General features: G+C 57.2%; 179 protein-coding genes, 2 tRNA genes, 1 other RNA gene and 3 pseudogenes (1 of these 185 running past the window's edge). 94 read left to right on the forward strand and 91 right to left on the reverse strand.

All coding sequences use genetic code 11. From position 1 onward, the window contains the following. The 4 genes from V3C19_RS05840 to V3C19_RS05855 all read left to right on the forward strand — a co-directional run. A protein-coding gene (locus tag V3C19_RS05840) for an MFS transporter (protein WP_161981260.1) crosses the window boundary here: on the forward strand, positions 1 to 1,150 show its 3' portion. It extends 8 nt beyond the left edge of the window; the window shows 1,150 of its 1,158 coding nt (coding positions 9–1,158); the start codon falls outside the window, past its left edge; it ends in the stop codon at positions 1,148 to 1,150. Between the two features lie 163 nt (positions 1,151 to 1,313). After that, positions 1,314 to 2,339, forward strand: a complete 1,026-nt coding sequence (gene pheS, locus V3C19_RS05845) for a phenylalanine--tRNA ligase subunit alpha (protein ID WP_330937181.1) — start codon at positions 1,314 to 1,316, stop codon at positions 2,337 to 2,339. An 18-nt stretch (positions 2,340 to 2,357) separates the two neighbouring features. After that, positions 2,358 to 4,877, forward strand: a complete 2,520-nt coding sequence (gene pheT / locus V3C19_RS05850; RefSeq protein ID WP_295933241.1) for a phenylalanine--tRNA ligase subunit beta — start codon at positions 2,358 to 2,360, stop codon at positions 4,875 to 4,877. 64 nt (positions 4,878 to 4,941) lie between these two features. Beyond that, complete coding sequence (locus V3C19_RS05855; protein WP_295933243.1) at positions 4,942 to 5,964, forward strand: DUF4105 domain-containing protein; 1,023 nt, start codon at positions 4,942 to 4,944, stop codon at positions 5,962 to 5,964. Here the strand turns inward: V3C19_RS05855 and V3C19_RS05860 are convergent. Further along, complete coding sequence (locus tag V3C19_RS05860) at positions 5,954 to 6,463, reverse strand: hypothetical protein (RefSeq protein WP_295933246.1); 510 nt, start codon at positions 6,461 to 6,463, stop codon at positions 5,954 to 5,956. The genes V3C19_RS05855 and V3C19_RS05860 overlap by 11 nt on opposite strands. Before the next feature lie 477 nt (positions 6,464 to 6,940). Between V3C19_RS05860 and V3C19_RS05865 the strand changes: the two genes are divergently transcribed. Then, positions 6,941 to 8,404 (forward strand): tryptophanase, encoded by a 1,464-nt coding sequence (locus V3C19_RS05865; RefSeq protein WP_130082655.1) that lies wholly within the window; start codon positions 6,941 to 6,943, stop codon positions 8,402 to 8,404. Positions 8,405 to 8,518: 114 nt separating this feature from the next. Here V3C19_RS05865 and V3C19_RS05870 read toward each other — a convergent pair whose 3' ends face one another. The 5 genes from V3C19_RS05870 to V3C19_RS05890 form a co-directional block, all read right to left on the reverse strand. Continuing rightward, positions 8,519 to 9,421, reverse strand: a complete 903-nt coding sequence (locus V3C19_RS05870) for a hypothetical protein (protein ID WP_295933248.1) — start codon at positions 9,419 to 9,421, stop codon at positions 8,519 to 8,521. A gap of 2 nt (positions 9,422 to 9,423) precedes the next feature. Next, complete coding sequence (locus tag V3C19_RS05875; RefSeq protein ID WP_295933251.1) at positions 9,424 to 10,026, reverse strand: hypothetical protein; 603 nt, start codon at positions 10,024 to 10,026, stop codon at positions 9,424 to 9,426. After that, complete coding sequence (locus V3C19_RS05880) at positions 10,023 to 10,448, reverse strand: hypothetical protein (protein WP_302389366.1); 426 nt, start codon at positions 10,446 to 10,448, stop codon at positions 10,023 to 10,025. Before V3C19_RS05880 ends, V3C19_RS05875 begins: the two co-directional genes overlap by 4 nt. Before the next feature lie 114 nt (positions 10,449 to 10,562). After that, entirely contained in the window at positions 10,563 to 11,612 is a 1,050-nt protein-coding gene (locus V3C19_RS05885; RefSeq protein ID WP_130082659.1) for a serine/threonine-protein kinase, read from the reverse strand. A 71-nt stretch (positions 11,613 to 11,683) separates the two neighbouring features. Then, positions 11,684 to 12,685 (reverse strand): hypothetical protein, encoded by a 1,002-nt coding sequence (locus tag V3C19_RS05890; protein ID WP_149873730.1) that lies wholly within the window; start codon positions 12,683 to 12,685, stop codon positions 11,684 to 11,686. Between the two features lie 55 nt (positions 12,686 to 12,740). Here V3C19_RS05890 and V3C19_RS05895 point away from each other — a divergent pair, with 55 nt between their 5' ends. The 3 genes from V3C19_RS05895 to proC all read left to right on the forward strand — a co-directional run bounded on the left by V3C19_RS05895 (position 12,741) and on the right by proC (position 15,137). Beyond that, positions 12,741 to 13,658, forward strand: a complete 918-nt coding sequence (locus tag V3C19_RS05895; protein ID WP_149873731.1) for a hypothetical protein — start codon at positions 12,741 to 12,743, stop codon at positions 13,656 to 13,658. Positions 13,659 to 13,669: 11 nt separating this feature from the next. Further along, complete coding sequence (locus V3C19_RS05900; protein ID WP_130082662.1) at positions 13,670 to 14,242, forward strand: DNA-3-methyladenine glycosylase I; 573 nt, start codon at positions 13,670 to 13,672, stop codon at positions 14,240 to 14,242. A gap of 88 nt (positions 14,243 to 14,330) precedes the next feature. Further along, complete coding sequence (proC, locus tag V3C19_RS05905) at positions 14,331 to 15,137, forward strand: pyrroline-5-carboxylate reductase (RefSeq protein WP_295874556.1); 807 nt, start codon at positions 14,331 to 14,333, stop codon at positions 15,135 to 15,137. 85 nt (positions 15,138 to 15,222) lie between these two features. Here the strand turns inward: proC and V3C19_RS05910 are convergent, their stop codons facing one another. Genes V3C19_RS05910 through V3C19_RS05935 form a run of 6 tightly spaced genes read right to left on the reverse strand, consistent with a single transcriptional unit; the run spans position 15,223 to position 23,451 of the window. After that, positions 15,223 to 16,650 carry a hypothetical protein gene (locus V3C19_RS05910; RefSeq protein WP_130082664.1) on the reverse strand — a complete coding sequence of 476 codons (1,428 nt, stop codon included), beginning with the start codon at positions 16,648 to 16,650 and terminating at the stop codon, positions 15,223 to 15,225. A gap of 14 nt (positions 16,651 to 16,664) precedes the next feature. After that, positions 16,665 to 18,107 (reverse strand): hypothetical protein, encoded by a 1,443-nt coding sequence (locus V3C19_RS05915; protein WP_295933256.1) that lies wholly within the window; start codon positions 18,105 to 18,107, stop codon positions 16,665 to 16,667. Continuing rightward, the gene (locus tag V3C19_RS05920) at positions 18,097 to 19,122 is read right to left on the reverse strand and encodes a prenyltransferase/squalene oxidase repeat-containing protein (protein ID WP_330937182.1); all 1,026 of its coding nucleotides are present in this window, start codon (positions 19,120 to 19,122) and stop codon (positions 18,097 to 18,099) included. Before V3C19_RS05920 ends, V3C19_RS05915 begins: the two co-directional genes overlap by 11 nt. Further along, on the reverse strand, positions 19,112 to 20,125 hold the full coding sequence (locus V3C19_RS05925) for a prenyltransferase/squalene oxidase repeat-containing protein (RefSeq protein ID WP_192907197.1): 1,014 nt from the start codon (positions 20,123 to 20,125) through the stop codon (positions 19,112 to 19,114). The genes V3C19_RS05920 and V3C19_RS05925 overlap by 11 nt, the downstream gene beginning before the upstream one ends. Positions 20,126 to 20,131: 6 nt before the next feature. Further along, positions 20,132 to 20,842, reverse strand: a complete 711-nt coding sequence (locus V3C19_RS05930) for a hypothetical protein (RefSeq protein ID WP_130082666.1) — start codon at positions 20,840 to 20,842, stop codon at positions 20,132 to 20,134. Next, on the reverse strand, positions 20,839 to 23,451 hold the full coding sequence (locus tag V3C19_RS05935) for a hypothetical protein (RefSeq protein ID WP_295933156.1): 2,613 nt from the start codon (positions 23,449 to 23,451) through the stop codon (positions 20,839 to 20,841). Before V3C19_RS05935 ends, V3C19_RS05930 begins: the two co-directional genes overlap by 4 nt. A 202-nt stretch (positions 23,452 to 23,653) precedes the next feature. Between V3C19_RS05935 and V3C19_RS05940 the strand changes: the two genes are divergently transcribed. The 3 genes from V3C19_RS05940 to V3C19_RS05950 all read left to right on the forward strand — a co-directional run bounded on the left by V3C19_RS05940 (position 23,654) and on the right by V3C19_RS05950 (position 28,763). Continuing rightward, positions 23,654 to 25,708 carry a methylmalonyl-CoA mutase family protein gene (locus tag V3C19_RS05940; RefSeq protein ID WP_130082668.1) on the forward strand — a complete coding sequence of 685 codons (2,055 nt, stop codon included), beginning with the start codon at positions 23,654 to 23,656 and terminating at the stop codon, positions 25,706 to 25,708. A 22-nt stretch (positions 25,709 to 25,730) separates the two neighbouring features. After that, the gene (gene scpA, locus V3C19_RS05945; protein ID WP_130082669.1) at positions 25,731 to 27,875 is read left to right on the forward strand and encodes a methylmalonyl-CoA mutase; all 2,145 of its coding nucleotides are present in this window, start codon (positions 25,731 to 25,733) and stop codon (positions 27,873 to 27,875) included. 126 nt (positions 27,876 to 28,001) lie between these two features. Beyond that, positions 28,002 to 28,763, forward strand: coding sequence for a hypothetical protein (locus V3C19_RS05950; protein ID WP_295933148.1), 762 nt, complete (start codon positions 28,002 to 28,004; stop codon positions 28,761 to 28,763). Between the two features lie 267 nt (positions 28,764 to 29,030). Here the strand turns inward: V3C19_RS05950 and V3C19_RS05955 are convergent, their stop codons facing one another. Continuing rightward, positions 29,031 to 29,537: a hypothetical protein gene (locus V3C19_RS05955; RefSeq protein WP_295933145.1), complete on the reverse strand. Its 507-nt coding sequence runs from the start codon at positions 29,535 to 29,537 to the stop codon at positions 29,031 to 29,033. Positions 29,538 to 29,852: 315 nt separating this feature from the next. Here V3C19_RS05955 and V3C19_RS05960 point away from each other — a divergent pair, with 315 nt between their 5' ends. The 4 genes from V3C19_RS05960 (at position 29,853) to ppdK (ending at position 36,694) form a co-directional block, all read left to right on the forward strand. Continuing rightward, the gene (locus V3C19_RS05960; RefSeq protein ID WP_295933142.1) at positions 29,853 to 30,746 is read left to right on the forward strand and encodes a class I SAM-dependent methyltransferase; all 894 of its coding nucleotides are present in this window, start codon (positions 29,853 to 29,855) and stop codon (positions 30,744 to 30,746) included. A gap of 94 nt (positions 30,747 to 30,840) precedes the next feature. After that, positions 30,841 to 31,929, forward strand: a complete 1,089-nt coding sequence (locus tag V3C19_RS05965) for a tetratricopeptide repeat protein (protein WP_067573174.1) — start codon at positions 30,841 to 30,843, stop codon at positions 31,927 to 31,929. A 23-nt stretch (positions 31,930 to 31,952) separates the two neighbouring features. Beyond that, positions 31,953 to 33,491: a glucose-6-phosphate isomerase gene (locus V3C19_RS05970; protein ID WP_295933135.1), complete on the forward strand. Its 1,539-nt coding sequence runs from the start codon at positions 31,953 to 31,955 to the stop codon at positions 33,489 to 33,491. A gap of 458 nt (positions 33,492 to 33,949) precedes the next feature. Then, the gene (gene ppdK, locus V3C19_RS05975; protein ID WP_295933133.1) at positions 33,950 to 36,694 is read left to right on the forward strand and encodes a pyruvate, phosphate dikinase; all 2,745 of its coding nucleotides are present in this window, start codon (positions 33,950 to 33,952) and stop codon (positions 36,692 to 36,694) included. Between the two features lie 403 nt (positions 36,695 to 37,097). Here ppdK and V3C19_RS12825 read toward each other — a convergent pair whose 3' ends face one another. The 4 genes from V3C19_RS12825 to aroE all read right to left on the reverse strand — a co-directional run bounded on the left by V3C19_RS12825 (position 37,098) and on the right by aroE (position 40,268). After that, positions 37,098 to 37,661 (reverse strand): four helix bundle suffix domain-containing protein, encoded by a 564-nt coding sequence (locus tag V3C19_RS12825; protein WP_295933430.1) that lies wholly within the window; start codon positions 37,659 to 37,661, stop codon positions 37,098 to 37,100. An 81-nt stretch (positions 37,662 to 37,742) separates the two neighbouring features. After that, positions 37,743 to 38,321, reverse strand: coding sequence for a leucyl/phenylalanyl-tRNA--protein transferase (gene aat, locus V3C19_RS05985; RefSeq protein WP_130082678.1), 579 nt, complete (start codon positions 38,319 to 38,321; stop codon positions 37,743 to 37,745). Then, positions 38,318 to 39,343: an A/G-specific adenine glycosylase gene (locus tag V3C19_RS05990; RefSeq protein WP_295933427.1), complete on the reverse strand. Its 1,026-nt coding sequence runs from the start codon at positions 39,341 to 39,343 to the stop codon at positions 38,318 to 38,320. The genes aat and V3C19_RS05990 overlap by 4 nt, the downstream gene beginning before the upstream one ends. After that, complete coding sequence (gene aroE / locus V3C19_RS05995; RefSeq protein WP_130082680.1) at positions 39,336 to 40,268, reverse strand: shikimate dehydrogenase; 933 nt, start codon at positions 40,266 to 40,268, stop codon at positions 39,336 to 39,338. Before aroE ends, V3C19_RS05990 begins: the two co-directional genes overlap by 8 nt. A gap of 157 nt (positions 40,269 to 40,425) precedes the next feature. Here aroE and V3C19_RS06000 point away from each other — a divergent pair, with 157 nt between their 5' ends. From V3C19_RS06000 to V3C19_RS06030, 7 genes are read left to right on the forward strand one after another with little or no spacing between them, the layout of a single operon-like run. Further along, positions 40,426 to 41,421, forward strand: a complete 996-nt coding sequence (locus V3C19_RS06000; RefSeq protein WP_295933424.1) for a MoxR family ATPase — start codon at positions 40,426 to 40,428, stop codon at positions 41,419 to 41,421. Between the two features lie 51 nt (positions 41,422 to 41,472). After that, a complete protein-coding gene (locus V3C19_RS06005; RefSeq protein WP_295933422.1) occupies positions 41,473 to 42,354 on the forward strand; it encodes a DUF58 domain-containing protein in 882 nt (293 codons plus the stop codon). A gap of 28 nt (positions 42,355 to 42,382) precedes the next feature. Beyond that, the gene (locus V3C19_RS06010) at positions 42,383 to 44,440 is read left to right on the forward strand and encodes a BatA and WFA domain-containing protein (RefSeq protein WP_130082683.1); all 2,058 of its coding nucleotides are present in this window, start codon (positions 42,383 to 42,385) and stop codon (positions 44,438 to 44,440) included. After that, positions 44,437 to 46,656, forward strand: a complete 2,220-nt coding sequence (locus V3C19_RS06015) for a hypothetical protein (RefSeq protein ID WP_295874521.1) — start codon at positions 44,437 to 44,439, stop codon at positions 46,654 to 46,656. The genes V3C19_RS06010 and V3C19_RS06015 overlap by 4 nt, the downstream gene beginning before the upstream one ends. Positions 46,657 to 46,664: 8 nt before the next feature. After that, positions 46,665 to 49,478, forward strand: coding sequence for a hypothetical protein (locus V3C19_RS06020; protein ID WP_295933419.1), 2,814 nt, complete (start codon positions 46,665 to 46,667; stop codon positions 49,476 to 49,478). A gap of 17 nt (positions 49,479 to 49,495) precedes the next feature. Continuing rightward, positions 49,496 to 50,137 (forward strand): DUF4159 domain-containing protein, encoded by a 642-nt coding sequence (locus V3C19_RS06025; protein WP_067952143.1) that lies wholly within the window; start codon positions 49,496 to 49,498, stop codon positions 50,135 to 50,137. Further along, entirely contained in the window at positions 50,137 to 54,396 is a 4,260-nt protein-coding gene (locus tag V3C19_RS06030; RefSeq protein WP_295933413.1) for a cytochrome c biogenesis protein CcdA, read from the forward strand. The genes V3C19_RS06025 and V3C19_RS06030 overlap by 1 nt, the downstream gene beginning before the upstream one ends. Positions 54,397 to 54,565: 169 nt before the next feature. Here V3C19_RS06030 and V3C19_RS06035 read toward each other — a convergent pair whose 3' ends face one another. The 3 genes from V3C19_RS06035 to V3C19_RS06045 form a co-directional block, all read right to left on the reverse strand. Then, positions 54,566 to 55,411 (reverse strand): hypothetical protein, encoded by an 846-nt coding sequence (locus V3C19_RS06035; protein WP_295933411.1) that lies wholly within the window; start codon positions 55,409 to 55,411, stop codon positions 54,566 to 54,568. A 203-nt stretch (positions 55,412 to 55,614) separates the two neighbouring features. Continuing rightward, positions 55,615 to 59,157, reverse strand: coding sequence for an adenosylcobalamin-dependent ribonucleoside-diphosphate reductase (locus V3C19_RS06040; protein WP_130082687.1), 3,543 nt, complete (start codon positions 59,155 to 59,157; stop codon positions 55,615 to 55,617). 74 nt (positions 59,158 to 59,231) lie between these two features. Continuing rightward, the gene (locus tag V3C19_RS06045) at positions 59,232 to 59,438 is read right to left on the reverse strand and encodes a hypothetical protein (protein WP_295933406.1); all 207 of its coding nucleotides are present in this window, start codon (positions 59,436 to 59,438) and stop codon (positions 59,232 to 59,234) included. Positions 59,439 to 59,603: 165 nt separating this feature from the next. Between V3C19_RS06045 and V3C19_RS06050 the strand changes: the two genes are divergently transcribed. Both V3C19_RS06050 and V3C19_RS06055 read left to right on the forward strand, forming a co-directional pair. Then, the gene (locus tag V3C19_RS06050) at positions 59,604 to 60,407 is read left to right on the forward strand and encodes a hypothetical protein (protein ID WP_295933405.1); all 804 of its coding nucleotides are present in this window, start codon (positions 59,604 to 59,606) and stop codon (positions 60,405 to 60,407) included. Positions 60,408 to 60,492: 85 nt separating this feature from the next. After that, entirely contained in the window at positions 60,493 to 61,866 is a 1,374-nt protein-coding gene (locus V3C19_RS06055) for a hypothetical protein (RefSeq protein ID WP_295933401.1), read from the forward strand. A 40-nt stretch (positions 61,867 to 61,906) separates the two neighbouring features. On the opposite strand, the gene V3C19_RS06060 is transcribed toward V3C19_RS06055, so the two are convergent. Both V3C19_RS06060 and V3C19_RS06065 read right to left on the reverse strand, forming a co-directional pair. Continuing rightward, positions 61,907 to 63,598 carry a glycoside hydrolase family 16 protein gene (locus V3C19_RS06060; RefSeq protein WP_302389492.1) on the reverse strand — a complete coding sequence of 564 codons (1,692 nt, stop codon included), beginning with the start codon at positions 63,596 to 63,598 and terminating at the stop codon, positions 61,907 to 61,909. A 53-nt stretch (positions 63,599 to 63,651) separates the two neighbouring features. After that, on the reverse strand, positions 63,652 to 64,371 hold the full coding sequence (locus tag V3C19_RS06065; RefSeq protein ID WP_130082691.1) for a TIGR02206 family membrane protein: 720 nt from the start codon (positions 64,369 to 64,371) through the stop codon (positions 63,652 to 63,654). Between the two features lie 114 nt (positions 64,372 to 64,485). Between V3C19_RS06065 and V3C19_RS06070 the strand changes: the two genes are divergently transcribed. After that, positions 64,486 to 64,995, forward strand: coding sequence for a thioredoxin domain-containing protein (locus tag V3C19_RS06070; protein ID WP_238623753.1), 510 nt, complete (start codon positions 64,486 to 64,488; stop codon positions 64,993 to 64,995). A 263-nt stretch (positions 64,996 to 65,258) separates the two neighbouring features. Here the strand turns inward: V3C19_RS06070 and V3C19_RS06075 are convergent, their stop codons facing one another. The 4 genes from V3C19_RS06075 to V3C19_RS06090 all read right to left on the reverse strand — a co-directional run bounded on the left by V3C19_RS06075 (position 65,259) and on the right by V3C19_RS06090 (position 72,541). Continuing rightward, entirely contained in the window at positions 65,259 to 67,592 is a 2,334-nt protein-coding gene (locus V3C19_RS06075; RefSeq protein ID WP_295933394.1) for a glycoside hydrolase N-terminal domain-containing protein, read from the reverse strand. A gap of 220 nt (positions 67,593 to 67,812) precedes the next feature. Next, complete coding sequence (locus V3C19_RS06080; RefSeq protein WP_130082694.1) at positions 67,813 to 70,923, reverse strand: efflux RND transporter permease subunit; 3,111 nt, start codon at positions 70,921 to 70,923, stop codon at positions 67,813 to 67,815. A 7-nt stretch (positions 70,924 to 70,930) separates the two neighbouring features. Then, positions 70,931 to 72,064 (reverse strand): efflux RND transporter periplasmic adaptor subunit, encoded by a 1,134-nt coding sequence (locus tag V3C19_RS06085; protein WP_130082695.1) that lies wholly within the window; start codon positions 72,062 to 72,064, stop codon positions 70,931 to 70,933. Between the two features lie 6 nt (positions 72,065 to 72,070). After that, positions 72,071 to 72,541, reverse strand: coding sequence for a MarR family transcriptional regulator (locus V3C19_RS06090; protein ID WP_295933391.1), 471 nt, complete (start codon positions 72,539 to 72,541; stop codon positions 72,071 to 72,073). Positions 72,542 to 72,772: 231 nt separating this feature from the next. Between V3C19_RS06090 and V3C19_RS06095 the strand changes: the two genes are divergently transcribed. From V3C19_RS06095 to ruvC, 5 genes are all read left to right on the forward strand, one after another. Then, positions 72,773 to 72,850, forward strand: a tRNA-Asp gene (locus V3C19_RS06095). A gap of 212 nt (positions 72,851 to 73,062) precedes the next feature. Then, positions 73,063 to 74,088, forward strand: coding sequence for a dihydroorotase (gene pyrC, locus V3C19_RS06100; RefSeq protein WP_130082697.1), 1,026 nt, complete (start codon positions 73,063 to 73,065; stop codon positions 74,086 to 74,088). Positions 74,089 to 74,151: 63 nt separating this feature from the next. Next, positions 74,152 to 74,781, forward strand: a complete 630-nt coding sequence (locus V3C19_RS06105) for an MBL fold metallo-hydrolase (protein ID WP_130082698.1) — start codon at positions 74,152 to 74,154, stop codon at positions 74,779 to 74,781. Positions 74,782 to 74,845: 64 nt separating this feature from the next. Beyond that, positions 74,846 to 76,048, forward strand: coding sequence for a DEAD/DEAH box helicase (locus V3C19_RS06110; RefSeq protein ID WP_130082699.1), 1,203 nt, complete (start codon positions 74,846 to 74,848; stop codon positions 76,046 to 76,048). Positions 76,049 to 76,084: 36 nt separating this feature from the next. Continuing rightward, entirely contained in the window at positions 76,085 to 76,588 is a 504-nt protein-coding gene (gene ruvC, locus V3C19_RS06115; RefSeq protein ID WP_067571880.1) for a crossover junction endodeoxyribonuclease RuvC, read from the forward strand. A gap of 124 nt (positions 76,589 to 76,712) precedes the next feature. Here the strand turns inward: ruvC and V3C19_RS06120 are convergent, their stop codons facing one another. Continuing rightward, positions 76,713 to 77,234 (reverse strand): hypothetical protein, encoded by a 522-nt coding sequence (locus tag V3C19_RS06120; protein WP_295933382.1) that lies wholly within the window; start codon positions 77,232 to 77,234, stop codon positions 76,713 to 76,715. 910 nt (positions 77,235 to 78,144) lie between these two features. On the opposite strand from V3C19_RS06120, the gene V3C19_RS06125 reads away from it, so the two are divergent. The 5 genes from V3C19_RS06125 to V3C19_RS06145 all read left to right on the forward strand — a co-directional run bounded on the left by V3C19_RS06125 (position 78,145) and on the right by V3C19_RS06145 (position 85,602). Then, positions 78,145 to 78,780 (forward strand): hypothetical protein, encoded by a 636-nt coding sequence (locus tag V3C19_RS06125; protein ID WP_330937184.1) that lies wholly within the window; start codon positions 78,145 to 78,147, stop codon positions 78,778 to 78,780. Further along, the gene (locus tag V3C19_RS06130) at positions 78,777 to 83,906 is read left to right on the forward strand and encodes an RHS repeat-associated core domain-containing protein (protein ID WP_330937185.1); all 5,130 of its coding nucleotides are present in this window, start codon (positions 78,777 to 78,779) and stop codon (positions 83,904 to 83,906) included. The genes V3C19_RS06125 and V3C19_RS06130 overlap by 4 nt, the downstream gene beginning before the upstream one ends. A gap of 48 nt (positions 83,907 to 83,954) precedes the next feature. Next, complete coding sequence (locus V3C19_RS06135; RefSeq protein WP_330937186.1) at positions 83,955 to 84,683, forward strand: hypothetical protein; 729 nt, start codon at positions 83,955 to 83,957, stop codon at positions 84,681 to 84,683. An 82-nt stretch (positions 84,684 to 84,765) separates the two neighbouring features. Further along, a complete protein-coding gene (locus V3C19_RS06140) occupies positions 84,766 to 84,945 on the forward strand; it encodes a hypothetical protein (protein WP_330937187.1) in 180 nt (59 codons plus the stop codon). A 165-nt stretch (positions 84,946 to 85,110) separates the two neighbouring features. Beyond that, complete coding sequence (locus V3C19_RS06145) at positions 85,111 to 85,602, forward strand: hypothetical protein (protein WP_330937188.1); 492 nt, start codon at positions 85,111 to 85,113, stop codon at positions 85,600 to 85,602. 1,470 nt (positions 85,603 to 87,072) lie between these two features. Here the strand turns inward: V3C19_RS06145 and V3C19_RS06150 are convergent. Then, positions 87,073 to 87,746, reverse strand: a pseudogene (locus tag V3C19_RS06150) (IS1595 family transposase). Between the two features lie 1,699 nt (positions 87,747 to 89,445). Here V3C19_RS06150 and V3C19_RS06155 point away from each other — a divergent pair. Further along, the gene (locus V3C19_RS06155) at positions 89,446 to 90,594 is read left to right on the forward strand and encodes an acyltransferase (protein WP_295932885.1); all 1,149 of its coding nucleotides are present in this window, start codon (positions 89,446 to 89,448) and stop codon (positions 90,592 to 90,594) included. Between the two features lie 796 nt (positions 90,595 to 91,390). On the opposite strand, the gene V3C19_RS06160 is transcribed toward V3C19_RS06155, so the two are convergent. Further along, on the reverse strand, positions 91,391 to 93,379 hold the full coding sequence (locus V3C19_RS06160) for an alkyl sulfatase dimerization domain-containing protein (protein ID WP_295932882.1): 1,989 nt from the start codon (positions 93,377 to 93,379) through the stop codon (positions 91,391 to 91,393). A gap of 341 nt (positions 93,380 to 93,720) precedes the next feature. Here V3C19_RS06160 and V3C19_RS06165 point away from each other — a divergent pair, with 341 nt between their 5' ends. Continuing rightward, on the forward strand, positions 93,721 to 94,197 hold the full coding sequence (locus tag V3C19_RS06165) for an NUDIX domain-containing protein (protein WP_295932879.1): 477 nt from the start codon (positions 93,721 to 93,723) through the stop codon (positions 94,195 to 94,197). On the opposite strand, the gene meaB is transcribed toward V3C19_RS06165, so the two are convergent. The 5 genes from meaB to V3C19_RS06190 form a co-directional block, all read right to left on the reverse strand. Further along, entirely contained in the window at positions 94,172 to 95,191 is a 1,020-nt protein-coding gene (meaB, locus tag V3C19_RS06170) for a methylmalonyl Co-A mutase-associated GTPase MeaB (protein WP_067571891.1), read from the reverse strand. The genes V3C19_RS06165 and meaB overlap by 26 nt on opposite strands. A gap of 20 nt (positions 95,192 to 95,211) precedes the next feature. Continuing rightward, the gene (locus tag V3C19_RS06175; protein ID WP_302389040.1) at positions 95,212 to 96,690 is read right to left on the reverse strand and encodes a beta-N-acetylhexosaminidase; all 1,479 of its coding nucleotides are present in this window, start codon (positions 96,688 to 96,690) and stop codon (positions 95,212 to 95,214) included. Positions 96,691 to 96,757: 67 nt separating this feature from the next. Continuing rightward, positions 96,758 to 98,182 (reverse strand): beta-N-acetylhexosaminidase, encoded by a 1,425-nt coding sequence (locus tag V3C19_RS06180; protein ID WP_302389042.1) that lies wholly within the window; start codon positions 98,180 to 98,182, stop codon positions 96,758 to 96,760. Between the two features lie 1,320 nt (positions 98,183 to 99,502). Next, a tRNA-Gln gene (locus V3C19_RS06185) sits at positions 99,503 to 99,577 on the reverse strand. A 134-nt stretch (positions 99,578 to 99,711) separates the two neighbouring features. Next, positions 99,712 to 100,176 (reverse strand): type II toxin-antitoxin system antitoxin SocA domain-containing protein, encoded by a 465-nt coding sequence (locus V3C19_RS06190; RefSeq protein ID WP_295932813.1) that lies wholly within the window; start codon positions 100,174 to 100,176, stop codon positions 99,712 to 99,714. A 374-nt stretch (positions 100,177 to 100,550) separates the two neighbouring features. Here V3C19_RS06190 and V3C19_RS06195 point away from each other — a divergent pair, with 374 nt between their 5' ends. Then, entirely contained in the window at positions 100,551 to 104,063 is a 3,513-nt protein-coding gene (locus V3C19_RS06195) for a S6 family peptidase (protein WP_295932811.1), read from the forward strand. Positions 104,064 to 104,149: 86 nt separating this feature from the next. Here V3C19_RS06195 and thiM read toward each other — a convergent pair whose 3' ends face one another. From thiM to V3C19_RS06225, 6 genes are all read right to left on the reverse strand, one after another. Further along, positions 104,150 to 104,965, reverse strand: coding sequence for a hydroxyethylthiazole kinase (gene thiM / locus V3C19_RS06200; protein ID WP_295932779.1), 816 nt, complete (start codon positions 104,963 to 104,965; stop codon positions 104,150 to 104,152). 50 nt (positions 104,966 to 105,015) lie between these two features. Continuing rightward, complete coding sequence (gene thiE / locus V3C19_RS06205; protein ID WP_295932777.1) at positions 105,016 to 105,630, reverse strand: thiamine phosphate synthase; 615 nt, start codon at positions 105,628 to 105,630, stop codon at positions 105,016 to 105,018. 22 nt (positions 105,631 to 105,652) lie between these two features. Next, positions 105,653 to 106,582: a cysteine synthase A gene (gene cysK / locus V3C19_RS06210; protein WP_295932775.1), complete on the reverse strand. Its 930-nt coding sequence runs from the start codon at positions 106,580 to 106,582 to the stop codon at positions 105,653 to 105,655. Positions 106,583 to 106,619: 37 nt separating this feature from the next. Beyond that, positions 106,620 to 107,906 carry an O-acetylhomoserine aminocarboxypropyltransferase/cysteine synthase family protein gene (locus V3C19_RS06215; protein ID WP_295932773.1) on the reverse strand — a complete coding sequence of 429 codons (1,287 nt, stop codon included), beginning with the start codon at positions 107,904 to 107,906 and terminating at the stop codon, positions 106,620 to 106,622. A gap of 139 nt (positions 107,907 to 108,045) precedes the next feature. Further along, positions 108,046 to 108,486, reverse strand: coding sequence for an Rrf2 family transcriptional regulator (locus V3C19_RS06220; protein WP_130082903.1), 441 nt, complete (start codon positions 108,484 to 108,486; stop codon positions 108,046 to 108,048). A 510-nt stretch (positions 108,487 to 108,996) separates the two neighbouring features. Beyond that, a complete protein-coding gene (locus V3C19_RS06225) occupies positions 108,997 to 109,494 on the reverse strand; it encodes a single-stranded DNA-binding protein (RefSeq protein ID WP_130082850.1) in 498 nt (165 codons plus the stop codon). Positions 109,495 to 109,676: 182 nt separating this feature from the next. Between V3C19_RS06225 and V3C19_RS06230 the strand changes: the two genes are divergently transcribed. Genes V3C19_RS06230 through def form a run of 4 tightly spaced genes read left to right on the forward strand, consistent with a single transcriptional unit; the run spans position 109,677 to position 112,575 of the window. Next, positions 109,677 to 110,891 (forward strand): hypothetical protein, encoded by a 1,215-nt coding sequence (locus V3C19_RS06230; RefSeq protein ID WP_302389046.1) that lies wholly within the window; start codon positions 109,677 to 109,679, stop codon positions 110,889 to 110,891. Between the two features lie 49 nt (positions 110,892 to 110,940). Continuing rightward, positions 110,941 to 111,564, forward strand: a complete 624-nt coding sequence (locus V3C19_RS06235) for a MotA/TolQ/ExbB proton channel family protein (RefSeq protein ID WP_067573495.1) — start codon at positions 110,941 to 110,943, stop codon at positions 111,562 to 111,564. Positions 111,565 to 111,571: 7 nt separating this feature from the next. Further along, positions 111,572 to 112,000, forward strand: coding sequence for a biopolymer transporter ExbD (locus V3C19_RS06240; RefSeq protein ID WP_067573493.1), 429 nt, complete (start codon positions 111,572 to 111,574; stop codon positions 111,998 to 112,000). A 26-nt stretch (positions 112,001 to 112,026) separates the two neighbouring features. Next, complete coding sequence (def, locus tag V3C19_RS06245; RefSeq protein ID WP_130082846.1) at positions 112,027 to 112,575, forward strand: peptide deformylase; 549 nt, start codon at positions 112,027 to 112,029, stop codon at positions 112,573 to 112,575. Between the two features lie 524 nt (positions 112,576 to 113,099). On the opposite strand, the gene V3C19_RS06250 is transcribed toward def, so the two are convergent. The 5 genes from V3C19_RS06250 to V3C19_RS06270 form a co-directional block, all read right to left on the reverse strand. Further along, a complete protein-coding gene (locus tag V3C19_RS06250) occupies positions 113,100 to 113,852 on the reverse strand; it encodes an SdpI family protein (protein WP_130082844.1) in 753 nt (250 codons plus the stop codon). A gap of 5 nt (positions 113,853 to 113,857) precedes the next feature. After that, positions 113,858 to 114,187 carry an autorepressor SdpR family transcription factor gene (locus V3C19_RS06255; RefSeq protein ID WP_130082842.1) on the reverse strand — a complete coding sequence of 110 codons (330 nt, stop codon included), beginning with the start codon at positions 114,185 to 114,187 and terminating at the stop codon, positions 113,858 to 113,860. Positions 114,188 to 114,206: 19 nt separating this feature from the next. Continuing rightward, positions 114,207 to 114,449 carry a hypothetical protein gene (locus V3C19_RS06260; protein WP_149874564.1) on the reverse strand — a complete coding sequence of 81 codons (243 nt, stop codon included), beginning with the start codon at positions 114,447 to 114,449 and terminating at the stop codon, positions 114,207 to 114,209. A 208-nt stretch (positions 114,450 to 114,657) separates the two neighbouring features. After that, positions 114,658 to 115,827 carry a glycoside hydrolase family 57 protein gene (locus V3C19_RS06265; RefSeq protein WP_130082838.1) on the reverse strand — a complete coding sequence of 390 codons (1,170 nt, stop codon included), beginning with the start codon at positions 115,825 to 115,827 and terminating at the stop codon, positions 114,658 to 114,660. Positions 115,828 to 115,880: 53 nt separating this feature from the next. Further along, on the reverse strand, positions 115,881 to 117,179 hold the full coding sequence (locus V3C19_RS06270) for a glycosyltransferase (protein ID WP_130082836.1): 1,299 nt from the start codon (positions 117,177 to 117,179) through the stop codon (positions 115,881 to 115,883). Between the two features lie 219 nt (positions 117,180 to 117,398). On the opposite strand from V3C19_RS06270, the gene V3C19_RS06275 reads away from it, so the two are divergent. Further along, positions 117,399 to 119,810, forward strand: coding sequence for a TIM-barrel domain-containing protein (locus V3C19_RS06275; protein WP_295932763.1), 2,412 nt, complete (start codon positions 117,399 to 117,401; stop codon positions 119,808 to 119,810). A 21-nt stretch (positions 119,811 to 119,831) separates the two neighbouring features. Here the strand turns inward: V3C19_RS06275 and V3C19_RS06280 are convergent, their stop codons facing one another. Both V3C19_RS06280 and V3C19_RS06285 read right to left on the reverse strand, forming a co-directional pair. Further along, on the reverse strand, positions 119,832 to 120,839 hold the full coding sequence (locus V3C19_RS06280; RefSeq protein WP_161981273.1) for a chorismate-binding protein: 1,008 nt from the start codon (positions 120,837 to 120,839) through the stop codon (positions 119,832 to 119,834). 60 nt (positions 120,840 to 120,899) lie between these two features. After that, entirely contained in the window at positions 120,900 to 121,769 is an 870-nt protein-coding gene (locus tag V3C19_RS06285; protein ID WP_130082830.1) for a hypothetical protein, read from the reverse strand. A gap of 186 nt (positions 121,770 to 121,955) precedes the next feature. On the opposite strand from V3C19_RS06285, the gene nrfD reads away from it, so the two are divergent. From nrfD to V3C19_RS06310, 5 genes are read left to right on the forward strand one after another with little or no spacing between them, the layout of a single operon-like run. Continuing rightward, positions 121,956 to 123,293, forward strand: a complete 1,338-nt coding sequence (gene nrfD, locus V3C19_RS06290) for an NrfD/PsrC family molybdoenzyme membrane anchor subunit (RefSeq protein WP_130082828.1) — start codon at positions 121,956 to 121,958, stop codon at positions 123,291 to 123,293. After that, a complete protein-coding gene (locus V3C19_RS06295) occupies positions 123,290 to 123,847 on the forward strand; it encodes a quinol:electron acceptor oxidoreductase subunit ActD (RefSeq protein WP_130082826.1) in 558 nt (185 codons plus the stop codon). Before nrfD ends, V3C19_RS06295 begins: the two co-directional genes overlap by 4 nt. After that, positions 123,844 to 124,491: a cytochrome c gene (locus tag V3C19_RS06300; protein ID WP_130082824.1), complete on the forward strand. Its 648-nt coding sequence runs from the start codon at positions 123,844 to 123,846 to the stop codon at positions 124,489 to 124,491. The genes V3C19_RS06295 and V3C19_RS06300 overlap by 4 nt, the downstream gene beginning before the upstream one ends. Before the next feature lie 16 nt (positions 124,492 to 124,507). Next, positions 124,508 to 125,737, forward strand: a complete 1,230-nt coding sequence (locus tag V3C19_RS06305) for a hypothetical protein (RefSeq protein WP_295932759.1) — start codon at positions 124,508 to 124,510, stop codon at positions 125,735 to 125,737. Then, positions 125,734 to 128,052: a cytochrome c gene (locus V3C19_RS06310; RefSeq protein WP_330937189.1), complete on the forward strand. Its 2,319-nt coding sequence runs from the start codon at positions 125,734 to 125,736 to the stop codon at positions 128,050 to 128,052. The genes V3C19_RS06305 and V3C19_RS06310 overlap by 4 nt, the downstream gene beginning before the upstream one ends. A gap of 39 nt (positions 128,053 to 128,091) precedes the next feature. Here V3C19_RS06310 and V3C19_RS06315 read toward each other — a convergent pair whose 3' ends face one another. From V3C19_RS06315 to V3C19_RS06330, 4 genes and pseudogenes are all read right to left on the reverse strand, one after another. Further along, positions 128,092 to 128,721, reverse strand: a complete 630-nt coding sequence (locus tag V3C19_RS06315; RefSeq protein ID WP_295875808.1) for an ankyrin repeat domain-containing protein — start codon at positions 128,719 to 128,721, stop codon at positions 128,092 to 128,094. Between the two features lie 100 nt (positions 128,722 to 128,821). Further along, entirely contained in the window at positions 128,822 to 130,069 is a 1,248-nt protein-coding gene (gene icd / locus V3C19_RS06320; protein ID WP_130082819.1) for an NADP-dependent isocitrate dehydrogenase, read from the reverse strand. Positions 130,070 to 130,152: 83 nt separating this feature from the next. Next, entirely contained in the window at positions 130,153 to 130,845 is a 693-nt protein-coding gene (locus V3C19_RS06325) for a DUF4230 domain-containing protein (protein WP_161981661.1), read from the reverse strand. Positions 130,846 to 130,963: 118 nt separating this feature from the next. Further along, positions 130,964 to 131,062 (reverse strand): annotated as a pseudogene (locus V3C19_RS06330) (DUF1232 domain-containing protein); the annotation flags it as partial. 408 nt (positions 131,063 to 131,470) lie between these two features. On the opposite strand from V3C19_RS06330, the gene V3C19_RS06335 reads away from it, so the two are divergent. The 3 genes from V3C19_RS06335 to tmk all read left to right on the forward strand — a co-directional run bounded on the left by V3C19_RS06335 (position 131,471) and on the right by tmk (position 134,485). Further along, complete coding sequence (locus V3C19_RS06335; RefSeq protein WP_130082813.1) at positions 131,471 to 132,286, forward strand: hypothetical protein; 816 nt, start codon at positions 131,471 to 131,473, stop codon at positions 132,284 to 132,286. 211 nt (positions 132,287 to 132,497) lie between these two features. Continuing rightward, entirely contained in the window at positions 132,498 to 133,868 is a 1,371-nt protein-coding gene (locus V3C19_RS06340; RefSeq protein ID WP_130082811.1) for an MBL fold metallo-hydrolase, read from the forward strand. Further along, positions 133,865 to 134,485, forward strand: a complete 621-nt coding sequence (gene tmk / locus V3C19_RS06345; RefSeq protein WP_295932753.1) for a dTMP kinase — start codon at positions 133,865 to 133,867, stop codon at positions 134,483 to 134,485. The genes V3C19_RS06340 and tmk overlap by 4 nt, the downstream gene beginning before the upstream one ends. A gap of 85 nt (positions 134,486 to 134,570) precedes the next feature. Here the strand turns inward: tmk and queC are convergent, their stop codons facing one another. The 3 genes from queC to V3C19_RS06360 are packed head-to-tail and all read right to left on the reverse strand — an operon-like array spanning position 134,571 to position 138,157. Further along, positions 134,571 to 135,239, reverse strand: coding sequence for a 7-cyano-7-deazaguanine synthase QueC (queC, locus tag V3C19_RS06350; protein ID WP_130082807.1), 669 nt, complete (start codon positions 135,237 to 135,239; stop codon positions 134,571 to 134,573). A gap of 14 nt (positions 135,240 to 135,253) precedes the next feature. Then, positions 135,254 to 135,661, reverse strand: coding sequence for a preQ(1) synthase (gene queF, locus V3C19_RS06355; protein WP_215433832.1), 408 nt, complete (start codon positions 135,659 to 135,661; stop codon positions 135,254 to 135,256). A gap of 39 nt (positions 135,662 to 135,700) precedes the next feature. Then, the gene (locus V3C19_RS06360) at positions 135,701 to 138,157 is read right to left on the reverse strand and encodes a mechanosensitive ion channel domain-containing protein (RefSeq protein WP_295932746.1); all 2,457 of its coding nucleotides are present in this window, start codon (positions 138,155 to 138,157) and stop codon (positions 135,701 to 135,703) included. A gap of 391 nt (positions 138,158 to 138,548) precedes the next feature. Here V3C19_RS06360 and V3C19_RS06365 point away from each other — a divergent pair, with 391 nt between their 5' ends. Further along, positions 138,549 to 138,887, forward strand: a complete 339-nt coding sequence (locus tag V3C19_RS06365) for an RNA-binding protein (RefSeq protein WP_130082802.1) — start codon at positions 138,549 to 138,551, stop codon at positions 138,885 to 138,887. A gap of 531 nt (positions 138,888 to 139,418) precedes the next feature. On the opposite strand, the gene gltX is transcribed toward V3C19_RS06365, so the two are convergent. Next, the gene (gene gltX, locus V3C19_RS06370; RefSeq protein WP_130082800.1) at positions 139,419 to 140,720 is read right to left on the reverse strand and encodes a glutamate--tRNA ligase; all 1,302 of its coding nucleotides are present in this window, start codon (positions 140,718 to 140,720) and stop codon (positions 139,419 to 139,421) included. Positions 140,721 to 140,893: 173 nt separating this feature from the next. Between gltX and tatC the strand changes: the two genes are divergently transcribed. The 9 genes from tatC (at position 140,894) to V3C19_RS06415 (ending at position 153,257) form a co-directional block, all read left to right on the forward strand. Next, positions 140,894 to 142,042 (forward strand): twin-arginine translocase subunit TatC, encoded by a 1,149-nt coding sequence (tatC, locus tag V3C19_RS06375; RefSeq protein WP_130082798.1) that lies wholly within the window; start codon positions 140,894 to 140,896, stop codon positions 142,040 to 142,042. Positions 142,043 to 142,065: 23 nt separating this feature from the next. Then, positions 142,066 to 142,902 (forward strand): undecaprenyl-diphosphate phosphatase, encoded by an 837-nt coding sequence (locus V3C19_RS06380; RefSeq protein WP_130082797.1) that lies wholly within the window; start codon positions 142,066 to 142,068, stop codon positions 142,900 to 142,902. A 331-nt stretch (positions 142,903 to 143,233) separates the two neighbouring features. Continuing rightward, entirely contained in the window at positions 143,234 to 145,522 is a 2,289-nt protein-coding gene (locus V3C19_RS06385; protein ID WP_295932742.1) for a VWA domain-containing protein, read from the forward strand. A 38-nt stretch (positions 145,523 to 145,560) separates the two neighbouring features. Next, positions 145,561 to 147,300, forward strand: coding sequence for a vWA domain-containing protein (locus tag V3C19_RS06390; protein WP_302389052.1), 1,740 nt, complete (start codon positions 145,561 to 145,563; stop codon positions 147,298 to 147,300). Between the two features lie 101 nt (positions 147,301 to 147,401). Continuing rightward, positions 147,402 to 148,091 carry a response regulator transcription factor gene (locus tag V3C19_RS06395; RefSeq protein ID WP_067573621.1) on the forward strand — a complete coding sequence of 230 codons (690 nt, stop codon included), beginning with the start codon at positions 147,402 to 147,404 and terminating at the stop codon, positions 148,089 to 148,091. Continuing rightward, complete coding sequence (locus V3C19_RS06400; RefSeq protein ID WP_130082793.1) at positions 148,088 to 150,193, forward strand: HAMP domain-containing sensor histidine kinase; 2,106 nt, start codon at positions 148,088 to 148,090, stop codon at positions 150,191 to 150,193. The genes V3C19_RS06395 and V3C19_RS06400 overlap by 4 nt, the downstream gene beginning before the upstream one ends. A 307-nt stretch (positions 150,194 to 150,500) precedes the next feature. Then, complete coding sequence (locus tag V3C19_RS06405; RefSeq protein WP_295932736.1) at positions 150,501 to 152,228, forward strand: PA14 domain-containing protein; 1,728 nt, start codon at positions 150,501 to 150,503, stop codon at positions 152,226 to 152,228. Beyond that, positions 152,209 to 152,685: a hypothetical protein gene (locus V3C19_RS06410; protein ID WP_238623749.1), complete on the forward strand. Its 477-nt coding sequence runs from the start codon at positions 152,209 to 152,211 to the stop codon at positions 152,683 to 152,685. Before V3C19_RS06405 ends, V3C19_RS06410 begins: the two co-directional genes overlap by 20 nt. A 113-nt stretch (positions 152,686 to 152,798) precedes the next feature. After that, positions 152,799 to 153,257 (forward strand): hypothetical protein, encoded by a 459-nt coding sequence (locus V3C19_RS06415; RefSeq protein WP_240042115.1) that lies wholly within the window; start codon positions 152,799 to 152,801, stop codon positions 153,255 to 153,257. A 69-nt stretch (positions 153,258 to 153,326) separates the two neighbouring features. Here V3C19_RS06415 and V3C19_RS06420 read toward each other — a convergent pair whose 3' ends face one another. Beyond that, positions 153,327 to 154,268 (reverse strand): hypothetical protein, encoded by a 942-nt coding sequence (locus V3C19_RS06420; protein ID WP_130082790.1) that lies wholly within the window; start codon positions 154,266 to 154,268, stop codon positions 153,327 to 153,329. A gap of 129 nt (positions 154,269 to 154,397) precedes the next feature. Here V3C19_RS06420 and V3C19_RS06425 point away from each other — a divergent pair, with 129 nt between their 5' ends. Further along, a complete protein-coding gene (locus V3C19_RS06425; RefSeq protein ID WP_302388347.1) occupies positions 154,398 to 155,231 on the forward strand; it encodes a hypothetical protein in 834 nt (277 codons plus the stop codon). An 8-nt stretch (positions 155,232 to 155,239) separates the two neighbouring features. Beyond that, positions 155,240 to 155,593 carry a YkgJ family cysteine cluster protein gene (locus tag V3C19_RS06430; protein ID WP_295932733.1) on the forward strand — a complete coding sequence of 118 codons (354 nt, stop codon included), beginning with the start codon at positions 155,240 to 155,242 and terminating at the stop codon, positions 155,591 to 155,593. A 534-nt stretch (positions 155,594 to 156,127) separates the two neighbouring features. Here the strand turns inward: V3C19_RS06430 and V3C19_RS06435 are convergent. Together V3C19_RS06435 and V3C19_RS06440 are read right to left on the reverse strand one after the other, a co-directional pair. Then, positions 156,128 to 157,015, reverse strand: coding sequence for a tyrosine recombinase (locus V3C19_RS06435; protein ID WP_295932730.1), 888 nt, complete (start codon positions 157,013 to 157,015; stop codon positions 156,128 to 156,130). Positions 157,016 to 157,042: 27 nt separating this feature from the next. Further along, on the reverse strand, positions 157,043 to 158,092 hold the full coding sequence (locus tag V3C19_RS06440; RefSeq protein WP_295875778.1) for a DNA adenine methylase: 1,050 nt from the start codon (positions 158,090 to 158,092) through the stop codon (positions 157,043 to 157,045). 445 nt (positions 158,093 to 158,537) lie between these two features. On the opposite strand from V3C19_RS06440, the gene V3C19_RS06445 reads away from it, so the two are divergent. Continuing rightward, positions 158,538 to 159,092, forward strand: coding sequence for a hypothetical protein (locus tag V3C19_RS06445; RefSeq protein ID WP_295875771.1), 555 nt, complete (start codon positions 158,538 to 158,540; stop codon positions 159,090 to 159,092). A 294-nt stretch (positions 159,093 to 159,386) separates the two neighbouring features. Here the strand turns inward: V3C19_RS06445 and V3C19_RS06450 are convergent, their stop codons facing one another. Beyond that, entirely contained in the window at positions 159,387 to 160,388 is a 1,002-nt protein-coding gene (locus V3C19_RS06450; RefSeq protein ID WP_067573408.1) for a GGGtGRT protein, read from the reverse strand. 45 nt (positions 160,389 to 160,433) lie between these two features. Continuing rightward, positions 160,434 to 161,126 carry a hypothetical protein gene (locus tag V3C19_RS06455; protein WP_067573406.1) on the reverse strand — a complete coding sequence of 231 codons (693 nt, stop codon included), beginning with the start codon at positions 161,124 to 161,126 and terminating at the stop codon, positions 160,434 to 160,436. A 219-nt stretch (positions 161,127 to 161,345) separates the two neighbouring features. Between V3C19_RS06455 and V3C19_RS06460 the strand changes: the two genes are divergently transcribed. The 3 genes from V3C19_RS06460 (at position 161,346) to V3C19_RS06470 (ending at position 163,430) form a co-directional block, all read left to right on the forward strand. After that, on the forward strand, positions 161,346 to 162,140 hold the full coding sequence (locus V3C19_RS06460; protein ID WP_161981268.1) for a metallophosphoesterase: 795 nt from the start codon (positions 161,346 to 161,348) through the stop codon (positions 162,138 to 162,140). Between the two features lie 76 nt (positions 162,141 to 162,216). Next, positions 162,217 to 162,780, forward strand: coding sequence for a hypothetical protein (locus V3C19_RS06465; protein WP_295932724.1), 564 nt, complete (start codon positions 162,217 to 162,219; stop codon positions 162,778 to 162,780). 215 nt (positions 162,781 to 162,995) lie between these two features. Continuing rightward, entirely contained in the window at positions 162,996 to 163,430 is a 435-nt protein-coding gene (locus V3C19_RS06470) for a flavodoxin domain-containing protein (RefSeq protein WP_295875765.1), read from the forward strand. Positions 163,431 to 163,908: 478 nt separating this feature from the next. On the opposite strand, the gene V3C19_RS06475 is transcribed toward V3C19_RS06470, so the two are convergent. The 5 genes from V3C19_RS06475 to rnpB form a co-directional block, all read right to left on the reverse strand. Next, complete coding sequence (locus V3C19_RS06475; protein WP_295932722.1) at positions 163,909 to 164,805, reverse strand: hypothetical protein; 897 nt, start codon at positions 164,803 to 164,805, stop codon at positions 163,909 to 163,911. Between the two features lie 29 nt (positions 164,806 to 164,834). Next, positions 164,835 to 165,920 carry a chorismate synthase gene (aroC, locus tag V3C19_RS06480; RefSeq protein WP_295875758.1) on the reverse strand — a complete coding sequence of 362 codons (1,086 nt, stop codon included), beginning with the start codon at positions 165,918 to 165,920 and terminating at the stop codon, positions 164,835 to 164,837. Positions 165,921 to 166,051: 131 nt separating this feature from the next. Next, positions 166,052 to 166,321, reverse strand: a complete 270-nt coding sequence (locus tag V3C19_RS06485; protein WP_067570335.1) for an HU family DNA-binding protein — start codon at positions 166,319 to 166,321, stop codon at positions 166,052 to 166,054. A gap of 71 nt (positions 166,322 to 166,392) precedes the next feature. After that, complete coding sequence (murA, locus tag V3C19_RS06490) at positions 166,393 to 167,670, reverse strand: UDP-N-acetylglucosamine 1-carboxyvinyltransferase (RefSeq protein WP_130082767.1); 1,278 nt, start codon at positions 167,668 to 167,670, stop codon at positions 166,393 to 166,395. A gap of 140 nt (positions 167,671 to 167,810) precedes the next feature. Then, an RNA gene (rnpB, locus tag V3C19_RS06495) (RNase P RNA component class A) lies at positions 167,811 to 168,223 on the reverse strand. A gap of 658 nt (positions 168,224 to 168,881) precedes the next feature. Between rnpB and aroA the strand changes: the two genes are divergently transcribed. The 4 genes from aroA to V3C19_RS06515 all read left to right on the forward strand — a co-directional run bounded on the left by aroA (position 168,882) and on the right by V3C19_RS06515 (position 174,090). Continuing rightward, positions 168,882 to 170,192, forward strand: a complete 1,311-nt coding sequence (aroA, locus tag V3C19_RS06500; RefSeq protein WP_130082766.1) for a 3-phosphoshikimate 1-carboxyvinyltransferase — start codon at positions 168,882 to 168,884, stop codon at positions 170,190 to 170,192. Positions 170,193 to 170,472: 280 nt separating this feature from the next. Further along, the gene (locus V3C19_RS06505) at positions 170,473 to 171,756 is read left to right on the forward strand and encodes a hypothetical protein (RefSeq protein ID WP_130082765.1); all 1,284 of its coding nucleotides are present in this window, start codon (positions 170,473 to 170,475) and stop codon (positions 171,754 to 171,756) included. 101 nt (positions 171,757 to 171,857) lie between these two features. Continuing rightward, positions 171,858 to 173,018, forward strand: coding sequence for an iron-containing alcohol dehydrogenase (locus tag V3C19_RS06510; RefSeq protein WP_295932720.1), 1,161 nt, complete (start codon positions 171,858 to 171,860; stop codon positions 173,016 to 173,018). A 118-nt stretch (positions 173,019 to 173,136) separates the two neighbouring features. Next, entirely contained in the window at positions 173,137 to 174,090 is a 954-nt protein-coding gene (locus V3C19_RS06515) for a PfkB family carbohydrate kinase (protein ID WP_295932715.1), read from the forward strand. Positions 174,091 to 174,171: 81 nt separating this feature from the next. On the opposite strand, the gene V3C19_RS06520 is transcribed toward V3C19_RS06515, so the two are convergent. Continuing rightward, positions 174,172 to 175,488, reverse strand: coding sequence for a bifunctional UDP-3-O-[3-hydroxymyristoyl] N-acetylglucosamine deacetylase/3-hydroxyacyl-ACP dehydratase (locus V3C19_RS06520; protein WP_067570345.1), 1,317 nt, complete (start codon positions 175,486 to 175,488; stop codon positions 174,172 to 174,174). 144 nt (positions 175,489 to 175,632) lie between these two features. Here V3C19_RS06520 and V3C19_RS06525 point away from each other — a divergent pair, with 144 nt between their 5' ends. Both V3C19_RS06525 and V3C19_RS06530 read left to right on the forward strand, forming a co-directional pair. After that, positions 175,633 to 176,544 (forward strand): sugar phosphate nucleotidyltransferase, encoded by a 912-nt coding sequence (locus tag V3C19_RS06525; protein WP_295932703.1) that lies wholly within the window; start codon positions 175,633 to 175,635, stop codon positions 176,542 to 176,544. Positions 176,545 to 176,552: 8 nt separating this feature from the next. Continuing rightward, the gene (locus V3C19_RS06530) at positions 176,553 to 177,305 is read left to right on the forward strand and encodes a phosphodiester glycosidase family protein (RefSeq protein WP_130082760.1); all 753 of its coding nucleotides are present in this window, start codon (positions 176,553 to 176,555) and stop codon (positions 177,303 to 177,305) included. Here the strand turns inward: V3C19_RS06530 and lnt are convergent. Next, positions 177,272 to 179,230, reverse strand: a complete 1,959-nt coding sequence (gene lnt, locus V3C19_RS06535) for an apolipoprotein N-acyltransferase (RefSeq protein WP_295932701.1) — start codon at positions 179,228 to 179,230, stop codon at positions 177,272 to 177,274. The genes V3C19_RS06530 and lnt overlap by 34 nt on opposite strands. Before the next feature lie 87 nt (positions 179,231 to 179,317). Here lnt and V3C19_RS06540 point away from each other — a divergent pair, with 87 nt between their 5' ends. From V3C19_RS06540 to V3C19_RS06560, 5 genes are all read left to right on the forward strand, one after another. Further along, positions 179,318 to 179,551 (forward strand): ferredoxin, encoded by a 234-nt coding sequence (locus V3C19_RS06540; protein WP_067570353.1) that lies wholly within the window; start codon positions 179,318 to 179,320, stop codon positions 179,549 to 179,551. Between the two features lie 93 nt (positions 179,552 to 179,644). Further along, positions 179,645 to 180,088, forward strand: coding sequence for a DciA family protein (locus tag V3C19_RS06545; protein ID WP_295932698.1), 444 nt, complete (start codon positions 179,645 to 179,647; stop codon positions 180,086 to 180,088). Positions 180,089 to 180,433: 345 nt separating this feature from the next. Beyond that, the gene (locus V3C19_RS06550) at positions 180,434 to 181,186 is read left to right on the forward strand and encodes a PEP-CTERM sorting domain-containing protein (protein WP_295932696.1); all 753 of its coding nucleotides are present in this window, start codon (positions 180,434 to 180,436) and stop codon (positions 181,184 to 181,186) included. 133 nt (positions 181,187 to 181,319) lie between these two features. Further along, the gene (locus V3C19_RS06555) at positions 181,320 to 183,248 is read left to right on the forward strand and encodes a family 20 glycosylhydrolase (protein WP_161981267.1); all 1,929 of its coding nucleotides are present in this window, start codon (positions 181,320 to 181,322) and stop codon (positions 183,246 to 183,248) included. A gap of 20 nt (positions 183,249 to 183,268) precedes the next feature. After that, the gene (locus V3C19_RS06560) at positions 183,269 to 185,314 is read left to right on the forward strand and encodes a sulfatase-like hydrolase/transferase (protein ID WP_161981266.1); all 2,046 of its coding nucleotides are present in this window, start codon (positions 183,269 to 183,271) and stop codon (positions 185,312 to 185,314) included. Between the two features lie 43 nt (positions 185,315 to 185,357). Here V3C19_RS06560 and V3C19_RS06565 read toward each other — a convergent pair whose 3' ends face one another. The 4 genes from V3C19_RS06565 to V3C19_RS06580 all read right to left on the reverse strand — a co-directional run bounded on the left by V3C19_RS06565 (position 185,358) and on the right by V3C19_RS06580 (position 188,300). After that, complete coding sequence (locus V3C19_RS06565) at positions 185,358 to 186,314, reverse strand: acyltransferase family protein (RefSeq protein WP_295932693.1); 957 nt, start codon at positions 186,312 to 186,314, stop codon at positions 185,358 to 185,360. 177 nt (positions 186,315 to 186,491) lie between these two features. After that, on the reverse strand, positions 186,492 to 186,986 hold the full coding sequence (locus V3C19_RS06570; protein ID WP_330937042.1) for an N-acetyltransferase family protein: 495 nt from the start codon (positions 186,984 to 186,986) through the stop codon (positions 186,492 to 186,494). A 245-nt stretch (positions 186,987 to 187,231) separates the two neighbouring features. Continuing rightward, complete coding sequence (locus V3C19_RS06575; protein WP_130082753.1) at positions 187,232 to 187,663, reverse strand: hypothetical protein; 432 nt, start codon at positions 187,661 to 187,663, stop codon at positions 187,232 to 187,234. A gap of 115 nt (positions 187,664 to 187,778) precedes the next feature. Beyond that, positions 187,779 to 188,300 (reverse strand): phosphoribosyltransferase family protein, encoded by a 522-nt coding sequence (locus tag V3C19_RS06580; RefSeq protein WP_130082752.1) that lies wholly within the window; start codon positions 188,298 to 188,300, stop codon positions 187,779 to 187,781. Positions 188,301 to 188,353: 53 nt separating this feature from the next. Between V3C19_RS06580 and V3C19_RS06585 the strand changes: the two genes are divergently transcribed. The 4 genes from V3C19_RS06585 (at position 188,354) to V3C19_RS06600 (ending at position 192,311) form a co-directional block, all read left to right on the forward strand. After that, a complete protein-coding gene (locus V3C19_RS06585; RefSeq protein WP_295932687.1) occupies positions 188,354 to 188,527 on the forward strand; it encodes a hypothetical protein in 174 nt (57 codons plus the stop codon). A 46-nt stretch (positions 188,528 to 188,573) separates the two neighbouring features. Further along, complete coding sequence (locus V3C19_RS06590; RefSeq protein WP_130082751.1) at positions 188,574 to 189,902, forward strand: homoserine dehydrogenase; 1,329 nt, start codon at positions 188,574 to 188,576, stop codon at positions 189,900 to 189,902. Positions 189,903 to 189,920: 18 nt separating this feature from the next. After that, a complete protein-coding gene (locus tag V3C19_RS06595) occupies positions 189,921 to 191,144 on the forward strand; it encodes an aspartate kinase (protein ID WP_130082750.1) in 1,224 nt (407 codons plus the stop codon). 414 nt (positions 191,145 to 191,558) lie between these two features. Then, positions 191,559 to 192,311, forward strand: coding sequence for a GNAT family N-acetyltransferase (locus tag V3C19_RS06600; RefSeq protein ID WP_130082749.1), 753 nt, complete (start codon positions 191,559 to 191,561; stop codon positions 192,309 to 192,311). A gap of 321 nt (positions 192,312 to 192,632) precedes the next feature. Here V3C19_RS06600 and V3C19_RS06605 read toward each other — a convergent pair whose 3' ends face one another. Next, the gene (locus V3C19_RS06605) at positions 192,633 to 195,824 is read right to left on the reverse strand and encodes an AsmA-like C-terminal region-containing protein (protein ID WP_330937043.1); all 3,192 of its coding nucleotides are present in this window, start codon (positions 195,822 to 195,824) and stop codon (positions 192,633 to 192,635) included. Between the two features lie 242 nt (positions 195,825 to 196,066). Between V3C19_RS06605 and V3C19_RS06610 the strand changes: the two genes are divergently transcribed. Continuing rightward, positions 196,067 to 196,765, forward strand: coding sequence for a pirin family protein (locus V3C19_RS06610; RefSeq protein ID WP_130082747.1), 699 nt, complete (start codon positions 196,067 to 196,069; stop codon positions 196,763 to 196,765). Positions 196,766 to 196,819: 54 nt separating this feature from the next. Here the strand turns inward: V3C19_RS06610 and V3C19_RS06615 are convergent, their stop codons facing one another. Next, complete coding sequence (locus tag V3C19_RS06615; RefSeq protein ID WP_130082746.1) at positions 196,820 to 197,425, reverse strand: DUF2062 domain-containing protein; 606 nt, start codon at positions 197,423 to 197,425, stop codon at positions 196,820 to 196,822. Positions 197,426 to 197,566: 141 nt separating this feature from the next. Here V3C19_RS06615 and V3C19_RS06620 point away from each other — a divergent pair, with 141 nt between their 5' ends. Next, positions 197,567 to 198,295 carry a TlyA family RNA methyltransferase gene (locus tag V3C19_RS06620; protein WP_130082745.1) on the forward strand — a complete coding sequence of 243 codons (729 nt, stop codon included), beginning with the start codon at positions 197,567 to 197,569 and terminating at the stop codon, positions 198,293 to 198,295. Positions 198,296 to 198,393: 98 nt separating this feature from the next. Here the strand turns inward: V3C19_RS06620 and V3C19_RS12830 are convergent. Together V3C19_RS12830 and V3C19_RS06625 are read right to left on the reverse strand one after the other, a co-directional pair. Further along, positions 198,394 to 199,084: pseudogene (locus V3C19_RS12830) on the reverse strand (nitroreductase family protein). A gap of 18 nt (positions 199,085 to 199,102) precedes the next feature. Beyond that, entirely contained in the window at positions 199,103 to 199,795 is a 693-nt protein-coding gene (locus V3C19_RS06625) for a type 1 glutamine amidotransferase domain-containing protein (RefSeq protein ID WP_130082744.1), read from the reverse strand. Between the two features lie 60 nt (positions 199,796 to 199,855). Between V3C19_RS06625 and V3C19_RS06630 the strand changes: the two genes are divergently transcribed. After that, complete coding sequence (locus V3C19_RS06630; RefSeq protein WP_295875727.1) at positions 199,856 to 200,272, forward strand: hypothetical protein; 417 nt, start codon at positions 199,856 to 199,858, stop codon at positions 200,270 to 200,272. A 124-nt stretch (positions 200,273 to 200,396) separates the two neighbouring features. Here the strand turns inward: V3C19_RS06630 and nagB are convergent, their stop codons facing one another. Continuing rightward, on the reverse strand, positions 200,397 to 201,140 hold the full coding sequence (gene nagB / locus V3C19_RS06635) for a glucosamine-6-phosphate deaminase (protein ID WP_130082742.1): 744 nt from the start codon (positions 201,138 to 201,140) through the stop codon (positions 200,397 to 200,399). A 69-nt stretch (positions 201,141 to 201,209) separates the two neighbouring features. Between nagB and V3C19_RS06640 the strand changes: the two genes are divergently transcribed. The 3 genes from V3C19_RS06640 (at position 201,210) to V3C19_RS06650 (ending at position 203,261) form a co-directional block, all read left to right on the forward strand. Beyond that, positions 201,210 to 201,485 carry a hypothetical protein gene (locus V3C19_RS06640; RefSeq protein WP_130082741.1) on the forward strand — a complete coding sequence of 92 codons (276 nt, stop codon included), beginning with the start codon at positions 201,210 to 201,212 and terminating at the stop codon, positions 201,483 to 201,485. Beyond that, positions 201,473 to 202,657, forward strand: a complete 1,185-nt coding sequence (locus tag V3C19_RS06645; protein ID WP_295875726.1) for a class I SAM-dependent rRNA methyltransferase — start codon at positions 201,473 to 201,475, stop codon at positions 202,655 to 202,657. Before V3C19_RS06640 ends, V3C19_RS06645 begins: the two co-directional genes overlap by 13 nt. 322 nt (positions 202,658 to 202,979) lie before the next feature. Beyond that, the gene (locus tag V3C19_RS06650) at positions 202,980 to 203,261 is read left to right on the forward strand and encodes a KH domain-containing protein (RefSeq protein ID WP_067570394.1); all 282 of its coding nucleotides are present in this window, start codon (positions 202,980 to 202,982) and stop codon (positions 203,259 to 203,261) included. Positions 203,262 to 203,356: 95 nt separating this feature from the next. Here the strand turns inward: V3C19_RS06650 and V3C19_RS06655 are convergent, their stop codons facing one another. The 3 genes from V3C19_RS06655 to V3C19_RS06665 all read right to left on the reverse strand — a co-directional run bounded on the left by V3C19_RS06655 (position 203,357) and on the right by V3C19_RS06665 (position 208,122). Further along, positions 203,357 to 205,825, reverse strand: coding sequence for a hypothetical protein (locus tag V3C19_RS06655; RefSeq protein ID WP_295875725.1), 2,469 nt, complete (start codon positions 205,823 to 205,825; stop codon positions 203,357 to 203,359). 75 nt (positions 205,826 to 205,900) lie between these two features. Further along, on the reverse strand, positions 205,901 to 207,220 hold the full coding sequence (locus V3C19_RS06660; protein WP_295932670.1) for a class I SAM-dependent rRNA methyltransferase: 1,320 nt from the start codon (positions 207,218 to 207,220) through the stop codon (positions 205,901 to 205,903). Further along, a complete protein-coding gene (locus tag V3C19_RS06665; RefSeq protein WP_130082738.1) occupies positions 207,217 to 208,122 on the reverse strand; it encodes an NAD(P)-dependent oxidoreductase in 906 nt (301 codons plus the stop codon). Before V3C19_RS06665 ends, V3C19_RS06660 begins: the two co-directional genes overlap by 4 nt. Positions 208,123 to 208,201: 79 nt before the next feature. On the opposite strand from V3C19_RS06665, the gene V3C19_RS06670 reads away from it, so the two are divergent. Beyond that, entirely contained in the window at positions 208,202 to 209,161 is a 960-nt protein-coding gene (locus tag V3C19_RS06670) for an enolase C-terminal domain-like protein (protein ID WP_295932667.1), read from the forward strand. 135 nt (positions 209,162 to 209,296) lie between these two features. Here V3C19_RS06670 and V3C19_RS06675 read toward each other — a convergent pair whose 3' ends face one another. Together V3C19_RS06675 and V3C19_RS06680 are read right to left on the reverse strand one after the other, a co-directional pair. Next, positions 209,297 to 211,483, reverse strand: a complete 2,187-nt coding sequence (locus V3C19_RS06675; protein ID WP_295932665.1) for a family 20 glycosylhydrolase — start codon at positions 211,481 to 211,483, stop codon at positions 209,297 to 209,299. Between the two features lie 85 nt (positions 211,484 to 211,568). After that, positions 211,569 to 211,931, reverse strand: coding sequence for a hypothetical protein (locus V3C19_RS06680; RefSeq protein WP_330937044.1), 363 nt, complete (start codon positions 211,929 to 211,931; stop codon positions 211,569 to 211,571). A 310-nt stretch (positions 211,932 to 212,241) separates the two neighbouring features. Here V3C19_RS06680 and V3C19_RS06685 point away from each other — a divergent pair, with 310 nt between their 5' ends. Further along, positions 212,242 to 213,627 (forward strand): MATE family efflux transporter, encoded by a 1,386-nt coding sequence (locus V3C19_RS06685; RefSeq protein ID WP_295932662.1) that lies wholly within the window; start codon positions 212,242 to 212,244, stop codon positions 213,625 to 213,627. Between the two features lie 215 nt (positions 213,628 to 213,842). Beyond that, positions 213,843 to 215,342 carry an alpha-amylase gene (locus V3C19_RS06690; protein ID WP_130082733.1) on the forward strand — a complete coding sequence of 500 codons (1,500 nt, stop codon included), beginning with the start codon at positions 213,843 to 213,845 and terminating at the stop codon, positions 215,340 to 215,342. An 83-nt stretch (positions 215,343 to 215,425) separates the two neighbouring features. Here the strand turns inward: V3C19_RS06690 and V3C19_RS06695 are convergent, their stop codons facing one another. Further along, positions 215,426 to 215,734 (reverse strand): YhcH/YjgK/YiaL family protein, encoded by a 309-nt coding sequence (locus V3C19_RS06695; protein ID WP_330937045.1) that lies wholly within the window; start codon positions 215,732 to 215,734, stop codon positions 215,426 to 215,428. Positions 215,735 to 216,191: 457 nt separating this feature from the next. Here V3C19_RS06695 and V3C19_RS06700 point away from each other — a divergent pair, with 457 nt between their 5' ends. Together V3C19_RS06700 and V3C19_RS06705 are read left to right on the forward strand one after the other, a co-directional pair. After that, entirely contained in the window at positions 216,192 to 217,724 is a 1,533-nt protein-coding gene (locus V3C19_RS06700; RefSeq protein ID WP_295932658.1) for a hypothetical protein, read from the forward strand. A gap of 219 nt (positions 217,725 to 217,943) precedes the next feature. Continuing rightward, entirely contained in the window at positions 217,944 to 218,429 is a 486-nt protein-coding gene (locus tag V3C19_RS06705; protein ID WP_295932656.1) for a MerR family transcriptional regulator, read from the forward strand. A 6-nt stretch (positions 218,430 to 218,435) separates the two neighbouring features. Here V3C19_RS06705 and V3C19_RS06710 read toward each other — a convergent pair whose 3' ends face one another. The 6 genes from V3C19_RS06710 to V3C19_RS06735 all read right to left on the reverse strand — a co-directional run bounded on the left by V3C19_RS06710 (position 218,436) and on the right by V3C19_RS06735 (position 226,519). After that, on the reverse strand, positions 218,436 to 219,056 hold the full coding sequence (locus V3C19_RS06710) for a flavodoxin family protein (protein ID WP_343203839.1): 621 nt from the start codon (positions 219,054 to 219,056) through the stop codon (positions 218,436 to 218,438). Positions 219,057 to 219,263: 207 nt separating this feature from the next. Beyond that, entirely contained in the window at positions 219,264 to 220,310 is a 1,047-nt protein-coding gene (locus V3C19_RS06715) for a carboxymuconolactone decarboxylase family protein (protein WP_295932651.1), read from the reverse strand. An 8-nt stretch (positions 220,311 to 220,318) separates the two neighbouring features. Continuing rightward, positions 220,319 to 220,897, reverse strand: coding sequence for a flavodoxin (locus V3C19_RS06720; protein ID WP_295932648.1), 579 nt, complete (start codon positions 220,895 to 220,897; stop codon positions 220,319 to 220,321). A 459-nt stretch (positions 220,898 to 221,356) separates the two neighbouring features. Beyond that, a complete protein-coding gene (locus V3C19_RS06725; protein WP_130082729.1) occupies positions 221,357 to 222,034 on the reverse strand; it encodes a hypothetical protein in 678 nt (225 codons plus the stop codon). A 233-nt stretch (positions 222,035 to 222,267) separates the two neighbouring features. Continuing rightward, a complete protein-coding gene (locus tag V3C19_RS06730) occupies positions 222,268 to 225,357 on the reverse strand; it encodes an efflux RND transporter permease subunit (RefSeq protein ID WP_295932642.1) in 3,090 nt (1,029 codons plus the stop codon). A gap of 10 nt (positions 225,358 to 225,367) precedes the next feature. Further along, on the reverse strand, positions 225,368 to 226,519 hold the full coding sequence (locus V3C19_RS06735; RefSeq protein ID WP_295932637.1) for an efflux RND transporter periplasmic adaptor subunit: 1,152 nt from the start codon (positions 226,517 to 226,519) through the stop codon (positions 225,368 to 225,370). A gap of 286 nt (positions 226,520 to 226,805) precedes the next feature. Between V3C19_RS06735 and V3C19_RS06740 the strand changes: the two genes are divergently transcribed. Continuing rightward, on the forward strand, positions 226,806 to 227,618 hold the full coding sequence (locus tag V3C19_RS06740; RefSeq protein WP_295877335.1) for a MerR family transcriptional regulator: 813 nt from the start codon (positions 226,806 to 226,808) through the stop codon (positions 227,616 to 227,618). Between the two features lie 91 nt (positions 227,619 to 227,709). On the opposite strand, the gene V3C19_RS06745 is transcribed toward V3C19_RS06740, so the two are convergent. The 3 genes from V3C19_RS06745 to V3C19_RS06755 all read right to left on the reverse strand — a co-directional run bounded on the left by V3C19_RS06745 (position 227,710) and on the right by V3C19_RS06755 (position 230,429). After that, the gene (locus V3C19_RS06745; RefSeq protein WP_295932634.1) at positions 227,710 to 228,846 is read right to left on the reverse strand and encodes a metallophosphoesterase; all 1,137 of its coding nucleotides are present in this window, start codon (positions 228,844 to 228,846) and stop codon (positions 227,710 to 227,712) included. Positions 228,847 to 229,031: 185 nt separating this feature from the next. Continuing rightward, entirely contained in the window at positions 229,032 to 229,877 is an 846-nt protein-coding gene (locus V3C19_RS06750; RefSeq protein WP_295932632.1) for an aldo/keto reductase, read from the reverse strand. Positions 229,878 to 230,006: 129 nt separating this feature from the next. After that, complete coding sequence (locus tag V3C19_RS06755) at positions 230,007 to 230,429, reverse strand: antibiotic biosynthesis monooxygenase (RefSeq protein WP_295932629.1); 423 nt, start codon at positions 230,427 to 230,429, stop codon at positions 230,007 to 230,009. Positions 230,430 to 230,686 lie beyond the last annotated feature (257 nt).

A 230,686-nucleotide genomic window follows, 5' to 3' on the forward strand; every position in this document is an offset into this window, starting at 1 on the left:
CAAAGTACTGTTGCTGGCGGCTTTTCTGATTGTCTGCTTCAACCTGCGCACCGGGTTTGATTCTCCCGATCCTTTGTTGGGGACGATTGAAAAGGATATGGGGCTTTCCCTGGAGAATTCAGGGCTGTTCGCTCTGCTGCCCGTGTTTGTGCTGGGGGTGGCCGCTCCCATTTCTCCGCGCGTCGCGCGCTGGATGACTCCGTGGAAAATCATCTTCTGGTTCCAGCTTCTGGCGGTGGCGGGCATTTTCTGGCGCAGTTGGGACGGTGTGGCGGGCCTGTACGGCGGCATGGTTCTGATGGGGCTGGGCATGGGGATTGCCGGAGCGGCCATTCCCGGACTGATCAAGCACCAGTTCCCGGACCACGCTTCCGCCATGATGGGCGTTTACAGCGCGATGATCGGGGTGGGGAGCGCGGTGGCCTCCGGCTTGTCCGTACCCATCTCCAATATGCTGGGCGGCTGGCGTTTCGGCCTGGGGGTGTGGATTATTCCCATTCTGCTGGGAATGCTGGTATGGGGCGCCTACTTCCTCAAGCATCCGGTCGGCATGCTTTCGCGCGATCCGGCGTCTTCCGGACACAATCTGCTGCACAGCAGCAAGGCATGGCAGGTCACCATTTTTTATTTAAGCCGCGTGGGGGCTGCCTACTTCTTTTATACCTGGATTCCCATCTTCCTGAGGCAGCGCGGCATGAGCTACGTGGACGCCGGGTTCATTCTTTCCGTAGCCATGTTCGCCCAACTTCCCGCCACGCTTTCCGCGCACGCACTGGAGAAGGCCACGGGAGGCCGGGGGCTGCTCATCGTGATGGCCATGGCGCTGGCGGCCCTTTCCTGCTGGGGCATTCTTTATCTTCCGCTGGACTGGGCTCTCTGGATGGCTATTCTGTTCGGCCTGGCGACAGGAACCGTGTTCAGCCGCGGGATGGCTCTGATGGTGGAACGCGCCCGGACTCCCTCCGAGTCAATCAGGCTTTCCGGCATGTCCCAGGGAATCGGTTTTACTATGGGCGCCCTCCTGAGCCTGCTGTTCACCTCCTTCCTGCATCAGGAAGGTTCCTTTTTGCCATTCTGCCTGGTTTATACATTTTTCTGCGTGCTCGGCATGATTTCCGGCCGCATGTCCGCCCAGCCGGGATACGTGTAATTTTTCAGGGAGACATTAATATTAAGGATTAGGTATTAGATGGAGAGGGGGTGCTGTTCCTTCACATTTCCGGTCCGGTCCTTTTGTTTTTTGGAGATACCCCGCCGTCCGAAGGACTTGACGCTGGCGGGGAGGACGGGTAATCTATTGCCCGTCAAATTTTATGAAGGAAGAGATCGTACGCATTCAACGGGACGCCCTGGCGCGCATCGCCCAGGTGTCTGACAGGCGTGGCGTGGAAGATGTCCGCGTCGCCATCCTCGGCAAAAAAGGGGAGCTGACCATGGCCCAGACGGGCATGAAGGACGTGCCCCGGGAGGAAAAACCCGCCGTAGGCCAGCTGCTCAACGACGCCCGCAAGGCGATTACTGAAGCGTTGGACGCCAAGCTCGTGGAAGTCCAGGCCCGGGCGGACAGGGAGGCCGTAGCCGGTGTGGACCTGACCCTTCCTGCACGTTCCCTCCCGCTTGGGGGGCTGCATCCGCTGACCATCGTCCGGGACGAGGCCATCGGCATTCTGCGCCGCATGGGGTTCGCGCTGGCGGATGGCCCGGAGATTGAGGATGAGTTCCATTGCTTTGACGCGCTGAACACTCCGGCGGACCACCCGGCGCGTAATGAAAAGGACACATTTTACTTTGATTCCGGCAAGCTGCCGCGCACGCATACCTCCACCGTCCAGATCCGTTCCATGGAGAAGCAGACGCCCCCTGTGCGCGTGATTTCCCCAGGCTCCGCCTACCGCCGGGACGAGATTGACGCCACGCACCTTTCCGCCTTCAACCAGCTTGAAGGGCTGTATGTGGATACGGACGTTTCCGTGGGTGACCTCAAGGGAACGCTGGAATACTTCCTGCGCGCCCTCTTCGGTTCCGATACGGAAGTGCGCTTCCGCCCCCATTTCTTTCCGTTTACGGAACCCAGCTTTGAAATTGACGTGAAGCTGAAGGTGGACGGCCAGGAACCGCGCTGGGTGGAGATCGCCGGCTGCGGCATGGTGGACCCGAATGTCTTTGAAGCCGTGGACCGCGAGCTGGGGCTGGAACCCGGCGTCCAGGCCCGCTACACGGGGCTGACCGGATTCGCCTTCGGCATCGGCCTGGACCGCCTGGCCATGATCCGCTGGGGCATCCGGGACATCCGTGCCCTGATTGAAAACGATGTGCGCTTCCTCGCCCAATTCCAATAAATCTTACCTTATCCAGATATGAAAATTTCCCTTAATTGGCTTTCCCAGTACATTGACCTGGCCGGTCTGAGCGTGGACGAAATGTCGGACATGCTGACCTTTGCCGGGATTGAGGTGGAAGACATCCGCCAGCAGGGCGTGGATTCCCCCCTGGTGGTAGTGGCGCGCGTGGCCTCCGCCGAACAGCACCCCCAGGCGGACCGCCTGAAAGTCTGCCAGGTGGACGTGGGCGATGGCACGCTACACCAGATCGTGTGCGGAGCGCAGAACTACAAGGTGGGCGACAAGGTGCCCTGCGCCCTGCCGGGCGCGGTTCTTCCGGGCAACTTTGAAATCAAGGTGGGCAAGCTGCGCGGCGTGGAATCCCGCGGCATGCTGTGTTCCGCCTCCGAGCTGGGCCTGCCGGACAAGGAGCACGGCCTCTGGATACTGCCACAGGCGCTGGAAGTGGGCATGCCCATCTCCCAGGTCGTGAAAGCGGATACCATCGTGGAAGTGGAAGTGACGCCCAACCGTCCGGACCTGCTCTCCCACAACGGCATGGCCTTTGAACTGGCCGCCATCTCCGGCCGCGGATACAACCCCGTCCCGATTGACGACATCCAAGTGGAGCTGGAACCCGCCGGGGACTTCGTGCGCCTGGACCAGCCGGAAATCAACCCGTATTACACGGCCGTAAAAATCAGCGGCGTGAAGGTGCAGGAAAGCCCGGAATGGCTGAAGGAACGTTTGGTTGCTATCGGGCTGCGCCCCATCAACAACATTGTGGACGTCACCAACTTCGTCCTGCATGAGCAGGGCACGCCCCTCCACGCCTTTGACGCGGCGAAAGTGCAGGGAGGCATCGTCACCCGGACCGCCTATGAAGGAGAAACCTTCAAGGCTCTGGACGGCCAGGAATACACGCTCAACTGTACGGATCTGGTCGTCACGGACCAGTCCGGCAAGGTGCTTGCCATCGGCGGCGTGATGGGAGGGGAAGAAAGCGGAGTGACGGACGCCACTACGGACATTATTCTGGAATCCGCCTGGTTCAAGCCTTCTTCCGTGCGCGCCACGTCCCGCAGGCTGGCCCTCTCTTCCGATTCCTCCTACCGCTTTGAACGCGGTACTTCCGCCTGGAATGTCCTGCGCGGTTCCGTGCGCGCCGTGGAACTGATCCTCCGGCTGGCGGGCGGCACGGCCTCCAAAACGTATGTGGCCGGGGCTCCCGTGCCGAATCCCGCCCATGAGTGCATGCCTTCCTGCGGACATCCGGACGGTCCCACCGCCATTTTTCCGTCCTTGAAACAGGGGAAGGGCGCCACGGTGACCAATGAACTGGGCTTCGTGAAGCTTCCCTGGAAGGCCCTGGACCAGATTTCCGGCGGTTCCATTTCCCATGAGGAAGGAGCGCGCATCCTGACGGGGCTGGGCCTGATGCAGGTTCCGGACGCCCCGGAATACTGGCTGATCCCCCCCCACCGCCTGGACCTCACCCGTTCCTGCGACCTGCTGGAGGAAATCGTCCGCGTCTTCGGGCTGGACGGCATTCCCTCCCGGTTCTGCGGCCCCTTCGTGCCGGAATCCCCGGTAGACGCGGCCTATAATTTCCAGATGCGCCTGCGCCGGAAGCTGGCCGCTCTGGGTTTCTATGAAACCCAGACCATCAAGCTCATCGCTTCCGAGTCTGCGGACGGCTCCATCGCCCAGGTGAAGGACGCCCTGCCGGTGCGTCCCCTTCAGGAAGGCGACATCATCCGCGTGGCCCTTCCGCTCAGCGAAGACCATTCCGTCCTGCGCCCGGCTCACACTCCCGGCCTGATTGCCGCAGCCGTGCGCAACAGCAACCAGGGCGCTTCCGTGCTGCGCTTCTTTGAACTGGGCCGCGTGTTCCGCAATACGGGCGGCGGCAAGGGCAGGGACATTGAAACAGACACGCTCGGTATCCTGATCGCCGGGGACAGGTCGCCCCGCTCCTGGGCGGACCCCAGGCCGGAGCAGTCCTCCTTTGAAGACTTGCTGGCCGTGATGGAAGTTCTGGCCCCCGGTCGCCGCTTCACACTGACGCCTGCCAAACCCCGTGAGCAGGCCGCCCTGGGTGCGGATGTGCAGCTGGACGGGAAGGCCTGCGGCTACTTCGCCCGCCTGTCCCTGGCGCGCTGCCGGGAACTGGGACTGGACAAGCCCGTGTACGTGGCGGAACTGGACCTGCGCAAGATGCAGGAAATTCTTACCGCACCTGTCAAGGCTGCGGAACTGCCCCAGTTCCCCGGATCCTCCCGTGACGCGGCCATGGAACTGCCCCTCTCCACGCCCAATGCGGACATCGTTAAGGCCATTGAAGCCGCCCGGGAAAAACTGCTCGTCAGCTACTCCTGCTTTGACGTATTTACGGACCCCTCCGGACAGAAACTGCCCTCGGACCGCAAATCCATCGCCTACACCTTTCTGTACCGGGACCCGGCCAAGACCCTGACTGCCGCGGAAGTGGACGCCGCGCACCAGCGCGTGTTGAAATCCCTGACGGACAAGGTGAAAGGTCTTTCCTTCAGATAAATCCTTATCGGCGGGCCGCGTGTTTCGGAAACCGGAGCGCGCGGCTTTTTCCCTGCTTCCTCCCATGAACCTGTCCTCCTTGCGCCGTGCCGGACCGGCAGCCGCCCGCATCCTGATGTACGCGGCATGGTTCGGTGTGGCTCTCTGGGCGGCGGGCGTGGTATTTTACAACGTATGGGGCGGCGGCGTGCTGGTATGGCTGTATGTAGCCGGAATGGCCTGCGCCTTTGCCTTCCGGAAACGGTATCCGGCTGCCTGGTGGTCCTCCTGGGGAATTCTGCTCCTCCTTCTGGTGTATTACCTGTGCATCCCGGCCACGAACGACAAGGAATGGCAGCCCTCCTGGAGCCGCCTTCCTTCCGTGGAAATCAACGGAAATGAAGTGGTCGTGACAAATGTGCGCAGCTTCATCTACCGCACGGAACAGGACTTTGACGTGCGCTATGTCACGCGCCGTTTCGACCTGGACAAGCTCTCCACGCTGGACTTTGCCGTCAGCCACTGGGACGGGATGGAATTTGTGGCTCACACCATGCTCTCCTTCGGCTTTGAGGACGGGAAGCACCTGGCCCTTTCTGCGGAAACGCGCCTGCCTGATGGAGTGGAGCAGGGAACCATACCGGGCCTCTACAAGCAATTCAATATCATTTACATCCTGGCGGACGAGGAAGACCTCTTCGCCCTGCGCACCACCTACAGGAAGGAAGACATGTACCTGTACCGGATCAACATCGGCAGGGACGACCTGAAAAAGGCTTTTCTGGGCTTTGTGGAAAAAATCAACGGCTTCCATTCCCGGCCGCGCTACTACAACACCGTAACGGCCAACTGCACGACGGAACTGGTGGATACCTTCAAGGACTACCTGGGCGTGCGCCGCTGGCAATGGACTCCTCTTTTCAACGGCATGTGCGACCAGGATGCCTATGACCGCGGAGAACTCCTCCACCTCCCCGGCGAAAGCTTTCAGGAACTCAAAAAACGCTCCTTTCTGGGCCATGGCCGGGAAGGGGAGGGCTGGGACCGGCTCCGCCGCCGCTGGGAGGAAGGATGGAATGCGGATCAAGCCGCTGCGGTCAGAGAGTAGCGAACTGGAAATGCATCCAGTCGTAATCGCGCTCACGGCCCAGGGAAACAGCCCCTTCCGCTTCCACGATTTCCCAGAATGCGGCATAATCCGGCCGGGAAAAAACGGCGTTTGGAGAATGGATGTTCAGGCCGTTCCTGTCCGGGTCCATATCTACGGCGATGCCCCAGGCGTGCATGGACGTGGCCTTGCCGCCGATGATGGCGCGGTCGTTGAAGCTGCCGCCGTACAAATCCAGGCCCATTTCCCTGATTTTCTCCATGCCGTAATGGTCCAGCGCCGCCTGGAAAATGCGGGTGAGGGATTCCGCAACCATCTTGTGGCAGCGCATGGTGGAAACGGTCCTCTCCGTATCCCAGGCAATGCGCATCACATAGGGCAGTCTGATATTCGTCAGGGAACTTTCGTCTCCTGCGCGGCCGAACATGGAATTTCCTGAACGCACCTCAGCCTGGCTGGGCCACGCATGGGCCGGAGTCTGGATATCCAGCTTCTTCATGAGGGCCCGCGCCGTCTTTGGCCCGGGAATTCCGTCCCCGTCAACACCTACATTCTGTTGAATCAATCTCCATAATTCTTTCATAGGTTTTAAAAATAGGTATCGTTCCTGCCTGAAACCAGAGATTTTCCCCCGGAGGCATTGCTGCCTGTCCCAAGGTGTTGTCCGCCGCATCCATTGGCGTAATTATTTGTGAAAAATGTTTTCAAATATTTATATTTTAAAATATTATGCTGTTTTTATGGGGTTTGTGCCGCGAAATGGTCCCGGATGGAGGTAAATTTCCTCTTGCGGAGCTGCGGAAGAATTTTCCCCGCCATTGAAACCGGCTCCCTCCATTCCCTCCACTACGGAATAGAGGCATTTTCAAGCCGTTCCCCGCACCGTTTCTGCCAGCCGGTCACAGGATGCGGGATGCCTTCCTTCCTGTCGAATTTGATTTGCACGGAAAAGAAATTTTGCTAAAATCTTTCCTTCATGAATTCAGAAACATCCAACTCTGTCAAATTTTACAATGGAGAGCAGATTCCTCTGGAATTGCACAAGGTCCGCGTGGTCCAAAAGCTGCACCTCGTACCCGTGGAGCGACGCCTGGAAGCGGCACGGGAAGCGGGTTTCAACACCTTCCAGCTCAGTACGAATGACGTTTATCTGGACATGCTGACAGATTCCGGCGTCAACGCGATGAGCGACAACCAGATCGCCGCCATGTTCCGCGCGGACGACGCCTATGCCGGTTCCCAGAGCTTTGACCGTCTGAAGAAGGCCGTAGAGGATGTATTCGGCAAAAAATATCTTCTTCCCGCGCACCAGGGGCGTGCCTGCGAAAACATCATTTCCCGCACCTTCGTGAAGCCCGGCGACGTGGTCCCCATGAACTACCATTTCACGACTACCCACGCCCATATCGACCTGAACGGCGGCAAAATCGAGGAACTGGTGGCGGATGACGCCGTGAACCCGGTCAGCTCCAATCCGTTCAAGGGCAACCTGGACCCGGACAAGCTGCGCGACTGCATCGCCCGGCACGGCGCGGACAAGATTCCCTTTGTCCGCATGGAGGCCTCCACCAACCTGATTGGCGGCCAGCCCTTCTCCATCGCCAACATGCGGGAAATCCGCAAGATTTGTGACGAACACGGCATCATGATGGTGCTGGACGCCTCCCTGATCGGTGAAAACGCCTACTTCATCAAGATGCGGGAGGACGAATTCAAGGACAGTTCCTGCGCGGAAATCCTGAAAACGATGTGCAGTCTGGCGGAACTGGTGTACTTCTCCGCCCGCAAGGTTTCCTCCTCCCGCGGCGGCGGCATCTGCACGAACGATCCCGCCATCGCCAAAAAAATGGAACATCTTGTTCCCCTGTTTGAAGGCTTCCTGACTTATGGCGGCATCTCCGTGCGCGAAATTGAAGCCATGGCCGTGGGCCTGTATGAAACCACGGACCTGACGGTGATCTCCCAGAGCCCCTCTTTCATTGAATACTTCATCGGCCAGATGGTGGACATGGGCATTCCCTGCGTGACTCCCGCGGGCGGCCTGGGCGCCCATATTGACGCGGGCAGCTTCCTTTCCCACATTCCGCAGGAGGATTATCCCGCGGGAGCGCTGGCGGCGGCCTTTTTCATCGCCTCCGGCGTGCGAGGCATGGAGCGCGGCACGCTCTCCAGCGTCCGGGACGAGAACGGCAACGACGTTCTGGCAGATGTGGAACTTCTCCGCCTGGCCTTCCCGCGCCGTGTCTTCACGCTGTCCCAGGTCAAGTACACGGCGGACCGAATGAAATGGCTCTACGACAACCGGGAACTGATCGGCGGCCTGGAATTCGTGGAAGAACCGCCCGTCCTGCGCTTCTTCATGGGCAAGCTCCGCGCCAAGAGCGACTGGCCTGAAAAACTGGCCGCCAAGTACCGTCAGGACTTCGGAGAAAGCCTGTAAAAAATCTACGATCTACTGGAATAATGAACAAAGCCGGATCCATGGATCCGGCTTTGTTTTTTAAAGAAAGATAATTTAAAAAAGTATTTTCCGTTTTTTTTGATAAAAGACGTGCTAGCGCAAGTCGTTTTTCCGGAATCCCTTGTAGATGAAATTTGTCTGTGGTCCGCGGCCCACTGTCCTGTCAAACAGATCCACCATTTCGCCGTCCCGGTACCCTGCCATGCGTATGAATTTAAGAATGTCCGCTTTGCTGTTGGGAAAATGCTTTATCAGAACCGTCATCCAGAGTTTTTCCATGCGTTCCAGATTGGATTTTGCACTTAACTGACGGTTTTGGGCAGTGACATACATGTCACTGTAACGTCTGCGCGCTTCGAACTGTCCCCGGATATATTCTCTCCCGAATATCTCGTCTTCCGTCGGGAATATATCGCTGAACCCGTTATTGGCTACGGAACGGAACTGCTTGATGTAGGATGAAGCATAGGATGCAGTAAGAAGATTTAGCTCTCTTTCTCGAATATCAAGTTTTGATGCGATCTTTGAATGATCCAGGAAAAGCATGGAATCAAATATCCAATGCTTTAACAGAATGTCGTTTTTGGAACCGATGAAAGGAGGAATATTTTCCTTGGAAGGACGACTCAGATCCTGATAACCAATAGGAGCCGCTCCCAAATAGTAGAAGAGCCACAAGTGATATGAAATCAGTTCTTTACTGGTGGAAGTCTCATCTATACAACCGATTTTTCTGTATAATTTCTCAGCTACATTGTAGAAGCTCTTTATATCTCCCTGGCCGAGTAATTTATCAAATTCTTTGAATTCTTCAGGTTGCAGGGGGAGATTTTTTAAGGCTGACGGCGGCTTTAGGGCTGGATCAAGCTTGACGGGATAGAGCTTGGCAGGCTCTGGATGAATGGGGGCAGGATGAACGGTCTTGATCTTGACGAGATCGGCGTTTATTGGTTTGGCCATACCCAGAGCAAGCAAAATGAAAAAAATACTTTTCATGATCAGTTATTTAAATTATTTGGAATAGGAGTTGTTTTTTGTACCTTGACCGGATTTTTCTCAGAGTGAAATTTATCGATTTCTATTGTAATATCCTTATTTGTTTTGGAAATACTGCAATTCATAACGCTGCGGACGGCTCCCGCACACAACTCCGGATCATTACCGTTTGATTGTGCCGGCACTAACCTGAACCAGCATTTGTGTCCCCATGTCATTGGGTTTTCCTTGTCCAGAATGTTTAATTGATCTTTGGTAATCGGCAAATCAAGAGCTATTTCATCCTTAAACTGTTTAGTCTGTTGAATTTCCACGGGCTTGGGATTGGGGGTATGTGGTGGACGATTGTTTTTATTGTGCTGGGAATTGACATATCCTTCGTCTATTTCCTTGATTTTCATTTTTGAGAAATTTACGTCAAGAGGATAAATAGTTAATTGGACAATCATCCAGGCTGAAGCAAAGGGGACTCCCGGCATTTGTTCCTGGATTTGAGGAGGAGTGTCCTGGCCTTCCTGGAGCTTTTTAGCCTTCGCTCCCTCAGGGATGACAATTTTAAGAGAATACGGTTTGGATACTAACCCCTCTTCTGTTTTTACTGTCACCGTAACCTGTCCGTTTTTTTTTCTGCTGTTGGTTTGGCTTGAGCATCGAAAGATGTGATTCCTTTCATTTTTTCAGGAAGAATCAACGCACCTTCTTCATCGGTAACGATCCATTCCAGTTTTTTAGGATCTCCCATCAAGGTTGGTTTTGCCTCCAAACTGATGGTGATTGTTTCTCCAATTCCGATAGTTTGGCGTTTCAGGTCATCTTCTGCGGAATCCTCGCTGATTCCCATGTTGAATTTTGCAGAATGAAGTTCTGTCTTTGATACGATTTCAAGACCTTCTGCCCATTCGCTTTCGGTGTCTTCTGCTCGGGTTATCGGTCCTAGGAAAAATAGAATAAGAACCAGAAAAATAGACCGTATTGTAATCCGGTTATTACTGAGATAGTATATTAGGCGGGAAAACATAGTTGTCATGCAGGCAGAAAATAGAATGAAACAGCATATTTTCCAATATTAAAAGAAGTTGTGTCTCTTGTGTAAAAACAGAAGAGGCTTTTGTTTTTCTGGGCTATTTAGTCTGAATAAGACTTAAAATTGGATCAGCCCCTGTTTCCAGCAGACCCAGAGAACTGCCCCCACAATGAGGAGGATGATCAGAAAGGCGGTCCCGGCGGATGACTTTTTCTGCGCCTTTGGAAGGGTTTTTCTGGCCACTCCCCCCGCTTTCAGGGTTCCCGCCGCTCCCATGGCGTTGATGTAGTCATGCCATGCCTTGGCGGAATGGAAGCGGTTGCGTTCGTCGGGGGAAAGCGCCTTGTCTATCCCGGAAAGGAAATTCATCGGGTACGTCTGGCGGAGAATCGCATAACTGGTCACTTTCGGATTGCGGTCCACTACGGAACGCTGGTCGGCGGCCTGGGGAACCTGGCCCGTGAGCAATTCGTAAAAGGTGGCTCCCAGTTCGTACATGTCGCACCAGGGACCGATTTCGCTGCGGCGTCCCGGATAGAATTCCGGAGGCGTGTAGCCGGGAGTGATCTGGACCAGGCCCTGGTGCTGGAGGGTCTTGGTGCGCACCGCGCCGAAGTCGATCAGCTTGGGTGTGCCGTCCGGCTGGATGAAGATGTTGCCCGGCTTGATGTCGCAGTGGTACACGCCCATGGAATGCAGGTAGTGCAGGATATCCAGCAGGCGGAACAGCAGGTCCGTGGCCCGGGCCGGCTCCATGCTTTGCCCGGTAGCGTGCATGGCAGCCATCAGATCGAACAGAGTCTGCCCCTGGATATTCTCCATGACGTAATAGCAGGTGCCGTTGGCGTCAAACATGTCAAACACCTGCACGACGCCGGGGTGGCTGAGCTGGGCCAGCACGGATGCCTCCTGCCGGGAGTTGGAAATGCTCTGGGCGAAGTTGACGGCGGTCTGCTCGTCCCGCGGGTGGACGAAACCCGTTTCCATGTCCCGGTAGGCATAGGCGTCAGGCATGCATTCCTTGATGACCACATAGCGGGAATTCGGATTGTCCAGCGCCAGGTAGGTGATGCCGAAGCCGCCGGCGTTGAGTACATTCAGGATCGTGTATTTGCCTTGCAGGACGGTATTGTCTGCAAGAGGATAAACCAGAGTTTCTTGTTCCATGAGGGGATAATGGGGGGCGGGAAAATCTTTAATTCAATAAGGTCTCTCTGTCAAGAATCTCTCTGTTTTGTTCAGTAGCAGGAGACTCTGAACTCGTACTCCTCCACGCTTCCGCGTTCCAGGCAGGCGGCCAGCCAGTCGAACAGGGCACCGAATTCCCCGCCCAGTGTCTCCCCTGTGTCCGCTTCCAGGGCTTTCACGCGTCCTGCGGCCAGGCGGATGGGGGTGAGCTCCGCCAGAAGCGAGGCGCATTCCTCGTCCCCTGCCTTGAAAATTTCTTCCGCTCCCGGCAGCTCGCACAGGCGTTCTTCCGCAATTTCCAGGCAGATCACGCCCACGCCGAACTCGGCGGCCAGTCCGCGCAGTTCCGCGCATTCGGAGTCGTCCGGCAGTTCTCCGACGATAACGAGTTCCCCGCACTGGGCCCACCGGGACGTGGCCAGGGTACGGAAAAATTCCTTCCTGGCCTCTTCCCCCTCCGGCATGCAGGCGACGCAGACGCCCCGGATGCCCATCATGGGCGCTCCGATCATGCGGCGGCGTTCCAGAGCGCTCCTGTCAAACACCAAGGCGTTTCCCTCCCACTCCCCTTCCGGCCATTCCACGACGGCCAGGTCCGGTTTCGTCCAGGAGGAGCCCGTTTCACTGGTGCTGAAAACGAAGACCCCGCGCCCCGTGGTATCGTATTGCCGCACGGCCAGCGCCAGAGCCCTGGCGCGGCAATTCAGCGCGTCGGATTCTCCTTCCCCCAGAAACAGGGGCAGAAGCCCTCTGGCGGCGGACTTGCCGCCGCGGTCCCGCTGGCGTCTGTAATAGCCCTGGCCGCGCTCTACCTTGGCGATTTCCGAATCAGGATCGGAGGCCATGAAGGAAAAATGGTAACGCAGCGAGGCGTCGGAATATTCTTCGCCCAGCCTCAGCCGTACCAGGCGTATGAGTTCGGTTCCCTTGATGGCCTGGGCCGGATCGGACGGCAAAAGCTCCGGCAGCAATTCTTCCAGTTGGGATCGTAAACTCATCTGCGCTCCATGAGACCACGCGCCGGCGTTTTCTTCAAGAAGGAAGGAGTTCATGCACATGAAATAAAAAGCTCTTTTATTTAAAGAGGAATCCGGCAAAATGGTCCGCATGGCATGGATTACCTCCGGTTATATACCTTCGCCCGGGCGCATGGCCGTAATCGCCGGTACCACCTTCACGCAGCTGGTCCGCATGAAGGTGTTTCTTTTCCTTGGGCTGTTTGCCCTGGCTCTGCTGGCCCTGAGTTCCTTCCGGCTGAGCGAGGTGCTGGGGCCGGAAACGGGGGGAATCAATGAACTTGTCCTGCTGAAAAACTCGGCGTACGGAGCCATGCGGGTGTTCGGCCTGTTCTTCTGCGTGGCCGCCACGGCGCTGATCATTCCCAAGGATGCGGAGGACCGCATCCTGTACACCATCCTGTGCAAGCCCGTGCCGCGCATCGACTACCTGATGGGGAAGGTGCTGGGGGTGCTGGCCCTGACGCTGATTGCCGTGCTACTGATGGATGCGGTCATGACACTGGTGCTCTGGCTCCGCACGGATACGGTCGTGGCCGAACAGATGGCCGCCCTGAAAGGCCGTTATACCGTGGAGGAAATGCAGCCTTATCTGGACAGGATACGCCTGCAGGGCGCTACCTGGAACGTCCAGGTGGGACTGGGCGTGATGATGTGCGAATTCGTGGTTCTTTCCTCCTTGACCCTGCTGATGTCCTGCATTACCAACGGCACCATCATCAGCGCGCTGCTGACGTTCATGGTTTATCTGGCGGGCCTGTTCCAGACACAGGCGCTCTCCATGTGGATGGGCTCCGGAACGGGCGGCCTGTCCTGGTGGGAGGTAATGGGCGGCAAGCTCTTCTCCCTCATTTTTCCGAATTTCCAGATTTATTCCGTGACGGATTCCGCCCTGAACGGGCAGGTAATTCCCCTTTCCCTCTTCGGCAGTCTGGCGCTGATTACGCTGGGCTACTTCGTCTTTCATATGACGCTGGCCGCATGGCTGTTCAGAAAAAAGGAATTTTAACCTGGAGACGTATGGAAGACATCATCAATGCACGTTGCGGCTGGGCAGGAACAGACGAACTATATGTAAAATACCATGATGAAGAATGGGGAAAACCCGTTACGGATGACAAGATCCTGTTTGAATTTCTGGTACTTGAAAGCGCCCAGGCGGGATTAGCCTGGATTACTATCCTCCGGAAACGCGAAGGATACCGGGAAGCCTTTCACGGTTTTGATGTGGAGAAAGTAGCTCAAATGACTCCAGAAGACATCGATCGGTTGATGCAATTTGACGGAATCGTCAGAAACCGGCTGAAAATCAATAGCACGGTCAATAATGCAAAATTATTTATGGATATTCAGAAAGAGTTTGGCAGTTTCTACAAGTATGTCTTGTCATTCTTCCCGAAACGGCAGCCTGTTGTAAACAATTTCAAGACCCTGAGCCAAATCCCCGCCACATCTCCCGAGTCGGATGCCATGAGCAGGGACATGAAAAAAAGGGGATTCAAATTCTTCGGTTCAACGATGTGCTACGCTTTTTTCCAGGCAGCAGGCTTTGTGAATGACCATGTGGAAGGCTGCTTCTGCAAAGGGAATTGATCATCGTTCCCTTTCAATTTTATGATCGTAACCAGTATTTTATTTTCTATAAATCTCTTGTGTTTTTGACCTTAAAAAATCTTCAATCATGAAAACAGGTATCATTGGACTGGGAAAAATGGGCGGAGCCCTGCTGAGGGGCATGCTGAAAGCCGGAGCAGTGGTTCCGGAAGAAGTCTGGGTGTACGACCACCACCATGAAAACGTGCAGGCCCTTCAGGAGGAATACCCCGGCGTTCATGAGGCACCCACGGAGGCAGTCGCGGCGGATGCGGTGGAAGTTCTTATCCTGGCTGTGAAACCGCATGGAATTCTGCCTCTTATCTCCTCCCTCTCCGAGCGCGGCGCAGAGCTGCCGCTGTTGATATCCATAGCCGCCGCCATTTCCCTGGATGACATGGAAGCCTGCGCCAGCGATGGAACGCGAATCGTGCGCGCCATGCCCAATACCCCATGCATGGTGCTTTCCGGGGTCATTGCCTACAGTACGGGAACAGCCGTCACGGATGAGGATGAAGAAGCGGCTCGCCGCCTGTTGTCCGGCTGCGGCTCCGTTTTCAAGGTGGAGGAATCCCGGATGAACGCCGTTTCCGCCATTTCCGGCTGCGGTCCCGCCTACATGTTCATGGCCCTGGACGCCCTTTCCGATGCCGGAGTGGCCATGGGCCTGCCCAGGAAAACGGCCCTGGAACTGGCCGCCGGCACCATGCTCGGATCCGCCCTGATGGTGGAACAGACGGGAGAACATCCTATGGCTCTCCGAGATGCTGTCACGTCCCCCGGCGGCACCACGATTGCCGCCCTGAATGCGCTGGATGAATGCGGCTTCCGCAATGCGTGGATTCAGGCCGTGAAAAGAGCCGTGCGTCGTGCGGAGGAGATGGAGGGGAATTAGGTTTTCCGGCACTGCTCCGTAACGTTTTTTCGCGTCGGAGTAGCAAGGAAGGGTGTACCATGCAGCCTTTTTCCCCGAAAAGCAGCTACCTGCCGAGGAACGGATTTTCACGCTGTTTTTTAAGTTCCGGACTCTGGAGATTGAACAGGACTTTCCGCAAGGACTGGATAGGGATGCTGACTTTGCCGAGTGCGGAGGAATGCCCCTCCAGTCGGCCGTCCCTGACGGCGTCCAGTCTGATGGAAACGATGCTCTGGTCGGCCAGAAAAACGCGCACGTCGGAATTGTCCTGCGCCGTTTTTTTCTCATCTTCCTTCTTCTGGTTCAGTGAACGCACCCTGGAGGTCGGCACCATGACGTCGTAAAGGCCGGACTTGACACGGATTCTGCCGTCTTCCTGAAGGGAAATGCTGCCGCGGAGTACGTCCCCGTTCACCAGCATCACCTTGTCCGTGGAGGATTCCCTATCGTATTTACCGACGATGTCCTGTTCCTCCGGAGGATAGGGGAGGGCGCCGTTCCACTCCAGTACGTTCATGTTGGTCAGGGCCATGTTCTGGGAATCGTAGCCGCGGATGCCAAAGTGGTTGCCGGGCTTGAATTCGCGGGTTTTGGCATCTTTTCCGGCTTCTTCCTTCTCATCGGCTTCCTCGTTGTCAAAGATGTTCTGCAATTCCTTGCCTTCTTCCCACCGGGCGATCTGTTTCCCGTTGAGGTAAAGGTAGTAATTCCCTTTTTCCCGGTCTGCGTAAAACTGCACGTCGGAACGCTTGATCCCCTTGTCAGCGTACCAGTTCCTTTCTGTCTGCCTTTTGACTCTTCCTATGGTCTTGTGATAACCGGAGCTGATCTTGATCAGCTCCGCCTTTTCCAGGGAAACGGTCAGTTCCACCTTGTTTTGGGAATTAGCGTCGTTCCACAGGAAGACATGGACTCGGAAAGAATTGGTGTGATAAACGGAGAATTGGACATGCAGCCGGGACGGCATGTCGAATTTGGTTTGCAGTTCCGTATTGTTGGAGCCGCGCATGATCCAGGAGCCGTTGCGGCATTCCGGCAGCATGCTATTGCCTGTGGATGTCCATCCTTGGAGGGATGCCGTGGCATTGCGCAGATAGGCTTTCTGCTTGTCGAAGCCGATGTACCGCACGTGGCTTCTGTTGACGGGAAGCAGTCCGCCCCAGGAGGTTTCCAATTGAAGGCTTTCGGAGTCCAGGGATTTGAGCGTGCCGTATAACTCGTCACCGTTTTCCAGCCTGATGATGGAAAACTGTTCCGGAACGGACAGGGGCACGGAAGAGGTGATCTGGTCCAGTTCCTCCAACTTGATATCCACCGGGCGGGAAAGGATTCTGGACTGTATGTTCAGGTACTGGCCCTGCAGGGTTCCTATCTGTCCGGGCAGGCTTTCTCCGGATTTGAGCGTGATGACGCCTTCCGCGCGCGAGGCGGGGAAGTGGACTGCGGCCAGAAGGGCGCTGGCGGACAGGAACAACAGGCGGGTTTGTTTCATGGTCGGGCTCATTGTCAGGGAGTGGAGCGGGAGGGTTGGGCGGAATTCAGGAATTCCACGCGGATAATGTTTTTCAGCGGCAGGGAAACTTGGCCCAGCAGGGAATGCTGAAGAACGACCTTTCCGGAGTCGATGCTCCGGATGTCGCCGTGCAGGCGGGAACCGTCTTTCATCTGGATGCTGTGGCGGGCTTCATCCCGGACGACATCCTGTTTTTCCGGTTCCGCGAAAAAGACCGTGTCCAGGTATCTGGCCGGGATGGAGAGCTCCCTTGGAACGCCGGGATATTCCTTATCCGTGGAGAGGTTCAGTATTTTGTCCCTGTCATTATAGCTGTTGACGGAGCCGGGAATGGCGTCCTCCTCCTTCGTCACGACCAGATCCGTCCCCTGGCTGCCGTTCTTGGTCAGGGCCTTGGCGCTCAGGGAAATGGCGGAAAGCTGGAGCTTTGAGATGGTCAGGGAGATATGCCCTTCCATCTGGAGTCCGAAGGCGTCCCCTTCCAGCTGCTGTTCGGGAGGGGAGGGATCCTTGATCAGCTTGGGCGGCATGTCCCCCACCAGCAGTTCGTAAACCTGTTCATTGTTCTCGTGCCGGGAGGAAGTCAGCCTGATATCTATCCCCGCCGTCATTTTCGGGGCCGGAATGTCCACCTCTCCCAAAAGGAGGATACCGGATTTCTGCTCTCTCAGCAACGTGCATTTGCCGGGGGCAATGCTGAGCATGAGCCTGTTGAGGCTGCTGCCGGAGTTGGACCTGAACGTGACGTTTTCCTTGCCGCCGAAGCAGAAGACAATGCCGGAGCGGTCACTGCTGCCGTCCATTGTCAGGGCGATTCGGAAGGTGAAGGAGGAAGGGTCCAGCCCGATGCTCTTGTACAGTGGCACCCAGGTAGGATAGTTGCCGTTGGACAACTTGTAATGGTACTTGTCTCCGTCCAGCTTCGGGTTCATGGCATTCATCAGTTTTCTTCCGGACTGGATGCGGTAGTCGTTCTCATTGTCTCCGGAATGAAGCCAGCTGTTGTCAAATACCAGGGGCTCCTGCCAGAATCCCTTCTGCTGGAGAGTTCCCAGGCGGAAGCCGGCCACCTGGCTGCGCGGAATGGAGCGGTAGGTGCCGAACATATCCCGGTACTTCACTTTGTCAGACGAGATGGAAGTGATATTGCACGGAATGATATCCCGGTGTCCCGTGGAGATGAAAATCTTGTCCCTGGCCCGCAGGTCGGGAGGGGCAGTATCCGTGAAATAGACGGCTCTTATTTCAGAGGGCAGAATGGAGACGTTCTGGCGCACGGACGGGTGCCTAATAACCAGCCCCTGTTTCCCGAAAGAGACGATTTCTCCGCGGAGGCGGTAATTGTCTTCCATCACCACATCGACGGTAGGGACCGCCCACGCGTGCAGCAGGCAGGCGGGGGCCAGGAGGAGTGCAAAGCTTATCCTATTTTTCATAAATGGGCAGGAATCTGTAGTTGAGAGCGAGAGAGAGGAGGGCGGCGGACGTGGAATAGGCCGGGGAATAGTCGGACAGCCAGGAGCCGTTGGGCGCCTGGGAAGCGCCCAGATACCGCATATTCTTATAATTCCATTCCTTCCAAATGTCCAGATCCGCATGGAAAAGGGCCTGGGACATGTAATACTCGAAATAGAATGGGTAGGAGGAATCCCGGTAATTAAGATTTTTTTTCAGGAAGGACAGGGAGGCTTTGAAAGACGGGTCCGACTTCTGGCGGGCCAGGGACAAGGTCAGGGAGCCGATGGCCGTAAGGGTGACGCGGGGACCGGACGGTCCGGTATAGCCGTAACCTCCTTTGTTGTCGCGGCAGGAGGCCATGTACTTGAGGCCGCGTTCAAAAGCCTCGTCCGGCACGGGAATGCCCGCGTTCCGTGCGGCGTACAGGGAGACGATCTGGCATCCGGTTACCGTGCTGTCCGCATCCGTAGAATCCGGAGCATAGCGCCAGCCGCCCGTCTTGTTCTTCTTCTGGGCGGTCAGCGTCAGGGCCACGGCTTTCTGGAGGGCGGGGCCTATGCGGTCGTCGCGCACCATGCCGTAGGCCTCCGCCAGCGCCAGGGTGGCGAATCCGTGGTTGTACATGGAATCTCCTATGTAACCGGAACTTTTGTTCTGTTTGGAGAGGATATAGTTGAGGCAGCGGCGCACCATGGTGGCGTACGGCCCCGCATTCGGATCGTCCCCGTGGGCGAGAACGGACATCAGGCAGAAACCGATGATGCCCGGCTCCTGGCCGTAGGTGCCTTCATAGGTGCCGTCCGTTTTCTGGGCGTTCTGGAGGTATCTGAGCCCCTTGACGTACATCAGCTCCACCTGTGGAGGCACCGGGGAAGACGTGCGCAGGGAAGACTGGGCCATCCCAGACTGCGGCATGATCGCCATTCCCAAGGCAATCAACAGGAAACAAAAGGCTTTTTTCATGGAAAGAGTGCGGGTGTGCTTATTGTTCATAAATGGGCAGGAAACGGTAATTCAAGGCAATTGAAAGTAGCGCCAGGGAGGTGGCATAGGAACTTCCCCTGTCGCTCAGCCAGGAACCGTTGGACGTCTGGGATGCCTGGAGGTAGCGTATGTTTTTATGGTTCCAGGCTTCCCAGAGGGGCTGGTCTGCATGAAACAGAGCCTGGGACATGTAGTACTCGAAGTAGAATGGATATAAGGAATCCCGGTAATTAAGATTTTTTTTCAGGAAGGACAGGGAGGCTTTGAAAGACGGGTCCGACTTCTGGCGGGCCAGGGACAAGGTCAGGGAGCCGATGGCCGTAAGGGTGACGCGGGGACCGGACGGTCCGGTATAGCCGTAACCTCCTTTGTTGTCGCGGCAGGAGGCCATGTACTTGAGGCCGCGTTCAAAAGCCTCGTCCGGCACGGGAATGCCCGCGTTCCGTGCGGCGTACAGGGAGACGATCTGGCATCCGGTTACCGTGCTGTCCGCATCCGTAGAATCCGGAGCATAGCGCCAGCCGCCCGTCTTGTTCTTCTTCTGGGCGGTCAGCGTCAGGGCCACGGCTTTCTGGAGGGCGGGGCCTATGCGGTCGTCGCGCACCATGCCGTAGGCCTCCGCCAGCGCCAGGGTGGCGAATCCGTGGTTGTACATGGTGTCACCTATATAGCCGGAGCCGCTGTTCTGTTTGGAGAGGATATAGTTGAGGCAGCGGCGCACCATGGTGGCGTACGGCCCCGCGTTCGGATCGTCCCCGTGGGCGAGAACGGACATCAGGCAGAAACCGATGATGCCCGGCTGCCTTCCTTCATTGTCTTCATAGGAACCGTCTGCTTTTTGGGCGTTTTGTAAAAAACTGAGGCCTTTCAGATACATGGATTCCACCTGCACGGGCACCGTTTCCGTGCGGACCGGCATGATGCCAGCCACATCCCTGCGCGGATCGGCTCCCCCTGCCGTCAGGACGCAGAAAAAGAATAGCAGAAATGCTCCGGCAGAATGCGTGTTCATCTTTTGCTACTTCTGGAGGGTTCTGTTATAGGCGTCCAGCGCCTTGCGGAATTCGGCGGGCATGTCATCTGCAGACATCCCGGTGGATTTGGGGACGGAGCGGCTTTCCACCGCCGTGTCTGGGTTGGAAACTCCCCTTTCCTGGGAGGAAGCCATATCCGACTTTCCGTCGGCTCCTTTTCCCGGTTTGTTGCCCCGGTTGTTCTGGCCCTCTCCTTGTCCTTCTCCTGTTCCCTCTCCTTCGCTTTCCCCCTGCTGCATGGATTGGGATTCACTGTCCATGCCAAGGAGCTGCCGGAGCATGTTCATCAGGGCCTCGCTGCCCGGTTTCATTCCATTTTCTCCGAATTTGGGCAGTTTGCCTCCTGCGCCCCCTCCCGGCATGCTCATTCTGGCCTTGGCCGCCAGGTAGATCAGTTCAATGACGTCCGACTGGGCGGCGAGCGTTGGGCCTCCCGTGTTGTAGTTCTCCAGGAGGTCCACGGCGTCGTTCATGGCATGGCGGCATTTCTTCAGGAGGTCGACCACTTCCTCATTCGTTTCTCCCATGATGAGGTCGGACGTGTCCGCCTGAAGCTCGTCCTGCTGGACGGCCAGTTTTTCCGCCGTTTCCTTGTGCTTGGCGGTATAAATCGTTTGTCCCTCCGGAGTGGCCAGGCAGGGCAGGGAAAAGGTCGAAAGGGCCAGAAGAATGACTGGCAGGCGGACGGTATTCATGGGGTTTGTGCGTTGAGTTTGCGGTGTTCCTTTTCTGCGGCGCGGGTACGCATGCGGATGTCCTGTTCCTGCTGGATCATTCGGATGATTTTCAGCATGAACTCGAAGTCGGCGTCGGAAATGGATTCTTCTTCTCCGCCTCCGCCGCCTCCGCCTCCGCCGCGGCTTTTCTTGTAGTCGTCTATCAGCTTGGCCCAGTGGCGCAGGGTGGACGCGTACAGGTGGGATTCGTCAATGGACTGCGCCGTGATGGAGTTCAGAATGTTTCCGTGCACCAGGTCCAGCTTTTCACGGAGGGAGAAGGCGTTCATCTGGTTGTACAGGTCGCTGTAAATGCGTTCCTCCGTGCGGGACTTGTAATAATTGAGGTCTTCCAGAATCCAGCCTATGTCCTGTGTGGAGGCATTCTGGAGGGTGGCAATGGTTTCCATTTCCCGGCGGGTGGAGGGGTCCAGCTCCTCCATGGTCATACCTACAACGGTGTTGAGCTGGCCGGCGAGAGAGCGGGCAATGAAATCTTCCTTGTAGGCCGCTTGGAGAAGCCTGGCCACAAAGGTGCTGGCTTCCATGTCCTGGGCGGACTTGGAAAGCTGGTTCATGGCGTCTTTCAAGGCCTGCGTGGCGTCGGAGTGGTCGCTTTCCGCCCCGTTGAGGGATTGCCGGCTTTCCTGCGGAGTGCTGTTCTCCGCTGTAGAATCCCGGAATTTTTTCTGGGCGTTCTTCATGGCACTGTCGGGAACGGGTTTCAGCATGGAAATTCCCTTCATGAACTCCTTCATTCCGGATGGATCGATCTGGGTATTGCGGGAGGCTTCCTTGAACAGCGTTTCGGACCGGTTGATCAATTCATTCAGTTCCCTTCGGTTGGCCTGTTCCTCATCCGCCAGGGCATGGAGCCTCTGCTGGCTCTCCGTATTCCTGAGTTCCTTTTCTTCCAGGGTTTTCAGGCGTTTCGCCTCGTCCGTCATGGCGTCCATGCGGCGGATCATTCCTTCCAGCTCGCTGACGATGCGTTCCAGTTCATTGCGAATCATCTGCGCATGTTCCGACTTGGAAAGGACGATGATGACCATGGGTTCCGAATACACTCTTTTGCCGCCGGGCTTGTAGTCCTGCGTAAATCCGCGGACGACCACGCGCTGGGGAGACAGCTTCAGGGCCCTGGCCTGGAACAGGAAGGTTCCCTTCAATCCGGTCCGGGTCGGATCGCCCGTTTCCAGAACCTTTTCCCCGTGCAGTCCCGGGACGGTCTTGCCGGCTTTCTCCGGATCCGCCGCTCCTCCGTCCGGATTTTCTTCCTCGTAAAAAGACTTTTCACCCTGCCACTCCACGCCCAGCTCCCGCAGGCCGAAATCGTCCGCGGCCTCCACTTCCAGTTCAATGCTGGTGTCTTCCAGCACGTGGCGGTCGTTTTCTCCGCCCCTCAGGTAGACGGAGGGCTGCTTGTCCTCAACGGGTTCCAGGCGCACCTTCACGGTCTGCGCGGCGTCAAGGCCGTCCTGGTCCGTCCATGTCAGCTCTATTTCCTGAGGATCTTTCCCCAGAAGAATGGAGGGAATGATCACCTTGCTGCCGTCCACGCGCAGGGGCTTTCCCTGGGGCGTGGCGGCGAAAGCCAGCGGCTGGGAGGCGGTAACCTCCAGCGTCAGCGTGGAGCCTTCCGGCGCGGAAACGACTCCGGCCCTCATCGGTTCCCGTCCATCCGGACGCCCCATGTATTCCGGATAGGCCACCGTGGCCGCGGCGGAGATCAGGGAAGGGCGCGCCTTCGGCACGATGCGCATGCGGCGCACGACGTCCCCCGCTGAAAATTCAAGCCTGTCCGGTTGCTGGAGAGGTGGAATGAGTACTTTGTAAACGCCGTCCTCCAGACTCGCCTGCTGGCGCATCCTGTTTCCGAAAACGTAATGAGCGGTTTCCGGGCGGGACTTGGTGGAATCCGCCAGCCTGAGTTCATATGCATGGCTTTCCCCCAGGGGGATGACCAGGGTGTCGGGGGTGGGATCCAGTTGCGTGAAGGTGTAGCGTTCCGGAGGATTGAAGGGTTGAAGCCAGCGGTGCAGGGCGTTTTCCGCCGCTTCCGGGCTGACGATGCACAGGGCGCCCGTGCAGAGAACCAGAATGGAAAGAAGAAGGAACAGAATCCTGTGCCGCGGCCTGGGGATGTTGACCGTCAGGTCCTGTCCGGCGACTTCGCGTGCCACCTGTTCCATGGCCGCCTCCTTGAGCTTTTCGGAACTGTATTGGTGCCCGTACATTTCGGAGTCCAGTTCAATGACCCCCAGCAGGCGGTCTCCCAGCGCCGCATCATTTTTGCCGATCAGGCGCGCCAGTTGGGTGGCCGTTCTGCGCTGCCAGACCCACCGGAAGCTCCACCACGGAATGAAGGTCAGCAATCCCGCCACGGCGCAGATGAAAAGAATCCATCCCAGCGTGGGCGGTGTTTCCCAAACGCGGTCGGAAACATACAGAAACACATAGGAGAGGATGACGGCCAGGCCGGCCAGGCAGATGGCTTCCAGTATTTTGACCGTTCGGAGGCGACGGCGGAATGCCTGGAGCTGCCTGACTAGTTGAACAGGGAGTTTGACGGTAGGTGAGGTCGGCATGCTTAAACCCTGTATCTACTCTTTTTATGCTGTTTTTGCAAGCTTCCCGAACGTGATAGGGCAAATTCGCCTTCATTGGGCCTCTTGTGTTTTTCACGCTGGACTTTATAATTTGATTTTCTAAAATAACTCTGCGCTTTAAATCTGGCCTGGTTTGCGCAATTAAAAACCAACATATTAGGCCTTACCCATTGACTTCGCCATGCAAAAGGGAAACAAAACAACGGATCCGGAGATCGACTTCGGAGAATTCGCACCAGCCACATACGCCGAATGGCGTGAGGCAGCCGTCGCTGCCTTGAAGGGGGCTGATTTTGATAAAAAACTTTTCACGAAGCTCGTGGAGGGAATCACGCTGCATCCCATTTACAACAAGTGGGACGAGCACTCTCCCGTCATGCCTGCCGGGCAGTTCCCGTACCGCCGCGGAACCCGCGCCCTGGGCTATGTGGAAAAGCCCTGCGAAATCGCCCAGAGCATTCCCGCCTCCACTCCGGAAGACTTCAACAGCAAAATCCTGCACGATCTGGAACGCGGCCTGACCGCCGTGAACGTCCAGCTCAACTGCAAATGCGGTCTCAAGCTCCGCAAGCAGGCGGCCTGGGACACCGCCCTCAAGGGCCTCCCGCTGGACAAGCTGCCCGTTTACATCACTCCCGGCTCCTGCGGCCTGGGTACGCTTTCCATGTTCCTGAACACGTACAAATCCGCCGGATTCGACACCGCCGGCCTCCGGGGCGGCGTTCTCTACGACCCGGTCGGCAAGGCCGTGATGAAGGGTTCCCTCTGCGGCGGCAAGGGCATTTGCGCCTATTATGACCAGATGGCCGTGATGACCAAGTGGGCCATCGCCAATGCGCCCGCCTTCCAGACCATCGGCGTCAGCGGGCTTCCCTATGCGGATTCCGGCGCCTCCGCCTTTGAAGAAGCGGGAGCCATGCTCGCTACCGCCGTGGCCTATCTGCGCGCCATGGAAGAACGCGGCATTTCCGTGGATGAAGCGGCCGCCCACATGCGCTTTACCGTATCCATCGGGGCCAACCTTTTCCTGGAAGTGGCCAAAATCCGCGCCCTGCGCGAACTCTGGGCCCTCATCGTCAAGGAATGCGGCGGTAGCGAGGAAGCCGCCAAAATCAGCCTGCATGCCCGCACTTCCTTCTGGACCCTCTCCAAGGTGGACCCCTGGGTCAACCTGCTGCGCGGTTCCGCCCAGGCCTTCTCCGCCATTATGGGCGGCGTGGACAGCATCGATGTACTGCCCTTCGACGCGGCCGTGCGCATGCCGGACGAATTCTCCCGCCGCATCGCCCGCAACTGCCCGCTGATCCTGCTGGGCGAATGCAACCTGGACAAGGTGGTGGACCCCGCCGGCGGTTCCTGGTACATTGAAAACCTGACGGACGAAGTCTCCCGGAAAATCTGGGACGTCTTCCAGGGAATTGAAAAGGAAGGCGGCATCATCAAGGCCCTTCAGTCCGGCTCCATCCAGAAGAGCGTGAACGCCACGGCCGCCAAGCGGTATGAAATGGCCGACCAGCGCCGCCAGTCCATCGTGGGCGTCAACCAGTACGTCAACCTGGTGGAAAAGAAGCTGGAAGTGCCGGAAGGCTCCTCCTGTTCCGCCTCCAAGGGCCACGGCTGCTGCAAGAATGCGGACGTGGAACTGCCCGACGTGAAAATGTGCGTGGATTCCGTCTGCAAGGCCGCGGAGGAAGGCTTCTCCACCTGCCTCATCAACAAGGCCCTCACGGCCGGCGCGGACTGCAAGTGCGGCGGACCGCTGGAAATTGAAGCCCTGCCGAAGCGCCGCCTGGCGGAACGCTTTGAATCCCTGCTCGCCAAGGCCGACGCCTGGGTGGAGGAAAAGGGAACCCGCCCGATGGTCTTCTTCGCCAACATGGGGCCGTTGCGCCAGCACAAGGCCCGTGCGGACTTCTCCCGCGACTTCCTGCGCGCAGGCGGTCTGGACGTGGTTTACCCGTCCGGCTTCCCGACTCCGGAAGAGGCGGCCAGGGCCGCCGCGGAAAGCGGCTGCGCCGTGTGTGTGATCTGCTCCACGGACGACACCTATCCGGAAATCGTTCCCGCCTTCTGCAAGGCGCTCAGGGAAATCAAGCCGGATATGATGGTGGCCCTCGCCGGTTATCCGGCGGACCATGTGGAAGCGTTCAAGGAAGCCGGCGTGGACATCTTCATCCACGTCAGGGCCAACTGCTACAACACCATTGAAGCCATTCAGAACAAGATCGGCCTCTAAACCATTTACCAAATTTCATCATATGAGCAATATTCCCGACTTTGCAACCGCCGCCTATCCAGAAGTCAAGGCTGGCGGCCAGTCCCCGGCCACCCAGACGGAAACCTGGGTGACCAATGAACAAATTCCCGTGCCGCCCACCTATTCCGAGAGCGTGTATGACGACTGCCTGCACCTGGACTTTACCGCCGGTGTGGCCCCGAACCTGCGCGGACCTTACGCCACCATGTATGTGGCGCGTCCCTGGACGGTGCGCCAGTATGCCGGTTTCTCCACGGCGGAGGAATCCAACGCCTTCTACCGCCGCAACCTGGCGGCCGGTCAGAAGGGACTTTCCATCGCCTTCGACCTGGCGACGCACCGCGGTTATGACTCCGACCACCCCCGCGTGGTGGGCGACGTGGGCAAGGCCGGCGTGGCCGTGGACTCCATCCTGGACATGGAAATCCTCTTCAAGGGCATTCCGCTGGACAAAATGTCCGTCTCCATGACCATGAACGGCGCCGTGCTGCCCGTGCTTGCCTTCTACATCGTGGCCGCCCAGGAACAGGGCTGCACGCTGGACCAGCTCTCCGGGACGATCCAGAACGACATCCTGAAGGAATACATGGTGCGCAACACGTACATTTATCCGCCGGACCCGTCCATGCGGATCATTGCGGACATCTTTGAGTTCACCTCCAAGTACATGCCCAAGTTCAACTCCATTTCCATCTCCGGCTACCACATGCAGGAAGCCGGCGCCACGGCGGACCTGGAAATGGCTTACACGCTTGCGGACGGCCTGGAATACGTGCGCACCGGGATCAAGGCCGGCATTGACATCGACGCCTTCGCTCCGCGCCTCTCCTTCTTCTGGGCCCAGGGCAAGAACTACTTCATGGAAGTGGCCAAGATGCGCGCCGCGCGCGTGCTGTGGGCCAAGCTCATCAAGCAGTTCAACCCCAAGAACCCGAAGTCCCTGGCCCTGCGCACGCACTCCCAGACTTCCGGCTGGTCCCTCACGGAGCAGGACCCGTTCAACAACGTGACCCGCACCTGCATTGAAGCCCTGGCCGCCGCCTGCGGCCATACGCAGTCCCTGCACACCAACTCCCTGGACGAGGCGATCGCCCTGCCGACGGACTTCTCCGCCCGCATTGCCCGCAACACCCAGCTCCACCTGCAGGATGAAACCACCATCTGCAAGGTCATCGATCCGTGGGGCGGTTCCTACTACGTGGAATACCTCACCAACGAGCTCATCCGCAAGGGCTGGGCCCACCTTCAGGAAGTGGAAAAACTCGGCGGCATGGCCAAGGCCATTGAAACCGGGCTGCCCAAGATGCGCATTGAAGAAGCCGCGGCCCGCCGCCAGGCGGCCATTGACTCCGGCAAGGAGCCCATCATCGGTGTCAACAAGTACCGTCTGGAGCAGGAGGAAAAAATCGACATTCTGGAAGTGGACAACACCACCGTCCGGGACGCCCAGATCGCCCGCCTGCAGAAACTGCGTGCTGAACGCGACTCCGCTGCGTGCGAAGCCGCGCTGGAAGCCCTGTCCGAATGCGCCCGTACGGGAGAAGGCAACCTCCTTGACCTCGCCATCAAGGCGGCCAAGGCTCGCGCCTCTCTGGGTGAAATTTCCTCCGCCCTGGAAAAGCACTTCGGGCGGCACAAAGCTCCAATTAAACTCATTACCGGCGTGTACGCACAATCCTATGGTCAAGATCCGCTGGTGGAGGAAGTCCGCAAGATGACGGACGACTTCGCCGAACGCACGGGGCGCCGTCCCCGCATCCTCGTCGCCAAAATGGGCCAGGACGGCCACGACCGCGGCGCCAAGGTGGTCTCCTCCGCCTATGCCGACCTCGGCTTCGACGTGGACGTAGGCCCGCTCTTCCAGACGCCGGAGGAAACCGCCAAGATGGCGATTGAAAACGACGTGCACATGATCGGCATGAGCTCCCTGGCCGCGGGCCACAAGGTGCTTCTGCCCGCCCTGGTGGAAGAACTCCAGAAACAGGGGCGTCCGGACATCATGGTCTTCTGCGGCGGCGTCATTCCCGCCCAGGACTACGACTTCCTCAGGGAACACGGAGCTGTGGCCATCTTCGGCCCCGGTACGAACATCCCGGAAGCCTCCAAGGAAATCATGGAAGCCCTCAACGAACAGTACGCCGACTAAGGTAGGCGCTATTCGCGGAACAAATTGAAAATCAGAGGCCGGATCGTTTGATCCGGCCTCTTTTTTGGTTCAACACGGATTCAAAATCCCTGCATTAGTTTTCATCGTTCACAAGAATTGGAAACCATGAAGAAAACATTATTTTTACTTATGGCCGAAGGGGATTTTTCCCTTGCACAGGCGGCTTCCGTCCTGGTGGAGGTGTACGGGGACGGCGCGGAAAGGCCCGGCATGAATTTGTATAAGTCCAACAGCAAGGATGAATTGCAGCTTCAGGATGCTTCGGAAAACGGTACTCCCTACACGCTTAAAATCGTTAAAAACGGCGGGAACTTCTTTAACTCCAATGTCACTGCCGCAACTTCCGGAAAGGGAGACCCCGCTTATGGCGCCTATTTCCAGAATGGGGCAGCAATGACGGACCTGGTCAATACCCTAGGTTCTTTCGACTATGAAGCGATGTCCACATTCATGAATCCCGGAGCCGGAGGTTCCACGACATCCTCCATCCAACTGGGCGGATCGACGGCAGGGGACACCATCACGTTTTACATGTTCGTTTCCAGTGTGGCCGCTGCTCCCGGAGCCACTGCCGTCACCGGAGGAACGGGTTCCTTTGAATACGCCGCTACAGACGGAACGGGATTTTCAACGTCTCCCTCCTTTGCAAACAACAAGCTGACGTTGGTCACATGGACGGGAACGGCAACATCGGACACACTTGATTTTCGCATTGGGGGGGCAGAAAGCCGGGGTGGCTGCCATGGCGTTTTCCGTCGTTCCCGAACCGTCTGCGGCTTCCCTGAGGGTGCTTGGCATGGCCGTGTTGATGGTGCGTCGGCTCAGAGTCTCATATTCCCGTACCGGATGTCCTTCACGAAGTATTGAAAAAGGTGCTGGCGCATGCCGCACTCATACTTGGGGATGATCCCGTTCTGCCTCATGCTGCGGAAGGCGTCAAATGTACCGGGAGAGGAAGAAAGGAAGCAGCGTCCTTATAGGGATGTCCGCAGGGGATTGCTCAGGAAAAGCCGGACAAAGTGTGCGTGCTGAACAGCTTTCTCGTACGGATTGAAGGTTCCCTGCCGCAGGAAGCTTTTCCTTGAAAAATCAACGCTTCTCCGGCTGTTTGCTGTGTCCGGAAGGAGTCTGCCGTTACCGGTTGGAACGGGCTTCAAAGGAGCCGTCCACCAAACGCTGGATGCTCAGGGATGTTTTCGAATCATGCGCCGGATCGCCTTCATGGCGGGGATGGCTGATGACGGGATAGGAGCACAAGGATCTGCCGTTGGGCGTGGTTTCCATATTCAGGGGCGCCAGGGTGAGGGTAGCGCCGGGTTCAAGAGGGAAAATATGGTCGTCCGCATAATAATGGGTATCCAGATCTATCAGTGAGACTTTTTCATCCCTGGTGGAAACGGCCAGAATCTCAAAACGGACAGGGCTTGTCTGGACGCCGACGAAGATGGTCTCCCATTCCTCCACTTCCAGAGCCGTGAGAATTTTTCCTTCCACCGGAGGCTTGAAGGAAAAAGTTCTGTCTCCGCAGTAAATCTTCCATATTTTTATCTCCTTGTTTTCGTGGGAAACACCGTCTGCCGCCGGGACGGGAGAAAAGAGGAAGGGTATCAGAAAAAAGGATGCAGGAGATATTTTTTTCATGCCGTGAAAGGGGGGGATGATATCTTCCCCCTGTGTTTCACAAATTTGTGGGAACTTCAAGCAAGTATCTCTCTTTCAGTGTTTTTTTGACAGGATGAAGAGAAAGATTTTTTCCTGGGCAAAAGCGTCATGACCTGCCTGGAGGAGGATGGAAGGCATGCCGTCCGGCAGGCGGTACGCCCGGGAATAATCCGGAGGGGTGGATGGTGTGCGGAACGTGGTTTTCCCTTCCGGCGGAAGAAGATTGTTCCAGAATCCGTTTTCCCTGCTTTTGCCATTGCCCCCCGCGGTCAAATTCCGTAGTCTCTCCGTGCCGTGAGCCGCACGTACCGCCATTGCCTGGAATACAAGAAGGGACTGATTCCTCCGCGTACCGATATTTTCCGCGTGATTGACGGGGAAGGGGACGGCTGTCCGGACGTGTTCGTGGACCGCCTGGGAGATCGCATTCTGGTTTCCACGCGTGACTGTGCCGTTCCCGTGAATTTGAGGAAGGAGCTCGCTGGACTTGATGTTCCCGTATTTCACAAGCGTCTGGAACAGAATCAGAAGGAGGTGCCCATCCAGATTGCCGGACCGGTCCTTCCCCTGCAATTTGAGGCGGAGGAACAGGGCGTTCTGTTCAGGCTGGACATGTCCGCGGGTTACTCCCAGGGAATCTTTCTGGACCAGCGCGACCACCGCCGCCGGGTGCGGGAACGGAGCAGGCCGGGCATGAAAGTGCTGAATACCTTCGCCTACACGGGAGCCTTTTCCGTTTATGCCGCTCTGGGCGGCGCACAGACGACCACGCTGGACCTGGCTCAGCCGTGCCTGGAATGGGCCAGAGAAAATTTCAGGCTGAACGGAATGGACCCCTCCAGCCAGTACTTCTGCAAGGGGGACGTGCTTCACTGGCTGGAACGGTTCGCCAGGCAGGGACGCACCTTCCACGGCATCATTCTGGACCCTCCCACTTTTTCACGGGACGACAGGGGCAGGGTGTTCCGGGTGGAATCCCATTACGGGGAACTTGTCTCCCTGGCGCGGAAATGCCTGGAGCGGGACGGCTGGATGCTGTGCACCAGCAATTGCCGCAAGCTGAGCCATTCCGACTTCCGCAGGATGGTGGAGGCCGCCGCTCCCGGGGCCCGCCTCACCCATGATCCCATGCCTGCGGACTTTACGGGGGAGGATTATCTGAAAAGACTGTGGGTGGACTGGAAGTGAATATTTTATGAAAAATTTTCCTCACCTGCGCTGACGCATTTTATTCTTTTGAAAACCATGCCCCTTTGATAGGAAACCGCCCATTGCTTCTTATATGAAAAAACTAGCCTGTGTCATCAGTATTCTTGCGTTCGCGTGCCCGCATCTCTTTGCCGCCCTTTATGAGAATCTGGAGACGGGAATGGACAAGGACCAGGTGCTGAAAGCGCTGAGGCAGAGCAAGCGGATTGAAGGGCCGCCTACGGACGCCCTGCTGGGGCGCACCGGGCTGAACGGCGTGTTCAAGACCAGGCAGCCCGTGGGCGGCCAGACCTTTTCCCTGAATTTTGACTACGACCCTTCCGGAGGCCTGCGCGGCGTCGTTTTCTACTCCCGCAGCAAATTCAAGGGTGCCGAATATGAAACCAGGCTCAAATCAGCCTACAAGGCCCTGCTGGTGGGCCTGACGGAAAAGTACGGGGAACCTTCCAACATGCCGGAATGGCTGCCGAAGGATTCCCTGCAGGAAGGGCGCATCCTGTACATGCACATGTGGAGGGTGGCTCCCAGCGTGTTTTTAATGTCCGGCCTGGGGAACATGGGGGCCATGGAGGGGTACTTCCCCGTATTCCGCCTTTCCGGTCCGGCGGGCATGCCTCCCAAATCCAAGAGGGACCGGGAGGAGTTGAAGAGGGAATGGGCCGCCATTCCGGAATTCCCTGATCTGAAAGAGGCGGAACTTCATATTGCGGATGCCGTCCGTTCCATGGGAACCAAAAAATATGAGGACGCCTTTGAATGCTTCCAGCAGGCGGCGGAACTGGGCAGTCCCCGCGGTTACTGGGGCATGGCGTTTCTCTATGACCTGGGCAAATACGGCGTGAAGCGGGACAAGAAAAAGGCCGATGAACTGAACCGCAAGGCCGCCGCCGCCGCCTATGCCCCGTCCGCCATGAAATACGGCGACACCTGGCCGGACGCGGCGCGGGCCGTGGGCCTGTCCCCCGCGGAGGCGAAGGAACAGCTCAACCGCCGCAAGAGGGCTGCCGAAGAAGGCTATGCCTCCGAACAGTACAACATGGGCATCATGTACCAGAAAGGCTTCGGCGTACAGCAGGACGCGGCCAAGGCCAGGGAATGGTTCCAGAAGGCGGCGGACCAGGATGACGTGCAGGCGAAAAGCGTGCTTAAAAAACTTAAATAATTCTTTCTCAATCTATTACTATCATGAGCCTATACGCACAACAACTCGTTCGCTACCCGGAAATGGGTATCTCCCTTGATTTTTCCAAACTGCCGCTGGACGACGCTTTCTTGTCCTCCATGCAGGGCAGGATCGACAAGGCTTTCGCCGACATGAAGGCGCTGGAATCCGGCGCCGTCGCCAACCCGGACGAAGGCCGCATGGTGGGCCATTACTGGCTGCGCAATTCCGCCCTGGCCCCCACTCCCGAACTGAAAGCCGCCATTGACGGGCCTCTGGCGGACGTCAAGGACTTCGGACGGGACGTGCTGAACGGCAGGATCGCCCCTCCTCGTGCGGAACAATACTCCGCGGCCCTCGTCATCGGCATCGGCGGTTCCGCCCTGGGGCCGGAACTGGTGGCCGACGCCATTCCCGCCGCGGGGCTGGACATGTTCTTCCTGGATAATACGGACCCGGACGGCATGTACCGCGTGCTGGAATCCCTGCCTCTGGAAGAAACGCTGGTGGTGGTCATCTCCAAGTCCGGCGGCACTCCGGAAACACGCAACGGCATGATGGTGGCCCAGGACTTTTTCAACAAGCACGGACTGGACTTCGCCGCGCAAGCCGTAGCCATTACGGGCGTGGGCTCCAAACTGGACAAGACGGCGGAAGCGGAAGGCTGGCTCAAGCGCTTCCCGATGGAAGACTGGGTGGGCGGCCGTACGTCCGTCATGTCCGTAGTGGGCCTTGTTCCCGCCGCTCTGCAGGGCGTGGACGTGGACGCCATGCTGGAAGGCGCGCGCCTGATGGATGAAAAGACACGCCGGGAATGCGTGAAGTGCAACGCCTCCATGAAGCTGGCCCTGGCCTGGTACAAGGCCACCGGCGGCAAAGGGGAAAAGGACATGGTGGTCCTCCCTTACAAGGATGCCCTGGTGCTTTTCTCCAAATACCTTCAGCAGCTCATCATGGAATCCCTCGGCAAAAGGCTGGACCTGGACGGCAATGAAGTCTTCCAGGGCATTTCCGTGTACGGCAACAAGGGTTCCACGGACCAGCACGCGTATGTGCAGCAGCTCCGCGACGGCGTGAACAACTTTTTCGCCACCTTCATTGAAGTGCGGGAATGCTCCGCGGACGCGGTGGAAGTGGAAGCGGGCGCCACCTGCGGGGACTTCCTCCAGGGCTTCCTGCGCGGTACGCGCCAGGCTCTTGCGGAATCCGGACGTTCCTCCATCACCATTTCCATTCCGGAAGTGAACGCCAAAACGCTCGGCATGCTGATCGCCCTCTTTGAGCGCGCCGTTTCCTTCTATGCCTCCCTGGTGAACATCAACGCCTACCACCAGCCCGGCGTGGAAGCCGGCAAAAAAGCCGCCGGAACCTTCCTGGCCCTGCTGGGGAAAGTCCGGAAAGCCATCGGTTCCGCTCCGGAAACGGCCGCGCAGGTGGCCGCCCGGCTGGATGCCGATCCGGAGGCCGTGTACCACTGCCTGGTCCACATCGCCTCCGGCGACTCCTCCGTCACATGGAAGGAAGCGGACTGTGCGGATGAAGACACCTTCTGCAAGGCATAAAAACCGGTAAAACATATTTTTTCAGCGAACGCCTGTCTTGTCGATAGGCGTTCGCTTTTTATTGGCAGGGGACAAGCCCTTGTAGGAGGGGAGGAACACTGTGGCCGCCTCCCGTACGCGGACGGTGGAAAGCCGGGTACGGCCATTCCGTTATGTTACCGGGCAGGGGATATCATTCATGAGAAATTCCCGGCAGGCCGTCCCTGGCGGTGAGCCGGGTTTTATTTCCGGGAAACGCTGTGAGGTAAATCAGCGGGAGGTGCCGAGATGCGGAAAAAACGGGGAAAATATTTTCTCCCAAAAATCATCAAAAACATTTTTGTTTTCCTTACAATTTCGAGTTGACAAAGGCGGGTGCGCCGGGCATCTTTACTCGACCCCAACTTGCTTTTGGGTCTCTTGTTGACTCATGCGGCCGGCTTTGGGGCAGAATCATTAATTCGACTACAACAATCGATATGTCCACCAATTCCTGCGCGTGCAGCGCATCCACTGACAAATTCGTCTATTCCTTCGGCGGAGGGTCCGCTGACGGCAATGGCAGCATGAAAAATCTTTTGGGCGGCAAGGGCGCCAACCTTGCGGAAATGGCCCGCATCGGCCTGCCTGTTCCTCCCGGATTCACGATCACCACGGAAGTTTGCACCTATTACTACGACCACGGCTGCACCTATCCCTCCCAGCTTGACGCCCAGATCAAGGAAGGCGTTGCCAAGATGGAACAAATCCTGGGCCGCAAGTTCGGCGACACGGAAGCCATGCCCCTGCTGGTGGCCGTGCGTTCCGGCGCCCGGGAATCCATGCCCGGCATGATGGATACGATTCTGAACCTCGGCCTGAATGAAAAATCCGTGGAAGCCATGGTGAAGGCCACCGGCAACCCCCGCTTTGCGTGGGACTGCTACCGCCGCTTCGTGCAGATGTACGGCGACGTGGTGCTGGGCGTGCAGAAGAACCCGGATGAAGACCACGAACCCTTTGAAGCCGCCATTGCCGCCATCAAGGAAGAACGCTACGGCAGCGCCGACGTGGAAGACACCAAGCTTTCCGCGGACGACCTGAAGGAACTTGTCTCCCGCTTCAAGGCGCTGGTGCTGGAACGCACCGGCCATGAATTTCCGGAATGCCCGTGGGAACAGCTCCAGGGCGCCATCGGCGCCGTGTTCGGTTCCTGGAACAATGACCGCGCCATCGTTTACCGCCAGAAATACGGCATTCCCTCCGAATGGGGCACCGCCGTCAACGTGCAGGCCATGGTATTCGGCAACACGGGTGAAGAATCCGGTTCCGGCGTGGCGTTCACCCGCAACCCCGCTTCCGGCGAAAACGAATTCTACGGCGAATTCCTGATGAACGCCCAGGGTGAAGACGTGGTAGCCGGCGTCCGCACGCCCGCTCCCGTGGCAGCCCTTCACGACGTGATGCCCGCCGCGTTCAATGAACTCATGCGCATCCGCGAAGTGCTGGAAAACCACTTCCACGACATGCAGGACTTCGAATTCACCATTCAGGACCGCACCGTGTACATGCTCCAGACCCGCAACGGCAAGCGCACCGGCGTGGCCGCCTTCCGCATCGCCTGTGAAATGGTGGAGCAGGGCCTGATCGACTGGAAAACCGCCGTGCGCCGCATTCCCGCGGACCAGGTGGACCAGCTCCTGACCCCGATCTTCGACCGCGAGGCCATCAAGCAGGCCAAGATGCTCACCCGCGGCCTTCCCGCCGGCCCCGGCGCCGCCACCGGACGCATCTACCTGAACGCAGAACGCTGCGTGGAAGCCGCGGACAACGGTGAAAAAGTTCTCCTGGTCCGTCTGGAAACCTCTCCGGAAGACCTGCGCGGCATGATCGCCGCGGAAGGCATTTTGACCGCCCGCGGCGGCGTCTCCTCCCACGCGGCCCTCGTCGCCCGCCAGATGGGCAAGGTCTGCGTCTGCGGCGCCGACGAAGTCATCGTGGACTACAACAACCGCACCGTCACCGTTGGCGGCATGACCTTCAACGAAGGCGACTACATGTCCATTGACGGAACGAGCGGCCTGGTGTACGCCGGCAAGGTGGAAACCTCCCCCTCTGAAATCATCCAGGTTCTGATCTCCAAGACCATGAAGCCGGAAGACAGCCGTACCTACCAGAACTTCGCCAGGCTCATGCAGTGGTGCGACGACTGCACGAAGATGAAGGTGCGCACCAACGCGGACTCTCCCAAGCAGACGGAAGCCGCCCTCGCCTTCGGCGCCACGGGCATCGGCCTCTGCCGTACGGAGCACATGTTCTTTGAAGGGGACCGCATCGACTTCGTTCGTGAAATGATCCTCTCCACCAAGAAGAGCGACCGCGTGGCGGCTGTTTCCAAGCTCCTTCCCTACCAGAAGGGCGACTTCAAGGGCATCTTCAAGGCGCTCAAGGGCCTGCCGGGCACCATCCGCCTGCTGGACCCGCCCCTGCACGAATTCCTTCCCCAGACAAAGGAACAGCAGCTTGACCTGGCCCAGAAGATCGGCATGCCCGTGGAAGTCATCATGCGCCGCGTGGCCGAACTCCACGAGTTCAACCCGATGCTCGGCCACCGCGGCTGCCGTCTCGGCATCGCCTATCCGGAAATCACGGAAATGCAGGCGCGCGCCATCTTTGAAGCTGCTGTGGAAGTCTCCCAGGAAGAAGGCTTCTCCGTGGTGCCTGAAATCATGGTTCCCCTGGTGGCCTTCAAGAAGGAACTGGACATTCAGAAAGCCATCATTGACAAGGTGGCCCAGGAGGTATTCGAGGAAAAGGGCGCCAAGGTGGACTACCTTGTGGGCACCATGATCGAAATTCCGCGCGCCGCCGTCACGGCTGACGAAATCGCGGAAACCGCCCAGTTCTTCTCCTTCGGCACCAATGACCTGACCCAGACGGGCCTGGGCATGAGCCGCGACGACTCCGGCTCCTTCCTGCCGCAGTATCAGGAACTGGAAATCATCAAGAAAAACGTCTTTGCTTCCATCGACCAGGAAGGCGTCGGCAAGCTCATGAAGATTGCCGTGGAACTTGGCCGCTCCACCCGCCCGGACATCAAGTTGGGCATCTGCGGCGAACACGGCGGCGACCCCGCCTCCGTCAAGTTCTGCAATACGCTCGGCCTTACCTACGTGAGCTGCTCCCCCTACCGCGTCCCGACCGCCCGTCTGGCCGCCGCCCAGGCAGCTCTGGAACAGGCGTAAGTCTTTGTTAAGGGTTAAAAGTCAGCCCGTGGCTCTCCGGAGCCGCGGGCTTTTTTGTGGATAGGGAGGGGGAATGGACTTAATGGACTGGGTGGACTGGGTGGACTGGGTGGACTGGGTGGACTGGGTGGACTGGGTGGACTGGGTGGACTGGGTGGACTGGGTGGACTGGGTGGACTGGGTGGACTGGGTGGACTGGGTGGACTGGGTGGACTGGGTGGACTGGGTGGACTGGGTGGACTGGGTGGACTGGGTGGACTGGGTGGACTGGGTGGATTGGGTGGATTGGGTGGATTGGGTGGATTGGGTGGATTGGGTGGATTGGGTGGATTGGGTGGATTGGGTGGATTGGGTGGATTGGGTGGATTGGGTGGATTGGGTGAGGTATCCCTCCTATGATGGGTTACTTGTCCCGGCGCTTGCGCTGTTCCAAACGGGCGCGGGTCATGCGTTCGCGAATGCCGCCGTTTTGCAGGAAATCCCGTTCCTGAGCCTGGATCAGCCTCGTGAGAAGGCCAAGAGCCACATTGATGAGGATAATCGCCGCATTGGCTCCAAAGTGGTCGGGCCGGAACTCCTTGTGTATTCCTACCCAGCGGATGACTTCCTGTGCTGAAGAAAATCTGGCTTTAATCAGTTCCTGTGCATAAGGACTGTTGTTTTTCCATTGTTCCAGCCCCCGCTGGCGCATGTAGGAACTATAGTCTTCCCTTAGCTCCTGAAGGCTTCCTTTAGCGATTCCGGTGAGTTTCAATTCAGATGCTTTGCTGACGCCCGAATCCACGCTTCCTTCCGCGATGTTCTGCATGCCGGAACGTGCCGCCTGAACCATTTGGTCATACGTTCGTCCCTGATTTTTTACGTATTTGTTACAGAACCGGAAGGTGAAATCATAAATGACCTCTGCAATCCGGTAAACAACCAGATTTTTGTAACCTCCGTGTTTGGGAATAAATCCGTTGTCCATCCTTGTCCCTTCCGTCCATTAAGTCCATTAAGTCCATTAAGTCCATTAAGTCCATTAAGTCCATTAAAGCCGCCGCCCCTTTTACCCCTCCAGCGCCCGTTTCAGCATTTCCCGGTATTCCCGGGCCGGCACCTCATACGTGCCGAATTTCAGCAAATGCGGCGTCGTCCACTGTGTGTCCAGAAAAAGGAACTGGTGCGCCCGCAGGTACTGCACCAGCGCCACCAGCGCTATCTTGCTGGCGTCCGTTTTCCGGTGGAACATGCTTTCCCCGAAAAACGCCTTTCCCAGGGAAATCCCGTACAGGCCGCCTTGCAGTCCTTCTCCATCCCAGCATTCCACGCTGTGCGCAAATCCCATTTCATGGAGTTTGCCGTACACTTCCTCAATCTGGCCGTCTATCCACTGTTCTTCGGGCCGGTCCGTCCGGGCGCACGCATGGACGACTTCCGCAAAAGCCGTGTCCATCCGTATTTCAAAAGGTTTTTTGCGCAGGGTGCGGCGCAGGCCGTGGGGAATGTGGAAGCGCTCGTCCAGGGGAATCAGGGCTCGCGGGTCCGGTTCATAAAAGGAAATTTCCCCGGTGGACGGATCCGCCATCGGGAAGCATCCCTGGCAGTAAGCGGAGAGAGTGAGTTCAGGTGTCAGGCCGGAAGTCATTTGATCTTGTCCAGCAGTTTGCCGAGTGCGGCGGAATTCAGGGCCTTGCGGTCCGGGGAGGCCATGGGCAGTTCATGAACTTTTTCCAGCGGGATCAGTTCCTCCTCCGGTCTTAAAGCGGGGGCGTCCGTCACATGGTGGATATAGCGCGTGACCCGGTAGCGGGTCACACTGTAGGTCTGTTTCAGCAGATGGGGCAGGGAGAGCGTGTGGTCGTCGTCCCGCTGGGGGAAGCGGTACATGCCCGCGTGGCGTTCGCCTTCCTGACATTTGGACAGCAGGATGGATTTATTGCGGATGTAGAGGATGTCGTGGTGCTCCACCCGCGTGATTTCCGGCTTGGGATTTTTGACGGGCAGCGTTTCCGGCCGTTCCGCCGTACAGAAGGAGCGCACGGGGCAGAGCAGGCAGTCCGGCGCGCTGATCCGGCAATAGGTCTGCCCCAGTTCCATGATGGCGGAGTTGAATTCCCGCGCATGATCCGGGTCCACCAGTTCTTCCGCCCGCGCCCACAAGTATTTCAGTCCCTCCGTGGAGTCCACGGCCGTGGAATAGTTGTCTATGCGGGACAGCACGCGCGCCACGTTGGCGTCCACGATGGGGGCCGGCTTGTTGAAGGCGAAGGAAAGCAGGGCCCCGGACGTGTACGGGCCGATGCCGGGAAGCTTTTTCAGTCCTTCCTTGTCGGAGGGGAATGTTCCGCCGAACGAAGTGACGATTTCCCGCGCAATGGCCTGGAGGGAGCGCACGCGGCGGTAATACCCCAGACCCTCCCAGGAACGCAGGGCCGTCTGTTCGTCCACCGCGGCCAGGTGGTGCGGAGTGGGGAAGCGGCGCATCCAGAGTTCATACCTGCCCAGCACCGTGGGGATGGTGGTCTGCTGGAGCATCAGCTCGGAGACGAGGATGTGCCATGGATCTTCCGTGCGCCGCCACGGGTAGTCTTTTCCCTCCCGCCTGAACCATTCCACCAGAGCGTTCCGGAAGGACTGAATGTCGAAGGTAGGGGCGGTCTCAGGCATCTTTCCTTTCAAGAGCTTGGCGCATGACGGCTACGTCCGGCTTGACGCCGAACCAGCGTTCAAAGGAGAGAGCGCCCTGGTGAATCAGCATGGAAAGGCCGTTGGCCGTTCTGGCCCCCTGGAAGCGGGCTTCCATCTGGAAGGCGTCATTATGCGTCTGGAGGTCATATACCAGATGGTGCGCGGAAAACAAGGAGGACGGCACGGGGGACGGGTCCGTAGGTTTCAGGCCCAGGGCCGTGGCGTTGACAATCAGGTCGGCATCCTCTAGGGCCGCATTGAAGCGCGGCGTGTTGTTCAGGTGGGCAGCCAGGCGGTCGGACGCCCCTTCCAGCCTGTTTTCGTCAATGAAGAAGGAGCTCAGCCTGTTCTTGAGGTCCTGGAGTTTGTCCTCCGACCTGCCGGCCAGCGTCAGCCGTTCGCAGCGCTGCATGGCGCAGGTGTAGGCCAGGGCCAGTCCGGCGCCTCCGCAGGCGCCCAGAAGAACGATTTTCAAATCCCTTAGGTCCACGGAGAATTCCTCCCGGATGGCGCGGGAAAAACCGGGCCCGTCCGTGTTGAATCCGGTGATGGAGCCGTCTTTCTGGAAGACGAGCGTGTTGACCGACCCCGTGGCGCGGGACAGGGCATCCGTATCGTCGCACAGCGCGCAGGCGGCCTGCTTGTGGGGAACGGTTACGTTGGCGCCGATGAATCCCTTGTCCCTGATCAGGCGCACCACGTCCGCGAATTCTTCCGGAGACGCCTGAATGCGTATGTAGCGCGTCTTGATGCCCGCGGCATCCAGCGCGGCCTGCTGCATGGCCGGGGATTTGGAATGGGCGATGGGGAAGCCGATGACGGCCAGTCCGGCGGGAACGGATTCGCCGGCGTTAATCGGGTTTTCTTCATCCAGAAGATCGGCCAGGGTGTAATAGGGTTTCATGGAAAGATAGAGGAACGGAGGCTGGCGTTCAGGTTATATTATGGCGGAAACCCCGCCGGATTTCAAGGCAAACGCATATCATTGATTTTTTCCATTATGGAATTGACGCAGGGGACATGGTTATGAGAATCTGATGGAGATTTCTACCAACTATTTTATGATAAATACTGAAGAACAAGAACCCGTTTTTTCGGACTGGGAGCGTATCCGCGCTGTTGTGGCGTCCGTCCGGGAAGAAGCCGCCAAGGTGATCGTGGGGCAGGCGGATGTGGTGGATCAAATGCTCGTTTCTCTTTTGTGCCGCGGGCATTGTCTGATCGTGGGCGTTCCCGGTCTGGCGAAGACCCTGCTCGTCGGCACGCTGGGCCGGATTCTGGGTCTGGATTTCAAGCGCATCCAGTTTACGCCTGACCTGATGCCGCCGGATATTCTGGGCAGCGAGATTTTACAGACTGCTGCAAACGGCAGCCGGGCGTTCGAGTATGTGCCGGGCCCGGTGTTCACGAACCTGCTGCTGGCGGACGAAATTAACCGCACTCCCCCCAAGACCCAGGCGGCCCTGCTGGAGGCCATGCAGGAAAAGCAGGTCACCGTGGCCGGAAAGACGCGGACGCTTGCGGAACCCTTTGTCGTGTACGCCACGCAGAACCCGTTGGAGCATGAAGGCACCTATCCCCTGCCGGAAGCCCAGCTGGACCGCTTTTTCTTCCAGATTCTGATCAAGTATCCCGATGCCGCGCAGGAAGTGGAAATCCTGCGGCGCACCGGCGGCCTGGCCATGCCGGTGCCGGAAGTCTTGCTGGATGCGGAACAGGTGATCGCCCTGCAGAATGCCGTCACGGAGATTCCGGTGCCCGAACACGTGTATGAGGCGATCGTGCGCCTGGTTCAGAGCACGAGGCCGGAATCCGCTTCCGCGCCGGATTACATCCGCTCCTATTTGGCGTGGGGCGCGGGTCCCCGCGCCTCCCAGTGCCTGCTGAGGGCGGCCAGGGCGCTGGCCCTGCTGCGCGGCCAGACTTCCGTTTCCGTGGAGGAAGTCAGGGAAGTGATGCGGCCCGTTCTGCGCCACCGCCTGATTCCCAATTACAACGCCACCGGGGAAGGTGTTTCCGTGGAAGACATTCTGGGCAGATTGCAGGAATCCCTGTAGCTTGCCGCAGCATCCCGCTTCCGCTCCTTTTTTCAATCCGGAAGACCGCTCATGAGCGAAACGAGCCACAAATATCTGCGTCCCGAAGACGTGCGGCGCCTGGCAAACTACCGTTTTGCCGCCAAAATGATGGTGGAAGGGTGGATGTCCGGCCGCCACCGCGCCAGGGGCAGGGGGGCTTCCAGCAACTTTCTGGAGTACCGCCAGTATGCCCAGGGGGACGACGTCCGCATGGTGGACTGGCGCGTGTATGCCCGTACGGACAGGCATTATCTGAAGACGTTTGAACATGAGACGCATCTGGAATGCCATCTGCTGGTGGACAGCAGCGCGTCCATGGGCTTCCGGGACCTCGGCCCCATGAGCAAGCTGGAGTACGCCTCTTTTTTTGCCGCCTGTTTCGCGTGGCTGGTAGTGCGGGGGCATGACATGGTTTCTCTCCAGTTGTTTGATGAAAAGATACGCAGTTTCATTCCTCCCGGTTCATCCATGAAGCACCTGGACCAGATACTGAACCGGCTGGAACACAACACGCCGGGCGGCCTCACCTCCGTCAGCGCCGCGCTGGAGCGTTCCCGCGGGCTTCTCCGCAGGAAGGGGACGCTGGTCGTCGTCTCTGATTTTCTGGACGACCCCGCCTCCATTTTCCACGCACTGAATCCCTACCTGCACCGGGGATTCAAGATCATCCTTATCCAGGTTCTCGACCCCGGCGAACTTTCCCTGAGGGACCAGGGCGCCGTCCGCTACCGGGACATGGAGACGGGAGACCGCCTGGTGCTGAACGCGGCCAGCGTGCGTGCGGACTACCAGCGCGATTTCATGCGCCACCGACAGGCCCTGCGTTCCATGGCCGCTTCAAGGGGCGTGGCCTTCATGTCCGCAACCACCAGGGAGCCGTACTACGGCCTTTTCGACCAACTGGCAGGCTGATCTTTTCCTCTCCCGATTTCCTTTCCCCATGAACCTGTTTTTCTCCAACCCCCTGTTCTGGCTGATGGCCGCGGCGGCCGTTCCGCTGCTGGTGCATCTTTTTGCCCGCAGCAGGCCCAGGGAACGGGAATTCAGCTCCCTGATTTTCCTGCGCAGGGCGGTGAAGCGCCATGTGCGCCTGAGAAGGCCCAAGGACTGGCTGCTTCTGGCTGTCCGGACACTGGCGGCGGCTTGTCTGGCGGCGGCGTTCCTGCTTCCCTACATGGCCGGGAGGAGCATGGAGGAGCAGGGCAGCCGCTCCGTCATTCTGGTGGTGGACCGTTCCGCTTCCATGTCCGCGGCGGACGGCCAGGAATCCCGCATTTCCAAGGCGGGTGTCTTTGCCGGACAAATCATGTCGGATCTGAAAAGGGGGGACCTGGTGAACCTCATCTGGGCGGATGCGGCCCCCGCCGCCCTGTTCCGGGAGCCCATGCCCTCCCATGACCTGGTGAACAGGGAGCTTCAGCGCATCCACAGCAGGCCGGAGGCGGCCAATACCGCCGCCGCGCTGGCCCTGGCCGTGGAGCAGGCGGCACGGACGGCTTCCACGCGTCCCACCTCCGTTTACATTCTTTCCGATTTCCAGTCGTCCAACTGGAGCGGAGTGGACTGGGAGAAGGCTTTTCCTCCGGACCTGGACGTGCGGTGCATTCAGGTGGCGGTCCATGAATGTCTTCCCAACACGGCCGTGACTTCCCTGAAGGTGATGCCCGCCACGGTGCTTCCCGGGCAGTCCGTAACGGTGCAGGCCGTTCTTTCCAACTTCGGTTCCCAGCCCGTACGCGTCACGGCCCATCTGGAGGCCGGTTCCTTGCGGGCTTCCCGTACGGCTGAAATTCCCGCGGGAGCCAAAGAAACGGTTTCCTTCCAGGCGCAAGTTCCAAGTTCCGTGGAGGAATGGCCCGTTTTCGTCACGCTGGACCATGATGCGTTCCCTGCGGACGATACCGCCGGAACGGTGGTCAGGGTGGGAGCTTCCCTGGAATGCGACGCCGTAACGCAGGACGAGGCGCAGCTCGGTTTCATGATGAAGGCCCTCCGGTTCATCCCATTTCTGGATGTCCAGTCCGCCGGGGGGCTGGGGAGGGAACAGCCGGATTTCATTGTCTGGAACAAGCCGGAAAAAGAGGATTTGAAGAAGATGGAGGCGCTGGCGGAGGCCGGTTCCGTCATTGTGGCCGTGCCTGATTTTTCCGGGGATGCCGTGGCAAACGCCCTCATGGGCCTTCCGGACGGCCCCAGGACCTTTTCCGAATACGAGAAGACGGGAAAAGGCTGGACTTTGAATGCCGCCCTGCCGGACGACCCCGTGTTCGATCTGTTCCGCGGAGGGGACGCGGCCTCCCCCCTGGATGCCCGCGTGTTCCGGCGCCTGAACGAAGGGCTGGCTCCGGATTCCTGGAATGATTTGGTCAGCGTTCTCGTCCGCTATGAAGACGGGGTTCCGGCCATTGCCAGAAGGGCGAAGGGGCGGGGAGCCCTTGTTTTGTGGAATGTTCCGGTCCAGTCCATGGATGCGGACTGGGGGAAATCCCCCCTTTTCCTCCCGTTCCTGGCGGAAGCCATGCTGAAATCCCGCCAGGAGGGGGTGGGGGAAGCCGCTCCGGAGCCGGGCAGGGACTTTCCTTCCTGGATTTTGCCGGATACGCTGGATGCCGCGGACGTGGTTCTGACCGGGCCGGACGGTGCGGAACTTCTGTGCAAGGAATCCCGCCTTTCTTCCGGCAAGCGCCTTCTTTCCTCCATGACTCCCGCCGTTCCCGGAACCTACGTGTGGAGCGGCTGTCATGCTGCCGGAATGCCTCTGCATACCCAGGTAGTCAATTTCCCGGCGGGGGAATCCAACCTGCAAACCTTGGCGGCGGGGAACCTGCCCGCATCCGCGGCTGTCGTCACGGCTTCCGGAAAACTGGTGGAAGTAACGGGCAGAATACCTCTGTGGCCGTGGCTGCTGGGGGCGGCCGTTCTTCTTCTTGCCCTGGAACTCCGGCTTTCCTCCCTGCCTGTCCGGACGGTCCGTGATGGAAAGGAGGCGCAATCATGATCTTTGAACCCGTCATTCCCTGGGGCTGGCTGGGCGTCGTTGCCGCGGCCTGCCTGGTCCTGTTCTGTTTTCTTCTGGCGCGCGGCACGCGGAGTTTCCGCCCGCGCACCCGCATGCTCGTGTCCGCGGCCTACCTGTCCGGAATTGCCGGAACCCTGTTCCTGCTTGCCAATCCGGGCAGGAAGGAAACGCTGACGGTGCATTCCCGTCCCGTCTGGATCGTCGCTCTGGACGCTTCTTCCTCCATGACCTCCCCCATGCAGTCCTCCGGTGCGGGAGGTTCCCGGGTGGATGCCGCGCGCAGGGACCTGAAATCCATCGCCGGCCTGGTGCCGGACGGCGTGGACGTGCGCTGGGTTTCTGTGAAAGATTCTTCCTCCATCCTGCCGGATGCGGGAGCACTCGCCCGTGTGGAGGCGGACGGCAGTTCCTCCCCCCTGTCCCGCTCCCTGGCCGCCTTGCTGGAGGATGAACGCTCTGGAGGGCGCGCCCCTTCCGGCCTTATCCTTCTTTCCGACGGCAGGGACACGGAGCCCGCGCATCTGGGAAGGCTGGCACGGGAGGCCGGGAATCTGGGAGTTCCGGTCCATACCCTGTGCTACGGAGAGAAGTGGGAGGCCCCCCGCCTGACGCTGGAAGCGACCAAGACCATCATTCACTCCTTCCCCGGAAATACGGTTCAGGCGTCCGCGCGGGTGAGGAACAGGAAGCTGGGTGCCGTCCAGACCGCCGTGTCCCTGCTGGATGCCGGGGGTAGGGTGTTGGACAGGAAGGTGGTCAATGTGGCCGACGATGCGGACGCCGTAGTGAATTTCACTCTGGAATGCCCGCCCAAATCGGCCCATTTTTCCTTGAAATGCGATGCCGTGCCCGGCGACGAATCCGGACCGGAAGGCCATGAAGCCCTTTTTTCCGTACAAGCCATGAGATCGCGCATCCGAGTGTTCATGGCGGAGGGAGCCCCGTACTGGGACAGCAAATTCCTGGCCCAGTTCCTGCGCCGCCAGCCTTCGTTCGACGTCCGCTCCATCCACATGCTGACCCAGGAGCGTTTTTACAGCATCAACACCGGGGAGGAAACCGGCGCGAAGGCGGACGGTGAGTCCATCCCGTCCTCCCTGGAGGATTTCCTGCGCTTTGACATGGTTATTCTGGGCAAGGGGGCGGAACGGATCATCACCCCGGCGCGCGCCGCCGCTCTGCATTCCTTTGTACGCGATTACGGCGGCCTGCTCGTTTTTGCGCGCGGCAAGTCGTATGCGGGCCGCTTTCCGGAGATGGAAGCCCTGGAACCCTTCGCCTGGAAGGCGCCGTTCCCGGGTGACCACCAGCTCACCCCGTCCCCGGAAGGGGTGAAGGACGGCCTGTTCGGCGTCGTGCTGCCGGGTATCGGGGCCGACGTGTGGCGTTCTCTGCCGCCGCTTGAGGATTCCTGGGACGTGGAAAGAATTTTCCCCGGCACGCGGGTAGTGGCCCGGTCCCCGGACGGCCGCATTCCCCTGCTGGCCGTCAAAAGAGTGGGCATGGGCGCCGCGGGCATGATCAACGGCGACGGATTGTGGAAGTGGGACTTTTTCCCGGAGGCACTCAGGCTGGGGAACTGGTATGAGGATTTCTGGGGGCAGTTCCTGCCGTGGATGCAGACGGCGGCCGAATTCCTCCCCGGCTATGACCTTTCCCTGCATGTGGAGCGCACTTCCGTGGAACCTGGCGTTCCCGTCTCCTTCTCCATGAGCTGGAGGGGCAGAGGGCGCCCGTCCGGGGTGTCCGTTGAAGTGGCGGACATCAGGAATCCGGAAAAAACCATCTTTTCAGCCGCCGCGCGGCAGGACGCCTCCCGCGGGGGGCTGCCCCGCTGGAACGGCGTGTTCACTTCCCCCCGACCGGGCCGCTACATTCTCCGCGCACGCATGGCGGGGAGCGGCGCTTCCCCCATGCCGGACGTCTGTCTGGATGTTCCCGAACCGCCGGGAGAACGGGACAATCTGGATGCGGACCCGGCTTTTCTGGCTTCCATGAGCGAATTGACCGGGGGCCGCCGCCTGTCCCGTGAAGAACTGGACGGAACCCTGCCAGCCATGATGGAACCGCCGCCCGACTACACGAGCAGGGAGGAAGCCTTCTTCCCCCTCTGGAACCGCTGGTACGTCCTGCTGGTGCTGGCCGTGCTTCCGGCCCTGTACTGGTGGGTGCGCCGCCGCAACGGATTACTGTAAACGACCCCATGAAGGAAAAGGACCCCAACACTCCGGCTTCATCCGCTTCCCGGCCCGCTCCGGGATTTCGCGGACTGTTTTCCGCCGTTCTGCGCCGGGAAAGACGCTGGGCGCTGGCCGCCGCCTGCTCCCTGTGGGGGATGGCGGTCATCCTGGCATGCGGCCTGTATGTCCTGGCCGACGTTTATTCCCCCCTGGAGAATAAGACGCGGGAATGGGCCTCCCCCGTTCTGGCGCTCCTGCTGCTCGTTCTGCTGGCCGCACTGCTGGCGCATGCGTGGCGCAGGAATCCGGCGGACCTGGCGCGCAAGGCGGATTCCGCCAATCATGACGCCCGTCAAACCGTGCTTTCCTTCTGGGAAATGAGCCGGAGCCCTCTTGCGCCGGAGTCTTCCGGCCATTCCCTGGGAGCGTGGCTGATGGGGGAAACGGAACGCGCCGCCCGTTCCCGGCTGGAGCAATACGCGCAGAACGACTGCCTGTGGCGCCTGTTGAAAAGAAAATCCGTATGGGGCCTGCTTTTGCTGCTGGCCCTGTGCGCGGCGCTGGTTTCATGGAACCGGGACGCGGCCGGAGTGCTGTACGGCAGGCTGTGCACCCCGTGGGAGGACATACCGCCCCTTTCCCCCTACCGTTTTGAACTGGTGGACTCCCCTTCTTCCGTCGTGTACGGTGAGGACGCCCTGATGCAGGTGCGTGTCACGGGGGCTCCGCTGACTTCTCCCGTGGAAATATGGGTCAGGCCGGACGGCCATCCCGTCCAGAAGCTGGCCGCGTTCCGCGACCAGTCCGGCATTTGGGCCAGAAGGCTGGAAAAACTGACGGCTCCGTGCCGGATCGCCTTCGCCACTGCCGGCGGAAAGGCCAGGAGCGAATGGTATCCGCTGGAAATCAACTACCAGCCCAAGGTGGCGGGCGGCTCCGTGATCGTGTCTCCGCCGGAATATACCGGTCTGCCGCCCGTGGAATATCCCCTGAACGGCCAGGATGTGACGGTGATTGACGGCGGCACGGCGGATTTCATTCTGGAAAGCAATCGTCCTCTGATGTCCGGAAAAGCCGTCTTTACGCCGGACAGGAAGGACCTGGAGCCGCAAACCGTGCAGGGAGTCCTTCTGCCGGACGGCCGCATTTCCTTCCCCCTCCGCGTGCGCCAGTCAGGGACGGCGTCCATCCAGATGACGGATTACCGCGGGACCGGGATGGCGCGGCCTCTGGAAAACCGCGTCAGGGTGAATGCGGACGCCCGTCCGTCCGTGGTTATTCATGCCCCCGCTCCGGTTTCCGTGGCCCTGGAAGACGTGGTGATTCCCTTCCATGCGGAGGTGCAGGACGACTACGGCGTCACCCGTGTGGCGTGGGTCAGGAGCGTGAGCGGCTCCCGCGCGCGTTCGCTTGAAATGCCGGTACCGGAAGCGTCCAAAAAGTCCCTGTTCCTGGCGGAACAGCTTTCCCTGCCGGCGCTGGGGGCCAGGGCCGGGGATGTGCTCCAGTTGTCCGTGGAGGCCCGCGACGCCAATCCCTACCTGCTGAACATGACGGTTTCAGAACCTGTCACGGTGCATGTCATTAGTGAGGAACAGTACCGGGAAATGCTCCGCATCAGGACGGGCGTGGATGAGTTCGTCAACAAATACCGCCTTTTGGCCCAGTCCATTGACGATCTGGTCCGGGAATTGGACAGGGCGAAGAAAGCCAATCCGTCCGGACTGAGCCGGGAAGAAGCCGTCCAATTGAAGGAAAAGCACGCGGAAGTCAGAAAACTGGCGGAAAAAATGGCGAAGGATTTTCCTATTTTCGACACGGACGGAAAACTGTCGGAAACGGCTTCCTCCCTGGCCGGAATCATTGCGAAGAATGAGGAAGACCTTTCCGGAGAACTTCCCGGCACTCAGGAATCCACCCAGGAGTTTTTCCGGACCATGCGCGACAGGCTGCGCGCTCCGCAGGAGGAAACGGCCCGGCAGAGCGGAGAAGCGGAAATGGCCGCAAAAGTCATGCAGGGGTACGGCCTGATCATGGAATTCCGCCGTCTGGCGGATTCCCAGAAGGAGACGGCGACCATGCTGGGGCGCTTTTTGTCCGAACGGAAGGAGGGCCGCCCCGTGACGAGGGAGCAGTTGAAGGCTCTGGGCGAGTCCCAGAAAGAAATACTGGCTTTGTACTGGCTCTGGCACAGCAGGGCTCCCGCCGTGATTTCCGCCATTCCGGAGGAAGCAGGGGAATTCAAGCGGGAGATGGCCGGCTTCATCCAGGCATGCCTTCAGACAGGCATTGCGGAACTCATGGAGGAGAGCGCTTCCGCCTGTTACGCGGGAAAGCCCGCGGCAGCGGCGGACAGGGCGCAGAGAGCCTGGGAAATCATGATGAAGCTGCTGGGGGAAAACCCCGCCGCATCGTCAGGAGCATGCTCCGTAAGCGGTATGAGCCGGGAATGCGCCGGAGCCATGCAGCAGCTTTTGAATTCCATGCTGAGCAGACGGCAGGGAAGAGGCGAATTTGGAAGCGGACAGGGGGATGGCGGGGACGGCCTGATGAATGGAGTCCCCATGTTCGGCCCCCAGAGGGAGAAGTTCCAGCAGCCCCGCCCGTCCCGGGAAGGAGCGGGCGAGGGTCCGCAGAAGGGGGAAGGCGGAGACGGGACCGCAACGAACGGCCGGCATTCCTCTTCCGGCCATAAGGATGAAGAAGCCGGGCGGAAACAGGAAAAAACGCCGGGGGACGGCCTGGGCAGTCCGGCCATGCAGCAGGTGCCCGGCCTTTACCGGGATGCCGTCAGGCAATACTTTGAACAACACAGGCAAAACGAGCCAAAACAATGAAAACGACCCTTAAACGAATGATGACGGCGGTTCTTGCCGCGCTGTTCCTGTATCCGGCAGAAAGCCGTGGAAAGGAAGGCGTGGTTCAGTGCGGCAACCTGATTTATGCGGGTACGCAGACTTCCCGCTGCTTCAGTGACGAATTCCTGTCCACCGTCCAGCAGAAAACCAGCATTTCCACCAGCAGGCGGTTCCGGGCCGTACGGCTGGACAATGAGGAACTGTTCCGCTTCCCCTTTGTGGTAATGACCGGGGAGGGGGACTTCGTCCTTACGGCACGGGAACGGGAAAACCTGAAAAAATATGTCCAGTCGGGCGGCTTCCTGCTGGCCTCCGCCGGGTGCTCCAATGCCGCCTGGGACGCTTCCTTCCGCAGGGAGATGCGCACCATCTTCGGAGAAGCCGTTCTCAAGCCCGTGTCCATGCGCCATCCTGTTTTTTCAACCGTCTTCAACATCAAGCAGTTGGAGGCGGGAAAACAGGCCGCGAAAGGCCATCTGGAAGGAGTCACGCTGAATGACAAGCTGGTCATCATTTATTCCGCGGACGGCCTCAACGACAGCCGCCATTCCAAGGGGTGCTGCTGCTGCGGGGGCAGCGAATTGGGAAACGCCCTTGAAATCAACGCCAATATTCTGGCTTACGCCCTTCTGCGCTGATGAAGCCCTTCCTGTTCCATTTCCTGTGCCTGTCCATGTTCCTTGGCCTGAACGCCGGGGGAGCCGTTCTGACGGAAGAGCAGCTGATAGCGGCGGAACAGCCGTCCGCGCTGGTCAAGTCTCTGGAAAAGGAGGGGAAGGACCCGCGCCCGGACCTGGTGGCCATGCTGAAAAGCCAGCGCCTGGCCGTTCGGAGCAAGGCACTGGATGCGCTGGAGGATATGGCGGGGAACGACTTCGGCTTTGACCCCTGGACGGACCCGGACAAGGCCGACCCCGGCCCCCTCCTGTCCTGGGAAGCGTGGCTGAAACAGCCTTCCCGGGCCGAAAACGGGGGAAGGGAACAGGACGATACCCGCCTGTATTCCATGATCCTGACGGGAACGGAAAAGGCGAGGGAAAGTGCCTGCCGGGCTCTTCTCTCCCGCAAGCGGCAGGCGCTGGAATTCCTGACGGGATATCTGGAAAAGCATCCGGACCAGGATGCGGATACGGAACGGGCCATCCGTCAGGCGCGTTTCCGGATACAACTGGATGAAGTAACGCCGGACGCCTCCCTGCTGGCGCGCAAACTGGCCGGCAGCCACCGGAACGACATCATCGACGCTCTGGAAGCTCTCCGCAAGAAGCCCGTTTCCACCTTGCCCGTCATTCACGAATTTCTGGACCACCGCGATCCGCTCGTCCGGGAAGTGGCGGTGGACGTATTCCTGCAGAATGGAGAAAAGAGCGCCGTGGACCACATCGTTCCCTTCCTGGAACGGGAAACGGATGAAAATGTGCTGCAAATCGCGTTCCGGAGGGCCAGCGACAATGAAGAGTCCCTGCCGGGGTTGGAGAAGCTGCTGATCAGGCATGCCGCTTCGGAATCGGAAGACCTGTGCCTGGCCGCCTTGAAGTCCCTGTCGGAAATCGAAAAGCTCCAAACGGCCATTGATCCCGAACAGCTTTTGAAATTGTTCCGGCACCCGGAATGGAGAATCCGCCATCAGGCCCTGCTGTATGCCGGAAAACACAGGATCGTCCAGCCTCCCCTGGACGGGAAGCTGGGAGAAATACGCGCGGCGGCGGTCAGGAGCGGCGTTGTCCGGCCCTCTTCTGCGGAACTCCTGTATCCGCGCGTGGTGGAAATGTTCCGGGATGAAGACGAATCCGTGCGCGCAGCGGCGTTTCTGGTGGCGGCGCGGATGAAAAGTGCCGCACTGGCTCCGGCTCTGGAACAGCTTGCATTCGACATGCCGGACATGGTCCCCGTCATCCTGTATGCCATGATGGCCGGAAATGCGGAGCTGAGCCCCGCCATGCAGGCCATGCTCAAGAGAATGCCCGCGGAAAAGGTGAACGTACTGGTCCGTCAGGAAGACCAGTGGGATAACATGCTGACGGCTTCCGAACTCAATGATACGGCCAGACTCGTCATCCGGTGCCTTCTGGAACATCCGGACCCGGAGGTGAAAAGCATTCTGGCTGTCATGGAGGCGGGGCGCCTGGATGAAGATTCTTCCCCTGAGGCCTGGAGATTTGTGCTGGACCGGCTGAAAGATTCCTCCGTTCCCCTTGAAACAAAGGAGAAAATGGTTTCTGCCATGTCCCTCACCTACGGGGAAATCGGCAAATTGTGCAAACTGGCTATTCTCGGTGATATCAAGGTTGATCCCAATGACTCCTGGGAGACTCAAAAAATCAAAAAACTTAAAAAAATACAGTCTTTCGGAGTGGAACTGGTGAATATCCTGAGAAAATTTTCCACTCTGGAGGATGAGGAATATGCCGAATTGAAGAACAAATGCATCCGGATCCTGCTGCAATACGGGGATGAGGAAGCGTTCCGCAGTGTTTTGGCTTCCTACCGTATCCTGCCCCAGGAGATGCGGTATGAGATCGCTTACAGAATAAGCAGTGAAAAGGATTTCCTGTTCAGGAACCTGCCTCTCGTGAAGCTGGTGGCGCGGGATGAGGACCCGGAAGTCCGCGAACGCATGAAGTCATTTTTTGAAAAGGTCTGTGAATATTATTCTTCCAGCAAAAGGGAAGAATCCAGAGGAAGGAAGCTCACCATCCTGAATAATTCCCGGAGGAACGCGGAGATGCAGGCATTTCTGGACGAAGTGTTCACGCAAAAGTACGGCGACCAGTACTGGACGTATTTCCTCAGGAATTTCCTGGGCAGTTACGAGATTTCCAGGCTGTTTGAAAGGATTCCGCCGGACAAGTATTCCATCTTTTTCCCGCGGAAGTACATACGCGGCGTGGCGGATGATCCCGCCCGTTCTCCATGGCAGCGGGCTTCTGCGGAATTCGCCCTGTTCCTGCAGGAGTATCCCCATGCCGTTTTCCCTCCCGCCGGAGTTGATGAAAACCCGGTTCTCGCGTCTCTCAGGACTTTTCCTCAGGGTATCCGGGAGATTCCGGAATGGATCGTTCAGACCCTTTCCTCTCCCGACCCCATGGTCAGATGCAACGCCATCACCCTGCTGATGCCGTTAAGCGGGATCAAAATGGCGCTCAGGTCGCCTGAGGGGGAACTTCTGGAAGGGGATTTCCCCGCGCTGAGGCGGCTTTACGAGAAATCCTACCTGGGCGGCAGGAAGGCGGAAAAGTCATCCCTCCTTCCGGATGTGCTGGCCTCCCTTTCCCGGCTGGCCGTCAAGGACCCGGATCTTCGCGTACGGGTTTACGCCTCCCTGGCACAACTGGTGGCTTCGCGCAAGTGCGATGTGGACGCCTTTTGTGCGATACTGGGGGAGGTTTCCCGGAAGAATGAGGAATTGGAGGAACAGGGCCGGTATAACAATGAATGGGACAAGCTTCTCGATTATTTCCAGAATGTGTTTACGGACCGTTTACAGAGTCGCGAATATGAAATGTACGAGAACTTTAGCGGCGGAGGCACCATGTTTGCCTTTGAACCGCCGGATCCTCTCCCCGGCAAGGGCAAGCTGACGGAAGAGGAACGCCGGTTGTTCGTCCGCGTCTCCACCGAGGTGCTGAAGGACATGTACTGGTCTTCCTCCCTGACGCGCAAGTACGGAGCCGCGGCCGTTCCGGCGGTCATGAGCTTTGCGTCCATGATGCCGGGCAGGGAAAAAGCCGCGCCGGCGGCGGAGACGGATTCCGTTGCGGTCCGGGAGATGGCCGGGACACATCCCACCGATCCGAATGCGCCGTTCCTGGTCGTTTTCTTTGAGAAAAGCGGCTGTGACGAATGCGCCAGGGTCATGCGGGACTTGGAAAGACTGCGCCGGGAATATCCCGCCATGCAGTTGGAGACTTATTCCATCACGGATGACCGGGGGACGGAGTTCAACGCCCTGCTGTCTTCACGGTTCAGGATTCCCCAGCGGGACAGACTGATCGCCCCGTCCGTATTCGGAGCGGCAGGGGGGCTGATGCGCGACCGCCTGACCTCCGGCAACCTGAAGGCCCTGCTGGAAGATTCGAGAAGGCAGCCGGAAAGCGGCATCCGCCCGGACGGAACCCGGCCCGCGTGGGCCATGATGGACCGGGAAGACATGAAACAGGCAGGGAAAGAGGTGCAGGATACATATGAAAGCCTTTCCCTGGGCGTGGTGCTGCTGGGCGGCCTGATAGACGGCGTCAACCCGTGCGCGTTCGCCACCCTGATTTTCTTCCTGTCCTATCTGCAGATTGCGCGGCGCTCCCCGCGGGAGCTGCTGCTGACGGGCGGCAGCTTCGTTCTTTCCGTTTATCTGACGTATTTCGCTATCGGTCTGGCGTTTCATGAACTCATCGGGCAGTTGCAGGCGTGGTCTTCCCTGAAGATGGTCATGGACGTCCTGTTCTCCCTGCTGGCCCTGCTTGCGGCCGTCCTTTCCTTCCGGGATGCGTGGCTGGCCCGCCGGGGACGGCTGGCGGACATGTCGCTGACTTTGCCGGATTTCCTGAAGAAGCGCATCCGCCGGACGGCCAGGGAGCAGAGCAAGTCCGCCCGCTTCATCGTGGCGGCGTTCGCTGCCGGGATCGTCATTTCCGCGCTGGAACTGGCCTGCACCGGGCAGGTGTACGCCCCCATCATTTACCAGATCAGGCAGGGGAGTTCGTCCGCCGTGGGCATGCTGGCCCTGTACAACCTGGCATTCATCCTGCCCCTGCTGCTTATTTTCTTCCTGGCCTACCGGGGAATGAAGGCGGAGTCCCTGATCCGCTACCAGCAGAAGCACGCCTTTTTGGTGAAGATGCTGCTGGGCGTCCTCTTCCTGTGCCTGGCGGCCATTATCGTCTGGGGTGCGGTGCGCTGACGCGGTTCTTCTTTAACCGCGTGGAGCGCCGCCTGCCCTGTGGGTCAAAAATTATTCAAAACTAGTAAACTAATACCCTTCAAATTTAGATATCAAAACTAGTTTAAAATTAGCTATAATAGCAAAAAGGAGATTTATATATTCAATTTCAAAAAATAATATATCTAATTCATTTTTTCTTTTTAGAAGAAGGATTATCTATTTTATTCATATTGCGTTTAGCTCCTTTTCCTAAACGCTTTACATCTTTAATTTCAGAAGGTTCTAGTGGAATGTCTTCAGGGACTGTCTCCATTGTTTTCCTCACTTTTCTTCCTATTCTTGCAGCAGCCTCTTCCAGATTGCTTTGTCCATGAATATTGTTTTTTTTGATGTGTTCAGACGTCTGTGTAACACGAAACAAATTTGCGGCTAGTTCTGTCGTGCTCATACGGTCATAAAGAACAACACCATTTTTTTTCACGAATCCTTTATATTTTTCTAGTTGTTTAAGACTCATGTTATACATGCCTTTATAACCAGCGTCTTTGAAATTAGCATAATCATATTTTCCTTTCCCAATTCCATGACTTTTAGCCACTCCTGACATTTCTTTCTCTCCACGAGTAAGTTCTGTTCGAGCTTCAAGACGTTCAAAGTCCTGTTTTTGGAGCAGTACATCAGCCATTCTGGCTAGCATGTATTGAGCTGTTTTAACCTGTATTTTTGAGACATCTGCATTCTGAGCAATGAGCAAACAGGCAAATCGGCTAAGCTTGTAGCTTCCACTTATTTCATATTCGTCAACATGTTTATACTGAATGAAATCTTCAGCAGGATCTTCTCCTAATGTTGTACATGCGTTCATAGCTTTAATGATGACTTTTTTGAATGTCACCATATCTTCATAGCCAAGCATACGCATGAGATCTGTATCAAGCCAGTAACAAATCCCATTCTGATGAGAACAGTCTTCAAACTGTTGCTCAATAACTTGCAGATATCTTTCGTCCAGATTTTCAATTTCTGCATTCACGAAGATATTGAACCATAACATGAGTAGATAGACAAGATGAAAACAGTTTTTGTTTTATCAACTTTTCTATTCTGCTCGTCAGCCATTCAAATACGTCGAAAAACATTTCCAAGAGAAAACGTATGGGTAAATTGAGAAAAGGCGGAACCCGGAAAGTCCGGATTCCGCCTGATGAATGGATGGAACGGGAGCGTTCCGGGGCTTTATTCCCCGCAGCCGCCGTCCTTGTAGCCGCAGGAGCGGCAGGATTTGCACTTGCCGTCCTGGACGTAGGCCAGGGAATGGCATTGCGGGCAGAGGGAGGCTCCGTTGAGCATGGTGCCTTCCGGCGCTTTTCCGGCGGGAATTTCCGGCAGGACCGGATTCTGCTTGTGGGCCGGCGTAGTAATGATGCGGGGAGGCAGCACGCTTACCGTGGTGTCCGGACTTTGCCCGGGCAGGCTGACGCTGGGGATGGAGAATACGTCCCGCAGGCGGTAGCCGTTGCTTTCCGGGAAGAGCCACGCCAGAATTTTGGCGATGAGGTCAACCACGGACGCGCAGGAGCGGATTTCCGTGCAGGTGTCCGCATCCGTGTCGTCCCCCACGCGACAGAAGCCGGAGGGCTCGAAGGAGTAGTTGCGGAAGCCCTTCACCACTTCCTTGAGGGGTACGCCGAACTGAAGGGCCGTGGAAAGGAGCTTGCAGTACGCTTCAAACATGCCGGAGGCAAAGGAGCCTACCTGGCCCAGACGTCCGAAGACTTCCCCGCAGGTGCCGTCCGCATAGACGCCCACCGTCAGGTAGCCCGTGAGCTGGCCGCCCACGGAGAATTTCACGGTCTGGCCCAGGCGGCGGCCGGGCAGTTTGCGCTGGCGCGGCTTGGACGCTTCCGCGATGATCTCGTCAATCGCTTCCGATCCGGCTCCCACGAGCTGTTCCCAGACGTGGTTGGCCTTGAACATGCGCGTTTCCGGCGTGTCCACCACATACACGGCATTTGCCTTGGACCCGGCCCGGAAGATGGCGATGCACTTGACGCCGAGTTCGTGGGACATGATCAGGGAGTCGTAAATATCCTGCACGGTGGCGGAGACGGGCATGTTCACCGTCTTGGAGCACGCGCCGGAAATGAAGGGCTGGAGAGCGCCCAGCATCAGCACGTGCCCGGCCGGGGTAATGGAGCGCACGCCGTTGCCGTTGGTGGCGGCGCAGTCGAAGACGGCCAGGTCTTTCTTGTCCAGCCACGGGATGGATTCGATGTGGGCCGCGCCGTTCACGACGGTGAGCTCGTCCGCGGTCAGCACGGACATGTTGGCCGGGTTGCTGATGTAGGCCACCTTTTCCTGAATTTCACTGCGGGATTCCGTGCCGGAGAGGAGGCGGCGCCACGCCAGGCGCACGGGGCCCGCCTGGTCGTTGCAGGGATCAATGATGATCTGGTTGACGACGGAGTCCATGTTCCCCTGGAAGGCGGAAATCAGGCCGTCCAGGCCGGCCACTTCCAGAGCGGCCTCATTGACGAAGTCTTCCGGATAACCCAGGGAGCGCAGGCCCTCCAGGGCCAGGCGGTTGAACATTTTCAGGGAGCCGCCGCCCGCAAGCTGCTTCCATTTCACCAGCGTGTAGTCCGGTTCGATGGAGGTGGTGCCTTCGTCATAACAGCCCAGGGGGGCGGAAATGGTGCCCGTGGGGGCCATGACGGAAACGAAGGCGTTGCGGTGCGCGGTGGCCTTGGCCGCCCTGGCCCACATGGCGGAGGCGGCTTCCGCCAGTTTGGCGGCGGGGGCGATGCGCTCCTTGTTCATCTGGGTGGGCGCCTTGAAGCTCTTGAGATAGGCATGCAGGGCGTAGGAGGCGGTCAGCCCCTGCGCTTCCGGCAGGACTCCTCCGGCATTGGCGATGATGTTGTCGATCATGTCGTCCAGGGCCTTGGCGTCCTTCTGGGCGGGCAGGGCGACGGCCAGCTTCTGGGCCGCATGGTGCAGGCGCAGCACGGCCAGCAGGTCCTTCTTGCTGGCGGGGTACTCCACATAGGAGCCCAGTTCCGCGCCCATTTCCGCGGAAGCCGTCCAGCAGGCCGCCGTCAGCGCGCTGCAAAGCTGGGAGGCGATCCAGCGGCCTTCGTCAGAGTCGTACGGCACGCCCAGGGCCATCAGCGAGCCGCCCACGTTGGCGAAGCCGATGCCGGTGGTGCGGTACTTGTACGTTCCTTCCGCGATTTCTTCAATCGGGAAGCCGCCTCGTTCCACGTTCAGGTCAGCACAGACCATTGCCAGGCGCGCGGCGTGGGTCAGGGCATCCGCGTCAAAGACGGGCTTGCCGTCATCGCCCTTTGTCAGGAAGCGGTAGGCGTTGAAGGAGGAAAGGTTGCAGCTCGTGTTGTTCAGGAAGACGTATTCGGAACAGGGGTTGGACGTGGTGATGGAGCCGATGGATTTGACCGGGTTCCAGAGGTTGATCACGTCGTTGTTGTGCACGCCGGGCTCCCCGTTTTCCCAGATGGATTTGGCCATGGCTTCCAGCAGTTCCTGGGCCCGGAAGGTCTGTTCAATGTGGGCGGGGTTCGTGACCCAGCGCGTGTAGGTGTTGCCGTTGTTGGCCAGCGCCTGCCAGAAGTCCCCCTTTACGGAAACGGAGTGGTTCGCGTTCTGGTGGGAAAGCGTTTCCCCGTACAGCAGGGCGTCCATGTGGGGGTCAAAGCTGTTTTTGGTAGCCAGGGGCAGGGAAAGGATGACGCGGGCGGCGGCCTTTTCCGCAGGGGTGCCGGCCACCAGCTTGGTTTCCGCAATTTGCTTGAGTTCCACATGCACGTTGTGCTCCCGCAGGATCACCTTGGCGATGTCTTCCTGGCGGTTTTTCGTGTTGATGAATTCGAAAATGTCCGGGTGGTCGCTGAACATCAGCACCATGCGGGCGGCGCGGCGCGTCTTGCCCCCGGATTTGATGGCGCCTGCCATGCGGTCCCAGCCGCGGTCAAAGGAGATGGGGCCGGAGGAACGGCCCTTGCCGCTGATGGGTTCCTTGGAGGAACGGAGGGTGGAAAGGTTGATGCCCACGCCGGAACCGGACGCAAAGATGCGGCCTTCCGTGGTCAGGTGGTCCAGAATGTCCTCCATGCTGTCTCCCACTTCCGTCAGGAAGCAGGCGGAGCACTGCGGATATTCATAGGTGGACTGCACCGTGTAGGTTTTCAGATTGTTCTTGGAGCCTTTGGCGTGGTAGGCCTTGTTGCCGTGGCCGGTATAGTTCTCACGCAGGTCCGGACGCCCCCAGCGCCACTGCTCCCAGTGGCCGATGTTGAACCAGACGGGTGAGTTGGGGGCCCAGATTTGCTGGACGAGCATGGCCTTGATTTCCTCATTGAAGATTTCCGCGTCCTCCAGCGTGGCGAAGTAGCCTTCCTCCCAGCCCCAGACGGTGTAGGTGTTGGAAATGCGGTCGTAGATGTTGCGGAAGCTGTCTTCGTATTCCAGGGAGCCCGGCTCGCTGCCAAAGAGGTATTTGTCCGCCGTGATCTTTACGGCGTTGTCGTCCCAGTGGGCCGGGGCTTCCAGGCCCAGGCGCTCATAAATGGTTTTTCCGGTCTTCCAGTCCATGATGCGGACGTCGCGCCGCGCCCAGTCCACTTCATCATAGGGATGAACCTCGTTATGGGAAAATCTTCTGGTGAATTTCAGGCCGCCCAGCAGGTCCTTCCTGGGGGGGAGGATGATTTCCTGTCCGGTGCGTAATTTGAGCGTAATTTGCGAGTTGTCAGTAGTCATGGTTTGCGAAGTGAAAGGTACTGAGGGCGTTGCTTCGTCGCGGTGTTGGGGGCGGCGCGTAACGTTTGCATTATCTACTGAAAAAAAATCGCGATGAAAAGGAAATATTGTACGGATATTTTTAATGCATACCACATATGGTAGTATTGGCGTTGTTTCCAAGGGATTTCCGTCCGGTCTTGCGGACATTTTTTTTGTCTTCCGAATTCAACTTTTTTTGCTTGACGGGAATGCTCTTCCAGGGACGTTTTTTCTTCTTTTCTCCTGCTTCCTTTCATCATGAAAGAGCTATGAAACGGCAGCGGTTCCGGACGGCGGAATTTCCGGCGAACAGCTGGCGGGAGTGCTTTTTTACGTGGAAGGCGGATGAGGGGAGTGGTCCAACTCCGGAAAAGGAAGATTATTTCTTGAATGTTGTTAATGAGATGAATATAGTATTATCTAACATGAACTACCCTGTAATTTTTCTCCTGTTCTGCTGGGGAGTCGCCGATTCCGGCGTTGCTCTGCCGGAACCCTTTCCCGAAGCCCGCGGTTCTGTTTACAGATGTGGCGTCACTCCTCAGGGAAGGAGCCGCGGGACGCGGCTTTCGCGGGAATGGAAAGATCCTGGCCGGCTCGGAACCGGAACGGCGGAAGGAAAAGAGGGCGGCCAATGGCTTCATGACCCTTTTTCCCGGGATTCCGACATGGGGTGCGTCCGGTATCAATGGAGCTACAGGAACGGCCGCCTGATGAAGGTTCCCCATGCACTTGCAGTTCCGGATTTTTGTTTTCCCGGCAGATTGCCCTGTGCAGTGGATCGTGAAGAGTTGGAAGACGCCCTGGAAGATACGCTCATCGTTGCGGAAAATCCTCTTCCGGAGGAAGGACGTCCCCTTATTTTTCTTTACCGGGGGAAGGTTTGCCATTCCCTGGATAAAGTCGGGAAAAATGCCGGAGTCTTGTCCATCCTGTATGTTGTTTTTTCTCCGGATGTGGCCGAAGAGGAACAGGCTTCCGTTCGGGAGGCATTTTTTGGGGCAATGGATTTTTATGTGATGAAAGACATTTTCCTTTCCGGTCCCCGCCAGGAAGAGACCGTTGTGTTCATGGAGGGATTGGGGACTGTTCCCGCCTCCTTTTTCATGACGCCGGATTGGGCGGTCGGCGAAGTCTGGAACAGGGAGAAGTTTTTCCAGCCTCCGGCCCGGGGAATTGCCCATAATTCCCTGGCGAAGGTTCGTTCCCGTTCCGTTATTCCGGATTGAAAGAGGGGCGGAGGCAAGCGGACGGACTCCGGCGGTCCGGAAAATGAACCTTGATGAACGGATGGAGAGACATTATTTTAACGGCATGAGACTGGCTTCTCTCATTTGTCTGGCCGGCGCCGTGGGCTGTGCGCCGTGCATGGCCGCCGCGCCGCCGCCTCAGGAACAGCCCGCTGGGGAAAAGACCCGGCAGGATGCCCCGCGCCATGTCGCGGTTCAGAGCATAGCCCCGGTGCCCGGGTTGCCGGTTCCCATGGATTTGACGCAGGCGGACGGCATCCGCCTGGATGCCGTGGACCTGACCGTTGCCCTGAAGCAGCATCAGGCTTTCCTGATTTATACCTGTGCCCTGGACATTCCCAAAGGTATCAAGGGGAAGACCATTCCCGTGGGCGTTCCGTTCCGGTACAGCCCTCCTGACGAACGGGCCAACGCCGCCAGTCCGGAGCCCATACGCAATCTTCCCTTCACCAAGGCGGTGCTGGATGCCGTGGCGTCCGTGGACGATTTGAAGTGCGATTCCTCCCTTACCGAGGGACGCCACCAGCAGGCGGACGCGCCCACCATGGCTCCCGTGGCCGGCATTGCCCACTGGCTGGTGGCCCAGGTTCCCAACAAGCCGGGAACGCACGTGCTGACTTTTCAGTTTTCCGTGCCTTACACGCAGGATATCAGCATCACCCCAGGAACGGAAGTCAAGATGGGTGAACCGCGCCTGACGCTGCTCACTTCTCCCGTCATGACCTGGACGGGCGGAACGCCCAGGGCGGTGGTGAATGTGTACAGTTCAGAGATGACCAACCAGTCCGTGAAGCTGGATCCTTCCGCCGATGCCAAGTCCATCGTCACGACGCCCAAGGGCGTTTATACCTGGTCCCTGCTGGGGGCGGATGGCCGCCCGTACGCGCCCTCCATGGTGCTGACCCCCGGCCCCGGCTGGACACTGGACAAGGATGGCCATGTCACCATCCGCGGGGAGAAGGGTTCCCTGACGGACCAGTACGACATTACGGCCAGTTCCACCCTGGAAAAGGACCCCTACGGCAATCCCTGCTCTCCGGACAACCTGAAGCACGGCCAGGGATACTGGGCGGAGGGCGTTTCCGGAGACGGGCAGGGGGAAACCCTGGAGGTGAAGCTTAAGAATCCGGGCCGTTTGCTGGGGATCATGCTGGAATCCGGAATTTCCCCGGTAACGCTGCCGGAAAACGATACGGAGGCTCGCCGCCATCCGAATATTGCGTATTCCATGTTCGGCCGTCCTAAAAGCGTCCAGGTAATTCTGAACGGGGAGTACACTTTTGACGCCACCCTGCGGGACGACTGGACGCCGCAGATTGTCATTCCCCCGTATTACAAGGCTCCCGTGCATACCATCAGGATCAGGATAGATTCCATTTATCCCGGGACGGGCACGGCGGATACCTATCTGGGCGTGCTCAAGCCGATCGTGAGATAGGGGCGGCTGGTTTGCGGAGATTTTCCCTTATTTATTCATCTCAATCCGGGACGGATGAAAGGGCCGTCCTGTCCACAGAGAGGACCGTCAGCAGAATTCCCGTATCCGTGTAATGGATGCGCAGGGAGGCTTTTCCGGCGAGCGAGGTTTTCAACGGGGAATCACGGTATATTTCAGCGTCAAAAACGCGGCCTTCCGGCAGGTTGAAGAAAGTTCCCCCGGCGGTCTTTTTAAGGCCGTCCGCCAGGATGATCCGGTCGCCCGGTTCCGGGACATAGAAAAATTCGGGGTACAGGGAAACGTTTTTCTCCAGTTCCAGCCCTCCCTCCGCCTTTATTTTGGGAGACGCATTTTTGCCGTCCAGATGAACGACAAGACGGGAATTCCGGCGGAAAACGGTTTTGCCGGAGATGGACAGGCTCCCGGAAGGACCGAGAGCGACTTGCCCTTTCACGTCCATTCCCCCCTGGAGGGTGACGGGGGCGTTGAAGAGAAACGTGGAGTCCACGAGTGTTCCGCTGCCGCAGCGGAGGATCAGGCTGCCTTTTCCATGCACGGAGCCGTTGGCATACAAGGAGGAATAGGGTTCAAACAGAGTCCAGGTAACGTCTTCGCCTTCAAGCGCCATCTTCGCGTCAAAGATCAGATCCATTCTTTCCAGTGCGGCGATTCCGCTCCGTATGGCCAGCGTTTTATTCCTGCCTTGCAGGTGGAAGAATTTCCCTTTCCCGACGGTGAGGGAATCCACGACGGCGTCGCGGTCCAGAAGCAGGCTGCTTGTCCTTTCCCTGTTGAACCAGACGTTGGCTCCGTCCGGGGGCACCAGCCGGGCGATTTTCCTGCCGGAAGGCAGGACGGTTTCCCATTGGCGGTCGCTCCATTTTCCGTCGGGCGCGGTCCGGTAGGAATCGGGCAGGGAGTAAACCCGCACATAGTCCACGTTCATGGCCGTTGGGCTTTTGTCCCTGCTGCCGTAGCCGTTTGCGGGGATGTCGCCTGCCCAGTTTTTATCCCGGATTTCCGAACTCAGGATGATGTATTCCGGAATGCAGGACAGGGCTTCCTGCGTTTTCCAGACTTCCTTTCCGTCCATATAGAACGTGTATCCTCCGGCCGTCCGGAGTACGCCGTAGGTGTGATAGCCTTCCAGAAGTCCGGTTTTGTGCTGTTTTGCCGCCGATTTGTGGTGTTCCCCGTAGCCGTGGTAGTGGATGGCCTGGTTGGTTTCATATCCGTTGGAGGGGTTGGGCCTGTATTCCACAATGTCTATTTCCGTACCGTATTTACCCGTGTTGCCCACAGTGGAAATGGTGTCGCTCTGGAGCCAGAAGGCGGACCACATGCCGGAGGAAGCATTCCTGTCTCCGGCAAATTCAATGGAAGCCTCGTAAAAGCCGTATGTCCGGTTCAGGCTCTTCTTTTTTGTGGCGATCATTCCGGTATGATGTTTTCCGTTTTCCGTATAAGTGCGGATGCTCAGAATTCCATTGCCCGTGGAAATGGCTTCCGGAGTGTTCAACGCATTGTGGCGCGGCCCGGTCTGGCGGTAGGACCACTTTTCCATGTCAAGGGACGAGCCGTCAAATTCATCATTCCATGAAAGGGCGTAGCCGGAGGGGAGGGACACGGAAGCCTGCGCTGCAGGGGGATGGGGAGGGGCGCCCAGAAAAAGGTGAAGAAGGAAGTAAAAGACCGCCTCGGCGGGAAGAAACAGGAAGAGGTATGGGATCATATGGAAGGCTGGGCGGTTCAAGTTTGCGGGGATGTTTTTTCCACATAAGTTTTTCAGCTCCGGAACAGGGCTCCCCCCGTGCGCCCCATGGGATAATGGCGGAAGGGCAGTGTGAGCAGGTACATCAGGATCAGGGCCGGAATTTGCATCCACAGCAGGTACCAGGGCCATGCCCCCAGCAGGTCCAGCACGGACCCGGAGGCGGGAGTGGAAACCGTGAAGCCGTAATTGGTGCCCAGGAATTTGTTGACGGGATGCACCGCGGCCAGATACAGGTTGGCGAACAGCAGAGCCCACAGGAAGTCCCACCGCGCCGGCTTCCATTGCAGGGCCAGGGGCAGGTAAAGGGCTGCAATGACCGTAACGCCGTGGGAAAGGAAGAAGGCAAAGTACGTCCATGAAGGGAAGTCGTGGGCCACGGAAGGCGTCACCAGCCCCTGAAGAGTGGCGCACAGCACGCAGTAGTATACGATGGAGCGCAGAATGCGGGAAGGTATCCAGAGGCTCAGGGCGCACGCCACCTGCATCACGGAGCAGAAGTGAAGGGGCAGCATCCACTCCCAGGATTTGTCCGGCTCGTCGGCAAGCAGGGCGATCAGGTCCGGAACCAGGCTCAACAGGCATGCGGTCCCCAGCCAGAACGCCGTGCGGTTTCTGACGGATTTTTTGTAGGATTGCCCCAGTTCCACAATGCACAGCCCCGCCACCAGCAGAACGGCCAGGGCCGTCCAATGGGACACTCCTCCAAATTCCAGTGGCGGCAAGCTGTTCATTCAATAACTACCATAACAGATACGGGGCGGCCAAGGCAACCGCGAAAACGCGGAATTCGGATGGAAAGGTTCAGTCTTGCAAATTCGACTTTCGCGGGCATACTTGCCTCCGTGATGAGGCAGGGAGCGTTTATAGTGATCAGCGGGTTGCTGCTGGCCGCACTGGCCGGTTGCGACGATTCCAATGACAGGCGTTCCCGCTATGCGGAGAAGAAGCCCGCCCCGCGCCCGCTGGAGCGGAATTTTGACCCTCCCAGGCAGGTATTGCCGCCTTCCGCCCCCAAAAAGAAGGAGCCGGCATGGATGGTTTACAAGGGGGAGGATATGCGGCAGTTGACGGAACTTTCCGGCCGCAGGGTGCTGATTGTCTTTTACGCCCCGTGGAGTTCCCAGGCCATGGAATACGTCCAGGCGGTCAAATCCTATGCCGAGGCGCAGGACGGGAAGGCCTTTGCCGTGTTGATTGACGCGGACGCGCATCCGGAGCTGGCACGCAAGTACCATTTGGAGGCGGTTCCGCTGACGGTTCTGTATCTGGAAGGAATGAAACTCCGTGAAATGGTGGGCGGCGTTTCCGCAGCCCGTTTGGACCAATTGATTGAACAGACCGTGCGGGTGGAATAAGTGCATTCCCCGGTATAGGCGCGATTTGGAAAAAAGCGTCGGTTCCCCGTTGCTTTCATGTAGAGGGCGGTTCCTTTTTTGCCGTTTATTCCGTGGATGGGGAATCGGAGCCTTGTTAAAGAGGCGGTGCGAAGGCCGGAGCTTCCGGACCGTCCGCCCCCGTTTCATTCGGCACGGCATGGAAGGCGGCCACACCTGCCGGCAGCGGGACGCCGGGATGAAAGAGGCATGGCCGCCTTTATCCGTGTTCAAGTGCAGGGAAATTAAAAGGAGATGTTGATGCTTTCCCCTGCTTTCATGACCACATCTTTTTTCCTGCCCCGGTGCATGAAACGGAATTTGCCGGGACGGGAGGCTTTGGCCGTGGCCTTGATGCCCCCGTCTTTCCAGGACAGGTCTACCGTAAGCCCTCCGCGAGCGTGGAGTCCCGTGGCCGAACCCTCCGTCCATGAATCGGCCAGGGCCGGGGCGAGCATAATCACACGGTAGCCTTGCTGTTCAATCTGGCTCTGGATCAGACATTGGGCCAGGCCGGAAGTCATGCCGAAGTTGCCGTCGATCTGGTAAGGGGGGTGCATGTCGAACAGGTTGGGGCTGATGTATTTTTTCAATTGCGTGTAGATGCGTTCCTCCGCGTCGTTGCCGCAGCCGAGCGTGGCGTACATGTTGATCAGCCACGCGGTGCTCCAGCCGGTGCATATGCCGCTTTTTCCGGTAAAGCTGCGGCGGTAGTCCACGGATTTCTTGACGGCGGCGGCGTATTCAGGGGTGTTGAGCACATCCCATTCATTTCCCGGGAACAGGCCGTACAGGTGGCTGATGTGGCGATGCCCCTTCTGGACTTCCTCAAAGGGTTCCTGCCATTCCCGGATGCGGCCGTCCTCCCCGATGGCCGGCGGGGGGATGTGCGGCAGGAACTGGAGGGCTTTTGCCAGTACTGGCGTATTGATTCCGAGTTCCCGGCACGCGGCAATGTAGTTGCGCAGGGATTCCCTGCCGAGCAGGAGATCATGGGAACAGCCGTTGGAGACGGAAAGGTTGATTTTTTTTCCTGTCTCGTCCTGGACTCTGAAGATGTTTTCCGGAGAAGTTCCCGGACCGGAGATATAGCGCCCTTTCCCGTCTTTCTGGAACCAGGACATGATGAACCGGGCGTTGGATTCCAGAATGGGAATGGATTTTTTCAGGAACGCCTTGTCCCCCGTAAAGCGGTAGCTGTCCATCAGGTGGGCGCAGGCCCATGCCCCGTTCATCAGGCTGGCCGAGTATTCGGGTACGTTCCCGACATAGTAGGTTTCCTTCCAGCAGTCCACGTTGTGGGCAAAACAAAAGCCGTCAAGTTTCAGGAAGCGGGCGAATTTTTCACCGGTGGGCTGAAGGCTGACCACGAATTCAAGGAAGGGGCGGTGGTATTCCCCCAGTCCGGTCACGTCGGCCGGCCACTGGTTCATCTGGCAGTTGATGTTCAGGAAGAAGCACCCTTTCCAGGCGGCGTTGAGATCCGGGTTCCACAGTCCTTGCAGGCCGCAGGGCAGCGCGCCTGGGCGCGTGTTGGCAATGATGCAGTAGCGGCCGAACTGGAAAAGCTGTTCAATCAGGTCCGGGTCCTTGCCTCCCTGCCTGACCAGCTGGAGGCGTTCGGGGGTCGTTTTTTGAGCGGTTTCGGCGGGCGTGTCTCCAATGTCCACCTGGCAGCGCATCATGCGTTCGGAAAAGTATTTGGCCGTTTCCTGTTCCAGCTTTTTCCATCCTGCCCTGGAAGCGGCGTCCAGAATGTTCCGGTTGAGGGTTCCCAGGTCGTTTTTCAGCGGGCTGTCCGGTTTCCGGCTGTTGTAGTCGGTTTTAGTGGAGGAGAGGACGAGCAGTTCCTTGCAGTTGTCTATCCTGAGAATGCCGCCGTCCAGGGAAACGCGTCCATCGATGGCCTGCACTCTGACGGCATTTTCAAAGCGGGTACCTCCGTTGTGGCCCTGGCCTTTGAGAATCCATCCGTCCCTGGTTGGAGTGATTTCTGATTTTTTATCCGGATGGCGCAGGGAGAGGGTAACGGTGCAGCCCTTGGGAAGGGTGCAGGCCATGCGGTAGGCGATGCAATCGGAATATGGAGCGGCGACCAGTTCCGTTTTCAGTGCCCCGTCTGCAAAATGTACGTCCATTTGGGCCTTCCCGTCTTTCATGTCCAGCTTTCTGGAGAAAGAAGTGGAGGGGGGCAGATCCTGCCACTGGACGTCAAGCAGGCCGCCCTGCTGGTAGCTGCCGGAGGAGGATTTGTTTGACAGGACTTTGCTGCGGAAAGTTTCGTCCGCCTTTTTATAATCCCCGCGGGCGCACAATTCCCTGGCCTCTTTCAGGCCTTCCGCCGCGCCCTCCCTGGGGACAATGCTGGACTTGGCAAAGATGCTTTCTTCATTGAGGACGAGAATTTCCTTGGGGAATTCTCCATAGGAAAGGGCTCCCAGCCTGCCGTTTCCGACTCCGTAGCCCTGTGTCCAGATGGTTGCGGACTCGTGGGCGGTCACTTCCATGGGGGCCGGGACTGCCTGGGCGTGGAGGGCGGCCGATGCAAGGAGGATAGGGAGTAATGGAGTTTGTTTCATGTACGGTGCATCATAATTGGACCAGACCGGCATGCAAGATAGAAAAAACGGCGTCTATCTTCGGGAAGCTGGGAAAACCTGATCAATTTTTTTCTGCGTAACATGCTGATTTTCAGATTTTATTTCTTTTTAAGAAAATGGTGGAATTTACAAATTCCGGAAATGAAAAAGGACGGAGCGGATGAGCCGCTCCGTCCGGATGGAAGATCCCGGAGACCCATTAGCCGGCCTTGCCGGAGAACAGGTTTTTCACCCACTCCCGGTAGCGCTGGAACATGGAGTACAGAGCCGGAATGAATAGAATGCCCACGATCGTGGCCAGGATCATTCCATAGAAGGTGGTGATGCCGATGGCCTTGCGGCTTTCCGCTCCCGCCCCGGAGGCGATCACCATCGGGAACACACCGATGATGAAGGAGATGGCCGTCATCATCACGGCGCGGAAACGCTGCCGGGCTCCTTCCAGGGCCGCCTGCTGGATGGGGACGCCGTGTTCGCGCTCCGCCTTGGAGAACTCCACCATCAGGATGGCGTTCTTCCCGGCCAAGCCTACGAGCATGACCAGCCCGAGCTGGGCGTAAATGCTCAGGGGCGTGTTGCAGATCAGCAAGCCGAGCAGGGCGCCCAGAAGAGCCACGGATACGGAGACAATCACGGAGATGGGAACCGTCCAGCTTTCATACTGGGCCACCAGGAACAGGTAGCCGAAGAGCAGGGCCAGGCCCATCAGCAGGACGATCTTTCCGTCGTTCTGGCGCTCCTGGTAGCTCATGTCCGTCCAGGTGATGGAGTAGTTTTCCGGCAGGGGAATGGCTTCAATCTGGTTCATCAGGTCCCCGCTGCTGGTTCCCGGCCTAGTCTGCACGGTCACTTCCGCAGACATGAGCTGGTTGAACCGCGCGATCTGGCGGGGCCCCACCATGTACGACAGGGTGGCCACGGAGCTGAGCGGCACCATCTGGCCCTGATCGTTCTGGATGTAGGTGTTCATGATGTCGTTGATGGTGGTGCGGTCCTCCGGTGCGGACTGCATTTTCACCTTGAACGTGTAGCCGATCAGGTTGAAGTCATTGATGTACATGGAGGCCAGCTTGCTCTGAAGCGTGGTGAAAATACGGTTGACAGGCACGTGCATGCTCTGCGCCTTTTCACGGTCAATGTTCAGGAAAAGCTGGGGCGTGTTCGCCTCATAGGAGCTGCGCGGGAACAGGGCTCCCGGGAGTTTTTCAATCTGGTCAATCAGTTTTTCCAGCTCACGCTCCAGATCCTTTGGGGTTTCATTCCCGCTGGCCTGGAGCATGAAGGAGACGCCGCCGGTCAGGCCCAGCCCCATGATGGCCGGCGGGCTGAAGACGGTGGCCTTGGCCGCGGGAATCTCATCGCACAGGTTGGAGGCCTGATGGATAATGGAATCCACGGAGAGTTCCGGAGTCTTGCGTTTGTCCCAGGAATCAAGCTGGGCGATGCACATGCCCAGGTTTTCCCCGTTCCCACCCATGAAGCTGAAGCCGGAGGTGGAGGAAACCTGGCGTACGCCGGGGATGCCCATGAGCTTTTGTTCCGCACTGCGCAGGGCCTGTTCCGTACGGCCCAGGGTGGCGCCGGGCGCAAGCTGGATGTCGCAAAAGACGGTGCCCTTGTCTTCCTTGGGCAGGAAGGATTTGGGAACGGTTTCAAACAGTTTCCAGTTGGCGGCGAAGACTGCGGCCAGAAGAATCAGGGTGAGCCACGCGCGGCGCACCATGACGCCGGCGCACTTGATGTAGCTCTGGCGAGCCCATTCCAGCGTGGCGTTGAAAGGCCGGAAAAGATTGAACCTTTTCTGCTTCTTGCCCTTCCTGTTCTTCAGCAGCAGAGCGCACAGGGCGGGGCTGAGCGTCAGGGAGTTTACGGCGGAAAGGCAGAGCGCCACGCACATGGTTACGGAGAACTGCATGTAGATGTTGCCCACCATGCCGCCGAAGAAGGCGATGGGGACGTAAATGGCCACCGTTACCAGCGTGGTGGCGATGATGGCGCCCGTAATCTGGTGCATGCTCTTTTTGGTGGCCTCTTCCGGGGGCAGGTCCTCCGTCTCCAGAATGCGCATGGTGTTTTCCACCACGATGATCCCGTCGTCCACCAGGGAGCCGATCACCAGAATCAGGCCGAACATGGTCAGCACGTTGATGGAGAAACCCAGCGGGTACAGGATGGCGAATGTGCCGATCAGGGAAACGGGAATGGCCAGGGCCGGAATGAGGGTGGCGCGCCAGTCCTGCAGGAAGAGGTAGGTGATGCCCACCACCAGGATGAGGGCGATGACGAGCGTTTCCACGATTTCCGCCATGGTGGCGGAAATATACTGCGTGGGGTCGTAGCTCACCTCATAGGAAACGCCGGGAGGGAAGCGCTTGGAAAGCTCCTGCAGGGCGTCCTTCACCCCGGTCATGGCTTCCATGGCGTTGGCGTCGTCAAGGCGATACACGGCCATGTTCACGGAGTCTTCCCCGTTGTTGCGGCTGCTGCCCGAATAGGTTTCCGCACCCAGTTCGATTCTGGCGATGTCGTCCAGGCGGGTGACATGGCCGTCCTGACCTGTGCGGACAATGATCTTGCTGAATTCTTCCACCGTCTTCAGGCGCCCGGTAACGTTCACCTTGTATTGGATGAAGTTGTTTTCCCCTTCGGAACCGATGGAACCGGCGGCAGCCTGAACATTCTGCGCCTTGATGGCGTTGGAAACGTCATCGGGCGTGATGTTCAGGGCGGACATACGCAGGGCGTCCAGCCAGATGCGCATGCTGTAGTTTTTTTCCGGCATCAGGTTGATGGCGGAAATGCCCGGCACGCGGGCGATTTCGTCCTTCACCCTGGATTTGACGAAGTTGTTCAGCTCCAGGGAACTCATGTTGGTGGAGCGGAAGGCGAAGAAGCCCAGGATGTCCGAGGAACGCTTCCTGATCTTGATGCCCTGGTCCGTCACTTCCTTGGGCAGCTTGTATTCCACCCGTTTGAGTGCGTTCTGGACGTTCACCATGTTGATGTCCGAGTCCGTGCCGCTCTTGAACGTCAGGGACAGGGAATAGCCGCCGGTGTTGTCCGACTTGGAGGAGAAGTAGATCAGGTTTTCCAGGCCGTTGAGTTCCTCCTCAATGGGGGAGGCCAGGGTTTCCATCACCACCTGGGCGCTGGCTCCCGTATAGGTGGCCTGCACATTGATGCTGGTGGGGGCGATTTCCGGATATTCCGCCACAGGCAGCTTTTCCAGGCAAAGCAGCCCGGCCAGCACCATCAGGATGGCGATGACAATGGCGAATTTGGGACGTTTGATAAACAGGTCCGCAATCATGGAAATATCAGTTTTGAGTGGAATACACGGGGTTCACCTTGGCACCGGGACGCACCTTGTGCATGCCGTCGATGATGATGACTTCCCCTTCCTTGACGCCGGAGCTGAAACATTGTTCGTTGTTGACCGTGTTGCCCAGCGTGACGTCCCGGCGTTCCACCACGCCCTGGTCGTTTACGACGTAAACATAGCTCTTGTAGGCGTCATGCATGACGGAGGAGATGTTCACGGCCGGGAATCGGTCCACATTCTTCTTGGAGAGATTGACGGTCACCACGCCGCCGGGAGTCAGCATATCCTCCTGGTTGGGGAATTTGGCCCAGACATTCAGCGTGTCCGTGGTAGTCTGGACGGTGTTGTCCGTCATGAACACCTTGCCCGGATGGGCATAGGCCTTGCCGTTGGCCAGGGTCAGGGTGACGATGGCCTCCTTCTTCATGTCATCCTGGGTGCCGAACAGGGAAAGGAAGTCGCGTTCGCTGATGGGGAACTTCACGTATACTTCCTCAATGCCTGTGATGGTCACCAGGGAGCCGGAAGTAGGGGTGATGTAGTTGCCCGTGGAAAACGTGACCCTGCCCGTGCGGCCCGTGATGGGAGCCATGATTCTGGTGTAATTCAGGTCATCCTTGGCCACGATGATGGAGGCGTCTGCTGACTGTATTTCCGCTTCCAGGGCGTGCATGGTGCTTTTGGCGTTTTCCACCGTGTCCATGGAGACGGATTTGGAGGCGAGCAGCTTGTTATAGCGTTCAAAACTGTTCTTGGCGTAAAGGAGCTTGGCTTCCAGCTGCGCTTTTTTGGCCTCGGCTTCTTCCACGGCGGCCTTGTAGCGCGTGTCTTCTATCTCAAAAAGGAGGTCGCCTTGCTTGACTACGTTCCCTTCCCGGAACCTTGTGGCCACAATGTTGCCGGAAACGCGAGGCTGCACGGTAACCCGGTCGATGGATTCCACCTGGCCTATGTATTTCTTGTTCACCGCGCTGTCGATCGTGCTGGCCTTCTGGACGAGCACGGTACTGGGTTTGGCGGGAGCCCCCGGCATTCCCTGGGAGTAACCCGGCATCATGAGGCTGAAAAGCAGTCCGGAGCCGGCCAGCAGGCGGAGCGGAATTTTCCGTTCATGCGTGTGTGTGTTCATATGGTATTACTTGGTATAAACGTGGGTGTAAAGGGTGTCCACAATGCGGCAGAAATCTTCCTGGTCCTGCTCGGAAAGGATGCCGAACAGGGAATCCAGGCGCTTCTTCATGCCGTTGTAAAGCAGCTGGAATCTGGATTCTCCCTCCTCGGAAAGGCGAATGCAGAGGGAACGCCTGTCGCGCGGGTTTTCCTTGCGGTCGAACAGGCCTTTCTTCACCATGCTGTCCACCAGCAGAGACGTGGAGGGAACGCTCATGCGGAGGTGGTGGGCCAGCGTCTTCAGCGGTATGCCCTCATGGCGGTTGGTCATGAGCCTGTTGAGAGCCCCAAGGGCGTTCATCTGGCGGACGGAGAGCCCCATGATTTTCTGGTAATGGTTCTCGTCCACCTCGTTCAGATTGTCCCTTTTGAACTGGTAGAGAATGGTTTCAAACTTGTGGACGGAGGTGGTAATATCTATGGCAGGTTGGATCATATGGCTTTTATGTCAAATGCAGTGAATAGTTGTCAAACTAAAATAAATAATGCAGGGAAGTTGTTATTATTTTGAAATAAATAGAAAGTTAAAATGATAAATCTCTTCAATGATAAACACAGCCGACCGTTTCCGGTTGCAAAAATAAACTTTTTTTCTTGTCAGAATATTTTCAGGCGTATATAAACCCCACGTCCTCACCGCAAGGCAGGGGACGGCAGTCAAGGTTATGGAGCGGTAGCTCAGTTCGGTTAGAGCGCCAGCCTGTCACGCTGGAGGTCGCGGGTTCGAGCCCCGTCCGCTTCGCCACCTTGCATTGCAGAAACAACCGCCTCCGGGCGGTTTTTTTGTGCCCGATTTGCCGGAGGCGGCATGGGTCATCTCTGCGGTAGTTGTCCCTGTCTTTTCAGGAAAAGGAACGGAACGGACCGTTCCCGCGTTTTCCTTCGGCAATGCCGCTTCCTTTCCGAGGGCGGGGGACCATGCTTGATTTCGGGAGTTGCTTCCGGCATGATGCCCGCATGATTCTGGAATTGCACTCTCCGCTGGACATGCATCTTCATTTGAGGGACGGCGACATGCTGAAACTGGTCGCCCCCCTGAGTTCCGCCTCCTTCGCCGGGGCGGTCGTCATGCCCAACCTGGTTCCCCCCGTAGCGGATGCGGAGGAGGTGCAGGCCTACCGCGGCCGCATTATGGACGCCTGCGGCGGCGATGTATTCAAGCCCTATATGACGGCGTTTTTCCGCTCTTACACGGAAAGGGAGCTGGAGCGGCTCAAGGACCTGGTTTTCGGGATCAAGCTTTATCCGGCGGGGGCTACCACGAATAGCGAAGGCGGTGTGAAGGCCATGAAGGACGCAGAAGCCACCATGTCCATGATGCAGGAAATGGGCATTCCCCTGCTGGTGCACGGTGAAACCCATGGATTCGTAATGGACCGGGAAACGGAATTCCTGGGTATTTACAGGAAGCTTGCGGAACAATATCCCCGGCTGACCATCTGCATGGAGCATATCACCACGGCTGCCGCCGTCCGGCTTCTGGACGAATTTGAAAATCTGGCGGCCACCGTCACCCTGCAGCATCTTCTCATCACGCTGGACGACGTGGCGGGCGGCATGCTGCGCCCCCACCTGTTTTGCAAACCCATCGCGAAAAGGCCGGAAGACCGGGAAGCGCTGCTGAAAGCCGCCCTGTCCGGACATCCCCGCCTCATGTTCGGCAGTGACTCGGCGCCTCATCCCGTCCATGCCAAGGAAGCCTGCGGCTGCGCCGCCGGCGTGTTTACCGCTCCCATCGCCCTGCCGCGCCTGGCTGCCCTGTTTGAAGAACACAATGCGCTGAACCGCCTGCAGGGATTTGTTTCCGGCCATGCGTGCGCATTGTACGGACTCACGCCGCCCTCCAAAACGGTGCGCCTGGAAAGGCGGGAAATGCTGGTGCCGGACGCTTATGAAGGATACGGGCAGAAAGTAGTGCCCATGGAAGCCGGGCACGTCATCCCGTGGAGCCTGATGCAGGGCGGCTTTATAAAAATGACATAAAGCGGGTTGCATGCCCTGTCTTTGTACTGGATATCCCCGCCGATTCCATTACAATCCCTCCCCATGGATCGGATTCGTGTTTATACGGGCGGAGTAGCTTCCTGTAATGGTTATCTTTTCAAGACAAAGGATAACACTTATGTGGCGGTGGACGCTCCCTCCGGATTCGCGGACTGGATTTACTCCAAAAAACCCGACATCATCATCACGGACCTGCTGATCACCCATCAGCACTTTGACCATGTGGAGGATGCCTGCCGGATGCGCCAGATTTTCGACTGCCGCATTCATGCCGGCCAGCCGTACAATGAGAACCTGACACTTGAAAAAATGGCCCGCGACGCGTGGGGGCTCCCCCTCAACGTCCAGCCCTTCGTGGTGGATGAGGTGCTCACGTCCGACATCCATACGGCCAACTGGGGCGGTTTGCTCTGGCACCTGCACCAGGTGCCCGGCCATTCTCCGGACAGCATCGTGTACGATCTTCCGGACGAGGGGATTATGTTCACCGGGGATGTCATCTTTGCCGGTTCCATCGGCAGGACGGACCTTCCCGGCGGCAATCTGCGCCTGCTGAAGAAAGGCATAGAAACAAAAGTGCTCAACCAGCCGGCCACCACCATGATCTTCCCGGGCCACGGACCATACACCACCGTGAAAAACGAATTGCTGACCAATCCGTTTATTTCCTGACCCCGCCTGCCTCGCCGTCCGGCGCCGCGTTGGGGGTCTTGCGTTTATCAAACATACAAAATCAATGTTATTTTCAGAATTAGGCCTATCGGAACCCGTCTTGAAGGCGGTGGAAAAATGCGGTTATGAACATCCCACCCCCATTCAGGAGCAGGCCATCCCCATCATCCTGGAGGGCAGGGACCTGATCGGAGCGTCCCAGACGGGAACGGGCAAGACCGCGGCCTTCGCCCTGCCGCTGCTGACCAAGATACAGCCGATGGGCAAGCCCCAGATACTGGTGCTGGAACCCACCCGCGAACTGGCGGACCAGGTGGCGGAAGCCTTTGCCGAATACGGCGAATTCACCGGGCTGAAAGTGGCCCTGCTGTACGGCGGCCTGGGCTACGGCAAGCAGACGGAAGAGCTGAAAAAGGGCGCGGATATCGTCGTCGCCACGCCTGGACGCCTGGTGGACCACTTCTACCGCGGCACGATGCGCTTCGGAGAAATCAAGGCTCTGGTGCTGGATGAAGTGGACCGCATGCTGGACATGGGCTTTCTGCCCATCGTCCGTAAAATCGTCAACCTGTGCCCGTGGGAGGGCAGGCAGACCCTCTTCTTCTCCGCCACGATGCCTCCGGTTATCGCCGGATTTGCCAAATGGTGCCTCACAGACCCCGCGGAAGTCACCATCGCCCGCCGGGAAGTGGCCGCCACCATCAACCACGCCATCTATCCGGTGGCTCTGGACCAGCGCGACGAACTGCTGCTGGCCCTGCTCAAGGGAACGGACTTCCACTCCGTCATGATCTTCACCCGCACCCGCAAGGAGGCGGACGCCGTATGCGGCATGCTCAAGCAGCACGGCTATCGCGGCGAAGTGGCCGTCATGCACTCCGACATTCCTCAGAAGGAACGCATGGAGGCGCTCAAGGGATTCAAGGCCGGCAAATACGACATTCTGGTGGCTACGGACGTGGCCGCGCGCGGCATTGACATCAGCGGCGTCACCCACGTCATCAACTACCGCGTTCCGGAAAACGCGGAAGACTACGTGCACCGCATCGGCCGTACGGGCCGTGCCGAAGCCACGGGAGACGCCTTCACGATCATGACGGCGGATGAAGTGGACTTTGCCGCCGCCGTGGAAAACTTCATCGGCAAACCCATTGCCCGCAAAAAGCTGGAAGGCTTCAACTACACTTACTCCGCCCTTCTGGAAGACGAGCCCGTGCGCTCCGTCCGCAAGCCCAAGCACGCGGCTCCCAAGCGCCGCAGGCGCTAGGAATCACAAGGAACGGCGGGGAAGAACCCCTGTCCCATGCGTATTCTTGCCATAGACCCAGCCATCCGCAATACGGGATACGCCGTGGTGGAAGGCGACCACCGACGGGCGCATGCCCTGGACTACGGCACGCTGTCCATTCCCCGGACCGTGTCCCAGTCCGGCTGCCTGCTGGCCATCAAGCAGCATCTGGGCAACCTCATTGACAAATGGGAGCCGGATGAAATGGCGGTGGAACGCATCATCTACGTCCAGTCCCACCAGACCGCCATCACGATGGGAGCGGCCAAGGCGGCCGTGGTCATTGCCGCGGCGGAAGCCGGACTGCGCATCATGGAATACTCCCCCAAAAGCGTCAAACTCTCCGTCGTGGGGCGGGGCGGGGCGCAAAAGGCGCAAGTCGCCTTCATGGTGCGCGCCCTGCTGGAACTCCGGGAAACGCCGGAATCCGATGCCGCGGATGCCCTGGCCATCGGCCTCACCCACCTCTTTGCCGCGGACCCCTTGAAGGCCCACATGATAGAGCGGAAATATATTTGAGGTCGAGGTCTCAAATACGGAAGACAAAAGATCAAAGACCAAAAAGCGAGTGCCCGGACATTCCGTCCCTGGACCTCAACAACTTTAGTCTTTAATCTTTAGTATTCAGTCTTTCTTTCCACCTTTACGGCTTGAAAGTCCTTCCCTTTCCGTCCTGCCACGCTTTCAGGAGAGAGGCATACATCTTGTTGAGCTGTTCCAGCGTAGCCACGCGGAACTCGACCGTATTCGTATTCGGATACGCCTTGACGACGGTCGTATCCGGATTGATGCCGCCTCCGGTCGCCCGGTTGACGGCGCCGGAACCGAGTTCCTTCGCCCGTTCGGTCACATTCTTGATGGCGTTGATTCCCGCCCCCTGTCCCAGCGTTTCCAGATAATAAAACTTGGTGGGCGTATTCCCCATGGTGATGAGGGTCACCTCATGCACCATGCAGGCATTATCTAGGATATACCTGTGCTGGGCTACGGCTACAATACGGCTGAGATGCACCACATACTGCCCCTCCAGAAAATTGCCGATCCAGAACTGGCTCTGGTTGTAATCGTCCGTGGACTGAGTAGGAGCCCCCGTCCTGGACTGGGCTGAAAGAGGAGTAGCGGCACAAATGCAAAGCGCCAGAGCAGAAAAGAAAAACCGTTTCATATGCCGTTATTTAATATTAGCCAAGTAGCTGAGGGAAGGAAAATTTGCCGGAATGCCCATTCGCGGGGCTGTTGGCCGCCTGCCTGGAGGTGGAGCGCGTCAATTGAAGATATAGTCCACATCGATGCTCTGAAGCTGCTTAAGGGAGTGTGTTTTGATGTTTCGCATGGTCACATTCCGGATGCTTGTCCGCTCCGGTAAGCACCTGGAAAAAGTTTTCTTCGGTTCCCAGGAAGGTTTCAATCTGCTTGATTTTGCCGGCATTCATCATTCACATGGGCTATGTGCATATCTCATAATGTTGCATGCTGACTAGTTCAGTTCCACACATTTGCAGCGGCCGGGAACATGGCTGAGCACTCCCATACAGTCCATCACGACGCCATAGGGTTCGGCGATCCGTCCCACCACCACAGGAATTCTGTACGGTGCTCCAGCAAGGCAACCATTTCCCGATGGCGCGGAATACAGGGAAGGACCACTCACGCGGTATCCCTCCAAAGGATAGCTTTTCAACCATGTTTCGTGCTGGTGTAGGAGCACAGGAAATTCTTTCTGTCGATAGAAGTGGACAAATCTCCCAGAATGCGCGCCGAAATACGAGCATGGCGGAATGGTACGGGGTCTACGGAAACGGGAAACCTTTCTCATCTGAATTTCATAGAAATTTAACTGACATAAACAAGAAATCATTCCCTGCGTATCTTTTTTAACAAATAGATAATATTTGTGTCAATAGTACGGAGGTATTGATTATAAAAATAATATACTTATTTTTTTTGATGGAAAATATTCGTTATATTTCTCAATCAAACAAAAAAATCTGTTGACATTAAATATAGATCATGCTCCTATAAAGATGATCATCCTCATCTCATTTCGTTCATCAATCCCAACACCTTAATACCTTATGAACACTCCAGCTGCTACTCCTGGCAGCAAGTCTTCTTCCATTCCTGCTTATCGCAAATGGTACTTCGGCTCTACGGCCAAACCCATGCTGCGGGGCATGCGCACCGCTTCGGAGCCCGATCCGCTGCCGTTTGAACCAATCCACGAAAAAGACAACCACAAAGTAGGTCCTCCCAGCACCTCGGCGGACGGGTACAGCACCTACGGCACCTTCACCATCCCGGAAGGAGCGGACGGCAAAAAGCTCTACGGCACCTGTTCTCTCTTCCTGGGGGTGGACGACTGGGGCAGCCTGGAGGTGAAGGACTCCAATGGCAAGGTGGTGGCGCAGGTGGACCTGAAGGAAAACTCGCAGGAGGCGGGAGACCAGGGCGGCCACAAATACCACACGGGCACCGGCGGGGCGCAGCGCCTTCCGGCGCTTACAGCTGGGAAGTCAACCAGACCAACATCGACTACAAGCCTGAAAAAGACAACGTCTCCATCTGCAACTACAGCATCGACGTGGTTCCGACGGAGCCGGGCGGCAAGGAGGAACCTGAGAAGTGCCCGTGCGAGGGAGACACGTGTGATAACAGCGGCGGAACGCCGCCCTCCCCGTCGCTGGCCCGGTCGGGCTCTGCGGCGGGTGTGAAAAGCAGCACACTGGGGAACTACTCCTCGGCAGGGTGCAGCGTGACGGCGGAAAGCACGGCTACGCTGATGTACTGGTCGTGCAACTTTGGGGCATTCAGGGGGCTGGGAAATCTTCCTGCGGGGCGGTTGGAACTGAGGGCTGAGGAAAACATCTCCGGCCTGGAAAACCCGGTGTCTCTGGCCTACAACCATCCCTTGAACAGCCGTCTGGACGTGCCCGAAGGGGGCATTGTGCCCGGAGTGCGGTTCAATCTGGTGCAGGGAGACCGGGTGATTGCGATGCGCTGCTACACGGACGGGTCCGTGCTGCCCATCGGGGTGGACACGTCGGGCGGAGGGCGCGCGGCTCTGGCCACGGTGGAGGGGCAATCCTGCCTGCAATGGACCGTCATGGATGGCAGCGCCTACCTCTTCTCGGCGGAAACAGGAACGCTCCTCACCTACACCACGGCCGACAGGCAGGTCATCTCCAATGTCGCCACTTATCTGGACGTCAGGCATGCCCAGGACGGCTCCCTCAGGCAAATCTGGAACCTGTGGGACGGCCTGCTCAACGTGGAAAACGTCACGGCCGCGGGCTACCTCATCGCGCTCTACACGCCGGGGCAAATCACCGGAACGGACGAACAGGGATTTTATAGCGTTACAGGCGTTCCCTTCAAAACGTTTGCCCTCTCCCTTTCCACGGACGGCCAATTCACCATCACGGAGCAGACGCCGGCCAGGCAGCCCTATGCCGTCACCTGGTGGAAAAACGGCCTGGCGTGGAACATGCGGAGGGGGACGGGAGAAGAGGCGATTACAACCACCCGCACGCGCACGGAGGTGGAACCGGAAGACTCGGTCTGGCAGCTGGTGACGGAAATCTCCAAAGGGGGCATCATGGCGGCGCGCACCTGCTCCATCTATCAAACGACGGACGTAGGCGACCTGCTGCTCACCCGGGTGGAAGGCTACCAAAGTCCGGAGGCGCAAACCACGCAATACGCCTACGACCAGTGCGGACGGCTCAAGACGGAAACGGCTCCCGACGGCAGCCAAATTCATTACGCGTATGACCTCTACGGCCGCCTGCTTACCCGCGACGAACCGTGGGCGGAAAGCGGCAGGCGCATCACGCGCTACACCTATGCCTATTCGGGAGAAGCCGACTTCAACGACGAACCCGCCACGGAAACGGTAGAGCTGCTTCCGCTGGAAGGGCACATCAAAACGCTGGCGTCCACCGCCTGGAAATACACGACGGCCAACCACGTCAAGAGGACGGAAAAGCGGGTCACGGGGCTGGGAGTGACGGGCACGCGCCTGACGGCCACGGAACAATGGCTGGCCGGCGCCGCCAACATCCATGCCCGCGGACGCATGCGGATGACCCGGGACCTCAACGGCGTGCAAACCTGGCACGACTACGCGGCCACGACGGAACACGGCGCCCTCTACACGGAAACGGTTGAAACGCGCCTCAACGGGGAAACCGTGCCGGGACAGAGCACGCGCACCATTGCCTGGATCACGGCGGAAGGGCAGCGCGTCAGGGAGGAAAGCCACGTTCTGCTCAGCAGCGGGGAATGGGCCATCACAGACAGCGCCTCTTACGAATTTGACACGCAGAACCGGTGGGTGAAAAGGACGGCGGGCAACGGCCGGGTGACGCAGCGCGAATTGATGTGCGACGGGCGCCTGCTGTGGGGTATTGATGAAGACGGCGTCAGAACGGACTATGCCTACGACACGGCAAGACAATTGATGGAAACAACCCGCTCCGGCGTGACGGACGGGGAAACCGTCGTCACGCCGGAAACCATCACCACCTACGCGCGGGATGCGGCGGGACGCATCCTCTCCACGCGCCGGGATACGGGGGCCATGACGACCGAGGAAAGCACGGAGTACGACTTGCTGGGAAGAACCGTATCCATGGCGGACATTCTGGGCCGGACCACCATCTACGCCTACAGCCGGGACGGCTTGACGACCACGCGTACCATCCCCTCGGGAGCCACATTCATCACGCGCAGCGCCCCGGACGGAACGGCCCTGGAGGAATCCGGCACGGGGCAGCGGCATCTGGCTTACTCCATTGACTTGGCCAATGACGGTGTGCGGACCTTCACGAAAGCCGTGTCCGGTGAAACGGAAACCGAACTGCAGCGCAGCATCGTCAATGGAATCGGGGAAACCCTGCGCACGGGCGTCCCCAACACCGTCGGCGGGTTCATGTACACGAGAAACACCTACAACGCCAAGGGACAGCTCACCAAAACACAGACGGATGCGGAAACCGCGGCCACAACGATGGCCCCGACCCTGTGGGAATACGACGCCTTCGGCAACAAGGTCAAGGAAACCTGGAAGCTTGCCGATCCGGCCACCGTGTCCAACTCGCGCATCACCGCGTGGAGCTACGGCGTGGAACAAGCCGAAGACGGGGTGTACCGTGTCGTCACGGCGACCAGGAACAACGGCCAGGGCGGCACCTATGACGAGACGCAGAAGACGCTTCTTTCCGTCCTCTCGTCCACGCTGGAAGGCAAAGTCATTTCCATCGACCCCAGGGGAAATATATCCACGCAGTGGAGCGAATACGGAACAGGCGCCCTGCGGACGCAAAAAAGCAGCATTCCCACTTCCAATGTCACGGCCACCGCTACAGTCATCGACGGGTTCACCACGTCGCAGACGGACCACGCGGGCATCACTACCAGCCAAACCCGCACCTATGCGGAAACCGGCGTCATCTACGCCAGCACCGACGGCCGGGGCAACACGACCACAACGCGTACCGATCTTGCGGGGCGCACCGTCTCGGTGACGGATGCGGCGGGCAACACGACTTCTACCGCCTACGATCCCTTCTTTGACCAGCCTTCCGTGGTCACCAACGCCCTCGGGAATGCAGCCCGTTACAAGTACGACCTCCGGGGCCGAAAGACTGCCGAATGGGGCACGGCCATCCAGCCCCTGCTCTTTGCCTACGACGAAGCCGACAGAATGGTCAGCCTCACCACCTTCCGGGAGGATGCCGGCGACATCACCACCGATCCCACGGGACGCACGGACGGGGATGTCACCGCCTGGAATTACGATGACGCCACGGGATTGCTGGTGCGCAAAACCTACGCGGACGGCACCCATGAAGACACCGCCTACAACGCCCTGAACCTCAAATCGACCCTCACGGACGCGCGGGGGATCGTCACCACCTGGGGCTACAACCTGAAAAAGGGGGTCAACACCTCCGTCTCCTACAGCGACTCCACGCCCGGCATCCAGTACGCCTACAACTACCTCAACCAGCTGATGCGGGTGACGGACGCTTCCGGTACGCGCACCATCTCCTACAACCAATACAGCGAACCGGACACCGATAGCATCACCATCGGGGGAAGCGCTTATCAGCTTCAGGAAAACTACGACGCCTATGGCCGCTCCTCCGGCTACGCCTTAAAGCAGGGAACCACCGTTCTTCAGGAAGTCAGCCAGGGGTATGAAGCCAACGGGCGGCTTGCCAGTGCCGGAATCATGCACGGAGGAGAAGAACAGACATTCGCCTACAGCTATCTGGCAGGAAGCAGCCTGCTCTTCAGCCTGGCGATGCCCAACGGCATCGTCAGGGAACTTGCCTATGAAGAACACCGCGACCTGGCAACAGCCATCAACTACCATCTGGGAGAAACCGTGCCGGTCTCGCGCACCCAGAGCTACGACGCATTGGGACGCCCGGTCACCCGCACCCGGCAGCGGGGAACCGAAGCTGCCCGCAATGACAGCTTCAGCTACAACGGCAGAAACGAACTCACCGCAGCTACCCTGGGCACCGCCCCCTACGGTTACAGCTACGACAACATCGGCAACCGCAAGACGGCGCAGGAACTGGCCGAGGAACTCGCCTACACAGCCAACGAACTCAACCAGTACACCAGCATCGCCAACTCCACTCCCAACTCTCCACTCTCAACTCTGGAAGCCCCCTTCGTGCCGCACTACGACGCCTCGGGCAACCAGACGCTGATCAAAACATCAACGGGTATCTGGACGGCCGCTTACAACGCGGCCAACCGTGCGGTGGGCTTCACCAGCCAGGACGGCGCTACGGTGGTTGAATGCGGGTACGACTACCAGGGCCGCCGCTACATGAAGAAAGTAACCGTCAACGGAACGGTCACCAGCCATGAACGCTACCTGTACCGCGGCTACCTGCAGATAGCTGCGCTGGACATGCTCAACAGCCGGAACGTGCTCCGGACACTGTTGTGGGATCCTTTGGAACCAGTAGCCACGCGCCCCCTGGCCCTGGTGCGAGACAATGCCCTGTACTGCTATGGCATTGACTTCAACAAGAACGTCACGGAAGTCTTCGACGCGCAGGGAACGATCGCGGCGGCTTACGATTACTCACCCTATGGGACCGTAACCGGTACGGGTAGCCTCGTCCAGCCGGTGCAGTGGAGCAGCGAGATGAACGATGCAGAACTTTCCTTGGTCTATTACAATTACCGCTATTACAATCCGGTTGATGGCAGGTGGATCAATCGTGATCCCATCGCCGAAGAAGGGGGATGGAATTTGTACGGGTTTGTCGGAAATACATGCATAAATAGATATGATTATTTAGGAAATAATGATGATTTTTTACAAGAAAAAATAGAAGAAACAAATATTTATAAATTAGAATATGAGGGAGAAGTTGCGTTGGAAGATGGAGGGTTAAATCCAGCTTCTCGAACTATTAAAGAAGAAGCTGAAAAAATTATTGGTAAACGTTTTCCTAAACTTAAACCTATTCTTGATGTTATTAGAATAGGAATATTTGAACAAGGAAAATTAATTACTTCTGCTCCAGATATATTTGGATTGCAAATAACGGTATTTTCAGAATTTGAATGTGAATGCAAGGACGGTATTATATTTAATCTATTTTGTTCTGATGAAGAATGGGAATGGGAAAAATATATACTCCCAAAAGATTTTGGTATTAGGCCTCCATTAGGAACTAAATATTTTAATCACGCCGCTCCCTTCCCTTCAGGAGAAAAAATTGTAGCCAAGGCAAAAGAGAAATATCTGAATATGGTTAATGATGGGAAAAATAAATGTAACAACTTCTGTAAGGATAACAAATAAATATAGTGCTTCGTAAAATAATATTTTTAGTTTTTATAATCAGATATTATGAAAAATATTTCAAAAATAAAATTATTGATGATATTAACGCTTAATATTTTAGTAGGAATAATTTTTGGAATAATAATTTCTTATACTTTTCTTAATTCGCCTCAAGATCCTTCTTCTATTACTTCTCAACAAGAAACAGGTCCTGATAATTTGAATGATTTGGAATCAAGGGTCGAATATTTGGAACATGAGGCAGATCGCTGGATGTTCTATGCTCATATATACTATTCTTGTTTATCAGATCCCCAAAGTTCTTTGGCGGAAAGGGAGAAAAAGGATTTTTACCAAAGATACATAGCAAAAGTAGCGTCAACAATTTCATTCATTTACGCAGATCAAAAAAATCTTGATCAAGAAGATAATTTGGTTCTTAAATTTCTTTTTTCTCAAGTAGCATTTCTTCTTGAAACCGGTAAAGTTACAGAGCAGGATTTTCGGGATCCGCTCGGTATAGAATGGATTTTCAGTAAATATCCAAAAGACAGCGCAGAAAAAACTAGGCCTGAGTTAACTATGGAGTATGCACCGGCTATTCTTGCAGACGGTGCATCATACCAAAAGTTTTCAGAATGGTTTTACAAGAAGGTAGTGTATTATAAAAAAAACAGGAAGAAGATGGAATCTGAACATTTTCCATATGATACAATATTGCCGGAGCAATTGTATAAAAGGTGGTGGAAAAAGTATGGAAAAAAACATGGAGCCCCTCAAAACCCTTATATATAAGGATCGACTGAAAACGGAACGATCAAAACAAATAGATAACAGATTGTTATCAACGGAAGGTGTATCGCTTGTATGGTTAGATATGATTGATGCCAGATCTAATAATTCAGATCCACGATGGCTGCAATTTTTAGAATGGATGGCTGGACATATTTCTGATCCTGTAGGAGCTTTCCCAATTGAAGTATGGGGAAATTTTCCTTTTGGAGAAATTCAGAATATTCTTGAAAGGAATGATATCGACTGGCAGCATGCTCCCTAACGATTTATATTAGTTTTTTATAATTTGTTCCGTTTATTCTTTGTGCTGATAAAAAAATCGATTGAAGTTTATAATTTCCATGAAGGATCATTTCATTTTTAAAACGGGGAAGTCGAAAATCTCTTTCATTCCGTCAAAAAAAGAATACTTTGTTATGGGATTGCGTTGATAGCTCTTACATTTTTTTCTATAGGTTTTTCTATCAATATAGTAGGAAATATTCGCCGATTTAATTTTCTGGATCAGCCTCCACCTTCTTGGGAAAAAGTCATTGGAAAAAATTTGAAGCTTCCGACATACGCAGAACGGTTGACTCCCGTTTTTCTTCGTGGCTACGATACTAATGTAGGGGCTATTTACGTTTTTATATGCGGTGAACAATATCTGAATTTTCTACTATCCTGTACTAATTTGCAAAATAAACCTGTTCCAAATGTTCGCCTGACCCGTTGGAATGAGTTAAAAGATATTCTTTTTGAACTTTGCCCGGATGAAAAAATGGAGGAAATTAAATTGAAGCATCCATCATGGTTAGCGTTGATGGACGCGGGGAAGGACAAACCATACTATACATTTAGTATTGATTATATACCAACGGATGATTCAATCAAAGCCGTCAAACCGTTTTCCTCCGTGATAAAATCAGAATTCTTATGAGAAAGTGCTAAAAGATGGACGATATAACGGAAAAGCTCGTATATCATATCGACGTCTTCCCGAAGATAATGTATATTTTGTCATCCTTCTTATGGGACCGTATACATGGATATGATTACCTGTAATTACTCCCGTACGGGCAGGTTGTTCCTCATTCAGCCCTTATAGTGATCCAGCGAGACGGATTGTTACTAAAGTTGGTGAATTGCAAAATAAGATCAATGCCCGAGTTCAAAAACGAAGAGCAACACATGAGAGAGCAAAGAAGCCTGAAGTCGACAATCAACTTCAGGCATCCGGCAAGCCGGGGAATCGTCCAGAGCTAAGGGGTTCAAACTAAAAAATGAGAACACCGACTCGTGAAAACAGATAGCACACTCCATCCACCCAGGTACAGCCAATTATCGTTAAGCCAGAGGGAAGAAATATCCCTGTTGAAGGAACAGGGGATGGGCCAAAGACAGATAGCCTCCCTACTCAACAGATCGCCCAGTACGATCAGCAAGGGAGCTCAAACGCACATATTTGGCTCATTCTACCGGGCATGGTCAGCCCACAGACTCTCAACGCAAAGGGAAAGCAAACCTCATTCCAAGGCAAGGCTCAAAATACTGCGGCTTTGTTGCTGCGTCGAATCGAGGCTCAAACAGAGATGGAGCCCGCAAATCATATCAGGAAGGCTCTGTATGAAACGAGGCAACTCCGTGATCAGCCATGAAGCCATCTACCAATGGATTTACGCAGAAAGACCCGACTTGAGATTGACTGGCTTGCCCGAGGAGGAAGGAAAAGGAAAAAACGAAGCTCTTGCCGTAACAAAAGCCCCCAAATACAGGGGAGAATCCCCATTTGCAATAGAGATCAAGAGGCAAGCGACAGAGCGGATTTTGGCCATTTAGAGGTTGACACTATTGTATCCAGAGAATCTCCGTACTGCATCTGCGCCAGCATTGACAGCAAAACACGCTTCCTGCGCCTCTCCAAAATGAAACGTTGTGGGGCTGACGAAATGAGTCGGGTTCTCATCAAATCATGGTCTCCATTACAAGATTCCAACCTACTCAAAACAATCACTTACGACAATGGCAAGGAAAACACAAAACATCGGCAAACTAAGGAAATACTGGCAACCCGCTCCTTTTTGGCAAGACCTTACAAGAGTTGCGACAAGGGCAGTATTGAACAATGTATTAGGCTTGTCAGAAGATTTCTTCCCAAGAAAATCGACTTTGCCTTGATCTCACAGAACAAATTGAACACCATTTGCCACATCTTTAATTCCAGACCGAGAAAATGCCTCGGCTTTAGATCACCTCTCGAAGCTCTTGCCGTTCACTTCCGTGTTGCACTTACTCATTGAATGTAGTATCTTTAATTTTAGAGGCACACAGTTATGTTAAGATTACAGCTACTTTGAAAATTCCGTTTGTTATAGATCAAACTGAAGAAATTTCTAACAAATCTTTTGGTTCAAGAGTACTTTAGCGGAGTTTTCCGAAGGTTCGTTAAAATGAGTTGGTAGAGATTTTCATGTCGATGATTAAATCTGTATTCAGATTCTTTGAGATGAAGAGAAAATAAAGATACTCTGAGCCCTCTAAACTTGCTCATCCTTGTCTTTGACACGCCCCAAAAACCTTCAATACCATTCACATGGATTTGATTCCGAGCCCATTCGTTTTTGCCATGATCAATACTTTCATGCTTGAGGTATCCATATCGAGCAAGAGGCAAATAACTACGGAATCCATCGGTATAGATTGTCGAGTTCAAGGGAATCTTCTTCCGTATAATCTCAATTAGTGTCTGACTTTTTACGTTGGGCGCGATCTTCCCGTGTATCTTTCATAGATGCCAAAAACAATGATTTTACCGGCTGCTCCCCGACCTCTTTTACCTCTAATGCGCCTGGCTCCAAAATAGCTCTCATCACATTCAAAGACTCCTTGCGAGAAAATGGCTTGCTCTTCACATAGCTCGGCAAGTCTTACTCTGATGGCATGAAGTATTTTATTGATTGTTTTGCGACTGATGCCTGTGAAAACTGATATTTTTGAGGCCTCAATATCAAGAGAAAACAAACGAATAAGTTCTCTAAACTTCTTCTCTGAAATATGGGAACGAAAAATATATCTATTGCGCACTCATAGAGAATAAATTACATCTCCATGCATGACGCTAAAGTACTCTTGAGCCAATCTTTTAATAAAAATATGGTCTAAATAATGAATGCAATATTAAGATCAGTTAATAATATTTTTCTTGCATTTTTAGAAATTAATCATCCGCGTTATGAAGTATCCTGAATCTCCTTTAACTGGATATGAATATTTTGAATTGGCATGTGGATGTATTTTTGTAATCTTATTTTTAAGAAGCCTTGTTTGGAGCAAAAAATACTCTTATTTCTCATTTTATAATCTTCCCATTTCAATTGTCAAAAGTACAATTTATTTATTTCTGATTTCAGGAATATTTGGATTATTATCAACACTTTATCATGGTATAAATATAGTATGGAATAACTTTTCTAATGGAGTTTTGATATCATATATAACATTGATTTTTGCTTATCTTATTATAGTTTACGAGTGTTTTAGAATAAGAAAAATTTTAAAGGAAATTTAAAAAGAAAAATCTGATTTCAAATTGAAATAATTATAAACTGAAGATATGAATAGCCATATTAAAAATAACGAAATTATGTAGAATAATCTTGTAACGTCGTTTTTCTTCGCTGCCAACGGTAGTTGAATGACAGCTACAGAAGAAGGAGGCTGTTTATCAATGATTTGAAATGAATGAACCAGAGAGATTGGCCGGAGCAAAATGAAAGTATATAATAGAGTGTGAATGGGGGAGAGTGCATTTGACCTGACGGGGTTACCGTGCTCTGGATGACAGGAAATAGAGTATGTAGGTCCCATAAAAAAGAATGGAACCTTGGTTACCAATATGCGCCATGGAGGGATCGGATGCGCTCGGTTTCTGAATTATCTGAATAAATGAAATGATGGCGCCAACATCCATGTTGGTCAGGCGGCCGGAACATTACTGGTGATGCCGCCATTACTTTGATTGGAGACAAATACGAATTTAAATAGGTCAATGTACAGAGCGGTCTTCTGAAAATTGCTCCAAGCATTGTTCCTGGAACAGCTGGTTCCAAGCTGGTCGTAGAATCTTTAGATGCTTCCAGTGGCATAGTTATTACTTCCCAACAATAGGGGAACAGTCAACAATGATGTTACCATTAATTCGGGCGCATCTCTGAACCACAGGAATATCATTCATGGAAATGTGCTCGTTAATGGTTCATCCATTTTGAGCAATAACGGAACGGTGAAGGGGAAAGTAACGATTGCTGAAAAACGATTCAGTCAATGGCAGCGGTACTTTCTCTTCTACAATCCTTCATTCCAATGCTCGTTTCTATGTAGGCAACAGTCAGGGATTCCTGTAACATAATGACTTGACTTTGGGCAATGCTCAAGGATTGGTTTTTATCTGGATGGAATCACAGTTGCGCCATTGGACAATCACGGTTCAGATACACATTCCAATCTTTCCGTGACCAGTTGTCCCTAATCGACTCATTCTATTTTGAATGCTTTCAGAATTTCTCGCAAGAATTTATCAATGAGCTGAGAAAGAATCTGAAAAGTTCAGCGTACATATGGTAACAGGAAAAAGTAAATGACATGTTTTTAATGTTTTTTCAAATATTTTCAAAAAAGTCAATTAAGTGAGTGACTGTTATCCAAATATTACGCACCATTGCAACAGGTACCATTCATAAACACCTCCCTTTAAGAAGGAAAAATATCGTTCCGGAACTTATTTATGCTAGAAACACAACTCTCTACAGCTACCCTTCCCAATACAAAACCGCATTATCATATTCTCGACGGGCTGCGTGGGGTAGCCGCCATCATGGTGGTATGGTTTCATATTTTTGAGGCTTACGCGACCAGCCATTTGGATCAGAATATCAACCATGGTTATCTGGCGGTCGATTTTTTCTTTATCCTGTCCGGGTTCGTGATCGGGTATGCTTATGACGACCGCTGGGGGAAGATGGGGATTAAGGAGTTCATCAAGCGCCGGGTGATACGCCTGCATCCGATGGTGGTGATGGGGGCCGTCATCGGGGGGATCATGTTTTATTTTCAAGGCTGCTCCGTGTGGGATGTGTCTACGGTGACTGTTCTGGCTCTGTTTATCGCCACGTTCATCAACGCATTGTTGATTCCGGCCACGCCGGGAACGGAAGTCCGGGGGCTGGGAGAGATGTATCCCTTGAATGGTCCCAGCTGGTCCCTGTTTTTCGAGTATATCGGAAACATTCTTTATGCCTTGTTCATCCACAAGTTTTCTACCAAGGCTCTTGCCTTGCTGGTTTTTGCCGCCGGCTGCGGCCTGGCCGCATTTGCCATCCTGGGGCCGTACGGTGATATTTGTGCCGGATTTTCCCTGACCGGGACGGAGTTTACCGCTGGATTCCTGCGGCTGATGTTTTCCTTTTCCGCAGGGTTGCTCCTTTTCCGCATATTCAAACCTGCCCGGGTGAAGGGGGCTTTTTGGATATGCAGCCTGTCCATCGTCGTTCTTCTGGCCGTGCCGCGCCTGGGCGGGGCAGAGAATTTATGGATAAACGGTTTGTATGATACGGTCTGCTTCGCCCTGTTTTTCCCGCTTCTCGTCTATCTTGGGGCTTCCGGCAAGACGACCGACAAGTACACGGCTCGGATCTGCAATTTCCTGGGAGACATTTCCTATCCCCTGTACATGGTGCATTATCCGTTCATTTACCTGTATTATGCCTGGGTCAAGAATGAAGAGCTTACCTTTTGGGAGTCGTTTCCCGGTGCGCTGGGTGTGGTCGTCGGGAGCATTGTATTAGCTTATGTCTGCTTGAGATGGTATGATATACCCGTGAGGAAGTACCTGATCGGCCGATTTTTAAAGCCCAAGAACAGTGTGAAGGGGTAGGGAGGCTTTCTTCATCAGCATCGGAAAAGGAATCTGGCACATTGTTTCATCTCCTGCGGTGCAGGGGGCATGGATTGTCCTTTGGACGGTCTGCCGATTTCCGATTGCCTGGTTGCGAATGCTGCCGCCTGTTGAGGAACCGACTGGCGGAAAAGGGAGAAGAAGGCGGTTGTTTCATTTTTGTCCCGGGATGTAAGGTTGAAATATGATCAATTCAAGAAGTGGGCATGATTTTTTCTACCGCTGCTTTCATCCGTCTTTCCCCTTCCTTGTTTCTTCCACAGTCCATTTCCCGTGTTCCATTGGTTGCATGCACTGTTCATGTTCAACTTCTGCACTCTCTCAATTTGTCAGAATCCTCCGTTGCTGTGTTACAAGGCGGAAGTTTGTTGAGGCCGATTTTTTTCTCCAAGAGATGAGGCATCATCGGCAATCCTTTTTCTACCGTTCTTTTTCTTGCTTCAAATTCCCACGGCGTTTTTCTGTCAGTTCTTGTATCCGGAACAATTTTTGACGGGCTGGATTTTTCCCATTTGAAGGCATGAATTTATGGAGGGCCGGAGATCCTTTTCACGTTTTATGTCCTGTAACAGCACATTTATTGCAGGTACATGTCTGGAAATGCCGGGGCTGTGCTAGGACGGCGGACATGGAAAGGCTGGGAGGATTTGTGTAATCATGACAAGCTGATACCAAGACGCGGAAGAGCTTGTTTTACCCTGTGTTGGAACATACGCAAAAAACCGCTTTTCCCAGATACCGGGAAAAGCGGTTTCATTAAAAAGACCATGGAAGATCAGGGTTCTATGATGTGGAAGTTCCCATTGAATTTGTCCATGTATCCGATCAGTTCCTTGAATTTATCCGGATTGCCTTCGATCTTGATCGTGCCTTTGTTCAGAGCTTCCTTCAGGGGCATCGCCTGCATGGCAACCAGGGCGAAATTGAGCTGGTCTCCGGTAATGACTGCATCCGGATGCTGGACCGGTTTTCCTTCTCGGTACATCAATACTTCGTCCTCAACCCAGAAGCCGTGCGGTTTTCCATTTTGATCTATCCAGTTGAAGGACAGCTTCTTTCCTTTGGATTTATCACTGTTCAAACTGATTCCCATGTAGTCGAACAACATTTCCGGAGTCAGGTTGGACAGAATGTCCGTGGATACCAGGTTCAGGGGGTTTTTAAGCAGTCCATTTCTCAGTTCGTAGGCGCCCACGAGAAATTCATTGCGCCACGGGCCGGATTCCGCCTGGTAGCCGAGCTGTTCCAGAGCGTCCGCCGCCAGATTTCTTGCCTTGGTGTTTTGCGGATCAGCAAAAACCACGTGCTTTAAAACCTCGGCTGTCCAGCGGTAATCTCCTTGGTCAAAGGCCTTTTGGGCATTGTCGATCATCTTGTCGGGTCCGCCTGCCAGTTCAACATAGCGCTTGGCCGCTTCCACAGGAGGGAGGGGATACAGGTTGGCCGGATTACCGTCATACCAGCCCATATACCGTTGATAAATGGCCTTGGCGTTGTGATTCAGCGTGCCGTAATAGCCCCTGAAGTACCATTGCTTGTCTATTTCCGCAGGAAGCTTGATCATTTCCGCAATTTCTACAGGCGTATATCCCTTGTTGATCAGGTTTAACGTCCGGTCATGCATGTACTTGTAACCGTTGCGCTCCTTGGCCAGTAATTGGTTGATGCTTTCTTTTCCCCATCTGGGCCAGTGGTGTTGCGCAAACAGAACGTCCGTTTTGTCGCCATAGCGCTGAATGGCTTCATCAAGAGCCTTCCACCAATTGCTTGCGTCCCGTACCTTGGCTCCCCTCAGAGTGTAAAGGTTGTGCATGGTATGCGTCGCATCTTCCGCACTGCAAAGTGCCTTGAATTGAGGGAAATACATCAGCATTTCGGAAGGAGCTTCCGTTCCGGGAGCCATCATGAATTCCATCTCCACTCCGTCGATCGTTCGCGTTTCTCCTGTTTTGGTTATGGTATCAGTAGGTGGAATAACCGTAATGGTTCCGCTGGAACTGGCGGTTCCCAGGCCGGAGCCTACGGTCCCCTCCGGACCTTTGTGAAAAGGCGCCGCATACATGTACGTGGAGCGCCTTCCCATGGCGTTGCCTGCGTAGACATTTTCGGAGACGGCTTCTTTCATGAATCCTTCCGGCGCCAGTACCTGCGTTTTGCCGGACTTGACGTCCTGTTCGGATATTACTCCTTTCACTCCTCCAAAGTGGTCGACATGGGAGTGCGTATAAACCACTGCCTTGACCGGGCGTTTCCCTGTTTTCGGTTGCTCCACTTCCTGATAGTAAAGCTCAAGGCCCGCTTTTGCCGTTTCTGCTGAAATGAGGGGGTCAATGATGATGAGGCCTTCCTTTCCTTCGATGATAGTCATGTTGGAAAGATCAAAGCCGCGAATCTGGTAGATGCCGTCCATAACCTTGAACAGACCGCTTTTGGCATTAAGCTGTGAGACGCGCCATAAACTCGGGTTCACAGTATCGGGGGCCGGCTTGTTCTTGGTAAAATCAAAGGAAGAAACGTCAAAGACCGTGCGTCCCTCCTTGTTTTTAATGTTTGGATTTTTAAGTGTTGCTATAAATCCCTTTTCGGAGGCCTGAAAGTCTTGTCGATCATTTTCATCCAGCCCATGAGCGCCGAGAAAGTTCTTGTTGTATTCAATAGTGTGGCTCGTCGCCTTTTTGGACTGCTCCGCACCGCTGGCGTCTATGCTTGCCAGTGAGGATATTGCCAGCAGCAGGGCAGAAAAATAACTTATTCTAGTTTTCATGATCAGATTTTATTAATTAGACGTGAAGTGTAAAAATAGTCTGTGTGCCGATTTTTACTTGTAGAAAAATAGACTTGCCGTTAAAAAACAGTGTTCGAAGGATGGCAGTATGTTAATATCTGACTGCCAGAGTTTTTTGGATGGTTTGCAGGAAATTCCATTATCAAGAAAGGCGTTGTTGTTTTTTATGCCTCTTATTTCCCTGATGCATTGTGATTTACATCCGGAGCCGTTCGGAAGAAAGATAAAGTGTCTGTATTCGAGTTATTTTTATATGTTTGCAACAAGCTTGTGAGAGACATGACTGGAAATGACCGGAAATTTGTGCTAGTTAGAAAGACATGGAAAGATTGTATCGTCCCAATGTGGCGGGGTTGATGATCCGGGAGGACGGAAAGCTGTTGATTTGTGAGCGTTCCAGGGACCCCAGGGCCTGGCAGTTTCCCCAGGGGGGAATTGATCCGGGTGAGACGGCCCTGGAGGCCGTGCACCGGGAGATTTGCGAGGAGGTCGGTTTTCTGCCTTCCCAGTATTCCATTGAAGAGTCCCGCGGCGGATATCGCTATGATTATCCGCCGGAGGTGCTCGATTACGTCCGGAAGAAGAGGGACCAGCCTTTCGTGGGGCAGGAACAGGAGTATTTCCTGTGCCGCCTGCACGCGGACGCTCCGGAACCCACGCTGGATTACCGGGAGTTTTGCGCCTTCAGATGGATAGCCCCGGAGGAGTTCAGGCTGGAATGGCTGCCAGATTTCAAGAAGGAGGTGTACGCCAGGGTTCTGGCGGATTTCTTCAATGTCCGGGCAGAGGATAGGTGAAGTGGCTCAGCAGGTCATGGGCGGCGGAGACGGGGTCCATTTTGTCCGCCGCCACCATGTTTTCCAGAATGGGCATGCGTTCCGCCACGGCAGGGTGCTGCTCAAAGGAGGTGAGGAGCGCCTCGTGCACCAGTGCCTGCACCCATGAGAGGGACTGGTTCCGCCTGCGGTTGTACCAGAAGCCGGATTCCTTCATGCTGTCCCGGAAGCGGAAGAGCGTTTCTTCAATGGTGTCCAGCCCGCGCCCTTCCAGGGAGGAGCAGGTGAGGACGGAGGGCGTCCAGCCGGGAGTGGGGCTTTGCAGGTAGTGGAGCACCATTTTCAGTTCCTGGCAGTGGGCGGCGGCGCGCTGGCGGTTGTCGCCGTCGTCTTTCGTGACCACGAGGATGTCCGCCAGTTCCATGATGCCGCGCTTGATGCCCTGAAGGTCGTCCCCGGCCCCCGTGATGAGCAGGAGCATGAAGATGTCCACCATGGAGCGCACCGTGGTTTCCGACTGGCCCACGCCGACGGTTTCAATGAGGATGACGTCGAAGCCCGCGGCTTCGCACGCGATCATGGTTTCACGCGTTTTCCGGGCCACGCCGCCCAGGGAGCCTCCGGACGGGGAAGGGCGGATGAAAGCGTTTTCCTCCCCGGAGAGCTCTTCCATACGGGTTTTGTCCCCCATGATGGAACCTCTGGAGACGGAGGAGGAGGGGTCGATGGCGAGGACGGCCACTTTGAAGCCTTTTCTACACAGGTAGGTGCCGAAGGCCTCGATGAAGGAGGATTTGCCCGCTCCCGGAACGCCCGTGATGCCGATCCGGACGGCATTGCCGGAGTGGGGAAGGAGCTTGGAGATAAGTTCCCGGGAGGCTTCCTGGTCCCTGGCGGCGTTGCTTTCTATCAGGGTGATGGCCCTGCCCAGGAGGGCTCTGTTTCCGGAGATGACCCCCTGGACGAGTTCTTCCACGGAGGGGCGGTGGGGGCGTACTATTTTGATGCTGCTCATGAGAAAGGGATACGGAGTGTTTATTTGAAAGGAAGCTCGTTTTCCTTCGTTCGTTCCAGATCGTAGTTGAAGCGTTTGAGGACGAAGGCGCGGTGATCCGCCACCTTGCGCCGGAAGTTGTCCCAGGAGCGGACGTCCATCGGGGACCAGCCCGCTTCCGCGATGGCCATGGCCCGCGGGTAGGTGCGGTAAAGGAGATGGTTCAGAGTGGGGAGATGCTCCGCCCACATGGTGGCCTGCACGCCGATGATATGGTCCGTTGCCTTTTCCGGCCTGCCATAGGCGGGGTCCAGCTTGTAGCTTCGTTCCAGCGTGGTGGTGGGCATCCATCCGCGGTTGTCCTGGCCGGGGATTTGCGGGTAGTCCAGATAGCAGTGTTCCCCGGCGGCGATGATGAGGGGAAGCCCCTGTTTTTTGGTTTCCGTGATGGTGGAGGGAGTCAGCCCCATGCGCCAGGTGAAGACGGTGTCCCCCTTGCGGTAGATTCCGGCTTCCGCCCACGGCTTTTCATACCAGAGCTGGGGACGCCTGCCGCGCGCGGCAAGCATGGAGGCCATTTTCCCTTCAAATTCCTTTAGTTCCTCGTGGACGTCCTTCATGCCCTTTTTCTGGCGGTATTTGACGCTGAGGGGACATTTTTGCCAGGTTTTTTCAAGAGGGGCCTCGTCCCCGCCCAGATGGACGATTTTTGACGGAAAGATGTCCTTGAGCACATCAAAAACGGCCGCGTAGAATTTCCATACTTCCGGCTTTTGCGGACAGACCAGGTACAAGCCCACTCCGCCGGTCGTGCTGACTTTCGTGTTGTGGTCCGGGAAGCAGAAGAATTCAGGGTAGGCGGCGGCCAGGGCCTGGTTATGGCCCGGCATATCTATTTCCGGAATCACCTCAATGCCGCGTTCCGCGCAGTAGGCCACCAGCTCTTTCAGTTCCTCCCGGGTGTACATGCCTTCGTGAGGGATGCCGTTGCCGAAGCTTTCAGCCCTCTTGGAGGCCACGCTTTTCAGCCTGGGGTAGCCGGGAACGGGCAGCCGCCAGCCCTGGTCGTCCGTCAGATGGAGCTGGAGCTTGTTGAATTTGTAGTAGGCCATCAGGTCCGCGAATTTTTTCAGGTCCGCCAGCGGGATGAAATGGCGCGCCGGGTCCACCATCAGCCCGCGCCAGGGGTAGCGGGGCTTGTCCTTGATGACGCCGCAGGGGATGCCCTCCGGCTGTGCGGCAAGCTGGTCCTGGAGCTGGCGGAGGGTGGCCTGTCCGTACAGCCTGCCTTCACGTCCGCCGGAAGCCAGGTGCGCGCCCTGAGGAGTGACGGACAGCCGGTAGGCGTCCTTGCCCAGGGAAGCTTCGGCCTTGTCGGAAAGAAGCTTGAGCGTCCTGGTGGTCTGCGGTTTCAGTTCCGTGCGCTCCGGCTCCGGAATAATGCTGTATTTGTTCGCGGCTTGAGCCATGGCTGCGGAGGAGAGAAGAGTACAGGCCAGAATACGAAGGAAGTTGAACATGAGGAGAAGTGTTTTCCGGAATTATTTTATCATGATGAATCGTGCGTGATAAGGAAAAACAGCGGAATTACTTTTTGTTTTCCCAGCGGAAGGGAGGTTCGTTTTCCTTCGTTCGTTCCAGATCGTAGTTGAAGCGTTTGAGGACGAAAGCGCGGTGATCCGCTACCTTGCGCCGGAAGTTGTCCCAGGAGCGGACGTCCATCGGGGACCAGCCCGCTTCCGCGATGGCCATGGCCCGCGGATAGACGCGGTAGAGCAGATGGTTCAGGTCCGGCAGGTGTTCCGCCCACGCTGCGGCGTGAACTCCCCGTATATGGCCGGTTTCCTGCAGAGATTTTCCGAAGGCCGGGTCCAGTTCATAGCATTTCCGGAGCGTGGTCGTCCGCATCCATCCCCAGTTGTATTGTCCCTGTATCTGGGGGAAGTCCAGGTAGCAGTATTCGTTGGAGGCCATGATCAGGTTCAGTCCGGCCTTTTTCGTCTTGTCGATGGACTGGCGCGCCTGGTCCTGACGCCAGGCGTACACTGTTTCCCCCGGGTGGTAGATTCCGGCATTTCCTTCGTACCAGAATTGCGGCGTTTGCCCGTTTTTGGCGAGAAGAGAAGTCATCCGGGCGAAGAAGTCACGCATCTGTTCCTGCTCGTCCCTCATGCCGGACTTGGCGCGCGCCTGGCGGCACAGGGGGCATTTTTCCCAAAGTTCCGTGGGTGCTTCGTCCCCGCCCAGATGGACGATTTTTGACGGAAAGATGTCCTTCAATTCCTTGAAGACGGCCGCGTAGAATTTCCATACTTCCGGCTTTTGCGGGCAGACCAGTTCCTTGCTGTTTCCGGCCACGGTGCGGACTTTCATGTCCGGTTTGGGGAAGCAGAAGAATTCGGGATAGGCCGCGGCCAGGGCTTCGTTGTGGCCCGGCACGTCGATTTCCGGAATCACCTCAATGCCGCGTTCCGCACAGTAGGCCACCAGTTCTTTCAGTTCCTCCCGGGTGTACATGCCTCCATGAGGGATTCCGTCCCCAAAGGTTTCCGCCCTTTTGGAGGCCACGCTTTCCAGCCTGGGATAGCCGGGAACGGGCAGCCGCCAGCCCTGGTTGTCCGTCAGGTGCAGATGCAGTTTGCTGAATTTGTAGTAGGCCATCAGGTCCGCGAATTTTTTCAGGTCCGCCAGCGGGATGAAATGGCGCGCCGGGTCCACCATCAGCCCGCGCCAGGGGTAGCGGGGCTTGTCCTTGATGACGCCGCAGGGGATGCCCTCCGGCTGTGCGGCAAGCTGGTCCTGGAGCTGGCGGAGGGTGGCCTGTCCGTACAGCCTGCCTTCACGTCCGCCGGAAGCCAGGTGCGCGCCCTGAGGAGTGACGGACAGCCGGTAGGCGTCCTTGCCCAGGGAAGCTTCGGCCTTGTCGGAAAGAAGCTTGAGCGTTTTGGTGATCTGCGTCTTCAGTTCCGTGCGCTCCGGTTCCGGAATAATGCTGTATTTATCCGCGGCCACGGACGGAAGGACCGCGCACAATAAAATTACGGACAGTATAGAGAGAAGATGCTGCATGTTTCCAGTATAAGCCGCACCGGGAAAAAGTCCGTCAAAAAATGTTGGTTTCAATCATAGATACCGTTTTTTGTCAGGAACGCAGCTTTTCGTGAAAAGACAAATCCTCAGTACCGTGTCTGATTTTTCATTCCATGCTCCGGTTTGTTGGCTGGCACGGTCCGGGACGGTTTCAACGCAACAGACTGGATGATCTTTTCCGGAAAGAGGGGCTGGATTCCATCGAAGCAATGCCAATCACGAACCGATTGATGGAGAGTCCATTAAAATACGACATTTTACTGAGCATGCCGAGATATGACGGTCCACGCTACAGAAAAAGAGAAAGAAAGGTGGAACAAGGGGCCGTTTATGGATGCAGACGGCCATATGTCTCTTTCCGGTCATCTGACGGTCCAGAGCGGAACATCCAGGCTGACGTGTCCATGAATCGGAATCCCGGTGTTTCCGATTTCTTGAATTGGAGTGGAGCCCTGAATGTGGCCGGGGAACTACCTGTTCCGGGATAAATGTTTATAGCGCAGATTATTTCCAGATATACATTCAAAGAGGGTGGCATATGCCGAAACACGGGCATGAACGCCTTTCGCGTTGAGGAAAACGTTTCCGCTGAATTGGAAGTGGGGCCGGATGCTTCCAGCGGGATAGCCAGACTGTCCAAGTGGAACCAGAAGAGTTCCCCTTCTTGACAACGGCGTGCTTAACATTCAGGGAGAATGACGGCAGATTTAGCTGCAAGGAGGCGGAAAACACAGAGACAAAAATTTCAGATTCATGTGAGGCAGCCATTAATGCCGATGGCAGAATGGAAATTCCGCTGGCGGCAGGAGCGGAAAAAATACCGGAGCAGTCAATCGCATGCATGCTGCTGGGCTGACCCCATACTGATGTCCATCGGCCAGAGTAGAGACGGTTTCGGAGATACAGATGACCAGGGGCAATGTGACCGATGGTGACAGGTATTCATCATCATGCCTGCCGGAAGATTGCCCGAGTGAGAGGCATGCACCCATTTGAAACAAGCGGCCTGGGTGGCATGTGCATAGTCTGTCGATGCTTCCTGTATCATGCAGCGCTGCCTGAGCGGATATCATCCAGCCTGTTACGGATCCAACACGGTAAAAGCCGGTGCAATCCAAACCGAAGCCGTTGAGGATTTTACCGATCCCGATGTACAGGAGTAAGGCATGGGGTAGTCTTCTTATGCAATACAGTGAAAAACAAATATCCTGCCTCTTTAGAAGCAGGATATTTGTTTAAAACTGGTAGCCCTATGAGGACTCGAACCCCAAAATACGGAACCAGAATCCGCTGTGTTACCGATTACACTATAGGGCTATGTAACGGGCACCTTTGCGGTGCGGGCGGATTTAAGCGGAAACGGCCGTTTTTTGCAAGTTTTTTTTCATTCAAATGTACGTCCGGATGCAAAAAAAACGGGAATGGCGGTCAGGCATCCTTTTCATAACGGTTCAGTTTGCCAGGGCGCGGAAGTATTCCTTCACGCATTCTTCCGTGATCTGCTGGCGTTCCGGCGTTCCGTGGCGTCCCTGGGCAAGCTGCCAGGGGGAATTGGAGGACATGCTGCTGCGGGCCAGCTGCTGTGCCGTGTATTTGCCGTACTGTTTCCATATCTGCTCCAGGGAGGGAATGGCGTCCGTCTCCGGTTCCAGCGGAGGCTGGCGCCGGCTGGGATATTCAATGGCGGACCAGGGAGCCTGGTCCTTGTATTCGTGGTAGATGGAGGGAAGCACGGGACCCTGGGACCATACTTCGGCCGTCTCGTTGATAAGGCGGATTCCGTTTCTGTGCAGATGCCACCAGTCCGCGAGGATGACCAGATGGTTGAGTTTGACGGGATTCAGGGGAGTTCCGTTTTCATTCGCCCGTTGAATGAACCAGTTGCAGAGTTTTTGCGTGGTAATGTGATTGGACATGCTGATAGTTGTGGTCGCTATTATAGAAAGCGCGGGTGTTTTTCACAACACTAAACACGGCACAGGGCTATCCGCCTCAAGACTTCTGCGGGTAAACGGCAGGAAGCCGGAATTCATGCGGCAAAGGGTTACGGTTTAAGTGGAGAAGAAGAATTTGCCGTGTCATATGGTTTCCGGAAATCCGCCGCCATTCTTTTTGTAATAAGAATGTAATGAATATTGTTGGAAACAAGTGAATTTGATCATTTCCAACAAATGGCGAAGAAAGGTAAAAGCCGTAATTGGACACATGTTTTTGAATTTATGGATTGATTTATAGAAATATTTTGAACATTAATCATTCAAACTGTTTAACCTGTTAATTCCATCCTGTCATGAATTTACATTATATCTATCATTCCGGATTGCTGGGGGCTGCCTGCCTCCTTTCTTCTGCTTACGGCGGCTTGATGGCGGATTCCTTTGACGTCCAGACGTACCGCGATTTTGCGGAAAACCGGGGCGTTTTTGACGTCAATGCGGAAAATATTGCCATTTATGACAAAGAGGGCAATTACGCGGGCACCATCTCCCGGATGATGAATTTCGACAGTGTGGCGGATGCCCATATTGGAGAGGCCGCGCTGGTGGGAGGGCCCGGTTTCATTGCGACGGTGGCGCATGATTATTACAATTCTTTCGTTACGTTCACTAAACGTTTTGGCGCCACGCCCGGAACTCCGTTTTACGATTCCTACCGGAGCGTCACGAGAAAAGATGCGTGGGGCGATACACCCAACAATTATACGTACGACTACCGCGTGCAGCGGCTGAGCAAGATTGTGACGGAGGCGCAATACGTTCCCTACCTGACGGACCCGGAATATCTGGACAACATGAAGGGAAGGCTGGTCATGAGGGCGGGGGCCGGAGTTCAGGCGGTCGCCACTGGAAACGGCAAGCAGGAAAGGATTGATGGTTCCTATGGCTATTTGACCGGAGGCACTCTGGTTTTTGAGGGGCAGGCAAAAGTAAACGGAACCGGAGATCCGAACCCGGAAAACGCCAAAACCTATCCGGCCTATCGGTTTTGGTACGGTTTCAAGAGGCCTTCCGAAGCCAATCCATTGCCTTCCGGCGCATTGTCCGGGGACAGCGGCAGTCCCTGTTGCGTGTACAATGAGAATTCCGGGCAGTGGGAATGGGTCGGGGCCGCCCAGTCTGCCGGCGGAAGCGGTTATGGGCTGACTACCCACATGCGTTCCGGCAACCAGTGGGCGCAGGCTTACGTGGACAGCTTTAACCGCACCGTCAGCGTGTCCGCAGGAGGCGGTGCCGTGCTGTGGAATGTGACGGATGCCGATGGAAACGGCACTTTCGTGCAGGGAGATCTTGCCACGGATTACACCGGACTTGCTTCCGGCTTGCGCGGGGATACCTCCACGCAAGGCACGCAGGCGACCAATGAGCAGTTGAATGCGTGCACCAATCTGATTTTTGACGGTTCAGGCGGAGCGATCGTGCTGCAGGGTTCCGTAGACACCGGAGCGGGTTCCTTGACCTTCAACCACGATTACGTGCTGAGCGACGGCGGCAATGCTTCGTACCGCCTGAATACCGCGGGCTTCGTGGTCAATAAAGGAGCCGCGGTCACCACATTGCTGACCGGAGCTTCCGGGGACGAGTGGCGGAAGATCGGAGAGGGAATGCTGATTGTGGGAGGACATGGGAACAATGCGGCGGATATCAATGTGGGAGGCGAAGGCATGCTGATTCTGGACCGGGACGGTTATGCCGCCCATCATGTGAAGATGAACGGAGGGGAGACGATAGTGCGTCTGGAGGGAGAAAACCAGTTATCCGGGGAGTTTATTTTCGGCCACCGCGGGGGCATTGTGGATATGTATGGTCACAGCTTGTCCTTATCCGCTATTACGCATCTGGATTCGGGAGCGTGCTTTGGCAATTTTCTTGCCAATTCCACCGTAACCTTCACATTTACAGGGAATGGGGAACAGAATTACCTGGGTCGTTTTCTGGATGAAGGTTCCCCGAAGAACGGCCAGTTGAACGTGGCGTATGCTCCCGGAACGGCGGAAGGTTCCGTCTGGAACCTGTCCGGCGTCATCCTCAATTCCGGGACATGGACGGTGCAGGGAGGAGAGGTGAAGGTTGCGGGAGTTCCCACGCTGCACGCCGGAGGCTATGTGGATGAAAACGACTGGCAGACGGCCATTTTTACTACCGGAACAATTCAGGTGGAGAATGGCGCGCGGTTTACGGCAGGAGCGCATGCGGAAGTGGCTTCTTCCGTCAACGTGGCGGAAGGGGGAACGTTCGGAATTCTTTCCGGCGGCAGCCACAGCGGAAATGTGATGCTGACCGGGGCGGGATCCATATTCCGGGCGGAGGTGGATTCCGGTTCCGCAATAGAGTCCGGCGTGATTTCCGGAGCCGGTTCTCTTATGAAAACCGGGGAAGGAACGCTGGTGCTGACCGGGGGCAATTCCTATTCCGGCGGGACGACGATTGAAGCAGGAACCCTGGCCGTGGGCGATGGGGAAAGGAATGGAACTCTGGGCACCGGTCCTGTGGTCAACAAGGGAGTTCTTTCCTTCAACGTTTCCGGCTCTGTTTTCTGCAATTCAGAGATATCCGGCACGGGTGTTCTCGTGAAAGAGGGTTCCGGATTGCTTACCGTGCAGAAACGCCAGACATATACGGGAGGAACTACGGTCAATGCGGGAACGCTGTTCCTTATTTCAGGAGGGAAGGAGGGCATCATCCGCGGGAGTCTGGTGATTAACCAGGGCGGAAGGGTTGCTCTCCGCGGGGTTGACTGCTTCGGCAATTCAGGGAATGACGCCTGCGTCGGGAATGTGGAGATCAACGGGGGAACGCTGTTGCTGAACGATACGAGAAACCAGACATTCAGGAATATGACGGTTACGATGGCGGGGGGAATGCTGGACAGCGAAGTGCTGACGGGCAAGGGCGGCATGGACGTCTGGACGGACACCGTTTTCCAGGTGAGGGCGGCGGAGAAGGCGTCGGAAATCGGGAATATCAATGTCCGGCTAAGGGGCGGCAATCCCACGGCATTTGTAGTGGAACGGGGTACGGCGGCGTCCGATTTGAACATCTCCGGTAATATCGTCAATTTCTCCGGTGCCAAAGGCGCCGTTGCCAAGTCGGGCAACGGCATCATGGTTTTGTCCGGCAGGAATACCTATTCCGGGGGCACGACGATCAATGGGGGAACGCTGGTCGCCGCTTCCCATCAGGCTCTTGGAACGGGGCAGGTTGCGGTCCATTCCGGCGGCTGCCTTGTTTTGAGCGGAACGGGAGCGGATGCCGCTGCGGTCAGCCTGGGGAACAATATTCTGGTGAAGGATGGAGGCACCCTGGCCGGTTCCGCCACCCTGACCGGGAATACGACGATGGAAGCCGGCTCCATCTTTGAATTGACCTTGTACATGGGGGGACCCGCCGGAGATAAACTGGCGTGCAACAGTTTGATGCTTCAGTCCGGCGTCTTCCGGATTGACGCGGGAGCCATGTTGAAACTGGCAGCCCTGACCATCGACTATTCCACCGATTTCTGGGATACATCCCGAATCCTGAATTTCATTGACGGAGGGGATAACGCCATGCTGACGGGCAATTTCACGCTGGATACGTCCGCCGCCGGGGATTATTCGGCCTACGGGGAGTGGAGCTTGCAAAAGAGTGAAGACTCCAAAGATATGAACATGGTGTGGACACCAAATGAAGTTTCCGCTCCGGTTTCCATGCAGTCTGCTGCGTTTACGGCTGCGGCTCCGGTGCCGGAACCGTCCGCCGCGGTGCTGCTGATGGCTGCCGCGGGAGCGTTGTTCCTGCGCCGCTCCGTTCAGCGGAACGGATAAAATGGCCGTTCAATTACAAACGCCGCATTCCGGGAGGAATGCGGTGTTTTGTTTTTCTTCCTGTCCCCAGGGAAGGGACGGAATTCTTAAGGGGAAAGGATGCGCGCCCTGCGGGCTACATCCTCCGGGGAAAGGGAGTAAAGGCAGTCCAGCAGGGAGACAGCAAAAGAGCCGGGGGCCGGACTTTGTTCAAAGGCCATTTCCCCGGCGATTCCCATCAGGACGGCGGTGGAAACGGCCGCCTGAAGCGGGGATGGGGAGACGGCGGCGCAGGCGGCGGCCAGCGCGCCCATGGAGCAGCCCACGCCCGTGACGCGGGACATCATGGGATGCCCGTTTTCCGTGGAAACCACCTGGTGACCGTCCGTGGAATAGTCCGTACGGCCCGTGACGAGAACGGCCGCCCCCGTGTGCAGGGCCAGTTCCCTGGCCGCCTGCAGGGCGTCTGCGCTGGAACTGGTGCTTTCCGGTCCTTTCGTGACGGAGGAATAACCGGCCAAGGCCATGATTTCCGAGGCGTTCCCGCGGATAATGCGGGGCGTTTGTTCCTTCAACTGCCGTGCCAGCCGCGTGCGGAGAGAGAGCGCCCCCACGGCCACCGGGTCCAGAACCCAGGGGATGTTCAGCCGGTTGGCTTCCTGCACGGCCGTCTGCATGACGGCGCCTTGTTCGTGCGTGACAGTGCCTAGATTGACCAGCAGGGCGCCTGTTCCGCCGCGCAGCATTTCCACTGTTTCCTCTGCGTCGTTGAGCATGGCGGGGACGGCTCCCGCGGCCAGCAGGAGGTTGGCCGTCAGGGGCTGCACGACGGAGTTGGTCAGGGAGAGCACCAGCGGGGCCTCCTCCCTGATTTTTTCCAGATCTGAGGAGACGGCGCTGACAAGGCCGGATGATGAAGGCATGGCGTTTGAAAGAGTGTCTTGTTGTCCAGTGTTTCCGGAAAGACGGACGATCAGGCCAGCGCCCGTGCGGCGGCTTTCGGGTCCTCCGCTCCGCAAATGGCGGAGACTGCGGCAATGCCTGCGGCCGTTCCCGTGGCCCGCACCTGGCGCGCGCGTTCCGCATCCAGCCCACCGATGGCGACGACGGGCAGGGGGGACCGGGAGGCCAGGGCGGCGAAGCCCTTCACGCCCAGCACGGGCGGGGCGTTGAGTTTGGAAATGGTCGGGAAAACGGGCCCCATCCCCAGGTAGTCCACCAGGGAGGCGTCCACGGCGCGGAGCTGGTCCATGTTGGAGACGGACAGCCCCAGGATTTTGTCCGGGCCGATCATGGCGCGCACGGAGGGTACGGGAAGGTCCCGCTGGCCGATGTGGACGCCGTCCGCATCCAGCGCCAGCGCCAGGTCAATGCGGTTGTTGACAATGAAGGGGACGCCGCGCGCCGCCAGGAAATCCCGGATGGGCAGGGCTTCCCGGTAGCAGGTGCCCGCGTCCGGATTGGTGGAGCGGTACTGCACGATGGTGACGCCGCCGTCCACGGCCTTCCGGACGGTTTCCAGCAGGCCGTGGCGGCATTTGGCCGCTTCGTCAGTGACCAGGTAGAGGTGGAGGTTGAATGATTTCATTGAAGGTATGACGGCAGCCGGGTTAATCTGCAAAGAGGGGGGTGGACAGGTAGCGGTCGCCCGTGTCCGGCAGAAGAACGACGATGGTCTTGCCTGCGTTTTCCGGCCTTTTTGCCAGCTGCGTGGCCGCCCACAGGGCCGCCCCGGAGGAAATGCCAGCCAGCACGCCTTCCGTGCGGGCCAGTTCCTTGCCCGTGGCGAATGCGTCTTCATTGGTGACGGTGATTACTTCGTCGTAAATGGAGGTGTCCAGGGTTTCCGGCACGAATCCCGCGCCAATCCCCTGAATTTTGTGCGGTCCGGCCGTACCCTCGGTGAGTACGGGAGAGGCCGACGGCTCCACGGCCACGACCTTGATTCCGGGATTGCGGGATTTGAGGTACCTGCCCACGCCTGTAACGGTTCCTCCGGTTCCCACGCCCGCCACGAAGATGTCCACCCTGCCGTCCGTATCGTTCCAGATTTCCGGACCGGTAGTGCGGAAATGGGCCTCCGGGTTGGCCTGGTTCACGAACTGTCCGGGGATGAAGCTGTTCGGCAGTTCGGCGGCGAGTTCCTCCGCCTTCGCAATGGCTCCCTGCATGCCCTTTGTCCCGTCCGTCAGCACCAGTTCCGCGCCGTAGGCTTTCAGCAGGTTGCGGCGTTCCACGCTCATGGTTTCCGGCATTGTGAGGATGATCCGGTACCCGCGGGAAGTAGCCACGGCCGCCAGGCCGATGCCCGTGTTGCCGCTGGTAGGTTCAATAATGACGGAATCCGGTTTCAGGCGGCCGGAGGCTTCCGCCGCGTCAACCATCGCCAGGGCAATGCGGTCTTTTACGCTGCCTGCGGGGTTGAAGGCTTCCAGCTTGGCCAGGATGACGGCATTCAGGCCGTGCCTGAGGTCGTAGTTAGCCAGTTCCAGCAGGGGGGTGCTGCCGATCAGTTCCGTAATGTTCCTGTAAATTTTCATGACTTGTAAGAAAATGAGCGTTTTTGACGGCAAATCGTTAGAGAATGGCGCGGAAACCTTGCTCCAGATCCTCGATAATGTCGTCTATGTGTTCCGTACCGATGGAAAGCCGTACCGTGGATGGAGTGATGCCTCCCGCCTTCAGTTCTTCCTCCGTCATCTGGGAATGGGTGGTGGAAGCCGGGTGGATCACCAGGGACTTGACGTCCGCCACGTTGGCGAGCAGGGAGAATAGTTCCAGGCTTTCGCAGAACTTGCGAGCCTTTTCCGCGCCACCTTTCACCTCGAAGGTGAAAATGGAGCCCCCGCCGTTCGGGTAATATTTCCGGTAAAGACCGTGGTTGGGATGTTCCGGCAGGGAAGGGTGGTTCACCTTCTGCACTTGGGGATGGGCGGCCAGGTATTCCACCACGCGCAGGGCGTTCTGAACATGGCGCTCCACCCGGAGGGAAAGGGTTTCCAGCCCTTGGAGAAGCAGGAAGGAGTTGAACGGGCTGATCGTCGCGCCCGTGTCCCGCAGAAGGGTGGCGCGGATTTTGACGATGTAGGCCAGATTGTCGCACACCTCGGAAAACACGGCGCCGTGGTAATTGGCGTTGGGCTTGGAAAGGCCGGGGAATTTGTCGTTCTGCGTCCAGTCGAACCTGCCTCCGTCCACAATCACGCCGCCCATCACCGTACCGTGGCCGCCGATGAATTTGGTGGCGGAGTGCACGACGATGTCCGCGCCGTGCTCCAGCGGACGGAACAGGAAAGGCGTAGCAAAGGTGCTGTCCACAATGAGGGGAATGCCGTGGGCATGGGCGATTTCCGCCAGGGCTTCCATGTCCGCAATATCGCAGTTCGGATTGCCCAGGCTCTCCACGTACAGGGCCTTGGTGTTTTCCCGGATGGCCTTGGAGAAGTTGTTCACGTCCCCGGCGTCCACGAAGGTGGTTTCAATCCCGCTTTCCGCGAGCGTGTTGGCAAACAGGTTGTACGTGCCTCCGTACACGGTGGCGGCGGAAACGATGTGGTCCCCGGCGCGGGCGATGTTCTGGATGGCGTAGGTGATGGCGGCGGCTCCGGTGGCTACGGCCAGCGCGGCGGCTCCACCTTCCAGCGCGGCGATGCGTTTTTCAAAAACGTCCGCCGTGGGGTTCATCAGGCGGTTGTAAATATTGCCCGGCTCCGCCAGGGCAAAACGTCCGGCGGCCTGCGCGGAGTCCTTGAAGACGTAGGAAGTGGTTGCGTAAATCGGGACGGCGCGGGCGTCCGTAACTGGGTCGGGATTCTCCTGGCCCACGTGGAGCTGGCGTGTTTCAAATCGATATTTTTTGCTCATGTTTTTATATTCCTATCGGAAAACTAGGGAATAAGTAATGAAAGAAAGGATCCATGTCAAGTACCGGCTGAAAAAAGTGGGGCATGAGGACCAGAAAGGGGAAAAAGGTAGTCGGAACGTTCCGGCCGTACCGGGAGGATCAAATGCCGGCTCCATAGTCGCAGCCCGCTTCCTTCTGCTGGATGGCCAAATCTTCCAGAGTGACGTTTCTCAGATAGTCTTCGATAACTTCCTGCAATCCCTGCCAGAAAGGCAGGGTCGTGCACGTTGCCGCGCGGGGACACGGATTGCTCTCCGTGGTTACACAGGAGATGGGCAGCATGGAGCCTTCCGTCAATTTGAGAATATCTTCCGTAGTGTATTCACGGGGATGCCTGGTCAGGCGGTAGCCGCCGGATTTTCCCCGGGAGCTTTGCACAAAACCCGCTTTCAGCAGAATGGCGATGATTTGTTCCAGATAACGTACCGTGATATCCTGCCGGACGGAGACTTCCTTGAGGGATATGTATTGCTTGTCCTGATGCTGCGCAAGATCAATCATCATGCGCAATGCATAACGCCCTCTGGTGGAAATCTTCATCATGTTGGCCTGAATAAACGACATTTCGGAACAGCCGTCAATCGAGAATGAATACATATTAATAATTGAAAGAAACAATCAGGAGAGAAAGCGGAAATTCAGTTGGAAGGCAAATGCCTGTTTTTTCAGGTATTGCAAATAAAATATTCTTCCCACTCCATTGGAGGAAAGCGTTTTTTTTCTGCATCCCGGACTCGTTTTTTAAATATCCCGGAGCTGTTTATTGAAGACGGCAGCGGAAAATCAATGTTCCGGGCACGGAAAAATGAGACCTGTTTTTGTGGTGTGGTCCGTTTCTTTGCAAAATCCGGAATATTTAATACCGTGAAGAGGAATTTTTAATCCGTTAAAGCTTACGGGAGAAAAATCGCTTGCCATGGGAAAAAGGGACGGAGGAGAGAGTTTTTCCCCATGTTTTTTGTTTGTTTAAGAAGCCGTCGGCTCATGAAAAAGCCGCCTGACCCGGAGGAAAGGCGGCTTGGGAAAGCTATTAATGAGATTCCTGGGGCTTTAGAACGGAATCTCGTCGTCCATGTCTCCGAAGTCGTTGGACTGCTGCTGATTGGAGGGCATGGGGGGAGGATTGTAGTTCTGGGGGGCCTGGGATTGTCCGTAATTGCTGGAACGGGGAGCGGCCTGCTGGCGGGGGGCGGCGCCCATGTCGGAGGAATCGCCGCCGCGGGGGAAGAGCTGGATGTTTTCTCCGATCACGCGCAGCTTGGTGCGCTTCTGGCCGGATGCCTTGTCTTCCCAGGAATCCAGTTGAAGACGCCCTTCTACAAAGACGCCGCGCCCCTTGCTGAGATAGTTGCCGGCCACTTCCGCCTGGCGGTTCCAGAGGGTGACGTCCACGAAGGTGGTTTCTTCCTGGCGTTCGCTGTTGTCTCCGGCGTAATAGCGGTTGATGGCAAGGCGGATGTCCGTGACGGCCGTACCCTTGGGCGTGTAGCGCAGTTCGGGGTCGGCAGTGAGGTTGCCCATTAAAAATACTTTGTTGAGATTGGCCATGTAATGGAGGTGTTAAGTATGATAAGGAGACGCCTTCTGTGCGGTATAGGCGGGCGTATGAATAATCGCTGACAATTATGTCTTCGCGCGCAGGCTTGTGCAATACTAAATTGCGGAATCGTTTGCAAACATGTCTGCTTTCTCCATTGCATTCATCACCGAACCGTGGAATGGTTACCCCCATGAGTTTCAATCAACGGCGGCAAGGCAGGCTGTTCCGGGTTTCCTGGGGCGCGTGTCTTTTGCTGTCCGTTCTGGCCCATTTGTTTTTGCTGGCGGGCACTTATCTGGTGCCGGAGGAATGGCTGGCCTCCCCGCGGCCGGCGGAGGTGCGCCGCCAGGTGGTGGTGACCGCCCGCATGGTGAGGAAGGTGGAGCCGGAGAAGAAGGGCAACAGGCAGGCTCCGCAGGAACGGCTGCCTTCCACGGTGAAAACCAGTGAGGAACAGGAAAGTGCCACCAGACCGGAAACTCCCCGGTTCCAAGGCAACCGCAATACGCGCCGGGAAGGCGGCCGCAAGGACCCGGACAGCAGCAGGGACATGCCCGCCCAGGACGGCGAAGAGCGGGAAAACGGGGAAATCGTCCTGTTTGACCAGGAAAGGCAGGACGGCGACATGAGCCATGAGCGCGACGGGAATAAGGACGCAGATCCGGGGGCTTCCGCCAGCATGCCCTTCCAGCCGCTGGAGCCGTCCTCCCCTCCGCCTGGGCATCCGGACGCACTGAATCCTTCTCCCAATGCCACCGGCTCCCCCTCCGCCGTCGGGGAAGAAGGCCTTGCCCGGCAGGACAGGACGCCTGCGCGGGAGCATGTCATGCAGCTTCCCCACGCGGTCACGCTGCCCCGGCCCGGCAGGCCGGAAGAGCCGGACGCTCTGGAGGAACTGGCAAAAAGCATCGCCAGGGGCGCGGACCGACCTCCCCTCAATCTTCCGGACCTTCAGCTGCCCCCCAATGCGCGGCCTCCGCAGAAACAGCCCCTGTACGATCCCATGTTCAATGCGGAAAACCAGCCCGGTTTCAAGACGCATGAACGGAAGACCAAGCTGACGGGCAAATTCAGCTTTGGCCGCCGTCCCACTCTGGATGTGGAAGCTACCCCCCTGGGCAGGTACCAGATGATCGTTTACCGCGCCATCGGTGAACAGTGGTACCGCCAATGTGATCTGAACCGTGACCTGATCGTCGCGGGAACCGTCCGCATCCGCATTCTGATAGCCAAAAACGGGAACGTCACCTCCATGAGGCAAACCTCCCGCGTGGGGGCCAGCGAGGTGCAGAAATCCTTTACCTTCCTTGCCATCAAGCTCGCCAAGCTTCCCGCGATGCCGCCGGAAGTGAGGAACGAACTCGTGGGAGAGACGCTGGAAATGTACTTCGACTTCAATTTTTAAAACCAACCAACACAGCTATTCCATAACCACCATCCATTGACATACCATCATGAATTTCATCAAGGACTGCATTACATTCTTCCAGGCCGGCGGCATCTTCATGTACCCGCTTGCAGCCTGTTCCATCCTGCTCATTGCCGCCATCATTTACCGCATGTTCAACATGAGGCGGCGGGGAATCGCCCCGGACAGGCTGGTGCGCGCCGTGGAACAGTACATGCAGGGAGGCCTGGACCGTAGGGAACTTGAAGAACGGGCGCTCGCCTCCCGTTCCGTGCTGGGCAGGCTGGTCCTGGAGACCCTGAATTCCCGCATGGAGGATGAAGCGTCCATGAAGGAAATGATCCAGGTCAAGGCGCGGGAGGAATTCGTCACGCTTCAGGCGGGTCTGCCCCTGCTGGACATGATCGTGATGATTGCGCCGATGTTCGGCATTCTGGGTACGGCCAGCGGGCTGGTTGAGATATTCAGCGTCTTCGGAATGGATGAAAGCCACGGCCAGATTGCCCAGGGCATCGCCCAGGCGCTGAACACCACGATCGCCGGTCTGGCCATCGCCACGCCCGCCGTCATCGCCCATGTCTATTATTCCCGCAAGCTGGAGCGCATTTCCGCGTTCATGGAGGTGCTGCTCACGGAGCTGATTTCCTTCCGCTATCATTCCCAACGCTGATCCGGCCATGCAGTTTTACCGTAAAAAAGGAAGAACCATGGGGGTGCCCATCGTCCCCATGATCGACATCCTCACCATCCTGCTCATCTTCTTCATCGTCCATACCCAGTGGAAAAAGCCCCAGACCCTGTTGAAGATAGACGTGCCGGGAGCGGAATTCATTGAAGGCGCCCCCTCCACGGAACAGCGCGCCGTGCTGGCCGTGACGGAGGAATCCTCAATCTCCCTGAACGGGCGGCTGGTGGAAATCGGCGAACTGCCGGCCGCCCTGGAAAGGCTGAAAAGGGAAAATCCGGACATCAAGCTTCAGCTTGACGTGGACAAAAAGGCGGCCTTCGGCGTCATCGTAGGCATTTGGGACGCGCTGACGTCTGTGGGTATTGACGCCGGGGAAGTTCCTGCCAGAATAGAAATCAGCAAATCCCCCGCACCATAAATCCTCCAGAAAGAACACCCTCCCGCATGTTGTTGGAAATCGTACAGTATGGAAATCCGGTATTGAAAGAAAAATGCCGCCCCGTGGAACATCTTGACGCCAGTTTGAAAGACTTGGCGAACAACATGCTGGAAACGATGTACGCCGCCGAGGGGATCGGCCTTGCCGCCCCGCAGGTGAACGTGCCTGTGCAGCTCGTCGTGATCGACATCCCGGCGGAGGAGGAATCCGTCACCTGGCTGAAAGTGGACGGGGAGGACAAACAGCTGTCCGACATCATGCCGCTGAAGTTCATCAATCCGGTGCTGGAGCCCTATGGCCCCATGCATCCCTGCCATGAAGGCTGCCTGAGCGTGCTCAAGATACGCGCCTCCGTCGTGCGCCCGGACTTCGTCAGGGCTACCCTGACGCTTCTGGACGGCAAACGGGTGACGATAGACTGCAACGGCCTTCTGGCCCGCTGCCTTCAGCATGAATGCGACCATTTGAACGGCATCCTGTTCGTGGAACGCGTTTCTTCCGCCCAGAAAATCACTCTGCGCAATAAATTGAAGCGCCTGGCAATCGGGTATTGACGGTTTCCCGGACCGGGATCGGACCGTCTGCTTGGAAAAAGCCCCGCCGTCAGGTCAAATCACTCTTGAAATGCCGCGACACGGCGCGAGGCCAGCCAGCATTTTGCATCCTGAGGTGTAAGGGCATGTGAGGGTCGGGACTGAGCTTCTTTCTGCACGTTCCTGAATCCTTTTCCATGATCCTTGTTTTACTCCGCATCAGCTCAGGGAGTTAATACCGGGGCGCACAGAAGGTCTTGATTCCTTTTTCGCCAAACAGAGTGATGATTTCCTCGTGGGAGCGGGACACTCCCATTATTCATCATACCCGGCATGGCTTCCCGCGGTGTGGGGAAGGGAGGGTATTTTCCTCCTTCCAGGTTTCCGGTCATGCCGGGTCTGCCGTTTGACCGTTGAGGCGCATGGAGAATATGAGGGGTGTCACATTTCATCTGTCCATGAGAAGCATTCCCTGCCGACCGTCTCCCTTTCCTTGGATTTTTCCCCCGCCAATGTTTTTCAGAAGAAAACGCCCGGGACGGTCATCAACAGGCGCCGCTGCCGGACGAAGGTGGAATTTCAGTCCTGTTCCTGTGGGGCTTCCAGAGAAATATGACCAATGCCTGGAGCAGGAGGGAGGCCATGTTAAAAATGAAGATTACAGGAAAGGAACCGGGAAGGAAGAGCGTCACAAGGATGTTGAACAGGCTTCCGCAGAACAGGAACCTGCCGCCAAGGCGTTGAACCCTTACCCATGCTTCATCACTGCTGAAGGCATAAGGGGTGCGTATTCCCAACCATTTGTTGGGCGTTATCTTGGGACAAACGTTGACCATGAGCAGGAGGAATATATTCATGCCTATGAAGATGACTTTGGCCGTGTCTTCCAGGCTGACCGTATTGGTCAGGCTTGTCTTTTGAATGGCCAGGCAAAGATAGGAAAACAGGACGACCAGGAAAAATTCCACGTATGTGGCCATCTTCGCACCAATCCGCCTGTTGTTTTCATTCCTGCTGAAATGAATGGGCAGAAGGATGATCAGGCGGAGAACCTTCCCGATGAGGAAACCCAGGATTCCCAGGCCAATGAATCCCAGGAGGGCGTCCACGCTGTCCTTGTCTGCAAAACGGGTGGGAATGCCGTACTCATTGAAATGCACGGCGACGCGGGCGGGCAGCCGTGACGATACGGCGGCATAGTAAGTCAGCGCGGGAAACAGGGCGATGGCAAGTTCGCTGAAAATCGGCCCGGTCCACCAGGACGGGGAAGATGGAGCAGGGTGCGGGGATGGCTGCATGGCGTTTAATGGTTGGGCTGGGTTCCGATGATTTTGTCCTGTTTGCCGGAGGATGTTTCGCGGGCCGCCTTGAAATTGCCTATCCAGACCAGTATTTCCTGGAGGACGCTCAGGTTGACATCGTAAAAAATGAATTTGCCGTCTCTGTGGTCGCGGACAAGATCGGCTTCTTTCAGAACGGACAGGTGGCGGGAGATGGCGGCTCCGGTGATGCTGAAATGTTCCGCAATTTCTCCGGCAGGCATGGCGCCGTTTTTAAGTATTTCCAGAATTTCACGGCGCGTGGGGTCAGCCAGGGCCCTGAGCGTATATTGCAGGGAAGCGGGGTTATTCATTTTACATTTAACTTTATTGTTAAATATTTTTAATACGGACTCCAAGTGGAGTCAATAAAAATGGAGAGAAGGCCGGACGCAGGCATTCATTCATGCCGTTCCCGCGTGCCGTGATAGCCGCTCTGGCAGGATTTATTCCTGAAAAAAGGAAATCGCATTTGCCGGACTGCCGTCCGTTGTCCGGATGCGGAAACCACCATGTTCCAGCGGGAAAATGGTTTAAAGCTGTTTTCCGGGAATATCGCAGGCCCTTGCCGGCCATGGGAAACATGGGCAGGCGCAGATGCGTGAAATTGTTAAAAAGAAACGAAACTATTTACTTTAGTCTTGTATCAGTCGTTTTGGCTGTCTCTCCCGTCAATTTATTACCGAATATCAGCGTTAGCAGCAATGCGATATTCCAACAAGATTATTCTACATAATTCCGAAAAGAAATAACGCCTTCCTCGCGGCCTGGAAATATTCCAGAGTCAGACGGCGGCAGCTTTCGGAGATTCCCGCTTGACGCGGATCTGGAGGTCCGCCAGAGCGTTCATGTAATAGATGTATGCGTCAAAGGCGGAGGCATACGGAGTAAAGGAGTTTTCCTTTTCCATATAATGGAAGTGGTCCGCGCTCTGAAGCTTCCGCCAGACGTGCGTGAGGTCCTCGTCATTGGCGGCTTTCACTGGCTTTTCCAGGCGGTAGATTTTGCGGATGGCTTCGTCCTGCATGACGTTCCCGTTCCAATGGGACATGGTGCCGAAGGTGGAGCAGGTCATCTCCTGCGTGCATTCGCAGACGGAGAGGGGCTTGATTTCCCGCACGACCTCGGACGGAGTCATGAAACGGTTGCCGGCGTCCAGGCAGGCAATGATCATGGTGCGCCAGAATTCAAACACGCCCGTGGCGTCCGACTGGCGTTCGCCGAGGGTTTCATAGTCCATGGAGAGCGTCGTGACGCTGCCCTGCTGGTGCGTGAGCCAGTCTGCGAACGTGGTCGGGGAAAGGGGGTATTCGGGCCATTCCGGATTGGTGCGCATGACGGCCAGGTCGTTGGACAGTTCCCGGTTGCGGAAGATGGTGGTGGTGGTGTACACCCACGGGGCCAGGAATACTTCATTGCTCTGGAACCCCTTGAGCATGGCCGGATTGCCGTCCGCCATGATGCCCTTGAAGCCGAGCGTTTCCGCCTGGGCCGCAATGGCGTTGGAGTACAGCATGCCGGTATTCATCAGCACGTCGGATTCCTGATGAAAGAGCTTTTTGATCAATACCCTGTGCTCCTCGATCTGTTCCGCGAATTCCTGAGGGGAATACACGGAGGCCAGGGAGTTGTAGTAGGGCATGGTCAGGAAGTCCACGCATCCGGTTTCTGCCAGTTCCTTGAAGGAGGCGATGAGGTCCGGCCTGTGGTACAGGGCCTGTTCCAGAATGACGCCGCTGAGCGCCAGGCCGAAGCGGAATTTTCCCTCCGTCATTTCGATAAGCTGCTTCATCAGCCGGTTGGCCGGGAAGTAACAGCGTTCCGCCACGGTGCTCAAGACGCGTGCATTCAGGTCGTCGTCCTCATAAAAGGCGTGTTCGCCTATCTTGAAGAAATCGTAATGAATCAGGCGGTTGGGCTGGTGCGCTACGAAGGTGAGGGATATATTGCTCATGGACGAAGGAGGACTGGATGGTTGATTGATGCGGATGGAATGTTTTTTGCCGGCTAGCGGTTCAGCACATGTTCATAAACCCTGATGACCTTGTCTGCTGCGGAATCCCAGGTGGAGGCCTTGATGTCCTCCGTGCTTTGTTCCACCACCTTGCGGTACAGCTCTTCGTCCGTGCAGAGGTTCACGATGTGTTCCGCCATCTTGTTGACGTCCCAGAAATCCGCCTTCAGCGCGCCTTTCATGACTTCTGCCACGCCGGACTGCTTGGAGATGACCGCGGGAATGTTGAACTGGGCCGCTTCCAGCGCGGAGAGGCCGAAGGGTTCCGATACGGAGGGCATGCAGTAAATATCCGTGATGGAGAGCAGGTCGTTCACCTTGTCCTTGTTCAGGAAGCCGGTGAAGTGGAATTTGTCCCCCACGCCCTTGAAGGCGCCGGATTCGATCAACTGGCGCAGCTTTTCCCCCGTGCCGGCCATGACGAAGCGCACGTCGTCCGTTTGCTCCAGCACCTTGGCGGCGATCTGAAGGAAGAAGCCCGGCCCCTTCTGGGCGGTGAGGCGTCCCAGGAAAAGCACGAGTTTTTCCGGGAATTTCTTCTTGCCCTTGAAGACCTGGACCGGGTCCGCCCCGTTGTGGATGGGAAAGATTTTATGCGGATCAATGGCATAATGGCCGCTGGCGACGGTGCCCGTGTACTTGCTGACCGGAATGACGGCGTCCGCCTGTTCCATGCCGAATTTTTCAATGTCGTAAATCCAGCCGCGGGCGTCCGCTCCGGCGCGGTCGAATTGGGAGGCATGGAGATGCACCACCAGGGGCTTGCCCGTGGCCTTCTTTACTTCCACGCCGGCCAGGTAGGTCATCCAGTCGTGGGCATGGATGACGTCGAATTCCTGCTGCATGGCGATTTTGGCCGCGATTTTGGAAAATTGAATGACCTTCAGCGCCAGGTCCCCGGCATAGAGGTCTTCCTTGTTTTTGAAAAGCTGGAGATCCGCCTCATGGGTTCTGGAGAAGGAGATGCGCCCTTCCTGGGTGAACTGGATCATGCCGGACTCCCCTTCCACCGTGGTGTAGGGGTCCAGTTCAATGGGAGCGTGCTCCACCATGGCGAAACTTTCATAGGAATACTTGCGGTCCACTTGCTCCACTTCCCGGTAGGAGACATTGTTGAGACCCGTGAGCTGAAATCCGTCAGTGTGGACGGAAGGATCGGCCTTGGGAACAATCACCCTTAAATCCACCTTTTTTGCCAGTGCCTTGGAAAGACCCAGGCAGGCGATACCCAGGCCTCCGTTGACCAGTGGTGGAAACTCCCACCCTAATGTAAGAACTTTGATATTACTCATTGGTTAATGTGGGTTGTCGGTGTCGGGAAGAATGCAGTGGTACGGCGTGTTATACACCACAACCATAAAATCAAATTTTTCATGTCCGGTCTAGAGTAATAATTAGTAATTTTGTTCTATTAATGAAAAGAAAAAGGGTGGTTTAGTTCAATCTTGCGTTCGTCATGGAATTGATTAGCATGGGCAGAGCGTTTCCTTATTTTCCTTTCTTTTGTTTCCATGTGCGCCGCCTTCCACAACACTGAAAAACGGAAACTGCCCCTTGTCCGCGGCTCTGTGATCAGGAGGGAGTATGGAAATGTCATTTCCAAAATAACTCTCAGCGTGTGGATTGCGGAAGAGGGCCTCGTAAGGGTGGCTTATTTTCCCGGAGCGGTGGCTGAGGATGAGCCGAGTTATGCCGTCAGTCCGGAATACGTGGCGCCTGGCGCGGAAATCCGGGAATATGACGAACCGGGAATTCATGTCATTGAAACGCGCCTGCTGCGGATTCGCATCCGGACGGAGGAGCAGAAAGTGGATTTTTATGATATTGTTACGGATGAGCCGTTGCTCACGGATGAAAGCGGATTCGGTCGGGAATCCAAGGACTGGACCGGGGATTGCCGCGTATGGATCAGGAAGCGCCTTCAGGAGACGGAGCACTTCTTCGGCCTTGGGGACAAGCCGTGCGCCCTGAACCTGAGGGGCAAGTATTTCTCCATGTGGGGAGCGGACCATTACGATTTTCACGAGGAGTCCGATCCCCTGTACAAGAGCATCCCCTTTTTTCTCAGCCTCAGGGAAGGGAGGGCGTACGGGCTGCTGTTCGACAATACATGCCGCTCCTACTTCGACTTCGGCGCGACTGATGAAACGGTTCTTTCCTTTGGCTCCTTCGGAGGGCTGATGAATTATTACTTCATCTACGACCGCCGTCCCCTGGATATTGTGGCCGCCTATACGCGCCTTACCGGCACGCCGGAACTCCCTCCGCTGTGGGCCCTGGGCTACCACCAGTCCAAATGGAGCTATTACCCGGACAAGGCCGTGTTCAACCTGGTGGAGCGTTTCCGGGACCTGGGCATTCCCTGCGATGCCGTGCATCTGGACCATCACTACATGAGGAACAAAGAGGGGTTCACGTGGGATTTGCAGAATTTTCCGCATCCCGCAGGCATGGTCGGCACGCTGAAAGAGCAGGGAATCAAGACGGTGCTGATCGTGAACCCCGGCGTCAGGATCAACCCGGAACATCCGGTGTGGAGGGAGGGCATGGAACGCAACTACTTCTGCCGACGTTCGGAGGGCAACCTGCTGTCGGAGGAAGTCTGGCCGGGACTGTGCAACTTTCCGGACTTCACTTCCCCCGCCGTGCGAGACTGGTGGGCGGAACTGTACAGGAAGGACATTGAGGAAATCGGCGTCCGCGGTCTGTGGAACGACATGAACGAGCCGGTCATTTTCCCGGACCGCACGTTCCCGATGGATACCCGGCACGAATATGACGGAATGCCCTGCTCCCATGAAAAAGCCCACAATATTTACGGACAGTGCATGGCGGAAGCCTCCCTGGAGGCGATGAAGCGCCATGCCCCCGGAAGAAGGCCCTTTCTGCTCTCCAGGTCCGGATTTGCAGGATTGCAGCGTTTTTCCGCCACCTGGACGGGGGACAACCGCTCCAACTGGGAGCATTTGAAACTGGCCAACTTCCAGTGCCAGCGTCTTGCCGCTTCCGGCATCTCCTTTGCTGGGTCAGACGCAGGGGGCTTTCTGGGCCATCCCACGCCGGAACTGTTCTGCCGCTGGATGCAGATGGCGGCTTTCCACGGCCTGTTCCGCAACCATTCCTCCGGGGAATTCGGGGGCCAGGAACCCTGGATGTTCGGGCTGGAAGCAGCCGGATACGTGAAGGCCGCCATAGAAGGGCGCTACCGCCTTCTTCCCTATATTTATACCCAGTTCCGCCGTTATGCGGAAACGGGCATGCCCGTGCTGCGCTCTCTGGCTCTCCAGTGTTTCGAGAATATGGACACCTACTGGCGCGGCGCCGAATTCTTTTTCGGGGACCATCTGTACGTCATCCCCATCCATGAACCGCAGGAAGGCGGACGTTTTCTCTACATTCCGGAGGGCATCTGGTATTCCTACCATGACGACAGCCTGATGAAGGAAACCGGGAGGGACGTGTGGGTGAAATGCCCGCTGGATTTCCTGCCCGTGTATGTCCGCGGCGGGGCGGTGGTGCCGCGCTGGCCCGTCCAGCAGTATGTGGGGGAAATACCGCGGCCTCCGCTGTCGCTGGACGTCTGGTGGGCTCCGTCCGGGGAAGTGGAATCCCGGTTGTACGAGGATGCCGGAGACGGTTACGGCTACAGGCACGGGGAATGTGCCGAGCACGAATTCCTTTTCCGGGGCGGCCCTTCTTCCCTGGAATTGTCATGGACCTGCCAGGGGGACCCCTGCGCCTTCCATGAAGCCGTGGAAGTGGTCCTGCACGGCCTGTCGGATGCGGTTTCCGTCGCGGCGGCCATGGACGGCATCCCCTGCGGTTCCGTCAGGAGGGACGGCAGGGTATGGAGAATCCCCGTGGAGGGCAAATTTGACCGTCTTTCCGTCACTTGGGACCGGGAAAACCCGTTTTCCGCATAATCAGGAAGGAGGGAACAGGCTTCAAGGCAGGTGGAAGCTGTGCCTGACCGTCTCCCTTTTCAGCTTCAGTTCCCGCCATTCGTGCGTGAGGGTGGAGGAAGCCACCACACCCCCTCCCGTGCACAGGGCCAGCCTGCGGCCCTGCCAGTACATGGAGCGGATGCCTACCAGGCAGAAAAAATCCCTGTCCAGCAGCAGTCCGAAGGGCGCGCCGAAATGGGGCGGGCAGCGCAGGCGGGAACGCCAGTCGTCCAGTTGGGCGAGCGTCTCTTCCGTGCGCGGCTGGGAACCCAGCGCGGGCGTGGGATGCAGCAGGCGAATCCAGTGGTCGGGCGGCAGGGGGCGGTCCGCTTCAAGCGTCAGGTAGGTGACGAAGTGGATCAGCGTGCCGAGATTCAGCACCCGGCGGGGCGTGCGGCTGACGCTGCCGCAGGGGGACAGGCGGGAGAGAATGCTCCCGGCCACGATTTCATGTTCCCGGATTTCCTTGTCGTCGTTGATGAACACGCCTTCATCCTCCGGACGCGCCGTTCCGGCCAGGGCCATTGTGGTGAGACGGCGGCCCTGCTGGTGGAACAGGGTTTCCGGAGACGCTCCGCAGAAGCCTTCCTTCTCCGTCCACCAGGCATAGGGATAATGAAAGGGAGAGCTTCCGAAGGCCCTGCGGATGAGTTCCTGTGGAACGTGCGGCGGCTGAAGCTCCCCGAACTGGGGTGTGGCGGGGACGCTCTTGACCAGGCGGCCGGAGGCGATCTGCTCCATTATTTCCGTGAACACCTGAGCATAGGCGTCCGGGGACGGTGCCTCCCAGCGGATTTCCGGCGCGGGGGGCAGTTCGCCCTCCGGCTCGGGGAGGGAATGCAGGGCCGCCGGTATTTTCCAGGGCAGGGGATCGTCCAGCCTGAACGTATTAACGTAAAAGGCGGCTCCGGATTCGGGAGGAACGGCCGATTCCCGGAACGGTCCTTCACCCAGCAGCAGGCCGGCGGAAGGATGCTTGATGAGGGCTCCGGATGATGAAAATGGCATTTCCATGAAAAAAGAATTTGGGAAGGGCGGGTCGCGTTTCAGATGGATGCAAATGGCCGTCTATTCTTCCGGGAGGTCCTTGTTGTCCCGGTTGACGACGGCTTTGAATATGGAGAAAATGCTTTGGGAGCCAAAGACATCTTGAATGACATCCTTTTGCCACAGGCGGCGCCGGTTCATGTACGTTAAAACTTCGCTGATCTTTTTTTCTGCGTAATTGAATTGGTAGGTCCGTCCGTATATTCCCAGGATATAAGCTTCTTTAAAGGAAAGGCTGTCGGATAACAGGGAAACGTAATGTTCTCTTTCTTCGCCGGAAAAATCAGCATTTCCAAGGAGCATGTGGGCGAAAGAAAAGAACGATCTTAAAAACGGGGAAATGGAGGCATCCGCCTGGCGGATGGTATTTTCCTCGGAGAGGGAAAGTTTTTTACAGTTTTGCAGCTTCAGGCCGACGGACTGAACGACATCGAACAGATGGGAGAATGCTTCATGTCCTGTTTCCAGGTGGGGAGACCGGCAATTCCTGTAAAAAGTGATTTGGGTATTATTGGCCAGATTGTGTAGATGATGCAATTGGTTGTAGAAGGAATTCTCAAACATTTGCCTGTTCATGAGGTATTGCTGCTCCGACAATTGCTTGCATTGCGTATATTGAAGCAGAATGGTGATGACCAGGCCGGAAAAAGCCAGCCCCGTGAACAGCGTGCTGGCCAGGATAAACTGGTTGGCAAATTCGGAAATGCTTGTCGGATAAGGCAGATGGGTTATTTGGGGAATGAAATGATGTTCCAGAACAAGTAACAAGATGATGAGAACAGGGGATACGAGCAGGAACCAGATGAGGTATTTGCGTTTGATGCAAATATGTTCGGAATCTTTTCCCGCATGAGGGGGAAGGGGGTGATGACTGGATTCGGCTTGTTTCATACTGGTTCGTCGTTGTGTTCCGGAAAATCCGCGGCTTGTTCCTTCAAGGGCCATGCTAATGAATGCTTTTCCGGAATCAATGTTTTTCACTGGCGCGCAGCGTGCATACGGGAAATGTCATGTCTTTTAGGTTGACGCTGGCGGAGCGGCAAGTAATCTTTAGCGAGCCTTTCCACGATTGCCGCCATGGATGATTCAACGCCTTCAACACTGCCTGCAGGGGTTCCCGTAAAGGCCATGCTGGCGGAAGTGCGCAAGCCGCTGGGGCCGGTGTGGTGGTGCGTGTTTCTCGCCAGCGTTCTGCTGGCCGCCTGGGGCGTGGGATGGAGTTCCTGGCGCATCGCCGCGGAAGGCGTGGGCGTGCTGGGGCTGAACAACAACGTGGTGTGGGGGCTGGACATCGTGCATTTCGTCTTCTGGATAGGGCTGGGGCATGCGGGCACCCTGATTTCCGCCGTGTTGCTGCTGACGCGCCAGTCCTGGAGAAGTCCTATCGCCCGCGGCGCGGAACTGATGACCCTGTGCGCGGTGGTGTGCGCCGCTGTGTTCCCCGTGGTCCACGTGGGGCGCGTCTGGATGGCCTGGATGGCCGGCCCTCTGCCGGAGGTAAGCGGCATCTGGCCGGACATGGCCTCCCCCCTGATGTGGGACGTGATGGCCGTCAGCACGTATTTCCTGCTTTCCCTGACGTACTGGTACATCGGCCTGATTCCGGACTTCGCCCTGCTGCGCGACTGCTGCACGGAGCGCTTGAAACGCCGCTACGGGCTGCTGGCGCTGGGCTGGCAGGGAACCGGGCGGCAGTGGAGGGCCTATGAGAAGGCCAGCCTGCTGTTCGCCGCCATTCTGACCCCGCTGGTGGTCTCCGTCCATTCCGTGGTGAGCTTTGACTTTTCCGTGACCCAGGTGCCCGGCTGGCACCAGAGCATCTTTCCGCCCTATTTCGTAGGGGGCGCCATTTTGAGCGGCATGGCGATGGTGCAGCTGATTCTGCTGGCGGTGCGGCGGCTGATGGCCGGAAGCGGCGTGCGGGAGGCGATCACGCCCGCCATCCTGAATCTGAGTTCCAAATTCGTGCTGGCCCTGGCCCTGGTGATGGGGGCCATGTACCTGTGGGAGCACATGGCCGTGCTGCTGAACGGGGGCGCTCCGGAATTGTTCCCGGGACGGAATCCGGTGGGCCCCGTTTTCATGGCCGCCATGATTGCCGGGAACGTGGTTCTGCCCCAGTTATTCTGGTTCCGCTCCCTGCGGACCAATCCGCTCGTCATCGTCGTGGTGGCCCTGGGGGTGCTTGCCGGCATGTGGATGGAGCGGTTCTGGATTGTGGTGGATTCCCTGAAGGCGTCCCTGCTGGCGGCCAATGCGGGGGATTACTTTCCCAGCCTGACGGACCTGGCCATGATGGCCGGAAGCGCGGGCCTGTTTACGGCCTTGTACATGATCCTGGTACGCGTCACGCCCTTCTTTTCCCTGTGTGACGTGCGGGAACAACAGTCTCTGGACAGGGAGGGCAGGGCATGAAAAAACGCATCGTATCCGGCTGGGTGCTTTCGTTCTCTTCCGAGGAATCCCTCCTGGAAGCCGTTAAAAAGCTGTTGAAGGAGGAAGGTCTGCGCTGGGAAGTCTGCGCGCCTTATCCCTGCGCCGCCGTACGGCTGGCCAACCGCCATGCGGGACGGGCCGTGGGTGCGGGGGTGCGGCTGTGGGCGGTGGCGGGCGGCCTGTGCGGCTTTCTGGCCGTGGCCCTGTGGATTTACTGGACCCAGTTCTGTGCGGACCCCCTGGTGACGCAGGGCCGGGTGCAGGGCTGGGAAAGCTGGCCCGCCTATGTTCCGCCCCTGTTTGAAGGAACCCTGCTGGGCGCCGGAGTGCTGACCGCCCTGGGATTCCTGAAAGGGGCTTTTCTTCCCAAATGGCACGACTGGGCGTTTGACTGCGATTTTTTCAGGACGGATGAGCACGGAGACGGCTATTTTATCCTGCTGGAAGAAGATGGAGAACGCGCCGCTGCGCTGGCCGTATTCCTGAATCCCGCGGCTGCCGAATATATTGGCGGGGAAGGAGGTCGTTCGTGAAAAGGGCCCTGGCGGTGGTTGCCGTTCTGGCCGTGCTGGCGGCAGGGTGGTTTTTGGTTCATGACGACGGGGGCAGGAAAGCCGTTCCCCACATTTTTGACAACATGAGCGAGCGCCCGCTGACGGACGCGCAACACGTGGAAGACACCTCCACCCCCGCGGGCAGGAAGGTCCGCCTGCTGCCTCCGCGCGCCGTGGCCCAGTCCCTGGGCGGGGCGTACGCTGTGCGGGACAGGGACGTCCGGGACGTTTTCGCCGGAGACGATTCCTATTTTTCTTCCGGCCGGACGCAGGGAGGGGATGAGGAAGCCATGCCGCTGGAACTGGGCGGCGTTTCCCGGAGCCGGGACGTTCTGGCGGAGGGAAGGGTCTTGTACGCGGCGCATTGCTCCGTCTGCCACGGGCCGGACGGAAGCGGCCGGGGAAACATGGCCGCTTATGAATCCTACCCGCAGATAGGCTCGTTCCGGGATGAAAAGTATGCCTCCTATTCCCCCGGCAGGATGTTCCGGAGCATCCGCCTGGGGCAGGGCAACATGCCGGCCTTTGGCCATGTGCTGAGCGCGCGGGAAATCTGGTGCCTGGTGGCCGTCGTCCGGGAGATGCAGGCCGGCTCCTCCCCCGCAGGAAAAACGGAAAATTAAAGGAAAGACATTACTCATGAACAGGAATGCAGCATCAACCGGGCGGGAGCGCAGGGACAGGGCGGGATTCCGCTGGGCCGGGCGCTCCCTGGCGCTGGCCTTGTGGCTGGCGTCCGCGCTTCTCTGGTGCGTGCTGATGCGCCAGTCCTATATCGCGATGCCGTGGGACGACATATCCGCCTTCGGCGTGAAACTTTATGAAATGCGCGGCCCCTTTGCCGCCGCCGGCATGAGCGTGGGACTGCTGGGCACAGGTATCTGCCTGGGCTGCCTGTTCTGGCTCTGCCTGTCCTGCGTGACGGGGGCCGGATGGGGAATTTCCCTGCGGCGCGTGCTGGCCGCCGGATTGTGGGGGTGCCTTCCCGGCGTACTGACATTGGCGGGAACGGTCGGCTGCCTGACGACGGTAATTTTTCCGGAAGCGGCCCGCTACTGGGGTGTGGCGGATGTTTCATCCCCCGGCGTCCGGGCGTTCAGCGTGATGGACTGGTCCGATCTTTCCTGGTGGAACCCGGCGTGGCTGTACGTGCGCATGGGAATACTGGCGGTGCTGGCATGGAGCATGGCCCAGATATGGATGACGCTGACCGCTGGGGATTCCGTCTGGAAGCGTTCCCTCTACCGCGGAGCCGCCGCCTTCAGCATGATTGCGGCGGTCATGGCGCTGGGCGTGCTGGGATTTGACGTGCTGGCCGGTCCGGGCGGCGCGGCGCTCTCCATGTTCCCCGTGTACATGATTGCCTGGGTTCTGCTCGCCTCCCTGGCGTTTGCCGTGCTGGCCGCCGTCTGCCTGAGAAGGCTGGAAGGCGGAAAATCCCTTTCATGGACCCGCATGGGCGGCATGCTGGCGGCCATGGTGCTGATCAAGGCCTACATCACCTATTCCCAGTACCTCGTTACCTGGTATGCCTCCATTCCCGGGGAAATGACCTTTTACACGGCGGCCTTGTCCGGATGGTCCGGAGTGCTGGCTGCCGCGCTGGTTCTGGAGTTGCTGGTTCCCTTCCTCGTTCTTCTGTTCCCCGCGCTGCGGCGCAGGCCCTCCGCTCTTCTCTCCGTCTGCGCGTGCATCCTGGCCGGTTCCCTGCTGGAAGCCTGCTGGATATTCTGCCCGCGGCTGGGACTGGAATTACATGCGTGGGGAACGTGGACGGCCCTCCTGCTGCTTCTGGTCGTGATGGGAGGCATTGCCGCCGTTTCCATCCTGGGCGCGCTGAGCGTCCGCAACGTGTTTCCCCGCTCATGATGAAGAATTCCGCTCCAGCTCCGTCCCCTTCCGGCTTCCATCCGGGAGAGCGCCTGCCGCTCTTCTGGCTGGCGGCGGCCTGCGTGCTGGGCCTGTCATGGTCGCTGACGTATGCCTTCGGCTTTCTCTTTGGAGAACCTTTGCCGTGGCCGGCGGGGCGCCTGATGTTCGCCTTTTACGGAATTCTGGTTTATGGATGGGCCCTCCCGGTCCTGTTCTCCCGCATGAACGGCACGGAGGGGAAGTGGACCCGGCTGGCGGCGTGGTGCTGGCACGGCTGTCTGGTCCTAGGTTTGGCGTCCATTGCGGCCGGAAACGGCAGCGGGCTGCTGCTGATGCCCTTTGACTGGTGGGTCTGTCCTGTTTTTGCCCTCATTGCGGCCGGAATGGCCTGTGCCGTGTGGTCGGGGCCGCTGGTGTGGCCTCTGCGCCTCCTGTTCTGCTCCTCTGCCGGGTGCATGGCCGCGGCCCTTCTGGTGCTGTGGCATACGCGGGCCCTCTCCATGAACGGCCTGCTGGATTCCTACTCTCTGGAAGCCTGCTTTTCCTGGGGGATTGCCTGTGCGGCGCTGGGCGCCGGGGCGCTCCGGCTGGGGCTGGCGTCCGGCAGGTGGTTCCGCGTCTTGTCTATCTGGATGGCCCTTGTGCTGGCGGCGGCTCCGCTGATCGGCGGATTGGCCCGTTTGCAGGGCTTTCCCGTTCCTTGGGTGCTTGCGGAAGCGGGCATGGCGTGGTCCTGGTGTGCCGCCACGGCTGTCGTGCTGGCGGCTCTCCATCTGTGGATGGCCTCCGGAACGGAATCCGGGACATGGCTGAAAACGGGATGCTCCCTGCTGGCCCTGGGGGCGGTCTGGAACGTGTTTGCCGGAAGCATGCCGGAAACGGCGCAGTTTTCCCTGTCCTCCTGGCATGAGGCGGAACTGTGGGCGTTCCTGGGGGCCGGGGTGCTGATGATGGCCGGACGGCCTCCGGAAACCGGAAAACTTTCTCCGGCCTGGTGGATGCTGGCGGCGGGAATTGGCGGCGTTCTGCTGGTTTACGCGGTGGGCGTGGCCGCCTCCGTGGATGTGGCGGCTTTTCCTTACGCGAAGCGTGCGGAATTGATGAGCGGCTGGGTGGGCATGTCCGCCTGCGTGCATGCCGTAGCCATGCTTTTGTGCTTGGCCGGAGCCTTGTGGATGTGGAAGCCGGATTCCGCCGGAAAACCGGATCAACTTGGAACCCTCCGCATGCTTCCGGCTCTGGGAGCTGCCGTTGCCGTGGTTTTCGTGGCTCTCGCGGCTGTCCTGCTGCATGCGCCTTCTCCTTCATCCCTGGAGGTCAAGCGCCCCGTTCAGAATGCGGAAGGCGCCCGTATCTACGCCGCGGAAGGGTGCGCGCTGTGCCATACCCAGGTGATCCGCCGCTCCATGTCCGGCAGGGACTGGCAGACGGCGATCGACCGGGGAACGGACCCGGATTTTCCCTGCCGCGTCAGCGAACCGGAGGATGCGGATGCCGAATTCAACCGTGAAGGAGCGCCGCAAATGGGAGTGGCCTCCGTCGGGCCGGACTTGAGCAACGCGGCGGAATACGTGGCAGGCAGGCTGGAATATGAAGATGCCGTTTCCAGAAGCACGCGCCGTGCCGCCCAGCCGCAGGAATGGCTGGCCCTGCATCTCTACAATCCCCGGGAGCCTCAGTTCAGAACTCCCTGGAGCGTATGCGCCGCCATGCCGGGCGTGTTTGAATACCGCCGGATTCAGGGGAATGCGCCTTCCGCCGGGGCTCTTCCCGTTCTCACGGAACCGGGGTGGGAGCTGGCGCCTTCTTCCCGCGGACGGCATCTGCTGAACTACCTGTCCTCCCTCAGAAGACTGGAGCCTGAACGAAAAAGAGACGCGGGGGATTCATTCGCGGAAATGTCCCATATCCATCCGGAATATGCCGCCCATCCCCCCGTAGTGGACAGGGAACGTCTGAAAAAGGCGCGCGCCGCCGCCGTGATGGAAAAGGGAAGGAGCGTCTATCTTTCCAAGTGCGCCATTTGCCACGGCAGCGACGGCATGGGGGACAAGGTGACGTATCCGCCCCTGGCCGGATCGGAATGGCTGAAGGAAAAGCCTGCCGTGGAAATAGTCAAGATCATTACCGAAGGGCTGACGGGGCCGATCACGGTGGCCGGAAAGGAATGGAACTCCACCATGCTTCCTCCGGGAGTTACAGACCCGCGCGACCTGGCGGACCTGCTGACCTTCCTGCGCCGCCACTTTGGCGGAATGGAAGGGGAAACCTACACGCCGGAACAGATAGAGGAGATACGCTCCAGCAAGTAATTCCGTCAAGGGGGAATGGACTTATGGAGGATTCCCCAGTCAGCTGCCGGCAGTCTCTTCCTGAAGCAGTGCTTTTACCTCTTCCGGTTCACCGCGTAAAACGGCGTTTTCCAGAGGAGTCCGGCCTTCCTTGTTCCGGATGGAAGGATCAGCCCCGGCATTCAGGAGAATGGCAAGCTCTTTCTCGTTCCGGTGGTAGTGCAGGGCCGTATTGCCCTGGTTGTCCTGCATGTTGGGATCGGCTCCGTTTTGCAGGCACCATTCCAGAAGTTCCTCGGAAAGTGAGCGGTTCAAAACGGGAAAGGATGAAAGGTCGGCTCCTTGTTGGCGCACCCATATGAGCAGCATTCCCTGCGTTTTGACATCGTCCGGAAGGGAGGCTTCAAGAATGCCTGCCAGTGCCGCATTCAGTTCATTCCTGTCTGCGCGGTAATTTCCTGTATTGATGCGGCGCAGGGATTCGACAAGAGAATGGTGAGTGCCGCCCGTCCGGGTGTGGAACATTTCAATCCTCCGCGCGATCTGGGTGTCCCGCGGCCTCCTTTCATATTCCCGCCACCAGCCGGCGCCCTCAACAACCAGAGCCACCAGAATTCCCGCGGCCACCCATTTTCTGGCCCGGGAAGTTTTCTGAGCGGGCGGGGAATAGGAATCCGTTTTGAAAATCATTCTGTCTTGATGCCATTTTTTTCACGTCTTGTCCACTCATCAATAAGGGCCGTTCTTCCCAGTGGAAAAACGGCCCTTATTGAAATGGATGAAACTGTGTTCAGCTCAGGGCTTCCACCAGCCTGTCTCCAAAGGCGGAGCAGGAGAGTTCCGTGGAGCCGGGAATCATTTCCGCAAGGTCGAAAGTGACGGTTTTTTCGGAAATGGTTTTGTCAATGGCCTGAATGAGCAGGTCAGCGGCTTCCGTCCAGCCCATGTAGCGCAGCATCATTTCCGCGGACAGGATGACGGAGCTGGGGTTGGCCTTGTTCAGTCCCGCCAGTTTGGGACCCGTGCCGTGGGTGGCTTCAAAGATGGAATGCCCGGTGAGGTAGTTGATGTTTCCTCCGGGAGCGATGCCGATGCCGCCCACCTGTGCGGCGAGCGCGTCGGAGATGTAGTCCCCGTTCAGGTTGAGCGTGGCCACGACGTCGAAATTTTCCGGATGGAGCAGGATTTCCTGAAGGAAGGCGTCTGCAATGCAGTCCTTGATCACGATGCCGTTGGGAAGGCGGAGCCAGGGGCCGTCCCCGATGGGCTGGGCACCGTATTCCCTCCGCGCCAGGTCGTAGCCCCAGTCGCGGAAGCCTCCTTCCGTAAATTTCATGATGTTGCCCTTGTGTACCAGGGTGACGCTTTCCCGGCCGTTTTCCACGGCGTAGTCGATGGCGGCGCGCACCAGGCGCTCCGTTCCTTCCCGCGACACGGGCTTGATGCCGAAGCCGGAACTTTCCGGGAAGCGTACTTTTTTCATGCGGTCCGGGAAGACGCGGCTCATGGTTTCAAAGAACAGCCTGGCGTCCTCGGAGCCTTCCTTGAATTCGATTCCGGCGTAGATGTCTTCCGTATTTTCCCGGAAAACGACCATATCCACCTTTTCCGGGGCCTTCACGGGCGTTTCAATGCCGTTGAAGTAACGCACGGGGCGCAGGCAGACGAACAGGTCCAGGTCCTGGCGCAGGGTCACGTTCAGGCTGCGGATGCCGCCGCCGACCGGAGTGGTGAGGGGGCCCTTGATGCCGACCAGGTAGGTGCGGAACGCCTCCACCGTTTCTTCAGGGAGCCAGGTTCCCAGGTTGTCAAAGGATTTTTGTCCGGCGAAAACTTCATGCCACGCGATGGAGCGTTTTCCCTGGTAGGCCTTGTTCACGGCCGCGTCAATGACGCGGGAGGCGGCCGCCCAGATTTCCGGGCCCGTTCCGTCACCGATGATGAAGGGAATGACGGGCCTGTCCGGCACGCAAAGCCTGCCGTTCTGCATGGTGACGGCCGCGCCGTCTGCGGGAGGGGTGAATGTTAAGTTGGCCATGACGTGCGTTCCTTTATAGGACGCGGCGCGCTTTGGCAAGATAAAAGAACGGCGCTTCCGGGAGTCCGCGCCTTTTCCGGAACTCAGAACCAGCCGTCTTTTCCCGCGCTTTGCCGGGAATCCTGCGCTCTTTCCTGCAGGCGGCGCAGGAAGTTTTCTTCCGCCTGCCGCTTCAAGTCGCTTTCCATGATGTGTTTTCTGGCCGCCTCGTTGAGCTGGTTGACGGCAATGGCCGCGTCCCGGTGGGTGAGCTTGTTCCACAGGCCCGCGTCATCCCGAACCACGCGGAGAGAACCTTCGATCATCTCGCAGGAGACCAGTTTGCCGTGCAGGCCCTCCGCGGTGACGGGGCCTTTTCCCGCCGGGGGAATAATGATCCGGAGCGGTTCCGGGCCGTCCAGGTCAATGCCGCCGTGCGCCCGGTAGGCGGCTTTCAGGATCAGCGTTTTTTTGCTCCACCACCACGTGGTGGAATATTGGTATTCATATTCGAACGTCCGTTCCACCGTCACCAGGTTGGCCACCTTTTTGTCATTCTGGACAATGAGAGTCAGGCCGCCGTGGTCGGAGGAGAATCCCTTGTTGATGAGGGTCAGTCCCACTTCCTTTCCGGCCTCGATCAATTTTTCGGCCACTTCCATGGGTTTTTCCACCGGAGCGGTGATGCAGGAGCGGATGCCCCAGAACAGAACGGCCAGTATTCCGGCAAGGATGGCGCCCTTGGCAATGATGATGGCCAGGGGAGAGTGGAGAAAGGATGAAGGGGGAGGAGGCATGGAGAGAGGTTTCCGGGTAAGCGGACGCGGCGGGTTGCCGGGAAAATCAGGGTTCCGGGTCCTCATGGGAGCCGTCCTTCCTGATGGGGGGCAGGAACATGGCCAGGAAGGCGAAGGCGATGACGGTCAGGTCGTCCAGCTGGCCCACTCCGGGAATGAAATCGGGAATCAGGTCAATGGGGGAAAAGGCGTAGGCCGCCGTCAGCAGGAGGAGCACCAGCTTACGTTTGGTGAAAAGCCGCGGTTCTCCCTCCCGGCTGCGGAAATAGTTGATGGCCCGGACCAGCAACTGCTGGTGGGGGGCGTTGGGAGGAGTAGGAAGATTGTTTTTCATGTGATTGCGTAAGAAAATGTTTGCCGGAACGGAAGGATTGCCGTCCGCCGGGAATAACGGGAAGGAATGCAGACGGCGCCCGGAAAGAAGTCCGGCAATGGCGCATCCTGCTGTCCAGACGCCCTGAAAGTTCATTCGGGAGGGCGCGCAGCGCAGGGACCGCCTGGAGTCATCCCTGGCGGGAGGCTTGTTTTTCATGAGGGGTATGACGATGGAATTATCACACACGCAACAGTCTGCGTCCAGAACAATTGCCTTGATGCCGCACTGTCCGTGTGCTGTAATGGAAGCGTGAAACATACCTTGTTTACCCTGATTACGTTGTGCGCGCTCTCCCTCTTTCCCGTATGCCCGGCTCATGACGCAGGGCATGACGGCGGCGGGGCACAGCAAAAGGCCGGTTTTCCGGAAAAAAAGGAGCTGGACGGGAAAGTCCCCGCCGTGTTTCAGGGAGAATGCGCTCTGGAAAAGGGAGTCTGGATGGTCCGCATGGAGAAGCTGAACAATCATCAGCTGGACAAGGCCGTCATGGCCGGACTGGGGGAAGACCATCCGGATTTTTCTCCCGCGGAAGGTAAAAAGTGTGCGGGGATAATTCCCGTTTCCGTCCCGAAGGGGGCGGAATCCGACCCAGGAAAGTGGAGGGTGTCCGGAAAAAGGGCTTATGCGGTCCAAGAAGATAAGCCCGAATATGTCGCGCGTCTGAACGACCTTGTTTTGGAATATTACGGCCGAGAGATCATGAATGGAATGGAGCGTTACATCGGCATTCTTGACCGGATGACGGACGTGAAAAAACTCGTGTCCCTGAATGAGGAACTGGTTTCCTGCTGCGGGGAACTGGCCCAGTGGGTACAGGTGGAGTCAAGCGTGGGGATGGACGTTCAGTTTGAATATATTCAACGGCACCAGGGATTGGTGGAACAGTACGGGGCTCTGGAAAGTCAAATGAAGGAGGCGCTCCGCAGATGGCAGGACAGGTTCGGGGTGGACGTGATGACGGTGGTGGATATCGTTACGGGAGAGCGTGAAGTCTGTTTCTGGGGAATTCCCGTTTCATTTTCCGCCGACGTATTGCGGGATATTGTCGTCCGGCTGAGAGATTGAGACAAGGGGAACCGGGCATAGGAATCAGGAAGAGGCGTTTTCCGGCGGCATGCCCGGCGGAGCCTTTTCCGAGCTCCCCGGAAAAGGGAAGAAGTTTCCTTTGTCTTCTCCATTTTTCCGTTAAAGGGCGTTTCCGGCGGCTCTGTGAACCCTGGGCGGCAGGGCGGCATTGACACGGGCGGGGGGAGCCGTTACTCTCCTGCCGCATATAATGATCAGTTTTACGAATATCAGCGGGGCCGAAGAGATCGGGGCCAATTGTTATCTGCTTGAAATGGACGGCACCCGGGTAGTGCTTGACAGCGGGATGCACCCGAAGAGGGAGGGACTGGCGGCCATGCCGCAGTTTGACGTTCTGGAACCCAATTCCGTGGAAGCCGTTTTCCTGAGCCATTCCCATCTGGACCATCTGGGCACCTTGCCCGTGCTGCAGGAGAAGCAGCCCGCGGCGGAAGTATTCATGACGCCCGCCGCCGCCGCCCTGTCTGAAGTGATGCTGCATAATTCCGTGAACGTGATGAGCGCCAAAAGGCTGGACCTGGGCATCGTGGAATATCCCTTCTTCACCCATGCGGACCTGGACCGGCTGTCCGACTCCTGGAACGCCAAGTCCTGCAACGAGGTGTTCCGCGTGGGCTTCCGCCAGAATCTGCTGGCCACCTTTTACGATGCCGGCCACATTCTGGGGTCCGCCGGGGTCATGCTGGAGAGCGAGTCCGGCCATACGGTGTTTTACACCGGAGACGTGCAGTTTGAGAACCAGAGCATGATTCCGGGAGCGGATTTCCCCGAATCCGGCGTAGATACGCTGATTATGGAATGCACGCGCGGCGGCTTCCAGCGCAGCGCCCATTATTCCCGGCCTGAGGAAATGGTGCGGTTCGGGCAGGCCATTGCCGATACGCTGGAACGCGGGGGCGCGGTTCTGATCCCCGTATTCGCCATCGGCAAGAGCCAGGAAATGCTGTTCAACATCCACCGTTTCAAGCAGCAGGGCGTGATTCCGGCCAATACGCCCGTGTACTTCGGCGGCCTGAGCGCAAAAGTGTCTTTATTATATGACCGTTTTTCCGGGCTGACCCGGCGGCATGACCACGATTTCAAGCTCAAGGAGGAGATTCAGACCGTGCCGCTTCCGCGCAAGGGGAAGGCTCCGCTGGTCTGCACTCCCGGTAACATTTACGTGGTTTCCAGCGGCATGATGACGGAGAAGACGCTCTCCAACGTGATGGCGGAGCAGGTGCTTCCCCATGAGAAAAACGCCATTCTTTTCGTAGGGTATGCGGACCCCGATTCCCCCGCGGGCCAGCTGAAGACGACACCGCACGGCGAACTGGTCAAGATGAGGCCCAACGGGCAGCCGGTGCGCCGCAAATGCACGATTGACTGCTTTGATTTTTCCGGCCACGCCACCCGCGATTCCCTGGTGGATTACGCCGTGAAGCTGAATCCCAAACAGGTGATTCTGGTGCACGGGGACCCGGACGCCGTGGAATGGATGCACGACACGCTGGCTTCCCGCATGCCGGATGCCGAGATCATCGCCCCCGTTCCGGGGAAACGCTATACGTTCGATTCATGAGCTTCACCGGACAGAGAAAAGGCAGGCTGATCGTCTTTGAAGGCATTGACGGCACGGGGAAGTCCACCCACATCGGCCATTTGAGAAAGTATCTGGAAGACAGGGGCTTGGAAGTCGTGCAGAGTTTTGAACCCACGCGCGGTCCATGGGGCCGGATGCTCCGGGATTCCGCCGTGACGGGCCGCCTGTCCGTGCAGGAGGAAGTGAACCTGTTCCTGAAAGACAGGCGCGAACACGTGGAGACGCTGATTGCCCCGGCGCTGGCCCGCGGCGCGTGGGTGCTGCTGGACCGCTATTACCTTTCCATGATGGCCTACCAGGGCGCCCGCGGAGTGGACCCTGCCGCCATCCGCGCCGCCAATGAAGAATTCGCGCCCGTGCCGGATGCCGTGGTCTGGCTGGATATTCCCGTTTCCGTAGCCCTGGAGCGCATCGGCAGCCGCGGGGAACGCGACGCCTTTGAGACGGAGGCCGGGCTGACCGCCTGCCGCAGCGTCTTTGCCTCCGTTCACGAACCCTGGATGCTCCGCGTGGATGCGGACGCCGGACAGGAGGAAGTGGCGCGGAGAGTCCGGAAGGCCCTGCGGGAATTTTTGCCGGAAAATACGGCCGAATAAGGATTGAGCGCCAGATCAGGCATCACCGCCGGAGTCCGGATATTTTCCTCTGGCCTCTCTGCCCCTTGATTTTTGATGACCGGGCTTATTGGTCCGCGTAAACCGTCGGATCCGGGATTCCGGCTTCCCGGAAGGCTTCCCGGCGTTCCAGGCAGGTGGAGCAGGCGCCGCAGTGGATGCGGCCTCCCTTGTAGCAGGAATAGGTTCTGGAGAAGTCCACGCCCAGTTCATGGCCTGTCCGGACGATGCCTCCCTTGGAGGTGTGGATGAAGGGGCGCAGGATGCCCAGCCCGGCATAAGTCCCCAGCCGGATGGCGTCCGTCATGGCGGCCATGAATTCCTCCCGGCAGTCCGGGTAGATGCTGTGGTCCCCGGAATGGGCGGCAATGACGAGCTGCTGCGCGCCGTGGCTTTCCGCAATGCCCGCCGCCATGGACAGGAAGATGCCGTTGCGGAAGGGGACGACGGTCTGTTTCATCAGCTCCGTGTCGTATTTTCCGTCCGGAATGTTGTCCGCGCCGGAAAGAAGGGCGGATTTCAGATGGGCGGCAATGGGGGTGATGTCGATGATGCGGTGTTCCACGCCTAGACTGGCCGCCTGCCACGCGGCGCATTCCAGTTCCCGCGCGGCGTGGTTGGAAGCGTAGTCAAAGCTGAGGGCCAGCTTCACGTGGTGGTTTTTGTGCGCCCAGTGCAGGGCCGCGCTGGAGTCCAGGCCCCCGCTGAGCAGGACGGCGGTTTCCATTCTTTCCATGGCGGTTTTTAAGATTACAGGGGGCGGTTTTCCGGGTTGTGTTCGGCCATGGCGGTGAGCTGGATGCCGCCGCGGGGGGAGAACCTGCCCTCCACCTTCAGCCAGCGGGGGGAGATGGCCGCCACGAGGTCGTCCGTGATGCGGTTGACGATTTGTTCGTTGAAGGCTGGATAGTTGCGGTAGGAAGCCAGGTAGTACTTGAGGGACTTGGTTTCCACACAGTGTCCGTCCGGAACGTAGGTGATCGTCAGGTGGCAGGAATCCGGCTGGCCGGTGACGGGGCAGAGGGAGGAAAATTCGTGCGTGTCCAGCGTGATGGTGTAGGGGCGGGTGCCGCGGTTGGGGAAGGATTCCAGCTTGGCGTCGTCCGGGCTGGTGAAGAAGGAGCTTTGGGAACCGAGAAGGGTCAGATTGTCAGACATGGTTGGTTGATATGGTGGAATGGTAAAGGGGCGGGAAGGTTATTCTTCCCGTGGGGAAGCGTTTGGTTCTTCCCCAGGCTGCCTGCCGGGGAATTCTTTCACGTACAGGTCCTGCTGGGGGAAGGGGATGGAGATGCCGTGCTCGTTGAACGCATTATAGATGCGTTCCCGCACCGTGGAAAGGCTGGAGGATTTTGTCATGACGGGAATCCATACCCATACGCCCAGGTTCACGGAGCTGTCTCCGAAGCTGTCCAGCACCACGCTGGTTTTCTTGATCTTGGAGAGGAAGGGCAGGGAGGCGAGCGTTTCCAGAATAATGCCGCGCGCCTTTTCCACATCCGTTCCGTAGGAGATGCCCACCTCCACCTTCACGCATTCGAATTTGTGGTTGCGGGTCATGTTCCGGAAGTTTTTGTTGAAAAGCTGGGAGTTCTGGAAGGCGATGATGGAGCCGTCCAGCGTTTCGATCATCGTGGAACGGTACCCCAGGGAGGAGACGCGCCCCCGGTAGCCGTCGCATTCAATCATGTCCCCCTGCCGCAGGCGCCCCAGCATCAGGGAGAGGCCGCTGATGATGTTTTCAATGGTGTCTTTCAGGGCGAATCCTATCCCCATGCTCAAGCCGCCCATGACCATCAGGATGCCGTTGTAGTTGGCATTCATGATGACCAGGGCCGTGAAGACGAACAGCCCCCACAGGAACAGGGTGGAGAGCGTGACAAAGGTGGGGATGGTGCCTACTTCATAGTTTTCCCCGTAGATTTCCCGGAGCGTGTTTTTCCCCAGGAAGATAAGGTAGTTGAGCACGATGGCGATCAGGATGACCAGAATGACGTGGCTCCAGCTGAAGGAGATGAGGTCCTTGATTTCCGTAGTAGTGTAAATCTTGCTGATGATGAGGTCGCCCATATCGAAGGTGGCGGCGGGCCAGATCAGGCTGAACAGGATGAGGAAGATGGCCAGGCAGGGCAGGACGAGCTTGGAGATGAAGGGGCGGAACCAGACGATTTCCTTTTTATTCCGCTCCTTCCGGCGTTTTTCATAATGGTGCAGCAGGTCCCACAGGCCCACCAGAAGAAGGATGCTGGTCATCAGCATGATCCAGGTCATCAGCACCAGGAAGGCCATGAAGCTGAAACCCGCCCAGCACAGGATGCTGCCCAGGATGGTGAAGACCAGGGAAATGGTGGCGAAAAAGCGGTCCAGACGGGGCAGCCTGTGCCGCTGCCGCACCCAGGTCAGCAGGGAGAAAAGGGAAACCAGGGTAAACAGGACGGGCATGGAGACGTTCACCACGATGTTGGGGGCCATGAACATGCGCAGCAGCATGAAGAATCCGCCCAGCAGGAGATAGGGCATGTAGATGCGTATTCCCGCGTTAATGGTGCCGTATTTCAGGCGCGTAACCAGGGAAAACAGGATGGCGCTGGACAGCAGAAGGAATTCGGCTCCCAGGGAAGCCGCGCTTTTCAGAAGGTAGTCCGTGCTCTGCATTTCTGAAACAATAAGCAGCACGGCTATCAGCAGGATGGTGGTGACATTGGTGAATGCGTGGCGCTTGTCGTAGTTTCCCGACTTTTCCAGTGTCTTTTTAAAACCCCACCATACAATGGCGCGGGAAAGCAGGTAGGCGCACAGGAGCATGCCCAGCAGGACCATCCCATAATGCTGGAGCGTCCCGCGGTCGGAAGGGAGCTGGAGCTTGCTGTCCGCGGATGATTCCCATGCGGACATGCATGCCCTGTAAATCATGGAGGGTTTCAGGAAAATGTATCTGGCAATGTGTGATGGTGTGTAGAATACCTTGCTGAACAACGTATTGAACAATTTGTTGCTTTCGGCGTTCAGGGCGTTGACCTTATTTTCCAAGTTGTTGAACAGTTCCTTGAGATAAGCTAGCTGCTCCTTTTCCTTCTCCAGTTTTTCCATCAGGGAATGGCAAGTGGTCAGGGCTTCATCCCGCTGGACCAGGGAGGTTTCCGACAGGCCGTCCGTGTTGACTTCTTCCAGGGATTGAATCAGTTTCTGGATGCGTGCTATTTCCTCTGCCGCTCTTGCTTCCTGCCCCTGGAAATCGGGCCTGCGTTCATAGTAGAGCTTCACCAGCCTCGTTGCGGCTTTGCAGTAAAAGGCCATGGTGAAAATCTTCTGGTCATCCAGCGCATAAAGCACGGCGGACATTTCATACACCCTGGTGTCAAAAAAACTGTAGGTTTCATCCGCCTCCGTCACCAGGCTTTCGCGGATGGCTATTCTTTTCTCCACGTTCTTTTGCAGAATGGAGATTTCATGGCACAGCGCCAGGATGACAGTGTCCATTTCCGTAGCGGACTCCGTTGTCGGTCCCGCCGCGGCTTCCTGGGACTGGACCGCGTCCTGGATGGGAGCCGCGTTTTCCGGCTGCTGTGCGAGCGCCTGGGCCGCGGCCAGAAAGCCGGCCAGCAGGAAAGAAGCGGAACGGCGGAAAAATGTCCGGTAATCAGGCATGCTCATGAATGTGTCATTTCTAGGGGGTGCGGGCTTCATGGTCAAGGGTTATATTCCCGCCTTTTCCATTCGGGCAGGAACCTTCCGCTGCTGGCGCGGCAGGAATTTACGGACTGGCGCCATCCACGAAAGACGAGATGGCAGGGAGTTTTTGGAATATGCTTTCGCCGTTTTATCCCTCGTCCGGTGCAGAAGGACGGCTGTCCTCCGGAAATTTGTTGTGGACGCCTGTCGATATAATGTTTAGTTTAACGTAAAATATCCTTGGCTTTTTTTTATTTATAAGATAAAGTTCTCCGGACGGTAGTATTTGTTTTATTCGAAATTTTGATGATTCAGATCCCGGATTTTCGGGAGCGCATTTAAGAGAATTCAGGTCGGCCGTCAACCCCGTAATATGAACACAAAATTATATGTAGGAAATTTGTCCTTTGATGCCACTGAACAAGACTTGAGAGATCTGTTTGGTTCTTATGGTGAAGTGACTGAGCTATTCATGCCAACAGATCGCGACTCTGGAAGACCCAGAGGTTTTGCATTTGTAACCATGGATTCCACCGATTCAATGGGCTCCGCAATTGAAGCCGTGAACGGCCAGGAATTTCAGGGACGAGCCCTGGTTGTCAATGAAGCCAAGCCCCAGGAAAACAGGGGCGGAGGCGGAGGAAACTACCGCAGCAATAACAGCGGCGGCAGGCGTGGCGACAACGGCTATGGCCGCAACCGCCGTTATTAATTAAATGGCAAAGGAAGAGCGTTGATCTCTTCCTTTCATAAGAGCCAGGTTCTTTATGTACCTGGCTCTTATTATTTTATTGAGGCAGGACGGTTCTTCCAGCGGATGGTGGGGGAAACGGGTAAAAGAAAAAGAGAGCAGGGGGGTGTCCTGTGCCTCAGAGGCATGCTGCGCTTATGCCGTAAATGAAGATAAACGGAGCCGAAATGAGGAGGAAAGGAGTAAAGAATAGGAAAACGGAAACCTGGACGGCGATGAATAAAGCCGGGCCGTGTTTTCCCCATGCCTTCAGTCAGGAAAGAAAAAGAGCAGGCGCCTCCTGTACGCGTCCGGAGAGGCGGCTTGCCAAATCATGAAGCTTTCCGCTTACAAATACCGCGCAGGGAATCCTGCACCCGCGGGAAGGGATTTGGACAAACCTCCTTCCTCTCCGCTTCCTCCTGTTCCGAGTTCCGGAGCAATTCAAAAGCAGAATGCCGTTCCTCTGGTGGAGAAACGGCATCCCGATCAAAAGGCTGTAACTGCCCCGGTTCAGTTCAGGGACAAGGCTCGGATTCTTTTCAAGGATTCCTCTTTCCCCAGCAGGGAGAAAACGGAGGACAGGTCCGGACCTCCGCTCAGGCCGGTCAGGGCCACGCGGGCGGGGAACATGACAGCCCCCATCTTGACTCCGTTTTCCTTGGCAAAGGCTTTCAGCACGCCAATGAGTTCATGGCCGTCCCATACCGGTTCCCGTTCCAGCCTGTCCGCCAGTTTGGAGAGCAGTTCCACGGCTTCCGGCTGGACTTTGGCGAGCGCTTCCGGGTCCATGGAAAGATCGAAGAAGAAACGGATTTTATCCGGAACTTCCGCCAGCGTCTGGACTTTCGTCTGCACGGTGGCGATGGCTTCATCCAGAATGCCGGAGTCCGGCAGTCCGGCCTGCAGGCAGAACGGGCGCGCCTTGGCGGCAAATTCTTCCGGCGGCAGGGCGATGATGTGCTGCTGGTTGACCCAGCGGCATTTGGTGATGTCAAACTTGGCGGCGGAGTGGTTGACGGCTTCCAGGGAGAAGCGTTCGATCAGCTCTTGCGGGGAAAAGATTTCCGTGTCGTCCTTCGGGGACCAGCCCAGCAGGGCCAGGAAGTTCATGACGCCTTCCGGCAGGAAGCCCTCCTCCGGGTAGGTGCCCAGGGCCGCCCCCACGTCGCGCTTGGACATTTTGGAGCCGTCCTGGTTCAGGATCAGCGGCATGTGCGCGAACACGGGCGGCGTGACGCCGAACGCCTCAAACAGCTGGATGTGCTTGGGCGTGTTCATGATATGGTCTTCCCCGCGGATGACGTGTGTCATCTTCATTTCAATGTCGTCCACCACGTTGACGAAGTGAAAGATGTAGGAGCCGTCCGCGCGGCGGATGGCCATGTCCGGCGTGTTGGAGGCGTCCCGGTAGTCGATGGTGATGTCGCCGCAGATCATGTCGTGGAACGTAACGGGCTTGGAGCGGTCAAAGCGGAAGCGCCATGCGCCGTCGTCCTCATAGACGCGCCCGGCGTCCTGGAGCTTTTTGAAGTAGGCGTCGTAAATATCGTTGCGCTGGCTCTGGAAATAGGGGCCGCAGTCGCCGCCTTTCATGGGGCCTTCGTCCCAGTCCAGGCCCAGCCATTCCATGCCGGTGAAGATCGCGCGTGTGGCTTCCTCCGTGTTGCGGGCCGTGTCCGTATCCTCAATGCGGAGAATGAAGGTACCCCCCATCTTGCGGGCGAACAACCAGTTGAACAGGGCGGTGCGCGCACCGCCGATGTGGAGATAACCCGTGGGAGAAGGCGCGAATCTTGTTCTGACGTGACTCATGATGCGTTAGAGAGTAAGAGCCTGCCTTCCCGCGTCAAGCAGATACAGGGTTTGCATGCCAAAAAAGGCCTGTGGACGGCCGGAGCGGGAAGGCAGGCGTTTCCCGGATTTTTTTATGGCGTTGTCGGCCTTGCGGCTTGCGCGGCACGGCCTTTTAAGCTTCATTAAACGCCGTGTTCTTTTTAAAGCACATATTCCGGCTGCGGGAAAAATGGCAAATCCAGCGGGATGATGAAGAGAAGCCCTTTCTGGAGCATTTGGACGATTTGCGCACCATGCTGCTGAGGATGGTGTTCTGCCTGGTGGTCAGCATGCTTTTGTGTGCCGGGTTCGCCTCCAATCTGATGGACATTCTGCGCCGCCCCGTCAACCAGGTATGGGACATGTTCGAGGAATCCCACCTGCCCGCCGGAATAGATCTGGACTCCTGGGGAAAGGCCAAGGAAACGGCCACCGCTGCCGTGGGGCTGGACGCCGGCCAGCGCCGGATCCTGTTCCGGGAGGTTTCCCCCCGGCTGGCGGAATTGACGGAAGCCGCCCTGGTTCTCCGGGGAGCGCAAGCCCTGCCGGACGACAGGAAGGAAATTTTTATCAGGGAAGCCAGCCCGGCTCCCGCCGTGCGGGAACTGGCGGAAGCCCTGCACGCCAAGGATGCCGTCCTGACGGACGGAACGGGGCGGGGTGCCCTGAAAATGATGAGCGCCTTCCAGCCGGGTGAAGCGTTCATGCTGACCATCAAGCTTTCCCTGTATGCGGGCGTGGTAATCTCCTTCCCCCTGCTGCTGTACTTCCTGCTCCAGTTCATCATTCCCGGCCTGCTGGAGCATGAGCGCAAGCTTCTGTACAAGTGCATGGCGATCGGGTTCGGGCTATTCCTGGCCGGCACGCTGTTCTGCTACTTTGTGGTACTTCCCAGGGTGCTCACGTTCTTCTACACGTATTCCCTGGAATTCGGCATTTCCAACGAATGGCGCATCGGCTACTACCTGTCCTTCGCCACGCAAATGATTTTAATGTTCGGCCTGGCGTTTGAACTGCCCGTGGTGGTGATGCCTTTCGTAAAGCTGGGCGTGCTGACCTATGACATGATGAAGGCCACGCGCCGCTATGCCATTGTGGCGATAGCCATTCTGGCCGCGATCATCACGCCCACGCCGGACATAGCCACCATGATGCTGATGGCGGTTCCCATGTACGCCCTGTATGAAATCTGCATCATCCTGGCGTGGCTGCATGAGCGCAAGGAAGCCGCCCGCGCCCGCGAAGAAGTGGCGCGCTTTGAAGAAGACTTCAACAACGACAATTCTCCCTACAACTCCTAACCATACATCCAACCATCATTACCATGAATCTTCTGGAAATCATCATTCTGGGCATCGTGGAAGGCCTGACCGAATATCTGCCGGTCAGTTCCACCGGGCACCTGCTTCTGACGGAATCCCTGCTGAACATGTCCCAGAGCAAGGAAGCCCTGGATGCCCTGGCCGTCTGTATTCAGGGGGGCGCCATTCTGGCGGTGCTGAGCCTGTACTACCCGCGCGTGAAGACGATGGTGGAAGGAGTCCGCGGCACGAATCCCGCCGGATTCAAGCTTCTGGTCAATTTGATTCTCGCCTTTCTGCCTGCCGCCGTGGTGGGGTTGTGCTGCGCCTCCCTGATCAAGGAATACCTGTTCAACACGTACACGGTGGCGTACTCGTGGATCGTGGGCGGCGGCGTGATTCTGGCCTACTGCGCCTGGCGCGCCAGGCAGGGAAAGAGCAATGAAGGCAGCAAGGGGGATTCCATTGAAACCCTGACGCCGGGCAAGGCCCTGACCGTAGGCGTGCTCCAGTGCGTGGCGATGGTTCCCGGCACCAGCCGGAGCCTGATGACCATGCTGGGAGGCATGTTCGTGGGGCTGAGCGTGGAAGCCGCCGTGGAATTCAGCTTCCTGCTGGGGCTGATCACGCTGGGGGCGGCCACGGTGCATGATGCGTACAAGGACGGGGCCCTGATGCTGGAAGCCTTCGGCTGGGAGGCCCTGGCCGTCGGAACGGCAGTGAGCTGGTTCTCCGCATGGCTGGCCGTGAAGTGGATGGTCTCCTACCTTCAGAAACACAGCTTTGCGGTGTTTGGCTGGTACCGCATCGCCATAGGCATCGTGACTCTGGCGCTGCTGTCCCGGGGACTGGTGCATTGAACCTTTGGTTTTTCTTCCGGAGGGGGAGAAAAAGACTCCCTCTTCACGGAAGAAGCCGTAAGCCTTCCATTCCCGGCAGAGGCTTCCGCGGCGAATTCCTGGCGCTGCAATCCTTTTCATTTCGGCTCATATCAGATGAATGGCGCCTTTGCGAGTACTTCATAAGACATTCGCATGATTGAAATTGCGCAATTGATTGCAAACAGGGATGCTGAACGTCATCCATGGATGGAAGGCGTTTTTCAACGGAAATTCCGGAGGATGATGCATCTTTCCGCAAATGTAACCTGATTGTAACACACGGCATCTTTTCTTATGGCATCATGAGGGCATGAAACTGATGCCGTGCTTGATTGCCGTAGTGGCGGGATTGGCCGGGCTGGGACATTCCCAGACACCTGACGGAGACATTGACGGCCGGAGCATCGTCCTGCCGCAGCGGCGGGTGATCCCGCCCGTCAACAGGACCGTGCGCCAGCCCGTCACTCTGGAAAAGGTGAACGCCCTTGTCCGCGTCAACGGACGCAGCGCACAGACCACCCTGGAACTGAGCGTGCATAATGGCGGAAACGTTCCCACGGAGGCGGAACTTGTTCTTCCCGTTCCGGAAGGAGTCGTGGTCAAAGGGTTTTATTACGGAGACGGAAAGGCGTGCTGGCAGGCTTCCCTGATGCCCGCCGACGAAGCGCGCCGCCTGTATGACCGCATTGTGGCGCGCAGGCTGGATCCGGCCCTGCTGGAATTCGCCGGATTCGGCGCCATTCGCTCCAGCGTATTCCCCGTTCCCGCCAAGTCTTCCGTGAAGCTGGGCGTGGTGTATGAACAATTGCTGACTCCGGTGGACGGACGCCTGGATTACGTGCTCCCCCGGACGGAAGCGCTTTCCGGCCATGCGGCATGGTCCATGCGGGTGGAAATCTCCCCCGGAACTGAAGGCATCGGGAATGTGTTCACGCCCTCCCATCCGATGGAACGCCATCGGCTGAAAGATGAAACCCTCGTGCTCACCCTGGCGGAGGAGAAGATGAGCCCGGGGCCTTTCCGCCTGTCATGGATGGAATCCGCCGCCAAAAAGGGGGAAGCCTTTTACGGCCCCGACATCAGCGTCTATGCGGCTCCGGATGCGGAAAACGGCAGGAACGGCTATTTTCTGGCCATGATCGGAAAGGATAGTCCGGGGAATGAAAAGCAAATCCGCCGGGAGCTTACCCTGGTGCTGGACAGGTCCGGAAGCATGCGCGGGGAAAAGCTCGCCAGCATGAAGGAAGCGGCCAAGCAGATCATTTCCGGTTTGAATCCCGGGGAACGTTTCAATATCATCACTTATAACGAAGGCGTGAATCTGTTTGAGGCGGCTCCCGTGGAAAAGAACGCCGCTACGGAAAAAGCGGCGCACGCGTGGCTGGATGCCGTGGTGGCGCGCGGCGGCACGAACATTCATGAAGCTCTGGCGACGGCGCTGGCCCAGTCCTCCCGCGAAGGGATGCTGCCGGTCGTGCTGTTTTTGACGGACGGCCTGCCGACCATCGGCCGGACTTCAGAGAAATCCATTGCCTCCCTGGCCGGAGAGGGCAACAGGGAAGGACGGCGCATTTTCACCATCGGAGTGGGGGAGGACGTAAACGCCCCCCTTCTGAGGCGCATGGCGGAAATTTCCGGCGGGTTGCCCTCCTACGTGCTTTCCGGAGAAAACCTGGAACTCAAGCTGGCGCAGGTATTCCGCCAGTTGTACGGTCCGGTGTTCCGGAACGTGCGCTATTCCGTCTGCTCCCTGGACGGCAGGGAACAGCCGGGAAGGGTGCAGGATGCCATTCCTTCCGGGCGGCTGCCGGACATCTATTCCGGAGCGCCTGCCGTTTTGGCCGGCAGGTATGTGGGCACGTCTCCTTTTCTGCTGAAAGGGACCTGTCTGGACCGGAGCAACAGGGAACAGTCGTTTTCCGTAGTGGTGGAGCCGGAACGGATTTCCAGCGTGAAAGATGACTTTACGGCCAGAATGTGGGCGGCGCGCAAAATAGGCAGCCTGGAAACCGCCCTGATGGACATGGGAGCGGACCCCGCCCATACGGGAGTGCTGGGAAATGATCCCCGGACCCGGGAACTGGTTGAGGAAATCATGCAGCTTTCCCGGGATTTCGGAATACTGAGTTCGGCGGCCTCCTTCTTTGCGGACGACGGCAGTTCCGCTCCGTGGCGGGGAGAATCTGTCTCCCCCTCGTCCTCCAGGTTCCGGGATTATGGACGGGTGATGCAGGAATCGCGCGAAGGGCTGGGTTCCATCGCCCTGCAGAGAAATGCCGTGGAAAAAAAGAGGGAATTGTCCGTCAACAAATTCAACCGCCAGATGGACAAGCACGGGCGTTCCGTTTCCTTTGAAGGAACGGCCCAGATCGCCCAGAACGGTTATTTCAACCAGAACGGAGTATGGATGGAAAATACGGTCCTGCGCACTCCGGACAAGGAAAGTCCCGTCCGTACCGTGCAAGTGGGTACGCCGGAATACGCCGCCGTGGCGGACAAGCTGATCAGCACGAACCGCCAGGGGCTTCTGGCCCTGGACGGCTCCGTCATGATCCGCCTGGACGGGGAAACCGTGCTGATGCAGAACTCGTTCCCGTAATCCTTTCAACTATACATCTAACAACAAACACACCAATCATGATGAACCATGCTGTCAAATACTCGCTGGCTTTGCTGGGCTCCGGAGCGCTTTGCGCCTCTGCTGAATCAAAGACTGAACAGCCGGAAAACGTTCCACCTCCGGAACAGGAGGCCGGAACCGGGGCGCTGCCTGCACCTGACTTGAGGTCGATTTCCTTCATGGGAGCGGGAACAGAGAAGAGCGACGCTGAAAAACGGAAAATACATGCCGCAATAGCACGTACGGAAGATCGGAAACTTCGCCGTGAACCTCGTGAAATTCCGGGCATTGCCATTTCAAAGTCCCGTCCGGACAGCCCGGAAGCAGGGAACATTGTTCTCACCATAAGCCAGGTTCCCTCCGGTCCGGACCGGCAGTCAATTCCTCCGGCTTCACTTGCCACCAGCAACGCTTCCGGCCATGATGGAGCGGAAAAGGCGTCCTATTCCATCATTACGGCGGCAGACTCTGAAAAGGCGGGAGAATTCACGATAACCATCTCCCCGAAAATGGATGATGGAGAAACGCGCAGCAAGGAATCCCATTCCGCCGTTGCGAACCCGGAAAAAGAAGTCGGGACAGCCCCGCAGCCAAAAAACAATGGAAAGGCCCCTGGCCAGGCCGCCGCGGAAAAGGACGACCGCGCCGTGATTCAGATAGCCCTTCTTCTGGACACTTCCGGCAGCATGCAGGGGCTGATCAATCAGGCCCGCACGTATCTGTGGAAGGTTGTCAACGACATGACGCTGGCGCGCCAGAACGGCAAACTGCCTGCCATCCAGATCGCCCTGTACGAGTACGGGAGCGGCAGACTGTCCTCCAAAGATGCGTGGGTTCGCCAGGTGCTCCCTTTTACGGACGATTTGGACAAGGTGTCCGATGAACTGTTCAAGTTGAAGACCGGAGGCAGTGAAGAATACTGCGGCGCCGTGATGGACCGGGCCCTGAAGGAATTGAAATGGAATACGGAGAATCCCGACGCCCTGAAGCTGATCTTCATTGCGGGCAACGAACCCTTCAACCAGGGCAATGTACCCTATGCCCCCGTGATTGCCCGCGGACTGGAACGCGGCATTACCGTGAACACCATTTACTGCGGAAGCGCGGGAGACGGCGATTCCGTGCTTTGGAAGGACGGAGCCAGAAAGGGGGACGGCAGTTTCCTCAATATTGACCACAACGCCGCTCCTCCCGAACCGGAAACCCCCTATGACGAGGAACTTGCCACATTGAACGTTTCCCTGAACGGAACTTATCTGGCGTATGGCTCCCAGGAAGTGCGGGCGGAAAAACTGGAAAGACAGGCCCGGCAGGACAAATTGACGGAGGCCGCTTCCCCCGCCGCTGCCGCCGGACGGATCGCGGCTAAAGCCAACAAGGCGGCTTACCGCAACACTTCCTGGGACCTGGTGGACCTTTATGAAGAACAGGGCTCCCGGGCTGTGGAAGAATTGGGCAACACCGGAATTCTCCCGGAAGAGTTGAAGGGAAAGAGCGCGAAGGAGGTTGAAGCGGCCGTGAAGGAGAAGGCGGAGGAACGGGCCCGGCTGCAGAAGAAAATTGCCGAGGTGGGCAGGCAGCGGGATACGTGGCTGAACAAATGGAAAGCGGAGCAGAGCGCTTCCGGCGGAGGCAAGGAGAATACGCTGGACGACGCCATCATCCAGGCCGTGCGCCGGCAGGCCGGCAGGAAGAAATTCTCCTTTGTGGAGGAGAACGTGCCATATGAAAATTCCCCTATGAATAAAGAGCAGTAATGAGTGCGCCTGCGGGGTCTCCGGTCTTCCGGCGGCCCCGCAGGAATGCTCCGGCTGAAAAAACTTTTATTCCGTACTTCATTTCCTATACTTGTTTTCCCATGCACCGCTACCGCATTCTGGTCGTAGAAGACGATCACGCCATCAGAAACGGGCTTACGGACGCTCTGACGGTGTCCGGTTACGACGTGCTGCCCGTCAAGGACGGCTATGATGCCCTGAACGTGATCCACGCGGAGGATTACGACCTGGCGCTGCTGGATGTGGTTCTGCCCGGGGCAAGCGGTTTTGACCTGCTCAGGCTCATCCGGGAAGACCGGGCTACCGTTCCCATTCTGATGCTGACCGCCAAGGGGGCGGAAGCGGACAAGGTGCGCGGGCTGAAGCTGGGAGCGGACGATTATGTGGTGAAGCCGTTCAGTCTGCTGGAAGTGCTCGCCCGGATAGAGGCGGTGCTGAGACGCTCCCCGGAAAGGCCCCGGACGCTGGACAGGGTGGGGCTGCCGGAGGGATACCTGGATTTTCCCACCCGCTCCCTGGTGCTGGGAGAGGAGCGGATTGTGCTGACGACTAAGGAATTTGACCTGGCCCGCCATCTGGCCGCCAATGCCGGCAGAATCATCACGCGGGAGGAAATCCTGACCAGGGTATGGAAAATGGACCCCCGCCTGGTGGAAACGCGCAGCATTGACACCACCATCGCCCGGCTCCGGGAAAAAATGGGGAAAAGGAATGCCGCCGTCATCCGCACCTTGCGGGGGCAGGGATACGTCTGGGAGGAAACCGCATGATCAGCCGTTTTTCCTTTCATTTCCTGCTTTGGTCCTGCCTGCTGATTCTGGTGGGGGTCATGGGGTGGCTGAGCCATTCCATGCTGAATGCGGAAAAGAGGAGGCTGGCGGAGACGCACCAGATCCGCCTGGTGGAGCAGAGCCGCCTGGCCCTGTGGCGCATGGATTCCCTGCTGGCCGCCATGATTGCCGCGGAGAACAACAGGTCTCCCGGAGAATATTTTCTTCAAAGCGACGGAACGAGAGACTCCGGCAGGAAGGATGCTTCCGTGCCGGATTTGTCGGAATTTGCCAAGCTATACTTTCAAATAGACCCGTCGGGGAATGTCTCTTCTCCCCAGACGGGGCCGGGAAGCGTGGTCCATGTAAACCAGTTGAACCGTTCCGGCATGGTGCGCCTGTTGCTGGGGACCGTGAAAAAACAGCCTGTTCCGGCGCCTGTTCCACGGAAAAAAGAGGAAAAAACGGAGCATGTGGTCGTTTCCAGATCAGTCCATCCCGACAGAATGCAGGCGGAACAGAAGGCGTCCGTAGAAAGGAGTCAGAAGCAGGTGGCCTTTTCCCCCGTTCAGCAGGAAGCCGGGCAGCAGGAACTTGCCGTGGACAGCCAGAAGGCGTTCCAGCAGGGCATTGAGGACTACAACATGCGCAAAAACCTCTCCAACAGCCAGGCGGTGGAATACAACATCACGGTGGAGAAAAAAGTCGGGGAGCTGGCCAGGGGAAAGGGAAAATCCCCATTCAGGGGCGGTACGGTTACGGCACAGGACAAGGCCACGCCGGAAGGATTGCCCCTGGCTTCAAAAAAAAGGCAGGAAGTTAAAAGTTCCGCAATCGGGGGCAGCTTTTCTAAGGAGAATGGGTTGTTGCATTTCGGCAAAGTGGGGGGCATGCGGGATGAATTCGGGGAACAGGAAGCAGGCAGGGAAGCGTTTTCAGCAGTGCAGGATAATGCCGGGGAACTTTTTCCGGAAAGCCTGAAGGAAAAGGGAAAGGAAGAGATGTATATGGAACTCTTCAAGGCTCCGGGGAGCTACAAGGAACTCTCCATTTCCTCTCTCCAGCCCCAGTGGAGTCAGGATGCGGAATGTTTCCTGACGCGCCGCGTCTCCGACCACGGGCAGGTATGGGTACAAGGTATCTGGCTGGATTGGGACAAACTGTCCGGCTATCTTTTGAAATCCGTAGCGGATATTCTGCCGGAAGCCACTCTGGAGCCTGCCGGCGAGGGGGAGGAAAGTTATTTGACGCTCGCGGGCATACCGGCCATGCTGAATCCCGGAGGCCTGCCCGACATGGCTGGGAATTCCCTGCGCACGGTCTGGAAATCCATTGCCATGGCGTGGTTCTGCGGCATTCTGGCGCTGTGCGGCGTCATTGGCTTCATGGTCGGCATCATCCGCTTGAGCGAACGGAGGGCCGTATTCGTCTCCGCCGTGACGCATGAACTGAGGACTCCCCTGACCACCTTCAACATGTACACGGAAATGCTTTCCTCCGGTCTGGTCCCCAAGGGCAGGGAAATGGCGTACGTGGACATTCTGAAGGAAGAGGCATCCAGGCTGACGCATTTGGTGGACAATGTGCTGAGCTATGCGCGCGTAGAAAAAAACTCCGTAACCCTCCGGCCGGAAAGAATCTCCGTTCCGGCCCTGGCCACTTCCGTCATTGCCCGCATTTCTCCCCGTCTGGCGGCTTCCGGCATGGATTCCCAGCTCTTCATAGCGCCGGAACTCCAGTCGGAATCTGTCATGGCGGACATGACTGCCGTGGAACAGATCGTGTACAATCTGGCGGACAATGCCGCCAAATACGCCCGGTTTGACGGAAGCATCCTGAAACTGAAGCTGACCCGGGAAAAACGGTTCCTGGTGATCCGGGTGGAGGACGGGGGGAAAGGCATTTCCGAATCCCTGCGGAGGAAATTATTCCGTCCCTTTTCCCGGTCTGCGGAGGAAGCGGCCGGAAAACAGCCTGGCGTGGGGCTGGGCCTGGCCCTGTCCCGTGAACTGGCCCGAGGCATGGGAGGAGAACTGTGGCTGGAAGAAAGTTCCGGAAACGGAAGCCGTTTTGCCCTCAAGCTGCCGCTTGTCAGGGACTGACCGTCAATCTTCATTCAGAGATGGAAAACCTGGCAGCACCTGCTTCATTGAGGATCTGGAAAGCGGTTTTGGTGCAAACAGGGTCATTCAACCAAGGGCTTGAATGAGGTATATTCTTGTAAAATATCCTCCATGGGAACTCTATCGGTTAATTGATTTTGGTGAAATTCCCCTACCGGAATGTAGTGGAGCATTTATTGCTTTTTGAAACTCTCTCATCACGAAGAGGCGTGTTGTTGTTCCGGGAATTTTCCATAGTTCCTAATGAATTAAATGTTTAGTTCATTAACAATAAACTATTAAGAAAATGAATGATTACATTCCTCTAAACAAGGCTGTTGGCCCGAAGGTCATTTGCGACGGTTATCAAGCCCTTATCCCACAGAAGCTCGGAGTCGAGGCGCTGACTTTCAACTTTGACGGTTCGGAGTGCGAGCACGCCACTTGTTCTAGTGCTCCGGAAATGTTCATTAAGGTCGAAGAGGACGCCCTGCATTATTTCGGCGTGGAAGCCGACGACACGGGTATCCTTTTTATTGCCGGCGAAGAAATCTGTGAGAAAAACGGAGAAAAGCCCAACGGCAAGCTAAATATTGAAAAGGTTGAGAGATACTTGAAAGCTGGTTATTACAAGGTGGCTTTGAAATATTCCAACAACGCCTACGATCCCTCCAGCAACAACGCTATTGCCTTCAATGTCACCATGGACAAGGAGCCTATTCTTGATGGAAAGTATGAAGGGGACTCGACAATGAATCGTGAATTTTCTCCTTCTCCCAAAATCAAGCTGTGGACGATTGAAAAGGAATCCACCATCACCTGTGAAGAGTCCAAGAAAGTTGAAGTAACGCTCGAAGAACCTGAACCTGTTATCCAAAGAGGTATTGGCGCTTGCAAAACGAAAGCCATCATGCCTCAAATCATCATAACGGCTTGCAAGGATGAAGTGCTTGATCGATGGAACGCGCGTGTCCAACAAGTGTCCGCAGGCAGCACGATTCTTATACTCACGGGAACTTACACAGACGCCATTGAAAACCCTCCCGTTACTGAAGATGAAGCTGTCGAAGCAGTCGACGAAATGAACGGTTATCAAGCTCGTGGAAGAGTTGGAAGATGGCACACTATGCAAGCTTCCCTCGCTCACGAAAAACACCATCGCCGAGAACTTAACGACGCCTTCAAATTCTACTGGGACAATTTGAGAATACAGGATTCAATCGAATTACAACATGTTTCGTGTGAAAAATTCCCGAAAATGGATGATGCCTTGAATGAAATGAGGAAGTTCGTTCGTAGTTGGACAGCCACCTACATGACGGCTGTTAAGAAATATGTCGAATTGTTACCAGATAAAGAAAATACTCGTCCCTACTGCGCCGGACAAAAAGTTCTGAATGAGGCGACTCTCCAAATTATCAACCAAGCGAAAGCCAACGGATGGAGCAAGGTACCCGATCAGGTCACGGAGCCGGGAACCATCGAGCCGCCCTGTTTCCTGCCTCCGGTCAACAAGGAGAAATCCCGGAGCATGGCCGTTGCGGAACAACCGACACCCTTGACCCTCTCCATTGCGGACACTTCGAAGTTCAGGGAAGGCAGGATTATGGTCTGCTTCCGCAACGAGGGTAATCAGCCTGTCCGGATTCTGGATGAAATCAATGACGGAACGGCTGATTATTTCTTCCTGACAGTATTGAGGACGGAACAGGGAGATGCCCGTATTCTGAATGCCGAACTGGGGAAAATGACTTTCCAGCGGCCCTTGAACTACCGGGAGCTTGCTCCCGCCAGGAATACAACGTCACGATTCCGGTATGCCTGGATAAAGTTGAGCTCGAAGACTGGAAACAATGTTCTTGTGAACTGGAAACGAGCTACTATAATCAGCAAGGTAAGAATTGTCTCTTGGGGGTTCTTCAGGCGACGACCAAACTCGCGCTGTGATGAAAAAAATCTTTCTATTTTTTGGAATTGTATTGAACCTGTCCCTCCATGCTATTGCATGGGGGGACATGGCCGACAATGGGGTTGAATGCTCCGTGGTGATGGAAAAAACCCGGTTTGATGTGAGGGAGGCTTTCCCGGACTTCAAGCTGGTGTTCACCAACAAGGGCGAAAAAATCGTGCGCCTTTTCGACGATTTCTATCCCCTGAAGGATGACGGGCCGAATATCCACATCGAAATATGGCGCAAGGCAAATGGGGAGAGAAAAGGTCCTCTAGCCTGGTACAGTCCCATGTATAAAATCGAACGGGTAGGGGCCTTGATGCGCTTCATTACGTTGAAGCCGGGAGAAAAGTATGAAGTGCCCGTCAAGGAAGCTTACCTGTTGCTGGTGTATCTTGAACATCTTCGCAATCGCGAGAGCTATGAATTGGAAGTAAGATTCCATGATGGATATGGAGAATCCGGTGTTCAGACGGATTATGTAGGGAAAGCAGATTTTGAGACGGTGAGCCGGGCCCCAAAAGGAGTTTATTCTCCATAGTCGTTTCATAGGAATCTCTGGATAACATTCAAACTCGTGCTGTGATGAAAAAAATCTTCCTATATTTTGGAATTCTAACAAGCCTATTCCTCCATGCTGCAGCATGGGGGGACATGGCCGACAACGGAGTGGAATGCACCATCAAGATGGAAAAAACTTTCTTTGACGTAAGAGACAGGTTGAGGGATTTTACACTCGTTTTTACCAATAAGGGAAAAAAGTCTGTTCGTCTTTATGATGACTTTTATCCTGAGCCAACCTTAGGTCCGCGTATCAAGATAGAACTTTGGAGTTGGCAAACAGGAAAAAAGAAAAAATTAGTTGGTTCGTATATAGGCGCTTATCATGTTAACAAGATGTTTCAGAACATCCGTTTTATTACCTTGAAGGCCGGAGATAAACATGAAGTACCCATTAAGGACGTTTACTTGCTGGTGAACTTTATCCCTGAAACGCTGCGTTTGTCCAAGGGGGAAATCTACTTGCTGGAAGTGGAGTTTGTAGATGAACGCGCAGAACCGGGAGTCCGAAGGGTGTACAAGGGAACGACAACGTTGGTCACTAAACCTTAATGACGATTGAAAAATCCCCGGTTCCTGATTGCCGAAACCGGGGGATGGTATTTTATTCAGTTGGTGCCGTTATCTTCTGGACGGGACAGCGTGTGACGGCCTACCGCCGGATGGAGAAGGGCGCGATGGCGCCGCGGACGGAGGTGAAGAAGGTCTGGAAGGCGCACTGGCGGAGGGAGGGGGAGAGGACGGTCTGGAAGGGGAAGGACTGCTGGGCCTGCTCATGCCGGAATTGCCGGGCCTTGGACCGCTGGGTCTGATCTGAGGGGAAGACGGGCGGCTTGGCCGGCTGGCTTCCGGTCTGTTTATTCCAGGACGGTTATTGCCCGGGTTGACGGCTCCGGGGCGGTGGGAACTGCCGCCGGGCCTGTTGATTTCCGGCCGATTGCTCGGTCTGCCAGGTTGAATTCCCGGTCTATTGTCTCCGGGACGATTGACCCCCGGGCGATTATGGCTTCCGCCGGGATTTACCGCCGGGGGACGGGAAGGGGAACCGGGCCTATTGATTTCCGGCCGATGGTTGGGCCTGCCGGGCTGAAACCCCGGTCTGTTGTCTCCGGGACGATTGATCCCCGGGCGATTATGGCTTCCGCCGGGATTTACTACCGGGGGACGGGAAGGAGGGCCGGGCCGATGGTTCGGACGGAAATGGTCAGGCCTGTACTGGGGCTTCATGGGCGGTCTTGCCATGGGGCGGCAGTAGTGGGGGCGGATGTAATGGCCCCGGTAATAGGGAGCCGGCCCCCACGTGGGGATGTAGTAATTGGGCCGGATCAGGTTGATGGAATAAATGGGGCTGCCAAACGTGTCATAGGCATAAATGGGCCTGCCGCCATAATAGCCGTAAATGGGGTAGCCGGAGCTGTCATACATGTAGGAAACGCTGGAGCCGCCGCTGCTGTAGGAGCCCGCCACGCTAAAATTGTCGTAGTAAGGATCATAGCAACTGGACAGGGCGCAGCCTATGGCCGCGGCCAGCATGGAGTTTTTCAGGATGTCGTATGCTTTCATGATGTTAAATTCTTTCAGGGTTTGTCTCCCTTTACATGAAAAGCGCTGAAAGAAATGCACATTTGTTTAAAATATTTTTGCTTGGAACGCGGCTTCCTTTTGTCTTAGACTGCAAAAACGTTCTACGCGATGGGAATTCTCTTTCAAGATAAAAAAATAGGCCTTGCCCTTTTGTGCGACAATGCGCCCTATACGCTTGCCATGACACTGGCGTCTTATGAGCGGACCGGATTGCTGGATTATCTGGATGCCGCATGCGTCGTTTATCCGGAAGGGGCGGACAAAGTGGAACATACGGCCCGCGTCTGCGGTATTCCCGCCGCGCCCTCCAGTATGGAGGGCGGATTCATCGGCGCCCTGGCTACGGCTGTCGCCTCGCTGGACACGGATTATGTGCTGCTGGCGGAGGACGACTGCATGGTATGGGAGCATCTGCGCGGGGAGATGCTGGAAAAGCAACTCAAAAAGGCGCTGGACCTTCTGGTCTCCGGCCAGGCGGACATGGTGAGGCTGCGGCATGCCTGGCGCGGGAGCACCCGCTATAAGGCTGCCTATACATATTCCTATTTTTATCCCGTGGAGCAACTGGCCACTCTGTGGATGCATGCGGAAGGCCTGTCCGAGGCTCCGGACTGGGTCAAGAGCATGCGCCGTTTCTTCCATCCCGTCCGTTCCAAGCGTTCCATCGGCCGCTGCGTTTATGTGGAACAGAACCCCCATCTGCGTTTTCCCCAGTACATCAGGAAGATTGAAGGGGGCTATATCATTGACAGCGAGGTTTTCGAATGGACCAACCAGCCCACGCTCATTGCCCGTTCCAGAATGAGGCAGATACTGGCGGGGCTCACACAGGTACGGGAAAACATCGGCAAGCTTCCCCAGGACTTTGAAAATGCCGTCAACAACCCCCGCTGGCGAGACGCCCATATGAATATAGGCGTCCTACGGGGCATTTTTACTTAAGGAGAACCATGGCGGAGGAAGGCAGTCCAACTGCATGGTATGAATGCACCCGGTGCGGCGCCTGCTGCCGCTGGGCGGGTGATGTATGTATTGAAGAGGATGAGGTACGTGAGATTGCCCTCTTTCTGGCGATGGATGAGCAGGAATTCATCAATGAATGCTGCCATCTGCGGGCCAACCGCAAAGGATTGTCCATCAAGGACGCAGCGGACGGAGCCTGCCTGATGCTGACGGAAAACGGCTGCCGGATCAATCCCGTCAAACCGCGCCAGTGCCGCGATTTTCCCAATAAATGGAATTTTCCCGGTTGGCGGGAGTTGTGCCGTGCACGAGAAGTGAAGCAAAAAGTAGAATCGCCATAGAAGGAAAAACGGTCAACAACAGAGTGGCGGCGTCCGGTTCCGGGAGCAGGACCAGCGCATTTCTTACATTGCTGGGAGAGACTGACAACCACAGGTAGTCGCCTCCCGGAACAACCGTTTTATTGCTGCCATACCGGCCTTTCTCGGAAGAAATACCCACGGTTCACGTTTTTCAGAAATTCGGCATTTGTGCGGGATAAGGCCAAATGCGCAATTTATTAAGGTTACGTTACGCAGACGTGAAATGCAGAAAAAGTCGGGGAGAGAAACGGCCTATTCCTGCACAGGAACTTTCCGGATTCCAAATATGTTTTTGTTTTCTTCTCTAAGAGGGCAAAGGGAAGAGAATAAAAATAAACTTGGCAGGAATGAAAGGAGAATTATTTAATACTTCGCATAATATATGTAATGCAAAATTGAATAGCGATGAAAATAGATGCTAATCAGTTTGCTGTAAAATAGATAAGAGGTAATCCTGCATTTCAAGACAGGCACGGTTCTCCTGTTGTGAAGCGTTGTTCCAAGGAAGCCGCATCATCCTCTGGGATGAAAACGGTGATGGATGGAATTCAGCCGTTGCTGTTCCAGATGCGTGTAAATCTGCGTGGTGGCTATGTCCGAATGTCCCAGCATCTCCTGGATGATTCGGAGGTCCGCGCCGTTCTCCAGCAAATGCGTGGCAAATGAATGGCGCAGGATATGAGGGAAAACATGCTGGTCAATCCCGGCGGCCCTGGCGCGCTCCTGAAGGATCTGGCGCACCCGCTCCCTGGTCAATGGCCGTCCCCGCACGGTCAGGAAAATGTGGCTCTTTGTTCCCGTTTTGACCAGTTTGGGCCTTCCGCGGTCCAGATACGCCTTCAGAGCCTCCAAAGCCGACGTGCCAATGGGAACGAGTCGGGTTTTGTCCCCCTTCCCCAGTACCCGGACGAATGCTTCATCTGCGTCAAAACTTTCTAATTTGCAATTAATTATCTCACTTACACGCATCCCGCAGGCATAAATCATCTCCAGCAGGGCCCGGTCTCTGCATCCCAGTGGAATATCCTGAATGTCAATACTTTCAAGAAGTTTTGAGACGGTATGCTGATCCAGCACATGAGGCAGTGTCAGACCCTGCCGCGGCATTTCCATGAATGCGGAGGGATCCTTCTCCAGAATGCCCGTTCCGGCCAGCCAGCGGAAAAAAATGCGCAGATGCACCATTTCCACGCGCATGGAGCTGCGTGCCATGCCGCGGGACTGCAAATGCCGGAGGAATTCTGCCAGACTGCCTGTATCCACCCGGGAAGGATCCGCATCCCCTTCCCCCAGAAACCGGGAAAATTCTTCCAGGGTCTGCCTGACGGAGATCTGGTAGGCCACACTCAAACCTTTTTCCGCAGCCAGAAAGCGGATGAAACGTTCTATGTGCACCTGCATGCCGAATCCTCCTCCCTTGTCCCGTCTTTAAAAGCGTTCCACCAGAAACAGGAACTCCGTCACATTCTGGGGGCGGTTCTTTAAATTCCTGCTTCCCCGGAAGGTGGCGTAAGGCGTTTCCAGCGTGGCAATGTGTCCCAGCTTGGCCAGGAAAGCCGTCATTTCCTCATAACCGATGAAACCTTCCGAACTGTAGGACAACAGAATGAATTTGGCAGGACAGGATTCCAGCAAATGGAATAATGACTCCGTGGCCTGCTGACGGCTGTTGTACGTGGAGCGTTTCCAGTCCTTCGGAATGCCGGAAACGCGGCTGATCTTTTCCGGCCGTTTGTAGGAAGACAGCAAATTCAGCATGAAATAGTTGGAGCCGTACGGATGCTGGTTGTAGGGGGGGTCCAGATACACAACGTCCATCTCCGGCAATTCCTCCGCCAGCTCGTTGGCGTCCCGGCAATGGATGGAATATCGGCAGTCGAACCTTGAGAATACGGGAAATTGCAGGGAAATATCTCCCAGAATGCGGCTCAGGGCGTTTCCTCCCGAACCGCCGAATTTTCCGATGCCCTGCTTGTCCTTGTAAAAGCCCTTGAACACGCCTGCCGTATTGGCATGGATGGAGGCCTCCGCCAGGAGAGGCGCAATGAAATAAGGCCTTACTTCCTCCGGCAGCAGATTGATGGTCTGGCGCGCCGTGTCCAGATAAAGGGCATTCCGGCGCGTGTAAAAAACACGGTCTTCCGCCGTGATGCGTTCCGGATTCCGGGGAGCGTACAGCTCCGTAATGAATCCGGGAGATTCATGGGTTTCCATATACCGCAGCAGCCGCCTGTAATGCCTTTCCAGCTCCAGGCCGTCCACTTCTTCGGAATTGCTCAGATAACAGGTATTGACGAGGCTGCTGTATTCCTCCAGATCATTGACGATCAATTCTTCCGAATGCTTTTTCAGGAAGCGGGCAACAATGCCGCTGCCGGAAAACAAATCGCCGGCCTTGAGATGTTCCTTTCCCAGACGGGCCTTGACATACTTGAGTCCGCGGCCCAGGAAATTCAGCAGGGAACGCTTGTTCCCCAAGTAAGTTACAATCTGTTCAGTCAGATATCTGGGGTCTTCCTCTATCTCGGTCGAAAGAGCGGATAATAGCGCATTAGGGGTCATAAGCAAGCCGCGCCAGCATACGGTACTGCGGCCTTTCCGTCAAGTTGAGCCGATGAATAAGAAATGGAACGGGATTTAAGTATTCATCAGGGATTCCGGCTGTGGCAGATGCGCTTCCCGCACCCTTCCCGGAAAGGTCAATCGTTCCGCGGAAAACAGCCTGCGCCACACGGAATTCTTGTATAGGAACCGGCTTTTTGTTTGCGGTTTTGGAAAGGCGATTCCATGGATGGCATTTCCTGTTCCGAAAGAGATTGCCTTCCTTCCTCTGAAGAAAGGTCTTTTCAAGCCGGAAACACGTGTTATATTCCCAATAATCATGAAAACTTGTTTACTACCCTGCACGTTGGCATGCATGCTCATGGCTGCCCTGCCCGGTTTTTCCGAGCCGGGAGACGACTTTTATGAAGCCAATTTGACGCTCACGCGCGCTGCCCGTCTGGAAAAGGAAGGCGACTTCAAGGGAGCCTTGGAAAGCAGTGAAAAGGCGACCCGGCTTCTGCAAGCCCTGAAACAGTCCTCACCCGACTGGAACCCCTCCTGGATAGCGTCCAAGCTGGAAAATGCCTCCCAAATCCGGGAGCGCGTGGAGCCGTTGGCTCAAAAAGCCCCTCAATCCAGAAAGGAAGACTATTCCCTGAAACCGGGAGAATGGAGGGACGTCACCTTTGAACGGGCCTACAAGGCCCACGAACAGCAAAAACTGGCCGTCAGGCAGATTCCTTCCGCCCGGGTGGCATCTCCTGTTCCCGTGCCTTCTCCGGCGGCGTCCCGGCAGGACTCTTCCTCCGGCAAGCGTGTGGAGGTGCGCATCGTTCAGCCGCCGGCATCCGTCGTTCCCAGACGCACTCCGCAACCCATCAGGGTACCTCCGCCACGATCGGACCACGGCGGACGTTTTCGCATTGGCGGTTGAATGGGAAGAGCCCTGGGAACAAGCTTCTGCGCCCTGTTGAAGGAGGCGGAGGCAAGGGAGCCGTAATCCTTTGCCTTTAAAAATCACCTGATAATTGCAGCTTCTTTAACATGTTGGCTATTTTATCTTCCAATCCATGAGCGAAGGCTTTGGACTTCATGAATAAAGGCTCCCTTGTTGTGGCGTGGAAAAGATCAGCGTCTCCGTTGAAACGCGCATTCCCTTGCGAAAAAAAAGAGCCGTCTCCGTGATGGGGACGGCTCTTGATATAAAGGTGTTTGCCTTAAAGGCTGTTTAGTTTTTGGCGGCTTCTTCAATCGCCACGGCCACGGCCACGGAGGCGCCGACCATGGGGTTGTTGCCCATCCCGATGAGGCCCATCATTTCCACGTGGGCGGGCACGGAGGAAGAACCGGCGAACTGGGCGTCGGAGTGCATGCGGCCCATGGTATCGGTCATGCCGTAGGAGGCAGGGCCGGCGGCCATGTTATCCGGGTGCAGGGTACGGCCCGTACCGCCGCCGGAAGCCACGGAGAAGTACTTCTTGCCCTTCTCGTTGCATTCTTTCTTGTAAGTGCCGGCCACGGGGTGCTGGAAGCGGGTGGGATTGGTGGAGTTGCCGGTGATGGAAACATCCACCCCTTCATGCCACATGACGGCCACGCCTTCGCGCACGTCATCGCAGCCATACACGCGCACGGCGGCCTTCGGTCCCTTGGAGAAGGCTTTTTCCTGCACGATGTTCAGCTTGCCCGTGGCGTAGTCGAACTTGGTCTGAACGTATGTGAACCCGTTGATGCGGGAGATGATGTAGGCGGCGTCCTTGCCGAGGCCGTTCAGGCAGACGCGAAGGTCCTGCTTGCGGACGCGGTTGGCGGACTTGGCGATGCCGATGGCGCCTTCGGCGGCGGCAAAGGATTCGTGCCCGGCCAGGAAACAGAAACATTCCGTTTCGTCGCGCAGGAGCATGGCGGCCAGGTTGCCGTGGCCCAGGCCCACCTTGCGGTCGTCGGCCACGGAGCCGGGAATGCAGAAAGACTGGAGTCCTTCACCGATGGCTTCAGCGGCGTCGGCGGCCTTCGTGCAGCCCTTCTTGATGGCGATGGCAGCGCCCACCACATAGGCCCAGCCGGCGTTTTCAAAGGCGATCGGCTGGATTCCGTTGACGATTTCACGGACGTTGATGCCCTTGGAAAGGCAGAGCTGTTCCGCTTCTTCAATGGAACCGATACCGTACTTGGCCAGGGCTTCGTTAATCTGCTTGATGCGGCGGTCGTAGGATTCGAAAAGAGGCATAATGGTAATAGTGCTTGAAGTTGATATACTCTTTTTAATTCAATCTCATTCGTGACGAGGATCGATGTACTTGGCGGCCTCGTCGAAACGACCGTAATTGCCCGTGCACTTGGCGACGGCTTCGTTGGCGTCCATGCCTTTCTTGATCATTTCCATCATGGGGCCCATGCGGACGAATTCATAACCGATGATTTCACCGTCTTCATCCAGAGCCAGCTTGGTAATGTACCCTTCGGCCATTTCCAGGTAGCGGGGGCCCTTGGCGCGGGTGCCGTACAGGGTGCCGATCTGGGAGCGGAGGCCCTTGCCGAGGTCTTCAAGGCCGGCTCCAATGGGCAGGCCGCCTTCGGAAAAGGCACTCTGGGTGCGGCCGTACACGATCTGCAGGAACAGTTCGCGCATGGCGGTGTTGATGGCGTCGCACACGAGGTCCGTGTTCATCGCTTCCAGCACGGTCTTGCCGGGCAGGATTTCCGCGGCCATGGCGGCGGAATGGGTCATGCCGGAGCAGCCGCTGGTTTCCACAAGGGCTTCTTCAACGATGCCGTTCTTGACATTCAGCGTCAGCTTGCAGGTGCCCTGCTGGGGAGCGCACCAGCCCACGCCGTGGGTCAGGCCGGAAATGTCCGTGATCTCCTTGGATTGAGTCCAGTTGCCTTCCTGGGGGATGGGGGCCGGACCATGGTTGCAGCCTTTCTTGACGCAACACATTTGTTCGATTTCGTGTGTAAACTGCATGGTTTTAGGATGTTAATATGAAGGCGGCCCTGCAGTCATCGGACAGTGCCGCCTTGTAGCGGCACGGATCATATCAGCAAATCCCGGAATGGCAAACACGAATGATTGAAAACCGGGAGAAAACCCTCATAATCAGTCCGCAGTCCCCTTCCCTGCATGAGAACGCGGCATCGTCATCCACTTCTCAACAAACTTGCAATCATCTCTGTCTTAATACTCATGATTGACGGTGCATGGACCATGTGGGGAAAGAAGGGAGAGCCCGGGCGTGTGCAGACCGTCACGACCGCCCTGGACCTGCCCCAGTGGGCGGCGGAATCCGGCCCTCCACTGCGGGTTGCCGTGGCCGGGGACTTCCACCTGCGCCCGCGCGGCGGCAGGCAGGCGCGCATGTACATGGGAAAAATCATGGAGTCCCGGCCGGACATGATCTTTCTGCTGGGAGACTATGCCAACGGGCACACCCGGAAAAGCAGCATGAGCCCGGAAAAGGCGCGGGACTACTTCCGAATGCTCAGGGCTCCGCTGGGCATCTTTGCCGTGCAGGGCAACCATGACCAGTACTACGGATGGGAGTCGTGGAAAAACATGTTCGCGGACCTGGGCATCTGCGCGATGTGGAACGACTCCTTTCTTCTCCATCTGCCGGGTGGCAGAAAGCTCCAGCTTTCCTCCGTGCGGGACGACTACCACATGAGGATCAGGCCGGAGGAACTCCCGTTGCGCCTCTCCCCGTCCATCCCCCACATTCTCCTCTCCCATGTGCCGGACATCTTCCCCCTGCTGAAGCCCGGCACGGCGGACGCCGTCATCAGTGCCCACACCCACGGCGGCCAGATCTGCCTGCCCGGCGGCATTCCCCTGGGCTGCATCTCCCGGGAAAAAGTCAAATTCACCTACCCCTGGTCCCGCTTGAACGGCACCCCCTTCCTGATCACCAGGGGGCTGGGATGCAGCGTACTGCCCCTGCGCCTCTGCTGCCCTCCGGAAATCATCGTGCTGGAAATCCGTTAAACAAATCAACTCCCTCCAACTCTGACCGCCTGTGAAAAACATCCTTCCCTTCTCTTATTCACATTGTATTTACATCTTGTTGACAATAGCCGGTACGGCCGCCTGCCTGGAATCGTGCTCCGCACCCGCTGCCGCGTCGGCTGCCGTGGCCTCCTGGTACGAAGAAACCCTTTACGAAGGCAAGCCCTTCTACGTCACCAAAAACGCCGTAAGTTGGAAAAGCGGCAGAAAAAACGCGGACTTCGGCCATTGGACAGCCGTCAGCGTCTATGACCCTGCCGTGTATATGAAAGCGGAAGGCAGGCAATTCACCATCGGTCCCGGCTACGGATGGGATGGCGTCACGTGGGGAGCCACCCCGCCGGACATGCTCCTCCCTTCCCTGTTCCACGACGCCATGCTCCACGCCAAAATGAACGGCGCCTCCATCGCCAGAAGCCAGATAGACCTGGCCTTCTACGACCTCATGACCGCCCAGCATGCCGGCCGCAAGGGAATCTACTACCGTTTCGTGCGCCTCTTCGGCTGGTGCTTCACCTTCTCCCAGCACCCGCGGACATTGACAATCCACCGGGAGGGCTCCGGAGCTGAATCACTTTTCCGGAAACCATGCCGTTCCGATGGCGGCCATGGCGCCTGATACTCCTTGACTCCAGAGACAGACACTTTCGTCTTTTCCCTTCCTCTGAATGATTCAGCCAGTTGAACATGAAAAAGCTGGCAATCCTGCCTCAAGTAAGGCTTTTCCGGACAGTCTGCGGAGGGAATGAGGATTTAACTTTAAACAGTCGGTTTTGGCTTGTCTTTGTAATTAGTTTAAACTAACTTTTGGTGTCACAACAAACATAAACATCCATGAAAGTCACCATCATCTACGGAACGGAAACAGGAAACTCGGAAAGTCTGGCCCGTGAGGCAAGGGAAAAACTGGCAAAGCTTGGACATGAGGCAAATGTTATTGATATGGAGTATGTAACAGTGGAACAATTAAAAAACGGTGGAGCTTTGTTGATTATCACCAGTACCTGGGGAGACGGGGAGCCTCCTTCCAATGCGGAAACGCTGTACCAGGCATTGAAGAACTCCTCGGAAGACCTGTCCGCAGTCAACTATGCCGTCTTTGCGCTTGGCGACGGATTCTATGAACACTTCTGCCGGGCAGGCAAGGACTTTGATGCCTTTCTGGAACGTTTGAAGGCGCAAAGGCTGATGCCGGTGGTCCTGTCAGATGGGGACCACGATGATACCTTTCCTGAATGGGTGGATGCCGTGGCGGAAACACTCTCCTGAGGGATATTTCTTCTTTTACGGCATGCGGAGGGTCTCATCCCTTTATCAGGCCAATTTCTTAAAGGGGCTCCTCTTTCCGGCGTCACGCGGGGGGGAGCGCTCTTTGTTCTGAAAAGAAAAACCTCAGCAAATAATCGGCTGCTGCCGGGAACAGGGAATCCTGACGCTTATAACTTGCTTTTTCCGAATTAATGAAAAATCACTTCAAAAGTGAAATATGGTCTTATCTCCAGGGCCTTGTCATAACTCTCCAGCGCTTCATCCTTCCTTCCAAGATTGTTCACTACATTCTCTCTTTGGAAATAAGCCCTGGTATTTTCAGGATCAAGAGTATCTCATGCTCCCATTTTTCCAGTTTCTCCTTCAGCTTTTCTTTATTGTCAAAATCAATCTTGAATATACCCGATACTACCTAACGGCAAAATCTTTGAAAAGACGATAATGGAAATGGAAACCATTTAGCGGGAAAAAGAACCGTTTATTCCTCAATCGGTGTGGCCTCGGGAATGTATCCATTCCCTGCGGGCGCAGGCTGGCGGGTATCGGTGACGAAGCCCAGCACCCGGTCCACGTCCAATTGGGACAGGACGGTGCGCACGTCCTGGTCTTCCAGAAAGCGGGTAAGCTTCACATCGTTGTAAAGTCCCTGCATGTCCCCTTTTTCCACCAGCAGGCGGATGGCCGGGTCTTCGCTCAGGCTTTTGAGGCTCAGCACGCGGCTGGTGATTCGGGACCGCGGCATGTAGCAGTCAAGCTGGGTGCGGCGCTGGTCGGAGAGTTCCGGGCTGAGCGTCACCAGGTAGGCGATCATCTTGGCCAGGGAGAGCCGTTCCGGGTCGTGCTCAGGAGAGACCTTTACCAGCCACGCCAGATGGGGATTGTCCGTGATGGCCTTCTTGACGGTGTAGATGGTAGGCAAAGAGATGGCGCGGGTTGGATCCATGTGGTACAGGGCCAGTTCCCGGGCGCGGGTCATTTCCGCCATGGAACCGTAATAAAAGATGCACATGACGCCCACCCAGCACACCACGGCGGCCATCAGCAGCGTGGTGACCGCTCCTTTGGCGCCCCCGAACCCCATCCGGCGCCCCCAGGAGAACACGTCACTGAACCAGAAGAGGCCGTGCATGAAGACAAAGAAGACGGCGAGCGCTCCTCCGATGGATAGGACGGAAACCATCCACTCCCGCGGATCGCTGGTGATGAAGGAAAGGTACGTGAACCCGTATTTGGACAGCCAGAAGTACGCCGCCACGGCGGAGAGCACCGCAGCGCCGAACAGGAGCATCTTGATCATCCCCTTCAGCATGCCGAGTATGATGAAGCCGGCCAGCAGAGCACCCAGAACCAGGTAGAATGTGAGGGAGGAATCCATGAAATATCCGGAAAAAATCGGCCGCGCCTTTACAGTGCCCGCTGGCAGCGCTGGCGCAGGTAATGGTCGCACAGGCAAAGCCACGCCATGGCCTCTACAATGGGGACGGCGCGCGGCAGTACGCAGGCGTCATGGCGTCCCTTGCCCTTGAGCCGCGTGTCCTCCCCGGCCCGGTTCACCGTCTGCTGGTCGAGCATCAGCGTGGCGGTTGGCTTGAAACCGATGCACATCAGAATGTCCTCCCCGTTGGAAATGCCACCCTGGATGCCGCCGGAATGGTTGGTTGTTGTCCGGACGCGGCCGTCCTGCATGCAGAAAGGGTCGTTGTGCTCCAGCCCGGTCATTTCCGCGGCGTCGAATCCGGAGCCCACGGAGAACGCCTTGGTAGCGGGAATGCTCATCATGGCGTGGGCCAGCGTGGCGTCCAGCTTGTCGAAGACGGGGTCCCCCAGTCCGGGAGGGCAGCCGCGCACCGTGCACTTGACCACTCCGCCCAGGGAATTGCCCGCGTCCCGCGCTTCCTTGATGGCGGAGATCATGGCTTCCGCCACGGCGGGATCAGCCGTGCGGACGATGTTGCCCTCCACCACGGCGGCGGTTACGGCCGCCCAGTCCACAGAGGCCTTCACCCGGTGCACCTGGTCCACCCAGGCGATGATTTCCATATCGGGAAACGCCTGCTTCAGCACGGCTTTTGCCACGGCTCCGGCGGCTACGCGGCCGATGGTTTCCCGGGCGGAGGCGCGCCCCCCTCCGGCCCAGGCGCGGATGCCGTATTTGGCATCGTACGTGTAGTCCGCATGGGACGGGCGGTAGGTATGCGCCATCTCGTCGTAGGCGGAGGAACGGTGGTCCTTGTTGCGCACGCTGATGGCGATGGGCGTGCCCAGCGTCATGCCGTCCAGTACGCCGGAAAGGATTTCCGCGCGGTCCTCCTCCTTGCGAGGGGTTACGATGTCGCTCTGGCCCGGCCTGCGCCGATCCAGTTCCCGCTGGATATCCTCCTCTGTCACCGGAACGAGCGACGGACAGCCGTCTATCACCACTCCCACCCCGGCTCCATGGGATTCTCCCCACGTGGATATTCGGAACACCTGGCCAAAATTGCTGGACATGGCGGCATTCTAGACGCCGCCGCCCGTCCGGTCAAGCCGCAGGCCGCCGCCGCGGGACATAAAAAACACCCCGGCCAGCATTGGCCGGAGTGCTGAAAGAAGAAAGCTCCCTGTTACGGGCAGCAGCCGTCTTAGCCCTTCATATTGGAAGAGGCCTTGAAAGCGACCGTCTTGGAAGCGGGGATGGCGATGGCCTTGCCGGTCTTCGGGTTGCGGCCAGTGCGGGCTTCGCGGGTCTTGGTAGCAAACGTACCGAAACCGATGATCTGCACCTTGCCGGCGGACTGCACGCCTTCCTTGATGGATTCCAGCACAGCAGCCAGAGCTTCCTCAGCGTGCTTCTTGGTCGTGTCGGCACCCAGCTTCTTTTGAATCAATTCGATCAGTTGAGCCTTGTTCATAGGACTTCGGTGAATAGCACATGGATATCTGGCAGTAAAGAAAAAATGCGAAATGCGGACAAATCGGCCCTTTAATCACCGTCATCAGGCAGTCTTTCCACGGCGGCGCCGATGGCCAGCAGCTTTTCGTCAATCATCTCATAGCCGCGGTCAATGTGGTACAGGCGGTGGATCTCCGTGGTGCCCTCCGCCTTCAGTGCCGCCAGTACCAGCGCGGCGGATGCCCGGAGGTCGGACGCCATCACGGGCGCTCCGCTCAGGGAATCCACGCCGGAAATAACTGCCGTGCCGTTGTCCACCTTGATGTTGGCGCCCATGCGCTTCAATTCGGAACAGTGCATGAAGCGCTGTGGGAAAATGGTGTCCTTCACGACGGAAATTCCGGGTGTCGTGGCGAACAGAGCCGTCATCTGGGCCTGCATGTCCGTGGGGTAGCCGGGATAGGGCGCCGTTTTGATTTCCCCGCTTTTCGGCATCTTTCCGGCAATGATGGTGACGGTGTCCCCGCGTTCGTTGAACTCCACATGGTGGCCGCATCTGCGGAGCAGGTCGGTAATGACGGACATGTGTTCCTCGCACACGCGCCTCAGCGTCACGCCATCCCCCATCATGGCGGCCGCCACCATGAAAGTTCCGGCCTCGATCCGGTCCGGAATGACGGTATGATTGCAGCCCCGGAGCTTTTCCACCCCTTCAATGACGATCCGGCGTGTTCCGGCCCCCTGGATATTGGCGCCCATCTTGATCAGGAAATTGGCCAGGTCAACCACTTCCGGTTCCGCCGCGGCGGATTCAATGACGGTGGTGCCTTTCGCCAGCACGGCGGCCATCATCAGGTTGTCCGTTCCCAGGACGGTGGGGCCGTGGTCTCCGTTCAAATCCACGGTGGCTCCTTTCAGGCCGCGGGGCGCTTCAATAATCAGGTTTCCGCGTTCTATCTGGACGGTCGCACCCAGGGCCTGAATGGCCCGGATGTGAAGGTCTACGGGACGATCGCCGATCACGCAGCCGCCCGGCAAAGGAATCACGCACCGCTGCATGCGGGCCATCAGCGGCCCCAGAAGACAGATGGAAGCGCGCATTTTGCGCACCTGCTCATAGGCGGCTTCCGAATGCAGGTTCTTGGCCTCCACGCGCACGTTGCCGCTGGACCGCTCCACAGAGGCACCCAGCTGGCCCATGATCTGCACCATGAAATTGGTATCGGAAACATCCGGCACGCGGCGCACTACCACGGGTTCATCCGTCAGCAGGGATGCGGCCAGAATGGGCAGGGAAGCGTTTTTGGAACCGCTGATATTGACGGCTCCCCTGAGCGTAAATCCTCCGTGTACAACAAGCTTCTCCATAGTGGTGGCAATTAGGTGACGGATTCTACACATTTGCGAAGTCCTTGCAATCCCAAACAGGCCGCGGAACCGGACAAATTCCCCGGATGTTTTTGTTCCGGGAAAAACCGCGCCGGAATGGACAAAGAAAAAGACATCAGGGCCGATCAGGTCCTGTAAGCCAGATTTTGTCCGCCGGCGGATGCCGGCTGTGTGGCCATTTTTCTCACGCGGAATGCTGGCATTCCGCGCGCCCATTCGTTTTACGGAACAGATGCGACTAATACCCGGGGATCCGGCGGGCAGGCTACCCTTCCCCTGTTTGTCTTGCATCGCGCGGGGTTTACCATGCCTCCTTGGTCGCCCTCGGAGCGGTGAGCTCTTACCTCCCCTTTTCACCCTTGCCTGAACGGGGGAAACCCCGTCCCGGCGGTTTGTTTTCTGTGGCACTTTCCGTCCGGGAACCCTTGGGAGGTTCCCGTCTCCCGCTTTCACGGGACACGCTGCCTTGTGATGTCCGGACTTTCCTCTATCCCGGTCCGAAAACCGGAACAGCGACCACCCGGACCTGATCGGCACGGACTACATACGCTTTCGGGAAAGTCCGGTAAAGCCCAAAGAAAAAAACGGAGCATTTTTTTGACGCCGGCCTTTCCGGACCTGGCACTTTCCTCCGCTCCATCCCCGTTTTCCAAAAAATCCATCCGGAGGAAGCCTTCGTAAGATCGTTTCCTCCTTTCATCGTAAAGGCCGGAATTCCCGTATTCCCGCATATCCGGAGAGTGTGCGGACTTCTCCTCCGTCCCTCCTGAAAAACTTGGAGGCGAAGCGTTCTTCATCGGCGCCTTTCAGACTCCTCTTCCTTCCCCACTTGCGGCGGAATGTGAGACAAAGGAAAAAGCGGCCACAGGATATTTCCCGTGACCGCTCCAACTTACTACCTATGAAAACCAGCTTCGTCCGTTGCTCCTGAAAAGCTCTCTCCTTCCTCTCAGGCGGACTTTGCCGATAACCCCGGCAATATACTTCCCTGCCGCAGAAAATCAATCCTCATTCTGGTCCGTAACGCCTTTCCGTCCGGAGAACCGCAGTACAGTCGGCCTTACTGCATGGTTTCTGCCGAAGGGACGGCTTTTCTTCCCCTCCGCCCATTCCGCTCCGGGCTCCCGGCCCTTCTAATTGGCTTGATTCGATGCCCGATACAGGGTAGTTCTTCCGGGACAGAAAAGCTCATGAACCTTCACTCCCGTTCCATTTCTTCCCTGCAAGGGGTACTGACCGTACCCGGAGACAAGAGCATCTCCCACCGCGCCGCCATTCTGGGCGGCCTGGCGGACGGAGTGACGGAAGTAGACAACTTCCTGTGCAGTGAGGACTGCCTGAACACCCTGCGCGCCATGGAACAACTGGGAGCGCGGGTGGAGGTGCTGGAAAGCCGGGAAGGCTGCGGCCCCGTGCGCTTCCGCATCACGGGCGTGGCCATGCGGCCCCATTCTCCCTCCCGTCCCATTGATTGCGGGAATTCCGGCACGGGCATGAGACTGCTGGCCGGCATGCTGGCTGCCTGCCCATTTGATTCCGAGATGTTCGGGGACGCCTCCCTGAGTTCCCGCCCCATGGGCCGCATCATGAGCCCTCTGGAACAGATGGGAGCAAAAATTGAGGCCCGCGGAAGCAAACCCGGGTGCGCCCCGTTGTTCATCCATGCGGGACACGTCCGCCCCATCTCCTACACTCTTCCCATGGCGAGCGCCCAAGTGAAAAGCGCCATCCTGCTGGCCGGCATGTTTGCCGAGGGCATCACCACCGTCATCCAGCCTGCCGTCACGCGCGACCACACGGAACGCCTGTTCCGCCATTTCGGAGTTCCCTGCTCCGTGGACGGCCTGGTTGTCAGCACGGAAGGCCCCGCCCTTCCCCGCGCCCATGATCTGACGGTTCCGGCAGACATCTCTTCCGCCGCCTTCTGGATGGTTGCCGCCGCCACCCGCCCCGGCTCCCGTCTGACGCTGCGCCAGGTAGGGCTCAACGAGAGCCGCTGCGCCGTCATCAGCGCCCTGCGGCGCATGGGCGCGCAAATGGACATTGTGAAAACCTCTCCGGAAGATGCCGGGGAACCCTACGGAGACATCACCATCTACGGCGCCGACTCCCTCCATGGCACCGCTCTTTTGCCGGAGGAAATCCCCAACCTGATCGATGAAATCCCCATTCTCGCCGTAGCGGGAGCCTTGTCGGACGGCGACCTTGTCGTCCGCAACGCCCGTGAACTGCGGGTGAAGGAGACGGACCGGATCGCCACCACGGCAGCCAACCTCCGGGCCATGGGCGCGACTGTTGAAGAATTTGACGACGGAATGATCGTCCGCGGCGGCGCGGACCTGAAAGGTGCGGAACTGCCCAGCTACGGAGACCACCGGATCGCCATGAGCTTCCTGGTGGCGGGATTCAGCGCCTGCGGGGAAACCGTCCTGACGGATGCCGGATGCATTAATACGTCCTACCCCGGATTTGATCGGGATTTAAGCCAATTCCTCCAATAACCGGCGGAAAACGTTTATGGGGGCTTCACTTAACCATTTGCCGCCTCTGACCATCCATTTCACCATGAGAGGATAGCCGGATTAAGAAACTCCGGCCTTCCTTCCTCCTTTCCCATTCCGCTCTCCAACGCCCTTTCCCTGGAAAGTGAGCTTGTAAATCTGTTGTTAAAAACTTTCCTTATTCCTTCATGAAAAGGAGGATATTTCCCTCCTTCACCAGGTTTCAAGTCGAGTTCTCTCTTGCCAGATCACTTTTCATCCGCCATAATAAAAAAAGCATATGAACACTTTTGTCTCTCTTTGTCTCATTGGCGGCCTCGGCATCGGGTCCCTCTGCTCTGCCCAGCAGGTCATGGATAACGATGCCAAGAAGAAGGTTATCAAGGATTTGGATAACCTTTTGGCGCTGAACAGATCCGCAGAAACCAAAGTGATCAATGCGGCTATCAGCAGGCTTTCCGCCGCAGGCCGGGACCCCAATGCCGCCTACGATTTGCTGATCCAGTCCAAGAAGCTTCTGATGGAAGCGGAAAAGGAAAAGGACCGCCAGCAGGGCAAAAGCGCCAAAAACGCATCTAATGCCCTGAAAGACTGGATGGACCGTGAAGCCAAGAAATACCAGGACAAAAACTCCCGCAAGGGGTTGATGCTTCAATACCAGTGGGGCGTTCTCGTACTCAAGGCCCGCCTGAAGGAGAACATGATGAAAGCCACTTCCACAGGCAGTGTGGAAGAAGAAATTCTGGACGTTACGGAATTCCAGAAGCCGGCCATGGATCTGTTGAATGCCTACATTTCCGCCTGTTCAGATCCCGACTTCGTGGACCCTTCCTCTTCATCCAAGAATAACAATGGCGGAGGTGCGGGCCGGGCCGGCGCGCGCATTGCGGAGCAATCCGTGCTGGGCACGGAAGTGGGCGAAGCTCTCGGCATCGCCAGCATGTCGTCCCGGGCATTTCCGGACTCCATGAAAAACCGGGATGAAATTTTTGAAAAACTCTTCTTCGTCGGCTACCGGAAGACGCGGAATCTGGCTGCATTAAGGGCGGCGTGGAGTAAACGGATCGCTATGGAAACGCTTCTCGGCAAGGTGAGCCATGCCATTTCCTCCGGTAAAAAGTCCGGGATGCAGGGCCGCATCGCCTCCGCCTCGGAAGAAGAATTCGACGAACGGGATTTATCCCTGCTTGACCGCCTGCGCTGGCGCTGCGAGCTGGACTGCTTTGAACTCGGGGACCAGGCGAACGCCACCCGGAACATGATGGCGCTGATCAAGAACACGGTGGACCCCGTCCGCCGGGAACAGGGCATCAGGACTCTCCGGGACAAGCTCATCCAGAGTATGCGGAAAATGATTCCAGGCGCAGACGGTGAAATGGCCGCATCGGACCCTTCTTCCGCCGCGCCGCGCTCTGCCGCACCCCGTCCTCCCGCCAGGCGGACTCCTTCCACTACGATAACGACGAGTCGGGAAATGGACGATCCGGGCGCCATCGGCACGGACGTTCCCAGACCGCCCAAACCGGACCCCGCCAAGAGCGACGATTTTTTTGAAGACGTCTGAACCGTCTTCATTCTGGAAATGCTGTCCTGCGGAGGCGCCGGCGTACACGGAATGCGCAGAGCATTCTTGACGTTCGGCGCCTCCGTTTTACTATGAGAGCCATGTATCAGCCATTTCAATTTTTCATGCCCGCCCAGATCTTCTTTGGCGCGGGATGTCTGGACCAGCTTGGCACGGCTCCCCTCCCCGGCTCCAAGGCTCTGATCGTCATCGGCGGAACGTCCGTCAGGCTTCTCGGCTATTTGGACCGCGTACAATCCCTGCTGAAGCAGCAGGGCGTGGAAAGCGTCGTCTTCGACAAAGTGCAGCCCAATCCGGTGGTGGAACATGTAATGGAGGCCGCCGCCCTGGCGAAGGAAACGGGGTGCGACTTCGTAGTCGGCCTTGGCGGCGGCAGCAGCATGGACTCCGCCAAAAGCATTGCCGTGATGGCCTCCAATCCGGGAACGTATTGGGACTACATTCAGGGGGGCTCCGGCCTGGGACTTGAAATACCCAACCAGCCCTTGCCCATTGTCTGCATCACCACCACGGCGGGCACGGGAACGGAAGCGGACCCCTGGACGGTCATCACCAAGGAGGACACGCAGGAGAAAATCGGCTTCGGCTACCGGGGAACCTTCCCCACCATGTCCATTGTGGACCCGGAACTCATGCTCTCCGTTCCTCCCAAATTGACCGCCTACCAGGGGTTTGACGCCCTGTTCCACGCCGTGGAAGGATACATGGCAAAGGTGGCCTCCCCCATGAGCGACATGTTCGCCCTCCAGGCCATCGAATACATTGCCAAATACCTTCCCCGCGCCGTGGACAACGGGCAGGACCTGGAAGCGCGTGCCTATGTCGCGCTGGCCAATACCTATTCCGGCTTTGTGGAAACCATCTCCTGCTGCACCTCTGAACATTCCATCGAGCACGCCCTGAGCGCCTACCATCCTTCCCTGCCCCACGGAGCGGGCCTGATCATGATCTCCTGGGCCTACCATGAAGCCTACGCCCCCAGCTGTCCGGAACGGTACGCCAGAGTGGCCGCGGCCATGGGCATGGAACCCTCCGTGGACGGTTTCCTGAACGGCCTCAACAAGCTTAAGGAAGCCTGCGGCGTGGACAAGCTGAAAATGTCCGACTTCGGCATCACTCCGGATTTGTTTGAGGAATACGCCGGAACAGCCTTTTCCACCATGGGGGGCCTGTTTGAGCTGGACCGCTGCAAATTCACCACGGCGGACGTCGTGAGCATCCTGGAAAAGTCCTATTCATAAGCACGGAATTTTCGCCGCCGTTCCTTGTGATTGACTTGCTTCAGGATAATATGCAAGTATCCGGGCCGTCCGCTTCCCTGGCGGGCGGCTTTTTATTTTTTCACTCCTTTTTTTCTCCATGTCCCTTCCCCTCCTCATTACCGGAACCATCGGCATTGACACCATCATTACTCCCCGCGGCCGGGCGGAAGGGGTGTTGGGCGGCTCCGTCTCCTTCGTCGCCGTAGCGGCTCTGCTCTTTGCGGACCGGGTGGATGCCGTCAGCATCATCGGGGAGGATTTTCCCGTTCATTACGAGGAGGCCCTGGCCGCCAAAGGGCTGTGCATGGACGGGGTGGAGCGCAAAAAGGGACCTTCCTTTGCCTGGACCGGGGAGTACTTCGACAACATGAACAAGCGCAAGACGGTCTGCGCCAACGATTCCGTGATGCTGGACTGGCAGGTGAACGTTCCAGACGCCCTGCGCGGCCACCCCGTGCTGGTGTGCTGCTGTATGGTTCCCGCCCAGCAACTCAAGTGCATGGAACAGTGCCCGGACGCCTCCCTCGTGCTTTCCGACTCCATGGACAAATGGCTGCGGCGCCAGCCGGAACTGCTGGACGCCGTCATCTCCCGCTCCCATATCACCATGATGAACGAGGACGAGGCCAAGGAATACGCGGGAGCCTCCACCGTTCTGGAAGCCGGGGAATTCCTGCTTTCCAGGGGGGCCCCCTACGCCGTCGTGAAGCAGGGCGAATACGGCGCCACCCTCATCGGCCTCGGGGAGGACGGCCGGACCAGGATTTTCCGCTGCCCGGCCTATCCCCTGAAAACGCTTGTGGACCCCACCGGAGCCGGGGACACGTTCCTGGGCGCGCTGGCGGGCTATCTGTCCACCCTGCCGGAGGGCCTGCCCTCCTTCGAGGACGTGAAGCGCGGCATTGTGTACGGCACGGTGGCCGCCTCCTTCACGTGCGAATCCTTTTCCGCGGACGCCCTGCTTTCCATGACTCCGGAAACGTTCCGCAAACGCCTGGCGGAATACACGGAAATGTGCAGTATCCCTGCCGCGTGCAATTCATGGATTTAATGTTTCCGGCCATGAAAAACCCCGGCGCGGGCAGGCGCGCCGGGGTTGTTGAAATGAAATCAATTCGCAGGAAAAGACCGGTTACATGTCCTGAAGGCCGAATTTGAGCTCGGCTTCGGAAACCACTTGGCCGTTGACCAGGCAGCGACCGATGGCCTGCCCGATATTGCCGCGCATCTTGACAAGTTCCGCTTCAATGATCAGGCAATCTCCGGGAACGACGGGATGGCGGAACTTCACCTTGTCCGCACTCATGAAGTAGCCGATCTTGCTGGCGTTTCCAGGCTGGCGCAACATGACGATGGAGGCCACCTGCGCCATGGCTTCCACCTGGAGCACGCCCGGCATGACCGGATGGCCCGGGAAGTGGCCCTGGAAGAAGAGCTCGTTCATGGTGAGGTTTTTCAGGCCGCGGCACTTGGTTTCCCCCTCAAAGCCCACAATGCGGTCCACCATCAGGAAAGGATAGCGGTGGGGCAGTAGGCTCATCACTTCATTGATGTCCAGCACGGCGTCCCCGTACGGCACGTTGACGGGGTTGGGCATAAGCTGAAGATTGCGCTTGTGCTCCTTCTTGAGTTTGGCGGTGAGTTCCGTATTCGGGCCGTGCCCCGGCTTGATGGCGATCACGTGGCCTAGGATGGGCTTGCCGCACAGGGACAGGTCCCCGATGAGGTCCATGGCCTTGTGCCGGGCGAATTCGTTGATGAAGCGCATGGGCTCCTTGCTCATGAGCTCCTCCCCGCGGATGACCACGGCGTTTTCCAGGCTGCCGCCCTTGATCAGCCCTTTTTCCAGCAGCGGCTTGATGTCCTCGTAAAACGTGAAGGTGCGTGCGGGGGCCAGTTCCTTTTCATAAGTCTCCGGCGTAATGACGGCGTCAAAATACTGCGTAATGCGGTTTTCCGGCCCCACGCAGGTGACGGAAACGCGGAACTGCTTGGAAGGCAGAATGGTCAGGATGGAGCCGCCCCGGGTTTCAATGGTCACGGCCTCCCGCACTTCCAGATAGCGGCGCGGGGCGTCCAGTTCCACAATGCCTGCGCTTTTGATCAATTCCACGTAGGGAGCGGAGGAGCCGTCGCCGATGGGGGGTTCGTTGGCATCCATCTCAATGACGGCATTATCAATGCCCATGCCCGTCAGGGCGGAAAGGATATGTTCCACGGTGTGCACCTTTACGGAACCTTCCGCCAGGCTGGTGGCCCGTTCGACGGTCTGCACTTTTTCCACGTCCGCATTGATGAAGGGCTGGTCAGGCAAATCCACGCGGCGGAACTTGATGCCGAAGTCGGCGGCGGCCGGCTTCAGGGTCAGGGTGACGGGTTGTCCCGTATGCAGAGAAGTTCCGGCCAGGGAGGCCGGAGAGCCGACAGTTCTTTGGTTTCCACATGCCATGCGGAAATGCTAGTGAATGAGACCCTGTTTGAAAAGCACGAAATCACCGATTTTCCTGTAAATTCAAGCTTTCCAGCGTGTCATCGGAAAAAGGGCGGAAAAAGGGCGCTTGAAAAAGCCCCTCTCTCCCATTAGTCATGACTCATGCACATCACGGACGGTTCCGGCACTTGCGGCATATCCCGCGCATTCATCCTCGGCGCCGGGCTGGGCACTCGCCTGCGGCCCCTGACCGGCATGCTGCCCAAGCCGCTGATTCCCTTCTTTCATGAACCGCTCGTCCTGCACGCGATGCGCCGCTGCCACGAATGCGGCATCCGTGAATTCATCATCAACACCCACCATCTGGCGGACGCGTGGGACAGGGTTTTTCCGGAACGCTCCTGGAACGGCTGTCCCGTGCATTTCAGTCATGAGGCCGTGCTGCTGGATTCCGGCGGCGGCGTCAAGAAAATAGAACCCTGGGCCGCTGCGGACGAACCGCTTCTGGTGATGAACGGGGACACCGCCGCCACCTTCGACCTGCGCCGCGTGATAGCCGCCCACATGGAACGCCGCCCTGCCGTTACCCTGGCGCTCCGGACGGACGGAGACAAGCGGAACGTGGGGTTTGACGCCTCTTCCGGCCTGGTGACGGATATGAGGCACGCGCTGGGGCGGGATCCGGGAACCTGCCAGTTCACCGGAGCGTACTGCATGGAGCCGGAAGTGTTCGGACGCATCCCCGCGGACGAGGCCGTTTCCATCATTCCCGTTTTCCTGGACTACATCCGGGAAGGCCGCCTGCACGGCATTCTGGCGGACGATGGCCTGTGGATGGACATGGGAACGCCGGAATCCTACCTTCAGGCCCATTTGGACTTTTCCTCCCCCCTTCCGCGCATTCATCCGGAAGCGGTAATCTCCCACGGGTCTTCCGTGGACTCCGCCTGCGTGATCGGCCCCGGTGCCATTGTGGAGGAAGACTGCCGGCTGAATGGCTGCATCGTCTGGCCCGGGGCGCTGGTACCTGCGGGAACCCGCGCGGAACGCCGCATTTTTTATCTTTCCCACTGATTGATCCGATGAAGAATATTCTCCGCCTTCTTGCCCTGCTCCTGTGCGTTTCCGGCCTTGTTCACGCGGAACACCGCGTTTTTACGAAAAAGGACGGCTTCCTCTCCATGAGGGACAAACTGAACGTGTATTTTTTCCGGTCAGATACGCACCGCCTGCTGGTGCGCGACGAAGGCAGCGTGCAAACTCCCCGCTACGGCTCCCTGGACAAGGCCATGCGCAGGAGCCCGTGCGTGGCCGGGGTGAACGGGGGCTTCTTCGGCGCGGATGCGGCGGGGACTCCCCTGGGGCTGGTCGTCCAGGACGGCAAACGCCTTTTCCCGCTGGCCTCCGGATCCTTTGCCGTGTCCGGGGTCGTTTACTCCGGGGGCAAAAACGGCCTGGAGCTGGTGCGCAGCTCCGTCCTTAAACGGATGAAAAGCCTCCCCACCATGCAGGTCGCCATCCAGGGCGGCCCCTTTCTGGTGGAAAACGGAACGGCCGTCAAAGGCCTGAACGCGGAAAAATCTACCTACCGCACTTTCATTGCTACGGACGGCGGCAAACGGTGGTGCATCGGCGTTTCTTCCTCACTGACGTTGAAGGAACTGGCGGAATGGCTGGCCGCTCCGGGAGCGCTGGGCGGCTTCAAGGTGAAGACGGCCCTGAATCTGGACGGAGGTTCCTCCTCCGCCTTCTGGTGCCATGAATCCGGCATCTCCTACCCTTCCTTCAAGCAGGTCAGGAATTATCTGGGGGTGGCTCCCCTGTCCGGACGATAAACGCCGTTGCGCACACTTTCCTTTCCCGCTCCGCGGCCGCCCGCCAGAATTCTGCGTATCAGCAGGACCAGGAAAAGCAGGAAACAGGCCGGAATGGCCCAATCCCCCAGCATGGCGTACAGCGTCACCTCCGTACAGCCGGCAGGAAGTTTGGCGGTCATCACGCCCTTGGTGAAGGGGGAGCCGGAAGTATCCCGCAAATCCGCGATCACGGCTCCGTTGGGGCCCAGGGCCACGCTGACGCCCGTATTGGCCGCCCGGATCATGGAGCGGCGCAGCTCAATGCACCGGAAAGCCGCGTTGCGCCAATGCTGTTCGTTCGCCCAGGAACGGTTGAACCATCCGTCATTGGTTACGTTCACCAGTACCTGGGGTTCCGGCCGCACGAAGCGGCGCACCCAGCTTCCCACCACGTCTTCAAAGCAGACCAGCGGAATCACCCCTACCGTCACGGAACTGCCGGGACGGATAGGCACCGGCACGGGATTGGAGGAGGTGCCCGGCGTATAATTCATCCCCATGGCCGTTCCAGCCGAGGCTTCAAAGGCTTTTTCCAGGAACGGAAACGTCTCCCGCATGGGAATGTATTCTCCGAAGGGAACCAGAATGGACTTGGCGAAGGGAATGGCTGTGGAATAATCCCCTTCAAAGACGGTCAGGCAGTTGTAGGCGCGCGCCACGCGGCCTTCGTCGGAAAGATAAATATCGTCCGTGCCCGTCAGCAGGATGAAATTGCAAACCCTGTCGCGGATAGCCTGGACGTACTCTTCCTCCGCGCTCAGGAAATTGACGTTGTCCTGCCCCGGAAACCTTTCCCCCGTGGAATCCCGGTAAAACGTGGAGATGGGGAAGGAACTCTCCGGCCAGATCACCCAGGCGGGCATCTCCAGGGAGGTCTCCGTCCCTTCCCGGGCGGACCGTTCCAGCGCTTTTTCCTGGAGTTCCAGCATTCCCTGCTCCGTCGTTTCCAGCAATTCCCGGTAAATGTTTTCCCTGTTGGCCGCATCCCACTTTTCCTTCTGGCTCAGGTTTAACTGGACAGTCATGACGGGAATGGTGAAAGCCCCCTTTCCGGTGGAAACGTCGGAAAGGGGCGCGTAGCGCGCCGTCCACTGCACGCCGATGACGAACATGCCCAGCAGAACCGCCACAAGCATGAAGAAATCCCACGGCACGGACCTTCTGCCTTCATGCATCACCATGGTTCCCGTACGGCGGCAGACGCGCCACAGCCAGATGGAAAACACGGCGGGAATGAAAGCGAGGGCCGTCACGCCGAAGTATTCCGCCCATTGGGCCAGAGGATTCCCGTACAGGGCCACCCCCAGGTTGTTCCAGTTGAAGCCCGGGATCAGCCAGCCCCTCAGCCATTCCAGGCATACCCACAGGGAGGCCCCCGCCAGCGCCGCCGCGGCGCTGGGCGCCATGTCGCGCATGGCCCACTCCTTCCAGGCGCGCCTGCGTTCCGCGGGCGGAAGCTGCGCGTCAGGCAGCGGGAGCCGTTCCGGACGGAACCGGGTTCCCATCACCAGGCCCCAGATGCCGGGAAACAGGCCCCCGTAAAAAAGAATCAGCGGGATGTAGCCGAGCGTGCTCACCTCATTGATCCACCACAGGGAAATGCCGAAAAACACGACTCCGCATGTCCATCCGTACAGAAAATACGCCAAACCGCCGCGCTTCCCTTCGCGCCGGGGGCCGTACCACAGGGCCGTCAGCAGGGGCAGAAGCGCTATCCAGACGCAACCGCTCCAGTCCACCGGAATAAAGGAACAGGCCATAAGCGCCCCGGAAAGGGCGGACAGCAGGAAGGCGGCCCACAGGGGGAGGGCGCGAGGGGTGGATCGTGGAACGGCATGCATCGTGGAATAGGGGAAAAAACAAAGTCTTTTCAGCGGAAAAGACGCTCCGGCATTCTTCCTCATGCTGACTCATTCCTGCAACAAAAAAGATTGCAAAATTCAGTCAAATGCGGAAATAGTTAGCCCAGTTCATACAACCCATCCATACATATGGCAGATATAGACGAAAAGACACCATTAAACGTCCCCGGCAAGTTTTACGTGGACAGTTCCTGCATCGACTGCGACCTTTGCCGCGAAACCGCTCCGGAAAACTTTGGCCGCGACGAAGACGAGGGCGTATCCTACGTCAAGAAGCAGCCGGACAATGAAACCGAACTGGAAGCCTGCGTGGAAGCCCTGGAAGGCTGCCCTGTGGAAGCCATCGGCGACGACGGCGAATAATTCATTTTCTTGCCACCTTACAGCGCCCGGGCTTGTGAACAGACACGCTCCGGGCGTTTTTCTTTAAAAGGCCCCCTTTTTTCCTTCCCTCCCATGATTCCGCCCTGGTCAGCCTATGTTCCCGACAGGGACCGGCCCGACCCCCATGCCTCCCCCATCCGGTATGACTACCTTTCCCGGGATGAGCAGGAGGTGCGGCAGGCCCTTGCGGACTGGTTCCAGGCCGTTCCGGTGTTCAGTGAAACGCGCAATGTCCATACGGCGGAATCCCTGCTGGGGACCATCCTCTCCAAACTGCCCCTGGATGAAGAAGGCATGGACCCGGAACTTCTCCGGAAAGGCTGGATGGCCGCGGCGGGGCCGTTTCTGGGAAAGCAGGCCTGCCTGGTATCCCTTGTCAAGGGCGTGGCGACAGTCCAGGTCATTCAGCCTGCCATGCGCTACCATCTCCAGCAGTGGCAGGGAGCCCTTCTGGGAAAACTGAAGGAGCAATTCGGAAAAGACGCCGTCCATTCCATCCGCATACGGATAGGATAATTTTTTCGACGAACGGTTTTTCTTTTATTAATCTACTGATTTTATTGCATTAACGGAGATTAAATCGTATTTCAGGATTTATAATCCGCTGTCAAATGGATTTTTCTCTTTCCTGATTTATGGTCAGGATCTTTTCTCCATTTCCCATGGCTTCCCGAAATATGAAAGCCACAGAAAAAATAATGTTGGATCTTTTCGCTATTATATTTCTATAAGTCAATTAAGTTAATTTATCTTGTTGGCATTTCTATAGCGGATTATAAATTCTATAACGTTTTCGCGAACAAAGCGAAATTCGCGCCGGGTGGCGCGGGCTTTTTGCTTTCGAATAGTAGTGATATACAGATGAAAACGATTCTCTTTCCGGCATTATTCACAGCGACAGTACTATCAGCGCATGGAGCGGAAATCTGGAGTTCCCTGGACGGAATCATTCCGGAGCTGAATATGGCGGAGACCTCCATCTCCCGCATTGATTATTCCTCCGGAGGTGCTCTGATTGCGAATGGAGGGCCTTCCGCAAACGCCGTGCAGTCCGTCCTTGGCTCCCTGGATGCGGGATGGTATTCCGGCAACAAAAATAACAATACCGGTACGCTTTCCTCCGTGACGGCGGATGGCGCTACCAATCTGATTTCCGCCAGCGGCGCAGGGGGAGGATTTACTGCCGTTAAATTCAATGAATTGTCCGTGAATACCCTGGCCGATTATAAATCCTTGAGAATATCCTTTGACACAGGAGGTCTTTCCAATACCAACAAAACGGGGCAACCTCAGAATTTCAGCTTGTGGTACAGCCTGGGAGGAAAGGAAAGTTCCTTTCTCCAGGCTGGTTCCACAATTTCCGGACTGGCAGGCAGCGTCAGCAACAAATCCTATAGCTGGACGATTTCCAAAGAGGAGTACGGCGTCCTGTTTGACCAGGGAGCCACCTTTTATCTGGTGATGAATACCGGTGTTCTTAACAGCTCCTACACTTATCAGGAGCTTACCGTAAAAAATTTCCGCATGGAGGGCCTCACGGTTCCGGAGCCTTCCTCGGCCGCTGCCGCATTGCTTGGGCTGGGAAGCCTGTGCCTGAGGAGAAAGAGGAGATAATGCTGCAGGAACCGGAACATCCCTAAATCCGGAATTTTGCTTCATTTTAAGTTTGATGAAAGACAGTTCCTCGTTTAAGTGTAGTAATATTATGCGATTAGCTCCTTCCCTCCTTTTGCTGGCATCAGGCTTAATGCTCTGTTTCCCTTCTTCCTACGGTGACTGGACTTCCCCGCACCCCCTGCAGCAGGAAAAAGCCGCGCCTGTGCCCCTCATTCCCTTCCCGTCCCAGGTGGACTGGAAAACGGGGAAATGCCCTAAAAAGGCTCCCGTTTCCGTGAAAAAGAACGCGGCCCTGGCCAAGACTCTGGGCAAGGAAGGCTACGAGCTCCAGGTCCGCCCCGGCGGCATTCTGATCAGGGCCGCCACGGACGCAGGCGTTTTTTATGCCCGCAGGACGCTGGACCAGCTGGGAGCCGGAGGGGACTATCCGTGCTGCGACATCAAGGACAGCCCGGCGTTCGCCATCCGCGCCTTCATGCATGACGTAGGTCGCAATTTCCGTCCCATTGAGACCCTGAAGGCGGATATTGACGAAATGGCCCGACTGAAAATGAATGCCTTCCACTGGCACCTGACGGACTACCCCGCATGGCGCATCCAGTGCAAGAAGTACCCCGTTTTGAATGATCCCTCCAAGAGGATCAAGGGCCGGGACGTCAACGACACCTACACCTACGACCAGATACGGGACCTGTTTCGCTACGCCAAAAAACGGCACATCCTGATTATTCCGGAAATTGACATGCCGGGGCACAGCACCTATTTCAAAAACTGCTTCGGCTTCCCGATGCACGATCCCCGGGGCATCAAGATTCTGGAGGAACTGCTGGAAGAATTCTGCCGGGAAATTCCGGCGGAGATGTCCCCCTACCTGCACATCGGCGCGGATGAAATCCATATCCCCAACGGGAAGCAGTTTGCGGACCGGATGGCGGCCAAGGTCAAATCCTTGGGACGCCAACCCATCCAATGGGCGGGCAACAATGACCTGCCCGTTTCCGGAGACAGCTACGCCCAGTTGTGGAATGATGAGAATTCCGTAGGATTGCCGGACCCCGCCAAGCAGAAGAATCCCTATTTTGATTCCACGGCAGGCTACATCAATTCTTTTGACCCCGGCATCCTGGTGCGCAGGAATTTCTTCCGCCAGCCCTGCGGAACGGCAAAGAGCGACGACCACTCTCTGGGCGTCATCCAGTGCCTGTGGCCGGATACCCGGGTGGAGGACAAGAAGAACATCCCCATCCAGAACCCCCAGTGGCCCGCCATGTTCGCCATGGCTGAACGCAGCTGGAAGGGCATTCCGGAGGACGGCTCCCGCTTTGCCGGCAAACTGCCGGAGAAAGATACGGAGGCTTACCAGGCCTTCGCCCTGTTTGAAAAACGCATGGAAGCCCTGGCCGGAAACAAGCCCTTCCCCTACTGGCGGGATTCCTTTGTGGAATGGACCGTGTTCGGCCCCGTTCCGAAGGACAGGCAGGAGGAAGTGAGGAACGGGCTGCTGGCGGGGAAATCCCCCGCGGGACTGGAGCCGGTCCAGGCGCGCGGCGGCAATCTGTACTTCCGCACCCGTGCGGGAGCGGAAGGCCTGTTCTCCAAAGTAAAGCCGGGAAACACCGCCTGGGCGGAGACGACTTTTTACGCGCCCAGGGCGGGCACCATGTACGCCATGGTGGGGTTCGACGCTCCGGCCCGCTCCACGCGGCGCTGCTCCGGGGTTCCGGCTGCCGGGGAGTGGTCCCAGTGCGGCACCAGGATATGGGTGAACGGCAAGGAAGTAAAAAACCCCCAGACTTACAAGCTGGCAGGCCAGCGGCGTTATGAAAAGCACACCTGGAATTCTCCCGCCAATGAAATATCCTTTGACAATGAGGAGTTCTGGTGGGCGCGTCCTCCGGTTCCCTTTCAGGTAAAGGCCGGGGAAAATAAAATCCTGATTGAACAGCCGTACACGGGAAGCTTCCAGTCATGGGGCGTCAGCTTCATTCCGGTGAAAAAGTCGGGAGACCGCTGGATTGCCGACCCAAGCTATTATATCAAGCCCAAGGGAGAAAAATAGAATTCCGTCTTTCCACTGCAATGAGAGTTAAACATTTACTCCTTCTGCTGGCCCTCCTGCTGGCGGTTCCTTTCGCCACGGCTGCCCAGCGTCCCAACGTCATCCTCATCCTGATGGATGACATGGGCTGGGGGGACCTGCCCTCCTACCAGGACCGGCGCATGAAGGAAGGGCTTCCCGCCATGGACAACCCGGGCCTCCGGACGCTGGCCCGGGAAGGAATGACGCTGACGCGCCACTACTCCTCCGCCCCGCTCTGCGCCCCGGCCCGCGCCTCCCTGTTCACGGGCGTCCACCAGGGCCATGCCAAGGTAATCCGGGACAGGTCCTTTGACCTGCCCATTGAAGATGCCCCCACCCTCGGCACCGTCATGCAGTCCGCCGGGTACAGGACGGCCCTCATCGGCAAATGGGGGATAGGCGGAGGAACGGAACACGCGGGCACCCCGCAGGAATCCACGGCCTACCCCACCAGGCGCGGTTTTGACTACTACTTCGGCTACCTGGACCACGTCAGCGGCCACCACCATTATCCCAAGGAAGACCCCAATCCCATTTCCCCCACTAAAAAAAGCGGCATCTGGGACGGGGACAAGTGCATTACGGCGGATTGCGACAAGGCGTACTCCGTGGACCTGCTGACGGCCCGCGCCAAAAAATGGATTATAGACACAAGCCGGCAGAATCCCCGCCAGCCCTTTTTCCTGGCGCTGACCCACGTTGCCCCCCACTCCCAGCTTCAAGTACCTACCGGACCCTATCCGGAAGGCCGCGGCGTGAAGGGCGGCGTGCAATGGCTGGGCCAGCCCCACAAGCTGGTGAATACCGCGGAGGGCAGGATCAACTCCTACATCTATCCGCGGTATGCGGACAAGAAATGGCCCATGGCGCAGAAGAAGTACGCCACCATGATCGCGCGGCTGAGCGATTCCTTTGAAGACCTCATCCAGACCCTGAAGGACCTGAACATTGACAAGAACACCGTCATCATCATGACGTCGGACAACGGCCCGCATGACGAAGGCGGCCAGAATCCGCAGTTCTTCCGCAATTACGGACCTTTTGACGGCATCAAGCAGGACGCCTGGGAAGGCGGCTTCCGCGTGCCGACCATCGTCCGCTGGCCCGGCCATGTTCCGGCCGGGTCCACAAGCGACCATCCTTCCCAGTTCCACGACTGGATGGCGACGCTGGCGGAAATCGGCGGCGTCAGGGCCCCCTTCCGCAGCGACGGCGTTTCCCTGCTCCCTACCCTGCTAAACAAGGGGACACAGCCGGACAGCCGCCTCTACATGGAATACAGCGCCAAGATGTCCCGGAACAAGACGACGACGCCCGGCTACCAGGATTTTCTCCCGTCCAGGAGGAACGCCGTCCGGGGCGACCAGCAGATGGTCTACCTCGGCAAATACAAGGGGGTGCGTACCAACATCCAGTCCCATGCGGATCCGTTTGAAATTTACGATACCGCGAAGGACCCTGCGGAACGCCATGACCTGAAGGACACGCCGGAAGGGAAAAAGATGCAGTCCATCATGCACGACAAGGTGCTGAGAATGAGGCGTATTTACGATTATACCCACCCGGCGCGCGGCACCTTTGCCCAGCGGCCCTATGATGCGGAACCCGTTCCAGCCCTCCGGAAAGAGGAAATGCCCGGCAACCTGGTTCCCCTGACGGCGCAGTCCTCGCGGGGAGTCAGCCGGAAGGACGGCAGCGTGAAAAGAGTGCTCTATCTGAACGTTCCGGAAACGGGGAAATATGTCTTTTTCATGAAAACCCCGGTGAAAAAGGGGGCCAGGGCATTCGTCAGGCTGCATGATGCGCATCTACTGGATGCGGAATACGGTTACAAGCCCGGCGCGGAAGTCTCCTCCTCCATGGGGGAACATACGACGGAAAACGATCCCGCAAGCACGGGGATGAAGCCCGTGCCTCTGGAAAAAGGCTGGCATCCCTTCATCATTGAGACGGAAGGCTTCTCCGGCCTTCCCCTTTTCTTCTGGCAAAAGGAAGGCGGAGAAAAACGGGAAATCCCCGTCCAGTCCTTCCGCGTGGCGGGATAAACCGGAAAATACGGGCCGGGAGGTGGGCATTCGCTCCCCCGGCTCATTTTCCGCCCGTCATCAGCACAAGCGCGCGCGGAGCATGCCTCCCGACCAGCAGGTAAACACCCCGCGCCAGCATGTAAACGACGGGCACCAGACACCACCATGCCCAGGAGGGCCATGGGGCCGGAAAGCACGTTTCCACCCCCATCAGGGCAATCAGCACGAAAATATGGGAGCAGTACACGAAGAAACTGCCGGAAGACCACCCGGCCAGGAGTCTTGACAGGCCGGGACTGACGACCTTCAGTACAATCCCGGAACTCAGGAAGGCCAGGACGGCCAGTCCGGAAAAGGAGCCATCCGGAAGAAGGAACGTATCCGTGCAGCTGGCCCAGATAAGAGCCGCGCAGGACAGCAGAATGGCGGCATGCACGGCCAGGGGAATCCTCTCCCAGCAGTTCAGACAGCCGGGAGCGGTGGAAGCCAGCATGATGCCGAGCACAAAATCCCCGAACATGTAGGGACTGGGCCACGCCAGGGAATCATCCCACCTGTTCAGGAACAGGCAGAACAGGCCGAGCGTGTAAAGCGCCGGGCGGCACTTGACCAGCAGGAACGCCGCCAGGGTGAAAATCATCAAATCCCGCAGGAACCACATGGGCGTCAGCATGGGGCACGCGCCCAGACCGAACACGGAAGCTAGGGAGGCGGAAGAAACGGGCATGCCCGCCAGCAGCCAGTAGGCCGCGCACCAGAACAAATAGGGCCGCAGCAGGGACATCAGGCGCCTCGCCGTCCAGGTTCCGGCCTCCTGCCCCCGGAGGCGCGCTGCGGAAAAATACCCGGCCAGCAGGAAAAACGTGGCCAGTGCCGGACCGATCAGCCATTGGTTGGGGGGAAACCCTCCCCCCGGAACGTGCTGCATGATGACGCTCAATGTAGCCAGCAGGCGCGCAATCTCCACCCAGGGCAAACGGACCGGGGGAGCGGCGCTGGGAGTGGGGGATGGCGTCATGGCGGGACTATTCTGACGGAATCACGCCGCAAAAGCACTATTTTTCCTCAGGACCGTGATGAAAAGGCTGCCCGCAGGTCCGTCATGAACGTTGACGCATTTTCCCTCAGTCCCGCCTGAAACGTGGAACCATTCTTCTCCCGGCACCACGGTGCGGGCTTTCCGGGGAAACAGGCTTTACAAGGTTTTCTGCATATAAACCACGCCGAAGGAGCGGTTTAATTTGTAACCGATGTTCTTGAGTTCTCCGCAAAAGGCAAATCCGTTACTGGCATGGAACTTCAGGCTTCCCCGGTTTTCGGACGAAATTTCGGCAATGATGTTTTCAATGCCCATTTGCCTGGCGTCCGCTTCCAATTGGTCGAGGCACTGTTTCCCTATGCCCTTCCCCACATGGTTGCGGGCAATGAAAGAGGTGATTTTGGCCGTTTTCCGGAAACTTGCCACAGGGGCATAGGCGCTCAGCCAGCAAAACCCGACGACATTCCCCGCCGACGCGTCCACCACCGCGTAAGCGGGATATCCGGCCGTCTTTTCCAGCAGCATGGGAAAAGATGCTTCCGGCAAGGGCGCATCCGCAAAGGCCGCCGTACCATGTTCAATATAATCATTGAAGATTTCCATGACGGGCCTGGCATTCTCCCTTCCAAGTTTCTCGTATCTTACCTGCATGCTGAAAAATCTTTCCTGTGGAAATATGAGATTAAACAGGCGCAACCATCCGGAACAGTGCGTCCTTTGTCATTCGGTCCCGGTGAAGCAAACGGGAAGCAACACCTGCCGTCTCCAGGCTTCCCGTCCAGCCTCCATTAAAACGGCCACGGCCATGGGAATCCGGGCGTCCGTCCGTCTTCCCCAAAAAATGGCTGGTTCCTTTCGGAATCAGCCATGGGAAAGGGATCCGGCAAGGGTCTTGTTCATGAATAAAATCCGTTGTCCGGCTCCCGTTCCGGCTTTTTCCGCCTGAAGCGCGGATGGCGGCAGCGGTGAATCTGCGTATCCGTATCGGCTTCTGAAAAATGGCGCGGGTTAGCCTCTTCCCGGGCCTCCCTGCGCAGGATTTCCAGAAAATCCTTCAGCGGCAGTTCCATGTCCGCATCGTGGCAGGCCAGCATGGCGGACAGGCGCACCTGCCCGTTGTCATAGTCCACGTACATGGCGAACAGCGTGGTCTGGTACAGATGCCACGGTTCCTTTTCCGCACCGTTTTCCAGATGCGTGTTGATGGCTTCCAGAAGCCACGTGAGCGATTGTTCCAGCTCCAGGTTGTCCAGAACGTCCCGTATGAGGGACGTTTCCTGGCCGAAGTCAGTCACGCTTTCCAGTTGTCTTACCCTGTCGATCTTCATGTCTTGAATCTCCTTTCCGGTGTTTCCTTGTTTGGCGGGGCGGCGGACGGCTCTACCGCTCCGAGGGATTTAGACACTTTTTTTCAATAGTTTGTTCAATCTGGAAAAAACTTATTCAGTCCGCGGCAGCCTTGCCGATGTAGGGGAGGTCGCGGTACCGGTTGTCCAAGTCCATGCCGAACCCTACCAGAAAGTCGTCGCCCCAGGTAAAGGCCGCGTAATCCGCTTCAAAGGGAACCTTCCGGCAGCAGTGCTTGTCCACGGCCACAGCCGTCAATACGCGCTGCACGCCCCTCTTTTTCAATTCTCCACAAACGCCCGCCAGCGTTCTGCCCGTGTCCAGCACGTCATCCACCACCAGCACGGGGACGCCGGGACGGAACGCGCCGCAATCTCCGCGCCACGCCACGGAACCGGAACTTTCCATGCCGGAATAGCTGGATACCTTGACGGACCTCACTTCCGGGCGGGATTTCAAATGCTCCGCCAGCATGGACGCAAAGGGCACGGCTCCCTCCAGAAGCCGGAGCAGGACATAGGGGCGGTCCCCCATGTCGGCGTCAATGGAGGCGGCCAGTTCCCGCACGCGTGCGGCAATGGCCTTTTCCCCAATCAGCGGAGTAATGGTGTAAGTCATGAAACGGAAACAGGATAGCCTGCTCCGTGCGGGAAATCAATCCCGGAAGGGGAATGACCGGAACCACAGGACTGCCGGGGGATTCCTCCATGATTTCCCTGCGCCCGGAGGCAGGCCTTCTGTCCGCTCCATCCGGCTTCTATACAGAACAGGCGCCCGGCCGGAATGCGGAGGGCGGCCCCTTTCCCCCGGAAGTTCCCGGAAAAACAGCCTTTCCCGCGCGGTAAAAGCTCTTGCGTCACAGGGATTTTTCTGCATAATCGCCCGGCAAGAATGACGGAAAAACCCATACAACTTGGCTTGGCCGGACTGGGTACGGTCGGTTCCGGCGTTTATGAGACGCTGTGCCGCAACCACTCCCTGCTGGAAGCGCGGAGCAAGATCCCGTTCAGGATCAAGCGCATTGCCGTGCGCAACCTGAGCAAGCACAGGGATACCGCCGTTCCGGAAGAATTGCTGACCGACGACTGGCACGAGCTGGTGGGGGACCCGGAAATAGACATCATCATCGAACTGATCGGGGGCACCCGGCAGGCCTATGACCTGGTGACGACGGCCCTCCGCGCGGGCAAGCCCGTGGTGACCGGCAACAAGGCCCTGCTGGCCGAATACGGCGCGGAGATTTTCAAGCTTTCCGCGGAGATGGGCACGCCCATCTACTTTGAGGCTTCCGCCGGGGGGGGCATCCCCATCATCCAGAGCCTCCAGAATTCCCTGATCTGCAACCACATCAATTCCATCGTGGGGATCATCAACGGAACTTCCAACTACATTCTTTCCGCGATGGGGGAACACGGGGCCGACTACGAGGACGCCCTGGTGCAGGCCCAGAAACTGGGATTTGCGGAGGAAGACCCCTCCCTGGACGTCAACGGCTGGGACGCCGCCCACAAGGCCCTCATTCTGGCCACCCTGGCCTACGGCACCACCATCTCCCCGGACAAAATTTACGTCAGCGGCATTGAAAACATCACCAGCCGGGATTTCGAATTCGCCAAAAAACTGGGGTACACCATCAAGTTGCTCGTGGTCATCCGCTACCATGAAAACCAGGAAGATGCGCTGGAACTGCGCGTCCAGCCCTGCTTCGTCCATGACTGGCACATCCTGGCTTCCGTCAACGGCGTGTTCAACGCCATTTCCGTGAACGGGGACATTGTGGGGGAAACCTTGTTCTACGGCCGCGGAGCGGGCAAGAATCCCACGGCCTCCGCCGTGATCAGCGACGTGATTACGGCCATGCGCGAAAGCCGCTACCCGGAATTCCACACGGGGTTCACCCCTTACGCCAAATCCTGCGGCGTGATGCATATCAACGACACCACGACGCCGTACTACGTGCGCTTCCAGGTGGCGGACCAGCCCGGTGTGATTGCGGAAATAGCCCGCATCCTGGCCACTTTCGGCATCGGCATCTCCGCCACGTCCTCCGCACCCAGCCACATCGACGAAGACGGCGTGGCGTGGAACGACCTGGTATTCATCCTCCATACCTGCCCGTGGGGCCAGCTCCAGATGGCGCTGGAGGAAATTGCCCAGATTTCCTTCGTGGCGCCGGAAGCCCGCGTGCTGCGCATCGAACACCTTCTTCCTCAATCCTAACCTACATCATCCTGTTACATGGCACTTATCGTTCAAAAATTCGGAGGCTCCTCCGTAGGCACCATTGACCGCATCCGCAATGTGGCGCGCCGCATCCATGAGACCGCCGGAGACGGCAACCAGGTAGTGGCTGTCGTCTCCGCCATGAGCGGCGTGACGGACAAGCTGATCGGCCTGGCCAGGGAACTGTCCGCCTCCCCTTCCGAACGCGAGCTGGACGTCCTGATGGCTACCGGGGAACAGCAGTCCATCGCCCTGCTCTGCATGGCCCTGCATGAACTGGGAGACAAGGCCGTGTCCTTCACGGGAGCCCAGGCGGGCATTACCACCTTCGGCTCCCACACCCGCGGCCGCATCCACAAGATTGACCCGGAACGGATGAACAAATGCCTGATGGAAGGCAACATCCTCATCTGCGCCGGCTTCCAGGGCGTGACAGAGGAAGGCATGGTCCAGACGCTGGGCCGCGGCGGCTCGGACCTTTCCGCCATCGCCATCGCCGCTGCGCTGAAGGCGGACGTGTGCCAGATTTTTACGGATGTGGACGGCGTGTACACCTGCGACCCCCGCGTGGTGAAGGACGCCGTGAAGATCCAGACCCTTTCCTACGACGAAATGCTGGAAATGGCATCCAGCGGTTCCAAGGTGATGCAGTCGCGCTCCGTGGAATTCGCCAAAAAATTCGGCGTCGTCTTTGAAGTTCGCAACTCCATGAACAATAACCCCGGTACCATCGTGCAAGAAGAAACTCCCTCCATGGAAGCCGTCGTCATCCGCGGCATCTCCATCGACCGCAACCAGGCCCGCCTCACCATCACCGGCATTCCCGACAAAATCGGCTATACGGCCAGGATTCTGGGCGCCCTGGCAGAGGCGGAAATCAATCTGGACATGATTCTGGCCAACACCGCCCATGACGGCTACGTCCGCCAGTCCTTCACCATGCCTGCCAACGAACTGGGCCGCGCCCAGGCCGCGCTCAAGCCCGTGACGGCAGCGCTGGGCCCCGATGTGAAGGTGGAGACGGAAGCCGGACTCGCCAAGCTTTCCCTGGTGGGCATCGGCATGCGTTCCCATTCCGGCGTGGGCGCCACCGCGTTCAAGGCCCTGGCGGACGCCAACATCAAGACCGGCATGATCTCCACATCGGAAATCAAGATCGCCGTGATGGTGGACGAGTCCGACATCGACGAGGCGGCGCGCGTCGTCCACAAGGCATTCAACCTGGGCGGCCAGAATTAACCAGTCCCCCCTTTCCCTGTTCCAGGCCGGTTCGCTTGCGCGGCGGACCGGCCTTTTCTTTCTTGCCGTTTCATCCCTTTTCATCCCGTTCCCTGCGGATTCCCGCACACCTGATGAAGAAAGCGCCCCTTTTCAACGAATGGGGCAGGAGTGATGCCGTCAAGGGCGGAGTCTGCCGCCAACTGCAACACGGCTTGTGCCTCATGTTGCGGCGGAAGAAGAGAATGAGCAGAGAAAAAAGGAGAGTTTCCAGCCTGATTTCCGGCGGCATCGTTCGTCTGACGGCCCTTCCGCAAGCACCGTCGCGCCATGCCGATGCGTTATATGGGTCTGCCGGAAATGTGCAAAAGGAGGGGAGGCGGGAAAGCGGATGACTTCCTCCCTGGTTTATGCGATCATTGGCACAAGAAAGAGATGAGTGCCGAATTTGTGAACCTGACGGCGGAAAACCTTCCCCATGAACATTTATGCTGCATTATCCGCAGCAAGAAGTTCCATCCGGGCATTGACGCCAAGCGGCAATGGCTTTGCGGCCGGCTGAAGGAGGGCCATGTCTTTAGAAAGTTGAATGAGAAGGCTACAGTTTTTATTGAATATGCTCCCCTGGAAACCGCCTGGGTTCCCATCATCGGCGACAATTATTATTATCTGTACTGCCTGTGGGTTTCCGGCAGCTGCAAAGGGAAAGGGTACGGGAAGGCGCTGATGGAGTATTGTCTGGCGGATGCCGGAAAAAACGGCAAATCCGGCATTTGCATGCTTGGAGCAACAAAACAGAAAGCTTGGCTTTCCGACCAGTCGTTTGCGAAGAAATTCGGTTTTAAAGTTGCCGATACTATCGGCAACGGGTATGAACTGCTGGCCCTTTCCCTGGACGGAACCCTGCCGAGCTTTTCCCAACGAGCTAAAAAACTGGAAATTGAAAGCAGGGAGCTGACCATTTATTACGATATGCAATGCCCCTATGTTTATCAAAACATCGGGATCATCAGGCAGTATTGTGAAACGAACGGGGTTCCCGTGTCTTTCATTCACGTGGATTCCCTGCAAAAAGCCAAGGAATTGCCCTGTGTTTTCAATAACTGGGCCGTGTTTTACAAGGGGAAGTTTGAGACGGTAAATTTGCTGCCGGATGTGGCCGCCTTAAAGAGAATACTGAAAAAGTAATCCTGAAAAATGAACGTGCGGGTCCGTGTTTTTCCGGCGATTGCGGGATGATGCGGGCTTGTCGGAAATATCGGCCCCGGCCCCTTGCTCTCCCGGAATAACGGCCCGGAAGGGGAATGCGCAAACATCCGCCATGCCGGAATACGGATTTTCCCGAAGTTCTGCCGCAAGCGGCCGTTTCCTCCCCTTTCCCCTCCACTGACCTCCCCGGACAAGGTTTTTTCATCAGGGAAAGCAGAGGAAGAGGATGAACGGGACGGGCGGAAAAGGCGGCAGAATCCGGAAAATGAAACCGCGGCGCTCCGGGAAGGCCGTACCGGATTATCTTCTTCTCGCAGGCTGGGGCGCCGGGGGAGCGGGAGGAGCCGGGGCCTTCCCGCCGGAGAAGGGGGCGAAACTCCAATTCACGTTATCCAGGGGACCTCTGCCGCGCACCTGGAACAGGCCGCGCGCCAGCAGGAAGACGGGCGAGGTGAGAAGCTGCGGAATGCCGCGGAACCCCATCTGGAAATCGGAGTTGACCTGGAGGTCGGCCAGGCGTATCCATCCGCCGCCCTTCAGGGACAGGTTGCTGCCCGTGGCCACGAAGTTGTTCGTACGGATGTAGCCTTTTTCTATGGAAAAGTCGCAGTCGGCGCGGGTGAGCTTGTAGTTGATCAGGTGGCCCAGGCCGGGGATGTAATTGGCCAGGGCTTCCCCCAAAAAGCCGAAGATGGGGATTTCCACCAGGTTTCCGTGGACCAGCGCCGCTTCCCCCTTGGCCTGGATGCTGTTCATGTTGCCGCCCTTGGACGAGAATTCAATGGCTCCGTGCACGGTGGCCTTCTCCATTTTTTCCCCGTAGGATTTGCCGATGGCCGTCAGGTTCATGTCCTGGAGCACGAAGGAGCCGTTCAAGGCGTCCCCGCCGTCAATCTGCGCCAGCACGCGGCCGGTGAAGGAGCCTTCCCAGATGGTTCCCTGCAATTTGTCCACCACCACCCACTGCGGGGAGATGAGCACTTCCCCCTTCGTCCTGCCCAGGTCCAGCGTAGTTCCCAGGATTTTATAGCGGACGCGGCCCGCGGAGGCGTCAAAGCGGATGCGCCCCTTCATCAGCTTCAGGTCGTCCCCCATCGGGAACATGCCGCCGCCGGAAAGCGTCACGGGGCGCGTGAAGACGAATTCCCGGAGCACCTTCGCGGCGTCGTCCGAGAACATGCGCAGCGTATGGGCCGGATAGGCCTGCCCTTCCAGGCCCAGAACCTCCACGGTGTCCGGGACAAAACGGAAGTCGATGCTTTTGGCCTTCAGGGAACTGTCCGCCGGACCGCCGGACAATCCGGCGGAGGAAAGATAGTCGGAGTTGGAGACCGTCAGCGCCACGTTGGTCAGGACCAGCTGGTCCGTCACCAGGTGGGCGTCCGCGCGGGCGGATTTGATTTCCACCCCCTTGTATTTGGTGTTGGCGACGGATACGACGGCCTCAATATCGTAGGCCTTTTCCAGATTGTAAAGTCCCAGCGTTCCCTGGAAGGAGAGGTTGATCCCGGAGTTGCCGTGGAAGGCGAAGCGCTCCATGAAGAAGTCATCATCTTTCATTGCCATCAGCTTGTCGATCGTGTCCAGGGGAACCGTGGACTGTCCCATCACGAACATCTGCCCGTCCAAGAAGCCGTTGGCAAAGAGTTCAAATTTCCCTTTTTCCAGTTCTATGCGGCAGTTCTGCACGAAGAGCTGGTTGGGCCTGTATTCCACCTCCAGGTCCGCCGTTTTCACGGGCACCTTGTTCCAGGCCAGGTTTTCCGCCTTGATGCGTGCGCGCACCAGGGTGGGTTCCACGGGTTTTCCTTCCGGAATGTCCAGCCTGCCGTGCACGCGGAGAGTCGCTTTTTCCGGAATCTTCAGTTCCTCCGGCACGGGAACGGATTTGCCGCCCAGGGCCACGAGAATTTCCGGCTTCAGGTCCGATTCCACCGTAAAGACAAGGTCCGTTCCCAGATAGCTGCCGTCCAGTTTCATCCGTCCGTCTTCACGCACCAGTTCCAGCAGCGTCACGTTGATGGATTTGCCGATCACTTCCACGTTGGCCGTGGCGGAATCAAATTCCACCCCCTGGTACGCCACGTCCCTGACGGCGGCGTTCATTTTCAGGCGGTCCACGCGGACCGGGCCGGACCAGTCCACGCCCATGCGTAGCGTGCCCGCGGCATTCAGTTCCGGGTCCCCGTTGATGACCAGGGTGGGCGGCAGTTCCACGTCTTCCGGGGCCATGGACCGGGCCATGTTCAGCATGGCGTTCACGGGCAGCGTGCTGTGGATGTCCACCTTGATTTCTCCATTCACGCCCATCACCTTGCCGGAAAAGCTTCCTCCCTGGTGCCGTATGTCCAGATCCGTCACGTAGAAGTTGCCGTTTTCATAGTTGAAATCCCCGGACGCCTTTAAAAATTTCTCCCCGAACACGGAAAAGGCCCCCATGGAGCCGGACCCCAGCAGCTTGACCTGGTCCACGCCTTCCCATCCTTCCTTGAACAACAGCCTGCCGGATATTTGAACGTGAGGCTCGCTCAGGAATTTCATTTCCCGCGGAACGAGGGATTCGTTGAGGAAGGACACCGTCCAGGACACGAGGGGGGCCGTGCTGGTGACGTCCCAGATCAGGGAGCGCTTTTTCAAATCCGCCTGAAGGGACAGCCTCACGAATCCCGCCGTTTCCGCATCTCTCATGGTGAAGCGCCTGGCCATGATGACGGAGTCCGAGTAGTCGCCGCTGAACATCAAGTTCTTGACACGAATTCTGCCGTATTGCAGTGAGGGAGCCTGAAAGTCCAGCCCCACGCGGATTCCGCCGCCCTTCATGTCGTCGCTCAGGTTGACCGCAAGCTGCGGCGGGGCGGATTCCGGCCACTTCACCCTGTCCAGGTATTCCAGCACGTGGTCAAGCTGCTTGCGGACGGCCGCCACGTCTCCAGGCGTCAGCGCAAAGTCTCCGCCCTCCTCCTGCCCTGCGGGAAAGCTTCCCTGGGCGGTGACCCGTATTCCCTGCACCACGGCTTCCGCCTTCGTGAGGTCCACCATGCCGGGGCGGTTCAGGTCTATCTCCGCATTCAGCCCGGTGACGGAAAAGACCCGTTCCGGCCTTTCCTTGTCCACCGGCATGCTGACGCTCAGCCCCGCCACGTTCACCCGCTCCGGGTCCACCTGGCCGTCCAGCAGCTTTTTCCAGTTCAGGGATATGTCCGCCTCATGAAGCCGGGCGATGGGGCGGCGGTTTTCCGGCGGCGCTTCCGGGTCCAGCATTTCCACGTCCTTCAGCGTGACGACGGCCCGGGGCCAGATGCTGACTTTCAGCGTGCCGATGTGCACGGGCACCCCTTTTTCCAGCAGGGCCTGTTCCACGCGCACCACCACAAAGGAGGGCACGCCCCAGATGGAAATATAGCAAATGAAGCCAAGCACCAGGGCGCACAGCAGAATAACCACGGTGGGGACCAATCCCCTGATCCATCTCATGAATGTCGAATGAGCCATACGCCACTTACTTTACTTGCACAGGTACCTGCCCATGCTACCTTAAAAGGAGAGACATTGCACCATCATTTTACGTTGGCAATTTATTTCGTATTCCGGACATGCACGGGAATTTTCCATTTAAACGGCACCCGCAGGAAGCCCCGGCCCCTGTCATCCGGCTTGAACAGGATGGAACGCCATTCAGTCAAACCATGTGCCAGGTCCGGCTAAAAGCCGGAAGAATCTCAATATTATTGATCATGAATATTATTATCGACAGGGCATCGTCCAGGGGGCATGCCAACCACGGGTGGTTGAATACCTACCACACGTTCAGCTTTGCCAATTATTTCAATCCGGACCGCATGCAGTTCGGGGCCCTTCGCGTACTTAACGATGATACGGTGCTTCCGGACGAAGGTTTCGGAACCCATCCCCACAAGAACATGGAAGTGATTTCCATTCCCCTGAAAGGGAAGCTCCGCCACGGCGACAGCCTGAACAACAGCCACACCATCACGCGCGGGGAAATCCAGCTCATGAGCGCGGGAACGGGCATCCTGCACAGCGAGTACAACGACAGTTCCACGGATAATCTGGAATTCCTGCAAATATGGGTCATTCCGGACAGGATCAACACGGAGCCCAAGTACAAGGATTACGACATCAAGCCCCTGCTGAAGCACAATGAGATTTCCACCTTCCTGGCTCCGGAAACGGATATTTCCATCATGCAGCAGGCGTGGTTTTCCTGGGCGGAACTGGACCGCGGCACATCACGGGAATACAAGTTCAAGGGCCAGAATACGGGCGTGTACGTCTTCGTGGTCGAAGGAGAAGTCAAGATCGGGGACATTGTGCTGAACCGCCGCGACGGAGCCGGAATTACGGATACGGAGGCCATCACCATTGAGGCCCTCCAGAATTCCACCGTCCTTCTGATGGAAGTGGCGCAGTAGCGCAGCCGGAGTTTCTCCGGACGTGCTGCCGGATATTTTTATTCGGGCCTGCCCTTATGCGGGGGGCGGGCCTTTTTGTCGTCCTTTCCCGTGCTTGCTCCGGCCCTTGATGAGCAGGCCCAGCCGCCACCCAAGCTGCACGAGTCCGTAGCACAGCATCCCCAGCACGACGCTGGAGACGGCCCAGCCCGTCAGGAATTCCAGGGAAACCATGCCTATGCCCAAGCCGTTAAACGGAGCCCAGGACCATTGTTCCACTCCCGTTTTCAGCATGTTCCAGGTAGCGCCGGAAGTCGGCAGGCCAAGCCGGGAGAAAAGGAACCAGCCCAGCCACCACTGGGCGGGAATGGCAAAGAAGGTAAAGCCGGGAGGGGAAAGCCAGGCCATCAGGATGGCTACCGGAATGTTGCCCTTGCGCCACAGGCAGGCGAATACGCCCCACAGGCTCTGCATGGGCAGCGGGGCAATCGCGGCGGCGGCTCCCCAGGCTGCCCCGGTAGCCACGGATTCCCGTGTCCACGACCAGTAGACCGGGTCGAAGATTTTTGCGGAAAGAAAACGGCTGGTCCACGATTTTTTACGCACTTCCGTCAGCAGATAAAGCCTGACCTTGCGCATCAATTGCCTGTAGCGGTGTTCCATTCCGCGGCACAGTCTCATACAATCCCGCGCCTGATCAATTGTAAAATGCTCCAGCGCCTTTCATGCCGCATTTTATCCCAAATGCCGCCGCTGCGCGGTTTTGCTTGATTCTGCATGCGGTTTCATGAAATACCTGCGTGCGCACCTTCCTTCCGAATCATGAGCAAGCAACGACTCGACGTCCTTCTGGTTTCCCGCAATCTCGTAGAATCCCGGGAACTGGCCCAGCGGCTCATCATCGCCGGAGAGGTGAGCGTGGGAGGCCACCCCTCCACCAAGCCGGGCCTCAAGGTCAATGAAGACGCGGACATTGCCATCAGGAACCGCCCCCGCTACGTCAGCCGCGGCGGCCTGAAAATGGAGGGCGCCCTGAACGCCTTCCCCGTCTCTGCGGAAGGCAAGGTCTGCCTGGACATCGGCGCGTCCACGGGTGGCTTTACGGACTGTCTGCTCCAGCACGGAGCTGCCAGGGTGCACGCGATCGACGTCGGCACCAACCAGCTCGTCTGGAAACTGCGGCAGGACCCCCGTGTCGTCGTGAAGGAGAAATTCAACGCCCGCTACATGACTCCGGAAGACATCGGGGAACAGGTGGACCTGATCGTCTCCGACGTCTCCTTCATCTCCCTGAAAAAAATCCTGCCCGCGGCTTTCCCCCTGCTGAAGGAAGGGGGTGACGCCCTGGTGCTCATCAAGCCCCAGTTTGAACTCCAGCCGGGAGACATAGGCCCCGGCGGCATCGTCCGGGACCCGGCCCTGCACCAACGCGCAGTGGATTCCATACGCGCCTTTGTCACGGAGGAATTGAACCGCTGCTGGATGGGCTGCGAGCCTTCCCCCATCACAGGAACGGACGGCAACCATGAATTCCTGGCATGGCTCAAGTAGCCGGAGCCCCTTTCCCCGTGAGTCATGACATGCCCCGGAACGCCTCAACAGGCGGTCCCCCCTCCCCACAATGGAGCGAACTTTCCTTTCCCGGCAGATCAGATCCTATGGTACACCTCAGTGAAAGGAATGCTGTACCGCTCGCCCCAGATGCCTTTCTCTCCGTCCCGTATTCCGCAGGGAACGACCATGTTGATCCCGGCACCATAAGGAAATTCCAGCAGCTTTTTCATACGCTTGCTGTCAAATCCCTCCAGCGGGCAGGGATCGTATCCTTCTGCGGCCGTGGAGATCATAAACGTCTGGGCTCAAGAGCGCATGGCTTGTTGACTGTAACGCGCATATCGCACTCGGAAACTTCGCGCATCATGGGGCGGAAAAGGCCGATTCCCCAGGCCAGCAAGACCGGAAAGCGCCCAAAACGCCGCTACGGCGCGCGTAAAGGAACGGCATCAACTTTCCATAGTATAACCTCCCGGTCCCTGATGCGTTCCGCCGGATGTTTCCACGCTCGAATGCGAAGACGGATTGCGCCCGCTGCCGGTACAAGTACTGCCGCGTCACGAAAACGACTATTTCCGAAGCCGTGGCGGCAGCCGACTGGCCGAGGCAGGCTCCGGCAATGCGGGCTATCAATTTAGGAAGGGTGATTTGGAAGAATTCCCATAACTGCATGTAGCCAGGGCGGCCAGTTCCAGACAGCATTTTACCTTTTCAGGGGCAAGCTGTTTATTCTTAATAGAATACCCGCACGGCCCGCCGGTAATTCAAGGCTTCTTTCAAATTCATACCGTTCACCGCCACCTGCTATTGATTGAACCGGCCCATGACCGTTTCAGCCATCTTTTCCGAACTGAACGGGTCCTGGCCCGTGATCAGGTTTCCGTCGGCCACGACTTCCGGCATCATCGGGATCAGTGATTTCTTGTAATCCGCCCGCCGTTCCTTCAACGCGGATTCCAGATCGAAAGGCACGTCCTTTTTCTTTCCTGCCAGGCCTTCCTCAAACCAACTGAATCCCGTGACCTTTTTATCTTTTACCAGGTATTGTCCGTCCGAGAGCTTTACGTTCAACAAACCGCATACGCCATGACAAATGGCAGCAACTATTTTATTGTGTTCATAGTGGTTTTTGATGAGTTCCTGCAGGACGGCGTTATCCGGAAAATCGAACATCGCGCCGTGGCCTCCGGCCAAATAAATGCAGTCGAACACCTCTCCGGAAACTTCATCCAGGCTTTTCGTGTGCCGCAGCACATCCCGGAATTCCGAATCGTCCCAGTAGCTTTTGGACAGTTTGTCCATGTACATCGTTTTCAGACTCGTGGGATCGACTGGAGTGTCGCCCCCCTTCGGGCTTGCGATGACAATGTCATATCCCCGCTTTTTCGCGCTGTCATACATGTGGGTAAGCTCGCTGAGCCATAATCCCGTTTCCTGTTTTCCGTCGGGAAACATCCCGGTTCCGGTTACTACCATTAATATTTTCATTTGTTTCATATCTCTGTTTTTCCTGTTCTATATAACTGCCGGCCATCATCTGTAATTCCTGATTGAAGTATGAATTACACACTGCCGGATATATTTTATTTTTCATCTATTGGCACCTTCAACCATGCACGGAAAATGAAACCCTTGTCAATGCGCCACTTCATCCTAATAAAAAGACGCCGCCGCTTAAATGGCCAGTCTTCCATTCCTCTTTTAAAGGAAATCCTTAACAGGAATTCCGGGGGGCCTCCGGGCTTCAAAGCCGCCTTCCTCAAACAGAAAACACACTTTGCCTGTTATCAAATCTATTCATTTCCAGCACGATACACAAACACATCTTCCCTTCCATTCCGCCGGGTCGAACATGAAGAGGAAAAACAGGCTTTATCCTTTGCCTGCCGTCGTGCGCACACCGGAGCAGCTACGGCTGTTCCGCCCTTCCTCAATGACACAAAATCTTCATTTGCGGAACCCGCCGCCCGATGACTCGGCATTTTTCTCCGGCGGGATGTCGCCGGAAAAAGAAGATGCAGCCCTCTCTCATTCCATCAAAAACGCCGCCTTTCCGTGAAACCGGGAAAGGCGGCGCGGCCGTTGTTGAAGCGGAAAATTAAAGCTGGGAAGCGGCGCCCTTGTCCAGGAGGAACTTGGCGTTCGGGTGCTTCTGCAGGTAGGAGGCGGCCACGTCCACCGTCACAGGACCCTGAACGGCCTTTTTCACGATGGAAGCCTTCTTTTCCCCCCAGGCCATCAGGGCCACTTCACGGGCGCCCATGATGGTGGCCACGCCCATGGTGATGGCCGTGGTCGGAACGTTCTCAATGCCGCCGAACGCGGGAGCCGCGTCGGAGCGAGTGAGATCGTCCAGGTGCACCTGGCGGGTGATCGTGGTGTCGTCGGAGCCAGGTTCGTTGAAGCCGATGTGCCCGGTGCGGCCAATGCCCAGAATCTGGAGGTCAATACCGCCGCAATCCTTGATCTTCTGTTCGTAGGCGGCGCAGTGAGCGGCAATTTCGTCGCCCTTCACCGTGCCGGAGGGAAGATTGATGTTTTCTGGCTTCATGTCGATGTGGTTGAACAGATTGGTATGCATGAAATACCAGTAGGATTCCGGATGGTCGCGGTCCAGGCCGCTGTATTCGTCCAGGTTGAAGGAGATGACGTTGGCAAAGGAGAGGCCTTCCTCCTTGTGCATGCGCACCAGCTCCGCATAAAAAGGCAGGGGTGTGGCTCCGGTGGCAAGGCCCAGCACCACGTTCCGGCCTTCGGCGGCGCGGGAACGGATCAGTTCCGCAACTTCTTTTGCCAAGGATTTGGCAGCATCCTGGGGAGTTTCAAAAGTTTCTACTTTCATAACGCGCCACATCCTACTCCGCTCCCCGGCATCATTCAATCAGAAATAGTCCCGGAAAGATGCACTAAAATGGAAAAGACCGCCAAGGCTCCCCCCGGCGAACCGGGCGGGAAGGGATTTTCCCCTGCATTCGGGGGCGCCGTCCCATTCCCTCCTTCCCTCCACTTCCAGCCGCCGCTTTGCCAGCAGGGAGCGGAAAACCTCCGGACGCGTGGCGCGCCGGGAGAAGGGAACTGCCCGCAGGCGCACGAATCCGCCCTTCCGCTGGGGCGGCCGGGCCGCCGCATTCCCCTTGCACTTTCCCTTCCGATCATGTATTGCCTGTCCCTGACATGGCAGGTTTAATCATTTCACCAAGGGCACGCATTTTTCAAGGACACGACTGGGTTTACGGAACGGAGGTCCGCAAGGTTTTCGGCAATCCCCAGCCCGGAGACGTGGTGGCGCTGAAGGATTTCAAGGACCGCTTTCTGGGGTCCGCCATGTTCAATCCCCATTCCCAGATTGTCGCCAGGCGCTTTTCCCGCCGCAAACAGGAGCTGGACGGGGATTTTTTCAGCAGGCGCATCAGCCAGGCGCTGGAGTTGCGCAGCCGCTTCCTGCCGGGGGAAACGCTCACGCGCCTCGTCTGGAGCGAGTCGGACGGCCTGCCCGGCCTGATCGTGGACCGCTACGCGGATTACCTGGTGGTGCAGACACTGGCCCTGGCCATGGAACGCCGCCTCCACATCATTCTGAACGTGCTGGAGGACCTGCTCTCCCCCCGGGGAATCATCGTCAGGAACGATTCCCCCATGCTGGCGGCAGAAGGCATCGAACCTTCCGTCAGCGTGGCCCGTGGTACGGAGCCGGAGCCCTTTACCGCGCAAAGCGGGGATATCCAGTTCATGATCAATCTGCAAACGGGCCAGAAGACCGGACTGTACCTGGACCAGCTGGACAATTACGCGGCCGTGGCGCGCCTGGCGCGCGGACGCCGCGTGCTGGACTGCTTCTGCAACCAGGGAGGCTTTGCCCTGGCCTGCGCCCGGGCCGGAGCGGCGGAAGTCACCGCCGTGGACGTTTCCCAGGAGGCGATGGACGCCGTGGAGCGCAACGCGCGCCTGAATGGGGTTTCCGTACGGGGTGTCACGGACAACGCATTCGATTTCCTGAAGAAGGAAGCGGCCCTCGTCCGGGACGGAGGGGAGCACAAGTGGGACCTGATCATTCTGGATCCGCCTTCCTTCACCAGAAACAAGAAATCCGTGCATGACGCCATGCGCGGGTACAAGGAAATCCACCTGCGCGCCATGAAGCTTCTGGCCCCTGGCGGCATTCTTTCCACCTTCTGCTGCTCCCACCATGCCGGCACGGGCCTGTTCCGGGAGAGCATTCTGGAAGCGGCCATAGACGCCCCAGCCACCCTGCGTCTGATACAGCAACACGGACAGAGGCCGGACCATCCTGTCCTGCTGAACATTCCTGAAACGGAGTACCTTAAGGGTTTTACTTATGAGCTGCTTCCGGGACGATAATATTGTTATAATTACAACATCTATCCCTCTTCCCCTTGAAGGTAACCAACAACGTTGTTTTTTTCTCAAAAAAAACAATCGTTTAAATGAAAAAAAAAGCTTGTAACTCCAGCACTCCTCACCTATATTGCGTTTCGAGCAGGTGAGCGCTCGTTAAAAAAGCTCTCTGGGTTCGCAAGGACCCAGTTTCATAGGGTAGTTGGGGCGCCCCGGTCGTTTTACGACCGGGGCGACTTTCTTTTTCGGGGAATGCCGGGATTTGCATCTTTTCAAGCCGGCGGTTTTATAGTAAAGTAAACATTGTAACAACCTTTTCCCTTCCATGCACCCTGCCGTAGAACAAATCCGCCAATACCTGCAACTGATTGCCCTTCAATTTGTCCAACATCCGGAACAGGCGGAGTTGCGCGTTGCCGAATCCCCCCAGGGCGACGCCGTGCGCTTCCGGCTGATTTTGGAAAAGACGGATGTGGCCCGCATCATCGGGCGCAACGGCATGACCGCTTCCGCCATCCGCTCTCTGGCCAAGGCGGCAGGGGAGAAGAACGGCATCAAGGTCATCGTGCACATGCTTTCCCATGAGGAAGCCGCCGAACAGGCCTGAATGCGCTGCCCCGTACAGCAAAATTGACAAAGCCGGAGGGGACCCCGTTCCTCCCGGCTTTTTCTTTTGAGCGTATGTGTACTTCCGCGCGATGGCTATAGCTCCACGTCCAGCACCAGGGCCAGCAGATTGAAGGGACCCGGTTTCTCCACACGGAGGGCGAACGCAGCCTGTTCATCCGTACCGTAGTTGTGGGTGAGCCTGACATAACCGGAGTACGGAGCCTCCGCTCCATATCTGCCGGGCTGGAAGTGCCGCCACGCGCCGGGAGCCCCCGTGCCGTACAGGAATTGCAGGGAGCTTTCATGCAGAAGCGCCCTGGCGCCCAGTTGTTTTTTCAGCCTGCCGAGCGTCTCCAGACTTTCAAGGGGCATCGTTCTCACCTCGGCCGGGGCGGCCATCCCTACCCTGACGGTTTCCCCTTCCCTGTTTTCCGGGCACGGCGCATTCCCTTCCCCGTCTATCAGGATGGAGGAGCAGGAGCCGTTCCCGTCCATCAGGACCGCTTCGCATCCGGCCAGATGCCGGAGCCCGCCAAGGCGGCCATCCCGGATGACTGCCTCCATGCAGGCGTCCAGATATTCGTTGCCTTCCGCCATGCATTCCACCGTGATGCAGGCATGTTCTCCCTCTCCCCGTGCCACGGTGAACCAGACTTCCTCATCCTGCGTGTTCCCGGAACCCCGCAGGGAGGCCACGGACAGAATGCGGCCGTGCTCCAGGCGGTGGGCATGCCACGCCACGATGTTCTGTTCCCTGTTCAGGGTCATGCAGACCGCGCTGCCGTCCTTCAGCACGCACCAGACGTGAAATGCCGTGCTGCGCTGAATGGTCCAGTCCACAATGCCCTCCGTCAGAAGATGGTCGGAAAGAAGGCTCACGTCCCGCGTGAGAAAGCCGTCCGCCTCCAGGGAATAAAAAAACTCCCGCACCTTCCTGCCCCCCTGCTGGACGAACAGCAGGCTGTTTTCTACGGTCAGCGCGTCCAGCAGGGAGGAGCCCACGCCGGAATGGCGTTCGAATTCCGCATTATTTGCATTGATTCCCGTGGAGTCGGACGCCCGGAGCCGCCATTCCCCTTCGCTGGTGCCGATCATCAGGCCTCGAAGGGAGGATATCCACGCGATTCTGTTCTGCTGGGAGGCCGCCATGGTCAGAATCATGGGGGAGTCTGCCGGTATGCCGGGGATAAATGAGGAAAAGTCATCCACCCTGCTGGCCCACAGGGTCTGCGGCTGGCCCGGAGTGCTGCCGAACCAGAGGCGTCCCTGGGAAAATTCAATGGTGCACGGGTAGCCGTTCCTGATCCCGAAGGCCCCAAAGGACCAGTCGCTGGTATCATAGTCGTACAGCATGCGGCCCGGCATGTGCAGGGCGTTGCGCACATGCACGCACCGCGGGGAAACATACTCCTCCACCACGAATTCATGGTCGTATGAACAGGATTCCGACCGCAGTTCCGGAATTCCCGTGGAAGAGCCGTTTTTATAGGACATCAGCCGGAGGGTGTAGAAGGAGAAACCTTCTTCATTACCGCTCAGGGCGAAGTTGTTCCTGAATCCCTCCTTCTGGTAGAAGCTCTTGACGGAGTGCCAGACGAGGGAGGGCTCATTGGGCAGGTAGTTGGAGCCGTCCAGGTACGCCCGGCGCACCTCCCATTCCGCGTCCCATGTTCCGGTGGTTTCCACCGTCCATGCTCCGCTGACGAACGTGTATGTGCAGGCATCCGCGCCTTTTTCAAAGAAGGAGGTGTACTGTTCCGGAGAATTCTTCCCCGCCACATAGTCCACATCCTTCCTGAACGGGCGGATGCAGGTGTAGGCATTCCGCCATCCGTTTTTCCCGTCCATGGAAAAGGTGCCTCCCTTGTAGAAGTTCTGGTTCAGCGTCGCGGTATGGAACAGGGGCATCTGGTCGGCGCGGGCGAAACCTTCATCGTGCCTTCTGGTGATGCGAATGTGTTCCGTGCCCGCCATCTCCGGGGTGAATACGTCTTCATCCGCCGTCACCACCAGCTTGTTCCCGTCCGCGGAAGAGAACACCCGGTATTCGATCTTCACGGAGTTGAGCAGGGAGCTTTCGTAAGGAATGCCGGAAAATTCCAGAGGCTTCAGCCGCCAGTCGTCGTCGGCATGGCGGGAGAGCGTCATGGGGGGAGTCTCCGGCTCCACGCAGTAAATCACGTCGTTCAACTGCTGCATCCGGAGGTTCCTGACCTGCACGTCGCTCTTCCAGGGAGAGACGGTTTCCAGGACATTTCCCTCCGTATCCAGCAAGGGCGCGCCGTCCTTGAAGTAGCGGACGTAGCCGCGGCCCAGCTCCAGCATGAACTGGACGCCCGTGGAGTATTTGAAGGAAACCAGCCTCACCATGCCTTCCGTGCCGCCGGCACGGGCGACCAGGCGCGTGCCGGGTCTGCGCCTGATGCCGCCGAAGGGAGTGACCAGAAAATTCGTCAGGCGGGAGGCTCCGCGCGCCACGGGGTCCAGGTCCGCGCGGCCGGAAAGCCACGGACTTAATTCTCCCGCCGTGAAACTGAGCCGTTGTAATACTTGCTTTGCCATATTCCCCCCACGGAAACAGGGAGGAAGAGGCGCGGTCAAGACGCCGGAAAGGTGCTGCCCCTTCCGGCACCATTTCTACAGGGCGATGGCCCAGAGGACTTTCAGGTAGCGTCCTTCCGGGTAGGTGCTCAGATAGGGATGGTCCCAGCCGGGGCCGGTCATGCCCATGATCTGGAGTTTGCGCCCCTGCCGCTGGGCCGCCTTGACGACGGTCTGCTCAAATTCGGAGGGGGAAAGGAGTCCGGAACAGGAGCAGGTGACGAAGAGGCCGCCCGGCCTGACACACTGGAGCCCCAGCATGTTCAGATCATGGTATTTTTTGATTCCTTCCTCAAAGCCGTCACGGCCGATGATGAATTTGGGCGGGTCCAGCAGCACGGCATCAAACAGACGTCCGTTGCGCACCATCTGGCGCGCGTAGACAAAGGCGTCCGCATGTACGAAGTCGATTCGCTGCTGATTGATATTGCCATTCCTCTTCGCCATGGCGATGGCCTTTTCATCCAGGTCCACGCCCGTGACTTCCGCCGCTCCTCCCAGCATCTTGGCGGCAATGGAGAATCCGCCGCTGTAGCAGCACAGGTCCAGCACCGTAGCCCCCTTCACCAGGGAGGCGAACTTGAGGCGGTTGTCCCGCTGGTCGCAGAAAAAGCCCGTCTTGTGCCCCTGGGCGAAGTCCACTTCATACGTGATGCCGTTTTCTACAATCTTCACCAGCTTGACGGGAGCGGAGGATTCCGGCGCGTCTTCCAGGCGGATGCCCTCCATGCGGGCGATTCCCTCGTCCGCCTGAATCACATGCCTTCCGGTGCCGCACAGGCGGTGCAGCAGAGGAAGCCATCGCCCCAGCCGCTGCCAGACGGCCAGCGTGCTTACTTCCAGGCTCAGAACGTCCGCGTAGCGGTCCACGACCAGGCCGCCCACACCGTCGGAATCACCGTGCAGCACGCGGTACGCATTTGTCGTCTCATCCAGGCGCAGGATATCGCGGCGCAGTTTCACGGCGCGTTCCAGAGCGGCGTCCAGTTCCCGTTCCCCGAAGGCGTCGCGGCCGTGGTATACCATGCGCAGGGGGGTGCGGCTCGTTTCGTTCCAGAAGCCGGAGCCGAACAATTCCCCGTTTTTGTCGTACACGTGCACCAGACTCCCCGGTGCTATTTCTCCGCTGACGGAGCCGAGCATGCGGGGGAACACGGCGGGGTTGTACGTAAAGTATTTCAGCTCCACCCACGGGGAAAGCCAACTTTCGCTGCCCTCCGGGGACTTGTTGACAAACAGGTTCTTTTTGGGCGCGGAGCGCGGACGTCCCGCCGGGGGGCGGCGGTCCCTGTAGGAAGGTTTGGAACGGGAGTCGCGCGGATTGCGGGGGCTGCGGGGAGAGTGGGAATCGTTCATGAGATGCGGGAAAGAAATGTTGGATCTGCGGCATAGCGGGCCACGGCCAGCTCAACGGCTTCCTGGTACGGCCTCACGGGACGGCCCAGCAGGGAAGCCAGCCGTCCGGAGGACATGGCGGTATGCCTGGGCCGAGCATCCCTGAAACCCGCCTGTTCGTCGAGCTTTTGTTCCGCCACGGGCGGCAGCTCATGCAGAAGCCCGTGCTTCACCGCGCTTTCCAGGGCCGCCAGCGCGTACCCGTGCCATGAGACCGGCTCCCCGGACTGGCACAGGTGCAGGATTCCCGCCGCGTCGCTCTCATAGGCCAGAAAGCGGAGCCATTCGCACAAATCCTCAATCCACGCGGGGAGGGACCATTTGTCCGCCACGGCGGCCAGGGCCTGCCCGTTCAGCGCGCGCCGGAGCATCATCTCCGGGAAGGAGGGGCGGGTGGGATTGCCGAACACCCAAGAAACGCGGGCCACCAGGGCTTCCGGCATTTCCTCCCGTACGCGGAGCTCCGCCTCCAGCTTGGATTCCCCATATACGTTCACGGGGCGGCATTTGTCCGCCTCCGTCTTCAGGCCGGGCCGGCGGCCGTCCAGAACGTAGTCCGTGCTCAGGTGGATGAAGCGCATGCCCTCCAGGCGGCACAGGCGCGCCATCAGCTCCGGCGCCATGGCATTCACCCGGTGCGCGGTTACCGGGTCGTCCAGGCAGGCTTCCAGCCCGCTTACCGCCGCGCAGTTGATGACGTGCGTAGCTCCGGAAGAAAGAAGAAATTTTTTCAGCGCGGACAAGTCCTCCAAATCGCAGGTATTGCGCCCGCAGGCAACCACTTCCGCTCCTGCATCCCGCAGGTGTTCCACCAGGCGGCTCCCCACACGGCCTCCGGCCCCGAATACCAATGTTCTGGACATGCGCACAGCCTACCCGCTGTCCCTCTAAAATCCAGTGAAAACCTCTTTTCATCGTGACAAAAAACCAAAAGCTGATTCAATGAATATTGTGTTTTACTATGAATATTCTTTAACGGCTTGCGGCCCTCTCAATGCCAGGGCCGCGGAAGTATGCAGGAAAGGGGCTCTCATCAGGACGGAGGAAGGCGGCTACGGCTGCATCCAGCCCTGGCCGGAGCTGGGGGATCATTCCCTGCAGGAGGAACTGGACGCGCTCAGGAAAGGCAATCCGCTGCCCCTGGGCAAACGGGCCCTGGAATGCGCGCAGGTGGACGGGGAGGCGCGCGCCGCCGGCGTCAGCCTGTTCTCCGGCCTCCACATTCCGGCCAGCCATGCCACCCTTCCCAGCTGCGTCAGCCCGGCCACTATCAGAATCATGGAAACGAAAGGCTTCAAGGCGGGAAAGATCAAGGCAAGCTCCAATCCGGCGGCAGCCCTGGAACGGCTGACCATGCTGGCCTCCATGGTTCCTTCCTGGCGCTGGCGGCTGGACTTCAACGGCTCCCTGGACGGAAACGAGGCGCTCCAGTTCTGGAAATCCCTGCCGCACCACCTCAAAAGCCGGATAGATTTCATTGAAGACCCCTGCCCCTTCTCCGTTCCCGGCTGGGAACGCCTGGTGAATGCGGGCATGCCGCTGGCCCTGGATATGGGAACAGACACGGAGCACCAGCCCTCCATCACGGCGGACCTGCCTGTCACGCGTATCGTCAAGCCGGCGCGGGAGGCCACGCCCGGGGACCTTAATGATCCCCCCGTATTCACCACCGTCATGGACCACCCCGTGGGGCAGTTGTGGGCCGTTTACCAGGCGGCGGACTATTACCGCGACGCGCTTCCCACGGAGATTCCGCTCTGCGGCCTGTGCACCCACCTCCTGTTTGAACCGGATCCGTTCATCGACCAGATGGGAGGCATGAATCCGCAGGTAGCCGTTCCCGCCGGAACGGGGCTGGGTTTTGACGGCATGCTGGAAGCCCTGCCCTGGAAGAAGCTCTGAACGGAGGACGCCCGTTTCCCATCCTTCCCCCTGATCTTCTTTTTCCTTCCGCCTTCTCCCGGCGGACGCCGCATGCAAAAAGGCATGGAGCCGCAACGGTTCCATGCCTTTCTTTTCCGCCTCTGTTTCAGAATTTCACGGTTTCCGGCCTGGGTCCGTGGAAAATTTCAGACCGGGGAATTCCTTTACGTTGCAGCCGGGCGTTTTGGGATTCACCTGCACCGGGACGAAGGTGAACATCCAGCGGCGGGTGCTGTTGTTGTTCGGGCTTTTTACCAGAACGTGGTTCCAGCCTTTCTTGAGGGTAATCATGGCAGGTTCACGGAAATGGTAGTTTTCATCCACCATCACGCCGCCATTGCGCGGCCTGGCCCACTTGGGAGGCTCAATTTCCTTTCCGTTGACGAAGAACCTGGGATTCGCATGGAACCACTTGCCCGGCACGCTGGCGGGGCCGTTGCGCCAGTCCGACGTGGCCCAGGTGTGGCCGCTCACCCAGAAGGGGACCGTCTGGGCCTTGGGGGAATAAATGTAGGTCTGCGCGTAATAGGTATGGTTCTTGTGCGGGAAGGCCCCCATTTTCGCTCCGTTGAACAGCGTCGGAAAATCGCAGTAATGCTTGAAGATGACAGTGGCGCCGGTGTAGTCGTCCTTGGACCATGTGTAGGTGACACCGCCAATTTCATAGGAATCCTTCATTCTTCCGCTCTTGACGTCTTCCTCCGGACCAAATTCCGTTTCCGTCTTCCCTCCGTGGGGAATGGGCCCCAACAGCTTCCACGGAATGTTCGCCTGGCGCACGTAGTTGAACTCCTTGTTTACGAAGAAGCGGTCCCGGATGGCGAGCACGCGGTTTTCATAGTCCGCAAAGCCTTTCAGGAGCGGATCCCCCTGCACGGGAAGGTTGGAGAAGTATTTCATGTACTCGTCCTGGTTGGGGTCCCCCTGAAACTTTTCATGCGGATTGTTCCACAGGGGTTCCGAAACGAAAGCCATGCCGGCGTAAACGGGCGTCTGGAGGACCTGGTTGCGCGGGTCCGTAATCTCCAGGTCCGGCCATGAGCAGAGGATCATGCCCAGCCCTTCAGCATTCTGGAACGGGCATGCCCGGCGGAAGTACATGGTCATGGCCGTTTCAAACGGATCAATGTGGTTCAGGTAGGTTTCCAGGGAATCGATGTACTTCGACCCGTCGGTAGGCCATGCCCGGCGGTTCTGGCGTCCGGACCACAGGTGCTGGATGGAGCCGTTATAGCCCTTCGGATTCAGGCCGGGCTGCCACCTCATGGGCGTGCGCCCGCAGGACTCCACCGCATGGATGTATTCTTTCAGAATGTCATCGTTCACCTGCTCGTCCTTGCCGTGGGCCTCGTCCGTGCCGATGTGGATGATGGGCATCTTTTCCTTGGGAACCAGGGAGCACATCTCCTTGATCAGGGCCACCAGGGCCTTGGTGGCCTTTTCATCGCTCATCTTCACGTTGAGCGCCTTCCGGAAGGCCTGGCTGTGCCCCGGCATGTCCATCTCCGGAATCAGCAGAATATTGCGCAGGCGGCAGTATTCCACCAGCTGCTTGAACTCCTTCTGCGTATAAAACTTGCCGGGCATGCGCGTGAAGTTCTTCGGATCGTTCAGTTCCGGATAAATTTTGGATTCCAGCCGCCAGCCTGGATGCTCCGTGAAATGAAAATGGTACACGTTCAGCTTGAGCTGGCCCATGGAGTCCAGTTCCTGGGCGATCAGGGGCAGCGGCATGTAATTACGGCCCACGTCGTTCATGAATCCGCGGACCTCAAAATCCGGCCAGTCCACGATGTCGCAGGCGGCAATCGTCGTTTTCCCGTCCCGGCGCAGAAGAAGCTGTTCCAGGGTTTTCAGTCCGTAATAAAAACCTTTGGTGTCCCTGGCCGTGATCAGGGCCCCGCCGGGAGTCACCCGCAGGGAATAGGCCTCTTCCTTCAATTTGGGATTTTCCGTGCCGGCCTTCACGTCTCCCTGCACGAATTTGACGGCAAACGCCCCCTCCTGGGAAACCTGCACCCCGTGGCCGGCCAGGAAGGACTTCAGCTCGGACACGATAAACTTCATTTGTTCCGGATAGGAAGTACGGGCTGGCGCCGGGGCCTGGATGCGCACGGACTGGACGGGGACCGCCCTGCCGCTCCACTTCACCTGCTGGGGCATGGGGACCAGCGGCGGCCGGTCCGCCGGGAACATCCGGTAATTGGGGCCGTTGGCGGGGAAGGCGGGAGCCGTGTCCTGCCCCAGAACGCCGCCGACCGCCAGACAAAGGCAGATAACTGGCAATATAAAGGATTTCATACGACGCATGATACATATCCGGGAAAAACGTTCCTGTCAAACTTCAGCGTCATTCCGGCCCGGTTTTGCAAAAAGACCAGAGCTTTTATTCCGAAACGGGAGTGGCCGCCGCTGGCAGGCTGTCTTCCACTTCCCCGGTCACGCCGTCAATGGCCACGCCGCGGCGCACGGCATAAAGCCCGGCCTCATCCCCGCTTTTTCCGGATACGAACGCCCAGTAATAGGACTTCCGGTCATGGTAGCACGCCCATTCCCCGCCAACGCCGGGGCGGACCTCCATCAGGAGGGAATAGGAGTCCGCTGGAGAAACCGTGAATCCGCGCGGGGTCTCCAGGCCGGCAGACGGGAAGGAGCAGATTTTTCCCCTCCAGACCAGTTCCAGAGGCGAGGACGGCAACAGGCCGTCCGCCAGATGGCTGGCCGCCAGCATCTGGTGCGCTCCGAACATGGGAAGGCAGGACACACAAAGGGACAGGGAGCAACAGGCACCGGCGCTCAGAAAAAAACGAAGGGGAAAAGACATGGGCGTGCTTCGAGAAATTGCGGAAAGGAATCAACTCCCAAACGCTTCCCCAGTCAATCAAAAAGCCGCCGATTTCCGGGAAAGAAGGAAGAATGCCTGCACGGCGCGGAAGACGGGCCTTTCATGCGGAGGCTGGAAATGAAGCGGAGCCTTCCCGGCCCGGACAGGGGGGCCGCTTGACATCCCTTTTTTACACTCCTATAGTTTGCACTCCGTTGAAAGAAAAGCCGGAGTCATGACAGCCCAGTCACGCAACATCTCGGAATTGGAAAACGCATCCGTCTGGCGTCTTCTGGTCCAGTATTCCCTGCCCTCCATCGCAGGCATGGTGGTGTACTCCCTGTACAACATTATTGACAGCGTGTTCATCGGCCACGGCGTGGGGCCGCTTGCCCTTTCCGGCCTGGCGGTCACCTTCCCCATCATGAACCTGACTTTCGCCCTGGGAACGCTGGTGGGCATAGGCGGTGCGGCCATCAGCTCCATCAGACTGGGAAAGAAGGACCCGGAGGGGACGGAACATACGCTGGGGAACGTCCTGGTCCTGAGCCTGATCGCCTCCGTGGTGCTCGCTGTTCCCACACTGATCTTCCTCAAGGAAATTCTGGCCGCCTTCGGAGCCAGCGGGCAAACCCTGGCCTACGGGTATGACTTCATGCTGGTCACCCTGCTGGGGCTCCCCGTCACATACGTCTTTTTCAATCTCAATCACGTGATGAGGGCCACGGGCTATCCGAAAAAGGCCATGGGCTCCACCCTGCTTTCCGTAGGCATCAACATTGTTCTGGCGCCAATCTTTATCTTCTGGTTCAAGTGGGGCATCACCGGAGCGGCGTTCGCCACATTGATCGCCCAGATTGCCGGCATGGCACGCGTGCTCATCCATTTTTCAGACAAATCCAGCGCCGTCCATTTCCGCCGCGGCATCTGGAACCTGAAAAGAGCCATCGTTACCGGCATTCTGTCCATTGGGCTGGCTCCGTGTCTGGTGAATGTGTGCGGCAGCGCGGTGGCCATTGCCATCAACAGGCAGCTTGCGGACCACGGCGGGGACCTGGCCATAGGCGCCTTCGGCATCATCAACCGGATTCTCATCCTGTTTGCCATGCTCGTCATCGGCCTCACGCAGGGCATGCAGCCCATCATCGGCTACAATCACGGAGCCATGAAGCCGGACCGGGTGTTGCTCACGCTGAAATACGGGATCATTACGGGCACGACGTTCACTACGGCGGGCTTCCTGGCCTGCATGTTTTTTTCCCACGGCATTGCCGCCCTCTTTACGGATGACGCACAACTGATCAGCCTGGCCGCGGGCGGGCTCAAGATCGTCATTCTGGCCTTTCCGCTCATCGGCAGCCAGATCGTCATTGGGAACTTTTTCCAGGCCATCGGCAAGGCAAGGCTGGCCATTTTCCTCTCCCTCACCCGCCAGATGCTGTTCCTGCTGCCGTTCCTGCTGATTTTACCGGGGTTCTGGGGACAGACGGGCGTATGGGCGTCCATGCCGCTGGCGGACGTTCTTTCCTCCATCGTCACCCTGTGGTTCATCCGCAGGTTCTTGAAATATTACCGCGGGAAAAACCGGGAATACCTGGCGCAGCCTGCCGGGCAGGTCTAACATTTCCGGCGCTCCTTTTGAGTCCTTTTTAAAGGACATGATACTGGCAGTATGCCTAACGCGCCGCGTTTTACGGACTCTATTTCGATGAGGGCCCCCTAGGAATGAGGCGGAAAGCCCGGACCTTTTCATGGCGTCCTCACAACCGCCTCCGCTCCACCGCGGCGGAAAAAGACAAATGCGGAAAAATTATTCTGCCCAAACTCACAGAGACGATGAAAAACGGAATCATGATGCAATACTTTGAGTGGAACCTGCCCAACGACGGACAGTTCTGGAACAAACTGAAGGAAGACGCCCCCCATCTGGAGGAAATAGGGGTGACGGCCGTCTGGATTCCGCCGGCCTACAAGGGCAAGGAACAGAACGACGTGGGATACGGCACCTACGACTTGTTTGACCTGGGGGAATTCGACCAGAAAAACACCGTGCGCACCAAGTATGGCACCAAGCAGGAGCTCCAGGACGCCATCAAGGCCCTGCACGACCACCATGTGGATGTTTACCTGGACGCCGTGATGAACCACAAGGCCGGAGCAGACTATACGGAAAAGTTCATGGCCAAGGAAGTGGACGAGAACAACCGGGAGGAGGAAACCACGGACGCCTACGAAATTGAAGGCTGGACCGGATTTAATTTCCCCGGCCGCGGAGACAAGTATTCCGACTTCAAATGGCACTGGTACCACTTTACCGGCACGGATTACGACAATAAAACGGGCAAAACCACCGTGTTCAAGATCATGGGGGACGGGAAGGACTGGAGCAGCGGCGTGGATGACGAAAATGGAAATTACGACTACCTCATGTTCGCCAACCTGGACTTCGACCACCCGGAAGTGGTGAAGGAAATGGAAAAATGGGGCGTATGGGTCTCCCGCGAACTTGACCTGGACGGCATGAGGCTGGACGCCATCAAGCATATCAACGACGAATTTATCAAGAAGTTCCTGGCCGCCGTCCGCAAGGAACGGGGAGAGGACTTCTACGCCGTGGGGGAATACTGGAAGCAGGACCTGGATTCCCTGGACGAATACCTGAAGGAGGAACGCTACAAGGTGGACCTTTTCGACGTGCCCCTGCACTACAACATGTACCAGGCTTCCGAACACGGCCGGGATTACGACCTGACCAAGATTCTGGACGGCACGCTGGTCCAGAACCACCCCACCCTGGCCGTCACCTTTGTGGACAACCATGACTCCCAGTGGGGCAGTTCCCTGCAATCAGCCGTCAAGGACTGGTTCAAGCCTTCCGCCTACGCGCTGATCCTGCTCATGAAGGACGGCTACCCCTGCATCTTTTACGGGGATTACTACGGTGTCAGCGGCAATCCGCCCGTGCACCGCGGCATCATCGACAACCTGCTGGAAATCCGCAAGAACCACGCCTACGGGGAGCAGAATTACTACTTCGACCATCCGAACACCATCGGCTTTACCCGAGTGGGGGACGAACAGCATCCGAAGTCCGGCGTGGCCGTACTCATCTCCAACGGGGAAAACGGGGACAAGGTCATGAACGTGGGCAAGCAGCACGCGGGAGAAACCTGGAAGGAAGCCACCGGAAACGTGGAGGAAACCGTCACCATTGACGACGAAGGCAACGGCCGGTTCATCGTCCACGGCGGCAACGTGGCCGTCTGGATTCCGGAGGATGCTCCCCAGGACCCCAAGCAGGACGCCCGGAAGGACGATGCCGGGGAAGAAAGCTGATCCATTTGCCGCAGGCGGATGAACACCGCCTGACGGGACTTTTTATCGGCGGTCTGGCCCTTCCGGAATTTTCCGGAACGCGGTCAGGCCGTTTTTACTTTAATTACCAGCTTGCGGATGACGCCTTCCCCAATGCACCCGGCATGGGCGTCTTCCGGGAAAAACACGGCGAACTGGCCGGGCCTGACGGTGAAGGAAGTTTCTTCCGCGTCGTCGTAATGCTGCGCATCCTTGGCCTCCTGAAACGGTTCGGACGTTTTTTCCAGTGCGGTACGCTCCTTCCAGGCAAAGCGTTCTTCGCGTGAAAGAGGTACGTGAATGTCGTTACCGAGTTCTTCGGCGAGTTGGAGCGCTTCGAGGCGCTGGTTCATGATTTTGGTTTCGGGTTTCATTTCCTTCTTGCTACTGGAATTGAATCTATTTGGAAAAATGATTAACCTTACAATATCAACAAAATTCCATCATCGGATTTCCAATCCGTCAACTTTTCATTCCACATAAAAATAAGTAGCGAGAACATATTGTCAGGATATAGAATCAAGCAACCATACTTTTCTGAAATTGAATACAAATAATTTATATTTAGTTTATTACATTTTAAATAAACTTTAGATAAAAAATAAGAAGAAAAAATCTCCATGCAGAATTTTGTAAAATAATAAATTCACTGAAACAGAAATGGTCTCTTTGCCAGAAACACAGCTCGCGTACAAGTCAGAGGAGATTTGCCATAAAAGACTTTTCCTTAGAATTGTAGCTTGACTTCGGATTGGAAATCCTTTACCCACCCCAAGGATTTCCTTTTGAGTTGTTATCGCATTTTTCCCTTACAGTACTGTCCCTTTTCCAATGATTACCCTGAACAGCAAACTCTGGATATTTGCTTCCATTCTTTACCTTGCCCTGCCCGTCATTCTGTGGCTTGCCGGATGGATACAGCCCTGCTTTTCCATTCCTCTCATTGCCCTTCTAGCAACGGGGCTCTGTCTCATTTACCGTAAACTTCCGGCACGCCAGATTACCGTTCCCCGCTTTCCCTGGGTCATATCCCTGATCCTCATTTTTCTGGCAGTGGCTATTATCGGATTTGACGGTCATTTTAAACAGAATGGCGATTTCTTTTTTCGCAATCCTATCTATACCGACTTAATCCAGTATGACTGGCCTCTCGTCTTTCCTGACGGAAACCTGTTCGTTTACTACTTCGGTTTCTGGCTTCCTCCTTCCTTGGCGTCCAAATTCCTTCCTCAAAGCTGGCATCCGTACATTCTGTGGCTCTGGAGCCTGGCTGGCATAGTGCTTTTTACCGGCTCCATGACCATCCAGTTAAAAAAGAAAATATTGCTTTTCACCATCATCTTCTTTTCACTATCAACATGCAGTAATCTGATTGTAGGAGCGTTGCAAACAATCGGAGTTAAAGATGAATTCCATCTCTGGGGTACCACCGCTGATAGAATTAAAAGCATCTATTGGGGCTATCCACTGACGGCGCTGTTATTTACCTTCAATCATTTCATTCCCTGTCTTTTATTCGGAGCCATTTTTATCAACAAGGTTCTCGATAAAGCAGGACTTCTGTTCACCAGCAGTCTTTTGCTGATCTGCTCCCCATTTGGGGGGCTGGCCTTCCTTCCCTACCTGGCCTACACCTTTTATCATAGTTTCCGATCTTCCTTTCTGTTCTCCGAATTAAAAACTCCCAGAGCTCTCCTTTTAATGACAACAGCAGTCATCCTAACACTACTGACCGGCCTGTTCCTGACTGGAACAGGCGTCAACGGAGCCGGCTCCATGAGCATGGAATTATTATTCACCAAAAAGCCAGAGGTTTTCTCATTGCCCTATTTCTTGTATATAGGCGCGTTCCTAGTCATCAACCTTGGAGTGTCAGTATTATTACTATATCCAGCCTACCGCAAATCCACCATATTCTGGATTACCATCGGCTCATTACCCGTTTATTCACTCATTTACATGGGAGACAAAAACAATGAACTAATGTTCAAGTCCTCCAATATCTTTTTTTTCTTCCTGGCTTTTTTCTATACGCAAGCATTATTTTGGATGACTGGCAAAAGACGACTTCTTTTAATCATCTATATCGCCTTAGGCAGCCTTATTCCTGCCAGATTTGCTTTTCTTCAGTTTAAATCGTTCGCCGTTTCTCCAGCTGCGCGGGAGCAGAATATCAATAACAAATGGCACGGCACTATTTATCATCCCGATGATGATGAATATCTGAAAGCCGTCAAGGATGCCGGAAAATGTAATCGCATGCTCTTCTATTCACAGTCGGGGGAGAGCACCCGCGGGCTGATGTGCTGGGCCTCCACAGGAAAACGGGCAGACGAACACGGGCCGGCGTCTCAAGACAAATAAGACGCCTGCTTGATATTGCCCCCATCATCAGGAGCAGCCTCTCCTCCGCCATAGATTTTGTATATGCACCCAGAAGGCCCGGAATCGTGGAGCTTTCCTTAGACAACTCCTCCATTTTTTCTGTTTTGTAAATATGTCATTATTCGTGAAACACCGCAAAACGCTTCCCATGCCGCCGCAGGCAGTATATTAGAGTAACTGTAAATAGCAAACCACACGATGATCACCCGGAAAAATCAATCCAGCACTTACCGGCCCTCCCACGACCGCACCCCCAAATATACGGTCAAGCAGGTGGCGGACATGATGGAAATGTCCGCCTACACCATCCGTTATTATGAGAACGTGGGGCTGATTCCCGACGTGGACCGCAGCGGCGGAAACGCCCGCATGTTTTCTGAATACACCCTGGGCTGGCTCCGCCTGGTTCACTGCCTCCGCATGACGGGGCTTCCCATTGAGGAGGTCAAGCACTACATCGACCTGTGCCAGGAAGGGGATTCCACCATTCCGGAACGGGCGGAACTCATCTTCAAGCAGGAAAAAAGCCTCAGGAACCAGCTCCGCGTGCTGAAAAAGCAGATGGAAGTGCTGAAATACAAGAAGAAATTCTACCAGGACCTGCTGGAAAACCGCAGGCCGGACAGCTGCAATCCCCTGAACCACGCCCCCGCGAACGAACCGAACATCACGCCGGAGGACTGAACGCGGTTACCGGATAAAATTGGTCCCCACGCGCGGTTCTTCCTCGGGAAGGGGCACTCCCGCCAGCTTTCCCGCTTCAATGCTTTTCAGCAGCCAGGCCATGTTCCGGCCCAGCGTCCTCATGATTTGCAGGCCTTCCAGGTCCTTGCGGACTTCGTCCGGCGTGTTCCCGTGAACCATGTTCCAGTATTGGGAGGAGACTATGGGCATGGAGCTGAACAGCAGGTATTTATTCAACTGGTCAAGCGTGGCGGTGCTTCCCGCCCTGCGGCAGCTGGTGACCGCCGCGCCGGGCTTGCCCCTGAACCGGGCCGATGCGGCATAAAATACCCGGTCCAGGAAGGAGCTCATGTCTCCCGCCGCTGAAGCGAAATGAACGGGGGAACCAAACACGAAGCCGTCGCAGCCCGGGACTTTTTCAAGGAACAGGTTCACGCAGTCATTCCGGAAGCACTTGCCCGTTTTCCGGCATTCCCCGCAGGCGATGCACCCGGCTACCGGATGGCTGCCGATCCAGAAAATTTCCGTTTCCACGCCGCAGCCCTCCAGCGCCCCCGCAACTTCCTTCAGCGCCGTATAGGTACACCCGTGTTCATGGGGGCTTCCATTGACGAGCGCCACTCTCAGCTTTTTTCCGGAGGCGGCGGGAACGGTTTCCGCGGCGGACGCAAAGCCCAGCCCCAGCCCGGCTCCGGCGGCGGCCATGCCCATCTGTTTCAGGCTCGCTCTGCGCGAGATGCTGCTTGAACTATTCATCATGGATGGTCCTATTACAAAAAAGAGGGGGAAAACATCCCCCTCTTTGTCATGATCCGTTTTCTGTTCCGGACGATGCTATTTCCCTCCGGCGGCCTCCGCGTATTCCTTATCCGTCACGGGGCCGCCCCAGATGGTTTTGTTGGAAGCGGCTTTAGGAGTAATGCCGATGTGGACGAATTCGCTGTCCGGAGCCGCTCCGTGCCAGTGCTCCGTATTTGCCGGGATTTCCACCACGCTGCCGGGCTCCAGGCGGCGCGCCTTCCTGCCGCGTTCCTGGTAATAGCCCGTGCCCTCCGTGCAGAACAGCACCTGCCCCACGGAATGGCTGTGCCAGTTGTTGCGCGTGCCGGGGGCAAAGGTGACGTTGTAGGCGGACATGTCGTAGTCCCTGTTGTCCACCATCATGGCCACCCAGGCCTTCCCGGTGAAATTGGCGGGGGCGGGATTGCCCTTCGGGAAAGGGTCGTCCCTTCCGGCGGAGCCGGAAATATTCAGGATGGCGTCCACCTGTTCGTCCGTCAGGCCGTTGTGTTTGCCGATGCGGATGTGGGAGTTCAACTGGCTTTCCGTGCCCTTCATGGAGGCCAGAGCCGCAATGGTGGCAAGCTCCCGGGTTTTCCAGTCAAGATTGTCGCGCCCGAAGATGTCGCCGAAGAGGTGGGCTTTCAGGAACTCGTCAATGGCCGGGGCAAACTGGAAAAGCTCGCCCTTGACCGGAGCGCCGCAGAGTTTTGTCTGGTTCTCCGTGCCGAAGTCGATGCTCCTGCCAGCCGGAGGGGCTCCGGCTTCCGCACCCTCCCTGTCGTTGATGCCGCGCGCGGCGCGCTCCTTGGACAGCTCCATCAGGGAGCTCAAAGCGTTCAGGCTGCGGGGGAAACCGCAATAGGCATACATCTGGACGAGAACTTCCCTGATCTCGTTCAGGCTGAGTCCGGCGTCCAGCCCCGCGGCCAGGGCGGTTTTGAGTCCGTCCATGTCGCCGCGGGCGGTATGGGCGCTGATGGCGGCAATCTGCCGTTCCTTTGGCGACAGGGCTTCCGTGCTGTTGTTCATGGTCTGTGCTTCCGTGTGGTTCATCAGGAAAAGGAGGGAACAGGCCGTTCCCAGAAGGATTCGTTTCATCAGGCGCATTATTTGTTGATGGTGATTGTGTCATTGACCCACTTGGCCAGGGCGGCCCGGGACGTTCTGATTCCGTCGCCGGCAAAGGCGCCGCCCTTGAGAACGGAGGACTTAGGGCACAGCTTGCGGACCGCGTCCGCGCAGCGCGCCATGCCGCCGCCCCCATGCGTCACAAAGGGAATCACCGTCTTTCCGGAGAGATCATGCCCCGCCAAAAAGGAGGAAACGGGAGGGGCGATCGTGCTCCACCAGTTGGGACTCCCGATGAACACGACGTCGTACTTCCCGAGGTCCTCCACCCGGGCGCTCAATTTCGGCCTGGCTCCTTCCTGAATCTCTTTCTTGGCCTGCACGGTGCATTCCCGGTAATCGGCGGGATAAGACTTGACAGGCTTGATTTCAAACAAGGTTCCTCCCGTTTCCTTCTGGATCTGGGCGGCCGCGTACTTCGTGTTGCCGCCCCAGGAATAATAGGCGATGAGAATCCTGGACGGTTCCGTGGAAACTTTGGGCTGTTCCTGGGCTGAACATCCCAGCCCGGTCAGGAGTGACGCCGCCACGGCGGCTATGATTGATTTGCTCTTCATGTCTGGTGTTCCGGTGAATGGTTGACCTGTGCACCGGTCCGTACCGGGCCGGTTCATCCGGGGAAAGCCGTACTCCGGCGCTTCCCCTTGTCTCCTGTTTAAAGGTTACAGTTACTGTAAGTCAACAGGATTTCATGAAAAACTTTTTCTCCAGCTTTTCCGGCAAAGATGGAATATTGCCCCATCAAAGGAAAATCCCCATGCTCCTCATTCCGGCATGAGCCGCCCACATTCGTGAAGATCAACGGCTTTCTGCCGGGCAGAAAAAAATTCCACGCCCCGCATGACGCGACGGAACCGCGACCGCATGCTATTTGCCATCAGTACACATCCGGTACGTTATTTTGATCCGTTCATGACCTCCGGCCATTTGGGAAGGCAAGCGGCTTCAGTACCTTTCACTTATCTCCAATTTTGGAAAAGGAAAGGCGGGAGAATAGAGAGAATCCGGGCGGGGACCTATTCCTTTATCCGATCAATATAAACTATTTCCGGTGTGTCCCCGTTGAACTTGAGTCCGTAAAAATTCGTGATTATTTGCGTCCTCACCTGTCCCGCTCTTTTTTTAAGGGTGAGACGGATTTTTGCCACCGCCTCATAATCAAATAAATTGTTGTCTTCCGCCTTGTTTGCCTTCACATCCAACAAATCCGTGGCAAAAATTTCATAAGGGCGGGTATGGTTTTTTATATCTTTCCTGATAAAAGACTTTTCCACCTGCCCTTTATCAAAATATTTAAAAATGCGGTCCCCGAAACATGCCATCTGTCCCTCTACATCTCCGATGTTCGTGAAACGGCAATGATTTTCAACCAGTTCACGTACTTTCTTTTCCTTGTTTTGGGAAAGGTCCACAACAGAAAGAACGGTTTCAGCCGGTTGTTGAGGCTCTGCCGAACCTGCCACAGAAGTCCGGGATGGAGGAGGAGAAACTGAAGTCCCGTTATAGTTCAAATGTTCTATATGAAGAAGATGATCTACATGTAAAAAAGGAAAACTTATCACTCCGCCAATAATGGACAACCATCCCAGGCCTTTTGCACTTATAAAATCCATAAATCGTATTTGTCTTTTGGGATTGAGCTGAAATTTCGCATGATGGAACCATATTTTAAACAATAAGTCAAACTTCAACACTCAACAGGGTCGGCAGGATTCCGTTTCCAGCACGTTCCCGCAACTCCCATTTCTTTATCAACTTCCAATGTTGACCATTCCGCGCAGGCAGGGAAAAATCCGGCATTCTATTTTTTCCCAGCCCCGGAAATCATGAAGAATGACCGGACCCTGTAAAATCCGGGATAGGGAATATTCAACGGGGTTGCCCCGCTAGCGGAACAGCCCCGTTTCCCAGGGAATTTTCCGGAGCATCATACCTTCTTTTTCTTCCCAGCCGTCAGGCGGAAGAAGAGGGGAACCAGGAAAACGGCCAGCACCGTGGCGGTGATGATGCCGCCCAGCACGCCCGTGCCCACGGCCTGCTGCGCTCCGGCGCCCGCGCCGCGCGCAAAGGCAAGCGGAATGACGCCCGCGCCGAATGCCAGGGAGGTCATCAGGATGGGGCGCAGGCGCAGCTTGGCCGCCGTTACCGTGGCCTCCATTATTCCCATGCCGTCGCGGTACAGTTCCTTGGCCACTTCCACGATCAGAATGGCATTCTTGGCGGAAAGGCCGATGGTGGTGATGAGACCCACCTTGAAGTAGATGTCGTTGGGCATGTCCCTCAGGAAGACGGCGAGCAGCGCCCCGATCAGCCCCAGCGGCACCACCAGAATGACGGCGAAGGGGATGGACCAGCTTTCATACAGCGCGGCCAGCACCAGGAACACGATGAGGATGGAAAGCCCGAACAGGAGGGAGGCCTGGGAGCCGGCCTGCTGTTCCTCATAGGACTGCCCCGTCCATTCAAAGCCGATCCCCGGAGGCAGGGAGGAGGCAATCCGCTCCATGGTCTTCATGGCGTCCCCACTGCTTTTGCCGGGAGCGGCGGAGCCGTTGATGGTGAAGGAGGGATAGTTATTGTACCGGGTGAGCTGCGGCGGTCCGGCCGTCCATTCCAGATCGACGAAGGAGGAGAGCGGCAGGAGGCTGCCCGCTTCATTGCGCACGTGCAGGTCTTCAATGTCGTCCCCGCTCAGGCGGCTCTTCCCGTCCGCCTGGATGATGATGCGGCGCACCTGGCTGCCGTGCATGAAGTCCCCCACATAACTGGAGCCGAACATGACCGCCAGGGAGTTGCTGATTTCCGTCATGGGCACGCCCATGGAAAAGGCCTTGTCCCTGTCAATGGAGACGTCCAGGCGCGGCGTGTCCGCCTGGCCCATGAAGTGGACGTCCGCCAGGCTGGGGTCCGCAGCGGCCCGGCTGAGCAACTCCTCGCGGGCTTCCACCAGGCGTTCGTAGCCGATGGCGCCGTGGTCCTGGAGCCGGAAGTCGAACCCGGAGGAGTTCCCCAGTTCCGGCAGGGCCGGCACGTTCATGGCCAGGACAAACATCTGGGGGTCGCTCATGAAGCGGCCATTGATCCGGTTGACGATTTCACCGACGCCCAGGGCCGGGTCCGTGCGCTCGCTCCAGTCCTTCAGGCCGACGAAGAGCATGGCCATGTTCGTCCCGCTGCCGAAGAAGCTGAAGCCGCCCACGGAATAGACGTGCTTCACCGGTTCGTTCTTCATCAGGTAGTCTTCCACGTCGCGCAGGCGGGCGCTCGTTTCTTCCTGAAGGGTGCCGGGCGGCAGAGAGACAAGCACCATGCAGCTCCCCTGGTCCTCTTCCGGAAGGAAGGAGGAAGGCAGCGTGAGGTACAGGTATCCGGCCCCGGCAATGACGAGGACGTACACGAAGAGGGAACGGACGGGCCGCCGGATGATGCCGGAGACGGTTTTTCCATAGCGTTCCGTGGAGCGGTTGATCGTCCTGTTGAACCAGCCGAAGAAGCCCCTCTTGTCCTGATGCTCCACGGAAGAGGGTTTCAGCATGGCGGCGCAGAGCGCGGGTGTCAGGGAAAGGGCCAGGAACGCGGAGAAGGAGATGGAAACGATCAGGGTTACGGAGAACTGCCGGTAGATATTGCCCACGGCCCCGCTGAAGAAGGCCATCGGGATGAACACGGACACCAGCACCGCGGTAATGCCCACGATGGCGCCCCCGATCTGCTTCATGGCCTTGATGGTGGCCTGCCGGGCGTCCAGACCCTCCTCCTGCATGATGCGCTCCACGTTTTCCACGACGACAATGGCGTCGTCCACCAGGATGCCGATGCTGAGCACCATGCCGAACATGGTGAGCATGTTGACGGAGAATCCGGAAATCCACATGACGGCGAAGGTTCCCAGCAGGGCTACGGGAACGACGAGCGTCGGAATCAGCGTGGCCCGGAAGTTCTGGAGGAACAGGAACATGACCAGGAACACCAGGCCGATGGCTTCCAGCAGCGTGGAGACCACCTTCTGGATGGAAATTTCCACAAAGTGGGTGGTCTCATACGGGATTTGGTAGGAAACGCCGGGAGGAAAATCCTTGGACAGTTCGTCCATCTTGTCCCTCAGCAGCCCCATGGTTTCCACGGCGTTGGAGCCGGGGGCCATCTTGATGGCCATGCCGGTGGCGGCCAGTCCGTTGCACCGGGAGAAGAAGGAGTAATTGTTGGCGCCCAGTTCTACGCGCGCCACGTCCCCCAGCTTGACGGAGGAGCCGTCCGGGAGCGTTCTCAGCGCAATGGCTTCGAAGTCCTCCGGCGTGTGCAATTCCTCGCTGGCCACCACGCTGGCGTTGATCGGCGCGTTTTTGGAGACCGCCGCGCCGCCGATGTCCCCGATGATGATGCGCTCGCTCTGGGAAGCTACGGCGCTGACGATGTCCGTAGGCGTAAGCCGGAGGGCTTCCAGCTTTTCCGGATCAGGCCAGATGCGCATGGACATTTCCGCCCCGAACAGCTCCACGCGGCCCACGCCCTTCACGCGCTTCAATTCAGGAATGAGGCGGGCGGAGGCAAGTTCCCCCAGCTCCGTGCCGTCCAGCGCCCCGTCGGAGGACAGGGAAATGACGGCCTGAATGTTGTTGGAGGATTTTTCCACGAACACCCCTTCCCGGCGTACGGATTCCGGCAGGCGGGATTCCACGATTTTCAGGCGGTTCTGCACTTCCACGGCGGCAATGTCCGGGTCCGTCCCCTGCTGGAAGGTGACGGCTATTTCCACCATGCCGTTGGAGTCGCTGGTGGCGGACATGTACAGCAAGCCCGGCGCGCCGTTGATTTCCTTCTCAATGACGGCGGTAACGGCCTCCTCCGTAATTTGGGCGGAGGCCCCCGGATAAGTGGTGCGGATGGTGATGACGGGCGGTGCGATGTCCGGGTACTGCGCCACGGGCAGCATGGGAAGGGCCAGCAGGCCGACCAGGGAGATCAGCAGGGCCACCACCCACGCGAAAATGGGACGGTTAATGAAAAAGTCAGGCATGGTCTGGCGGTCAGTTGGAGTTTTCCAGAGGAGCGGCCTCTTCCTTCACGCTCACTTTCATTCCGGGCCGGAGGAACATTGTCTTGCTGGTGACCACCCTGTCCCCGTCCTTCAGGCCGGAGGTGACCAGCCATCTCTTTTCATTCATGGTTTCCGTTGTCACCGGGCGGCTTTCCAGAATGCCGTCCTTCCCGACGACTAGGACGGAGGCGCCCTGCGCCGTGCGCATCACGGAATCCCGCGGCACGGAAAAGACATGGTTGCGGACGGCCTTGTCAAAGACCACGCGCACGTAGCTTCCGGGAAGCAGTTCGTGGTCCGGGTTGGGGAACTGCGCTCTCATTTCAATGGTGTCCGTGCCGGGGTCCACCGCCATGTCCGAGAAGAAGAAATGGCCCTTATGCGGGTATTCCTCTCCGTTGGGGAGCAGCAGCCGGACCTTGATTTCTTCCAGCGGTATTTCCTTCCACAGGCCGGAAAGAATGGCCCTGCGGAGCCTGCTGCGCTGGGAGGCGGGGGAACTGAAACGGACGTAGATGGGGTCTATCTGTTCCACCGTGGTCAGGTGGGTGAACCCGTTCTGGTCCACCAGCGCCCCCTTGGTGACCAGGGCGCGGCGCACGCGCCCGGAAATGGGGGCCGTCACATTGGTGTATTCCAGGTCCAGCCGGGCCCGTTCCAGGGCGGCCTTCGCCGCGGCGTATTCCGCACGGGCGCGGGCTTCCTCCGCCACGGACTGCGTGTGCTCCCGGCCGCTCACGGCCCCCTTGGAAACCAGGGCGGAATACCTTTTGGCCTTGTCCTGCGCGTCCGTCAGTACGGCCTGCGCGCGGTCAAGGGCGGCCTTGCACTCGTCCAGCGCCGCCTGAAGCGGCTCCGGTTCAATCTTGAACAGCAGGTCGCCCTGTTTGACGTTCTGCCCTTCCTGGTAAAAGCGTTCCTGAATGATGCCGGTGACGCGTGCGCGCACCTCCGCCTGAAGGAAGGCCTCCATGCGGCCGGGCAGATTGGAGGTGACGGGGATTTCCTCCCCGCGCACTGTCGTCACCGTCACTTCAGGTTCCGGCATCATCATGGGGTCCTGCGCGCTTCCGTCGTCCCGGCAGGAAGAGAGGAGCGGCCCCGCGGCAAGAAATAAAGAGAAAATAAATTGGGATTTCATTTGGCAAACAAGGTTGAACATGCCGGGAAAAGGATACTTGTCATGCACTCTTTTTCCATGGATCATGCAGTGAGGTCTATGCTATAAACCCTCCCATAATAGGAGGGTCAACACGAAATTCCGCAATGCAAAATTTTCCCTTTGCGCAGGAAGGTATTTTGAAGCCTAATCTTTATAAAAACGGTAACTAAGGAATTATATAAACTACTGTTTAATAATTTATTATATTTCTCCATAAAATTCATGCCGGGTACTTTCTCCCCCTTTTAAACTATTTCTGCCATACATGGACAAAAAACATTTGCTGACCATCGGAAACATCTCCAAACAAACCGGGGTCCACATCAAATCCCTCCGTTACTACGACAAAATAGGTATTCTGCCGCCGGCCCATGTGGACAGGGAAACAGGGTACCGCTATTACGATTTCTCCCAAATCCAGCTCGTGGAGGCCATCCAGTTATGCGTGGAGCTGGATATTCCGCTGAACCGGTTTACGGAATTCCTGACGGAAGACAAGAAGAGCATCCGCTACGGCAAGCTCATCGCGTACGGGTCCATGCTGGCGGATGAAAAGATCCGCGCCATCAATACCAAGCTGCACATCCTGGACGAGATGCAGAAACACATCCGCCACGCGGAGAACTACCGGTTCCACAACGGCCCCATCAAGCTGGCAATCCCGGAAAAATACTGCTGGGCCCTTCCCTACCGCGGAAGGCAGCGCAGCACGGAATACCATCTGAAATTCAACCGCGCGCTGGAGGACATCAGCCGCCGCGGACTGAAAACAGGATCGGAAGCGGGCATCCTGATGATGAGCCGTAGCGGCGTCACGGAACGCTTCCTTTACATTGAGGTGGACATGGAGCAGTTCCGCGAGCCACTTCCGGAGGAAATCATTCATCTGCCGGAACTCTCCTGCGTCTGCATGAAAACGGACCACAGCGACATTGAACAGGCCGCCTTCCTGTTCCCGGACCTGTTCAGCCGGGAATACGACCGGATTGTGATGGAAACGGAGCTGTTCCCGGACCATTACTATTTTTCACACCCGCATTATGAAATCAGATGCTCCGTGCCGGACGGCGGGGCATAAGCCCCGGCACTCCTGAACAGGCTGTTCCCGGGGCTTTCACCGCCCTCCCGGAATAAAAAACTCCCGGCTTGCACGTAGCCGTGGCTGCCTTTCATTCCCTCTTCAGGCGGATCAGGACGATTTCCGCGGGAACGCCGATGCGGACCGGAAAACCGTTCCATATCCCCGCTCCGTTGGAAACGTACAGCTTCATGGAGCCCACCTGGTACGGCCCGGAAACGAAGCCGTCATTGAAACGCGCCACCAGCCGGTCAATTCCGGTGATCATGCCGCCGTGCGTATGGCCGGAGAGCTGGAGGTCCACCCCGTGCCGCGCCGCCTCACGGGCAAGGCGCGGCTGGTGGGAGGCGAGAATCCGGACCTTCCCCGGCGGCGCTCCTTCCAGCGCCTTGTTGATGTCCGGCTCTTCCCTGCCCGTCATCCCGGCCACGGGGTCCGTCACTCCCGCCAGAATGACGTTTCCGCCGCCCGTCAGGACATGTTCGTTGGGAAGCATCCGGATGCCGAGCGTCGGAAAAAATTCCATCCATTCCTCATAGCCGGAGTAATATTCGTGATTGCCCGGAACGCCGAACACGCCGTATCTGGCTTTCAGGTCCGCAAGAGGCCGCAGGTCCTCTCCGTGCACAGGAACCGTGCCGTCCACGAAGTCCCCGGCAATCACGACAAGGTCGGGATTCAGCGAGTTCGTGCGCTGCACGATCCTGCGGATGCGGTCGGCGCGCGTGATGCCGTCCGCGTGCAGGTCCGCCAGCAGCGCAATCGTCATGCCGTCCACCTCTTCCGGCAGATGGCCGACTGTAATCGTTTCTACCCGCACTCCCGGCACGCTGGTCCCGTCGATGACGCCCACGGTTGCGAGTACGGCGGAAAGAACCAGCAGGGCCAGGTTTACCCTGTTGACGATGATGCGGCGGCGCGCCGTCCTTTTCTTCCGGAGGAAGAACAGCATCAGGCGGTACAGTCCGACCACGATGTCGGCGGCCAACAGCAGGAAGAAGAACAGGAACAGGACGGAAAACAGCCACGCGGCGGCGAGCAGCAGCCACTCCGGCAGAACCGGGGAAAAAAACATGGGGCCGCCGAAAAGGTGCAGAAGGTGGAATTTGAACGCCGCCACGGCCAGCAACGCCGAAAGCGCCGCCCTCCATCCCCAATGCAGGCGCAGCGGCAGAATGGCCCGCCAGAAAATGTAGCCCGCAAGCAATGCTTCAAAAATCAAGATCATGCGTTTGTTCCATTCATGTTACTGCATTCCGCCGCACCTCGCAAGAACGGGAAGCGGCACAGGGACTCGTGAAGGTTTCTGCGCCTTCAGGTGCGGGAATTCCCGGAGAGCTTTTCATGCCTCCCACGTGGATGGGCCTTTTTGTCCGGACCGTTCCTCTTCCCTGCCGGAATGCCCTCATTCTTTTATTTCCCGTAATTGATCAGGAATTCCACCGTTGCGGGGTCTTCATGGGAAAAGAAGAGGCTTTCCCCGCCGTCCAGCCCGGCGATGGCTTCCATATCCTGCGGGGAGAGTTCAAAGTCAAAGATGTTGAAATTCTCCACCATTCTCTCCCGGTGGGTGGATTTGGGAATGGCAATGATGCCTTGCTGGACCAGGAAGCGGAGGGCGACCTGGGCCGCCGTCTTGCCATACTGCGCGCCGACGGCTTTCAGCACTTCATTGCTGAAAAAGCCGTTGCGTCCTTCGGCAAAAGGCCCCCAGGATTCCAGGCGGGTGCCGTACTTCTTCATAACCTCCCGGGTGTTGGCCTGCTGATGGAAGACATGCGTCTCCATCTGATTGACGGCTGGCTTGACTTCGCAGAATTCCGCCAGGTCGATAAAGCGGGCCGGATAGAAGTTGCTCACGCCGAGGGCGCGGATTTTCCCGGCGCGGTATGCCTCCTCCATGGCCCGGTAGGTTCCGTAATAGTCGTTGAAGGGCTGGTGGATGAGCAGCAGATCCAGGTAATCCGTGCGAAGCTTGTTCAGGGATTCCTCAATGGAAGCCTTCGCCTTCTCATAACCGCCATTGGAAATCCATATCTTGGTGGTGATGAACAGTTCTCCGCGGGGTATGCCGCTCTTTTCCGCCGCGCGGCCTACCGCTTCCTCATTGCGGTAGGCCTGCGCCGTGTCAATGGAGCGGTAGCCGACCTCAATCGCGTCCAGCACGCAGCGTTCGCATTCGGCGGCGTCCGGTATCTGATAAACGCCAAAGCCCAGAACGGGCATGGCTACTCCGTTATTTAATGTAACTTCTTCCATAACTATTTTTTTTGCATTGTTTTGATAAATCAAAATAAATCCTTGTGTTGCAATCTCTGCAACGCGGGTTCATGAGTGGCGTCGTCCATCATATGGGGAAATTCTCCACGATTCTTTTCCATATTCTTCTTATTTGTTCGTGTTCATTTTCAGAAATATCTCAGGCATGCCTGCCGAATCAACGGCATGCATATCCACTAAGTCGAGCCTCTTCACCATGTGTAGCGTTTCCGTCTTATACTTCTGGAAGTGGGCTGTCTGAATATGATGTCGGTAGGCTTCGGGCGAAGCATAGATTTCGAGGATGCGGATTTGTGTTGAATCCCGCTTCATCTGCATCGGATAAATGCAAATAACTCCCGATTCCTCTTTGACCGATGCAGCCCCTACCGTAGAGGCGTATTCCAGATATTCCTTCAAATACTGGGGATGTACTTCGATTTCAGAAATTCGAATTAACATGCCGTCTGCCGAGACTGCCGGCTTCGTTTGGGCTGATAATTGGAATGATGTAATCAACATCAATAAAGGGATAAAAAGATATCTTTTCATATTTTTGTAAAACGATGACTTGTCAATTTTACCTTCTATGGCAGCTTTTGCACGAGTCTTGGCAAAGCTGGTTTCAGAATATCAGATAATGTGCATTCCCATGCAGAATTCGCTCCGCACATCCGCGATATTCAGCCCCATGCCTGCGGCTACCGTGCCCATCTTCTTGAATGCCTTCGTCGTGTTATGTTATTTTCAATGTTCATTCCCTATGATTAACCTCCTGTCGACTATTTTAATGATAAGGATATCCGTCT

Source organism: Akkermansia sp. AE01SA01 (assembly GCF_036417395.1).
GTDB lineage: Bacteria > Verrucomicrobiota > Verrucomicrobiia > Verrucomicrobiales > Akkermansiaceae > Akkermansia.

Coding starts and splice junctions, on each gene's coding strand:
- pheS (WP_330937181.1), top strand. CDS start 1,314: ATGAAGGAAGAGATCGTACGCATTCAACGGGACGCCCTGGCGCGCATC.
- pheT (WP_295933241.1), top strand. CDS start 2,358: ATGAAAATTTCCCTTAATTGGCTTTCCCAGTACATTGACCTGGCCGGT.
- V3C19_RS05855 (WP_295933243.1), top strand. CDS start 4,942: ATGAACCTGTCCTCCTTGCGCCGTGCCGGACCGGCAGCCGCCCGCATC.
- V3C19_RS05860 (WP_295933246.1), bottom strand. CDS start 6,463: ATGAAGAAGCTGGATATCCAGACTCCGGCCCATGCGTGGCCCAGCCAG.
- V3C19_RS05865 (WP_130082655.1), top strand. CDS start 6,941: ATGAATTCAGAAACATCCAACTCTGTCAAATTTTACAATGGAGAGCAG.
- V3C19_RS05870 (WP_295933248.1), bottom strand. CDS start 9,421: ATGAAAAGTATTTTTTTCATTTTGCTTGCTCTGGGTATGGCCAAACCA.
- V3C19_RS05880 (WP_302389366.1), bottom strand. CDS start 10,448: ATGACAACTATGTTTTCCCGCCTAATATACTATCTCAGTAATAACCGG.
- V3C19_RS05885 (WP_130082659.1), bottom strand. CDS start 11,612: ATGGAACAAGAAACTCTGGTTTATCCTCTTGCAGACAATACCGTCCTG.
- V3C19_RS05890 (WP_149873730.1), bottom strand. CDS start 12,685: ATGAACTCCTTCCTTCTTGAAGAAAACGCCGGCGCGTGGTCTCATGGA.
- V3C19_RS05895 (WP_149873731.1), top strand. CDS start 12,741: ATGGCATGGATTACCTCCGGTTATATACCTTCGCCCGGGCGCATGGCC.
- V3C19_RS05900 (WP_130082662.1), top strand. CDS start 13,670: ATGGAAGACATCATCAATGCACGTTGCGGCTGGGCAGGAACAGACGAA.
- proC (WP_295874556.1), top strand. CDS start 14,331: ATGAAAACAGGTATCATTGGACTGGGAAAAATGGGCGGAGCCCTGCTG.
- V3C19_RS05910 (WP_130082664.1), bottom strand. CDS start 16,650: ATGAAACAAACCCGCCTGTTGTTCCTGTCCGCCAGCGCCCTTCTGGCC.
- V3C19_RS05915 (WP_295933256.1), bottom strand. CDS start 18,107: ATGAAAAATAGGATAAGCTTTGCACTCCTCCTGGCCCCCGCCTGCCTG.
- V3C19_RS05920 (WP_330937182.1), bottom strand. CDS start 19,122: ATGAACAATAAGCACACCCGCACTCTTTCCATGAAAAAAGCCTTTTGT.
- V3C19_RS05925 (WP_192907197.1), bottom strand. CDS start 20,125: ATGAACACGCATTCTGCCGGAGCATTTCTGCTATTCTTTTTCTGCGTC.
- V3C19_RS05930 (WP_130082666.1), bottom strand. CDS start 20,842: ATGAATACCGTCCGCCTGCCAGTCATTCTTCTGGCCCTTTCGACCTTT.
- V3C19_RS05935 (WP_295933156.1), bottom strand. CDS start 23,451: ATGCCGACCTCACCTACCGTCAAACTCCCTGTTCAACTAGTCAGGCAG.
- V3C19_RS05940 (WP_130082668.1), top strand. CDS start 23,654: ATGCAAAAGGGAAACAAAACAACGGATCCGGAGATCGACTTCGGAGAA.
- scpA (WP_130082669.1), top strand. CDS start 25,731: ATGAGCAATATTCCCGACTTTGCAACCGCCGCCTATCCAGAAGTCAAG.
- V3C19_RS05950 (WP_295933148.1), top strand. CDS start 28,002: ATGAAGAAAACATTATTTTTACTTATGGCCGAAGGGGATTTTTCCCTT.
- V3C19_RS05955 (WP_295933145.1), bottom strand. CDS start 29,537: ATGAAAAAAATATCTCCTGCATCCTTTTTTCTGATACCCTTCCTCTTT.
- V3C19_RS05965 (WP_067573174.1), top strand. CDS start 30,841: ATGAAAAAACTAGCCTGTGTCATCAGTATTCTTGCGTTCGCGTGCCCG.
- V3C19_RS05970 (WP_295933135.1), top strand. CDS start 31,953: ATGAGCCTATACGCACAACAACTCGTTCGCTACCCGGAAATGGGTATC.
- ppdK (WP_295933133.1), top strand. CDS start 33,950: ATGTCCACCAATTCCTGCGCGTGCAGCGCATCCACTGACAAATTCGTC.
- V3C19_RS12825 (WP_295933430.1), bottom strand. CDS start 37,661: ATGGACAACGGATTTATTCCCAAACACGGAGGTTACAAAAATCTGGTT.
- aat (WP_130082678.1), bottom strand. CDS start 38,321: ATGACTTCCGGCCTGACACCTGAACTCACTCTCTCCGCTTACTGCCAG.
- V3C19_RS05990 (WP_295933427.1), bottom strand. CDS start 39,343: ATGCCTGAGACCGCCCCTACCTTCGACATTCAGTCCTTCCGGAACGCT.
- aroE (WP_130082680.1), bottom strand. CDS start 40,268: ATGAAACCCTATTACACCCTGGCCGATCTTCTGGATGAAGAAAACCCG.
- V3C19_RS06000 (WP_295933424.1), top strand. CDS start 40,426: ATGATAAATACTGAAGAACAAGAACCCGTTTTTTCGGACTGGGAGCGT.
- V3C19_RS06005 (WP_295933422.1), top strand. CDS start 41,473: ATGAGCGAAACGAGCCACAAATATCTGCGTCCCGAAGACGTGCGGCGC.
- V3C19_RS06010 (WP_130082683.1), top strand. CDS start 42,383: ATGAACCTGTTTTTCTCCAACCCCCTGTTCTGGCTGATGGCCGCGGCG.
- V3C19_RS06015 (WP_295874521.1), top strand. CDS start 44,437: ATGATCTTTGAACCCGTCATTCCCTGGGGCTGGCTGGGCGTCGTTGCC.
- V3C19_RS06020 (WP_295933419.1), top strand. CDS start 46,665: ATGAAGGAAAAGGACCCCAACACTCCGGCTTCATCCGCTTCCCGGCCC.
- V3C19_RS06025 (WP_067952143.1), top strand. CDS start 49,496: ATGATGACGGCGGTTCTTGCCGCGCTGTTCCTGTATCCGGCAGAAAGC.
- V3C19_RS06030 (WP_295933413.1), top strand. CDS start 50,137: ATGAAGCCCTTCCTGTTCCATTTCCTGTGCCTGTCCATGTTCCTTGGC.
- V3C19_RS06040 (WP_130082687.1), bottom strand. CDS start 59,157: ATGACTACTGACAACTCGCAAATTACGCTCAAATTACGCACCGGACAG.
- V3C19_RS06045 (WP_295933406.1), bottom strand. CDS start 59,438: ATGATGAAAGGAAGCAGGAGAAAAGAAGAAAAAACGTCCCTGGAAGAG.
- V3C19_RS06050 (WP_295933405.1), top strand. CDS start 59,604: ATGAACTACCCTGTAATTTTTCTCCTGTTCTGCTGGGGAGTCGCCGAT.
- V3C19_RS06055 (WP_295933401.1), top strand. CDS start 60,493: ATGAGACTGGCTTCTCTCATTTGTCTGGCCGGCGCCGTGGGCTGTGCG.
- V3C19_RS06060 (WP_302389492.1), bottom strand. CDS start 63,598: ATGATCCCATACCTCTTCCTGTTTCTTCCCGCCGAGGCGGTCTTTTAC.
- V3C19_RS06065 (WP_130082691.1), bottom strand. CDS start 64,371: ATGAACAGCTTGCCGCCACTGGAATTTGGAGGAGTGTCCCATTGGACG.
- V3C19_RS06070 (WP_238623753.1), top strand. CDS start 64,486: ATGAGGCAGGGAGCGTTTATAGTGATCAGCGGGTTGCTGCTGGCCGCA.
- V3C19_RS06075 (WP_295933394.1), bottom strand. CDS start 67,592: ATGAAACAAACTCCATTACTCCCTATCCTCCTTGCATCGGCCGCCCTC.
- V3C19_RS06080 (WP_130082694.1), bottom strand. CDS start 70,923: ATGATTGCGGACCTGTTTATCAAACGTCCCAAATTCGCCATTGTCATC.
- V3C19_RS06085 (WP_130082695.1), bottom strand. CDS start 72,064: ATGAACACACACACGCATGAACGGAAAATTCCGCTCCGCCTGCTGGCC.
- V3C19_RS06090 (WP_295933391.1), bottom strand. CDS start 72,541: ATGATCCAACCTGCCATAGATATTACCACCTCCGTCCACAAGTTTGAA.
- pyrC (WP_130082697.1), top strand. CDS start 73,063: ATGATTCTGGAATTGCACTCTCCGCTGGACATGCATCTTCATTTGAGG.
- V3C19_RS06105 (WP_130082698.1), top strand. CDS start 74,152: ATGGATCGGATTCGTGTTTATACGGGCGGAGTAGCTTCCTGTAATGGT.
- V3C19_RS06110 (WP_130082699.1), top strand. CDS start 74,846: ATGTTATTTTCAGAATTAGGCCTATCGGAACCCGTCTTGAAGGCGGTG.
- ruvC (WP_067571880.1), top strand. CDS start 76,085: ATGCGTATTCTTGCCATAGACCCAGCCATCCGCAATACGGGATACGCC.
- V3C19_RS06120 (WP_295933382.1), bottom strand. CDS start 77,234: ATGAAACGGTTTTTCTTTTCTGCTCTGGCGCTTTGCATTTGTGCCGCT.
- V3C19_RS06125 (WP_330937184.1), top strand. CDS start 78,145: ATGAACACTCCAGCTGCTACTCCTGGCAGCAAGTCTTCTTCCATTCCT.
- V3C19_RS06135 (WP_330937186.1), top strand. CDS start 83,955: ATGAAAAATATTTCAAAAATAAAATTATTGATGATATTAACGCTTAAT.
- V3C19_RS06140 (WP_330937187.1), top strand. CDS start 84,766: ATGATTGATGCCAGATCTAATAATTCAGATCCACGATGGCTGCAATTT.
- V3C19_RS06155 (WP_295932885.1), top strand. CDS start 89,446: ATGCTAGAAACACAACTCTCTACAGCTACCCTTCCCAATACAAAACCG.
- V3C19_RS06160 (WP_295932882.1), bottom strand. CDS start 93,379: ATGAAAACTAGAATAAGTTATTTTTCTGCCCTGCTGCTGGCAATATCC.
- V3C19_RS06165 (WP_295932879.1), top strand. CDS start 93,721: ATGGAAAGATTGTATCGTCCCAATGTGGCGGGGTTGATGATCCGGGAG.
- meaB (WP_067571891.1), bottom strand. CDS start 95,191: ATGAGCAGCATCAAAATAGTACGCCCCCACCGCCCCTCCGTGGAAGAA.
- V3C19_RS06175 (WP_302389040.1), bottom strand. CDS start 96,690: ATGTTCAACTTCCTTCGTATTCTGGCCTGTACTCTTCTCTCCTCCGCA.
- V3C19_RS06190 (WP_295932813.1), bottom strand. CDS start 100,176: ATGTCCAATCACATTACCACGCAAAAACTCTGCAACTGGTTCATTCAA.
- V3C19_RS06195 (WP_295932811.1), top strand. CDS start 100,551: ATGAATTTACATTATATCTATCATTCCGGATTGCTGGGGGCTGCCTGC.
- thiM (WP_295932779.1), bottom strand. CDS start 104,965: ATGCCTTCATCATCCGGCCTTGTCAGCGCCGTCTCCTCAGATCTGGAA.
- thiE (WP_295932777.1), bottom strand. CDS start 105,630: ATGAAATCATTCAACCTCCACCTCTACCTGGTCACTGACGAAGCGGCC.
- cysK (WP_295932775.1), bottom strand. CDS start 106,582: ATGAAAATTTACAGGAACATTACGGAACTGATCGGCAGCACCCCCCTG.
- V3C19_RS06215 (WP_295932773.1), bottom strand. CDS start 107,906: ATGAGCAAAAAATATCGATTTGAAACACGCCAGCTCCACGTGGGCCAG.
- V3C19_RS06220 (WP_130082903.1), bottom strand. CDS start 108,486: ATGAAGATTTCCACCAGAGGGCGTTATGCATTGCGCATGATGATTGAT.
- V3C19_RS06225 (WP_130082850.1), bottom strand. CDS start 109,494: ATGGCCAATCTCAACAAAGTATTTTTAATGGGCAACCTCACTGCCGAC.
- V3C19_RS06230 (WP_302389046.1), top strand. CDS start 109,677: ATGAGTTTCAATCAACGGCGGCAAGGCAGGCTGTTCCGGGTTTCCTGG.
- V3C19_RS06235 (WP_067573495.1), top strand. CDS start 110,941: ATGAATTTCATCAAGGACTGCATTACATTCTTCCAGGCCGGCGGCATC.
- V3C19_RS06240 (WP_067573493.1), top strand. CDS start 111,572: ATGCAGTTTTACCGTAAAAAAGGAAGAACCATGGGGGTGCCCATCGTC.
- def (WP_130082846.1), top strand. CDS start 112,027: ATGTTGTTGGAAATCGTACAGTATGGAAATCCGGTATTGAAAGAAAAA.
- V3C19_RS06250 (WP_130082844.1), bottom strand. CDS start 113,852: ATGCAGCCATCCCCGCACCCTGCTCCATCTTCCCCGTCCTGGTGGACC.
- V3C19_RS06255 (WP_130082842.1), bottom strand. CDS start 114,187: ATGAATAACCCCGCTTCCCTGCAATATACGCTCAGGGCCCTGGCTGAC.
- V3C19_RS06260 (WP_149874564.1), bottom strand. CDS start 114,449: ATGGCCGGCAAGGGCCTGCGATATTCCCGGAAAACAGCTTTAAACCAT.
- V3C19_RS06265 (WP_130082838.1), bottom strand. CDS start 115,827: ATGAGCAATATATCCCTCACCTTCGTAGCGCACCAGCCCAACCGCCTG.
- V3C19_RS06270 (WP_130082836.1), bottom strand. CDS start 117,179: ATGAGTAATATCAAAGTTCTTACATTAGGGTGGGAGTTTCCACCACTG.
- V3C19_RS06275 (WP_295932763.1), top strand. CDS start 117,399: ATGTGCGCCGCCTTCCACAACACTGAAAAACGGAAACTGCCCCTTGTC.
- V3C19_RS06280 (WP_161981273.1), bottom strand. CDS start 120,839: ATGCCATTTTCATCATCCGGAGCCCTCATCAAGCATCCTTCCGCCGGC.
- V3C19_RS06285 (WP_130082830.1), bottom strand. CDS start 121,769: ATGAAACAAGCCGAATCCAGTCATCACCCCCTTCCCCCTCATGCGGGA.
- nrfD (WP_130082828.1), top strand. CDS start 121,956: ATGGATGATTCAACGCCTTCAACACTGCCTGCAGGGGTTCCCGTAAAG.
- V3C19_RS06295 (WP_130082826.1), top strand. CDS start 123,290: ATGAAAAAACGCATCGTATCCGGCTGGGTGCTTTCGTTCTCTTCCGAG.
- V3C19_RS06305 (WP_295932759.1), top strand. CDS start 124,508: ATGAACAGGAATGCAGCATCAACCGGGCGGGAGCGCAGGGACAGGGCG.
- V3C19_RS06310 (WP_330937189.1), top strand. CDS start 125,734: ATGATGAAGAATTCCGCTCCAGCTCCGTCCCCTTCCGGCTTCCATCCG.
- V3C19_RS06315 (WP_295875808.1), bottom strand. CDS start 128,721: ATGATTTTCAAAACGGATTCCTATTCCCCGCCCGCTCAGAAAACTTCC.
- icd (WP_130082819.1), bottom strand. CDS start 130,069: ATGGCCAACTTAACATTCACCCCTCCCGCAGACGGCGCGGCCGTCACC.
- V3C19_RS06325 (WP_161981661.1), bottom strand. CDS start 130,845: ATGCCTCCTCCCCCTTCATCCTTTCTCCACTCTCCCCTGGCCATCATC.
- V3C19_RS06340 (WP_130082811.1), top strand. CDS start 132,498: ATGATCAGTTTTACGAATATCAGCGGGGCCGAAGAGATCGGGGCCAAT.
- tmk (WP_295932753.1), top strand. CDS start 133,865: ATGAGCTTCACCGGACAGAGAAAAGGCAGGCTGATCGTCTTTGAAGGC.
- queC (WP_130082807.1), bottom strand. CDS start 135,239: ATGGAAAGAATGGAAACCGCCGTCCTGCTCAGCGGGGGCCTGGACTCC.
- queF (WP_215433832.1), bottom strand. CDS start 135,661: ATGTCTGACAATCTGACCCTTCTCGGTTCCCAAAGCTCCTTCTTCACC.
- V3C19_RS06360 (WP_295932746.1), bottom strand. CDS start 138,157: ATGAGCATGCCTGATTACCGGACATTTTTCCGCCGTTCCGCTTCTTTC.
- V3C19_RS06365 (WP_130082802.1), top strand. CDS start 138,549: ATGAACACAAAATTATATGTAGGAAATTTGTCCTTTGATGCCACTGAA.
- gltX (WP_130082800.1), bottom strand. CDS start 140,720: ATGAGTCACGTCAGAACAAGATTCGCGCCTTCTCCCACGGGTTATCTC.
- V3C19_RS06380 (WP_130082797.1), top strand. CDS start 142,066: ATGAATCTTCTGGAAATCATCATTCTGGGCATCGTGGAAGGCCTGACC.
- V3C19_RS06385 (WP_295932742.1), top strand. CDS start 143,234: ATGAAACTGATGCCGTGCTTGATTGCCGTAGTGGCGGGATTGGCCGGG.
- V3C19_RS06390 (WP_302389052.1), top strand. CDS start 145,561: ATGATGAACCATGCTGTCAAATACTCGCTGGCTTTGCTGGGCTCCGGA.
- V3C19_RS06395 (WP_067573621.1), top strand. CDS start 147,402: ATGCACCGCTACCGCATTCTGGTCGTAGAAGACGATCACGCCATCAGA.
- V3C19_RS06400 (WP_130082793.1), top strand. CDS start 148,088: ATGATCAGCCGTTTTTCCTTTCATTTCCTGCTTTGGTCCTGCCTGCTG.
- V3C19_RS06405 (WP_295932736.1), top strand. CDS start 150,501: ATGAATGATTACATTCCTCTAAACAAGGCTGTTGGCCCGAAGGTCATT.
- V3C19_RS06410 (WP_238623749.1), top strand. CDS start 152,209: ATGGCCGACAATGGGGTTGAATGCTCCGTGGTGATGGAAAAAACCCGG.
- V3C19_RS06415 (WP_240042115.1), top strand. CDS start 152,799: ATGGCCGACAACGGAGTGGAATGCACCATCAAGATGGAAAAAACTTTC.
- V3C19_RS06420 (WP_130082790.1), bottom strand. CDS start 154,268: ATGAAAGCATACGACATCCTGAAAAACTCCATGCTGGCCGCGGCCATA.
- V3C19_RS06425 (WP_302388347.1), top strand. CDS start 154,398: ATGGGAATTCTCTTTCAAGATAAAAAAATAGGCCTTGCCCTTTTGTGC.
- V3C19_RS06430 (WP_295932733.1), top strand. CDS start 155,240: ATGGCGGAGGAAGGCAGTCCAACTGCATGGTATGAATGCACCCGGTGC.
- V3C19_RS06435 (WP_295932730.1), bottom strand. CDS start 157,015: ATGCAGGTGCACATAGAACGTTTCATCCGCTTTCTGGCTGCGGAAAAA.
- V3C19_RS06445 (WP_295875771.1), top strand. CDS start 158,538: ATGGCTGCCCTGCCCGGTTTTTCCGAGCCGGGAGACGACTTTTATGAA.
- V3C19_RS06450 (WP_067573408.1), bottom strand. CDS start 160,388: ATGCCTCTTTTCGAATCCTACGACCGCCGCATCAAGCAGATTAACGAA.
- V3C19_RS06455 (WP_067573406.1), bottom strand. CDS start 161,126: ATGCAGTTTACACACGAAATCGAACAAATGTGTTGCGTCAAGAAAGGC.
- V3C19_RS06460 (WP_161981268.1), top strand. CDS start 161,346: ATGATTGACGGTGCATGGACCATGTGGGGAAAGAAGGGAGAGCCCGGG.
- V3C19_RS06470 (WP_295875765.1), top strand. CDS start 162,996: ATGAAAGTCACCATCATCTACGGAACGGAAACAGGAAACTCGGAAAGT.
- V3C19_RS06475 (WP_295932722.1), bottom strand. CDS start 164,805: ATGGATTCCTCCCTCACATTCTACCTGGTTCTGGGTGCTCTGCTGGCC.
- aroC (WP_295875758.1), bottom strand. CDS start 165,920: ATGTCCAGCAATTTTGGCCAGGTGTTCCGAATATCCACGTGGGGAGAA.
- V3C19_RS06485 (WP_067570335.1), bottom strand. CDS start 166,321: ATGAACAAGGCTCAACTGATCGAATTGATTCAAAAGAAGCTGGGTGCC.
- murA (WP_130082767.1), bottom strand. CDS start 167,670: ATGGAGAAGCTTGTTGTACACGGAGGATTTACGCTCAGGGGAGCCGTC.
- aroA (WP_130082766.1), top strand. CDS start 168,882: ATGAACCTTCACTCCCGTTCCATTTCTTCCCTGCAAGGGGTACTGACC.
- V3C19_RS06505 (WP_130082765.1), top strand. CDS start 170,473: ATGAACACTTTTGTCTCTCTTTGTCTCATTGGCGGCCTCGGCATCGGG.
- V3C19_RS06510 (WP_295932720.1), top strand. CDS start 171,858: ATGTATCAGCCATTTCAATTTTTCATGCCCGCCCAGATCTTCTTTGGC.
- V3C19_RS06515 (WP_295932715.1), top strand. CDS start 173,137: ATGTCCCTTCCCCTCCTCATTACCGGAACCATCGGCATTGACACCATC.
- V3C19_RS06520 (WP_067570345.1), bottom strand. CDS start 175,488: ATGGCATGTGGAAACCAAAGAACTGTCGGCTCTCCGGCCTCCCTGGCC.
- V3C19_RS06525 (WP_295932703.1), top strand. CDS start 175,633: ATGCACATCACGGACGGTTCCGGCACTTGCGGCATATCCCGCGCATTC.
- V3C19_RS06530 (WP_130082760.1), top strand. CDS start 176,553: ATGAAGAATATTCTCCGCCTTCTTGCCCTGCTCCTGTGCGTTTCCGGC.
- lnt (WP_295932701.1), bottom strand. CDS start 179,230: ATGAGGAAGAATGCCGGAGCGTCTTTTCCGCTGAAAAGACTTTGTTTT.
- V3C19_RS06540 (WP_067570353.1), top strand. CDS start 179,318: ATGGCAGATATAGACGAAAAGACACCATTAAACGTCCCCGGCAAGTTT.
- V3C19_RS06545 (WP_295932698.1), top strand. CDS start 179,645: ATGATTCCGCCCTGGTCAGCCTATGTTCCCGACAGGGACCGGCCCGAC.
- V3C19_RS06550 (WP_295932696.1), top strand. CDS start 180,434: ATGAAAACGATTCTCTTTCCGGCATTATTCACAGCGACAGTACTATCA.
- V3C19_RS06555 (WP_161981267.1), top strand. CDS start 181,320: ATGCTCTGTTTCCCTTCTTCCTACGGTGACTGGACTTCCCCGCACCCC.
- V3C19_RS06560 (WP_161981266.1), top strand. CDS start 183,269: ATGAGAGTTAAACATTTACTCCTTCTGCTGGCCCTCCTGCTGGCGGTT.
- V3C19_RS06565 (WP_295932693.1), bottom strand. CDS start 186,314: ATGACGCCATCCCCCACTCCCAGCGCCGCTCCCCCGGTCCGTTTGCCC.
- V3C19_RS06570 (WP_330937042.1), bottom strand. CDS start 186,986: ATGCAGGTAAGATACGAGAAACTTGGAAGGGAGAATGCCAGGCCCGTC.
- V3C19_RS06575 (WP_130082753.1), bottom strand. CDS start 187,663: ATGAAGATCGACAGGGTAAGACAACTGGAAAGCGTGACTGACTTCGGC.
- V3C19_RS06580 (WP_130082752.1), bottom strand. CDS start 188,300: ATGACTTACACCATTACTCCGCTGATTGGGGAAAAGGCCATTGCCGCA.
- V3C19_RS06585 (WP_295932687.1), top strand. CDS start 188,354: ATGACCGGAACCACAGGACTGCCGGGGGATTCCTCCATGATTTCCCTG.
- V3C19_RS06590 (WP_130082751.1), top strand. CDS start 188,574: ATGACGGAAAAACCCATACAACTTGGCTTGGCCGGACTGGGTACGGTC.
- V3C19_RS06595 (WP_130082750.1), top strand. CDS start 189,921: ATGGCACTTATCGTTCAAAAATTCGGAGGCTCCTCCGTAGGCACCATT.
- V3C19_RS06600 (WP_130082749.1), top strand. CDS start 191,559: ATGAGTGCCGAATTTGTGAACCTGACGGCGGAAAACCTTCCCCATGAA.
- V3C19_RS06605 (WP_330937043.1), bottom strand. CDS start 195,824: ATGGCTCATTCGACATTCATGAGATGGATCAGGGGATTGGTCCCCACC.
- V3C19_RS06610 (WP_130082747.1), top strand. CDS start 196,067: ATGAATATTATTATCGACAGGGCATCGTCCAGGGGGCATGCCAACCAC.
- V3C19_RS06615 (WP_130082746.1), bottom strand. CDS start 197,425: ATGAGACTGTGCCGCGGAATGGAACACCGCTACAGGCAATTGATGCGC.
- V3C19_RS06620 (WP_130082745.1), top strand. CDS start 197,567: ATGAGCAAGCAACGACTCGACGTCCTTCTGGTTTCCCGCAATCTCGTA.
- V3C19_RS06625 (WP_130082744.1), bottom strand. CDS start 199,795: ATGAAACAAATGAAAATATTAATGGTAGTAACCGGAACCGGGATGTTT.
- V3C19_RS06630 (WP_295875727.1), top strand. CDS start 199,856: ATGAATTACACACTGCCGGATATATTTTATTTTTCATCTATTGGCACC.
- nagB (WP_130082742.1), bottom strand. CDS start 201,140: ATGAAAGTAGAAACTTTTGAAACTCCCCAGGATGCTGCCAAATCCTTG.
- V3C19_RS06640 (WP_130082741.1), top strand. CDS start 201,210: ATGGAAAAGACCGCCAAGGCTCCCCCCGGCGAACCGGGCGGGAAGGGA.
- V3C19_RS06645 (WP_295875726.1), top strand. CDS start 201,473: ATGGCAGGTTTAATCATTTCACCAAGGGCACGCATTTTTCAAGGACAC.
- V3C19_RS06650 (WP_067570394.1), top strand. CDS start 202,980: ATGCACCCTGCCGTAGAACAAATCCGCCAATACCTGCAACTGATTGCC.
- V3C19_RS06655 (WP_295875725.1), bottom strand. CDS start 205,825: ATGGCAAAGCAAGTATTACAACGGCTCAGTTTCACGGCGGGAGAATTA.
- V3C19_RS06660 (WP_295932670.1), bottom strand. CDS start 207,220: ATGAACGATTCCCACTCTCCCCGCAGCCCCCGCAATCCGCGCGACTCC.
- V3C19_RS06665 (WP_130082738.1), bottom strand. CDS start 208,122: ATGTCCAGAACATTGGTATTCGGGGCCGGAGGCCGTGTGGGGAGCCGC.
- V3C19_RS06670 (WP_295932667.1), top strand. CDS start 208,202: ATGAATATTGTGTTTTACTATGAATATTCTTTAACGGCTTGCGGCCCT.
- V3C19_RS06675 (WP_295932665.1), bottom strand. CDS start 211,483: ATGAAATCCTTTATATTGCCAGTTATCTGCCTTTGTCTGGCGGTCGGC.
- V3C19_RS06680 (WP_330937044.1), bottom strand. CDS start 211,931: ATGTTCGGAGCGCACCAGATGCTGGCGGCCAGCCATCTGGCGGACGGC.
- V3C19_RS06685 (WP_295932662.1), top strand. CDS start 212,242: ATGACAGCCCAGTCACGCAACATCTCGGAATTGGAAAACGCATCCGTC.
- V3C19_RS06690 (WP_130082733.1), top strand. CDS start 213,843: ATGAAAAACGGAATCATGATGCAATACTTTGAGTGGAACCTGCCCAAC.
- V3C19_RS06695 (WP_330937045.1), bottom strand. CDS start 215,734: ATGAAACCCGAAACCAAAATCATGAACCAGCGCCTCGAAGCGCTCCAA.
- V3C19_RS06700 (WP_295932658.1), top strand. CDS start 216,192: ATGATTACCCTGAACAGCAAACTCTGGATATTTGCTTCCATTCTTTAC.
- V3C19_RS06705 (WP_295932656.1), top strand. CDS start 217,944: ATGATCACCCGGAAAAATCAATCCAGCACTTACCGGCCCTCCCACGAC.
- V3C19_RS06715 (WP_295932651.1), bottom strand. CDS start 220,310: ATGAAACGAATCCTTCTGGGAACGGCCTGTTCCCTCCTTTTCCTGATG.
- V3C19_RS06720 (WP_295932648.1), bottom strand. CDS start 220,897: ATGAAGAGCAAATCAATCATAGCCGCCGTGGCGGCGTCACTCCTGACC.
- V3C19_RS06730 (WP_295932642.1), bottom strand. CDS start 225,357: ATGCCTGACTTTTTCATTAACCGTCCCATTTTCGCGTGGGTGGTGGCC.
- V3C19_RS06735 (WP_295932637.1), bottom strand. CDS start 226,519: ATGAAATCCCAATTTATTTTCTCTTTATTTCTTGCCGCGGGGCCGCTC.
- V3C19_RS06740 (WP_295877335.1), top strand. CDS start 226,806: ATGGACAAAAAACATTTGCTGACCATCGGAAACATCTCCAAACAAACC.
- V3C19_RS06745 (WP_295932634.1), bottom strand. CDS start 228,846: ATGATCTTGATTTTTGAAGCATTGCTTGCGGGCTACATTTTCTGGCGG.
- V3C19_RS06750 (WP_295932632.1), bottom strand. CDS start 229,877: ATGGAAGAAGTTACATTAAATAACGGAGTAGCCATGCCCGTTCTGGGC.
- V3C19_RS06755 (WP_295932629.1), bottom strand. CDS start 230,429: ATGAAAAGATATCTTTTTATCCCTTTATTGATGTTGATTACATCATTC.